This window comes from Nonomuraea terrae (assembly GCF_044465245.1).
GTDB lineage: Bacteria > Actinomycetota > Actinomycetes > Streptosporangiales > Streptosporangiaceae > Nonomuraea > Nonomuraea terrae.
In genome coordinates this window covers 1-226,039 of record NZ_JBITLL010000005.1, presented here as the reverse complement: position 1 = coordinate 226,039, position 226,039 = coordinate 1, and the positions used below count along the sequence as shown (strand labels likewise).

Genomic DNA, 226,039 nt, shown 5'->3' with positions numbered 1-226,039 from the left:
GGTGAGGTTGCCGAACCCGGACGGCTGGGAGCCGAAACTGTTGGCGAACTCCGACAGGCCCACCTTGCCCAGGATGACCACGCCGCTCTCGCGCAGCTTCCTGGTGACGGGCGCGTCCGTCGCCGGGTACGAGTTCCGCAGCGAGTAGTTGCCCGCCGAGGTGTACATGCCCTTGACGTCGATGAGGTCCTTGAGCAGCACGGGCAGCCCGTCGGCCGGGCCCAGCGGCTGCCCGCGCCGGCGCCGCAGGTCGGCCTGCGCGGCCTCCTTCAGCGCGTCGCGGTTGAGCTGCGTCACGGCGTTCAGCCCTGGACCCCGCTTGTTGAGAGCGTTGATCCGGTCGATGTAGGCCTGGGTGAGCTCCACGGAGGTGAGCCGTCCCCGCTCCATCAGCGCCACGGCCTCCACCCCTGTGAGGGTCTCGAGGTCGAGGGCGGGCTTGGGCTTGGCGACGGCGGGTGGCGTGGTGACGGCGATGGTGAGAGTGGCGGTGACCGCGAGGCTGGTTAAGACGGCGAGGGTCCTGCGGGATGTGAGCACACACGCTCCTTGAGAAATCAGGAATTGCGCGTGAACGTATAGATGATCAGTTTCCGCCGCGTGTCGATCACGTTTCCCAGAGTGAAACGTGACACATTACCCCAAAGCGTACGGGTTGCCTTTGGGTCGCCCCCGAGGACGGCGAAAGGCCCCGGTCTCTTCGAGCCGGGGCCTTTCGGGTGGTGGACGATACTGGGATTGAACCAGTGACCTCTTCCGTGTCAGGGAAGCGCTCTCCCGCTGAGCTAATCGTCCTTGGAGGTGGCGACGGGATTTGAACCCGTGTGGACGGCTTTGCAGGCCGCTGCCTCGCCTCTCGGCCACGCCACCGAGTCATTTCCCACTCCGAGCGGAAGACGGGATTCGAACCCGCGACCCTCACCTTGGCAAGGTGATGCTCTACCCCTGAGCCACTTCCGCGCTGTTGCGTGCCCTACTCTAGCGGGTTTTTCGACCAGATGCTTACCGCACGGCCACGCGAGGGTGACGAGGCGCCTACTTACGCAGCTGACGGGCCACGCTGCGCTCGGTCGCCGGGAGGCTCAGGAAGATCTCGAGGATGCGGGTGAGGCGGTGGACCTCGATGCGGTGGAACGCCGGGCCCTCCGAACGGGCCAGGAACAGCGACAGGGCCAGCGGCGGCAGCGGCGCGTGGATCAGGTGGAGGCCGTCGTCGAGCGTCATCGCCACCGGGCGGGACGGCACCTCGTCGGGGACGGCGATCTCCCGCGGCGCGCGCCAGCTGGCGTACACGAGGCGGGAGCCCGCGGTGGTGGCGGCCCAGTCGGCGCTGAACAGGACCGGCAGCGAGTCGACCAGCGTGGTCAGCGCCCGGTCGCCGGCTGTGGTGATGTATTTGAGTATCTCCAGCTCCGGGTAGGTGCCGGGGGCCTCGCGGGTGGTCCAGATGCCTTCGATCGTGACCTCGTCGACGCTCTGCAGGCTCTTGACGAGGGCCTCGCGCGGCGTGCTCTCCGGGCAGAAGACCGTGATGTCGTCCATCGCCCGGCCGTCGCCCCGGTCGAGGACGGTCACCTGGGTGATGTCGGCGCCCGCCGCGCCCAGGACCTTGGTGACCTGCGCCAGCGATCCCGGCCTGTCGGGCAACGCCACGCGAACGCGAAGAAGCATCCATCCCCTCCCGTGAAGATGCCGCTTCCCAGCCTATCTGCGAAATACCGGTTCCCGGCTGACCTGCGCTACAACTGAGCGTGTGAAGATTGGGCCGATCGAGGTATGGCCGCCCGTGGTGCTCGCGCCCATGGCGGGCATCACGAACGCGCCGTTCCGGGTGCTGTGCCGGGAGCAGGGCGCGGGGTTGTTCGTCTGCGAGATGATCACTACACGGGCACTCGTCGAGCGCAACGTCAAGACGATGCGGATGATCCGGTTCGCCGAGTCCGAGCGGCCCCGGAGCATCCAGCTGTACGGCGTCGCCCCCGACGTCGTGGGCCGGGCGGTCCGGATGATCGTCGAGGAGGACCTCGCCGACCACATCGACCTCAACTTCGGCTGCCCCGTGCCCAAGGTGACGCGCCGCGGGGGCGGCTCGGCGCTGCCGTACAAGCGGAATCTGCTGCGGCGCATCCTGCGGGCGGCGGTGGCGAACGCGGGGCCGCTGCCCGTGACGATCAAGATGCGCAAGGGCATCGACGACGACCACCTGACCTACCTCGACGCCGGGCGGATCGCGGCCGAGGAGGGCGTCGCCGCCGTCGCGCTGCACGCGCGCACGGCGCGGCAGCACTACGGCGGCGTCGCGGACTGGGAGGCCATCGCCCGGCTGAAGGAGACCGTGCAGGAGATCCCGGTGCTGGGCAACGGCGACATCTGGTGCGCCGACGACGCTCTCCGGATGGTGCGGCAGACCGGGTGCGACGGGGTCGTGGTCGGCCGCGGGTGCCTGGGTCGGCCGTGGTTGTTCCGCGACCTGGAGAACGCGTTCAACGGCAGCTCCGAGCGGGCCCGGCCGACGCTCGGCGAGGTCGCCGACGTGATGTTCCGGCACGCCGAGGGGCTGACCGGGTGCTTCGACGCGGAGAAGTCGGCCATCTCCGACTTCCGCAAGCACGTCGGGTGGTACTTGAAGGGGTTCACGGTCGGGAGCGAGCTGCGGCGTGAGCTGGCCACGGCCGATTCGCTCGACGGGCTGCGGGCGGGCCTGGACAAGCTGGAGCGCGACGAGCCGTGGCCGCCGAACACCGACACGCCGCGCGGCAAGTCGGGCGAACGCGCCAAGGTGCACCTGCCCGACGGGTGGCTGGACGACCCGTGGGATTGTGGCGTGCCCCAGGACGCGGAGTCGGACGTCTCCGGCGGCTGACCGCCTTCGTCGCGGTACGGGCTGGTGGGTTCCGCCGTGGTGCGGGCGGGCTCGGCGTCGCCGGCCGGCCGCCTAGTGCGGGCCGGTGATCTCCGTGCCGCAGGGTCCGCCGCCGATCGCCGGCTCCAGCCGTACGGGCTCGCCGGTCATCGTGAGGGTCGGGTAGTACTCCGCGATGCGCTCGGCCGAGCGGCCCGCGTAGTGGCAGATGAAGCTGCGGCGGAAGCGGTCGGCCGTGGTGTTCGGCTCGGAGCCGTGCACCAGGCTGCCGTTGAAGAACAGCACGTCGCCGGGGTCCATGTCCACGGGGACGCGGTCGAGACCGGGCGGCGGCGGCACGTACTCGCGGGTGAACGAGGCGTCCTGGTCGGCCTCCTCGGGGCAGAACAGGTCCATCAGGTGGGTGCCGGGCACGACCTCCAGGCCGCCGTTGGCGCGGTCGACCCGGTCGAGAGCCACCCAGGCGGCCACACACGTGCCCGGCTCGACCCGGAGGTAGAAGTTGTCCTGGTGCAGCGCCTGGCCCCTGGCGCCCGGCGGCTTGAAGTAGAACATGCTCTGGGCTGCTATCGGCTCCTCGCCCAGCAGCTCGCGCAGGATCGCGGCGATCCGGGCGTCCAGCAGGTAGCGCAGGGCCACGTCGCTGACCTGGTGGGGGTGCATGATGCGCGGATACTCGCGCAGCACGTCGTAGGGCCGGCCGGGGTCCTGCGGCTGCGGCGTGAAGTGGCCGGGGATCGGGCCCGCCGCGTGGATCGCCATGAACGTGTCGCGCAGCCCGGCCACCTCCTCGGGGCGGAGCAGGCCGGGCACCAGCGCGTACCCCTGGTCGTGGAAGTCGTTGAGCCTCATGACTCTCACGCTAGGCAGCCGGTCCGTGCGACGGTATGCCTGTGACCGCTGAGGACCTGTCTGTTCCTGCTGCCGAGGTGATGATCCTCGGCCACTACGACAAGCCGGCCGGCTATGCCACGCGCCGGTCGTACGGGTCGCCCAGCTGGTTGCTGATGTGGACCGAGGCCGGGGCGGGGCGGATCACGCAGGGTGGGACGTCGTTCGAGGTGGGGCCGGGTGATCTGGCGGTGCTGGCGTCGGGAGCGGCCCAGCACTACCGGGTGGCGCCGGGGGCGCGGCGGTGGCGGTTCTGGTGGGTGCACTTCCAGCCACGGGCGAGCTGGACGGCCTGGCTCGCGCCGTACGCTCGCGAGGGCGGCTGTCACCTGGTGAGCGGCGTACCACGGGCGGTACGCGAACGGATCGCCGCCGCCTTCGTCCGCGCCCACCACGACGCCCACTGGACCCCGGCCACGCCCTCCGTCCCGCCCGGTGCACTGACCGGCACACCGTCCGTGCGGCCCAGCTCCTCCGAGGGCATCCCCGTCGAGCGGGAGCCGGCCGACGCGTGGAAGCCGGGCGGCTTGTCGGTCCGGCGGGACTTCCTGGAGTCGGCCGGCGCTGTGGGTTCGGATGGCGCGCCGTACGCGGGTGGGGGACGGGTGCCGGTCGTGGTCGGCGGCGGGGCCGCACGCGAGCTGGTGCTCGGGGCCGTGGAGGAGGTGGTGGTGCTGGCCACGGCCTCGGCGCGGCCCCGCGCCGGCACGCCCGAGGAGGGAGACGAACGGATCCGCCGCGTGCTCACCCTCATCGCCGCCGACCCGGCCGCGCCGCACTCGGTCGCCTCCCTCGCCCGCGCGGTCGCCCTCTCACCCTCCCGGTTCGCCCACCTCTTCGCCGCGGAGACCGGCCGGACCCCCATGCACGCCGTACGCCAGGCCCGCGTCCGCCATGCGGCGAGCCTGCTGGAGATCACCGACATGGACGTCGGCCAGGTGGCCGCCGCCTGCGGCTTCGTCAGCCCGTTCCACTTCAGCCGCGCCTTCAGGCGGGCGTACGGCGTGCCGCCCCGCGAGTACCGCGCCCGCGTCCGGTCCGCGCCCGGCTGAGCGAAGGGCTGCGGGACGGCCGTTCAGGAGGAAGTACGGCCCGCCGCCCGGCTCCCGCGCCCCGAGCCGTCTCCGTAGGCGGCGCCGGCTGAGGCGGGTGGGGTGTCGACGGGGGCCGGGATCAGCACCCGGACTTCATCGGATTTTCAGGAGGACGTCTTCCGGTGCCTGCTTTTCGCAAGAAACGGCAGGTCAGGCTGGCGCGGAAGGCAGTACCCGGTCATGTGAGGACAGCTGTTGATCAGTCGGCGTGTGCTTTTCGCTGGGGGCGTCGGCTTGGGGGTCGGCGCTGTACTGAGAGCTTCGCCTGCGCGGGCGGGGGTGCGGCGGGGACGGTCGGTTGAGCCGTTCCGGTTGGGGGTGGCTTCGGGGGAGCCGGCGCCCGATGGGGTGGTGTTGTGGACGCGGCTGGCTGTGGAGCCGCTCGCGCCGGACGGGCTCGGTGGGATGCCGGGGCGGGCGGTGGAGGTTCAGTGGCAGGTGGCGCGGGATGAGTGTTTTCGGCATGTGGTGCGTTCCGGCTGTGAGATCGCCCGGCCTGAGGGGGCGCACAGCGTGCACGTGGAGCTTGATGGGCTCGACGCCGGGGCCGAGTACTTCTATCGGTTTCGGGCCGAAGGGGAGATTTCGCCCGTTGGGCGTACCCGTACCGCGCCCCTCCCGGGCACCCGCTCCACGCCGTTGACGTTGTCGTTCGCGTCGTGTGCCGACTATCAGGCCGGGTGGTTCACGGCGTACCGCAGGATGGCCGAGGACGAGCCGGATCTGATCGCGTTCCTCGGCGACTACGTCTACGAGTACGGCGACTACCGACACCCGGTCCGCGACCAGGCCGGGGGAGAGTGCGTCGACCTGGCCGGGTACCGGCTGCGGCATGCCCAGCACAAGGCCGACCCCGACACGCAGCTCGCCCACGCCGTCGCCCCCTGGGCGGTGGTGTGGGACGACCACGACGTGGCCAACGCCTGGGCCGGCGAGACGGCCCCGGAGCCGGGCCCGCCGTTCCGGCAGCGCAGGGCCGCGGCGTTCCGCGCGTACTACGAGAACATGCCGCTGCGCCGTGCCCAGCGGCCGCGCGGGGCGGCGGCGCGGCTCTACCGGAGCATCCGCTGGGGCGCGGTCGCCAACCTGCACCTGCTCGACACCCGCCAGTACCGCGACCTGTACGCCTGCACCGGCCGCACCGGTACGATCGGCCCCGACTGCGCGGAGCGCCTGGCGCCCAACCGGACCATCCTCGGCCAGGAGCAGGAGACCTGGCTCGACGGCGAGCTGAAGAACTCGCGCGCCACCTGGGACCTGCTCGGCCAGCAGGTCTTCCTCATGGAGATGGACTGGGCGAACGGCCCGGCCCAGGGCTACTCGAACGAGGGCTGGGACGGCTACGTCGCCTCACGCGAGCGCCTGGCGGCCGCCATCGGCGCCTATCAGCGCAACGCCGTCGTGCTCACCGGCGACGTGCACGCGCACTGGGCCGGCCACCTCAGGCGCGACCACCGCGACCCCGGCTCCCCGCCGGTGGCCGTCGAGCTGGTCACCACGTCCGTGACGAGCGAGGGCGACGGCCTGGACGAATACCCCGACACGCGGAACCTGCTGCGGGAGAACCCGCACGTGACGTTCTTCAACGGGCGCCGCGGCTACGTGCGCACCCGGCTCACCCAGCAGGAGATGACGGTCGACTTCCGCTCGGTGTCCCGCATCACCGAGCCGTACGCGCCCGCCTACACCTCCGGCTCTTTCGTCATCGAGCCCGGCGAACCGACACTCAACCCGGCCTGACAGGTGATCACGGCCGCGGCGACCTTCCTCGCCATGCCCCCAGCTGGACCCCTCGTCGCGTCACCCAGCGCCGCGGAGTCCGCCTCCGGCGCGCCCATGGGCTGGAGCAGCCGCGCGCTCGGCCGCTCGGTCTGCGAGGCGGCGCTCCGCCAGGCCGCCCTCGCCCCGCTCGGCTACCGGTACGTCGTCATCGACGGCTGCCGGCAGGCACCGCAGCGCTCCGACGGCGCGCTCGCCCCCGACCCCGGCCGCTTCTCCGGCGGCATCAAGGCGCTCGCCGACCACTTGCACGGCAAGGGGCGGACAGGCTGGGTGTCCACGGCAGGTTCGTGAAGTCCGACGGCTGGTATCACGTGCCGGCCAAGCCGCTGGAGAACGGTGACCGGGCGATCGTGCTGTTCTACGAGAGCGACCGGGCCGCCACCCTCTCCACCCGGCTCGGCGACGCCCGGTACCGGGTCGAGGACCTGTGGACCGGCGCGATCACGTCCTCCGAGGGCGAGCCGGCCGTGCCGGCGCACGCCGCCCTGATGTTCCGCGTGTCGGAGAGCCGCGAGCAGGCGCCGCCGCTGGTGACTTTCGGGTGGACCCGGGGGAGCTCGGCGCCGACCGTCCGTCCTGGAGCCGGGTCGGACCGGCGAGATCGTCACCCGGGGGACCAACACCGGGGCCATTCGGGCGGCGGCTGCGCGACCTGCGCGTGACGCTCGGCGTCGTCGCCGACCTGCGGCTGGCCGCCGAGTGCGCCGCCGACCCCAGCCCGCTGGCGGGCTCCGCGCCGTGGTGTCACCTGCCCGTGCTGCGGGACGAGGACGATGTGCTGGAGGAGATGGGGGAGACGCTGCCCGCGATCTATCGGGCCGTCCTGGACCGGGGCGCGCCGTTGTTCGCGGCGGTGATGACCGCCGTCGCGCCCGCCCCGCCCGGGCCGGTGGTGGTGCGCTGTACGCCCCGCCCGGGCCGGTGGTGGTGCACTGCCACTCGGGCAAGGACAGGACGGGGCTGGTGGCCGCGCTGGCGTTGGTCGTGGCGGGCGTGCCGGAGCGGGAGGTCGCCGCCGACTACGCGCTCACGGCCACCTGCCTGCGCCAGGACGACCACCTCGCCGCCCTGCGGGACGAGCCGGCACGGGCTCGTTCACGGCGCTTGTTCGCCGAGGTCACGGCCGACACGATGGCCGCCACGCCGGCCGCCACGCCGGCCGCCACGCCGGCCGCCACGCCGGCCGCCACGCCGGCCCACCTCCACGACGGCTACGGGGGACCGGCGGCCTGCCTCCAGGAAGCCGGCCTGTCCCTGGACGACCTCGCGCTCCTGCGCACGCGCCTGACCTCCCTCTGACGGGGCGCCTTCCGTCGTGCGCCGGGATGGAGCCGCCGTGCGGCGGGGCCGGTCGCGGGTCGGGCGCTCGTCGTGGGGTGGTCAGAGATCGACCGGGCCGCCGGAGCGCCAGTAGACGTTGCCCTCGCGGGACAGCAGGTCTTCGTCCACCAGGTAGCGGCGAAGCGCGGCGTAGTCGTCGTGGAAGGCGCGCAGCGCCACGTTGACGTCCTTCTCCGGGTAGCGCACGCCGGGCTCGAAGACCCGCGAGATGTAGCGCAGCACGACCAGTCGCTTGTCGCGCCGCATCGTCGTGGTCGTCAGCCGGCCGTCGACCAGGAACGTGCGCAGTACCCGCTCCTCAGGGCTCAGTTCCTCGGCCGGCTCGGCGTGCGCGCGCAACAGCTCGCGGAAGCGCTCCGGCGTGGCCCGCCACGTGCCGCCGTCGTCGCGCGCGGCCAGGCCGCCGGCCTCCAGCTTGCGCAGCGCCTTCGGAGGCAGGTCGCCGGCCTCGCCGAGCACCAGGGCGGCGAAGGTCCGCAACGTCTCGTCCTGGTAGAGCAGGCCCAGGACGCGCCTGATCCCCTCGTCGTTCACCCGCCGCTGCACCCTTCGCTGTGCCGAAATTTGCGGCCAAACTTTATCATTTCGGGAATGTCGCGAACTCGGGACACGGTCATGACACGACCCTGACGCTCCGCGCCCGAAACTGAGATCGACAGGCGTGTGCCGGGATGTCCGTTGCCAGTCCGTTCCGGCACACCGCTTGTCACCCCTACAGGCGGTTCAGGCCGGTCACGTACAGGACCGCGCGGCCCTCCTCGTCGGAGGCGGCCAGGTCGACCTGGGCGTCGATGCCCCAGTCGCCGTCGCCGGCCGGATCCTTGATCGTCTGGCGCACCTTCCACAGCCCGCTCTCCTCCTCGATGCGCAGCAGCGCGGGCCCGCGCGCGCCGGCGTCGGTGAGGATCTCCTCGTGCTCGTCGTAGTAGGCGTCGAGCGCCGCGCCCCAGTCGACGTCGGGGGCGAGCTCCCCCAGCTCCTCCTCCTTCTCCAGCGCGCAGAGCTCCACCAGGCGGAACATCGCGTTGCGCACCAGCACGCGGAAGGCCCGCGGGTTGGCGGTGACCGGCCGCACCTTGGTCTCGAGCTGCTCCTGCTCCTCCAGCGCCGCCGCCGGGTTGGTGAGCTTCTCCCACTCGTCGATCAGCGACGAGTCGACCTGGCGGACCAGCTCACCGAGCCACTCGATGAGGTCGACCAGGTCCTCGGTCTTGAGGTGCTCGGGGACCGTGCGCGACAGGGTGCGGTAGGCGTCGGCCAGGTAGCGCAGCACCGTGCCCTCGGAGCGGGTCAGCTCGTAGAACTGGATGTAGTCGCCGAACGTCATGGCCCGCTCGTACATGTCGCGCACCACGGACTTGGGACTGACGGTGTAGTCGCCGACCCACGGATGGCCGTGCCGGTACGTCTCGTACGCGCCGAGCAGCAGGTCCTCCAGCGGCATCGGGTACATGACCTCGGCCAGCCGCTCCATGCGCTCTTCGTACTCGATGCCGTCGGCCTTCATCTCCGCGACCGCCTCGCCCCTGGCCTTCTTCAGCTGGGCGGACAGGATCTGGCGCGGGTCGTCGAGGACCGACTCGACGATCGAGACCATGTCGAGCGCGTACGACGGCGACTCCCGGTCGAGCAGCTCGAACGCCGCCAGCGCGAACGTCGACAGCGCCTGGTTGAGCGCGAAGTCCTCCTGCAGGTCGATCGTCAGCCGGGCCCGCCGGCCCTGCTCGTCGGGCTCGGGGAACTGCTCGACGATGCCGCCGGCCAGCAGCGAGCGGTAGATGGCGATGGCCTGGCTGATGTGCCGCCGCTGCCACTTGCGGTCTTCGTGGTTGTCGGTCAGCAGGTGCTTCATCGCCTGGAAGCAGTCGCCCGGACGGTTGATGACCGCGAGCAGCATCGCGTTGCTGACCTTGAACCGGGAGGCGAGCGGCTCGGGCTCGGCGTCCTGGAGCTTCTGGAACGTCTCCTCGCTCCAGCCGACGAAGCCCTCCGGCGGCTTCTTGCGGGCGTAGCCGCGCCGCCGCTTGGGGTCGTCGCCGATCTTGGCGAGCGCCTTGGCGTTCTCGATGTCGTGCTCGGGGGCCTGGCAGGCGACGTAGCCGATGGTGTCGAAGCCGGCCCGGCCCGCCCGGCCGGCGATCTGGTGGAACTCGCGGGCGCGCAGCCGCCGCACCTTCGTGCCGTCGTACTTCGACAGCGCGGTGAACAGGACCGTGCGGATCGGCACGTTGACACCGACGCCGAGGGTGTCGGTGCCGCAGATGACCTTGAGCAGCCCGGCCTGGGCCAGCCGCTCCACCAGGCGGCGGTACTTCGGCAGCATGCCGGCGTGGTGGACGCCGATGCCGTGGCGGACCAGCCGCGACAGCGCCCGCCCGAACCGGGTGGTGAACCGGAACCCGCCGATCATGGTGGCGATGGCCTCCTTCTCGGCCTTCGTCGCCATGTTGATCGACATCAGCGACTGGGCCCGCTCCATCGCCGCGGCCTGGGTGAAGTGCACGACGTAGACGGGCGCCTGGCCGGTCTTGAGCATCTCCTCCAGCGACTCGTGCAGCGGCGTCATCCGGTAGGAGTAGACCAGCGGCACCGGGCGCTCGGCGTTCTTGACCACGGCCGTCGGCCGGCCGGTGCGGCGGGTCAGGTCGCGCTCGAACATCGACACGTCGCCGAGCGTGGCCGACATCAGGATGAACTGCACGTTGGGCAGCTCCAGCAGCGGCACCTGCCAGGCCCAGCCGCGGTCGGGCTCGGCGTAGAAGTGGAACTCGTCCATCACGACCTGGGCGACGTCGGCCGCGGCTCCGTCGCGCAGCGCCACGTTGGCCAGGATCTCGGCGGTGCAGCAGATGATCGGCGCGCCGGGGTTGACGCTCGCGTCGCCCGTCATCATGCCGACGTTCGCGGTGCCGAAGATCGCGCACAGGTCGAAGAACTTCTCCGACACCAGCGCCTTGATGGGGGCGGTGTAGAAGGTGCGCTGGTCGCGCGTCAGCGCGGCGAAGTGGGCGCCGGCCGCCACCAGCGACTTGCCGGAGCCCGTCGGCGTGGCCAGGATCAGGTTGTTGCCGGAGACCACCTCGATGAGGGCCTCCTCCTGGGCAGGATAGAGCGTGAGCCCCCGCTCGGTGTTCCACGCGACGAACGCGTCGAAGATGGCGTCGGGATCGGCGTCGATGTCCTCGGGCAGGCGATCTATGAGAAGGCTCACGACATCTATCCTGCCGAAGTTTGCCGGGTGGTCGAACCGCCCGCCGCCCACCGCGGTCAAATCGCGGCGTTCATCCCAGGTCCAGCTGGAACAGCACGGTGTCGACCCAGCGCCCGTGCTTGAACCCCACGGCCTTCAGACGGCCCGCCTCCTCGAACCCGAACGCCGCGTGCAGCCGCGCCGACGCCGGATCGCCGGAGTCCGCGATCACCGCGACGAGCTGGCGGGCCGGAATCTCCCGCGCCCGCTCGACCAGCGCGCCGAGCAGCAGCCGCCCGAGCCCCTGCCCGGTGCGCCCGGGGGCGAGGTAGATGCTGACCTCCAGCGTGTGCCGGTAGGCGGGCTTCGGGCGGTACTGGGACAGGTAGGCGTATCCGGCGACCTCGCCGTCCACCTCCGCCACGAGGAACGGCAGCCCGGTCGCCGCCTTCTTCCGCCACTCCTCGATCCCGGGCGGCGTCTCGTCGAACGTGGCGACCGTACCGGTCACGTAGTGGGCGTAGAGCTCCGCGACGGCGGGCAGGTCGGCGTCGGCGAGCGGGCGGATCTTCGTCATGTGACGCTATTGTGCCGAGCCCCCCGCCGCACGGGTGTCCCGGGACCGCTCGCCCGTGCGGGGCGCCGTCATCAGCAGGCCACCCAGCAGCGCGAGCACCGCGAGGAACGGCCCGGCGCCGGGCGCGAACCCGCCCACGGTCAGCGCCAGCACCCCGCCGCCCGCGAGCCCGGCCGCCGCCAGCGTGCCGCCCGTCCCCGGCATCCCGTACGGCAGCGCCGGCGGCGTCTCGAAGCGCGCGAAGCCCTTCAGCAGCGGCCACATGACCAGGCACAGCAGACCGAACCAGACCGGCCACCCGGCGAACCACCCGAGGCTGCCCGGCGCCGGCGTGTCCACGCCGAGCAGGACCACCACGACGCCGGTGACCGCGAACAGGGCCGGCATGTGCCACAGGTACACCGTCATGATCCGCGGTCCCGCCCAGTCCAGCAGGCGCCCGTACGGCAGCCGCACCAGCCACGGGCGCAGCAGCACGGCCAGACCCACCTGACCGAGACCGACGGCCAGGACGGCGAGCGTGGGCGGGGCCATGTTCGACATCTCCGCGCCGGGCAGGCCGATCATGCTGCCCGGGTAGGGGCCGAAGGCCACCAGCAGGGCCGCCGCCACGAAGCCGCCCGCCGCGAGGGCCCACGCGCGCCGCAGACGTCCCTCGGCGTAGAAGAAGCCGAGCTGGTGCACGGCCAGCCAGACGAACACCACGTTCAGGTAGCCCACCGCCTCGACCCCGGTCGCGAAGCGCGCCACGTCCGTCAGCGCCGCCCCGGCGGCCAGAGCCGCGGGGACGCGCCAGCCGTGGCGCGCGTGCAGGCGCAGCGCGTACGGCGTCACGGTGACGGCCACCAGGTACACGGCCAGGAACCACAGCAGCTGGCCGGTCAGCCGCGCCCCCATCTCCAGCGGCTGCTCCGGCACGCCCAGCGTCAGCAGGACGTGGGGGAGCGGGATCCACACCGCCGCCAGCGGCAGCAGCGGCCAGACCAGCCGCCGCAGCCGCACCGCCAGCCATGCCTGCGGGGCCGTGCCCGAGCGCTCGAAGCCGATCGCGTTCGCCGCGCCGCCCGCGAAGAACACCAGCGGCATCACCTGGCTGAGCCACGTCACCACCCACACGCCCGGCGTGGAGAGCGCGTTGCCCGCGCTCAGCCGGACGCCGTCGTACACCAGCACCGGGATCGTCCAGTGCTGCAGTACGACGAGCGCCATGCCGGCCACCCGCAACAGGTCGAGGAACGGGTCGCGGGCCCGGCCGCGCGGCTGCGCGGCAGGTGGGCGGTCCACCAGGACGGTCATGGGGGCCTCGATTCGCGGGGGAGCGGGATGACTCAAGGCTTCCGTCCGGGCCGCCGCCGCACATTGCCGCGAGCCGCCCTTTCGCGGTCGAGGACCCACCACCGGTCCTGGTAGGGCCAGCCCTACCCTCGGAGGCCTGCGCACCCGCTCGTGCCGGGCGCGGCGCCGTCATACGGTTGCCCCATGCGCTCCCTGATGAGGCGTGTCCTCCTCGACACCCGCTACACGCTGGTGGGCTTCCCGACGGCGTTGATCGGCTTCGTGCTGATGATCGCGGGCTTCGCCGCCGGCGTCGGCACCACGGTGGTCTGGATCGGCCTGCCTCTGCTCGCCGGCACGCTCCTGGTGGCGCGGGGCTTCGCCGACGCCGAGCGCGGCTGGCTGTCCGACGTGCTCAAACGCCCTCCCGTACGGCCCCGGTACAAGCCCGCGCCCCCTGGCGCCGGCCGGTTCCGCCGGCTGATCAACCCGCTGACGAGCGGGCAGTCCTGGCTCGACCTGCTGCACGGCGTCATCAACCTGCCGTTCGCGATCGTGGCGTTCGCCCTGACCGTCGTGTTCTGGGCGATCCCGATCGCCGGGCTCGCCTGGCCGATCTACGGCATCTTCCTCATGCAGATCCCCGGCAGCATGGAGCTGCCCGAGCTGCTCGGCATCGGCGACGGCAGCTACCTGGTCAACGTGGTCTTCTACGTCGCCCTCGGTCTCTTCTTCATGCTGCTGCTGCCGTTCGTGGTACGCGGGGCGGCGCTGCTGCGGGCGGGGCTCGGGCGGGCGCTGCTGACCGGCGTGGCCGAGCTGCAGGAGCGCATCGACGACCTGGCGGAGGGCCGGGCCGCCGCGGTCTCCGCCGAGGCCAACGCGCTGCGCAAGCTGGAGCGCGACATCCACGACGGGCCGCAGCAGCGCCTGGTCTCCCTGGCCATGGAGCTGTCACGGGCGCAGCGGCAGCTGGCCAAGGACCCCGAGGCCGCGCAGGCCACGATCAAGTCGGCGATCACCGCCACCCGCGAGACGCTCGACGAGCTGCGCGCGCTCTCGCGCGGCATCGCGCCGCCCATCCTGTCCGACCGCGGTCTCGCGCCCGCGCTCGCCGCGCTGGCCGGGCGCTGCACCGTGCCGGTGGACCTCGACGTGCAGACCACCGAGCGCTACCAGGCGGCCGTCGAGAACGCGATCTACTTCGTCTGCGCCGAGACCCTCACCAACGTGGCCAAACACAGCCGGGCGACCGTCTGCACCATCCAGCTCGTCCGCGTGGGCGGCGTCCTCATGCTCACGATCGGGGATGATGGGGTCGGCGGCGCACACGTCGCCAAGGGACATGGGCTCGCCGGACTGGCCGACCGGCTCCGCGCGGTCGACGGGGAGCTGACCGTGCAGTCGCCCGACGGGGGGCCCACGGTGATCGTGGCGGAGGTGCCGTGCGCGTAGTCGTGGCCGATGACGCGGTGCTGATCAGGGAGGGCCTGGTCAGGTTGCTGGAGGAGTTCGGCTGCGAGGTGGTGGCCACCGTCGGCGACGGCACCGCGCTCGTCGAGGCGATCGCCGAGCACGTGCCCGACGTGTCGGTGGTCGACGTGCGCATGCCGCCGTCGTTCACCGACGAGGGGCTCAAGGCGGCCGTCGAGGCCCGGCGCAGGGTCCCGGGGGCGCCGGTGCTCATCCTGTCGCAGTACGTCGAGGTCTCCTACGCCGACGACCTGCTCGCCGACGCCCGCGGCGCGGTGGGCTACCTGCTGAAAGACCGGGTCGTCGACGTCGACGAGTTCCTGGAGGGCCTGCGGCGGGTGGCCGCGGGCGGCACCGTGTTCGACCCTCAGGTGGTGTCCCAGTTGATGGTGCGCAGACGCAAGGACGACCCGCTGGCCCAGCTCACGCCGCGCGAGCGCGAGGTGCTCGGGCTGATGGCCGAGGGCAGGTCCAACCCGGCGATCGGGCGGCAGCTCGTCATCAGCGACGGGGCCGTGGAGAAGCACATCAGGAGCATCTTCAGCAAGCTCGGCCTCTACGCCGACGACGCCGACCAGCATCGCCGCGTGCTCGCCGTCCTGACCTATCTGCGCTCCTGACGGTTCTACGGGGGTGTTCCGCGGCGATCCGCCCTGCGCCCCGGCCTCGTCTGCCGGTCCGTCCCCCTGGGCGTCGCCGCGGTGTTGTCCCTGCATGTCCCGCAGGTCGCCGTCTGCTTCCGCATCCGCGTTCCTGCGGGGTGCCCTTCAGCCCGGCCCGCCGGGGAGCGAGGGGTTCCGCTCGCCGGTCCCTCCTGGCCGCTGAAAGGTCACTGGCCGGTCCGCGCGCGCCGCGCGCGGACCTGGCCGCCCGGGGTCAGCCGAGCGCGTCGACCAGCTTCTTGCGCTGCTGGGCGCCCAGGCCGCCGAGGCGGCGCTTCTCGTCGACGCCCGCCTCCTCCATCAGCGCGGTCGCCTTGGCCGGACCGACGCCCTTGACGGCGCGCAGCGCCTGGGAGACCTTGATCTTCTTCGCGATGTCGTCGTCGCGCTCGAGCAGCTGAGCGAACGTCATCTCGCCCGCCTTGACCTTCGCCAGCAGGGCCGTGCGGGCGGCACGAGCCTCGGCTGCCTTGGCCAGAGCGGCTTGACGCTGCTCGGGGGTGAGAGTGGGAAGTGCCATCTCAGTTCTCTCCTCGGGGATTTTTACGTTCGGGTTCTGATACCCGTGGTGCAGTGGCTAATCATGACGGATACCAGCGGTTCGTGTTGCGGAAAGCGGGCGCTCAGCGGGTTCGCCACACCGACTCGGCCGCCTCCGCGCACGCCACGTCCTGCGCGACCGTGCCGCCGCTGACCCCCACACCGCCGACCACGCGGTCTCCCGTTCCGTAACCGGACCACAACGGAACGCCACCGCCGAAACAGACGAACCGGCCGCCCGCCAGACCCGCCAGCTCCCTTCCGGGAGCGGTCAGCGCGGCCAGTTCCGAGGTGGGCCGGCGCAGGGCCACGGCGGTGTACGCCTTGCCCGGCGCGAGCACCGGCCCGGAGATCTCCGCACCCTCCATACGCTGGAAAGACACCAGATTTCCGCCCTCGTCGACGACCGCGACGGAGATCGCCGCGCCCTCGCGGAACGCCTGCTTCACGGCCGCCTCCGTCATGCGGAGCGCGAGTTCGAGATTCACGCGGTACGCCCCCGGCTCAAGATTTTTTCGGGCATCGGAACCCTTCCCAGCCTGCCGCCCCGGGACGGGCCGAGGAAGATCACCGAGCCGGCCGTCCCGGCAGATGCGTTATATCGGGTTTTCGCCCTCGAAGGTGGAATGCATCACATTTTGCTGGTCGGGCGTGTCGCGGGCCTGGTCAGGGTGGTTTTTGCGCCAGAGTTCAAGCCCCTCGGTCGTCAGGAACGCGTCGAAGACCGACTCCATCGCGCCGAGGAGCGCGCCGCGCCAGCCCAGCGCCGAGGCCTCGACCCGGGGCGGCCGGTCCCGGCGGATCGCCATCAGGTACGGCTCGCCGGCCGCGAGGAGGGCCTGCCCGGCCCGCTCCCACAGCTCCGCGCCGAGTCCCGACAGGGTCACCACCTCGGGGTCGTGGGCGTTCACCAGCGCCGCGATGCCGCGCCCCAGTGCGCCGGCGGCGGCGGCCACCGCCTCCTCGTTCGTGGCCAGCACGTGTTCGGCCTGCTCGCGACCCCGGCCGCCGCCGTAGGCCAGGCCGACGTGGCGCAGCAGGGCGTTCGCGCCGACGTTCATGCCCCAGCAGCCGATCGCGCCGCAGTCGCAGGGGCGATCGCCGCCGCCGAGCGGCATGTGGCCGAACTCGGCGCCGGTCTCACCGGCTCCGCCGAGGGGGTGGCCGTCCACGACCAGCACGCCGCCCAGGTCGAAGTCCACGTGCAGGTGCAGGCCCACCCGTATGCCGCGCAGCCGGCCCCGCCGCGCCTCGGCCAGCGCGGCGAACGCGGTGTCGTTCCCCACGATCGGCAGGCCCGGCGGCTTCGAGCCGCCTTGCGGCGCGGTGCCGCGGGCGTGGGGGTGGAGGCCGAGGAGGGCGGGGACGTTCACCGAGCGCCAGCCCAGGTGCGTGATGGCCACCACGCCGCCGTGCCGCACGGGACCCGGCAGCGCCATCCCCACCCCCACGACCCGGTGGCCGAGCCGGCGCCGGTGTGCCGCGACCGCCTCGCCCAGGGGTGCGAGCGCGCCCTCGGGCGTCCCGTCGTGCGGGCGCACCTCCAGCACCGTGACGCGCCCGCCCAGCTCGCACGCGGCCAGCTCCCAGGCGTCCTCCCGGACGTCCGCGGCCAGCGCCAGCGGGCCGCGCGGATGCGGCCCCGGCACGAGCGTCGGACGTCCGCGGGCGTGCTCGGAGGCCGGCTCCTCGTGCAGGAGCTCGTCCTCGGCCAGCCCGGCGACCAGCACCGAGGCGGTGCCCCTGGCCAGGCCGAGGTCGCGGGTGAGCTGGGACCTGGTGCGGGCTGCCCCGCAGTCGTGGACGGCGCGCAGCAGCCGGACGCGGTTGTGCGCCCGGAGCTCGCCGCTCGTGGTGGCTATCTTCACGTAGGACAGTTTATGCTCTAGCCGTGAACAAAACCCTCATCGATGCCAGACGCGCTCGTGCCGGAGTCTTCGGATATTTCGTTCTTGCTGGATTTGTCATGGGCCTGTGGGCGGCCGGGCTGCCCTCGCTGAACGAGCGGCTCGACCTCGGCCCCGCCCGCGTCGGCAGCGTCCTGCTGCTGATCTCCGGCGGCGCGCTGGTGTCGATGCTGGTGGCGGGCCCGATGGTCGACCGCTGGTCGAGCCGCCGGGTCTGCTGGATCGGAGGGCCGGTGTCGGCCGTGGTGCTGCTCGGCCCGGCGCTCGCGCCCTCGTACGGCGCTCTCCTGGTTCTCGCGGTGGTGTTCGGGATGGGGCTCGGCGTCACCGAGGTCGCCATGAACGCGCACTCCGTCGAGGTCGAGCGCCGTTACGGAAGGCCGATCATCTCCGCCTTCCACGGCACGTGGAGTCTCGGCGGGGCGGCCGGCGGTGCGCTCACCTCGCTCGTGCTGCACGCCGAGCTGGACGCGCAATGGCTGCTGATCGCGGCGGCGGTCGTGGTGCCGTTCCTGTACCTGCCGGCGGCCCGGCTGCTGCTGCCCGACCCGCCGCGGCACGCCTCCGGCGAGGCCGGGAGCGCGTCCGGGGGCTCGCTGCACTGGGGGCTCATCGCGCTGCTCGGGCTGGCGGCGTTCGCCGGCCACCTGAGCGAGGGCGCGGCCATCGACTGGGCCGCGCTGCACGCCCAGTGGGTGCTGGCCACCGACCCGGCCGTCGCGCCGCTGGCGTACACGATCTTCTCGGTGGCCATGACGACCGTGCGGCTGCTGGGCGACCCGATCCGGGCGCGGCTCGGCTCCGTGCGCACGATCGGCCTGGCGGGGACGCTCGCCACCGCCGGGTACGTCCTGGTGCTGGTGTCGCCGCTGGCCGGAGAGCCGCTGCGGGTGGCGTGCGCGTGGACCGGGTGGGCGCTGGCCGGGGTGGGGCTGGCCACGGTGGTGCCGGTGCTGTTCAGCGCGGTCGGCGCGGCGGGCGGCCCGGTCGGGCGGGCCCTGGCCATGGTGACCGCCTTCGGCTACAGCGGCCTGCTGCTCGGGCCGGCCGTGCTCGGCTACGTGGCCGAGGCGTCGTCCCTGCCCGTCGCGCTCGTGATCCCGGCCGTGCTGGCCGCCGTGGTGGCGCTCACCGGCGTCCCGGCCATCCGCTCCCTCCTCCGTCACTCGGCCCCCGCCACCCCGGTCCCGGAGCCCGAGCCCGCCCGCGACTGAGGCGCCGGAGGCCGGTGCGATCCCCGCCCCGGCCTCCGGGCCTGTCCGCCGTGGTTCGCAGGACAGGGGGCCGGCCTATTGCCGCATCGAGGCCGAGCTTGGTGTTATGGGATCGTGACTTGACCCGGACGTTACGCGCAGGTTTCATGTCCACCACACCGTAAACGTTTACAGATGTTGGTAAACGTTTACGCCAGGATGGAAGGACAGCCTTGGCCGACGGACCCACGATCAACACGATCGCCGAGCGCGCCGGTGTCTCGATCGCCTCCGTCTCGCGGGTGCTGAACGGCCTGCCGACCCGGCAGGAGACCGAGCGCAAGGTGCTGAAGGCGGCCGAGGAACTCGGCTACGTGCGCAACGCCGTGGCCAGGTCGCTCAAGTCGCGCCGCACCAACCAGGTCGCCTTCGCCATGGCGGACGTGGGCAACCCCGCCTACCTCGCCATGCTCCGCCAGATCCAGCCGGTGCTGAAGGCCGCCGGATACCGGCTCGTGCTGCACTCCACCGACGCCGTCGCCGCCGACGAGATCGACGTGCTGCACAGCCTCGGCGAGCGCTACGTCGACGGGCTGATCATGAGCCCGCTGCGGGTCACCGACGCCCACCTGGAGATGCTGGCCGCGGCCCGCGCCCCCGTCGTGATCATCGGCTCCGTCCCCGAGGGCACCCCGGTGGACAACGTCCGCGCCGACTCCCGCACCGGCGTCCGGCTCGCGGTCGACCACCTCCACGCGCTGGGCCGTCGACGCATCGCCATGGTCAACGGCCCGATCGACACCGTGCCCGGCGCGGCCCGCGGGGCGGCCTACCGGGAGGCGCTGGAGGACCTGGGGCTGCCCTACGACGACGACCTCGTGCAGATCGGCGACTTCTACCGCGCCCAGGGCGCCCGCGCGGTGGCGGAGCTGCTCGCCCGGGTGCCCGACGTGGACGCGCTCATGTGCGCCAACGACCTGATCGCCCTCGGCGCGCTCGACGTGCTGCGCGCGGCCGGCCGGCGGGTGCCGGACGACGTCGCGGTGGTCGGCATGGACGACACCGACCTGGCCGCGGCCTCCTGGCCGTCCCTGACCAGCGTCTCGCTCGGCTCGGCCGAGCGCGGCAAGGTCGCCGCCGAGCTGCTGCTCGAACGGCTGCGGGGCGGCGACCGCGAGCCCCGGGTGGTCACCGTGGCGCCCCGGCTCGCCGTACGCGCCTCTACGGCCGGTCCCGCGTACGAGGGCGCCTCGGACGGTTCCGACAGGAAGGAGGGCGGCGCGTGACGGCGACCGCGACGAGACCGGCGCCGCCCCGGGCGCCGCGCGCGAAGCGGCGCGGGGCGTCGCGCCAGACGCGGGAGATGTGGCTGCTGATGCTGCCGGCCATGGTGCCGGTGCTGCTGTTCAGCGTGGGCCCGCTGCTGTACGGCATCGGCCTGGCGTTCACCGACGCCCGCAACACCCGCGTCCACGAGACGAGCTTCGTCGGCCTGGAGAACTTCACCCGGATGCTCTCCGACGAGCAGTTCTGGGCGTCGTTCCAGATCGGCGCGATCTGGTCGATCTCGGTGACCGTGCTGCAGTTCCTGGCCGCGCTCGGCCTCGCGCTGCTGCTCAACATGAACCTGCGGTTCAGGAGCGTGGCGCGGGTGCTGGCGGTGGTGCCGTGGGCGATGCCGCCGGTGGTCATCGGCCTGATGTGGAAGCTCGTCTACCACCCCGACGCCGGCATACTGAATGACCTGCTCGGCACCGACATCAACTGGCTGGCCGACTTCTCGCTCGCGCTGCCCGCCATCATCGTCGTGGGCGTCTGGACGGGCATGCCGCAGACCACGGTCGTGCTGCTCGCCGGCCTGCAGAACGTCCCCAAGGAGCTGTACGAGGCCGGCGAGGTCGACGGCGCCGGCCGCTGGCGGCGGTTCTGGAACATCACGCTGCCGCAGCTCCGCCCGGTGATCGTGGCGATCACCTCGCTCGACTTCGTGTGGAACTTCAACCAGTTCGGCCTGGTCTACGTGCTCACGCAGGGCGGCCCGGGCGGCCGGACGCGGCTGCCGATGCTGTTCGCCTACGAGGAGGCGTTCCGCTACCGGGCCGCCGGCTACGCCTCGATGCTCGGCCTGGCCATGGCGATCGTCGTGCTCGCGGTGCTCGGGCTCTACCTGTGGCGCCAGATGAGGGAGGCCAAGTGATGAGGCGCGTCCCGCTGTACGCCGCGCTGCTCGCGTACGTCGTCTTCCTGGCGTTCCCGCTGCTCTGGCTGCTGTCCACGGCGCTGAAGACGCCGCAGGAGATGGCGCTGACCAGCCCGACGTGGATCCCGGCCGAGCCGACGCTGGCCAACTTCACCGACGCGTTCGGTGAGCAGGACCTCGTCGGCGCGGCGCTGCGCAGTCTGGTCGTGGCGCTGGCCAGCAGCCTGCTGACGGTGCTGATCTCGTTGCCCGCGGCGTACTCGATGGCCCGTTACCGCAGCCTGGTCAGCCGGATCGCGATCGGGTGGGTGCTGGTCAGCCAGGTGTTCCCGTTCATCCTGATCATCATCCCGCTCTTCCTGATCATGCGGGACCTGGAGCTGGTCAACACCCTGCCGGGCCTGGTGGCCGTGCACGTGACGTTCACCCTGCCGTTCGCGCTGTGGATGCTGCAGGGCTACGTCCGCGCGGTGCCGCGCGAACTGGAGGAGGCCGCCTCGGTGGACGGCGCGAGCCGGCTGCGCGCGATCGCCAGCGTGGTCGCCCCGCTGCTGGCCCCGGGCGTGGTCGCGACGCTGCTGTTCGCGTTCATCTCGTCCTGGAACGAGTTCATGTTCGCGCTCGTGTTCCTCCAGGACCCCGACGTCATGACACTCCCGCTGACGCTGGTGAGGTTCACCGGCCCCGAGGGGGTGGCCCGGCTCGGACCGCTGGCCGCGGCGTCGCTCATGGCGACGATCCCGAGCCTGATCTTCTTCGCAATCATCCAGCGGCGTCTGAAGTCCGGCCTGATGGCCGGCGCCGTCAAGGGCTAGGAGGCACCTATGCGTATCAAGTCCGCTCTGGCGGCCGCGGCGATCGTCACGCTCGCCGCCGCGTGCGGCGGGGGAGGCGGCGGCGAGCCGGCCGCCCCCGGCGAGCCGGTGAAGCTCGATTTCCTCAGCCTGGCGTGGCAGAAGGAATCGGTCGCCGCGAACAAAGAGCTCGTGAACGAGTGGAACAAGGCCCACCCGAACATCCAGGTCACCTACGTCCAGGGCAGCTGGGACAACGTCAACGACCAGCTCGTCACCCAGTTCGCGGGCGGCACGGCGCCGGACGTCATCCACAACGACTCGCCCGCCCTGGCCGGGTTCGCCTCCGACGGCTACCTGCTCGACCTGTCCGGCAAGCTGCCGGCCGAGCTGAAGAGCGACATCCCGCAGCACGCCTGGGACACCGTCACCTTCGCCGGCGGCGAGGGCGAGCAGGGCGTCTACGGCGTGCCGTTCCTGCAGGAGTCGCAGGTCATCATCGCCAACAAGAAGCTGCTCGACGAGTCGGGCGTGCGCGTCCCGACCCCCGAGGAGCCGTGGACCTGGGACGAGTTCTCCGAGGCCGCCAAGAAGATGACCAAGGACGGCCAGTACGGCGTGGCCTGGGCGATGAAGTCGCCGGTCAACAAGACCCTCAACCTGGCGCTCAACTTCGGCGGCACGTTCTTCCAGACCACCGACGGCAACACCACCGTCAAGGTCGGCCCCGAGGAGCGCGAGGTGCTGCAGCGCATCCACGACCAGCTCTACAAGGACAAGTCCGCCGACCCGGCCGCGCTCGGCCAGGGCACCGCCGACCCGCTGCCCGCGTTCTTCCAGGGCAAGTTCGCGATGCTGCCGACCGGCGTCTACCTGCGCCAGCAGGTGGTCGAGCAGGCGCCCGACGGGTTCGAGTGGGTCACGCTGCCCGCGCCCAAGGGCACCTCGGCGCAGCAGGGCGCGGTCTCCCAGACGCTGTCGATCGCGCAGGAGAGCGAGCATCCGGACGAGGCCCTGCAGTTCATCTCGTTCTTCCTGAACGCCGCCAACCAGGCCAAGCTCGCCAAGGGTGACTGGCTCCTGCCCACCTCCCAGAAGGCCGCCGCCGACCCGGCGATGACCACGGAGGAGAACGGCTGGGACGTCGCCACCGCCTCGGCGCAGAACCTCGTCGTGGCCCCGTTCCTCAAGGTGAACGGCTACGACGAGTGGCGCAGCAAGGTCGCCACGCCGGTCCTCCAGGAGTACTTCGCCAACAAGATCAGCCTCGACGAGGTGGCCAAGCGGCTGGTCGAGGAGGGCAACCAGGTGCTGGAGCGCTACCACCGGTGACGGATCGCAGCCAAGTAAGGGACAGAGCCCGGGGGTGTCTGCTCGGCCTGGCGGCCGGCGACGCCCTCGGGGCGCCCGCCGAGAACCTCACCCCCGTGGAGATCCGCCGGCGGTGGGGGCGGCTCACCGAGATCGAGGGCGGCGGCACCGACGACACCGAGTACGCCATCTTCGCCGCGTCGATGCTGGTGCGGCGCGGGCACGGGCTGACCTCCCACGACGTGGAGCAGGCGTACCGCACGGAGATCATCCCGCGGGCGACCGGGCCGATGCGCGGGGCCGGCTTCTCCGAGCTCGGCACCGTCGAGGCGCTGCGCCGCGGCCTCGAACCGCCGCTGACCGGGCTCGTGCACCAGCACGGCTGGTCCGACGGGCTCGCCATGCGGGCGGCGCCGTACGGGATCTTCTGCCCCGGCGACCCGGCGGAGGCGGCGCGGCTGGTGCAGCAGGACGGGCTGGTCAGCGGGTCCGGCGAGGGCATCGCGGGCGGCCGGGCGGTCGCCGGCGCGGTGGCCGCGGCGATGGCCGGGGCCGAGCCCCGCGACGTGCTGCAGGCCGCGCTGTCGGTGATCCCGGCCGACTCCTGGACGGCCAGGAACGTGGTGCGGGTCTGCGAGGTGCTCGCCGCCGGCGGGCCGCGCGGACGCGGCGAGGAAGCCGTCGAGGCGCTGCACGAGGCCGTGGTCGTCCGCCACTACCCCTGGACCGACATCGCGCCCGAGGCCGTCGCGCTGGCCCTGGCCGCGTTCCTGGCCGGTGACGGCGACGTCGAGGAGTCCGTGACGTTCGGGGTGAGCCTGGGCCGCGACGCCGACACGATCGGCGCCATCGCCGGCGCCGTGGCGGGCGCCTCGCAGGGCGAAGCGGGCGTCCCCGCCCGCTGGGCCGCCAGGATCGGGCCCGTGACGGGCAAATGCCTGCCCGTCGTCGCCGGGAGACACGTGCTGGACACAGCCGACGAGCTGGTGGAAGGACTGTAGATCACATGTCGGGGGACAGAATCAGGGGGGCCTTCGCCGGGCTCGCCGTCGGCGACGCCGCCGGCTGGCCCGCCGGCCGCCACCGCTCGGCGCTGCACGCGCCGTGGAGCCGCCGCCTGTACCGCGAGCTCGACGCATTCGCCGAGGAGCACCGCGTCACCACGCTGCCGGTGCCGTTCGCGCTCAACCAGCCGGTCGCGCCACTGCGGATCGGGCCGTCCGACGACGCCGAGTGGCTCGCCTGGACGGCGCTGACCATCGATCTCCGTGGCGGCCGGCCGCGCGCCGAGGCGTTCAGGGAGCTGACGGACGTCAGGGCGCGCATCTCCGTGGCGACCGCGCTGGACAACCTCGCCAAGGGCGTCGAGCCGCCCGCGTCCGGGCACGACAATCCGCACCACTTCGACGACGCCGCCGCCATCCGGGCGGTCGCGTACGGCGCCATCGGGCGCGATCCGACCGAGGACGCCCAGGTCACCAACGCCCTCGACGGCGTGCTCGGTGCGCGGGCCATGGCCGCCGCGGTGGCCGAGGCCGTCGCGTCCGGGCAGGTCGGCCGGGCGGTCGAGGCGGCGCTCGCCGTCCTGCCGCCCGACACCGCCATCGGGCACAACGCGCGCGCCGCGCTGGACGCCGCCCGCGCGGCGGGAGACCCGTTCGCCGCGGTGCCGGCGCTGGACGCGGTGCTGCTCGACCACGTCTACAGCTACGCCGTGGGCGCCGCGCAGACGGTGCCCGTGGCGCTGGCGCTGGCCGAGGCGGCCGGCGGCGAGCTGGGCCGGGCCGTGCCCGCGGCGGCGTGCCTGGCGCCGGTGGCCGACTCGGCGCCGGCGCTGACCGGGGCGCTGGCGGGGGCCTGCGGCGGGTTCGACGCGATCCCGGAGGGGTGGATCGCGTCGGTCCGTACGCTGGCCGGCTGCTGCCTGCCCGATCTCGCCGGGCGGGATCTCATCGAAGTAGCGGACAATCTCACGAGTCGACTCACGACTCATCACACGAGTCATCACACGGAGGGAATCGCATGACGCCGCTTGAGGACAGGGCCACTGGCTGCGTGGCGGGGGCAGCGGTCGGTGACGCGCTGGGCGGCGCAACCGAAGGCTGGACCCCCGAACAGATCGTGGAACGTCACGGCGGCCGCGTCGAGGGCATCGTGCCGCCGTTCAACGAGGACTGGCGCAACGCCCGCCCCATCGCGCCGTACCACAAGGGCGACGGCCACATCACCGACGACACCCTCATGACGCACGCCCTGATCCGCGTGTACGACAAGGCCGGCGGGCACCTCGACGCGTACGCGATGGCCGAGTACCTGGTGCCCGAGCTGATGGGCGAGCGGCGCTGGATCCCCGAGCTGGAGACCGAGGCGCTGCCGCTGCAGCGGATCTTCCTGGCCGAGAAGTGGATCGTCGCCCGCCTGCACTACGGGCACGTCGACCCGCGTGAGGCCGGCGTCGGCAACATCGTCAACTGCGGCGCCGCCATGTACGTCGCCCCGGTCGGCATCGTCAACGCCGCAGACCCCGACGCCGCCTACGCCGAGGCCATCGACCTGACCGGGGCCCACCAGTCCAGCTACGGCCGCGAGGCCGCCGGCGTCATGGCCGCCGCCGTCGCCGAGGCCATGCGCCCCGGCGCGAGCGCCGACTCCGTGGTCGCGGCCTGCCTGCGCCTGGCCAAGGACGGCACGCGGGCCGCCATCGAGGCCGTCTGCGAGGCCGCCTCCGGCCTGACGCACTGGGAGGGCTCGTTCGAGACGCTGCGCGCCGCCATGCGCCCCTTCGACACGGTCGCCGACACCTACCGCGACCAGGGGCTGGGCGCGCGGCGGCCGAGCCGGGTGCACAGCATCGAGGAGCTGCCGCTGGCGCTCGGGTTCCTGGTGATCGCCAAGGGCGGCTACCGCGACACGGTGCTCGGCGGGGTCAACTACGGGCGCGACGCCGACTCGATCGCCTCCATGGGCGGCGCCATCGCGGGCGCGCTCGGCGGGCTGTCCGCCGTGCCGTCCGCGTGGGTGGAGCAGGTGGGGGCGGCCAGCCGTACCGACCTGGTGGCTCCCGGGCTGGCGATCGCGGAGGTGGCCCGCCGGGTGCACGCCGACGACGTGGCCCGCCGTCGCCGCCACGAGGCGGCCTTCGCGGAGCTCGACGGCCGATGATCCGGCTGACCTGGGTCCAGCCCGAGGACCTCGTCGGGCACGAGCTGCGCCAGGCCGCGGAGGACGGCCGCGACGTGCGCGAGATCGCCGAGCGCTGGCACGCGGCCGGCGGGCACGACGCCCCGCCGAGGGCCGGCGCCTCCGAGCCGGGTGCCGCGCGGCTGCGCCGGCTCGCCGAGCTGCTGCTGGACGAGCTGGCGGCGATCCCGTCGCCGCTGGACGAGCCGTCCGACCTGGACGCCATCGTCGCCGCCTGCCCGGACTGGCCCTCAGCCGCCGGCCGGCGCGACGTGGACCCCGCCCGGGTGCTGGGCGCCTGGCAGGGGCGGGCGGCCGGGTGCGTGCTCGGCAAGCCCGTCGAGAAGATCCCGCGTGCAGGCATCAGGGAGATCGCCGAGGCCACCGGCAACTGGCCGATCCGCGGCTGGTTCACCGCCAAGGGCCTGCCGGACGACGTCGCCCGCCGCTGGCCGTGGAACCGGCGCAGCGCCGTCAACTCCCTCGCCGAGAACATCGACGGCATCCCCGAGGACGACGACCTCAACTATCCGCTGCTGGCACTGTCGGTGCTGGAGCGGCACGGCCGCGGCTTCACCACCGACGACGTGGCCAAGCTCTGGCTGGACGAGCTGCCCGCCGGCCGGACGTTCACCGCCGAGCGGGTCGCGTACCGCAACCTGCTCGACGGTGTCGAGCCGCCGGCGACGGCCACGTACCGCAACCCGTTCCGCGAGTGGATCGGCGCGCTGATCAGGGCCGACGTGTACGGCTGGGTCAACCCGGGCGACCCGGCCACGGCGGCCGAGTACGCCTGGCGAGACGCCCGCCTGACGCACACCGCCAACGGGATCTACGGGGCGATGTTCACGGCGGCGATGTGCGCCGCCGCGCTGGTCGCCACGTCGGCGGCGGAGGTCGTGGACGCCGGCCTGTCCGTGGTGCCGCGCGGCTCGCGCCTGCACGAGGCGGTACGCCTGGCCGCCGCCGACGCCGCCCGCGAGGACGACTTCGAACGCGTCGTCGACCTCCTGCACGAGCGGCACGGCGCCGTGCACTGGGTGCACACCATCCACAACGCCGCCCTGATCGCGGCCACGCTGATCCACGGCCGCGGCGACTTCACCGCGACGATCGCCGGCGCGGTCGCCGGCGGCTGGGACACCGACTCCGCCGGCGCCACCGCCGGGTCCCTCGCGGGCGCGCTGAACGGTGGCGTGCCGGAGCGGTGGCGGCTGCGCGACGCCCTGGCCAGCAGCCTGACCGGGTTCGACGGCGTGGGGCTGGGCGAGCTCGCCGCCCGTACTCAGGAGATGATGGCCTCATGATCTCGGTATTCGGCAGCGCCAACATGGACCTCGTCGCGTACGTCGCCCAGGCCCCCGAACGGGGAGAGACGGTCACAGGTCACCGATTCCGCACGATCCCCGGCGGCAAGGGCGCCAACCAGGCGATCGCCGCCGCCCGCGCCGGGGCCCCGGTGGCGTTCCTGGGCGCGGTGGGCGACGACGGCTTCGGGGCGGAGCTGCGCGCCGCGCTCACGGAGGCCGGCGTCGACGTGCGCGGCCTGCGCCAGGTGCCCGGGTCCAGCGGCATCGCGCACATCGTGGTCGACGACGACGGCGGCAACTCGATCATCGTCGTCCCCGGCGCGAACGGCACCGTCACCGGGCCATCGGGCGAGGACATGGCGGCGATCGCCCGCTCCGACGCGCTGCTGCTCCAGCTGGAGCTGCCCATGGAGGGTGTCGTGGCGGCGGCGCAGGCCGCCCAGGTGTCCCGGGTGCCGGTCTACCTCACGCCGGCGCCCGCCCGGCCGCTGCCGCACGAGCTGCTCGGCGCCGTCACGACGATCGTCCCGAACGAGCACGAGGCCGCCGCCATCACGGGCGTCTCCGGGCCGGAGGCCGCCCTCGACGCGCTGCTGGAGCAGGTCCAGGAGGCCGTCATCACGCTCGGCTCCGACGGCGCGCTGTACGGGGCGCGCACCGGGGAGCGGCTGCAGGTGCCCGCCGCCGCGGTCAAGGCCGTGGACACGACGGCGGCCGGCGACACGTTCGTCGGGGCGCTTGCCGTGGCCCGCGCCGAGGGGCGCGGCATGGCGGAGGCGCTGCGGTTCGCGTCCACGGCGGCGGCGCTGTCGGTGCAGCGGGAGGGCGCGAGCACCTCGATGCCCACCCGCCACGAGATCGAGAACGCCCTCACCTGACCCGGTCGTAGCGCAGCACCGCCGTCCGCCCGTCGCACACCCGCGAGTCCGCGAGCCGCAGGTCCATCCGCTCCTGCGGCGGGAACAACGGCAGGCCGCCGCCGAGCACCACCGGGTGGACCATGACGTGGTACTCGTCGATCAGGCCGAGCGCGGTGAGCGCGGACGCCAGCCGCGACCCGCCGTTGAGCAGCAGGTCGTCGCCCGCCTGCCGCTTCAGCTCCGCGACCTCCTTGCCAAGGTCGCCGGAGACGATCCGGGTGTTCCAGCCGGCCTCCCGCAGCGTCGTGGAGAACACGACCTTCGGCGTGCTCCGCCAGATCGGCGCGAACTTGAGGTCGTGCGGGTCGTCGGACATCGACTCGGCGTGCGGCCAGTAGCCGGACATCATCTCCCACACGACGCGCCCGTACAGGAAGGTGCCGACCCGGGCCTGCACCTCGTCCCCGTACGCCGACAGCTCCGGCCCCATCCGCGCCCAGTCGAACTCGCCGTTCGGGCCGTGAATGTGGCCGTCGAGCGAGGTGTGCACCCAGTAGATGAGCTTGCTCATGTATGTGCTCCTTCTCCGTTGTCCGGCAGGGGGTCGGAGCGGCGCACGTCTTCTCGACATCGCGGGAGAAAGAAAATTCTCAGTCGTGGTCCAGGGGAGCCGTACGGCGGCCACGGGCCGCGTCCCCGTCAGCAGGCCGGGCAGGAGCGCGGCCAGGCCGGGCGGGAACACGCGCTCCCGCGTGGCCGCCAGTTCCCCGGCGCTCCACCAGCGGTTGCCGTTCAGCCACTGCTCGCTGACGTGGTCCTCCCGCACGGTGGGCGCCACGGTCGCAGCCGCGACCCGGGCGAAGAAGTACGAGCTCACCGTGTGGAAGTGGCGGCCCTCGTTCGACCACGTGCCCTCGTTCACCGCCACCGGCTCGCCCAGGGCGGCCGGGTCGAGCACGTGGCCGGTCTCCTCCAGCGCCTCGCGGGCCGCCGCCTGCGCCGGGGTCTCGCCGGGCTCGATCCCGCCGCCGGGCAGGTGCCAGGAGGGCTCCTTCGGCCACGGGGCCGGCGGGACGAACCGGAACAGCAGCACCCGGTCCCGGGGGTCGGCCAGGATGAGGCGGGCAGTAGGACGGTCAGCGATGATCACTTTTGGACCCTAACAGGCCGGTTTGGGGGGTATCGGCAGGGCAGGTGAGGGCTATGACCGAAACACCCGATGAGCTGCCCGAGACGATCGACGGGATCGAGGGGGAGAGCGACGTGGTCGCCGAGCGGTCGGGGTCGGACACGCCCAAAAGCCGCCGGCCCCTCCTCGCGGACCTTCCCGATGACGAGGAAGAGCCGTGGCATTCGGAGGGGCCGGAAGAGGACGAGGACGAGGACGTCACCCGCCCCGACGCCGGCCCCACCGGCTGACCGCACCCACCCGCTCCGGACCCACGAGCCTGCCGCAGTCCACCGCTCGTGCCCCAAGGCCGGCCGGACGCCGCCGCCCTGACCCAAGGGCCGGCCGGACGCCGCCGCCCTGACCCAAGGGCCGGCCGGACGCCGCCGCCCGACCGGCTACGGTGGCCCGCCACGCCCGGATCTCGCCACGCCCGAGTCGTGCCCGAGCCGTGCCCGAGCCGTGCCCGAGCCGTACCCGAGCCGTACCCGAGCCGTGCCCGAGCCGCCCTTGAGAGCATCAGCCGGTGACGTTCCGCGGAGTGGATCCCGCCGGCCGCCCCAGGCTTTTACCGCAGGTGGGCGAGCGTCTGCCGGAGCTCGGCCTCCAGGACGGAGGCGGCCGTGTCGCCGTCGCCGTCGCGGACGGCCCTCACCAGCGCCGCGTGCGACTCGTGCCCCGGCTCGCGGTCGTGGTCGCGCAGCCGCAGCAGCTCCACCAGGTCGACCAGCCGCTCCCGCAGCGCGGGCGCGAACTCCGCGAACAGGTCCGTCAGCACCGGATTGCCCGCCGCCGCCACGACCGCCGCGTGCAGGGCGATGTCGGCGTCCACGAAGGCGGCGTCGTCGCCCGCCGCCGCACGGGCGCGCGCCTCCAGCGCCGCCTCGATCGCCGCCACGTCCTCGTCCGTACGCCGCCGCGCCGCCAGCCGGGCGGCCTGCGTCTCGACCATCATGCGGACCTCGTACACGTCGGCGATGGCGGCGCGGCGCAGCCGGACCGGCCAGTCCTCGGCCGGCTCGGCGGCGATCACGAACACCCCCGACCCCTGACGGGCCCGCACCAGACCCGCACCGGCGAGCGCCCGCAGGGCCTCGCGCACCGTGGAACGGCCCACGCCGAGCGTCTTGGCCAGCGCGTTCTCGCCGGGGAGCCGGGTGCCGACCGGCCACTCGCCGCTGGCGATCTGCTCGCGCAGGTGGCTGGTGGCCTGCTCGACGAGCGGGCTCGGACGGAGGGAGGCGAGAGGCATCAGCGAACCTGTCAGCTTGTCTGAGGACCTGTGGTGTGGTTAGTGTACCGCCATGACGTCGTACGGTCTGCTGCTTCTCGGCCGCCGCGGCGGGGCCTGACCGCGACCGGCACCCCGCCGCGGTGTCCAGGGTGTCCGCCGGTCCTCCCCGCCAAGCGAGACAGCAAGGAAGCAATGTACGTCTGGAACCGGCAACGTCCGAGCACCATGCCCTCCCACCGCTACCGCCCCGCCCACGAGCGCGTCGAGGTGCCGCTGACCGAGCGCGCCTGGCCCGCGCGGCGCCTCACCCAGGCGCCCCTGTGGGTGCCGGTCGACCTGCGCGACGGCAACCAGGCCCTGGTCGAGCCGATGGACCCGGAACGCAAGCGCCTCATGTTCGACCTGCTCACGACCATGGGCTTCAAGGAGATCGAGGTCGGCTACCCGTCGTCCAGCCGGCCGGACTTCGATTTCGTCCGCCACCTGGCCACCTCCGGCGCCGTGCCGGACGACGTGAGCGTGGTGGTCTTCACGGCCGCCCGCCGCGACCTGATCGAGCGTACGTTCGCCTCGATCGAGGGGATGTCCCGGGTGGTCGTGCACCTGTACACCGCCACCGCCCCCACCTGGCGCGACGTGGTGCTCGGCCACGACCGCCGCGAGCTGCGCGACCTCGTCATGGACGCCGCCGCTCACGTCGCCCGCCTGGCCGGCGACCGCGACATCCGCTTCCAGTTCTCCCCTGAGGTGTTCAACCTCACCGAGCCCGACTACGCGCTGGAGGTCTGCAACGACCTGACCGCCCTGTGGGACGCCTCGCCGGACCGCCCCGTGATCCACAACCTGCCCGCCACGGTCGAGGTCGCCACCCCCAACGTGTACGCCGACCAGATCGAGTACATGCACCGCCACCTCGACCGCAGGGACGCGGTGATCCTCTCCGTCCACCCGCACAACGACCGCGGCACCGGCGTGGCCTGCGCCGAGCTGGCCCTGCTGGCGGGCGCGCAGCGGGTGGAGGGCTGCCTGCTCGGCAACGGCGAGCGCACCGGCAACGTCGACCTGGTGACCCTCGCGCTCAACCTGCACGTCCAGGGGGTCGACCCGATGATCGACCTGTCCGACATCGACGAGGTCCGGCGCGTGGTCGAACGCTGCAACCGCCTGCCCGTGCCCGAGCGCCACCCGTACGCCGGCGACCTGGTGTACACCGCCTTCTCCGGCACCCATCAGGACGCCATCGGCAAGGGCCTGGCCCACCACGCCAAGCGGGCCGCCGAGCTGGGCGTGCCGCCGCAGCTCGCGCCGTGGGACGTGCCGTACCTGCCGATCGACCCGGCCGACGTGGGCCGCGACTACCAGGCGGTGATCCGGGTCAACAGCCAGTCGGGCAAGGGCGGCATCGCGTACCTGCTGCGCACCCGTCACGGACTGGAGCTGCCCCGGCGGCTGCAGATCGACTTCTCGCAGGTCGTGCAGCGGGCCACCGACGGCAGCGGCGAGGAGGTCACCGCCGGGCAGCTGTGGGAGCTGTTCCGCGCCACCTACCTGGCGCCGGGGGAGCCGAGCCCGCTGACGGAGTGGAACACGGCGCAGACCGGGCCGGGCGTCCACGAGTTCACCGGCACGCTGCGTGACGGCCGCCTGCTACGCGGCACCGGCAACGGCCCGCTGTCGGCGCTGGCCGGGGCGTTCGCCGCCGGCGGCGTAGACGTCGACATCCTGCACTACGCCGAGCACGCCCTCGACCCCGGCCAGGACGGCCGGGCGATCGCCTACGTGGAGGCGCGCGTCGGCGGCGCGACGTACTGGGGCGCGGCCGTGGACACGTCAGCGCTCACGGCCTCGGTGCACGCGGTGCTGGCCGCCGTCAACCGCGCTGCCTGATCACACCACCGGGGCGGCGGTGAGGTGCGCGACGCACTCCTCCCGGTAGGCGAGGGTACGCTCCCGCAGCCGCCCGGGGTCGGCCAGCACGGCGCGGGAGACCGACGGCAGCAGGGCATGCCGTACGGACGCGAACACCCGCGCCACGTCGGCGGGCGACGCGCCCTGCACGCCCAGCCCCGGAGCCAGGACGGGCCCGTTGAGGTCGTCCAGCGACTCCTCCAGCACGGGCAGCGTGGCGCCCATCACGACCCCGACCGGCCCGAACGGCGAGTGGCCCGCGTTCGCCGCGGCGGCCCCGGCCAGCACCTGCCCTGCCACGGGCCGCTGCAGCGGGGCCGCCTCCGGGTTCGACGTGCGGGCCAGCACGAACACGCCCGCGTCGTTGGCCACCGCCGAGGCGATCGCCCCCTCCAGCGACCCGAACCCGAGGTATGGGCTCAGCGTCACGGCGTCGGCGGCGAGAGGGCTGCCCCGGTCGAGGTAGGCCTCGGCGTAGGCGGCCATCGTGCTGTCGATGTCGCCCCGCTTGACGTCGAGGATCACCAGCGCGCCGGCGTCACGCAGGTCGGCGATGGTGCGTTCGAGCACGGCAATGCCGCGGCTGCCCCAGCGCTCGAAGAAGGCCGACTGCGGCTTGACCGCGGCGGCCACGTCGGCCACGGCGTCGACCACCGAGCGGCTGAAGCGCTCCAGGCCGGCGGGGGAGTCGTCGAGCTCCCAGGACTGCAGCAGGGCGGGGCTCGGATCGATGCCGACGCACAGCGGCCCCCGCTCGTCCATCCTGGCCCGCAGTCGCGCCCCGAACGAATCGTCCATCTCACCGCTCCCCCGCCACCGCGGGCGCGGCGGCTCGAATCGTCTACTCGGGCGACAATAGGCCACGAAGCCCCTTCCGCTGAAGCGAGTCTTCCATGAATGGCCTCGGGGGTAGATCAGCTGACATGTACGAGATCGCCCAACGGGTGCTGGCGCTGCGCACCGATCCGCCACGTGACGTCGTGGTCACGATCGGCCTGCCCTACGAGGAGCCGACGGGCGACTGGTCGTGCCCGTACCGGATCGACGGGCTGGAAGGGTGGGAGCACGAGCGGAAGGTCACCGGGTTCGACGCGATGGAGGCCGTCGAACTGGCGATGAGCACGGTGCGGGCGGCGCTCGCCGGGTCGCACGAGGCCGGTGAGGGGCTGCTCGCCGCCGACGACCTGCCGCAGTCCCGCGCCAGGACCGTGTACGTCACCTGGCACCAGGAGAGCAACGTCGCCTACATCGCGATGAAGCACGAGGTCGGGCCCGGCGAGGCCGTGCGCCAGGTCGTCGCGGAGGACGTCGTGCTCGACTATGCCGGCTCAGGGGAACTCCTGGGCGTGGAGCTGACGGACGCGGCGACGCTGCTGCCGTCGGAGATGCGTCTCTAGCGCCCGAGCAGCCACCGCCAGCGCGGCAGCTCCAGCACCACCGTCACCACCGCCAGCACGGTGACCAGCGCGGCGGCGATCGCGTGCCAGGCCGCCCAGGCCGCCGCCACCGCGGCGAGCACGTGCAGGACGACCAGGGCGATCGTCACCAGGCCTGGCACGGCGACGATCACACTGCGCTTGTCGCCCGGTGTGGAGAACACCGTCGGCAGGCCGATCAGCACCGCCACCGACAGCACCGCCAGCGGAACCGACGTCGCCGCCAGCGCCCAGGGCGTCGCCACCCAGGCCACCAGCTCGGTGGCGAAGCGGAACGCGGACGCGACGCGGTCGTCGGGGCGGGGGGTGGTGAGCACCCGCGCACTCTACACAGAAGCGGACCAGCGAGCCTAGACGTGGATCTTTCCCCTCGGGTCGGGATAATCGATCTGTGAATACACCTCCACGCATCGTGGCCACCGACCTCGATGGCACCCTCCTCACCTCCGAGGGCACCGTCACCGCCCGTACCCGGCAGGCCCTGCGGGCGGCCCGCGCGGCGGGCGCCGAGATCGTCTTCGTCACCGCGAGGGCACCGCGCGGCGCCAGGGAGATCGCCGCCCGGGCCGGCGTCACCGGCACCGCCATCTGCAGCAACGGCGCGGTCGTGTACGACGTGGAGACCGACGAGATCACCGCCCGCAGCCCGCTCGACCCCGTGGCGGCGCGCAAGGTCGCCGAGGCCCTCGCCCAGTCGCTGCCCGGCGTCGGCCTGGCCGTCGAGACCGGCAGGGGCGTGCTGGCCGAGTCGGCCTACACCCGGCGCGTCGAGAGCGACCTCGCGTTCTACCGGGAGGTCGAGTCCGTCTTCGACCACGACCAGCCGATCGTCAAGCTGCTCGCCCTGTCGGTCGCCCACACGGCGGACGAGATGTACGCGGCGGTGTCGCCCGCCGTCGGCGACCTGGCTGAGGTCACGCACTCGGGCGTGGACGGGGTGCTCGAGATCAGCGCCGCGGGCGTGACCAAGGCCGGCACGCTGGAACGGCTCTGCCAGGACAGGGGCGTCGAGGCCGGCGACGTGGTGGCCTTCGGCGACATGCCGAACGACCTGTCCGTGCTGCTCTACGCGGGCGCGGGCTACGCGATGGCCAACGCCCACCCGATGGTGCTGGCGGCGGCGGAGCACCGGACGCTGTCGAACGACGAGGACGGCGTGGCCGAGGTGCTGGAGCGGCTCTTCGCATGACGGAACCCGTGCCCGCCCTGCTCACGGGCGGGCACGGGTGAATGCCCCGGCGCCGCGGGTCGCCCCCGGGCGCCGCGGGGCGCCCGCCGAGGACGGAGCCACCGCAGGCGCCCGGGGGGCTCCGCGGTCAGAGTCATCAGGGATGTCCCGCGCGGCACGGCGACGTGGTGCGGCGGCCTAGGCGACCACCCGCTCCGGCTGCCGCTCCGGCTGCCGGTCCACCGGCCGCTCTCCGTTGGCCGCCCCCTCGTTGGGGTGGCCACCCGCCATGATCCGGTCGATCAGGGCGAGCGCCAGCGCGGAGACGACGAAGGTCAGATGGATCAAGGTCTTCCAAATGAGCTCCCTGTCGGTGATGGACGGCCTGGCCGCGTTGATGAAGATCTGCAGGAGGTGGATGGACGAGATGCCGATGATCGCCATGGCCAGCTTGACCTTCAGCACGTTGGCGTTGACGTGCGAAAGCCACTGCGGCTGGTCGGGGTGGCCCTCGATGCGCAGCCGGGAGACGAACGTCTCGTAACCGCCGATGATCACCATGATGAGCAGGTTGGAGATCATCACGACGTCGACGAGGCCGAGGACGATCAGCATGACCGTGGTCTCCGGAGGGTGGCCTCCGAATCCCAGGTGGACGAGATGCACCAGCTCGGCCAGGAACCGCCACACGTAGACGACCTGGGCGACGATGAGCCCCAGGTAGAGCGGCACCTGGATCCACCGGCTGAGGAACATCACATAGCCGACGTGTCCCAGAGGAGTCCGTGGCCCCGTCGGCGTCTGGGCCACGGACAGTTGCGCCGGACGCACTAGGAGGTCAGGAGATTGACGTGGTGGACCCAGGTCTCCACGGTGACGAGGGGTGTGCCGCCGCCGAGTGTTTCGAGGGTTTCCTTGATGCTGGGTGGTGCGACGGCCGCCACCGCCAAGGCGGTGACGACGACGGTCAGGAAGCGGACCTTCAACGGAACTCCTTGCTGCTGCATTCTTCTAGACGCTGATCGCGCTGTCTGAGGGGATGTGGGTCAGGCGTGGAAGCAGTCGACGACCGGGGTCTTCGCGGTGAAGAGGTCGGGGTGGGCGGTGAAGTCGCTCACCGACTCGGACACGCAGGTGCCCAGCGTGGCGGGATCGATGGCCGCGTGCGCCGGCGCGGCGAGCAGGGCCACGGCTCCGACGGCGACCGCGGCCGCGAGCAGGCGGGGGGTGGAACGCATGGAACCTCCTGGGGACGGTAACGAGGAACCCTCGACGGTGTTACCCAGCGTAGTGCTAAAGCAACACTGAGTAAAAGCATCGCCATCCGGCGAGCGCCGAACCTCTCTCCAGGGGTTCCGGTTCTCCGGCGGGAGGGCGCGATTGGCGGGTACACGCGGCTGTTGCCATGATGTGCGGCGGGGTTCGGAGATCCGGCGCGGCTGGGGGAGTGATGGCGGCGGAATATGACCATGGGAGCGACGTCAGCCTGGGGGAACGGCTGCGGAGCTCACGGCGGGCGAGTTTCGTCGGCCGGTCCGCCGAGCTGGCCGTGTTCGACGCCATGCTCGCCGCCGATCGTCCGGCCTTCGGCCTGCTGTGGGTGCACGGGCCGGGCGGGGTGGGCAAGACCGCCCTGTGCGGCATGTTCGCCGAACGGGCCCGCGCGGCGGGCCGGCCGGTGCACGTGTGCGATGCGCGGGACGCCGACGTGACGCGCGAGGGGCTGCGGGCCGCGCTGGGCGAGCCGGTGCCCGGTCAGGTCACGATCGTCGACACCTTCGAGCGGTGCGCGCCGCTGGAGACATGGCTGCGTGACTCCGTGCTGCCCGACTGGCCTGCCGACGGCCTGCTCGTCGTCAGCGGCCGTCGCCGCCCGGACGAACGCTGGCTCGGCGACGTGGGCTGGCAGCCGCTGCTGCGCACGCTGCCGCTGCGCAACCTCCGCCCCGACGAGAGCCGCGACTACCTGCGCGCCAGGGGCGTCGTGGGCGTGCGGCAGGAGCAGGTCATCGAGTTCACCCATGGCCATCCGCTGGCGCTGTCCCTGGTGGCGGAGATGCTGGCGCAGGGCCGTCCGCTGCCGCCCGTATGCCCGGAGCAGGAGCCCGAGCTGGTGCGGATCCTGCTGGAACGCCTGGTCGAGCACGTGCCGGGCGCACGGCACCGCTCGGCCCTGGAGGTCTGCGCCCATGTGCGGGTCACGACCGAGGAGACGCTGGCCGAGGTGCTCGGCGGCGAGGACGCGGCGGAGCTGTTCGCCTGGTTGCGCGACCTGTCGTTCGTCGAGCACGGCCCGCACGGGGCGTATCTCCACGACCTGGCGCGTGACGTGCTGGACGCCGACCTGCGCTGGCGCAACCCCCACGAGTACCGGCGCCTGCACGCCGCCGCCCGCGCCGCGGCGTTGCGCCGGGTGCAGGCCACCGACGGCCCCCGGCAGCACCGGGCGCTGCTGGACTTCCTGTTCATGCACCGCAACAGCCCCGTCATGCGGAACTACCAGGACTGGGAGTCCTTCGGCGTCGTCCACACCGCCCCGGCGTCCCCACAGGTCCTGCCCGAGCTGCTGTCCATGATCGAGCGGTACGAGGGCGCGCGGTCGGCGGCGCTGGCCGGACAGTGGTACCGGCGCCAGCCGTGGGCGTTCACCGCCTTCCACGACGCGGACGGCGAGATCGTCGGTTTCGAAGGCACTTTGTCGCTGCACGAGGCGTCTCCCGAGGACATCGACGCCGACCCGGCGACCAGGGCGGCCATGGCCTTCGCCCGCCGGCACGGGCCGCTGCGCCCGGGCGACCAGGTCCTCTACCACCGGTTCGCCATCAGCCGCGACGCCTACCAGGGGGTCTCGCCCAGCTCCAACATGTTCGCGGTCGCGGCGTTCCGGCGCTGGCTCGTCACCCCGCAGCTGGCCTGGACCTTCGTCGCGCTGTCCGATCCGGACTTCTGGCAGCCGATGTTCGACTACCTCAACATGCCGCGCGTCCCCGAGGCCGACTTCGAGGTCGGCCGGCGCTACGGCGTCTTCAGCCACGACTGGCGGGTGGAGCCGCCGGCGGCCTGGTTCGACCTGATGGAGGAGCGCGAGCTCGAAGACGTGCGGGCCGACGGCGCGACGAGCGCGGCCCGCCCGCCCGCCGCGGCCGCGCCGCCCGCGCTCGTCGTGCTGTCGGAGCCGGAGTTCCGGACGGCGGTGCGTCACGCGCTGCGGAACTACACCCGCCTCGACGTGCTGGCCGCCAGCCCCCTGCTGCGCTCGCGGGTGACCGTGGACCGGGCCGCAGGCGCCCGCCCGCGCCCTGAGGACCTGCAGCGGGTCATCGCCGAGGCCGCCGAGACGCTGCGCGGCAATCCCCGTGACGAGAAGCTCTACCGAGCGGTCCACCGTACGTACCTGAAGCCGGCCCCGACACAGGAGCAGGCGGCTGAGGTGCTCGGTCTGCCGTTCAGCACCTACCGCGCCCACCTGGGCGCCGGGATCGACCGGATCGGCGCCTGGTTGTGGCTGCGTGAGCTGTCCGGGCCCGAGCCGGTGCAAACCTAGCAGTTTTCCACCTGGGAACCGAGCAGCGGACGCTCGTACCGTCGTCGCCGTCAACGATCGCCTCACGACCTCAGGAGGTGCGGTGTCAACGGCCACGTACGGTCCCGGGCACTCTGAGCAGGAGCTCGACCGGCTCATCCAACAGGCGAGCTTCTTCGGCGACCTGACCGAACACGTCCTCGTCCGTGCCGGTCTGCAGCCCGGCATGCGGGTGCTCGACGTCGGCTGCGGCTCCGGCGACGTCTCGTTCCTGGCCGCGCGCCTGGTCGGCGGCGAGGGATCCGTCATCGGCCTGGACAACGCGGAAGCGGCCGTCGGCACCGCACGCGCCCGCGCCGCCGCCGCCCGGCTGGACAACGTGCACTTCGTCCTCGGCGACCTCGCGGAGCACCGCCTCGACCTGCGGGTGGACGCGGTGATCGGCCGCCTGGTGCTGATGTACCTGCCCGACGCCGTCGCGGCCCTGGCCCACCTGCGCACGCTGCTGGCGCCCGGCGGCCTGATGGTCTTCCAGGAGGTCGACCTGATCGGCGCGACGTCCGAACCGCCGTGCCCGCTTCTGGAGGCCACGGTGGCGCGGGTGGCCGAGACCCTGCGCCGTGTCGGCGGTGACGTGCGCACCGGGCTGCGGCTGCCGCGGCTCTTCACGGCGGCCGGTCTGCCCCGGCCTCGCATGATCATGGGCGCTCGCGTCGAGTCGGGACCCGACAGCCCCATGTACGACCAGATCGTCGGTGTCACGCGCACGTTGCTCGCGCCCATGGAGCAGACCGGCGTCGCCACGGCGTCGGAGGTGGACCTCGACACGCTGGACGAGCGCCTGCGCGCCGAGGTGGCGGCGGCGAGCGCCACCGTCGTCCTTCCCCACTTCGTCGGCGCCTGGGCCCAACTTCCCGGCGGAGCCGATGCCTGACGGCGCTTTTCGCGATTTTTCACACCAGAAACTCGACAAGGAGAAGACTGCGATGACCGCAGACGCCCACCCCGCCCCCGTGTTGGCGGACTTCGAACGGATGATGACCATGATCACCGGCTTCTGGGTGAGTCAGGCGGTCCGCGCCGCGGCGGTGTTCAACATCGCCGAACACCTGGCAGCGGGCCGGACGACCGCCGAGGAGATCGCCGGTGCGGAGTCCGCCGATCGCGACGCCGTCCGGCGCCTGCTGCGCACCGTGGCGTCACTGGGCCTGCTCACCTCCGCGGACGGAGTGCATTTCGCGAGCACGAGCCTGCTCGACACCCTCCACCCGGACACCCCGCACTCCCTGCACCACCTCGCCTTGTCCCAGGCTGCCCCCGGTCACTGGCTGCCCTGGGGCCGGTTCCCCGACGCCGTCCGCAGCGGAGCGACGCAGGGCCCCGCCGCGTACGGAGGCGAGGTGTGGGACTACCTGGCGAAGAACCCGGAAGAAGCCGGCTACTTCACCCGCTCGCTGGCGAACATCACGGCGATGACCAACGCCGAGGTGGCCCGCCGGATCGGCGTGCGCGGGGAAGGCCTGGCCGTGGACGTGGGCGGCGCGGACGGCTCCCTGCTCCGCGAGCTCATGCGCGACCACCCCCACCTGCGCGGCGTGGTGCTCGACCGCCCGGACGTCGTCCCGGACGCGCTGGCGGCGGCCAAGGCGGACGGCCTCGCCGACCGGTTCGAGGCCGTCGGCGGTGACTTCTTCCGGGAGGTGCCCGCCGCCGACCTCTACCTGCTGCGGTACATCGTCCACGACTGGAACGACGAGCAGGCCGTCCGCATCCTGACGAACTGCCGGCGATCCCTCAACGACGGCGGCCGGCTCGCCGTCGTGGAGCTCCTGGTCGGCCCGATCGGCACCCCCGGCCTCGCGCCGGTGATGGACGCCAACATGCTGGTGATGACCGGCGGGCGCGAACGCGACCTCGCGGAGTACGACGCGCTCTTCGCCCGGGCGGGGCTGCGCCGGATCCGGGTGGCCGAGGCGGGGAACATGGTGGTGATGGAGGCCGTGGCCCTCTGACGACGCGGCTCGGCCCGGCCGCCGCACCGGCCGGGCCGACTCGGGACCGGCCGGCGAATCCCATAGCCGTTTCTCGGCAAAGGTGCGATCCGCTGCGGACCGTGGCACATCGTCCGCGAAAACCAGCACTATTGACGCAACGGCGGCATCCGCCGAATCTCGGGGCTTCCGCCATCACAACGGGTGCTATCAAAATGAGGTGCGCAATGGCCGCCCGAAAGCCGCCACCCATTTTCCGCAAACCCTCACGATTGCTTACCTTCATATTCCATGGCCCGCTGCTATCGTCGGCGAATCAAGTCACGAAATGACGGGGGGGACGCGTTGAGGGCAATCGTACGGATTACGATGATCACCATGTTCGGCTGCGGCGCGCTGCTGACGGGGGGCGGCGCATCGGCGGCCGAAGAACCGGGGGAGGTCACCTCGCCGGCGCCGACCGGTGCGGCGGCGCCCGGCGAGCTCTCCTCGCTGCTCATGCGTGCGGTGGGCGCCGACCTGGGCAGCGTCATGGAAACACTGCCCAGCGTTTTCTGCGGTAACCGGCTGGTCGCCTACAACTCCCCATCGCACAATTCGCCCACGAAGTGCGTCAACGGCCCGGAGAACAGCGGAAACTCGACGAACAGCGGGAACTACCATAATGAAGGTAACGCCATCAACAGCGGAAACTTCTCCAACACCAACGGCTCGACGGGGAGCAGCAACAACAGCAACGGCGGAAACACGGCAAACGGGCCCCAGCACGTTTCTCCGGGCGGGTGAGCGTGCGATGGGAGGCTTGATGAAAAAGGCGGGAATGGCTGCGGCGCAGCTCGGGCTGATGATGTCGGCGGTCGTGGTGTCCACGCCGCTGCTGGAAGACGTCGCCTCGGCGACCACCGCCCACAAGCACGACTGGGCCAGGGACCGGGGGAACTCCTGGAAGAGCGGCAACTACCGCGTCCGGGGCCGTCAGGTGAACAGCGGCAACTGGGACAACGCCAACGGCGCGATCAACAGCGACAACAGCATCAACGGCGGTAACTTCGCCAACGGACCACAGCACATCGTGGAGGGCAAGGGCATCGCCCGGCTCGACCGCCGCTGACGGACGTGATCCCCGCCGCGCCGATGCGGCGGGGATCACCGGCCGCCTCCCCCTGCCACGGCGGTCGGACGGTCAGTGGCTTTCGTCCCCGTCTTGGGCGGCCAGCACCTCGTCGGCGTGATCGTGGGCCCACTCGCCGAACGCCCCGATCGGGCCCAGCAGCGAGCGCCCCAAGGCGGTCAGCTCGTACTCGACCCTCGGCGGGGCCTCGGCGTACGCGCGGCGCGCCACCAGGCCGTTGTGCTCCAGGCGCCGCAGCGTCTCGGTGAGCACCTTGGGCCTGATGCCGCCGATCTCCTCACGCAACCGGCCGGGCCGCCGCGGCCCGTGGCGCAGCGCCCAGATGACGACCGCGTTCCACGTGTTGGACATCAGGTCGAAGGCGAGCCTGGCCTGGCAGTCGGCGAGGAACAACGGCGGCCTTTCGTCGGGCACCGAATGGTGTGCGTCGGAATCTCTACGGTCTTCCTGCAAGTAAAGCCCGTTGCGGATGGAGGACGTACATGAGGATCGGGATTCTGGGCGCGGGCGGGATGGCCGACGCGCTGGGCACGCAGTGGGCCGCGGCCGGCCACGACATCATGATCAGCGGCAGGGACCTCGGGAAGAGCGCCGCCCAGGCGGCGCGCATGACCGAGCGGGGCGGAACGGTGGTGCGGGCCGGGAGCTGGGCGCAGGCGGCCGCGTTCGGCGACGTCGTGGTGGTGGCCGTACCGGCCGAGGGGCTCGCCGGCACGCTCGCCGCCGCGGGGGCGGCGCTGCGCGGCAAGCCGCTCGTCGACGTGACCAACGCGGGCCCCGCCCACTTCGACCCCGCGCGCCCGCTCGCCCCGATGGTCGCGGAGGCGAGCGGCGGGCACGTGGTCAAGGCGTTCAACCTGTGTCATGTGGACGTGTGGCGGATGACACCGCCGGTCTTCGACGGCCGTGCGCTGGCCGTGCCGCTGTGCGGCGACGACCCGGCGGCCCTGGAGGCGGCGCGTACGCTGGTCGCCGACCTCGGCTGCACCCCTGTCGTGGCCGGAGGGCTGGAACGGGCCGTCCTGCTGGAGGCGACGGCGGCGTTCATGATCAGCTTGTGGTTCGGGGGTTCGGACGCGCAGGCCGTCCTGCCGCCCCTCGCCTCCTCGGGCACGCACCGCCCGGGCTGACGCGGGCGTCAGGAGGGGTGGCGGGCCAGGTGGTCGGCGTGGCGGATCGGCTCGGGGAGGCGGTAGCGGGGCGTCAGGCGCAGGACCTGCTCCGTGACCGTGTCCAGCGAGACGCGGTGGCCCTGCGAGACGTAGACCGGCTTGACCCCTGGCCGCGTGCGCAGGGCCCGGCCCACCGTGGCGCCCTCGTGGACGATCGGCGTCCAGGCCCCGCGTTCCGGCCCGGGCATCTCGTGGACGCCGACGAAGGGCGTCTTGCCCACGCCCAGCGCCGGCAGCCCGGTCAGCACGCCGAGGTGGCAGGCCAGGCCGAAGCCGCGCGGGTGGGCCACACCGTACCCGTCGCAGACCAGCAGGTCGGGCGTCACCGTGAGCCGTTCCAGGGCCTCCACGAGGGCGGGCAGCTCGCGGAAGGCGAACAGACCCGGCACGTACGGGAAGGCCGCCCGCCCGTGCGCCACCACCTGCTCCACAGGCGCGAGCGTGGCGGCGTCGAGCACGACCACCGCCGCCGTCAGCGCCTCGTCGCCGTGGTAGTGCACGTCGAGGCCGGCGACGAGCGTGAACGTGGCGGGGCCGGTCAGCTCGACGTGACCGCGGAGCCGATCTTGCACGGCCTCCGCCTCCGCGACGCTGGACGGCCAGGGGTGGAGTTGCTCGACCTGCACGGGGCCAACGCTATACCGATCGTCCGGAGAGGCGTCCGGAGAGGCGTCCGGAGAGGCGTCCGGACAGGCGTCCGGACAGGCGTTCGGTAAGGTCGGCGGCATGAGCGAGATCTTGGTGGTCGTCGGTCCCGGGGTGCCCGCCGACGCGGCGCTGCTGGAGGAGATCGCCACCCGCGAGTTCGCGGTCTGGGACGTACGCGGCGCGGTGGCCCACGCCCGTGACGCCGCCGACCTGCGCGCCCTCGTACGGGGGAGCGGCGCGGCGGTCGTCGTCCCCGGGCCGTCGCCCGAGGCACGGGCGCTGATCGGGCAGCCGCTCGGGCCCGAGGTGGTGGCCTGGGTGGACCTCGAACGCGTCGAGGGCGCTGGACACCTTCATGGGCGGGGCTTGTGGGGGCTCGCGTGGGGTGTCCGGCACGCCGTCCACCGTCTGCGCCACCCGCCCACCCGGCGGATCTCCTACGGCGACGGCTCCGCCGAGCAGTGGGCCGACCTGTACCTTCCGTCCGGACGCGCGGGCGGGACGCCGGTCGTGGCGCTGGTGCACGGCGGATACTGGCGTTCGATCTGGGCGGCCGACCTCATGGAGGCCCTCTGCGCCGACCTGACCGCACGCGGTCTCGCCGTGTGGAACCTCGAATACCGCCGTCCCGACCGGCACGGCTGGGCCGCCACGGTCGCCGACGTGGCCGCCGGCCTGGCCGCGATCGAGGGCGCCGATCCCGGCCTCGACCTGGACCGGGTCGCTCTCGCCGGACACTCGGCCGGGGCGCAGCTGGTCCTGCGGGCCGTGGCCGACGGGGCGCGGGCCAGGCTCGCCGTGTCGCTGGCCGGCGTGCTCGACCTCGTCCAGGCCGACCGCCGCTGGCTGAGCGCCGGCGCCACCGCCACCGCCCTCGGCCACCCCTCCGACCCCGCGCATCCCTCTGCGGGGGCTGCCGCGCTGGACGAGACGTACGGTGCCGCGTCGCCGGTGCACCGGGTGCCCGTCGGGGCGCCGCAGCTGATCGTCCAAGGCACAGAGGACGAGCTCGACTTCGTGGACTTCGGCCGCCGCTACGCCAGAGCCGCCCGGGAGGCCGGCGATGACGTGACATATCTGGAAATGCCGGGCGACCACTTCGACGTCATCCTGCCGACCACCCCGATCTGGCAGGCCACCGCCCAGGCCATCACCGAAGCCCTCGTCTAGAGCGGGAGCTCCCTACATCCCCCGCGCCACCGGCCCGAGGGCGCGCTCGGTGACGATCGCGGCGAAGCGGGCGGTCACCTGGTGCCAGATCGGGGTGGAGATCGGCTCGTCCGCCACCGCACGCTCGTACACCTCGGCCGGGTCGAAGCCGTCGGGCGTCCACCCGCGGATGCGCTCCGGCAGCACCTCCGGATGGAACTGCACCCCCCACGCCCGCTCACCCATGCGGAACGCCTGGTACGGGCAGCGCTCGGTCTCCGCCAGGTGGACGGCGCCGTCCGGCAGCCGGGTGATCGCGTCCTTGTGGTGCTCGACGGCGGGCACCACCGGCGGCAGCCCGTGGAAGAGCGGGTCGGCCGCCGCCTCGGGCCTGATGGTGACCGGCAGGCTGCCGTTCTCGGGCGCGCCGACGTCGCCGGTCACCTCGCCGCCCGCCACCTCGGCGAGCATCTGGCCGCCGAGGCAGATGCCGAACACCGGCACGCCGTCCTCCAGCGCCTGACTCATCAGCCGCCGGGCGTCGCGCAGCCACGGGGCCCGGTCGTCCTCGCCCGGCAGGTAGCCGCCGCCCAGCATGATCATGGCGTCGTGCTCCAGCCGGGCCGGCAGCGGGGCGCCCTCGTGGGCGAGCACGACGTCGAGCCCGAGCCCGGCCTGCTCCAGCCAGCCGCCCACCCGGCTCGGGCCGCCGCTCTTGCTGTTCTGCACGATGAGGATGTCAGCCATCAGATGCCTCCAGAATGCGCTCGTCCACGTCTTCCGCGCGGGTGAGCCTGAACACGTGTACGGTGCGGCGGCCGGGTCACGGAAGGTTCGCCGCGCGCGCGGTGTGACGCAGGAGCAGGGCGGTGGTCACCGGGCCGACACCGCCGGGCACCGGCGTGAGGGCCCCGGCCACGGCGGAGACCGCCTCGAAGTCGACGTCACCGGTCAGCCCGCCGTCGTCGGTCGGGTTGGTGCCGACGTCGATCACGACCGCGCCGGGCGCCACGTGACCGGCGCCGATCAGCCCCGCCCGGCCCGCCGCCGCGACCAGCACGTCGGCCGTGGAGGTGACCGAGGCCAGGTCACGGGTGCGCGAGTGGGCGACGGTGACCGTCGCGTGCCGGTCGAGCAGGAGGTGGGCGAGCGGTTTGCCCACCACGGTGGAGCGGCCGACCACCACGGCCCGGCGTCCCGGCAGCTCCACCTCGTAGTGGTCGAGCAGCGCCATCACGGCCGCCGCCGTGGCCGGCGCGAACGCGGGCAGCCCGGCGGCCAGCCGGCCCAGCGAGAGCGGGTTGGCGCCGTCGACGTCCTTGCGCGGGTCGATGGCGGCGGCCAGCTCCTGCGCCGAGGCGCCCGCGGGCAGCGGGGTCTGCACCATCAGGCCGTGGACGTTGGGGTCGGCGCTGAGCCGCGACAGCGTCTCGCCGATCTGGTCGGGGCTCGCGTCCGGGCCGAGGTCGACCACGTCGCAGGCGATGCCCACGCCGGCCGCCGCCTTGGCGATCGAGCGGACGTACCACAGGCTCGCCTCGTCGGCGGTGGCGACCACGACGGCCAGCCGCGGTTGCGGGCCGGCCGCCGCCTCCGCCTCGGCCTGCGCGCGGATGGCGGCGGCGAGGTCTCTGCCGCTCAGCGTCCTCACCGGTTGATCTCCTCGCGTACGGCGGCGGTGACCTGCTCGGCCCTGGACACGGCGGCGTCGACGCCGGCCACACGGGCGCCCAGCTCGGCGCGCAGCCGTTCGTCGGCGATGCCGCCCAGGTTGACCTCGACGTTGATCCGGGCCGTGGTGAGGGCGGCGCGCGCGGCCTCGGCCGCGGCGGCCACGTCGGTGACGACGTTGCGGTTGGCGATGGGCAGCAGCAGCTCGCAGAGCTCCACCAGGCGGGTGGCGGCCTCCGCCACGCGGGCGGGCGGCTCGGCGGCGCCGGCCAGCGCCCGGGCGAGGGTCGCGCTGCGCTCCTCGCCCTTGGGCAGGCGGTAGGCGTCGGCGACCACGGTGAACGCCGCGGCGTCCTCCTCGGCCAGCTTCAGCGCGTCGGCCCGCAGGGCGTCGGTCTGGGTGGTCACGGCGGCCACGGTCTCGGCGTGGGCGGCGTACCTGTCGCCGGTGGTGTAGCGGGCCACCATGCCGAGCAGGGCGGCGGCCTGCGCCGCGTGCAGGGCGGCCGTCGCGCCGCCGCCGGGCGCGGGCACCCGGTCGGCCAGCTCGGCCAGGAAGTCGACGATCCTCGAGTCGCGCATGGCGGCATTCTTCCAGGCCGCCCGGACCTCACTGACGGAACATCGGCCTCGTGGTGTCCTCGGGCTCGTTGTACGGCTGGAACATCGACGGCGTCTTGTCGTACCCGGGGTCGTAGGCGGGCGCGACCTCCGGCGCCGAGCGTGCGGCGAAAGCCCGCCAGCGGGACGGGAACATCGACACGACCAGCAGCATCACACCGAGTACGGCCTGCAACCCGGAGTACGCCACGGTCATCATGCCCGTCCGCATGACCCCGGGCAGCAGGTCGTCGGGGAGCAGCGGCGTGCCGCCGAGGAGCTCCAGCACGGGCAGCACCCCGAGGGTCGTGAACCCCAGGCCGCCGAACAGCGAGGCGACGGGCGACAGGCGCGATCCGGCCAGGAAGGCCAGCAGGAGCGCCGCGGCGGCCAGCGCGGCCACCGCCGGCCACGAGACCCGGAAGTCCCGCTGGGCCTGCAGTCCGAAATCACCGACGCCGTACCACAGCGCGGCCGTGACGATCGCGGGCAGGAACAGCCCGGCGACGACTCCGAGAGCGTGACGTGCACCGTTTGACATGATTCAACCCCGTTTGTTCGGCTTCAGTCCAACGTACTAGCCGTCGCCGGTCAGCGTGGTGTGGTCGGCGAGTCGAGCCAGGTGTCGATGAGCTCGGTGAAGTCCCGGCCTGTGTGTTCCTTGATCCACTTGGTGAAGGACGCCCGGTCCTGGGTGGTGTTGCGGTGCTCCTGGACCCACGCCCGCAACATCGCGAAGAACTTCCGGTCGCCGAGCCGCTTCCTGATCTCGTGCAGCATGATCGCCGGGCCGTAGTAGACGTTGCTGATGCCGAACGAGTCGCGCCGGTACCTGCCGGGCGGGCCGGCCTCCTGACGCAGCCGGCCGTCGACGCGGCGGATGTTGGCGATGAAGTCGTCGATCGTGCCGTCCTCGTGCTCGGCGTACCACTGCATCTCCAGGTACATCGCGAAGCCCTCGTTGAGCCACAGGTCGCGCCACGTCCGAGGGGTGACGGTGTCGCCGAACCAGTGGTGGGCCAGCTCGTGCGCCACCACCGATGGCCGCATGTAGAGGGGGCCGAGGGCGATCATCTGCTGCGTCTCCATGCCGGAGTCGCTCGTGGCCACCAGCCCGGCGCTCGGGAACGGGTACGGGCCGAGCTTGCGCTCCAGCCAGCGCATGATCGACGGCATCCGCCTGGCCACGGGCAACTGCCGCGGCACGTCCCCCGGCCGGATCCAGTACGTGACCGGGATCCCGCGCGGCCCCTCGTCCCGATACATCCGGAACCTGTCGGCCGCGAACACCGTCAGGTAACTGGCCACGGGGTCGGTCGACCGCCACCGGAACGTGCTCGTCCGCCCCGCGGAGGTCTTGCCCTCGTACGTCCCGTGCGCCACGCCCGACCAGCCCTCCGGCACGGTGATCGCCACGTCGTAGAGCGCCTCGTCCGACGGGTGGTCGTTCACCGGGAACCAGGTGAACGCCCCGAACGGCTCCTGCAGCGCCCACGCCCGCCCGCCCTCGCCGACGTGGAAGCCCAGCATGGAGATGTCCTCGCGCCGCTGCCCGGCGTCCACCGGCTTCGGCCGGCCGTGGTAGCACACGGTCACCACCGCGCCCTCGTCCGCCTCCAGCGCCTCGGGCAGCGGGACGGTCAGGTCGTCACCCTTCCTGGTCGCCTCGATCGTGACGTCGTTCACCTTGACGGCGTCCACCTTGAGCGCCCGGCCGAAGTCGAGACGGACGCGGGAGATCGGCCGGGCGGCCCGCAGCGTCAACGTGGCCGTGCCGGACAACGTGCGCGCACCGGGTTTCCACGCCAGCGCCAGGTCGTAGTGGAGCACGTCGATCGACGGGTCGCCGTAGGCCGGGTAGAGCGGGTCGGCGACGGGCCGGGACCGGCCCGCGTCGTACGCGCTCAGATCCACCCGCCCGGGCGCGGCGGTCGCCGCCTGCGGTCGCTTCGTGGCGGGCTGCTGTTTCGTGGCGGGCTGCTTCGTGACGGGTGGCGCGGGGGGCGACTCGGGTGCGCTGCAGGCCGTCAGGACCAGCGCGACGGTCATCGAGGATAACAGGGGCCTCCGCATTCGGGCAAAAGTAACGACGCAGGCAGGGGCCCACAAGCGGTTTTCCCCGATTCGTCCCCGGTGGCGTGTCGGATCGTTGCTGAAAGATCCCTGTGAAGGCGGTTCTGGGCCTTTGCCGGGACCGGCGGCTTCTGCATCGTGGTCCGCATGAGATCCGCGATCCTGAAGACCGCACTCAGCGCCGTGCTCATGGTCACGCTCGCCGGCCTGCCGGCGCAGGCGGCCACGAGGCCAGGCACGTTCCCGCTGCCCGACGGGTTCCAGCCGGAGGGCATCGCCATCGGCCCAGGGCCGTACGCCTACTTCGGCTCCCGCGTGGACGGCGACATCTACCGCGCCGACCTGCGCACCGGCAAGGGATCCGTCATCAGTCAGGGCCCCGGCACGCCCTCGCTCGGGATGAAGACCGACGGGCGCGGCCGGCTGTTCGTGGCCGGCGGCACCGGCGGCGACGCCCGCGTGGTGGACGTGCGCACCGGGAGGGTGCTCAAGTCGTACGAGCTGGCCACCGGGACGTCGTTCGTCAACGACGTCATCCTCTTCGGCGGCGCGGCGTACTTCACCGACTCGGCCAACCCGGTCCTGTACAAGCTCGACCTCGGGCGCGGTGGCGCGCTGCCGGACGAGGCGGTGAACATCCCGCTCAGCGGCGACCTCCAGTACACGACCGGCAACAACGCCAACGGCATCGCCCCCAGCCCCGACGGCAGGTCGCTGCTGATCGTGCAGTCGAACACCGGCAAGTTGTTCGAGGTGAACCCGTCCTCCGGCGTCACCGCCGAGGTCGACCTCGGCGGTGAGGCGCTGACCAACGGCGACGGCCTGCTGCTGTCCGGCCGCACGTTGTACGCCGTGCTCAACCGGCTGAACACGATCGCCGTGATCGGCCTGTCCCGCGACGCCTCCTCCGGGAAGGTCGTCAGGCGGATCACCGACGACCGGTTCGACGTGCCGACGACGGTCGCCTCCTACGGCCACCGCCTCTACCTGCCGAACGCCCGCTTCACGACGACCCCGACGCCCGACACGACGTACGACGTGGTCTCCGTCAAACCCTGACGCCACGCGTCACAGGCGTGTGGCGGCCCTCAGGCCGCCGCCGTACCTCCTCCCCGGCACGCTGCGGAGCCGGGGAGGAGCCCCCCTACCGCGGCGGGCGCAGCGCGGCGAGCTGCTCCTCGAACGGGACGACCGCGTCCTCCTGCGGCTCCCGCCGGGGCGCCCGGTGCAGCAGCAGCCCGGCCAGCTCCTCCGCCGCGCGGGCGATGCGCTCGCCCAGCCCGTCGGTGAACGCGTCGTGGCCGCCGCCCCAGTCCTCCGAGGCCGCGTAGACCGCGGTCGGCACGACCACGGCCCGCAGGTACGTGAACAGCGGCCGCACCGCGTGCTCCAGCGCCAGCGAATGCCGGGCGGTGCCCCCGGTCGCGCCGATGAGCACCGGCGTGCCGGTCAGCGCGGTGTTGTCGAGCACGTCGAAGAACGACTTGAACAGGCCGCTGTAGGAGCCGCTGAAGATGGGCGTGACCGCGACGAGCCCGTCGGCCTCCGTCACCGCCTCGAGCGCCTCGCGCAGCCGGGTGTTGGCGAAACCGGTCACGAAGTTGTTCGCGACGTCCACCGCGAGCTCGCGCAGCTCGATCACCCGGACCTCGGGGGGCGTTCCCGGCGTCTCCTCCAGCCGCCGCGCGACCGCCTCGGCCAGGCGGTCGGCGAGCAGGCGGCTGGAGGACGGCTGGGTCAGACCCGCCGAGACGACGACGAGCTTCATGGGGGGATCTCTCCTTTCGAGGGGACGTACGGCGGTTCAGGCGCCGATGGCCGCGGACTTGTCCTTGGCGGCGAGCAGCGAGGCGTGCGTGGGGGCGTCGGGCACGCTGTCGGGGCGGTCCTTGGCGAACTCCGCGCGCAGCACGGGCACGACCTCCTCGCCGAGGATGTCGAGCTGCTCCAGCACCGTCTTCAGCGGCAGGCCGGCGTGGTCCATGAGGAACAGCTGGCGCTGGTAGTCGCCGAAGTACTCGCGGAACTCCAGCGTACGGTCGATGACCTGCTGGGGGCTGCCCACGGTGAGGGGCGTCTCGGCCATGAAGTCCTCCAGCGACGGCCCGTGCCCGTACACGGGGGCGTTGTCGAAGTACGGGCGGAACTCGCGCACGGCGTCCTGGGAGTTCTTGCGCATGAACACCTGCCCGCCCAGCCCCACGATGGCCTGCTCGGGCGTGCCGTGTCCGTAGTGGGCGTACCTCTGGCGGTAGAGGCCGATCAGGCGCATGAAGTGCTCCTTCGGCCAGAAGATGTTGTTGGCGAAGAAGCCGTCGCCGTAGTAGGCGGCCTGCTCGGCGATCTCGGGGCTGCGGATCGAGCCGTGCCAGACGAACGGCGGCACCCCGTCGAGCGGGCGCGGCGTCGAGGTGAAGCCCTGCAGCGGCGTGCGGAAGCGGCCCTCCCAGTCGACGACGTCCTCGCGCCACAGCTGGTGCAGCAGCGCGTAGTTCTCGACGGCCAGCGGGATGCCCTGCCTGATGTCCTGCCCGAACCACGGGTAGACCGGGCCGGTGTTGCCGCGGCCGAGCATGAGATCGACCCGGCCGTCGGCCAGGTGCTGCAGCATCGCGAAGTCCTCGGCGATCTTCACCGGGTCGTTCGTGGTGATGAGGGTCGTGGCGGTGGTGAGCACGAGGCGCTCGGTCCTGGCCGCGATGTACCCGAGCATGGTGGTGGGCGAGGACGGGACGAAGGGCGGGTTGTGGTGCTCGCCGGTCGCGAAGACGTCGAGCCCGACCTCCTCGGCCTTGACCGCGATCGCCACCATCGCCTTGATGCGCTCGTGCTCGGTCGGCGTCCTGCCGGTGGTGGGGTCAGGGGTGACGTCGCCCACACTGAAGATCCCGAACTGCAATTTAGTCACCATCCATGACTATTGAATGTTTGACCCCTAGAGCGTCGCGCCCTCCCGAGATATTCCAATCATCCGGCATCCCGCGCCACCTCGAGCCCTGGGGCGCCGACCCGCTCTGCGCCCAGCCTGGCCGGGCCCTCGCGGACGCGGGCCCGTCGCTCCTGAGCCGGTCGCGGGGCGGACTCGCGCCTGCCCTCCCGGATCGGCCGCGGCCGCCCGCGCGACCGGCGCCGGGTGCCGCCGTCAGCTCTCGCGGACGCGGGCCCGGAAGGCCGCCGCCTTCGCCCGGTTGCCGCATCCGCGCATGTCGCACCAGCGGCGCGTCCGCCGGTGGGAGGCGTCGACGTAGAGCCGCGTGCAGGGGGCGGCCTCGCACTCGCGGATCAGCGCCGCCTGCGGGCCGCCGAGGAGCTCGGCCGCCGCGCGGGCGACGCTGGACAGCGCCGCGCGCAGGCCGCCGTCGCGCACCACGCCGTGCTCACCGAGCAGCACGCTCACCGGCGGGTGCCCGGCCGCCGCGTTGAGCACCCGCCGGTCCTCCTCCGCGTACGGCGCCCCCGTGCGGGCCGCGGACGCCAGCCGGTAGACCGCCTCGCGCAGCGACAGGGCGAGGGCGAGGTCGTCGTCGTCCGCCTCGGGCGGCGTGGTGAGGAGCCCGGCGGCGACCGCCCAGCGGGCCAGGTCGGCGGGGGTGGCCAGGAGATCGACGGGCTCGCCGCGCCGCCGGCCGACCGTGCCCGCCAGGTCGAGCCCGAGGTTCCCGCTGACGAAGGTGGCGTGCATGACCTCCATAGTAACCGGGTTGACAAGTTACTTCGGCTGCCTCCAGGGTGAGTAACCACTGAATCCGGTTATTTCGTGAAAGGAGGGGCCGGGTGACGACGACCTTCACCGCGCCGGGCCGCACACGCCCGTACGGGGCGCGGCACCGGTGGGTGGTGCTGGCCGTGGGGGTCGGGGCGCAGGGCAGTTTCTCGGCGATGTTCTCCGGCATCCCCGTCACGGGGGTCGTGCTGCGCGCCGGCTACCACCTGTCCACGGCGTCGCTCGGCGCGGTCCTGGCCTGCCTGGCGCTGGGGGTCGCGGCCTCCGACGTCGTGTGGGGGCTGCTGACCGACCGGTGGGGCGACCGGCGCGTCCTGCTCACGGGAATGACCGGCCTGGGGATGCTGCTGGTGGCGATGACCGCCGCCGTCACCCCGCCGGACGGGGCCGGCACCGTCCTCCTGGGCGCATGCCTGCTGGCCGCCGGGGCCCTGGGCGGCAGCGTCAACGCGGCCTCGGGGCGGGCGATCATGACCTGGTTCGGCGACGGGGAACGCGGGCTCGCCATGGGGATCCGCCAGACGGCCATCCCGGTGGGCGGCGCGGTGGGCGTGGCCCTGCTGCCCTGGCTCGCCGGCACGTACGGCTTCCGCGCCGCCTACGCGGTCCCCGCCGCCCTCTGCCTCCTGTCCGCCGCGGCCACCTGGCGCTGGCTGCACGAACCCCCGTCACCTTCGAAGCCGGACCCCCACGGCGGACCGCACCCCGTGGCGAAGACGGAGGCGTACGGCGCGGGGCGTTCGGCGGACGCCTCCGGTACCGGTGACCGGCCGGTGAAGGAGCGGTCGCCGCTTCTACGCTGGGACGTATGGCGACTGGCGGTGGCCGGGGCGTTGCTGACCGTGCCGCAGTTCGCCGTCCTCTCCTTCACCGCGATCTTCCTGCACGACGCCAGGGGACAGGGCTCAGGGCCGGCCGCCGCCACGGTCCTGATCGCCCAGATCGGCGGCGGCGCCGTCCGCATCTGGACCGGACGGCGCACCGACCGCGGCGGCGACCGCCGAGCCCACGTGCGCGGCATCGGCGCGCTCAGCGGCGTCGCGATGGCGGCGGCCGCCGTGCTCGCCGACGCCCCCATCCTGGTGACGGTCGGCGCCCTGGCGGTCGGCGGCGTGCTGGCCAACTCCTGGCACGGCGTCGCGTACACGGAGATCGCCGCGATGGCGGGCACGGGGCGGGCCGGCAGTGCCCTGGGCCTGCTGGGCACGGCGCTCTTCGGCGCGGGCTTCGCCACGTCGCTGCTCGTGCCGGTGGTCCTGGAGCTCACCTCGTGGCACGCGGTGTGGGGCCTGGCGGCGGGGGCGGCCCTGCTGGCCGTGCCGTTGGCGCCGGCCCGGGTCAGGAGCCCGCGGCGAGCGCGTTGATGTCGGCGGGGCCGAGGACGCGGCGGGGCGCGCCGCGCTCGGCGACCGCGATCATCGCCCGGCCGATCTGCTCCGGCGTCGTCGCCTGCGCGCCCGACCACCGGCGCAGCAGCGCAAACAGCGGCCGGGTCACCACGTAGGCCAGCCGGAAGGGCGGCCGGCCGGACGGGACGCGACCGGGCCGGAACACGTACGCCTCCAGCGGCAGCGCCAGGACCGCGTCCTGCGTCGCGTCCGTCTCCCCGGCGCCCCGCACGTACACGAACGTGGCACCGGGCGCCAGCGCACGGGCGGCAGGCAGAGCCTCGCCGGGAGCGCAGCAGAAACACGCGTCGTATCCGGCCGGCTCGCCGGTGAGAAGGAGCTTGGGATGGACGACCCCCTCGGGAACGCGCCCGGCCGCGAGCACGCCGGTGACCCGGTCGTCGAGCAGGCACTCGCGAAGTACCCCGCGCCCGATCACCCCGGTCGCCCCGAAGAGGATCACCCTCATCCCGGACTCGCCCCGATCGTCTCGATGAGGTCGGCAGGCACAGGATACGGCCGCTCGACCGGCAGCAGCCCGCTCACCTCGGCGCGGCTCCCGAGCGCCTCCCGCAGCTCGCGGACCCGGTCCGTGACGTCGGTGATCGAGGCCGTCCACTCCTCGACGTAACGCCGCACCGCCTCGCCGGACAACCCGATCTGGATCGACCGGTACGGCAGCGCCTCGTGCCGCACCCCCCGCTCGGGATCCCACTGGATCCGGACCGGGCTGCGCTTGAGCCGCCGCGCCCATCCGGGCCGCCCGTCGTCCCGGCTGAGGCAGGCGTTCGCCAGCGCCCACGCGAACCCCTCCCGGGTCAGCTCGATCGCCAGCACCCGCTCCTGGCCCGGCTTGGTCGCGTACCCGCACCGGTACATCATCCAGAGGAACGACGGCTTGATCCACGTCATCCGGTCCCGCTTGAACGGCGGCACGAAGCGCTGGGCCGCGACGGCGGGCCCGGCGATCCCGGCGTCGTACGCCTGGTAGACCGTGATCGTCTCCTCGGTGTGGAGGGCGCGGATCTGGCGGAGAAGCACGTTCATGGAGATCACCGTGGCGAAGACCCGTACCACGGGGCAACCCGTTTACGCGTACGCCGGGTCGCGCACCGCCTCGGCCAGCCGCGCGGAGGCCGCGCGCGGGACGGACGCGCCCCGGGCCGACAGGCCGATCGCCCACCGCGTGCCGGGCACCACCGCGCCGGCGCAGGCCACGTCCGGCCGGAACTGCCCGTGTTCCTCCACCACCTGCCCCGGCCGCAGCCCGGCCAGCTCCTCCTCGACGTCCTCCACGCCGGCGGGCGTCGCGGGGGTGAAGCGGCGCAGGCCGTACCCGCGCAGGACGCCCCGGCGCACCCGGGACGGCAGCGCCAGCAGCAGCGCCTTGCCCAGCGGCGTGGCGTGCGGCGCCGTCTCCACGCCGATCTTCCACCCGCAGTGGGCGCTGCGCGCGTTCAGGGACTTGACGATCCCGCAGGATCTGTGCGACGGGTACGGCTACCCGCAACTCACCGACCAGGCCAAACGGAAGATCCTCGGCGAGAACCTGCTACGGCTGCATGGGCTTGGTCCGGTGAACCGCCTGTAGCAGCCCCACGGCCACCAGGCCGGCGACCGTGGCCGAGCCGCCGTACGACACGAACGGCAGCGGCACGCCCACGATCGGCGTCAGGCCCACGGTCATGCCGACGTTCACGAACGCCTGGAACCCGATCCACGACACCAGCGCGCCGGCCAGCACCGCACCGTACGGCGAGGCGCTGTCGCGGGCGATGGACAGGCCCCGCCACAGCAGCGCGCACAGGGCGAGCACGACGGCCGCGGCCCCGGCGAACCCGAGCTCCTCGCCCGCGACGGTGAAGACGAAGTCGGTGTGCCGCTCGGGAACGAAGTGCCCGGCCGTCTGCTCACCGTTGAACAGGCCCTTGCCGTACAGGCCGCCGGAGCCGATCGCGATGCGCGCCTGGGCGGCGTTGTAGCCGGCGCCGCCCGGGTCGGCCGCCGGGTTCGCCAGCACGAGCAGCCGTTCCAGCTGGTACGGCCGGACGAGCCCGAGCTGCCAGGCCGCCGCGCCCGCCCCCGCCGCGCCCGCGGCCAGCACCAGCAGCCACCGTTTGGGCGCCCCGGACACCAGCAGCGCGCCCGCCACCATGGCCGCGAACACCAGCATCGTCCCCACGTCCGGCTGCAGCGCGATGAGCCCGATCGGGACGGCGGCCAGCACCAGGGCGAGCACCACCCCGCCGAACCCCGGCCGGCTCCGGCCGTCGCGCAGCTCGCCCAGCGGCACCGCGAACGCCAGCGCCAGCGCCACCTTGGCGAGCTCCGACGGCTGGAACCGCACCCCCGGCGCGAGCACGATCCACGAGTGGGCGCCGTTCACCCGCACGCCCAGCGGGCTGAGGACCGCGGCCAGCGCCAGCACCGCCAGCACGTACGCCGCGGGCACGTACGCCCGCAACACCCGCAGGTCCACCCGCGAGACCAGCCACATGAGCACGAGCCCGCCCGCGACAGCGACGGCCTGGCGCACCAGCAGCGCGTGGTCGCCCGTCATCCGGGTGGCCGACCACACCAGCAGCAGCCCGGCGGCCGACAGCGCCACCGCCAGCACCGTCAGCACCCGGTCGGGGGCGCCCAGCGACGGCGCCCACACGATCCGCCGCCGCCCGCCCACCGCGATCATCGCCGCTCCCGCAGGCCGAGGATGCCCTCCCAGATCTCCCGGGCCGCCGGCGCCGCCCCCTCGGCGCCCCGCCCGCCCTCCGACAGGACGACCACCACGGTGTAGGCGGGATCCGGCGCGAACGAGGCGAACCAGGAGGTGTCCCGCCGGCCGAACGCCTCCGCCGTGCCCGTCTTGCCCGCCACGGCGATCGCGTCGAACGGGAACCCCTCGAAAGCGCCCTCCGCCGTCCCGGACCGGGGCACCTCGGCCAGCGCCTGCCGGAGGAAACGCAGCGTCTGCGCCGAGGCGGGCAGCCTCCCGGCCACCGGCGGCGTGATCGTCTCGGCGGTCGTGCCGTCGGGGCGCTCGATCCGCAGGCCGACGCGCGGGCTGTGCAGCGTCCCGCCGTTGGCGATCGCCGCGTACGCCCGCGCGAGCTGCAGCGGCGTGACGAGCACGCCGCCCTGCCCGATGGAGACGTTCGCCGCGTCGCCGCCCCGCCACACGCCCGCGCCCCGGCAGTTCTCCCTCGCCACGGCCGTCAGGTACGCCGCCCGCTCCCGGTCGGCCAGCTCCGGGTAGCCGCTCCCGGCCCGCCGGCAGGTCTCCTGCCGCGTCGCCCGCCACTGAGCCTGCTTCGAGGCCGCGTCAGGCACCGCTCCGGCGGCCTCGCCGGGCAGGTCCACGCCGGTCGGCCGGCCGAACCCGAACCCGCGGGCGGTCTCCTGCAAAGCGTCCGACCCGCGCCGCCACAGCTCGTCGGCGAACCGGTAGAAGATCGTGTCGCACGACCGCACCAGCGCGCCGTGCATGGTCATCCGGCCCAGGTCGGCGTCGCCGAAGTTGCCGAACACCCGGTCGCCGACCCGGTAACCGGCCGGGCAGTCGTACGTCGCTCCGAGCGGATACCCGGCCGCCGCCGCTGCCGCGGTCGAGGCGACCTTCCACGTGGAGCCCGGCGCCCACTGGCCCTGGACGGCCTGCGACAGCAGCGGCAGCCGCGCGTACTCGCGGGCCGTCACCCCGTCGGTCCACACCGAAGGGTCGTACGCGGGCCGTCCGGCGAGCGCCGTCACGCGGCCGGTCCGCGACTCCAGCACGACGGCCGCGCCCGAGGTGCCCCCGCTGCGCGACAGGGCGCGGCCCAGCGCCTGCTCGGCGATGGCCTGGATGCGGGCGTCGACGCTGGTCACCAGCGTGTTCCCAGGGACGGGCGGCGTCTCGCGGACGGTTCTGGTGACCTTGCCGGTGTTGTCCACGGCCACGTCCCTGCGTCCCGGGGTGCCGGCGAGCCGGCGGTCGTAGACGGCTTCGAGGCCGTCCCTGCCTCGCGCGCCCTGCGCGTACCCGAGGGTGTGCGCCGCCGCCGGGCCCAGCGGGTAGACGCGGACCGGGCGCAGTTCCGTGCTGACGCCGGGGAAGTCTCGCCGGCGTTCGCTGATCTGCAGCGCCACCGGCGCCTCGACGCCCTCGGCGACCGGCACCGGCTCGTACGGCGAACCCCGCCAGCACGGCTGCGGCACCCGCGGCCCGCACGGCCGCACCTTCTCCGCCAGCTGCCGGGACGGCTGCCCCAGCACCTCGCCCAGGCGTTCCAGCACCGCCCGGCCGCCGTCGGGCTGGTGGGCCAGCGCGACGCCGTCCACCGTGACCACCGGCCGGGTCCGGTTCGTCACCAGGGGACGCCCGGCCACGTCGACGATCCGGCCGCGGGCCGGCGGCAGCGCCACGGTCCTGATCCGCACGTCCGCCGCGGCCTGGACGTACCGGTCGCCGTTGGCCACCTGCAGGTACCACAGGCGGCCGACGAGGGTGGCGAGCATCGCGACCACGGCCAGCCGCAGCACGAACAGCCGCGCCCTAGACACGCCGCATCACCGCCGCCGCCTCGGGCGCAAGGGGCGCCACCACAGGCCGGCGGCGTCGCGCGGCACGCGCGGTGGCCGCCGCGGCGACCCCGAGCGCCGCCGTCCACGCCGCCGTGACCGGCAGCCCGGCCGCCGCGGTCGCCCACGCCTCATCCCCGAACGCCACCGCCGCCGCGCCCTGCGACACCGGCCCTGCCGCCGCCACGACGGCCACCACCAGCGACGTCGCCCCCCGGCCCATCGGCGCCCGGTCCCGCTGCGCCCACGCGAGCGGCCCCACCGGCCCTCGCCCGATCCCGAGCAGCCCGCGCGACGGCGCGCGGTCTCGCCTGACCAGCCGGGACAGCGGCCCGCGTCTCCACCCAGGAGGCCCGAGCGGCTCTCGTTCCCGCCCGAACCCCGACAGCCGGCCCGACAGCCGGCCCGACAGCCGGCCCGACAGCAGGCCGAGCAGCGACAGCACCAGCGCCGTACGCCCCATCGTGCCGTCGGCGGGCGGGGTCACGTCGGCGAGCAGACCGCCGGCCAGCCCCGCCGCGCACCCCCACACCGGCCCCCTGGCCAGCGCCGTCCACACGACCGCGAGGGTGACCAGGTCGGGCCCGCCCCACGGCGAACGGTTGACCAGCAGCACCTGCAGCAGCGGTGCCACGAGCAGCAGCGCGACCCGCACGACTCACCTCCCGGGCCGCGGCACGATCACCGCGACCAGGTCCAGCGCCGAGAGGCGGGCGGCCGGCCGCACCAGTGCCGTACGGGTCGCCGCCCCGGGCACGGACTCGACCTCGGTGACCGTCCCGATCGGCACCCCGGCCACGTACGGCCGCGAGCCCGCCGACCCCATCGTCACCACCTGGTCGCCGGGCCGCAGCGGCGCGTGCGGGTCGAACAGGCTCAGCCGCAGCAGCCCCTCGCCGGGCATCCCGGTCACCACGCCCAGCTCACCCGAGCCCGCCATGCGCGCCCCCACGGACGACCCGGCGTCGGTGATCAGCGACACCGAGGCCGTCGCGGGCCCCGCCCAGGTGACCTTGCCGACCAGGCCGTCGGCGTTCAGGACGGTCACGTCGCGCTCGACGCCGGCAGCGGCGCCGGCGTCGATGGTCACGCTCTGCCGGCCGAACCCGACGACGTGCGCCGCCACCCCCTGATGCCGTCCCATGACGCCGGCATCGGCCGCGGGTGTCCCGGCGGACAACAGCTCGGCGCGCAGCTGGGCGTTCTCCTGCTCCGCCGCCCGCAGCCGGGCATCGCCGGCGAACGCCCTGGCCGCCGCCCCGACGGCGTTCTGAACGGCGCCGAACGTGGCCGAGCCCGCCTTCCGCAGCGGGGTCAGCGGAGCCAGCGTACGGTCGATCGCGACGAGGGAGACGGCGGCGGCCAGCACGAGCAGGACGACCGCCCGCCTCACCGCCGGGACCAATCGGGCAGCAGCACGTCCCGCATCGCCTGGAAGCGTTCGACGCAGCGGCCCGCGCCCAGGGCCACCGAGTACAGCGGCTTGTCCACGAGCCGGATCGGCATCCCGGTGGCCTCGCCCATCCGCTCGGGCAGCCCGCGTAGCAGCGCCCCGCCGCCGGTCAGCACGATGCCGTTGTCGAGCAGGTCGCCGGCCAGCTCGGCCGGGCACTGGTCGAGCGTGGCCTGCACCGCGTCGATGATGGCCTGCACCTGGTCCTCGATGGCCTCGCTGATCTGGTCGGCGGTGATCGTGGTGGTCTTGGGCAGGCCCGTGACGAGGTCACGCCCGCGCACCGGCGCGGCCGTCCTGGGCGGGCCCGGCGGCGACGTGGCCGGCGCGGCGCTCTCGGGCCTGGCCCTCGACCGGAACGGGTTCCAGCCGCGCGGCGCGGGAGGTTCGGCGGGCTCGTCCTCCGTCGCGGCGGGCTCGTCCCCGACCGGCTGGATCGGCGCGCCCACCCGGTGCCTGCCCTTGGGGTTCGGGTCGGAGTCGCGGGCGGAGACCGGCGCCGGCCGCGCCACGCCGAGGTCGATCTTCAGCCGCTCGGCCGTGCGGTCGCCGAGCAGCAGCGCGTGCTCCTTCTTCGTGTACGCGACGATCGCCTCGTCCAGCTCGTCCCCGCCCACCCGCACCGACTTGGCGACCACGACGCCGCTCATCGAGACGATGGCGACCTCCGTCGTGCCGCCGCCGATGTCGACGACCATGTTGCCGGTGGCCTCGCCGACCTTGACGCCGGCGCCGATCGCCGCGGCCATCGCCTCCTCGATGATGTGCACCCGCCGGGCGCCCGCCTCGTACGCGGCCTCCTTGACCGCCCGCTGCTCGATCGAGGTGGTGCCGCTCGGGACGGCCACCACGATGCGGGGTTTGGCCAGGAACCGGCTCGGGTGCGCCTTCTGGATGAACATCCGTAACATGCGCTCCGCCGCGTCCAGGTCCGCGATCACGCCGTCCTTGAGCGGCCTGATCGTGGCGATGTGCGGGGGAGTGCGGCCCATCATGCGTTTGGCCGCCTTGCCGACGGCGACGACGGTGTTCTTGTGCAGGTTGATCGCGATGACGGAGGGCTCGTTCAGCACGATGCCCTTCCTGCGGACGTAGACGAGCGTGTTGGCGGTTCCGAGATCGACTGCTATGTCGTGACCGAGGAGAGCCCATGCGAACGCCATAACCGCACAGCCTTTCGACCGGGGCAGCAGGCAGGGGGACACTGCCTGCCCTCGCGTTGCCCGTGCGAGTCGCACCACAAACGGGATAAATGTGTATCTTGGCGCGTCTTCGCAGTTCAGCGGATCAGGCTCCCCGACCGTTCCTCCGGCACCCGCGCGGTGAACGGGCGGCAGGGAGCGCGGAAGTAGTCGCGCCCGAACGTGAACTCCACCGCCCCCGGGGCCAGGTTGACCACCAGCCGGTCGCCCTCCACGCCCACCGTCCGCGGCTCCCGGCCCTCGGGCACGAGCGGCCGCGGCACCGCCGCCGGCTGCCGCCGGTTCGAGCCGCAGCGTCTCGCCGACGTAGCTGGACCGGGGCGAACAGCGCCGTGTCGGGCGCGCCCCCCCGGCCCGTGGGTGGGAGAGATCGACGGACGATCCCGGCAGCTCCCTCCCGCCAGGTCGCCGGCCCGATCGCCAGCGGGCCGCGCTCGGGGGCGCCCGTACGAGCGGGGCCGCCGTGCAGGAAAGCCGGTGGCACCTGTCGCCCATGGCCCGCCGGCGGCGGCACACAGGTGCGTGACAACGAAAAACCCCGCCGAGGAGGTCCGAGACGGAGACCGGCGGGGTGGAGAGGTGGTGGACGATACTGGGATTGAACCAGTGACCTCTTCCGTGTCAGGGAAGCGCTCTCCCGCTGAGCTAATCGTCCTTTGCGGAGGTGGCGACGGGATTTGAACCCGTGTGGACGGCTTTGCAGGCCGCTGCCTCGCCTCTCGGCCACGCCACCGAGCCGGAAGCTCCGAGCGGAAGACGGGATTCGAACCCGCGACCCTCACCTTGGCAAGGTGATGCTCTACCCCTGAGCCACTTCCGCGTGCGCCCCGCTGTGCCGGGCGACGAGAGAACTCTAGCGAATCCTGGCCGAGTCCCCAAACCGGAATTCGCCCGCCCGGCTCACCGGGCCCCGGAGCTACCGGTTGACCCGCAGCCCGGCCGGGTGCCGGCCCTCGGTCTGCAGCCGGTACTCCTCCCCGGAGATCGCCCGGTTCTCCTCGATCACGCGCTCCGACGGCGGCCGCTCGCCGCCCATGACCGCCTGCTGCATCTTCTCGAACCGCTCGTGGGCCTCCCGGACGTACCCGGTGCCCAGCGTCGTGAGGTCCATCTGCGTGGCGAGCAGGTCGCGGATGTAGCCCTTGTTCGGCTCGAACGTCACCGGCGGCGGCAGCGCCGGGGCGAGCACCTGGTCGGGGTCGCGCCCGTCGAAGCGGCGGAACATCTCGGCCGCCAGCCGCAGGTGCTCCAGCTCCATGTTGAGGTGCAGCTCCCAGATGTTCTTCACCTTGGGATCGCTCTCGGTCTCCATGAACGAGTAGTACAGGTAGCACTCGTTGTACTCGTGGTTGAGCAGCCGTTCCCACCAGCTCTCGCCGGGCTCCACCAGCGACTCGTAGTGGGTGACGTGCTCCTCCTCGATCAGCCCGATCTCCTGGTAGAGCTGGCGCGCGATGGGCTCCATGTACATCGGGCCGACGTTCATGTAGAAGTTCATCGTCTGCTGCTCGGCCGCGGTGATGGTCAGCGCGTGCAGGCGCGACAGCGGCTCGGTGACCCTGCGCTGGTACGGCTCGCGCACGTTGTCCATCGGGTCGCGGTGGTGCAGGTACGTCGGCCGCCCCGGCATGACCTCGGTGAGCTGGTCGACGATCTTGTCCGCCCTGCGGTGCTCGATCATCTCGTACAGGTTGGCGTACCGGTAGAGGTGGTCGAAGTCCTCCAGCACGCCGAACTGGTAGGCCTGCTTGAGCCGCTGGTCCGGCTCCATGCGGGCCACCCACGCCGTCAGGTCCACCGCCACCTGCTCGTACGCGATGGTGGTCTCCAGCACCGACGACGCCCCCGGCAGCAGCCAGTTGACGACCTTCTGCTGCTGCGCCTCGATGTACCGCACGCGCGCCAGCCGCTGCTTGATCTCCACGTCACGGCAGTGGCGGGCCATGTGGTGGCTGAAGAGGATCGCCTCGGTCTCGATCCCGTTCATCGTGATGATCCGGCACCGCGTGTACGGGTCGCAGCGGTCGGGATCGATGGGTGTGACGTTCAGCTCCCGCCAGTCGCGCAGCTGCTCGTCCAGCGGGATTCCCCGCTCCTGGAGTGGGTCGAAGGCCATGTCGCTGCGCCTACCCGGGGCCGGGGCGGGCAACCTCCGCGTTCGATCCCCGAACGGCCCGCGTTCGGTAAGACAGGGCGTGTCGCACTGTCTCCCGGGTAGGCCCGCCTGGGTGCGTGAACAAGATGTCATCGAGCTGCTGATGGCGCAGCACGGCCAGATCAGGGACCTGTTCGACGAGGTGGAGCAGGCGCCGCCCGAGAAGGTCGCGGCGGCGTTCGACCGGCTGACGCGTGTGCTGTCGGTGCACGAGACGGCGGAGGAGGAGATCGTCCATCCGTACGCGCGCAAGAAGCTCGACAACGGCCAGGGCGTCGTGGCGGACCGCCTGGAGGAGGAGAACCGCGCCAAACGCCTGCTCCTCGAGCTGCACAAGAAGGGCGTGGACGACCCGGGCTTCTGGGACGGCCTGGCCCGGCTGCGCACCGCCGTGACGGCGCACGCGCGCAGCGAGGAGCGCTACGAGTTCGCCCGGCTGCGCGCCGGCACCACCGCCATGGAGCGGCGGGCCATGGCGGCGGCGGTACGCGCCGCCGAGTCGCTGGCGCCGTCGCGCCCGCGTCCCGGCACGGAGTCGGCGGCCAAGAACCTGCTCATGGGCACGCCCCTCGCGCTGATGGACCGCGCCCGCGACATGATCAGGAAGGCCCTCGACCGACGCTGATCCCGGCAGGACCCTTCGACGGCGGGCGAAACGTCGGCGTACTAGCGTTGTGAGCATGGAGTTCTTCGCCCGTGACGCCGACATCGCGCCCGTCGCCGCGCTCATCGCCGACCCGACGAGGGCGGCGATCCTGACGGCGCTGCTCGGCGGGCGCGCCCTGGCGGCGGGGGAGCTGGCCCGGATCGCCGGGGTCAGCGCCGCCACCGCGAGCGCCCACCTGGCCCGGCTGCTCGACGGCCGGCTCGTCGACGTCGTCCCCCAGGGACGCCACCGCTACTACCGCCTGGCCGGGCACGAGGTGGCCGAGGTGCTGGAGTCGCTGGCCACGATCAGCGCCCGCCCGCCGGTGCGCTCGCTGCGCCAGTCCCGGCAGGCCAGGATGCTGGAGGAGGCCCGCACCTGTTACGACCACCTCGCCGGCCGCGCCGGGGTGGGCCTGCTCGACCGGCTCAGGGAGGACGGCCACTACGCGGGCCACGACCTGACGGAGTCGGGGGAGCGGCTGCTGTCCGGCCTCGGCGTGGACGTCGCGGGCGCGCGCGGGTCGCGGCGGCGTTTCGCGCCCGAGTGCCTCGACTGGACCGAGCGTCGCTCCCACCTCGGGGGCGCGCTCGGGGCGGCGATCGCCCGGACGCTGTTCGAACGAGAGTGGTACCGGCGGGGCGCGGTCCCGAGGGCGGTGGTGCTCACCGACGAGGGCAGGCGGGGGCTGGCGACACTGTTCTCCGGTAAGGAGCTAACATCGGCTACGCCGGTTACCTGAACGAGAGAGACGCACCATGCGCGACAACGAAGTCGTGAACGTCGGCCCCGAGCCGCTCAGCTTCGACGAGGTCATCGACGTGGCCCGCCACGGAGCCCCCGTGCGGCTCACCGACGACGCCATCGCCGCCGTCGCGGCGGCCCGCCAGCGGGTGGACGAGCTGGCCGAGAGCCCGGTGCCCGCGTACGGCATCTCGACCGGGTTCGGCGCGCTGGCCACCCGGCACATCGACCCGGCGCTGCGCGCCCAGCTCCAGCGCTCGCTGGTGCGCTCCCACGCGGCGGGCAGCGGCCCCGAGGTGGAGACCGAGGTCGTGCGCGCCCTCATGCTGCTGCGCCTGCACACCCTGGCCACCGGCCACACCGGCATCAGGCCGACCACCGCGAAGACCCTGGCCGCCCTGATCAGCGCGGGCATCACGCCGATCGTGCACGAGTTCGGCAGCCTGGGCTGCTCCGGCGACCTCGCGCCGCTGGCCCACGTGGCGCTCACGCTGATGGGCGAAGGCGTCGTACGCGACAAATCGGGAAATGTCGTGTCGGCCGCGGAGGCGCTCAAGCAGGCCCGCATCGAGCCCGTCGAGCTGGCCGCCAAGGAGGGCCTGGCGCTGATCAACGGCACCGACGGCATGCTCGGCATGCTCGTCCTGGCCGTCGACGACCTCACCACGCTGGTCAGGACCGCCGACGTGAGCGCCGCGATGAGCGTCGAGGCGCTGCTCGGCACCGACCGGGTGTTCGCCCCCGAGTTGCAGGCGCTGCGCCCCCATCCGGGCCAGGCGCGCTCGGCCGCCAACATGGCGAAGATCCTGCGCGACTCCGGCATCGTGGCCAGCCACCGCGACCCCGCGGACTGCGCCCGCGTCCAGGACGCCTACTCCCTGCGCTGCGCCCCGCAGGTCGCCGGGGCCGTGCGCGACACGATCGCGCACGCCGCCACCGTCGCCGGGCGGGAGCTGGCCGCCGCCGTCGACAACCCCGCCGTGCTGGACGACGGCCGCGTGGAGTCCAACGGCAACTTCCACGGGGCGCCGCTCGGCTACGTGCTCGACTTCCTCGCCATCGCGGCGGCCGACCTGGCCTCGATGTCCGAACGCCGTACCGACCGCTTCCTCGACGTGGCCCGCAACCACGGGCTGCCGGCGTTCCTGGCCGCCGATCCGGGCGTCGACTCCGGCCACATGATCGCCCAGTACACCCAGGCGGCCATCGTCTCCGAGATGAAGCGGCTGGCCGTGCCCGCGAGCGTCGACTCCATCCCCAGCTCGGCCATGCAGGAGGACCACGTGTCCATGGGCTGGTCGGCCGCGCGCAAGCTGCGCAGGTCGGTCGACGGGCTCACCAGGGTGCTCGCGATCGAGGTGCTCACCGCCGCCCGCGCGATCGACCTGCGCGCCCCGCTGGAGCCCGCGCCCGCGACGGCGGCCGTGGTCAGGGCGCTACGCGAGACCGTGCCCGCGCCCGGCCCCGACCGGTTCCTCGCCCCGGAGATCGAGGCCGCCGTACGCCTGGTGGCCGAGGGCGGCGTCGTGGCGGCGGCGGAGTCAGTCACCGGGCCGCTGTCGTAGCGCCGCTGTCGTAGCGCCGCTGTCGTAGCGCCGCTGTCGTAGCGCCGCTGCCGTAGGGCCGCTGTCGTAGGGCCCGTGTCCTAAGGCCCCTGTCCTAAGGCGGCTGTCCTAAGGTCGCGCGGGCAGCGCCACGATCAGGTCCACCTCCAGCAACAGCCCCGGCATGAACAGCTTCGACACCTCCACGGTCGTGCTGGCCGGAGGCGTGCCGGTGATGTACCGCCTGCGCACCTTCCCGTACTCCACCCGGTCGTTCATGTCCGTCATGTACGTCCGGATGAACGCGATGTCGGCGAACGTGGCGCCCTGGTCGGCGAGGATGCGGGCGATGAGCTGGAAGACGTGCTCGGCCTGGGCCGCCATGGAGCCCTCGCCGACGACGTTCCCCCGCTCGTCGAAGGCGGCCTGGCCGGAGACGTAGAGCATGTCGCCGACCCGGACGGCGTGCGAGTAGGCGCCGTTCGTGGCGGGCACGGTCGCGAGATTGAGCGGCACGGCCCGCCGCCCGCCCGTCCCGGGTGAGGCGGTACGGACATGCGCGGTGACGGCCGTCAGGTCATGACCGCCCAGGCCCGCCGCCACGGCCTCCTGCAGCCGGGCCCGGGCGGCCGACGCCAGTCCGGCGCCCTCCCAGGCGGCCAGCTCCAGGTCCTTGGCGGCGTGCGCGAGCGCGTACCGCGTCTCGGCCGCGGGCTCGCGCAGCCGCTCGGCCAGCGCGCCCAGCGGGGTGTCCGCCAGCACGCCGGCGAGCGCGCCCGGATCGACCCCGTGCGCCTCGGCGTACGCGTACGTCTCCGCCACCAGCACCTGGGCCGGCACCAGCGCGCTCATGACGGCGAGCTTCATGGCCGCGCCCGCCGCGAGGGGCCCCACCTCGCGCACCGTCCCGAAGACGGACAGCACCTCGCGGCAGCCCGAGACGTCACCGCCGGCCAGCACGGTCAGCGTGCCCTCGGCCGCGGGCCCCACGCTGCCCAGCACCGGGGCGTCCACCAGCCCCACCGACGGCGGCAGCAGCGCGCGCAGCGCGTGCACCGCCTCCGGGCCGATCGTGGACATCTCCACCACCGTCGCCCCCGGCGCCAGCCCCGGCAGTGCCGCCGTCAGCACCTCGCGCACCGCCGCCGGGTCGCTCAGCATCGTGATGACCAGCCCGGCCCCGTCCACCGCGTCGGCGACCGAGATCCCCGTGCCGCGCCGCCACGTCGTCACCTCGTGCCCGGCCTCCGTCAGCCGCCGGGCCATCGGGACGCCCATGCGTCCCTGTCCGAGAAAAGTAATCATGCGGCCAGTGAAGCGGTATGCGCGGTATTCCACCACCGACTAGATTGCATGTCAGCCATGCCTGATACGAATGCCTTCGACACCGCCACCCTGCGGCTCTTCGACGAAGTGGCCACGAGCGGCTCCTTCACGGCCGCCGCCGAGCTGCTCGGCTACACCCAGTCCGCGGTCTCCCGCCGCGTCGCCGCGCTCGAAAGCGCCGCCGGCGGCCCGCTGTTCGAGCGCCTGGCCAGGGGCGTACGCCTGACACCCGCCGGCCGGGCGCTGCACCGGCACGCCGTAGCCGTGCTCGACCGGCTCGACCGCGCCGTTGAGGACCTGGCCGCCCTCCATCGCGGGACGGGCGGGACGCTGCGCGTCGGCGCGTTCGCCACCGCCAACGTCGCCCTCGTCCCCGGCGCGCTCAGGCGGTTCGCCGACCGGCACCCCGGCGTCGAGCCGCGGGTGACCGAGGGGCTCAGCGCCGCCCTGATGGACCGGCTGCGCGCGGGCGCGCTCGACGTGGCGGTGATCAGCGACTACCCGGCCGGCCTGCCCGTCGAGGGGGCGCGCACCGTGCCGCTCGGCGCGGACCGGCTGCTGGTCGCCCTGCCCGCCGGTCACCGGCTGGCCGCCGAGACCGACGTGGACCTGCGTGACCTGGCGGGCGAGAGCTGGATCGAGGCGGCGCCGCGCGGCCAGCCGACCGTGCTGATGACGGCGTGCGCGGCGGCCGGATTCACGCCGCGCACCGGGCTGCGGGTGGCGGAGTGGTCGGGCAAGTTCGGGTTCGTGGCGGCCGGGCTCGGCGTGACGCTCGTGCCGGAGCTCGCCGCGCGGGCCGTGCCGCCCGCGTTGGTGCTGCGGCCGCTGCGCGGCATGGAGCCCGTACGGCGGGTCTACGCGGCCCTGCCGGAGACGCCGCTGCCCGCCGCGCTGGCCTTGGTGGAACTGCTGGGAGAATGGCAGGTGTGCACGACGGTTTCGCCGCCTTAGGGCAATATCTCGCGACCGGTCTGCGAGACGTGACCTCCGACCTCGCCGCCCTCGACGGCGAGGGCTGGTGGGCGGTCGTCGTCGACTTCGAGGGCAAGGTGACGTGCGCCCGGTTCGACCGGGTGCGCCGCGCGCCCCTGCCCGCGCCCGCCGGCCCCTGGCGCGGCCCCGCCCCGGGCCAGTGGCGCACCTCCCTCGACCGCGCCGCCTACGAACGCGGGGTCCGGGTCATCCGCGACTACATCGAGCAGGGCGAGGTCTATCAGGCCAACCTCTGCCGCGTCCTGACCGCGCCCGTCCCCGACGACGCCGACCCGCTCGCGCTCGCCGCCCGGCTCGCCGCGGGCAACCCGGCCCCGTACGCGGGCGTGATCTCGATCCCCGGGCTCAGCGTGGTCTCGGCCTCGCCCGAGCTCTACCTGTCGCGCGACGGCGACGTCATCGAATCGCGGCCGATCAAGGGCACCGGCGCCACCGCCGCCGACCTCCTCGACAAGGACTACGCGGAAAACGTCATGATCGTCGACCTGGTCCGCAACGACCTCGGCCGGGTCGCCGCCGTGGGCTCGGTCGAGGTGCCGGCGTTGTGCGCGGTCGAGGAGCACCCGGGGCTCGTCCACCTGGTCTCCACCGTGCGCGCCAGGCTCGCGCCCGGCGCGGGCTGGCCGGAGCTGTTCGCGGCGACCTTCCCGCCCGGCTCCGTCACGGGCGCGCCCAAGTCGTCAGCGCTGCGCATCATCAATGAGCTCGAACCCGCTCCCCGGGGGCCGTACTGTGGGGCTGTGGGCTGGGTCGACGCCGACCGGGGCACGGCGGCGCTGGCCGTAGGCATCAGGACGTTCTGGATTTCGGCCGGCGAGATCCGGTTCGGCACGGGAGCGGGCATAACCTGGGGCAGCGACCCCGGGCGCGAGTGGCTCGAGACCGAGCTCAAAGCCGCCAGGCTCATCGCACTGGCATCCACAGGAGGAAACTGAATGAACATCCCTGTCTGGGTCAACGGGGAGCTGATCGACCCCGCGCAGGCCAGCGTCTCGGTCTTCGACCACGGCCTGATGGTCGGAGACGGCGTCTTCGAGACCATCAAGATCGTGGGCGGGAAGTCGTTCGCGCTCACCCGTCACCTCGACCGGCTCGCGCTCTCCGCCCAGCGCATGGACCTGCCCGAGCCCGACCTCGACGCCATCGCCGACGGCATCGCCAAGCTGCTCGACGCCGCGCCCGCCTGGCGGCTGGGCCGCATCCGCGTCACCTACACCAGCGGCCCGGGCCCGCTCGGCTCCGACCGCGGCGACCAGGGCACCACCGCCGTCGTCATCGTCGACGAGCAGAAGCCGTTCCCCGCGACCGCCGCCGTCACCGTCGTGCCCTGGCCGCGCAACGAGCGCGGCGCCCTGTCGGGCGTCAAGAGCACCTCCTACGGCGACAACGCCAAGGCCCTGCAGTACGCCAAGAAGCGCGGCGGCGGCGAGGCGATCTTCGGCAACCTCGCCGGCAACCTGTGCGAGGGCACCGGCTCCAACATCTTCATCGTCCGCGACGGCCGCCTGCTCACGCCCACCCTGGAGTCCGGCTGCCTGGCCGGCGTCACGCGGGCGCTCGTGCTCGAATGGTGCGGCGGCGAGGAGGTCGACGTCCCCCTCCAGGCCGTGTACGCCGCCGAGGAGGCGTTCCTCACCTCCACCACCCGCGACGTCCAGCCGATCCGCCTGGTCGACGACACCGCGATCCCGGCCGCGCCCGGCCCCATCACGGCCAAGGCCATGAGCGTCTTCGCCGAGCGCTCCGCCGTCGACCTCAACCCCTGACAGCAGCCGGGCGGCGGGACCCGCCGCCCGGCGACCGGTCAGTACGACTGTTGCGTCTGCACGTTGAAGTCCTCCATCGTGACCTGCCCGGCCGGGTCGGTCAGCGGGTCCTCGATCCGCAGGACGTCGAGGCCGGCCTTGATGTCGCTGGAGTAGACGTAGCCGTTGTAGTAGTACGCCGACCACGAGCCGGCGATGCCCCCGGCCGGGTACGGCGGCCGGTCGAAGTAGCCGATCTCCCGCGGGTTCGCCGAGTCGGTGAAGTCCCAGACCGACACGCCGCCCTGGTACCACGCCTGCACCATGATGTCCTTGCCCGGCACCGGGATCAGCGAGCCGTTGTGGGCCACGCAGTTCTCGTCCGGCTGCTGCTCGCGCGGGATCTTGAAGTAGCCGCGCCGCTGCAGCTGGCCGTCCACCAGGTCGTAGATCGCGTTGGCGCCCTTGGTGCTCGGCGTGTTGCGGTCGCAGGTGGCCTGGCCGCCGCCGCCCATCTCGTCGCCGAAGACGACCTTCGTGCCGTCGTTGTTGAACGTCGCCGAGTGCCAGATCTCGAAGTTCTCGCGGTCGCTGAGCACCTGGAGCACCGTCGGCTGCACCGGGTCGGAGATGTCGAGCAGCACGCCGTCGCCGAAGCAGGCGGCCGCGGCCACGTCCTTCTCCGGGTAGGCGGTGATGTCGTGGCAGCCGGAGGCGATCGTCTCGTTGCCGCGCTGCGGGAAGAGGTTGGGCTTGGACACCACGCGCGCCGACTCGGGCGCGTCCATCGGGACCTCCACGACCTGGATGAGCTCGTGAGGCGGCCTGCAGGTCACCGACTGCGGCTCGGGGCCGGGGGAGGAGACGTACACGTAGAGCGTGTCGCCCTGCGGGATCATCGTGTGGGTGTGGGAGCCGCAGTCGGTCTGGACGGCGCCGACGTACTGGGGGTCGGCCTTGTCGCTGATGTCGAACAGCCGCAGCCCCTCCCAGGCGGGCGGGCCTGGGGGCGCGTCGCACCCCTCGCCGCCCTGCGGCTCGTCGATCGACAGGATCAGCAGGTCGCGGTAGACGGTCACGTCGTTCTGCTGCGCCGGGCAGGCCACCTGGCTGACCAGCTCCGGATTCTCCGGGTCGCCGATGTCGTAGATCGAGAAGCCCCCGAAGTTGCCCACGTACGCGTACTCGCCCTGGAAGGCCAGGTCGGTGTTGAAGTCGTCCTCGCCGTTGAACGGAGCCGTCCGCGGCACGTTCGCGACCAGCGTGACGTTGTCGCTCCTCATCTCGTCACCGGCGGAGGCGCCGGGCGACGGGGGAGCGCCGGTCTGCTGCGTCGGGCTCGCGGGCGCCGACTGCTCAGCGGTGGGCCCCTCCGCGGCGCATGCCGACGTCAGCAGCAGCACCGTCCCCAGCAATGCTCCGCGCCACGTGGCAGAGATCAACGCGCATCCCCTTTGTCTAGTAGCTCACTATGGAAGCTATGTCAGCAGGTTCGCGGAAGCGTACGGCGTTTATCACAGTTATGGCGACATTTCTCATAGCTGGCTGCTCGCCACAGTCCTCCCCATCGCCGGCGCCGTCGCCGGTCGGCACCGAGGCGCCGGTCATCGTGCCGGGCAGCCCTGGGGCGCCCGCGCGCACGGCGACGCCGGGAGAGCGGGTCGGGAAGACGCCGTCGCAGGCGGTCGCCGCCGACGTGCGTTTCGCCGAGGGAATGATCCCCCATCACCGCCAGGCCCTGGAGATGACCTCGCTGGTGGAGGCCCGTACGACCACGGAGACCGTGCGGGCGCTGGCCCGCCGGATCACCGCCGCGCAGACGCCGGAGATCAAGGCCATGACCGGCTGGCTGACCGGGCTGGGCCGCACCCCGCCGGCCGGCCACGCGCACACGCACGCCGCCGGTTACGGCATGGCGACCGAGGAGGAGCTGGCCGCGCTGCGCGCGGCCAGGGGGAAGGCCTTCGACCGGCTTTTCCTCCGGCTCATGACCAGGCACCACGAGGGCGCGGTCAAGATGGCGGGCGAGCAGCTCGCCAACGGCCGCGATCAGCGGATGCGCCTGCTGGCCAGGGACGTGCACACGGGACAGGGCATCGAGATCGACCGCATGAGGCAGACCCTGGAGTCGCTGTCGTAGACGGGCCCTCAGACGGGCCCTCAGACGGGCCCTCAGACGTGAACGTCCGGCCCCCTCGGTGGAGGGAGCCGGACGACTACGCCTTCAACGGAGCGAACCGGTCAGGACGGCCAGAGCATGTTGGTCAACTCGGCGTCGAGGTCCATGAAGTCGGTCTCGCGCCCCGCCGGCACCTTCTCGTAGGTGCGGTGCAGGAACTCCGTGAGCGGGGCCAGCGGCACTTCGAAGAGCGCCTGCCCGAACGGCGAGGTCAGGCTGATGTGCAGGGTGCGCTCGCCGTCGGCGCGTGCGGGCCAGACCTGCACGTCGCCGTCGCCTACACGCCGCACGATGCCCACGGTCAGCAACTCGCGGGCGAAGATCCACTCGACCGGTTCGTCATTCCCTACGTGGAAGGCCATGCGGATGGCGTAAGGGTCGTCGGCTGTGTAACTCAGTCCGGCGAGCAGGGGGACGGTTGTACGGTCGGGGACCACAAGCCGAAGGCCAAGCTCGGCGGAGACGGTGGTGCTGTTCATCGTCAGCCAAACCTTTTCGTCGTAGGTCCCCTCTTCGGGGCTTTCGCTGCTCTGACGGACTTCGTCCTGAGCTATGACGCGGAACGAAGAAACCAGTAGGAAAGATTCCGCTTCCGGGGCCTTCTGTAACGCACATCACAGCTGGACATTTAGGCATCTACCTGGCTAAACGGCATCAATCGGGTCGTATTTACAAGGGTTTTGCGTGCTCTGGAGCCTGCCCCGGACGGCCCGTCCATGAACGTTTCTCGCGTAAAGATCGTGGCCGGAGCCTTCCGGGACAGGACGATGGTATGCCACCCACCGGCCGTGCCGATGGGCAACCGCCGCGTTTCACCCGAATCACTCTGAGTGCCCCCTCCGGACGCTCGCCCGGACGCCCGCCCGAGCCCCGGGGAGCCCGGCGCCGCCGGGCGCGGTGGCCTGCGTGATCGCCCTCGGGACGATTTCGCTTCGCCAGCAGGTGCCAGAGTGCGGTATGGTTTTCCCCGTCGGCACCGCCAAGGAGCCGGCAGGGCGGGCGATTAGCTCAGCGGGAGAGCGCTTCGTTCACACCGAAGAGGTCACTGGTTCGATCCCAGTATCGCCCACCACGTTCAGAGGCCGGTTCCCCTGCGGGACCGGCCTTTCGGCGTCTCAGGGGGTCTCTCCCGCGCGGTGAGATTTCCCTGGCCTGCCCGGGGTAGCTGGGTTGCCGTGGTGGAGGGCAGGCCCCGCAAGGGGGTGTGGACGCCTGCGACGCGGGCCGCGCTGGCCGCGTCCTTCGGCGCCGCCGCGCGCCTGAGGCGCGGACGGCCGTTCCACCCGGCGGGTGTGCTCTTCGAGGCCCGCCTGCGCCTGCACGGCACGCCACAGCCCTGGGGGGCGCCGTTCCTGGACCACCGGATGGACGTGTACGGGTTCGCCCGCTTCTCCCGTTCCCTGGGCCTGCCGCCGCCGTTGCCCGACATCCTGGGCCTCGCCTTGCGCTGGCACCAGGAGGACGCCACCGCCGACCTGCTGCTCGCCACGACCGGTCACACCCCGCTCGGCAGGCGGCTGCTCCGGCCGGCGACCCGGTGGACGGGCATGTACACGTCCCTGTTCCCGTACGAGGTGGCCGGTCGGCGGTTGGTGCTCGGGGCGCTGCTCCAGCGGGAGCGGCCGTTGCCGGCCACGTTCGACGCGCTCGTACGGGCCGCCGACGAGGGGCCGCTCCTGCTCGACCTCGCCGCCGCCGCGCCCAGCGGACCGTGGCGGCTCTTCGGCCAGATCGAGCTCACCGCCCCGCCCATGACGGACACCGACCTGCCGACCCGGTTCAACCCGCTGCTGCGGCAGGTTCCCGGGCTGCGTCCGGCGGGCTGGCTGAACGAGGTCCGCGACGCCGCGTACGAGGCCGCGCAGCGGGTGCCGGATCGGCAGAAGAAGATCCAGGTTCGATAACTACAATGTGATCGTGTCCGTCTTATCGCCGATCATCCGAAGAGAATGGATATTGGTCGTTGTGAGCGGCGTCACATTGTTTTAGTAGATCAGGTGGGGCGAATTTCGCTCAGGGCGTGATTCTGGGTGATCGCCATTCATGATTGCGGATCATTAACAAAAAGGACACGATCCGCATATCGGGTTAGAACTCCTGCGAGCGTCGCAAAGCGGGCGGACGGCCGTCCGGGTCGACGGCGAACCGGTACAGCGGCATGGCGAGCACCTTCCGCACCGGCGACAGACGCGGGGCGGGATGCGGCCGCAGCCGGCCGCGCGGGCGCTCACCCGTACGCGAGGACCGGTGCCAGGACTCCAGCGCCGCCGCCGAGCGGGCGAACGCGTCGAAGGCCGCCACCGGGTCGCACAGCTCGTCCCGCCGCTCGCCGGGCAGGTCCAGGTGCTCCGCCATGAGGTCCAGCCGCAGATCCCGGGCGAACCGCAGCGCGCCGTACGGCGGCCGGGGATCCTCCCGCTCGTCCAGCACGGCGCAGCTCAGCTCCGAGTCGTACGTCCACGAGCGCAGGTTGACGTTGTCGGAGCCGACCGCGGCCCAGACGTCGTCCACCACGCAGACCTTCGCGTGCACGTACACCGGCGTGCCGCGGTGGTTCTCCAGGTCGTAGACGGCCACGCGGTCGCCGCCCGCTGACAGGAGCCGGCGCAGCGCGCCGGCGCGGCCGATCAGGCTGGCCGGGCCGGCCAGCCAGCCGTCCTGGTCGGGATGGCGCGGCACCACCACGATCATGCGCAGCCCCGGCTCGCGCTCCAGGGCACGGGCGAACGGCTCGATCACGTCCGTGGACCACAGGTACTGGTCCTCCAGGTAGATCAGCGAACGGGCGCGGTCCAGGACCTTGTGGTAGGCGTGCGCGATGCTGCGCTCGCCGCGCGGCGCGAAGGGGTAGCCGCCGCGCCGGGCCGGATACGTCCGCAGCAGCTGCACGTGGTGGCGGCCGGCCGGCGGCGGGGGAGGAGCGGCCGACGGGAGGCGCGGGGCGTCGTCGAGCCGGCTGAGGCGGTCGCGTAAGCGGCGCAGCGGATCGCGGGTCTCGGGAGCCGGGTCGTCCCAGCGCTCGCAGAACACCTGCTGCACCTGCTCCACGGCCGGGCCCCGCACGGCCACCTGGACGTCGTGCCAGGGCGGGCGGGTGCCGTACGCGGCGGGCATGGGGACAGGCTGCGGATCGCCCTCGTGGGCGGCGTCGTCGCGGCGGCCGTGGCACAGGTCGATGCCGCCGACGAAGGCGACGTCCGCCGCAGGGTCGCGGTCGCGGCGCAGGACGACGAACTTCTGGTGGTGGCAGCCGCCCACGGCGGTGCGCGTGTCGAGCAGCGCCTGTCCGCCGGCCTGCTCGATCTCCCGGCCGAGATGGCGGTTCTCCGCGGAGCTGAAGCGCAACAGGTCCAGGTGCGAGCGCCAGATGAGGCCGCGCACGTGCGCGCCCCGCTCGGCGGCCTGCGCGAACGCCGCGCTCACGGTGGGCCCGTCCGGGGCGAGGCGCTCGTCGGGGTCGCCACGCCAGTCGGCGAACAGTAATAAGTCGTCCTTGCCGAGTTCCGCCACGCAGGCGCGCAGCTCGGCGAAGTAGGCCGCGCCGTGGATCAGGGGCCGCACCTCATTGCCCGATGTCCACGGCGCCAGCTCACTGGCCGGGTTGCCGCGCTCGTCCTCCGTGAGGAACCAGTCCTCGATTCGCACCCGCTTGCCGCTACCCGCGCGGCGGGCGCTGAAGCCTGACGGCCGCGCGGGTACGGCGATCACTTGGTCTTGCGCCTGCCGGCGGCTCCCCGCTGCTTGGCTGCCCCGGTCTCCTTCTTCGGCTCGTGCTCCCGCGCCGCCGCGGTCTCCTTCTTCGGTTCGTGCTCCCGAGCCGCCGCGGTCTCCTTCGGCTCCTGCTTCCGAGCCGCCGCGGTCTCCTGCGACGGCGCCTTGTCCCGGCGCCGCTGCACGATGACCATTCCCGCGCCGATGGCGGCCGCGACCGGCCAGTCGATGGCGCCGAACGCCGCCATCGCGCCGAGCGCCCCGTAGTAGGCGAGGCGGTCGGGCGGCGGCAGGACCGTCCGCGCGACGTCGGCGTAGTGGCCGAGCTCCTGCCGGTTGATGTGCGGCCGCGGAATGTGCGGCTTCGGAACGTGCGGCATGTGCACGTCGGGCCGGTGGACCGACACGCTGACCATCGGCATGTCCAGCGTGTACTGCTTGGGCACCTTCCCGTCGGACGTGGCGGTGTCGCTTCCGCGCTGCTGGGTGGCGGTCATGATCCCTCCTCATGGACGAGGAAACTCCCTATCCTCCTATCCACTGATCAAGAGTCCCTTATGTCGAATGGCGGAAATTTGCCGCTTTTATACCCATGCCGGCCGCCGGGTCAGGCCGGCTCGGCCCCGATGTAGGCGAGCACCGCCATGACGCGGCGGTTGTGGTCGTCGCACGGTGGCAGGCCGAGGTTGGCGAAGATGCTGGCAGTGTGCTTGCCGATCGCCTTGTCCGTGACGCGCAGGCGGGCGGCGATGGCCGTGTTCGACAGGCCCTCGGCCATCAGCGTGAGCACCTCGCGTTCCGGGGAGGTGAGCCGGCCGAGGGGTTCGTCCCGTTTCCTGCGGGTGAGCAGCTGGGCGCTGGCGTACCTGGTGTGCCGGGGGTTCGACGCGCAGGCCGGGAACGAACGGCTGAGGTTCGACAGCCCGGGCGCGGGGCTGGGCACGGGGCTGCCGGTCGCGTGCTTCGTCATGGCCGCCCTGGGCGCGCTGTCGATCACCTCGGAGCACGCCACCGGCATGATCAGGACGAGTCTGGTCGCCGCGCCGAAGCGGTTGCGCCTCCTCTTCGCCAAGATCCCGCCCCTCGCGGCGGTCACCCTGGCGACCGGCCAGCTGCTGGCGTTCGGCATGCACGCCGCCACGCAGGCCGTCATCGGCGACCGCGCCGGGCAGATCCTGCTGGACGGCCGGACGCCGGGCGTCTCCCTGCCGGAACCCGGCGTGGCGGCCGGAGTGCTGGTGTCGGGGGCGGCCATGCCGCTCGCCGCCATGGTGGGGATCGGCCTGGGTGCGGCGATCCGTTCCACCGCCGCGACACTGGTCACGCTCATCGTGATCCTGTTCGTCCTGCCGGTCATGGGCCAGGCGCCGCCGAACCCGGCCGGGGCGAGAGTCCCCTCGTTCATCTTCGTGAGCCAGCCGGCCCAGATCGCGGGCGCGGGGGCCGGCGTCCTCGCCCCTCCCACGGCGTCGGCCCTGCTCCTCGCCTACCCGGTCGCGGCGCTCACCGCGTGAGCGTCGCGATGTCGGTACGGGGCCGGGCGGGCAGGCCGCTGCTTGTGGGCGTCCTGACGACGGCACTGCCGCCATGGTCGTCCCGTGGGGCGGCGACCCGCCGGCCCGCCCGTACGGCGAGTTGCGGGACTGGCGGCCGGCCACGACCGCGCTCGCCTGGCAGCCGTGCGGCGGCGAGCTGGAGTGCGCCTCCGTACGGGTGCCCGTCGACTGGTCGGAGCCGGGCGGCCGCGGCATCTCCGTCCAGGTCGCCCGCCTCCCCGCCACGGGCACGCACCGCGCCGTCGGCACGGTCTTCGCCGTTCCCGGCGTTCCCGGCGGCTCGGGCATCGAGGACCTCGAGCAGCACGGCGGTTCGTTCGCGGCCCTGCGTCAGCGCTTCGACGTGGTCAGCTTCGCGCCGCGCAACACCACGGACCCGGGCGTCATCCCCTATGGCTGCCTGGTGAGCGGCCCGTGGATCGCCCTGCCCGCGAGCCGCGCCGCGTACGACCGGCTCGCCGGACGCAACCGCGCGTCCGCCGAACGCTGCCGCCGGGCCGACCCCCAGTACTTCGACAACCTCGACTCGGCCTCCGTCGCCGGGGACATCGAGGCGGTCCGGGTGGCCCTGGGCGAGCCGCGGCCGAGCTTCGTCGCCACGTCCTACGGCGGGCGGTCGCCACCACCTACGCCCGGCTGTTCCCTGAGGGCGTACGCGCGAGGTACGTCGACTGCGGCGTCGACCACCTCGGGGCGCCGAGACCAGGCGACGGCACGGAGCGGAGACCATCGAGAGCCGGTTCGCCCGCTCCGCCGCCTGGTGCCGCTCCACCACGACCTGCGCCCTGCACGGCCGTGACGCGGGCCGCGTGTGGCGGGACCTGGTCGCCGCCGCGGGACCGCTCACCCATGCAGGCGAAGGGCCTGCACGTCGCCTACAGCGGCTTCGACATCAAGGTGGCCGCCGCGCCCGACGTGATCAGCCCCGGCGCCGCCCCCGACTTCCCCGACTGGCAACGCTCGGCCAGGGCCGTCGCCCAGGCCGAGGCGGGGGACGCCGCGGGCTTCGCCGTGCACGTCCGCGAGACCGCCAAGAGTCTGAAGGTCTTCTCGTTCCGCGGCATGAACGTCACCCACTGCGCCGACGGGCTGGGCTTCAACGGCTACGAGGAGTACCGGAAGGCCAAGGAGCTCGGCGAACGGCTGTCGCCGAACTTCGCCGGCAACGAGCTCTGGCATCCGCTCGGCTGCGTCGGGTGGCCGACACCTGTCACGAACCCTCCGGGCCCGCTGCCGGTGGACCGGCTGCCGCCCTTCGCCGGCGCGGGAACGTGGAGCGACCCGCCGACGTCGAGACCCTCGTGGACCGCGTCCCGGGCTCGTCCATGATCCGCTACGACGGGCCGGGTCACGCGCTGTACCTCAGCGGCGACCGGTGCACCATCGCGCACGCCAACCGATATCTGATCTTCCTGCGCCCGCCGGCCCAGGGAACCACGTGCCGGCCGCCCGCGCCCTAACCCGGCGGTGCGGTCCAGCGCTCCCGCCTGGCGAGCCGGTGCGCGGTAGTGATCAGGGCCGTCACGGCGGGGGAGGGGTCGGGCGCCCACGACAGGCGCAGCTCGATCGGCGGCAGGCGGTCCAGGAGCGGCAGGCAGGCGACCCCGCCCGGCAGCCGGTCGCTCAGCGAGCGCGGCAGCACCATGAAACCGCTGTCGCTCAGGCTGACGGTGAGGTTGCGCAGGCCGGGCAGCGGGTTCTCCCAGACCTCGAACTCCTCGCCGGTGCCGCGCAGCCCCGCCAGGACCTCGTCGTGGTAGCGGGGCGCGTACGAGCGCGGGAAGAACCGCAGCGTCTCGCCGCGCAGGTCGCGCAGGCTCACCTCCGAGCGCCCGGCCAGCCGGTGCCCGGCGCCGACGACCGCCACGAACTCCTCCGAGCGCAGCACGGCCGACGGCCACGCGGCCGGCACGTCGAGGTGGCGGCCCAGCAGGACGTCCAGCTCGCCGGCCTCGGCCGCCGCCGTCAGCTCGGCGCCCCACGCCTCGCGCGCCGCCACCTGGACGCCGGGATGGCGAGCCCGCATCGCCGCGAACAGCTTCGGCATCTCGTCGAACGCCGTCGTCACGGTGTACCCCACCCGTACGGCGCCGCGATTGGCGCCCGCGGCCCTGCGGGCGCGTTCGACGGCCTGCTCGGCCGCCGCCAGCACCTCGCGCGCCTCCTCCACGAACACCCGCCCGGGCTCCGTGAGCCGGGTGGGCCGCCGGTGGAACAGCGCGACGCCGAGCTCCCGTTCGAGGTCGCGGATCTGGCGGGAGAGCGGTGGCTGGGTCATGTGCAGGCGTTCGGCGGCGGCCTCGAAACTTCCCGCCTCGGCCACCGCGATCACGTACCGCATCAGACGGAGATCAACCGGCATACCAGAAAGGTATGCCGCCGCCCGCCGGAACGCGGCAGCGCCGCCCGGCCAGGCGCGGGACGTGCACGGGCGCATGCCCGCGCGGTATGCGGCCGGTCCGAACCGGACTTGGCCCCGGGGCGGCCGTCCGGGCGAGCATCCCGGTATGAGCAACGATTGGACGCCCACGCGGCGGCAACTGGTCAAGGCGGGCGGTCTCGGCGTGCTTCCCCTCGGGGCGCTGGGGGCAGCCGCCGCGCCCGACGACCTGATCACCCGGACCGTCCCACGGACGAACCAGCGGGTGCCCGCGATCGGGCTGGGCACGTTCATGACCTTCGACACCCTGTCCGACCGGGGACGGTCGCGCGCCCGGGAGGTGGTCAGGCGGTTCTGGCAGGCGGGCGGCCGGGTCTTCGACTGCTCCCCGCTGTACGGCAGGTCGGAGGTGAACCTCGGCGAGATCGCGGCCGATCTGCGGATCAACGGGCGGATGTTCCTGGCGAGCAAGATCTGGTCCACCGGCGACCACCTCTGGGACGACTCCCACGCCGGGGAGAGCCTGCGCCGCACGGCCGGCCGCATGTCGCTCGACCGGCCGGTGGACCTCATGCAGCGCCACAGCCTGGTCAACGTGGACGTGATCGTCCCGCTCATGCACGCCTGGAAGAAGGAGGGGCGCGTCCGCCACCTGGGCGTGACCCACCACGAGCCCGCCTACTTCCCGCTGCTGGCGAGCTGGGTGGAACGGGCGCGGCTCGACTTCGTGCAGGTGCACTACTCGATCCACACGCGTGCGGCCGAGCAGCGGGTGATCCCGGCCGCGGCGGCGAACGGCACGGCCGTGCTCGTCAACATGCCGCTGGAGAAGGCGCGGCTGCACAGGATCGTCCAGGGACGCCCGCTGCCCGGCTTCGCCAGAGAGCTGGGGATCCGCACGTGGTCGGAGTATTTCCTGAAATGGGTGATCTCGAATCCGGATGTCACCTGCGCCCTGCCGGCCACATCCGACCCCGCCCACGTGGCGGAGAACGTCGCCGCCATGCGCGGCTCCCTTCCCGACGCCGCGACGCGCGAGCGCATGGTGCGGCACATGGAGACGATCCCGGGGTTCGACCGGATCGCCACCGAGCCCTGGTACCCGGGCAAGGACTACGCCGGCGTCGTGTCGCGGGCGCAGGCGGCGATCCGGGAGCGCAGCCCGTGGTGGCCCTCCTGACGGCCGGGTGAGACCCGGCGGCGGAAGTCGGGACGTGATCCTCTAGGGTGCGGGGGATGAACGGACGTGGAGTACTTGTCACCGGGGCGTCGCGAGGCATCGGACGGGCGATAGCGGCGGCCTTCGCGGCCCAGGGAGACCGGGTCGCGATCCACCACCGCGACTCCGTCAAGGAGGCCGAGAGCCTGCTCGCGGAGCTGCCCGGCGAGGGGCACACGATCGTCCAGGGCGACGTGGCCGACGCCGAGGCGGTGCGGCGGATGGTCGACGAGGCGGCCGGGGCGCTCGGCGCGATCGACGTCCTGGTGAACAACGCCGGGGTCTTCCTGCACCACCCCGTCATGGAGACCTCGTACGAGGAGTGGCAGGACGCCTGGCGGCGCACGCTCGGCGTCAACCTGACCGGCGCGGCCAACACCACCTGGTGCGCGCTGCGGCACATGCCCGCCGGAGGCCGGGTGATCAACGTCACCTCGCGCGGCGCCTTCCGCGGCGAGCCCGACAGCCCCGCGTACGGGGCGAGCAAGGCGGGCATGAACGCCCTGGCCCAGTCGCTGGCCATCGCCCTCGCGCCGCGCGGCATCGCGGTCGCCGCCGTGGCGCCCGGCTTCGTCGAGACCGACATGACCAACGAGCACCTCAAGGCTCCGCGCGGCGACGCGATCCGGGCCCAGAGCCCGTTCGGGCGGGTGGCCCGGCCGCAGGAGATCGCCGCGGCCGTGCTCTACCTGGCCTCACCCGACGCGGAATGGGCCAGCGGCACCGTCATCGACCTGAACGGAGCCTCCTACCTCCGCTGACCGTCCTATCCCGACTCGGCACAATCTGGCGATCTCCGGCATATCGCGGTCTATTGTGAACTCTCAGGGCACTTCGTGAACTCGCTCCGAGGGGGACGGTGTGGCCAAGAGCTGCGGATACGCGCTGGCTGCGGCGGCGCTCTGCGTGTCCGTTCTGGTGGTAGGCGTGCTGCTCAGCGCGATGACCGGGTACGCCAGCCCGGTCATCGCCCTGGTGACCGTCCTGGCGGCGCCGTGCGGACTCGTGCTCACGTACGACATGCTGCGCCGGCGCGAGGAGGCCGAGGAGGAGCGGCGGCTGCTGGGCCGGGAACGCGACCACGTCAGGCGGACGGTCGACTTCGTCGCCGATCCGGAGCTGACCGAGCGGGAACGGCTCGCGGTGATCGACTCCTTCGTCCCGAGGCTCGGGACGCACGGCGAGCGGCCGCCGTACCGGGACCGGGTCGTGCTGGTACGGGAGCTGCCGCCGCACGCGCGCGCCCTGCTGGAACGGGCCAGACGGGCCGTGGCGGCCGTCTACGCCTCGCAGGTCATGCGCCGCAGGCTGCTCGACGGCCTGGCGAACGAGGTGGTGCTGCCGCGGCAGATCTGGGAGCTCGCCCTGCTGCTGCGCACCCAGGCCACCCTCCAGGGGGAGCAGGACCGCGCCCGCCGCGGCCTGGTGACCCCCGAGCTGGAGGCCGTGCTGCGGCCGCAGCAGGAGGCCCTGCGCCGTTCCCTGGCGGGGGTCACCGCCAGGGTGGAGAGCCTGGAACGGTACGCCCGCCGCGTCCAGGAGGCCGACGCCGCCCTGCGGGCCCGGGAGGCGCTGGACAACAACCACAAGTACCGTGAGCTGCTGGCCCGCATCGACGACGAGGACGGGATGCGCCAGCTGGAGGCCCAGGGGGAGGCCCTGGAGGAGACCCTGGCCAGAAGCGTCCGCGAGGCCGTCGAGGCGGGCCGCACCCTGACCCCCTGAGCGGGGTGCCGGTCAGCGGAGCTTCCACTGGCCGTGCTGTTCGGCCCAGCCGCCGTCCAGCCCGAACCTGAACGTCACGACCTCCGCCTTCTCCGGCACCTGGAAGACGACCAGGCCCGTGTCGTTGTCGCCGGGCTCGATGGTGACCGTGCCCTTGAAGTGCCGGCCGTTCGCGAGCTCCTCCCAGGTGGCCTCGTACTCCTGGCCCTGCGCGTCGACCACCGACGCGCCGGAGTGCGGGGTGTCGCGGTAGACGAGGCTGCTCTTGTTCGTCAGCGTGATCTGGACGGCCATGAGCCGGTTCCCGCTCCTCGGGACGATGGTCGGGTAGGTCGTCTGGACCTCGCGGAAGACCTGGTCGACCGTCACGTCCATGATCGAGCCCTCCTGCATCCCCTTGAGCGTCAGCGTCCTGCCGGTCTCTCCGGTGAGCGGCGCCTTCTCCCCGCCGATCTCGGCGGGTTGCTCGGCGGGCTGCGCGGGCGGCTGCTCGGCGGGCTGCTCCGGCGGCCGTTCCGCGGGCTCCTGCACCGGGGGCGGCACCCGCTCGGCGGGCGGAGCGAGGTCGAGCGGGCCGGAGGTGGCCGAGACGTCCGTGCCGCCGCCCGGGGCCGTCAGCACGACGCAGGCCGTCGCGCAGCCGCCGAGCAGCAGCAGCGGCAGGCCGATGGCCAGGGCCAGGACGAGCCCGCTGTGCCGCCGCGGCTGCGGGTAGGCGTACGCGGGGCGTCCGTACGGGTCGTGGCCGAACGCGGGTGGTTCCCGCCGCTGCCCGTACGGGTCCTGGCCGGACGGAGGAGGCTCCCTGCGCGGCCCGTACGGGTCGGGCGGCGGCGGCCCGAACGCGGGCTGCTGCTCCTGCGGCTTGCGGTAAGGGTCGGAGGGGTATCCCATGGCGCGACTCCCACTGGCGAGATGGACGAGTCCAAGGATGCGCCGGGTGCCATGTCCCGCGATGGGGCAAATGGCGTGGGATAGTCGTTCGGTCTCACTTTGAGCCCGAACGCTCCGCTGTCCGTGCAACCAACCCCGTCCAGGTCAGCGCCCTGCGGCGCCGCCCGTGTCCGCGCCGCCGCGGCCACGTCCCCGGTCGGCGTCTCCCGGTCGGCGTCTCCCGGTCGGTGTCCTCGGGTCGGTGTCCCCGGGTCAGCGCAGTCGGCGTTCCAGCAGCAGGGCGCCGCGGCCGGCCAGCAGCGTGCGGCACCACGCGCGCAGGTCGCCCGGCTTGGGCCCGGAAACCCCGCCGCCGTCCAGCAGGTCGGCCCAGTCGAGCAGTGACTCGGCCAGCATGAGCGGCACCCCGCGCCGCTCGTGCACCTCCGCCGCGGCCTCGAAGTGCCCCGCTGCCCGCTCCGGGTCGCCCATGGCCGCGCCCAGGTGGGCCAGGTAGTGGTGCCCGCAGTGGTGGGCCACCGTGCCGTGCCCGAACGTCTCACCGTCGCCCGCCAGCGCGTCGTACAGCCGCCCGGCCAGCTCCGCCCGCCCCAGCCGGGAGGCGGCCACGGCCAGGTTGTCCAGCGCGGGCCGGTGCGCCATGTTGCGCGGCGGCTCGGCCCCGCCCCCGGCCAGAATCCGCTCCAGCAGCGGCACGGCCTCCTCGTCGTCCAGCTCACACAGGTAGCGCAGCACCGCGTGCACCGGGTCCACCCGCGGCGCCCGCGCGGCGCGGCGCAGCCGGTCGCGCAGCTCCCACAGCCGGCCCTGCAGCCGCCGGATCTCCGCGATCTGCTCGGAGAAGATCGCCACCGCCTCCAGCCGGTGGCCGATCTGGGAGCCGAGCCGCAGGGCCGCCTCCGCCTCCGCCTCGGCCTGCGCCAGGTCGCCCTGCATGAGGGTCAGCCCGGCCCTGGAGTAGCCGAGCAGCCAGTCGAGGTGCGGCTGCCCGAGCCGGTGCGCCAGCTCCTCGGCCCGGTCGAGCAGCGCCGCCGCCTTCTCGGCGTCGCCGCTGTCGAGCACCGGGGGAGTGCGCTGCACGTACGCGTGGAACAGCGCCAGGTCGTCGCCCGTGCGGCGGGCCGCCTCCAGCATCTCGTCACCGTCGCGGTGGCGCTGGTGCAGCGGGTCGGCCGGGACGATGGTCAGGCTGCGCATGCCCAGAACGCTGGCCAGCGTGCGCGGATCGCCCGACTTACGGGCCAGCGCCACCGCCTCGTCGCTCAGTGCGAAGCGCCGCTCGCCGTCGGGCGCCCAGATGAGCTCCGTGGCGAGCATGGCGGCCAGCAGCGCCCTGGTGCTGACGTCGGTCGAGTCGACCACCTGGCGCGCCTCCGTCAGCAGCGCGATGCGCCGCTCGTCGTGGGCCGCCGAGACGCTGGAGAACCCGCGGTCGCCGCCGAGCGCCGCGAGGACGATCAGGTCGTCGCGCCCGCACTCCCTGGCCAGGTCGGCCGCCCGCAGCAGCGTCGGCCTGGCCTCCGGGTCGCCGGCCAGCCACATCGCCCGCCCGCACTCCACGAGCAGCTCGGCACGCCGCTCCGGCGTGGTGCCGGGGAAGTCGGCCAGCAGGTCGAGCACCCGCTGGTACCAGGTGACCGCCTCGCGGTGGGCCAGCCCGGCCAGCGCGTGCTCGGCGGCCCGCACGCCCGCCTCGGCCGCCGCGCTCACCCGATCCGGGTCGCGGCCGTGCTCGGCGGCGGCCATCAGGTGGGCCGCGACGACGTACGGGCGCGACTCCATCGCCCTCGGGTCGGTCTCGCACAGCGCGTCGGCCACCCGCCCGTGCAGCAGCGCGGCGCGCGGCGGAGAGAGGGTGGCGTACAGGGCGGTCCTGGTCAGCTCGTGTGAGAACTGGCAGGACCCGTTGTCCAGCAGGGTCACCAGGCCCGCGCCCATCGCCTCCTCCACCGCCGCCACGAACCGGGCCTCCTCCAGCCCGAGACCGCGGCGCAGCGCGGCCGAGTCCATCCGCTCGCCGACGGCCAGCAGGCCCACCAACTCGCGGGCGTCGGGGTGGAGCTGCGCCATGCGGGTCACCACCATCCGGGTGACCGCGTCGGGCACGGCCAGCGCGTCCAGCTCCTTGCCGGTGGCCAGCTCCCTGACCACCTCGCTGATGAGGAACGCGTTGCCGCCCGTCATCCGGTGCAGCCGCTCGGCGTCGCCGTCCGCGCGCGCCTGGGCGAGCGCCAGCGACACCTCCTCCGGCCGGAACGACGGCACCGGGACGATCCGGGCGTCCGCCGTCAGCCGGTGCAGCTCCGGCATGACCGACTCGACCGGCATCGGCCGGGACATCGCCATCACCAGCAACGGCAGCGACTCCGCCTCCCACATCAGTGCGCCCAGCATCTGCAGCGACTCCAGCGTCGCCCACTGCAGATCGTCGATCACCAGCAGCACGGGACGCACGGCCGCCAGCCGCTCGATCAGCGTCCGGGCCGCGGCCATCAGGTGGTAGCGCTCCGACACCGGCTCGGTGGCCGGGGGCACCTGCAGCGACAACGGTGCCGCGGCCAGCGACGGCGCCAGCCGGACCAGCTGGCCGCACCGCTGGTCGACCCCGGCCCGCAGCAGCAGCGCGGGCGAGGTGCGGGCCAGCCGCTCCACCGCACCGGCGATCGGCTCGTACGCCTGCCGCGCCGGATTCGTGCACCGCCCGGCCAGCACCGTGAACTGCCGCTTGAGCGCCCGCCGTGCCACCTCGGAAGCCAGCCGGGTCTTGCCCACCCCGGCGTCGCCTTCGAGCACCACCAGCCCGCTGCCGAACTCGGCCGCCGCCAGCTCGGCGTCCAGCAGCCGCAGCTCCTGCTGCCGGCCGACGAACGGCAGCACGTGCCGGTCGTCCAGCCACGGGGCGAGCGAGCCGCCCAGGTGGTGGGCGGCGCTCTGCCAGTGCAGCTCGTAGGTGTGCAGCGGCTCGCGCAGCCCCTTGCCCGGCAGCCGCCCGAGGTCCTTGAACTCGTGCCGGCCGCGCCCCTGCGCCAGGCGCCGCACCAGGTCGGTGCAGAGCACCTGGCCGCCCTCGGCCTGCGCGACCAGGCGGGCCGCCTCGACGGTCGGCAGCCCGCTGACGTCGTCGAGCCCCCAGCACACGTCGCCGGCCGCGAGCGCCGCCCGGATGGAGATCTTCTCCATGGCGCGCTCGTTCTCGTTGGCGACCGCCTGCTGGACCGCGATCACCGCGTCCAGCCCGGCCGTGGCCGAGCCGAACACCGCCATCAGCCCGTCGCCGAGGCTCTTGGTGAACGTCGCGCCGTTGGCGTTCACCACCGAGCGCAGCAGGTCGTACAGGCGGCGGAAGACGACGTTGGCCCGCTCCTCGCCGAGCCTGATGCGCAGCGCGGTGGAGCTGACGACGTCGGTGAACAGGAGGGTGGCCGTCGTGAGGGCGCCCGGCTCCCGCGGGACGCTCACGGGTGCGGCCCTTCCTGCGCGCGCCCGCGCCGGAGTCTCTGCCGCGTCCGGTGGCGGATCGCGCGGGTCCTCACCGCCGCCGCCGACTGCCGGATGCGCCAGGCGCGGGCCAGCTCCTCCGGGATCCGGAACGGCGCCTGCCCGCCCGAGTGGCGGTCGATCAGGCCGACGACGACGTGGCGGCCCACCCGGCGGACCAGCAGGCGGATCAGGCCGTCCACCGGCCCGGCGAGCCTGCCGTGGCGGTGGGCGGCGCGCGCCACCGTGAACAGCGCCGTGCACCACCAGGCCGGTCGCGGCACGCCGAGCAGCTCGGGCACCCGGTCGGCGCCGTACGCGGCGTCGCGGAACATCCAGTGCACCAGGCTGCGCGGCAGCTTCCGCCAGCCCAGGTGCATGAACGCCTCCATCTCCGCCAGGAGCTTGGCCATCAGCAGACGGCCCTCGTCGCTGGACTCGTACAGGCGGCCCAGGCGCAGGCTGACCGGCTCGACGTCGGCCAGCGTGAGAGGCCCGTCGCGGCAGGTGTCCACGCCCATGAGGTGCCCGAAGACGCTCCAGGTGTACAGGTGGGCGGCGCGCTGCTCGTCGGTCAGCACCACGCCCATGGTCTCCAGGGCCTCCCAGGTGACCACGGAGAAGTCGAAGATGGTGGCCAGCAGCAGCTCCTGGTTGACCGGCGGCCCGTACCGCTCGGTGTCCCAGCGGTCGCCGAAGCGCTCATTGACCAGCGCCCGGACGAAAGAGTGCAGGATGCGCAGCCCGATCGCGGTGGTGTGGCCGGGCCGGCCCGGCTGCAGGCTGTCGGTGGCCTTCAGGCCCATCACGTCGACCAGCATCTGGCCGGTCTCCGCCACCCGGCGGGTGAGGCTGTGCGTGGCCAGGTTGGAGACGCCGGCCAGCACCTTGGCGCTGGACACCTCCACGTACGCCATCGGCAGGCACTTGCAGAACAGCGCGGCAGACTGGTAGAGCCCGTAGTCGGCGAACACGGCCTGGCCCTTGGCCAGTAACTCCTTGTCGTCGCCCCACTCGGGCAGCTCCTTGGCGAAGTCGAGGGCGTCGAAGATCTCCGAGGCCGGCGGCTCGCCCGACGGGGCCCTGGCCTCGCGCTTGGCGCGTCCCAGCTCCTCGATCACGCCCTTCACGAGTTCGAGGGCGCTCTTTCCGTCCGGCTGCGTCCGCAGGTAGTCCGCCACCACCTTGTCGATCTCCGGGTCCGCCTGCCGGCGCAGCTGCCGGAACCGCTCCTCAGGCCAGCGCGCATCGTGATCATTCATGTGAGCCCGTACTCCAGATCGTGGTCAGAGGCCGCCTCGTTTGCGCAGGGCGGCGACATCCAGCAGCGTGATCGTCCGGCCGTGGACGGCGATGAGCTTCCTCGACACGAGCGACTGCAGCGCCCGGTTGACCGCCGGTCGTGTCGCGCCGACCAGCGCGGCGAGGTCGGACTGCGTCAGCCCGGGCAGCTCGACCACCTCGCCGTGGTTCCCGTGCTTGTCGGCCAGCCGCAGCAGCAGCTTGGCCAGACGCCCGCCCAGGTCGAGGTAGGCGAGGTCGGCGGCCTGGCCGGTGAGTCTGCGCACCATGCGGCCGAGCAGGCGCAGGAACTCGTCGGCGAGGCCGGGGTGCTCGCGCATCAGCTCCAGCAGCCGGGCCCTGGGCAGCGCGAACACCCACGCGGGCCGCGCGGTGACGATCGAGGCCGAGCGCGGAGAGCCGTCGAGCAGCGCCATCTCGCCGAACGTGTCGCCGCGGCCCAGCATGTTCAGGACGATCTCGGCGCCGTGCTCGGTGGTGAACACCACCTTCACCAGCCCGTCCAGCAGCGTGAAGAGCGACTCGCCCGGGTCGCCCTGGTGAAAGATGATCTCTCCGGGCCGGTAGCGGCGCGACAGCCCGGCCCGCGCCGTGTCGCGGATGCCGTCCTCTCCCAGCACGCGGAACAGCGGGATCTCCGACAACACGGCGGCGACCCGCTCGACGTCGTGCGGCCCGCTGCGCGCGTTCATGCAAGAACTCTAGGCCGCATTCCCGCGCCGGGCAGCAGGGCGTAACCGATCTTTCAACTGTGACGAGTGCCACATCCGGACTGTCACGGACGAGACAGCCTTTTCCGATCACTCGTCGCACGGTGGGGGAGCCGGCCGGAGATGACCCCCCGAGTGTCCGGACCGGCAGGGAGAACGACATGCACCTGGACACCATCGAGCGCCCCGCACCCACGGACGTCGGGCGCTCTGACACCGCCGCCCTGGTGGCGGCCGCGCGCGACGGCGACGCCGGCGCGTGGGAACGGCTGGTCGAGGAGTTCAGCCCCATGCTGCGGGCCCGCATCCGCCGCTTCCGGCTCAGCCACGAGGACTCCCAGGACGTCCTGCAGACCACCTGGCTGCTGGCCTGGCAGAACCTGTCCAGCGTCACCGACGGCCAGCGCATGGCCGGCTGGCTGGCCACGATCGCCTTCCGCGAGTGCCTCAAGCTCACCAGGCGGACGAAGGAGATCTGCACACCCGACCTCGACTCGCTGGGCAGCACCGACGACGTCGACCGCGAGCTGGCCAGGATCTGGCTGGCCGGCACGCTGGCCGAGCTGGTCGAGGAGCTGCCGCAGGCGCAGCGGGTCCTGTTCAAGGCGCTCACGGAAACCTCCGAGCCCCACTACGTGGACGTGGCGCGCAGGCTGGGCAGGCCGGTCGGCAGCATCGGGCCCACCCGAGCCCGCTGTTTCGCGAAGCTGCGCGGGCTCCTCCAGGCCCGCGAGATCACCAGGGACTTCCTCGACTGACCTACGTCGCCGGCTGGTCAAGCGGGATCGCCTCCAGGAACGGCTCGAAGTCGAAGTGCGCCATCTCGTGCGCGTCCGGGTCCGTCTCGGACGGGTAGCGGTAGACCTTGCGCCGGCGCAGGCCCGTCCTGTCGAGCATGTCGCCGACCGCCTCGGGCACCAGCCCCCGCTCCATCTCCTGGGCCAGCCCGTCGGCGACCTCCTTGGCGAACGGCACCGTGTACAGGGCCCGGACCCGCTGGTAGACGCGGAAGTAGGCGACGATGAAGCGCATGCGCTCGGGGTAGGAGACCCAGTCGGCGACCCCGGCCGTGGACGCCTCCCGGTCCTCGGTGACGAACTCCTCGGCCAGCTTGCGCACCCGCTCGTCGCGGATGGGCGCCCACGCCTCGTCGATGTCCACGCCCGCGGGCGCGGTCAGCGGCCGGCCGACCCTGATGTCGCTGAGCGGCGTGCGCACGGCGAAGAAGTGGCGGGTGTAGAGGGACGACCACAGCGACTCCAGCGTGCGGGTCAGCCACGGCTGGTCGGCGTGGGCGGCGGTGTACAGGCGGATGCGCGGGAACGGCTTGCGCGTGACCAGGGAGCACAGCGACCGCCACGACACCCGGGTCAGCCACCGGACCGGCCGGTAGAGCACGAGCTCCAGCGACGCCTGAGCGCGGGCCTGCTCGTACGCCGACAGCGCGATGTTGGCGCCCAGCATCAGCTCGGCCCGCGCCTGCGGGTCGTCGGTCCCGGCCGCCTCGCGCGTGAACCGCACGGCGTCCTTCAGATAGCGGGGGTCGGCCGGCGACAGCAGGTCCGCCAGGAACTCCGGCGGCGCCGGCGTCAGGTCCGACTCGGGGCTGACCTTGAGGAAACGGTCGGGGGCGTCGTCCCACAGGGTGACGGCGAGGCTGGCGGTCTCCAGGAAGATCGCCCGGTTGGCCAGCGCCAGGCCGAGCTGGTAACTGGGCCCGAGCAGGGTGAGCAGCGCGGCCCGGAACAGCCGTCTGAAGCGCCTCGGCACCCCCAGCCGGCTGCCGAAACCGGCGATGAACGGGGAGCCGGCGCGCAGGTCGAGGCTCTCGCCGATGGCCTTGGAGGTCCAGGTGGCGTAGCAGTACCAGTTGTTCGTCTCCCTGCCCAGCCGCTCGGCGAGGTCGGCGGCCACGCGGTGGTAGCTGTAGGCGATGACCATCGCCTGGAGTGCCGCGCTCCGGTCCTGGTAGGCCGCGATGCGCAGAACGTCGTCCGCGGTGATCGGAGTGTCGGACATTCGGGTCTCCCGTGTGCAGGTCCCGCCCGGAGCGCTCACCGTGTCAGAGCGTCCCCGGAAGGGTCAGATACAGAAGCGTCGGATACAGAAGCGTCGGATACAGAAGCGTCGGATGACAGGAGGCGGCGTTTTCGGTCCCCGTGGCCGCCAGGACTGGAGCGTAGGAGGCGCGGCTTGCGACCCACTTGCAGTACTGTTGCGGCTTTCGCCTGAGCTGCCGCATGATGCGCATGTTGCCGCTGTACCGCCCCGGGCCTGGGGCCCGGGGCGGCGGTGGTCACTCCTTCACCGTTACCTTGCTGATCACCACGAATCCGCCGAGCGCCCCCGCGGTGCCCGCGGCCGTCGTCGTGGTGAGGTTGACCACCAGGTCATAGGTGCCCGGAACGAGCTGCCCGCGCATGGGGATGGAGGCCGTGTAGCGTCCCGAGCCGGGGGTGAACGTCAACTCCACAGGCGGCGACGGGTGCCGTGACTCGCCACCGCCCATCAGGTCCGCGACAACCTCCAACCGCCACCGGCCGGCCAGCCAGTCGACGAGGTCGCCGGTGACCTCCCAGCTCACGTCCACGGTCCAACCCTCGCCGCGGCGCACCACCTTCGTGGGTTGCGCACCGGGGTCGACAACCTGCCCATGGAGCACCCCGGCCAGCTGTTCGGCCGGCACTTTCACGAGGTGGAGCTCTCCGGTCGTCATTTCGGTCTCCTCTCGACGGGACAGGTCCCCGTGTGAAGGAGCAGAGCGACGACACCGGCCGTCAGATACGCGCCATTCCGTCGCGGCTACCGCAGCCGTACGACGTCGGGGCCGAGGTTGTGCACGTCTCCCACGCCCAGCAGCTGCAGAGTGCGGACCAGCTCGGCGCGCAGCAGCTCCAGCACCCGCCGCACGCCCGGCTCGCCGCCCGCCATGAGGCCGTACAGGTAGGCGCGGCCGACGAAGCACGCCCGCGCGCCCAGCGCCACCGCCGCCGCCACGTCGGCCCCGCTGCGCACGCCCCCGTCGAGGAACACCTGCGTACGGTCGCCCACCGCCTCCGCCACCCGCGGCAGCAGCTCCAGCGGCGTCACGGCGCGGTCGAGCTGGCGCCCGCCGTGGTTGGACACCACGATCCCGTCCACGCCGACGGCGGCCAGCTCCTCGGCGTCGTCCACCCGCTGCACGCCCTTGACCAGCAGCCGCCCGTTCCAGGCCGACCGGATCCACTCCAGGTCGCGCACGGTCACCGACGGGTCGAACATCACGTTGGTCAGGCCCGCGAGGTCGGGAGGGGCGTCGTCCACGGTGGCGAACCTGAGCGGCTCGCCGGTCAGGAAGTCGAACCACCACGCCGGGCGCCACACCGCCTGCAGCACGCTGCGCCAGCGCAGGGACGGCGGGATCGTCAGCCCGTGGCGCACGTCGCGCAGCCGCGCCCCGGCCACGGGCACGTCCACGGTCACCACCAGCACGTCCATGCCGGCGGCCGTGGCCTGGGCGAGGGTGTCCAGGGTGCGGGCGCGGTCGCGCACCACGTACAGCTGGAACCAGTTCCACCCGCCGGGCGCCGCGGCGGCCACGTCCGCGGCGGACGTGGTGCCCATCGTCGACAGCGTGTACGGCACCCCCGCCCGCTCGGCCGCCCGCGCCACCGCCCGCTCGCCCTCGCGGTGCATCATCCGGGTGAACCCGGTCGGACCGAGCACGACCGGCATCGCGATCCGCCGCCCCAGCACCTCGACCGCGGTGGGTGCTTCGGAGACGTCGCGCAGCACCCGGGGGCTGAACTCCACCCGGGAGAACGCCTCCCTGGCCCTGACCGTCGACAGCTCGCCCTCGGCCGCGCCGTCCACGTAGTCGAACACCATGCGCGGGGCGCGCCGTCGGGCCAGCAGCCGCAGGTCGGCGATGTCGGCCGCGGCGGCGATCCGGCTCGCCCGCGACCAGCGCGGCCACCCGGGCACGACGGCCCGCAGCTCCCGCCAGCGGGGCAGGCGCCGTGGCTCGCGTTCCAAGGTCCCGATGATCGGGACGTTATCAGCGCAGGCGTACGGTGAAAAGATGATCGACGACTGGGCGTCCCTGACGGGCGGCTCGCCGGCCGCGCTCGCCACCGGCGCGGAGCTGATCGCCCGCTGGTCGGAGCCGCACCGCCGCTACCACACCCTCGGCCACCTGGCCGCCGTCCTGGCGGCGCTGGACGGGCTGGCCGGAGAGGCACGGGACGAGACGGCCGTGCGCCTGGCGGCCTGGTTCCACGACGCGGTCTACGACGGCAGGCCCGGCTGGGACGAGGAGCGCAGCGCCCAGCTGGCCCAGGCCCGGCTCCCCAGGTGCGGCGTGCCGGCCGGGCGCGTCGCCGAGGTGGCCAGGCTGGTGCGCCTGACGGCCGCCCACGACCGGGTGGAGGCCGGCGACCGCGACGGCGCGGTGCTCTGCGACGCCGACCTGTCCGTCCTCGGCACCTCCGGCTACGACGCCTACGCCGCCGCCGTCAGACGGGAGTACGCGCACGTCACCGACGCGCTGTTCGCCGAGGGCCGCTCGCAGGTGCTGCGCCGCCTGCTGGCCACGCCCGTGTTGTTCCGCACCGAGCGGGCGCGCGAGCTGTGGGAGGAACGGGCCCGCGCCAACATGACGGCCGAGCTAACGGCGCTTGCGGCGGCGCAGCCCGGCGGCGACCAGACGCCGTAGCAGCTCGTACGAGCTGACCTCCTGCGCCCCCATGGCCACCGCCCGCGCGTGGACGGTCTCGGGCACGTCGTAGTGGTCGCGGTCGAACCCCCGCTCCGGCACCCCGAGCCGGGCGGCGAACTCGTGCAGCTCCTCCAGCGAGCTGTCGCTGACGAGATGCGACCACATCAGGCCGCGCGGCCCGGGCCACTGCGGCGGGTCGATGAGAACGGTCACGACGTCAAGGGTAGGACCCTGCCCCGCACGCCGAGATCGCCGAGGTCGGGCACGACGACGTGGGCGCCCCGCGCGCGCAGCTCGTCCGCCCGCTCGCCGTGACCGACGGCGACGACCAGCCCGAACCCGCCCCGCACGCCCGCCTCGACGCCGGGCAGCGCCGACTCCACCACCGCCACCCTGGCGGCGGGCAGGCCGAGCCGGTGCGCGGCCTCGGCGAAGAGGGCGGGGTCGGGCCGGCCGGGCAGGTTCAGCAGTGCGGCGTCGCCGCCGTCGACCGTCGCGTCGAACAGGTGCATGACCGCCGCCGAGGCGATCATCTTGCGGCCGTGCAGGCTGGCCGAGACCGCCGCCGTACGCGCGCCGCGCCGGCGCAGCTCGTGCAGCAGCGCCACCGCCGAGGGGAAGGCGGCCACGCCGTACTCGTCCACCTGCTCCATGAAGCAGCGGTCCTTGGCCAGGCCGAGCCCGTGCACGGTCGGCGCGCCCGGCTCGTCGTCGGCAGAGCCCTCGGGCACGGTGATGCCGCGCGCGGCCAGAAAAGTGCGGACGCCGTCGAGGCGCGGCCGGCCGTCCACGTGACGCAGGTAGTCGTCGCGGATGTCGAACGGCGCCGAGCGGCCGCGCAGGAACGCGTCGAAGACGTGCTTCCAGGCGGCCGCGTGCCCCCGGGCGGTGTCGGTGACCACGCCGTCGGTGCCGAAGACGACGGCGCCGATCGAGGTCAGATCGATGACGGGCTCGCTCACACAGCGAACGTAACCCGGCTACCAGGCGACGGGTAGTTCCTTGACGCCGTACACGATGGCGAGTTCCCTGAACGGCACCTCGCCCGCGACCCGCAGACCGGGGAAGCGGCGCAGCAGCGCAGGGAAGGCGATGCGCATCTCCATCTGCGCCAGCGGCGCGCCGATGCACCGGTGGATGCCGTGGCCGAACGCCAGGTGCGAGCCGGCCGTCTCGCGGCCCGGCCGCACCTGGTCCATGTCGTCGCCCAGGGCGGGGTCGCGGTTGGCGCCGGCGAGCGAGCACAGCACCATCTCGCCCTTCTTGATCGGCACCCCGTGCAGCTCCAGGTCGTCGCGGGCGAAGCGCGGGAAGGCGACCTGCACGACCGTCATGTACCGCAGCAGCTCCTCGACCACGTCGACGACGTAGCCGTCCACCTCGCGCACCTTCGCCGCCTGCTCCGGGTTGCGCAGCAGCCACAGGGTGCCGAGGGCGAGCATGCTCGTGCTGGTGTCGTGGCCGCCGGTCAGCAGGCCGTCGGCCATGCTGGCGAGCGTGCGGTCGTCGAGCTCGTCGCCGTGCTCGCGCAGCAGTTGCCCGAGCAGCCCGTCGCCCGGGTTGCGCCGCTCCCTGGCCACGAGGTCGGTCAGGTACGCCATGGCGTCGTTGATCGCCTGCAGCGACGCCTCCGGCCCGGCGGTGAAGTCGAAGCGGTCCTTGCTGAGCTTCTCGAAGTCGGCCCGCTCCGCGTACGGGACGCCGAGCAGCTCGCACACCACCAGTGACGGGATCGGCAGCGCGAACTCCTCCACCAGGTCCACCGGCACGCCCTCGGCGTGCTTGGTCTCCATCCGGTCCAGGCACTCCGCGACCAGGGCCTCGATGCGCGGCTCCAGCCTGCGCAGGCGCCGCATGGTGAACTCGGGCGTCAGGTACCGGCGCAGCCGGGTGTGCTCGGGCGGGTCGCGGAAGCCGAGCCCGCCCGGGTCCTCCTGGTTGGAGCCGAGCCCGATCACGCCGGCGAAGTCGTTGCTGAAGCGCTCGTGGTCGCCCAGCACGCCGCGTACGTCGTCCCAGCGGGTGACGAGATAGACGGTCTGGCCGCCGGGGATCTCCATCGGGAACACGGGGTGCTCCGCCTGGATGCGGCCGAGCTCGCCCACCGGGTCGAACTCGGCACGCATGAATTGAACGAGGGGGAACTCTTCTGTGTCTGCCATCGATATCCGTTCCTGCTGGGATACATCGCATGATGTCGGGATAAATCCCTCCATAGATGCTCCCATCAACGACCCTCGATGGCCCCCTCCGAAAGAACGAATTTACATGTCAGACCCCTATCGCCCGGAGGAAAGGGTCCGTACCACTTGCTGAGGGGGCGGCTCAGGAAGCGGGGCCGCGACGGGCATTCCGGGAGGGGCGGGCTTGGGCCGGCGCGGCTCGCGTACGCCGCCCTCGCCTTCGGGTGGATCGCCGGCAGGCAAGTCGCCGGGCCGGTGGGGCTCGCCGGGACCGAAGTCGCCGGGCCAGTGGGGCTCGCCGGGACCGAAGCCGGGGGGTAGAGCGGGGGCGCCGCTGGTAAGAGCACGGCGTCTGCGCGATCGCTTGCTCACGGTGACCTCCTCGCGTCCCATTGTGCGCCCGGACGGCCCCCTCGGGCCGGGCGGTAGCACGCCTGTCACCCCGCCGTCACCCCGCCGTCAGCCCGGCGGCCGACATCGTCGGCCGGAAAGCCTGAACAGCAGGGAAAGACGGGAGAAAAGGGGCGGCGGATGGCGTTTGGCGTACAAGATGGCGACGTTCTGCGATGATCTCGTCGCATAGAGCCGGAGTTCGAGCCTCACGGATAGTGACAGATGCCGACATTAGAGGAAATAACAGTCTTCGTCACCGAGAAGCCGCTCGCCACGGCCGTCATCGCGCTGCTGGGCCTGGCCGGGCTCGCCCTGGCGCTCCTGGCGCTGAGAGTCGTCTGGCGCGCCCTCTCGTGGCTGTTCACCAGGTACGTCGCCCCCCGCCCCATCGAGGACGTGCTCACCATCGTGGCCGCCTCCATCGCCACGGGCGTCTCCGCCCAGGGCATGTGGCGCTTCTCCGGTGACGTGCTGGGCCTCGACGGTCCGCTGCGGCTGCTGCTGTTCGCGTTCATCGAGGTCGCGATCATCACCTCCGCCGTGCGCGCCCGCCGCAACATGCGCGAGAACTTCTCCGCCGGCATCGACGGCATCGCCGTGTGGGCGCTGACCTGCCTGACCGCCGTGCTGTCCAGCATGGACGCGCGCAGCCTGCCCGAAGCCATCTTCCGGCTCGCCGCCCCGCTGGTCGCCGCCTGGCTGTGGGAGCGCGGCATGGCCATCGAACGCCACCGCATCCGCGGCACCGGCCGCATCAACTGGCGCCTGACCCCCGAGAGGCTGATGGTCAGGCTGGGCCTGGCCGAGGTCAGCGACCGCACGGCCAGCGAGGTCGACGCGCACCGCAGGCTCACCAGGGTCGCGCTGGCGGCCAAGCGGGCCAAGGCACTGCGCGAGAACGGCGCCTCCGAGCGCAAGCTGCGCCACGCGCTGGCCAAGCTCGACAAGGCGATGGACCAGGCCGTCGAGCACACCGGCCTGGCCGTCGACCCGGCCCGCCAGGAGGCGCTGCTGGCCCAGATCGCCGCCCTGTACAACACCTCCGCGCTCATCGACGCCGACCCGCGCGTGCCGTGGGAGCCCGAGCCCGACCACCACCCGGTGCCGGCCCGCCCGGCGCTGCCGCCGGCGCTGGCCGAGCTGGTCCGGGACGAGGACGAGGACGCCGTGGTGCTCGACACCACCCCGCAGGTCATCAGCACGGCCGAGCGGGCGGCGCTGATGCGGGCCGCGCGGGAGTACTGGGACCGCCAGATCGCCAAGGGCATCGTGCCGCGCACCGTCGACATCGCCCAGGAGATCGGCATCTCGCTGGCCACGGCGCGCGAGTATCGTGCCCTCTGGAAGCTGGAGCCGCAGGCACACGCCCTCATCGAGGCGCTGTACCACCAGCACGGCATCGTGGACACCGGCGCCTTCCCCGCCCTCGACGACGACGGGCGGGTGCTGAGCGGCAAGTCGTAGGGGAGCACGTTTGCGGGAGCGCACGCTCGAACGCGTCAGGAAACTGCTGGCCAAGGCCGAACGCACCGACAACGAGCACGAGCGGGCGGCGTTCATGGCGGCGGCCTCCACGCTGATGGCGAAGTACGGCATCGAGGCGCTGCCGCCCGAGGGCACCCGTCAGACGCCCGGCGACCGCGTCGTCACCCTCCCCGGGCCGTGGGCCAGGGAGAAGGCCCGCCTGGTCAGCCTGGTCGCCCAGGCCGTGCGCTGCCGCCCGCTGCTGCTCGGCCGGGGCGACGGCGGGCAGCGGGTGCACGTCTTCGGCTTCGCCGCCGACCTGGAGCGGGCCGAGCTGCTGGCCACGTCGCTGCTGCTGCAGATGGCCTCGGGGCTGGCCAGGGCGGATCTCCCGGAAGGCGTCACGGCCGTGCGGGCGTACCGCAGGTCGTGGCTGCTGGGGTTCACCGACGAGGTCTACCGCCTGCTGTGCGCCGCGGAGTCGCGCGCCGAAGCCGAGGCGGTGGCGGGGGCGGGGGCCGCCGGCACGGCGCTCGTGCTCGCCGACCGCCGCGCCGAGGTGGACCGCGCGGTGGCCGCCCGCTACCCGAAGATCCGCCTCAGCGTGCCGCGGACCAGCGGCACGGGCTACCGCGACGGCGTCGCGGCCGGTCGCAGGGCCGACCTCGGCCGCACGGGCATGCCCGCCGCCACCGCCCGTGAGCTCCATCGGTAAGCCCTTTCCGGAGATCCGTTTGGCGGAGCGGGAAGCGGGCATAAGCGCGCACACGGAACGTCAGTCCTGCCAGAGCGAGGCGGGTCACCGTGAACGCATCCGCACATGTCATCACCGCCGACCTCCTGCGCGATCTCGCCCGCGACCTGCTGACCGCCGCGCGCGTCCCGTCCGGCGCGGCGGAGGTCGTCGCAGGTTCGCTGGTCGAGGCCGACCTGGCCGGGCACGGCTCGCACGGCGTACGCCGGATCGTGCCGTACCTCGGTCAGATCGACGCCGGGATGATCCTGCCCGGCGCCGGTCCAGAGGTCGTCTCCCGTCGCGGCGCCACCGCCGTGGTGTCGGGGCGGCGCGGCTTCGGGCAACTGGCCGCCCGCCTGGCCGCCGCCGAGGCGGCCGCCCTCGCCGCCGCCCACGGCGTCGGCGTGGTCGCCATCCGGGAGTGCAACCACGTCGGCCGGCTCGGCGAGTACGCCGAGGCGCTGGCCCGCCAGGGCCTCATCGCCCAGATCGTCGGCAACGCCGACCCGACCGTGGCCCCGTACGGCGGGCACCGCAGGATGCTCGGCACCAACCCCATGGCCTGGGCCGTGCCGCGGGCCGGGGGCGCGGCCGTGGTCATGGACTGGGCCACCGCCGCGATGGCCGAGGGCAAGCTCGGCCTGCTGCGCGCGGCCGGCTCGCCGGCCCCGGAGGGCGTGGTCGTCGATCCGGAGGGCCGCCCGTCCACCGACCCGGCCGACTTCTACCGGGGCGGGGCGCTGCTGCCGTTCGGCGGCCACAAGGGGTACGGGCTCAGCGTGCTCATCGAGCTGGTCGGCGGCCTGCTCACCGGCACCGGCACCGCCTGCTCGCCTGAGTACGACGGCACCTTCGGCACGGTGGTCACCGCGGTGGACGTCACGGCGTTCGTCGACCTGGACGTCTACGTCGCCCAGGTCGAAGCCTTCTGCGAGGCCCTGCGCGCCTCCGGCCCCGGAGTCGTCGTCCCGGGGGAGCCCGAGGCCGGCACGCGCGCGGAGCGGCTGAAGGAGGGCATCCCGGTGCCCGCGCCGGTGTGGGCGGAGTTAACGGGTCTCGCCTCGCGGCTCGGCGTTCCCTGGCCTGACCCGCCCCCTGGAGGTTAGATGTCCGCCACGCCGCCCCCCACCTCCTCACCCGAGCTCAAGCGCGTCGTCACAGGAGCCCTCGTCGGCACCGCCCTGGAGTGGTACGACTTCTTCATCTACGGCACCGCCGCCGCCCTCGTCTTCAACCGCCTGTTCTTCACCGATTCCGACCCCGCCGCCGGCACGATCGCCGCCTTCGCCACGTTCGGCGTGGGCTTCGTGGTCCGGCCGTTCGGCGGCGTGCTCTTCGGCCACCTCGGCGACAAGATCGGCCGCCGTTCCACGCTGATCATCACCACGCTGATCATGGGCGTGTCCACGGGGCTGATCGGCCTGCTGCCCACCCATCCCGCGATCGGCGTGTGGGCGCCGATCCTGCTCACGTTCCTGCGCGTCTGCCAGGGCCTCGGCGCGGGCGCCGAGTTCGGCGGCGCGGCGACGCTGCTGGCCGAGCACGCCCCGCCCGGCCGGCGCGGCTACTACGCCTCCTTCGCCCAGACCGGCGTGCAGATCGGGCTGGTGCTCGGCACCTCGGCGTTCCTGCTCGTCCAGCTGCTGCCCGAGGAGGACTTCCTGGCGTGGGGCTGGCGGCTGCCGTTCCTGGTGAGCTTCGCGCTGATCGGCGTGGCCCTGTACGTACGGCTGCGCGTGGCCGAGTCGCCGGTGTTCCGCGAGATGGAGCGCACCCGCGAGATCGTCAGGGTGCCGATCAAGGACGCGCTGGCCCGCCACCCGCGCAACTTCCTCGTCGGCGTCGGCGCGCACATCAACGACACGGCCATCGTCTACACGCTGTCGACCTTCAGCGTCGCGTACGCCACCGCCGAGCTCGGCATGTCCAACCACGGCGCGCTGTTCGGCGTGATCCTCTTCGCGCTGACCGTCATCGTGCTGCAACCGATCTACGGCAACCTGTCGGACCGCGTCGGGCGGCGCCCGCTCAACCTGTTCAGCGTCGTGTTCGTCGCCGTCTTCGTCTACCCGTACTTCCTCATGGTCGGCACCGGGGTGCCGTGGCTGGTGTGGCTGGCCATGATGATCATGGGTGCGTTCGGGTTCGCCCCGCAGGTCGCCGTACAGCCGGTCTTCTACGCCGAGCTGTTCGGGGCCCGCGTGCGCTACACCGGCTTCGCCGCCTCGCGCGAGCTGGGCGCGGCGCTGGCCGGGTTCTCGCCGCTGATCGGCGCGGCGCTCGCGGCCCGGCTCGACGGGGCCCCGTGGCTGGTGGCGGCCTTCCTGATCGGGACGGCGGTCATCTCCTTCGCGGCCTTCTACGCCTCGCGCGAGACCAAGGACATCGACATCGCCGACATCGACCCGGTGCGCAAGCCCGTGGCGGAGGAGTGACGAGCATGGACCTCAACGGCACGGTCGCCGTGATCACCGGCGGCGGCACGGGCATCGGCGCGGCCGTCGCGGAGCGCCTGGCCAGGAAGGGCGCGGCGGCGGTGGTCGTCGGCTACTCGCGCTCGGCCGGCGAGGCGCAGGAGACGGTCGCGCGCCTGGAGAGCATGGGCTGCAAGGCCGAGGCGCTGGCCGCCGACGTGTCCGACGACGCCGCCGTACGCCGCATGGCCGAGCGGGTACGCGCCTCCCACGGCCGGGTGGACGTCCTGGTGTGCAACGCGGGCACGACCCGGTGGGTGCCGTTCCCCGACCTGGAGGGGCTCACCGACGACCTGTGGCGGCAGATCATGGGCGTCAACCTCATGGGCGCCTTCTACTGCGCCCGCGCCTTCGCCCCCGACCTGCGCGCGGCGCGCGGGGCCGTCGTCAACGTGGCCTCCGTCGCCGGGCTGCACCCGACCGGCTCCTCGATCGCCTACGGCGTCAGCAAGGCCGCGCTGCTCCAGCTCACCCGCGACCTCGCGGTGGCGCTGGCGCCTGAGGTCCGGGTGAACGCGGTCGCGCCCGGCATGGTGGCGACCCGCTGGCACATCGACCGGGTGGGGGAGCAGGTGTTCGCCGAGATGGCGACGAAGGAGGAGCTGAAGGCGCCGCTGCGCCGCACGGCCCGCCCCGAGCACGTCGCCCAGCTGGTCACCGCCCTGCTGGAGTCGGACATGGTGACCGGCGAGACCCTCGTCGGCGACGGCGGCCGCCACCTCACCTACTGACCGCCGCACGGCCGCCCCGGGTCAGCCCAGGGCGGCCGAGACGAGGGAGCGGGCCTCCTCCTGCACCTTGGCCAGGTGGTCGGGACCCTTGAAGGACTCGGCGTAGATCTTGTAGACGTCCTCGGTCCCGGACGGCCGGGCCGCGAACCAGGCACTCCGCGTCGCGACCTTCACGCCGCCCAGCGCGGCCCCGTTGCCCGGCGCCGACGTCTGCACCGCCGCGATCGGCTCCCCGGCCAGCGACGAGGCCGTCACCTGCTCGGCCGACAGCTTGCCCAGCACGGCCTTCTCCTCCCGCGTGGCGGGCGCGTCCACCCGCGCGTACGCGGGCTCCCCGAAACGCCCGGTCAGCTCCCGGTAGTGCTCGCTCGGCGACTTCCCGGTGACCGCCAGGATCTCGGAGGCCAGCAGCGCGAGGATGAGGCCGTCCTTGTCGGTCGACCACACCGACCCGTCGCGGCGCAGGAACGACGCCCCCGCGCTCTCCTCGCCGCCGAACCCCAGCGAGCCGTCCAGCAGCCCCGGCACGAACCACTTGAACCCCACCGGCACCTCGTACAGCCGCCGGCCCAGCGACTCGGCCACGCGGTCGATGATCCCGCTGCTCACCATGGTCTTGCCCACCCCGGCCCCCGACGGCCAGCCGTCGCGGTGGGCGTACAGGTAGGAGATGGCCACGGCGAGGTAGTGGTTGGGGTTCATCAGCCCACCGTCGGGCGTGACGATGCCGTGCCGGTCGGCGTCGGCGTCGTTGCCCGTCGAGACGTCGTACCTGTCGCGGTTGTCGATCAGCGAGGCCATCGCGTACGGCGACGAGCAGTCCATCCGGATCTTGCCGTCCCAGTCGAGCGTCATGAACCGCCACGTCGGGTCCACCAGCGGGTTGACCACGGTCAGGTCGAGCCGGTGCCGCTCGGCGATCTCGCCCCAGTAGGCCACGCTCGCCCCGCCCAGCGGGTCGGCGCCGATGCGCACCCCGGCCGCCCTGACGGCGTCGAGGTCGAGCACGGACGGCAGGTCGTCCACGTACGTGCCCAGGAAGTCGTAGCGCCCGGCCCGGTCGAGGGCCGTGGTGCAGGGGACCCGGCGCACACCTTTCAGCCCGTCCTGCAGCAGCCGGTTGGCGCGGTCCTGGATCCAGGAGGTCGCGTCGGTGCCGGCGGGGCCGCCGTGCGGCGGGTTGTACTTGAACCCGCCGTCGGACGGCGGGTTGTGCGACGGGGTGATGACGACGCCGTCGGCGAGCCCGGACGTGCGGTCGCGGTTGTGCCGCAGGATGGCGTGGGAGACGGCGGGCGTCGGCGTGTAGCCGTCGCGCGTGTCGATGAGGATGTCGACCTCGTTGGCGGCCAGCACCTCCAGCGCCGACACGCGGGCCGGCTCCGACAGCGCGTGGGTGTCGATGCCGAGGAAGAGCGGCCCGTCGGTGCCCTGCGCGCGCCGGTATTCGCAGATCGCCTGCGTCGTGGCCAGGATGTGCTCCTCGTTGAACGCCGTCTTCAGCGACGATCCGCGATGCCCCGACGTGCCGAACGCCACCCGCTGCCCCACCTCGCCGGGGTCGGGACGCAGGGCGTAGTAGGACGTCACCAGCCTGGCGACGTCGACCAGGTCCGAAGGCCGGGCGGGCTGTCCCGCGCGTTCGTGCGTCATGCAGCCCACTTTACAAATCGGCCGCGCCGCGCCGGGGGACCGCCCGGCCGGGCGGATACGAGATACATTCGCCTCAGTCACCAGAACGGAGTTCTGTTCTATGCGCTACGGATATCTCCTCGCCGAACCCCAGGGGGACGACCCCATCGGCGCCCTCCGCGACCAGATCGCCCGCGCGGCGGACGACGGCTTCACCTCGGCCTGGCTGTCCAACATCTTCGGCCTCGACGCCATCACCGCCCTGGCCGCGGCGGGCGCGCAGGCCCCGCCGATCGAGCTGGGCACCGCCGTGGTGCCGACCTACCCGCGCCACCCGGCCGTGCTCGCCCAGCAGGCCATGACCGCCAACGCCGCGCTCGGCGGCCGGCTCACCCTCGGCATCGGGCTGTCGCACAAGGTCGTCATCGAGAACATGTTCGGCTACAGCTTCGAGCGCCCCGGCCGGCACATGAAGGAGTACCTCGACATCCTCGTCCCCGCCTCGAAGGGCGAACAGGTCTCCTACGAGGGCGAGACGCTCAAGGCCAACGTACGGCTCACCACCCCCGGCGCGGGCGTCCCCGTGCTGGTGGCCGCGCTCGGGCCGCGCATGCTCAAGCTGGCCGGCACCGTGGCGGCCGGCACCATCCTGTGGATGACCGGGCCGAAGACGGTGGCCGAGCACATCGCCCCGACCATCAGGGCCGCCGCCGCCGAGGCCGGCCGCGAGGAGCCGCGCATCGTCTGCGCGCTGCCCATCTGCGTCACCGACGACCCCGCCGGCGCCGTCGCCCGCGCCAACGAGATCTTCTCGATGTACGGCCGCCTGCCGTCCTACCGCGCGATGCTCGACCGGGAGGGCGCGGCCGGGCCCGGCGACGTGGCGATCGTGGGCGACGAGGACACCGTGCTGGCCAAGCTCGAGGAGCTCAGGCAGGCCGGCGTGACCGACTTCGTGGCCTCCCCGTTCGCCAACCGGGAACGCACCCGTACCCTCCTGATCGGCGCGGCGAAGGGCTGATCAGGGCAGGTCTCAATAAACTCCGGCAAGGTGAAGAAGCGCTTGCTGCAGGGCATAGACGTGTCGAACTGGCAGGGCACGGTCGACTGGGCCGGCCACGCCGACCAAGGAGTCGCCTTCGCCTTCGCCAAGGCGACCGAGGGCGGCGACTACACCGACAAGTGGTTTCCGCGCAACTGGAACGGCATGCGGGAAAGCTGGATCGTGTGCGGCGCCTACCACTTCGCCCGGCCCAAGGGCGACCCCCTGGAGCAGGCGCGTCACTTCCTGGACGTGATCAGGTCGGCCGGCGGCCTGCGCCGCGGCGACCTGATCGCGCTCGACCTGGAGACCAACGACGGGCTCGGCGCCGAGAAGGTCGCCCGCTACGCGCGCCGGTGGTGCCACTTCGTCGAGCGGCACACCGGCGTGCGGCCGTTCATCTACACCTTCCACACGTTCGCGCAGAACGGTCACTGCTCCGGGCTGGCCGAATATCCCCTGTGGATCGCCAGCCCGGCGAGCGCGCGCGGAGAGCCCGCGGTGCCGAGGCCCTGGAACGACTGGACCATCCACCAGTACGACAACAGGCCCCTCGACCGCAACGTCTTCCACGGCAGCCGCAAGGAGCTGACAAGGATGGGGTTTCGCCCGCGATAGCATCGGTGTTCACCATACGAACCAGCCTCGGTGCCCGTCATCGAGCGCGATCCCAAGGGAGACACCGTGTCAGCCGAGCTACGCATCACCCTCGCCGGAGCCGAGCGTGTGGTCGCGGCCGGCACGACGGCCGGACAGGCGCTGGAGGCCGACGGCCGCACCGTCATCGCGGCCCGCGTCAACGGCGAGCCGCGCGATCTCGCCTGGTCACTGGCCGACGGCGACGCGGTCGAGCCGATCGAGGTCTCCAGCGACGCCGGCCGGGCGATCGTGCGCCACTCCACCGCCCACGTCATGGCCCAGGCCGTGCAGGAGCTGTTCCCCGAGGCCAAGCTGGGCATCGGCCCGCCCGTCGAGAACGGCTTCTACTACGACTTCGACGTCAAGCAGGCCTTCCACCCCGACGACCTCAAGCGCATCGAGAAGCGCATGCGCGAGATCGTCAAGCAGGGGCAGGCGTTCTCCCGCCGGGTCGTCACCGACGAGGAGGCGCGCGCGGAGCTGGCGGCGGAGCCGTACAAACTGGAGCTGATCGGGCTCAAGGGCGGAGCCGCCGACGAGGAGTCCGTCGAGGTGGGGGCCGGCGAGCTCACCATCTACGACAACCTCGACCCCAAGACCGGCGAGCTGACGTGGAAAGACCTGTGCCGCGGCCCCCACGTGCCGTCCACCCGGTCGATCCCCGCGTTCAAGCTCATGCGCTCCGGCGGCGCCTACTGGCGCGGCAGCGAGAAGAACCCGCAGCTGCAGCGCATCTACGGCACCGCCTGGGAGTCGCGCGAGAAGCAGGACGACTACCTCAAGCTGCTGGAGGAGGCCGAGAAGCGCGACCACCGCAAGCTGGGCGCCGAGCTCGACCTGTTCAGCTTCCCCGACGAGCTGGGCTCCGGCCTGGCCGTCTTCCACCCCAAGGGCGGCGTGATCCGCCGGGTGATGGAAGACTACTCGCGCCGCCGCCACGAGGAGGCGGGCTACGAGTTCGTCAACACGCCCCACATCACCAAGGAGCACCTCTACCAGGTCTCGGGCCACCTCGACTGGTACAAGGACGGCATGTTCCCTCCCATGGAGCTGGAGGGGGCGCGCTACTACCTCAAGCCGATGAACTGCCCGATGCACAACCTGATCTACCGGGCGCGCGGGCGTTCCTACCGTGAGCTGCCACTGCGGCTGTTCGAGTTCGGCACGGTCTACCGCTACGAGAAGTCCGGCGTGATCCACGGCCTCACCCGCGTGCGCGGCATGACGCAGGACGACGCCCACATCTACTGCACCCACGAGCAGATGCGCGACGAGCTGACCTCGCTGCTGCGCTTCGTGCTCGACCTGCTGCGCGACTACGGGCTCGAAGACTTCTACCTCGAGCTGTCCACGAAGGACCCGCAGAAGTTCGTCGGCTCCGACGAGGTCTGGGAGGAGGCCACCCAGACGCTGCGCGAGGTGGCCGAGGCGGAGAAGCTCGAGCTCGTGATGGACCCGGGCGGCGCCGCCTTCTACGGCCCCAAGATCTCCGTCCAGGCCCGCGACGCGATCGGCCGCACCTGGCAGATGTCGACCATCCAGCTCGACTTCAACCTGCCTGAGCTGTTCGAGCTCGAATACCAGGCGGCCGACGGCACCCGCAAGCGTCCCGTGATGATCCACCGGGCGCTGTTCGGCTCGATCGAGCGCTTCTTCGGCGTGCTGGTCGAGCACTACGCGGGCGCCTTCCCCGCGTGGCTGGCCCCGGTGCAGGTCGTCGGCATCCCGATCGCCGACGCTCACGTGCCCTACCTCCAGGACGTCGCCAAGCGGCTGCGTGAGCGCGGCATCCGCATCGAGGTCGACGGCTCCGACGACCGCATGCAGAAGAAGATCCGCAACGCGCAGAAGGCGAAGGTGCCGTACATGCTGCTCGCGGGCGACGACGACATCGCCAATGGCGCGGTGTCGTTCCGCTACCGCAACGGCGAGCAGAAGAACGGCGTCCCGATCGACGACGCCGTCGCCGAGATCGTCAGCGCCGTCGAGCACCGCGTCCAGGTCTGACCGTCATCCGGCGGAGCGGCCCCCGTCGAGGCCGCTCCGCCGCCGCGTTCTCTAGCGCGGGTAGAGCCGGAACGTGACCGCCGGGCGCCCGCCGAAGCGTTCGGCCTCCTGCCGGGCGAAGCCCTCGATGAGGCCGCGCGCGTACGCCTCCGGGTCCTCGTCGGTCAGCGCCTCGATGTAGGCGCGGTGCGCCAGCAGCGAGCGCACGCCCCGCTCCAGGCCGTCCGTCACGTCGACGGCGTGGGTGGGGGAGTCGGTGCCGCCCACCGCCACCCAGCGCACGCCGTTCCACGGCTCGCCCCCGGCGTCGGGGAAGATCCAGCGGTTGCCGGCGTCACCGGCGGCGTCGAGCACGGCCCGGCCGACCGCCCGGTGGTCGGGCGTGTTCCAGTACGTGCCCTCCCAGGTGTCGTCGGGGTTGATGGTGATCACGAGTTCGGGGCGGTGCCGGCGGATGGCGGCGGCCAGGTCTCTGCGCAGCGGCGTACCGTACTCGATGACGCCGTCGGCGTGGCCGAGGAACTCCACCCGGCTCACCCCGACGACGGCCGCGCCGGCCCGCTCCTCCTGCTCGCGCACCGCCGCGGCCTTGACCGGTTCGAGGGTGTCGATGCCCGCCTCACCACGGGTCACCATCACGTACGCGACCTCGCGACCGGCGTCGGTCCAGGTCGCCACGGCGGAGGCGCAGCCGTACTCGAGGTCGTCGGGGTGGGCCACGATGGCCAGGGCACGCTGCCAGTCTTCGGGCATGGGCTCGAGCTGATCCGTCATGGCTCTCATCCTGACAGCCGCGCCCGCAGGTGAACCCTCAGGCAGCGGAAGAGGGCTCCTCGTCGGCGGCCGGGTCGCGCGGGGCCGGGTGGGGGTCGCCGGGAAGGCGGACGTCGTCCACGGTCACGTTGACCTCCATGACCCGCATGCCCAGCATCCGGCTGACGATCATGGCCACGTTCGTCTTGACCTCGGAGGCGACGTCCATGACGACATGGCCGTACTCGACGACGATCGTCAGGCTCACGGCCACCTCGCCGTTGTGGATCTGCGCGTTGACGCCCTGGTTGGCACGGCGCGAGCCGAGGCCGATGCGGTCGCGTACGGACTCGAAGGCGCGCGCGAGGTCGCCGCCCATGTCGGCGACGCCCTCGACCTCCAGCGCGGCCAGCGCGGCGACCTTCTCGACCACCTCGTCGGCGACCTTGATGCGCCCCTTCACGGCCGAGTCGGTGGCCGGCGCCTCGATGTACGAAGGCCCGTCGGACTGCTCGGGGGCGGACTGCTCGGTCAGCGTCTCAGTCATGGCGATCTCCTGTCGGGGGATGATCAGGATTGTGCCGGAAGAGCACCCCGTTTGTCCGTGGTCATATGCTGCTAGTTATGCACGATCAGGCAGGGGCAGGGGCCCCGGACAACTTCCAGCGTCTGTGGACCCCGCATCGCATGGCCTACATCAAGGGCGAGAACAAGCCGACCGGCAGCGGCCCCGGAGAGGGATGCCCGTTCGACGTCATCCCGACGATGAGCGACGAGGACGGCCTGATCGTGGCGAGGGGCGCGTCGGTCTACGCGGTGCTCAACCTCTACCCGTACAACTCCGGCCACCTGATGGTGGTGCCGTACCGGCATGTGTCCGACTACGACGAGCTCGACGCCGCCGAGGTGGCCGAGCTGGGGGAATACACCCAGAAGTCGGTGCGGGCGCTGCGCAAGGCCAGCGGCGCGCAGGGCTTCAACGTCGGCATGAACCTCGGTCACGTCGCGGGCGCCGGCATCGCCGCCCACCTGCACCAGCACGTCGTGCCGCGGTGGGGCGGCGACACCAACTTCATGCCGGTCGTCGCCCAGACCAAGGTGCTGCCGCAGCTACTTCGGGACACCCGACAGCTGCTCGCCGACGCCTGGGGCTGACCCGCGGCCGAAGGCCACCGCGCCGAGGCCGGTGGCCAGCAGCAGCGGCACGGCGAGGGCCAGCGCCATCGACAGCACGGCCGCGCCGGAGTCGTTGACCAGCATCCCGACGACGCCGCTGACGAGCGTGCCGATCAGACCGGCGCGCAGCGCGGGGGAGTGCTCGAACGCCGCCGGCACCACCCCGGCCGAGGCCTGCTCGGGCCGCAGGATCGCGTAGACCAGGAACGCCACGGCCACGATCACGATCGGCATCAGGTTGGGGCTGAGCAGGGTGGCCAGCATGGCCTCCAGCTTGCGCCAGATGACGTCGAACGCCTCCCCGGTCAGCACCTGACCGACGAACCTGCCGAGGTGGGTCTGCTCGGCGGGCGGCTGCAGGTAGTTGTACCAGGCGAAGCCCATCACGATCACCCCGCCGGCCACGCAGAACGCCGCCAGCTTCATCAGCGAGACCCGCTTGCCCGACAGGATCAGCGCGGTCACCGCGATGCCCGGCACGAACGCGATCACACCGCCGAAGTCACTGCCGAGGCCCGAGCCGCCCAGCACCATCGCGATCGCCCCCAGCACCACGATCGCGGCCACGCCGACCTTGCCGGGCCACCGGTGCGCGATCACGGTGGTGCTGAGCAGCGTGCCGGTCGCGAGCAGCGCGAACGGGATGTTGCCCAGGCCGAAGTAACGGGCGCCCTGCTCGGCGCTGTAGCCCATGAAGCTGTTGAGCTGGAGCGTGGTGCCGGTGAGCAGGTCGGCGGCGAGCGTCAGCGCGGTGATGCCGGCGACCACGGCCAGCGGGCCGAGCGGCTTGCGCCGCCATGGCCCGGCCAGCGCCAGCACGGTGATCGCCGCCCACCAGGCGAGCATGCCGCCGAACAGCCCTGCGTGGTCGCTCCACGGCAGCAGGTTGACCAGGAACGAGGTGACCGGCAGGGCCGCCACGGCCACGGCCGCCACGCGCAGCCAGCGCCAGTGGCTGCGGCGGCGCAGCAGCAGGAAGGCGCCGACGTAGAACAGGACCTGGATGACCGCCAGCGCGGTGAAGTACTGGCCCTTGGCCGAGCGCATGGTCTGGGCGCTGGCGTCGGCGCGCCGCAGCTGCTCGACGGTGGCGCCGGGGTCGCCGACCAGCAGCGGCACGCCCACGACGGTCGGCGGCACGGCGACGCCGAGCTCGGTGAGCGCGGTGGCGGTCAGGTCGGGCAGGATCGAGATGTCGTCGCGGCGGGTGGAGGCGGCGCCGAGCAGGCGGCCCTCTGCGCCCGGCCGCTGCAGCGCCGACACCCGCAGGTGGGGCACCGAGCCGTGGTCGGACATCCCCGCCAGCAGCACCGTCGTGCCGGCGGGCAGCGCGGTGAGCAGCGCGCCCACCTCGGCGTCGGCCTGGCGCAGCGCCCGGCGCCGCTCGGCGGGGCCGAGCAGCTCCGGCTCGGCGGGCAGCCGGCCGTCTGTCAGGTAGGGGGCGACGAGGTCGTCGACGTCCATCGCGACCATCCGGCACCGCTCCAGGTCGGCGGTGGTGATCCCCGTGGCGGAGTCGCGGTAGCTCTGCACCGCGCCCTGCTGGTCGGCCAGCGCCAGCGCGGCGCCCGGGCCGATCGCGACCGAGCACTGACCGGCCGCCTTGAGCGACTGGCCGAGCGTGCCGGCGTAGCGCTGCCCGGCCACGTCGATGAGGTAGCGGTAGCCGGGGATGACCGCGCCGTCGCCCTGCCGCTCGGGTGTGGGGGGCGCGCCGCAGCGGTAACCCGCCGCCGACCTGGTGCCGGCCGAGACGGTCAGCCAGCCGTCGTAGGGGCAGGTCACGTTGCCGACCGTACGCACCGACAGGGAGCCGATCGCGCTGGAGGCGGCCAGCTTCCACAGGTGGGGTGTGTCGGACGGGGTGATGTCGTTCCAGTGCAGGGCGGGCACGCCGATGAGGGCGACCCTGCCGCCGGCGTCGTCCGCCCGGGCCGGCCCGGCGAGGCCGTGCCCGGCCAGCATCTGGCCGACCAGCACGGCCAGCACGATGAGCGCACGCCTCACGCCGATGACCTCCCGTGGTCGCTTCGGTTCCGTGGCACGGTAGAGCAAGGTCATGTTCCGGCGCCACCGGACGCGACTACCTTCTCATGCACCGGCACCCCGCCGATCCCGTCGCGCCCGGCCCGCGAATCCGCCGGGAACGCCGACGGCCGGGGCGGCGGAACCGGCCCCGGCCGCGTGCGTTCAGCCGCGGGTCAGCCTGTGTTCACCCGGACGGCGTCGCTCTCGCGGGAGAGGCGGTCGATCGAGGTGATCAGGTAGGTGCCGGGCGCCTTCGCGGTGTAGGACGGGCCTCCCACGACGGCCACCAGGTCACGGGCGTCGGCGGTGTGGCAGTCCCGGCCCGACTTCGGCAGCCGGTAGACCGCGTAGGCGCGGGCTCCCTGGGCCGGGGTCCACGACAGCGCCGTCCCCTGCGCCCTGACGCCCTGCGGCGCCGCGGGAGCCTGGCCGCCGGCGTCCGGAACCGCCGGCGGCAACGCCGGGCGGCTGTAGTACGTCGTGGCGACGCGGTCGATCGCCCGCAAGGGATTGGTCAGCAGCTGCTTGGCGCTGAAGAACACCTCGCCGTCGACCTGCTTGGAGTCGCGGTTGACGCCGACCTGCGCGGCCAGCTCGCCCGGACGCGTCCAGGTCCTGTCGTCGCGCGTGCCGACGCGGTAGAGGCCCTGGCCGATGTAGAGCTGCACGTCGCTGCCCTTGACCTCGTTGGACCACCAGCGGACCAGCGTGTTGTAGTCGGCCTGGCGGTGCCCGCGCGGCCAGTAGAGCTGCGGCAGCACGTAGTCGACCGTGCCGTCCTTGATCCAGGCCCGCGCGTCGGCGTAGATCGAGTCGTACGCGGACATGCCCGAGGTGGCCGAGCCGGTCGGGTCGTTGGACTTGTTGCGCCAGATGCCGAACGGGCTGATGCCGAACCGCACGTGGCCCTTGGCGCGATGGACGGCCCTGTCGACCTCGGCGACGAGCGTGTCGACGTTGTCGCGCCGCCACTCGGCGAGCTTCCTGCCCTTGCCGTACCTGCGGAAGGCCGCCCGGTCGTCGAACGTCGCGCCCGCCACCGGGTAGGGGTAGAAGTAGTCGTCGAAGTGCACGCCGTCGATGTCGTAGCGGCTGACGACGTCGTTGATGACCTTGACCACGTGCTCGCGCACGGCCGGCATACCGGGGTTGTAGTAGAGGCGGCCGCCGTACTTGACCGTCCAGTCCGGGTGCTGGCGCGCGGGGTGGCTGCGGGGCAGCTTGGAGACGCTGTCCTTGTAGGACGCGCGATACGGGTTGAACCAGGCGTGGAACTCCATGCCCCGCTTGTGGGCCTCGGAGATGAGGAACGGCAGCGGGTCCCAGCCGGGATCCTTGCCCTCGGTCCCGGTCAGGTACTGCGACCACGGCTCGAGCGACGACTTGTACAGCGCGTCGGAGGCCGGGCGCACCTGGACGAAGACCGCGTTGAGGTTGCGCTTGGCGGCACTGTCGAGGATCTTGACGTACTCGGCCCGCTGCCGGTCGGGCCGCAGGCCGGCCCTGGAGGGCCAGTCGATGTTCTGGGTCGTGGCGATCCACACCCCGCGCAGCTCCCGTTTCGGCCGGCGCGGGTCGGCCTTGCAGGCCGGAGAGGGTGTGGAGGTGGTCGTCTTCTTCTGGCTCGCCGCGGGGCTCCGCTCGGCGTCGGGGCCGAAGGCGTAGGCGGCCGTGGTGGTCACGACCGCGAGCACGGCGGCTGCTAGGAGGGGCCGTCCAGTACGCATAGTGCCACCCAGTGTGACACCCGGCCCGCCATGGTCGGGACGGAAAAACGAAATAGACTCGTGATGCTTCTGTGATAAATCACCAAAATAGTGCCGGGAGGGACATGCCCTCCCGGCACGGCCGTCACTCGGCGGCGGCCACCTTGCTCGCCAGGTTCGGCGGCAGCGGCTCGTAGCGCAGGAAGCTCCGGTGGAAGGTGCCGGTGCCGTGCGACATCGAGCGCAGGTCGATGGCGTAACGGGTGATCTCCAGCTGGGGCACCTCGGCCTTGACCAGCGTCCGGCCGTGGCCGACCGGCTCGGTGCCGAGCACGCGCCCGCGCCGCGCCGACAGGTCGGACATCACCGAGCCGACGTAGTCGTCGGCCACCAGCACCGACAGCTCGTCCACCGGCTCCAGCAGCAGCGTCGAGACCTTCGACGCGGCCTCCTTGAGCGCCAGCTGCCCGGCGATCTGGAAGGCCATGTCGGAGGAGTCGACGGAGTGGGCCTTGCCGTCGTACAGGGTGACGCGCAGGTCCACCATCGGGTAGCCGGCGACGACGCCGCGCTCCATCTGGGCTCGCACGCCCTTCTCCACCGACGGGATGAACTGCCGCGGCACCACGCCACCGACGATCTTGTCGACGAACTCCAGGCCCGAGCCGGACGGCAGCGGCTCGATCTCGACGTGGCAGATCGCGTACTGGCCGTGGCCGCCGGTCTGCTTGACGTTGCGGCCCGTCGCCTGGCACTTGCCGCCGAACGTCTCCCGCAGCGGCACCCGCAGCTCGATCCGCTCGACCTCGACGCCGTGGCGCTTGGCCAGGCGGTCGAGCACCACGTCGGTGTGCGCCTCGCCCATGCACCACAGGACGAGCTGCCGGGTCTCGGCGTTGTTCTCCAGCCGCAGGGTCGGGTCCTCGGCCACGAGCCGGGCCAGGGCCTGCGACAGCTTGTCCTCGTCCGCCTTGGACCTGGCCCTGATGGCCACCGGCAGCAGCGGCTCCGGCATGCTCCAGGCCGTCATGCACAGCGGCCGGTCCACGTCCGACAACGTGTCGCCGGTCTCGGCGCGCGACAGCTTGGCCACCGCCACGATGTCACCCGCGACGCCCTTGGGGGTGGTGCGCTGCTGCTTGCCGAGCGGGCATGACAGGGCGCCGACGCGTTCGTCCACGTCGTGGTCCTCGTGGCCGCGCTCCGCCCCGCCGTGGCCGGACACGTGCACGGTCATGTCGGGCCGCAGCGTGCCGGAGAAGACGCGGACGAGGCTGATGCGGCCCACGTACGGGTCGCTGGTGGTCTTGACGACCTCGGCGACGAGCGGGCCGTCGGGGTCGCACGCGACGCCCTGGACCGGCTTGCCGGACAGGTCGGAGATCTCGGGCATCGGGCGTTCCAGAGGAGACGGGAAGCCCTGCGTGATGAGCTCCAGCACCTCCGTCGTGCCCACGCCGAGCCCGGTGCAGAGGACGGGGTAGAAGCTGCCGCGCGAGACGGCCTTCTCCAGGTCCTCGATGAGCATCATGCCGTCGATGGGCTCGCCCGCGAGGTAGCGCTCCATGAGCGACTCGTCCTCGCTCTCCTGGATGATGCCCTCGATGAGGTCGCCCCGGTACGTCTCGATCTGCGCCGCGTACTCGGCGCCGGGGTCCTTCTCCGCCCGGTCGCCCGAGGCGTAGTTGTAGAACTTCTGCGACAGCAGCCCGATGAGCCCGTTGACGTGACCGTTGGTGATCACCGGGAGATACAGCGGGGCCACGCCGTCGCCGAAGACGTCCTGGCAGGTGACGAGCACCTCGTCGAAGTTGGCCCGCTGGTGGTCGAGCTTGGTGATGACGACCGCGCGCGGCATGCCGACCTGGGCGCACTCCTCCCAGAGCATCTGGGTGAGCCCGTCGATGCCGTCGCAGGCCGACACCACGAACAGCGCGGCGTCGGCGGCGCGCAGCCCCGCGCGCAGATCGCCGACGAAATCGGCGTAACCGGGCGTGTCGAGGAGGTTTATCTTGACCCCGCCGTACGTCAGCGGGGCCACCGCGAGGTTGACCGACCGCTGCTGCCTGACCTCGACCTCGTCGAAGTCGCTGACCGTGTTGCCGTCCTCCACCCGTCCGGGGCGCTGGACGGTTCCCGTCGCGGCCAGCAGGTGCTCGACCAGAGTCGTCTTCCCTGATCCTGAGTGGCCGACCAGCACGACATTGCGAATCGCGTCCGCCCGGTCGGCCGCGAGTGCCCTGCCCGCGGCTCCCACGGCGCTGCCCGCGTTCTTCTCCGCCACATCAGCCTCCCGCGTACGTCGGTTGGTTCCAACGCCGCGCCCGCACGGAGCGAGTAGAAACCGCATGGACGCGGTGTGTTCACCAAATACCCCTGTGGCGGATATCACAAGGGGGCCGGAGCAAAGAAAGTTGTCAGGTCCCGATGGCCTACGATCGGACGGCGATGCTCAAACTCCTGCGCCCGGCCGTGACCCGGATACTCACCCCGCTGGGCAGGGCACTCGTCGGCCGCGGGATCGGCCCGGACGCCGTCACGGCGGCCGGCACCCTCGGCACGGTCGTGTCGGCTCTGCTCTTCTTCCCCCTAGGCCACCTGACCGTGGGGGCCCTCGTCATCACCGTCTTCGTGCTGTTCGACCTGCTCGACGGTGTGGTGGCCCGGCTCGGCGGGAAGGGGGGCACCACCTGGGGGGCGTTCCTCGACTCGACGCTCGACCGGGTGGCCGACGCCGCCATCTTCGCGGGCCTGATCTTGTATTTCATGTCGAGAGACGACACGCTGATGGCGGCGGTGACATTGTTGTGCCTGATCGCGGGCGCTCTGGTCTCCTACGCCAAGGCCAGGGCCGAAGGGCTCGGGCTGACGGCGGACGTCGGGCTGGCCGAGCGGCCGGAACGGCTCGTCGTGGCGCTGGTCGCGACCTTCCTGTCGGGTCTCGGCGTCCCGTACGTGCTGGCCGCCGGCATGTGGCTGCTCGCGGCGGCCAGCGTCGTCACCGTGGGGCAGCGGGTCATGGCGGTCTACCAGCAGACGAGGCGGACATGAGCGAGAAGGTGTCTTTCGGCGACCGGGTGGTGGCCGCCGGCTTCGCGGCCGGCTGGAAGCTCGTGCCGCTGCTGCCGGAGCGCCCGACGGCCGCGGTCTTCCGGTTCCTGGCCGACCGGGTCTGGCGCCGGGGCGGCAAGTCGGTGCGCAGGCTGGAGTCCAACCTGGCCAGGGTGACCGGGCTGGAGCCCGGCAACCGTGAGCTGAGCGAGCTCACCAGGGCCGGGATGCGCTCGTACTTCCGCTACTTCCACGAGGTCTTCCGGCTGCCGTCCATGAGCTCCGAGGAGATCGTGCGCCGCACCCACGTCATCGGGGCCGAGCACATCCACAACAATCTGGAGGCGGGCCGGGGCGTGGTGCTGGCCCTGCCCCACATGGGCAACTGGGACGCGGCCGGCGCGTGGCTGGTGGGCGTGGGGCATCCGTTCACCACCGTGGCCGAGCGGCTGAGGCCCGAGTCGCTGTTCCGGCGCTACGTCGCCTTCCGCGAGGGCCTCGGCATGGAGGTGCTGCCGCTCACCGGCGGCGACGGCCACAACTTCGGCACCCTCGCCTCGCGGCTGCGCAAGGGGCGCGCCGTCTGCCTGCCCGCCGAGCGCGACCTGACCAAGAGCGGCATCGAGGTGCGCTTCTTCGGCGCGACCACCAAGGTGCCCGCCGGGCCGCCGCTGCTTGCCGTGCAGACGGGCGCGGCGCTCCTGCCCGCCGTCGTCTACTTCGTCGGCGACGAGTGGGGCATCCACATCCACGAGGAGGTGCCCATGCCCGAGGAGGGCACCCGGCAGGAGAAGGTCGCCTTCCTCGCGCAGCGCATGGCCGAGGTGTTCGAGAAGGGCATCTCCGAGCACCCCGACGACTGGCACATGCTGCAGCGGCTCTGGCTGGAGGACCTGCCGCGATGAAGGTCGGCATCGTCTGCCCCTACTCCTGGGACATGCCGGGCGGCGTCAAGCAGCACATCGACGACCTGGCCCAGGCGCTCATGGCCCAGGGGCACGAGGTGTCGGTGATCGCCCCGGCCGCCGACGACGACGAGCTGCCCGCCTACGTGACGGGGGCCGGCCGGGCGGTGCCGGTGCCGTACAACGGGTCGGTGGCGCGGATGTCGTTCGGCTTCCTGTCGGCGGCGCGGGTGCGGCGCTGGGTGCGTACGGGCGAGTTCGACGTGCTGCACATCCACGAGCCGCTGATCCCGAGCCTGGGCGTGCTGGCCTGCTGGGCCGCCAGGGGGCCCATCGTGGCGACGTTCCACGCGTCGTTCCAGCGCTCGCGCGCCATCGCGGTGGCCGAGCCGCTGCTGCAGAGCGCGCTGGAGAAGCTGAGCGGGCGCATCGCGGTCTCCGACGCCGCGCGCAAGAGCCTGGTCGAGCAGTTCGGCGGCGACGCGGTGCTGATCCCCAACGGCGTCACCGTCTCCCGCTACACCGAGGCCGAGCCGCTCGGCGGCTGGGGCCCCGACGGCGCCACGATCGGCTTCCTCGGCCGCATGGACGAAGAGCGCAAGGGCCTGCCGATCCTGCTCGACGCCTTCCGCGTGCTCGCGGCCGAGCGCCGCGACCTCAAGCTGCTCATCGCCGGGCCCGGCGATGCGAAGGACGTCTACGAACGGGTGCCGAAGGAGTTCCACGACCGGGTGACCGTGCTCGGCATGGTGAGCGAGGCCGACAAGATCCGCGCCTACCACTCGGTCGACGTGTTCTGCGCCCCCAACACCCGCGGCGAGAGCTTCGGCATCGTGCTGGCCGAGGCGATGGCGTCCGGGGCGACGGTGCTGGCCAGCGACATCCCGGCGTTCCGCAGGGTGCTGGGGGAGGGGCAGGCGGGCGCGCTGTTCGCCAACGGCGACCACGCCTCGCTGGCGCGCGAGGCCGCCGCGCTGCTCGACGACCCCGAGCGCCGCGCCAAGCTGGCGGCCGAGGCGCTGGTGGCGGTGCGGAAGTACGACTGGTCCACGGTGGCCCGCGACGTCGTGCGCGTCTACGAGACGGTCACCACGAGCGGCGCCGGCCGGGTGGAGGAAGACCTGTGACCACGACCATCCTGATCGTGGGGATCGTCGTCGTGCTCATGGCGGTCTACATCTCCTGGCGCGCGGGCCGGCTCGACCGCCTGCACATCCGGCTGGAGCTGGCCCAGGAGTCGCTGGACGCCGCGCTGATGCGGCGCCGGGCCGTGGTGCTGGAGCTGGCCGGCTCGCGCCTGCTCGACCCGGCCACGTCGCTCGTGCTGGCCACGGCGGCCCACGAGGCCAGGACGGCCGGGCCCGAGGAGCGCGAGCACGCCGAGAGCGACCTGTCACGCGCCCTGCGGGCGGTGGTGGACCAGGAACGCTTCCGCGAGAAGCTGTCGGAGTCGCCCGCGGGCCGCGGGCTGCTGGAGGAGCTCGACACCGCCGTGGCCAAGGTCGTCTACTCGCGCCGCTTCTACAACAACGCGGTCGCGGTCACCCGTGCGGCGCAGCGGCGCTGGCTGGCCAGGACCCTGCGCCTGGCGGGGCACACCGCCTACCCGCGATTCTTCGAGATCGATGACAATCCGCCCGCGACCATGGCAACTGAATGACCTGATTTGGCGAAGCCAGTAAGCTTCATCCCGTTTAAGGGTCGAAGCGAGGAGTGTTGTCACGTGCGGCTACCCCGGACGATCATGATCTGGCTGACGGGCGCGGCCGTGGTGGTGCCCGTCGCGGCCTGCTCCTCGAACGAACCGGCGCCTGGCCGGGCGCCGCAGGCCGCCACGGTGGCCCCCAGCGAGGAGCCCGAGCCGGTCAAGACCCACCCGTTCACCGGCAAGCCGTACCAGACGCTCAAGCCGGTGGTGGCCGTCAAGATCGAGAACACCGCGGCCGGCAAGCCGCAGCTCGGCCTGAAGAGCGCGGACATCGTCTACATCGAGCAGGTCGAGGCCGGCCTGACCCGGCTCATGGCGATCTTCTCCTCCAAGCTGCCGCCCAAGGTGGGCCCGGTGCGCAGCGCCCGGATCTCCGACCTGCACATCGCGCCGCAGTTCGGCAAGCCCGCCTTCGCCTACTCGGGGGCGCAGAGCAAGCTGCTGCCCTACATCGCCGAGGCGTCGCTGTTCGACGTGGGCGACACCAGGAACCCCGGCGCGTACTACCGCGAGCCGGGCCGCAGCGCGCCCTACAACCTGTTCGCCCAGACCAAGAAGCTGCTGGCCGCGGCGCCGAAGGCGAGCAAGGCCAAGGACATCGGCTTCACCTTCGGCGACCCGCCGGCCGAGGGCGGTGTGGAGCGCAAGTCGTACACCGTCAGGTGGCCCGCCGCGCGCTTCACCTTCACCTGGTCGCAGGCGAAGGAGCAGTGGATGATCGCGCAGGACGGCAAGAAGGACATCGCGGCCGAGGGCGGTCAGCTCAGCGCGCCGACCGTCGTCGTCCAGTACACCAAGACCGAGCGCTCGGAGTTCCACGACTCCAACGACAGCTACACGCCGCTCGTGCACACCACCGGCAAGGGCTCGGCGATCGTGCTGCGCGACGGCAAGGCGTACAAGGCGAAGTGGGAGCGGGAATCGGAGGACGGCGGCACGACGTTCACCACGGAGAGCGGTGAGCCGATGAACTTCGCGCCCGGGCAGGTCTGGGTGGCGCTGGCCAGCCGCAAGCCCGTCATCCCCTGAGCCAGAGTGTAGGGACGTCTCGATAAATCCTGACATTGTGGCATGTCGGGGGACGGGTCCGTCAGGACCTACGATAGTCCTGACAAACGTACCGATCGCCGTGAGAGCCCGTGAGGATGACCGTGTCCAGCAGCACGCCAGAAAGCACCCCCGTCACCGGAACCGCCCGCGTCAAGCGCGGCATGGCCGAGATGCTCAAGGGCGGCGTCATCATGGACGTCGTCACCCCCGAGCAGGCCAAGATCGCCGAAGACGCCGGCGCCGTCGCCGTCATGGCCCTTGAGCGCGTGCCCGCCGACATCCGCGCGCAGGGCGGCGTGTCCCGGATGAGCGACCCCGACATGATCGACGGCATCGTCAACGCCGTCTCGATCCCCGTGATGGCCAAGGCCCGCATCGGCCACTTCGTCGAGGCCAGGGTGCTGCAGGCGCTCGGCGTCGACTACGTCGACGAGTCCGAGGTGCTGACGCCGGCCGACTACGCCAACCACATCGACAAGTGGCAGTTCACCGTGCCGTTCGTGTGCGGTGCCACCAACCTCGGCGAGGCCCTGCGCCGCATCACCGAGGGCGCGGCCATGATCCGTTCCAAGGGCGAGGCCGGCACCGGCGACGTCTCCAACGCCGTCACCCACATGCGCACCATCCGCGCGGAGATCAAGCGCCTCACCTCGCTGCCCGAGGACGAGCTGTACGTCGCCGCCAAGGAGCTGCAGGCGCCGTACGAGCTGGTCGCCGAGGTGGCCAAGACCGGCAAGCTGCCGGTGGTGCTGTTCACCGCGGGTGGCATCGCCACCCCGGCCGACGCCGCGATGATGATGCAGCTCGGCGCCGAGGGCGTGTTCGTCGGCTCGGGCATCTTCAAGTCGGGCGACCCGGCCAAGCGTGCCGCGGCCATCGTCAAGGCCACGACCTTCTACGACGACCCCGACGTCATCGCCAAGGTCTCCCGCGGCCTGGGCGAGGCCATGGTCGGCATCAACGTCGACGAGATCCCGCAGCCGCACCGGCTGGCCGAGCGCGGCTGGTAGGCGCCCAGGCGCCCACGGCACACGGCACACGGCGCGTCTGCGCAGGCCACAGATTCTCCTGTGACATGATCGCTCGCGGCGGGGCGGGCCGCACGGCCCGGCCCGGCGGGGGCGCCACAGCCTGACGGCGGAAATTTCAGGAAAAGGCGGCATCCGCGAAGGATGTCGTCTTTTTTGTCGGCTGGAGTTCACCGACACGTCATGATTCCCGGTCAAGCTCGGGGCGTCCGGCACCCTTGATCGTCGAGCAGGAGCCACACGTGTCCCGACTGAACCGAAGGCACTTCCTCGTCACCGGCTTAGCGGCGGGCGCCGCCGCCGCGATCCCCGCCGCCACCGCGCACGCCGACCCCGACCCCGCCGCCGAGACCGCCGCCACGCTCGCCTCGCGCGGGCTGCGCACCGACCCGTTCACCCTCGGCGTCGCCAGCGGCGACCCCGACCACGAGGGCTTCGTGCTGTGGACCCGCCTCGCCCAGGAGCCCCTGGCCGAGGACGGGCTCGGCGGCATGCCGCAGCGGCCCTTCACCGTTCAGTGGCAGGTGTACGCCGACGAGCGCGCCCGCCGCGTCGTGCGCTCCGGCGTGGCCGTGGCCGCGCCCGAGTGGGGCCACAGCGTCCACGTCGAGGTGGACGGCCTGCGCGCCGACGGCGAGTACTGGTACCGCTTCCGCGTCGGCCCGTACGTCTCGCCGCTCGGCCGCGCCCGCACCGCCCCGCACCCGGGCTCGTACGGCGGCGCCCTGTCGATGGCGTTCGTCTCGTGCGCGCAGTACGAGCACGGCTACTTCACGTCGTACCGCCGCCTCGCCGAGGACCATCCGGACCTCGTCCTGCACCTGGGCGACTACCAGTACGAGTACACCAGGAACAGCTACACGATCCCCGGCGGCAACGTCCGCCACCACGAGGGCCCCGAGACCGAGACCCTGGCCAACTACCGCCAGCGCCACGCCCAGTACAAGGCCGACCCCGACCTGCAGGCCGCGCACGCCGCCGCGCCCTGGCTGGTCGTCTGGGACGACCACGAGCTGGACAACAACTGGGCCGACGAGGTGCCCGAACGGCCGGAGAACCCGCAGCCGAACTTCCTCGCCCGGCGTGAGGCCGCCTTCCGCGCGTACTACGAGAACATGCCGCTGCGCCGCACCTCGATCCCGCGCGGCATCGACATGCAGCTCTACCGGCGCGTCCGGTGGGGCCGGATGGCCACGTTCCACATGCTCGACACCCGCCAGTACCGCGACGACCAGGGCTGCGGCGACGGCTACCGCGACTGCCCGGACGCGGTCGACCCGGCCCGCTCGATCACCGGCGCCGAGCAGGAGTCGTGGCTGCTGGACGGCTTCCGCACGTCGCGGGCCCAGTGGGACGTCCTCGGCCAGCAGGTCTTCTTCGCGCAGCGCGACAACAACGCCGGCCCGGCCAAGATCACCTCGCAGGACGCCTGGGACGGCTACGTCGCCTCCCGTCAGCGCATCACGCAGGGCTGGATCGACGCCGAGGTGCGCAATCCGGTGGTGCTCACCGGCGACGTGCACGCCCACTGGGCCAGCGACCTCAAGCTCGACTACGACGACCCGACGGGGCCCACGGTCGGCTCGGAGCTGGTCGCCACGTCGATCTCGACCGGCGGCGACGGGGCCGACTCCGACCCGGCGCAGCACCCGTTCCTGGGGATCAACCCGCACCTGAAGTTCTACAACAACCAGCGCGGCTACGTGCTGACCACGATCGAGCGCGACCGGATGACGGCCGACTTCAAGGTCGTGCCGCGGGTCCAGGCGCCCGGCGCCGAGGCGTACACGCGGGCCACCTTCGTCATCGAGGACCGCGTGCCCGGGGTGCAGCAGGCGTACGTGCGCCCGCTCGACCCCGCGCTGCGCATCAGGCAGGAGATGACGGTGGAGGAGACTGTCCGCCTGGAGACCGAACGCCCGTAATGTGGGCACTCGCCCGGCTCCGGAACCCGGGGCCGGGCTTTTTCATGTCATGTCACGGAATATTAGACAAGCTAAGTTAGTTGGGCTAAGTATGAGGGACGATCCCACCCACCTGGCCGAGCAGGTCGCCGTGGTGCTGCGTCACCTGGTCTTCCTGCTCAGGCGCTACTCCGCCGGACAGCCCCTGACCAGCCAGCAGTACGGCGTGCTCGGCTCGCTCGAACACGGCCCCCGGCGCATGACGGCGCTCGCCGAAGATCACGCCGTGCAGCTCCCCACCATGACGGTCCAGATCAACCGGCTGGAGGACGCGGGCCTCGTGGCGCGCGGCACGGACCCGGCCGACGCCCGCGTCAGGACGGTCGAGCTCACCGCCGAGGGCCGCGAACGGCTGCAGAACGTGCGCAGGTCGCGGATCGCCAACCTCACCCGTGAACTGGCCGCGCTCACCGAGGACGAGCGCGCCACCCTCGCGGCCGCCCTGCCTGTCCTGGCGAAACTCGGCCGCTCGTAGCCACGCGTACGCAAGAGGAGCACCATGCAAACCGGCGGCGGAATCCTTCGCCAGCCCATGTCCGTCTGGGCGACCGCGTTCGCGGCGGTCGTCGCCTTCATGGGCATCGGCCTCGTCGATCCCATCCTGCCCTCCATCGCGCAGGGCCTCCAGGCCACGCCGAGCCAGGTCTCGCTGCTGTTCACCAGCTACTTCCTGGTGACGGCCGTGGCCATGCTGGTCACCGGCTGGGTCTCCAGCCGCATCGGCGGCAAGCGCACGCTGCTGGCCGGCCTGGCGCTGGTGGTGGTCTTCGCCGCGCTGGCCGGGACCTCCACCAGCGTCGCGGAGCTGGTCGGCTTCCGCGCGGGCTGGGGCCTCGGCAACGCCCTGTTCGTGGCCACCGCACTCGCCGTCATCGTCGGCGCCGCCAGCGGCGGCGCGGAGTCGGCCGTCATCCTGTACGAGGCCGCGCTCGGCCTGGGCCTGTCCACCGGCCCCCTCGTCGGCGCCCTGCTCGGCGACTGGAGCTGGCGGGCCCCGTTCTTCGGCACCGCCACGCTCATGGCCGCCGGCTTCGTGCTGATCGCCGCGCTGCTCGAGCCGAGTGCCAGGCCGGCGGTGAAGACCAGGCTCAGCGCGCCGCTCAGGGCGCTGACCCATGGCGGGCTGGCCACGACCGCCTGCACCGCGCTGTTCTACAACTTCGCGTTCTTCACGCTGCTCGCCTTCACGCCGTTCATCCTGCACATGTCCCCGTACGGCATCGGTGCCGTCTTCTTCGGCTGGGGCGTCTGCGTGGCGCTGGCGTCGGTGTTCGCCGCGCCGCCGCTGCAGCGCAGGATCGGCTCGGTGAACGTGCTGCACCTGGCGCTGGCGCTGCTGGCCGTCTTCCAGATCGGCATCGCGCTGTCCGGCCACGCGGGCGTCATCGTCTTCACCATCCTGGCGGGCATCCCCATCGGCCTGAACAACACCGTCTTCACCGAGTCGGCCATGGAGGTCTCCGACGCCCCGAGGCCCGTGGCCTCGGCCGGCTACAACTTCGTGCGCTGGACGGGCGGCGCGCTGGCGCCGTTCATCGCCACCAGGCTGGGCGAGGAGATCGACCCGGGGCTGCCGTACTGGGTCGGCGCCGCCTGCTGCGCGGTCGGCATGGCCGTCCTCGTCCTGCGCCGCCACCACCTGCGGGCCCTGGCCCGCGTGGACGCCGTCCTCGACGTACGGACGGCCCCCGCGCCGTGACCTCTTCATGGTTGTATGTCGCCCATGGTGTGGGGGCTGGTCCTGACGCTCGCGGCAAGCGCTCTCACGGCTCCCGCCCGGGCTGAGCCGCCGGTGACGCTGTCGGCGATGACGTGGAACGTCTGCACCGGCACCAACTCCCTGTGCCCCCTCTACCGCGCGAGCGCGGTCGAGCTGGCGGAGAACATCGGCCGGCACGCCCTCGGCGCGCCGATCGAGCCCGGCGTGATCTTCCTCCAGGAGTTCTGCACGGGCGCGACCGGCACCCTGGAACTGTGGCTGGAACGGCGCACCGGCCGGAGCTGGACGATCGGCTCGTGGGGCCTGACCTCACACGACGGCACACCGTACGCCTGCCATCCCGACCGGCTCGGCCGCCCGCGAGGCGCGCAGAGCATCGCGGTCGCGGTGGCCGGCGAGCGGGCCGCATTCGAGACCCACCCGCTGCCCGCCCCGCCCTGGTACGTCGCGCGGGCCGCGATCTGCGCCACCCTCTCCTCCGTGAAGGTCCGGGCCTGCGGCACCCACCTGTCCGTCGGGTCCTCCTACGACGACCGGCAGGCCGGCGCCCCCTACCGCACCCGGCAGATCCGGCGCCTGCTCCAGGTGGCCAGCCGGCCCGGACACCGGACCATCGTCGGCGGCGACCTCAACGTCGCCCCGCCCGGCAGCGGGTACGGCGGCGCCGCCGGCCGCCGCGCCGTCGCCCCGGCCTACCGGACGTACCAGGAGTGCGACCAGCGCGGGACGCGGCGCACCGGCAGGGAGACCCGCGGGGGCAAGAAACTCGACTACCTGTTCGCCCCGAAGGGGTCCGTGCGCCGGTGTCACGTCGCTCAGGAGGTGACCGTCTCCGACCACAAGCCGGTCTTCATGAAGGTGGTCCTGTGAGCGCGGACCGCGTCCGCTGTCCTGCCGGAGGTCGCTGAACGCGGCCTCCTGGAGGAAGATGGCGGGGCATTCTGGTGTTGAATTGGGGAAACCCGTACCCGGACGGAAGGATCGGCTGTGCCCACGATCGGTGTACTCGCTCTCCAGGGCGATGTGCGCGAGCACGCGCGCATGCTCGGAGAGGCAGGCGCCACGGCCGTCGCCGTGCGGCGGCCCGCCGAGCTGGACGCGGTCGACGGCCTCGTCATCCCCGGCGGGGAGTCGACCACGATGTGGAAGCTCGCCGAGACCTTCGACATGCTGCAGCCGCTGCGGATGCGGATCAAGGAAGGCATGCCCGCCTACGGCTCCTGCGCCGGCATGATCATGCTGGCCGACCGCATCGAGGACGGCATGACAGGTCAGCAGACCATCGGCGGCATCGACATGGTGGTCAGGCGCAACGCCTTCGGCCGCCAGGTCGACTCGTTCGAGTCCGATCTCGACTTCGCCGGCGGGCGCGTGCGCGCCATCTTCATCCGCGCCCCGTGGGTCGAATCCGTCGGCGCCGACGTCGAAGTGCTGGGCAGGTGCGAGCCTGGGGATAGGATCGTCGCGGTCCGTCAAGGGCCTTTGCTCGCGACGTCGTTCCACCCCGAGCTCACCGGGGACGTCCGCGTGCACCGTTACTTCGTAGACATGGTGAGGGAGCTCTAGGTAATGTCCGGCCACTCCAAATGGGCGACGACGAAGCACAAGAAGGCCGCGCTCGACGCCAAGCGCGGCAAGCTGTTCGCCAAGCTCATCAAGAACATCGAAGTGGCGGCCCGGACCGGTGGCCCTGACCCGGACGCCAACCCCACCCTCTTCGACGCCATCTTCAAGGCGAAGAAGAACTCCGTGCCCAACGACAACATCGAGCGGGCCCGCAAGCGCGGCGGCGGCCTCGAGGCCGGCGGCGCCGACTGGCAGACGATCATGTACGAGGGCTACGCGCCCGGCGGCGTCGCGGTGCTCATCGAGTGCCTCACCGACAACCGCAACCGCGCCGCCTCCGAGGTGCGCGTGGCGCTGACCCGCAACGGCGGCTCGCTGGCCGACCCCGGGTCCGTCTCGTACATGTTCAACCGCAAGGGTGTCGTGATCGTCCCCAAGAACGACCTCGACGAGGACACCGTGCTGATGGCCGTCCTCGACGCGGGCGCCGAGGAGGTCAACGACATCGGCGAGTCGTTCGAGGTCATCTGCGAGGCGGGCGACCTGGTGCCGGTGCGCAAGGCGCTGCAGGACGCGGGCATCGACTACGACTCGGCCGAGTCCAGCTTCGTGCCGACCATGAGCGTCCCGCTCGACGAGGAGGGCGCCAAGAAGGTGTTCCGCCTCATCGACGCGCTGGAGGACAGCGACGACGTGCAGAACGTCTTCGCCAACTTCGACGTCTCCGACGAGGTCCTGGCCGCCCTCGACTGACGGCCCGCGCCGCACACGTTCCGGGGCCCGGTCGTCCGCCGGGCCCCTTCGCGTGCCGGGGTCCTGTTCGCCCCGCGCGAGCCGACAGGTTTTCGGCGTGCGCGAGGGGGCCGGGTCGGCGTAGGGTCGGGCGACGTGACTTCCCCCAACCCCCCACACTCGGCCTCTCCCGCGCTCGGCTGGCTGCTCGCCGTGCCCGCGCTGCTGGGCACGCTCATCACGCTCGTCCTGCCCACGGGTCAGACGATCTGGCTCAGTTTCCAGCGCGGCGGCGTCCTGCGGGAGAGCACCTACGCGGGGACGGCCAACTACGCCGAGTTGCTCGGCGGCGGCGAGTTCTGGCGGGCCCTGGGGTTCACGCTGTCCCTGACCCTGATCCCCTTGCTGGTGGCCGTGGTGGTCGGCCCGCTGCTGGCGCTGGCGCTCGACCGCGCGGGCACGTGGCCGAGGCGGGCCGCTCGCATCGCGCTCTCGCTCGCGGTCGTCACGTTCTCGCCGGTCGGGGTCGCCGCCGCCTGGACGCGCGGCCTGATGCCCAACGCGTCCGGCGTCGTCACCCTGGCCGACGGGCTGCGCGAGGCCGCCACCGCCCCCGGCACGCTGCGGCTGATCGTCGCCGCGGCCACGTTCGGCGTCGTGTGCGCGCTGGCCCTCGTCGCGTACCTGCCGGTCCTGCGCGGCGGCACCCCGGGGCCCGCGCTGCTCGCCGTCGGGGCGCTGCTCGCGCTCGCCGTCGTCGCCGTGGGGCTGCAGGCGTTCTCGTTCGGCATGGTGCTCACCCGGGGAGGCCCTCAGCGCGCCACAGAGACGCTCGCGGGCCTGTCCTACGATTACGCCTTCCGGATGGCCGAGTTCGGCCCCGGTGCGGCCGTCGCGGCCCTCACGTGGGCTCTGCTCGCCGTGCTCGGCGTCGCCGCCACGATCGTCGCGGTCGCCTTCCGGCTGCGCATCACCGTGACGCCGCGCGAGGCGGCCGCCGACGCCTCCTCGTGGGCGTCGCACGACAAAGCTCCGAGCCCGTACGGCGTGTCCTCCGGGGCCGCCGCCCAGCTGCCGGCGTCCCCTTACGGCCAGGCCCACGGGCAGCCGGTGGCGGGCCCCTACGGCGTGTTCTCCGCGACGGGCCAGGACGCTCCGGCGTCCCCGTACGTGACCGGCGGGGCGGAGCTCCTGCCCCCGGGGCCCGCAGAGGCGGTGGCCGGCGCGGGCCACGCCTCCCCGGCCGTACCCGTGCGGCGGGCGGCCGGGCCGGTGGCCGTGGCCGCCGGGGTGACGGCGCTGGTCGTCGTGGCCGCCGTCGCGCTGCTGTGCGCCTGGCCCTGGATCGACGGCGTGCTCGCCTCGCCGCGAAGCCCTGCGGGCACCCTGCGCGCGCAGGTCAACACCTGGGTGCCCGCCCTCGCCGGCGCGGTCGTCCCGGTGGGCGTGGCCTACCTGGCCGCGCTCGGCATCGGCGGCCTGCGCCCGCTGGGGCGGCGCAGCGAGTGGCTGCTGCTGGTGTTCGCGCCGTGGCTGTTCGCCGGCACGGGCGTCCTCGGCGTCGCCAACTGGCAGAACACCCGCAACCTCGGCCTCGTCGACACCTTCCCCGCGCTCATCCCGCCCGTGCTGGTGAGCGTCCCGGCCCTGCTGGTGCTCACGCTGCTGTGCAAGGGGCTGGCCGAGCGCACCGACCGCGACTTCTTCGGCGGCGTGTTCCTGCCGTCGCTGCCCATGGCCGGCATCCTCACCGGCGCCGTCACGCTCGTGAACGCCCACGACCTGCTGTGGCCGCTGCTGGTCGCCCAGCAGCCCGAGCTGTTCACCGCTCCGGTCGCCCAGGTCAACCAGCTCAGCTCGTACGCCGCCCGCACGCCGGACGTCGGCGCCGGCACGCCGCTGCTCGTGGTCGCCGTCGCGCTGGCCGCCCTCGTGGCCGCCCAGCTGCTCTACCTCGACCGCCTCGCGATCACGGTCAAGGACGCGGGGCAGGGTTCGCCCTCGCCCGCCCCGGCTGCGTAGGGTTGACTGCTTGTGGAGATACGCGACCTGACCGAAGCAGACCTCGACGACGTCATCGACGCGCGCAGGCGCGCCTTCGGCCCGATACCCGCGGACAGCAGGGAGAAGTGGCGCCGCATGGTGCTGCCCGCGCTCGGCGAGGGCCGCTACCTGGGGGTGTTCGACGGCGGCCGGCTGGCCGCCGCCGCCCGGCTGCGCGGGTTCACGCAGTGGTGGCACGGCAAGCCGCAGCCCATGGCGGGGGTCGCCGGGGTCACGGTCAACCCGGAAGACCGCGGCCGCGGCGTCGGCACCCTCATCATGAAGGCCGTGATGGACCGCGCGGAGGCGCTCGGCGACGCGGTGTCCGCGCTCTACCCGGCCACCACCGCCATCTACCGCCGGATCGGCTACGAGCACGCCGGAGCGCTGCACACCGTGCGCCTGCCCGCCGAGGACCTGCGCAGGATCGCTCCGGCCGGGCCGGTCAAGCTGCGCAGGATGGGCCCCGGCGACGCCGCCGAGGTCGTGTCGGTGCTCCACCGCGTGCACGCCCTCGCCCGCTCCAGCGGCCCGGTCTGCTGGGACGAGCACATCTGGGGCGTCCGGCTCGGTGACGAGGACGACTTCCTCTACCTCGCCGACGACGGCTACGTCGTCTACCGCTGGAAGGGCGACGACATCGAGGTCGAGAACCTCGTCGCCGGCTCGGGCGAGACCCTGCGCGCCCTGTGGTCCCTGGTCGGCAGCGCGTCCTCCGTCGCCCGCCACGTCGTGGCGTCCGTGGCGCCCGACGATCCGGTGCTGTGGCTGCTGCGCGAGCGTACGAAGGAGGAGGTCGCCCAGATCCGGTGGATGTTCCGGGTGCTCGACGTGCCCGCCGCCGTCGAGCGCAGGGGTTACCCGGCCCACGCCTCCTGCGAGGCCGTCGTCACCGTGGACGACCCGGTCAGGGCCGGGGGCACGTGGCGGCTGGAGCTCGCGGGAGGCTCGGGCGCGGCCACGCCGGTCGACGGGCCCGGCCCTCGGCTGACCGTCAACGGCTTCTCCGCCCTGTACGCCGGTGTCCCGACGGCCACGCTGCGGCTCGGCGGGCTCATGACCGGTGACGACCGCTACGACGAGGCCCTCGACGCGGCCTTCGCCGCCAAGCCGTACATGCTGGACTATTTCTGAGGCGCCACTTCCGGCAGGCCCGCGCTGGACGGGCGATTCGCGGTGCGCGGGCATCCCGGCAGGGGTAGAGTCTCGTGCGAACAGGTGTTCGGCGGGCGGGAGGGCATGCCGGTGCGGGTGATGGGCGTCGATCCGGGGCTGACCCGATGCGGCCTCGGCGCGGTCGAGGGCCGGCCGGGGGCGCCGCTGTCGATGGTGGCCGTCGGGGTGGTGCGCACCGGCGCCGACGAGGAGCTCGGCGCCCGGCTCGTCGGCATCGAGGCCGGGATCGAGCGCTGGCTCGACGAGGTGCGGCCCGACGCGGTGGCCGTGGAGCGCGTCTTCAGCCAGCACAACGTCCGCACGGTGATGGGCACCGCCCAGGCGGCCGGCATCGCGGTCCTGTGCGCGGCCCGGCGCGGGCTGCCCGTGGCGCTGCACACGCCGTCGGAGGTCAAGGCCGCCATCACCGGCAGCGGCACGGCCGACAAGAAGCAGATCGGCGCCATGGTCACCCGCCTGCTGCGGCTGAGCGAGATGCCGAAGCCCGCCGACGCCGCCGACGCGCTCGCGCTGGCCATCTGCCACGTCTGGCGCGGCGGCGCCCAGCATCGCCTGGCCGAGGCAGTGGCCAGGGCCACCGGGAAGGGCGCCCGGCCGTGAGGCCCGCGCCGCGTCCGGCGCGCCGATCGCCGGAGTCGCCGGGCAGACCAGTTGAGCGGGATACTCGCATGACCATGACCGGGCCAGGAGGGGCAGTGACGGGAGGCGGGCGGCTGTGATCGCGTCGGTGGCGGGCAAGGTGACGGCGATCGCGCCCGACGGGGCCGTGATCGAGGTCGGCGGCATCGGCATCCTCGTCCACTGCACTCCGGGCACGCTCGCGACGTTGCGGATGGGGGAGGACGCCCGGCTGGCCACGTCCCTGGTCGTCCGCGAGGAGTCGCTCACCCTCTACGGCTTCGCCACCGACGACGAGCGGGTCGTGTTCGAGATGCTGCAGACGGCCAGCGGGGTCGGCCCCAAGCTGGCGCTGGCCATGCTCGCCGTCCACACGCCCAACGCGCTGCGCACCGCCGTGGCCGCCGCCGACCTCAAAGCGCTCACCCAGGTGCCGGGCATCGGCCAGAAGGGCGCACAGCGCATCGTCCTGGAGCTGAAAGACCGGCTCGGCACCCCCGAGGCGGCGCTCGACGCGGCGCTCAACGGCGCGCGGCGCACGGCGCCGTGGCGCGATCAGGTCCACTCCGGGCTCGTGGGCCTGGGCTACTCCAGCAAGGACGCCGACCAGGCGATCGCCGCCGTGGAGCCCGACGCCGACGCCGAGCTCGCCGCCGGCCGCCAGCCCCAGGTCGCCGCCCTGCTCAAGGCCGCCCTGCGATCCCTGAGCATCCGATGACCCCGCGCCCCGCTCCCCACACCACCCCGGGCACTCCCCACCTTCCGTCCGAGCGGGCCACCCTGAGTGCCCCTCACCGTCGATCCGCGTACGGCAGCTTGGGCGGCTCTGGTCTTCGGTCCGAGCACGGCATCTCGGGGGCCCTTGACCTTCCGCGCGAGCACGCCGGCCCGGGCAACCCGCATCTGCCGCCCAAGCGAGCCATTCCGCCTCGCGACAGGGTGGCGAGGCGGGGTGGCGGGGGTTGTGGCACGGAGTGGGCCGGTGGCGCGAGCGAAAGGAGGAGCCGGCGTGGGGTTTGAGCGGGAGATCCTGTCGCCCGATGCCGGAGGCGACGAGCTGCAGATCGAGGCGGCGTTGCGGCCCAAGCGCCTCAGCGAGTTCATCGGCCAGGGGCGCGTGCGCGAGCAGCTGTCCCTGGTGCTGGAGAGTGCGCTGCGACGGCAGCGGCCGCCCGACCACGTGCTGATGAACGGCTCCCCGGGCCTGGGCAAGACGACCCTGGCGATGATCATCGCGGCCGAGCTGAACGCCCCGCTCCGCATCACCTCCGGCCCGGCGCTGGAGCGCGCCGGCGATCTCGCGGCCATCCTGTCGACCCTCACCGAGGGTGAGGTGCTGTTCATCGACGAGATCCACCGGATGGCCAGGCCCGCCGAGGAGATGCTCTACCTCGCCATGGAGGACTTCCGGGTCGACATCGTGGTCGGCAAGGGGCCGGGCGCCACCGCCATCCCGCTCGACATCGCGCCCTTCACCCTGGTGGGCGCCACCACCCGCGCCGGGCTGCTGCCGGCTCCGCTGCGCGACCGGTTCGGCTTCACCGCCCACATGGACTTCTACGAGGTCGCCGAGCTCGAACAGGTGCTCTACCGTTCGGCCCGGCTGCTCGGTGTCACGCTTCCCGAAGAAGGCGCCCACGAGATCGCGCGCCGCTCCAGGGGAACGCCCCGCATCGCCAACCGGCTGCTGAGGCGTGTACGCGACTTTGCGGACGTACGCGCTGATGGAGTGATAAATCGCGAAATTGCGGCGGCAGCGCTGAATCTTTACGAAGTTGACGCCGAAGGGCTCGACCGGCTCGACCGGGCGGTGCTCGGCGTGTTGCTGAAAAAGTTCGGCGGCGGCCCCGTGGGCCTGTCCACCCTGGCCGTGGCCGTGGGTGAGGAGCCGGAAACGGTGGAGGTGGTGGCCGAGCCGTTCCTCGTACGCCAAGGCCTGCTGGCCAGGACCCCGCGCGGCCGGGTGGCCACCGCGGCGGCCTGGATCCACCTCGGACTGGCCCCGCCTCCCGACGCGTTCGGAGCGACCGATTTGGCCTGATCACAGATCGGTTGCAACCGTTTCAAAATGGGAACTTCCCCGCGTGCCGAAACGCTGCCTCGTTGCCGCGTTTCGCAACAAGCGCCTACACTCCGTGGCTTGGCTGGCTGTGTAGGCTGACGGGCTGATGCGGCGCGGCCCGACGCTGCGCACGGAATTTCCGGCGCGAGGCCGGTGTCAACTCCTTGTACGACAATTGGAAGGTCGCCCCTTATGGACCAACTCACTAGCATCCTGCCGCTGATTCTGCTGGTGGTGGTGTTTTACTTCTTGCTGATCCGCCCTCAGCGCAAGCGTCAGCAAGAGGCGCTCAAGATGCAGAGCTCCCTGACGCCCGGCACCCGCGTCATGACGACCACCGGCCTGTTCGCTACCGTCGTCGCGGTGGACAATGAGGACGTCATCCTCGAAGTCGCGCCAGGGATCGAGACCCGCTGGGTCAAGGCGGCCATCGGTCGGGTCGTGACGCCCGGAGACGCTCCGGCGGACGAGCCGGTCGCCGACGGGTCCGGCGAGGAGGACAAGACGGAGTCCGAGGCCGCCGTGGAGCGTAACGGGGACCAGGACTCCAACACCAAGCGGTCCTGACTAAGCTCTGCGACAAACCTCTATCTGAAAGAACTGACGACCAGTGGCCCGATCGACCAGCAGCCACAGCCGACCGGGGCGTACGCTCCTCGTGCTTCTGGCGCTCATCCTCGCCCTGGGCGGGACGATGTTCCTGCAGAAGGCGTATACGCCCAAGCTGGGGCTCGACCTCGCCGGCGGCACGACGGTGACTCTGTCACCAGTGACCCAGAACAACGCGGCTCCGCCGGACGAGATCCTCGACCGCGCGGTGAGCATCATCCGCGACCGGGTCAACGGCACCGGGATCTCCGACGCGGAGGTCGCCAAGTCAGGCGACAACATCATCATCTCCATCCCGGGAGTCGGGCAGGGCGAGGCCATCAAGCTGGTCGCCACCACCGCGGAGCTGCGTTTCCGCCAGGTGCTGGCCATGGCAGCCACGCAGCTCCCGCAGGAACTCGCCACCACCGCTCCGACCCCGGCGGCCTCGCCCTCGGGGTCCGCGAGCCCGGCCGCCTCGCAGTCGGCCGGCGCGCCGGAGGCCAGCACCCAGCCGAGCGCCTCCCCGACGGGCAAGGCGCTGTCCTCCGCGCTGACGGCCCCGACGCCGGCCCCGTCCGGCTCCGCTGAGCCGTCCGAGCAGCCGGCGCGCGGGCAGGACGGCGGCGGCCAGAAGGACGCCAAGAAGGACCAGGACGCCAAGGCCACGCCGTCGCCGGGCCCCACCGGCCAGAGCGGCACGCCCTCTCCGGAGCAGCTCGGCATCGACACCACCGGCATCGACCCGGCGGTGCTCGAGCAGTTCAACAAGCTCGACTGCGCCGACCCGGCCAACCGCGGCCAGGGCATCCAGGACGACCCCAACAAGCAGTACGCCGCGTGCGAGACCGACGGCAGCTTCAAGTACGTCCTCGACGTCGCCAAGGTGGTCGGCACCGACATCGACACCGCCTCCGCGGGTGTCCGCCAGGGCACCGTCGAGTGGGTCGTCCAGCTCGACTTCAAGAGCAAGGGCGCCAACGAGTGGAGCAAGCTCACCACCGAGGCGTTCAACTCGCCCGAGCCGCGCAACAAGGTCGCGGTCGTGCTCGACGGCGTCGTGATCACCGCCCCCAACATCATCAGCCCGATCCCCGGCGGGCGGGCCGAGATCACCGGCGGCTTCGACCAGGCCGGCGCCACCACCCTGGCCGACCAGCTCAAGTACGGCGCGCTGCCGCTGAAGTTCAACCGCAGCTCGGTCGACACGGTCTCCTCGACCCTGGGCCAGGACCAGCTCCTCGGCGGCCTGATCGCGGGCCTCATCGGCCTCGTCCTCGTGGTCCTCTACTGCCTGCTCTACTACCGCGGTCTCGGCATCGTGGCGGTGCTGAGCCTCGTGGTGGCCACGATCATCACCTACACCTCGGTCGTCGTGCTCGGCCACAACGCCGGCTTCCGGCTGTCGCTGCCGCACATCATCGGCCTGGTGGTCTCGATCGGCATCACCGCCGACTCCTTCATCGTCTACTTCGAACGCATACGCGACGAGATGAAGGAGGGCAGACGCACGCTCCGCGCGGCCGTCGAGGTGGCCTGGGTCCGTGCCCGGCGCACGATCCTGATCGCCGACGCCGTCATGTTCATCGCGGCCATCGTGCTCTACTTCCTGGCGGTGGGCGGTGTGGCCGGGTTCGCGTTCGCGATGGGCCTGACCACGCTGATCGACATCGTGGTGGTGTTCCTGTTCACCAAGCCGTTCATCGCCCTGCTGGCGAGGGTGAAGTTCTTCGCCAAGGGCCATCCGCTGTCGGGTCTCGACGCCGAGCGCATGAGCGAGACGCAGACCGGCCGCACGACCACCCCGCAGGAGGCCTGACATGGGACTGGGGCGCCGCCTCTACCGAGGCGAGATCGATGTCGACTTCGTCGGCAAGTGGAGGCTCTGGTACAGCCTGTCGGCCGTCCTGCTGCTCATCTCGATCGCGGGTCTGGTGTTCAACGGGCTCAACCTGGGCGTGGAGTTCAGGGGCGGCACGGTCTTCTCGTTCAAGGCGCCGCAGGCCACCGTCGAGCAGGTTCGCACCACCGTCCTCGACGAGGGCGTGCACCAGGCGATCGTCCAGGAGGCCGGCGACGGCTGGCGGGTGACCACCGAGAGCCTGCCGGAGAACACCACGACGCAGGTGCAGTCCGCGATCGCCCAGGACCTCGACACTCCGGCCGGTGAGATCAGCATCCAGGCGATCGGCCCGTCCTGGGGCGGTGAGGTCTCGCAGAAGGCCTGGATCGGCCTGGGCGTGTTCATGCTGGCGATCATCTTGTACCTGTCGATGGCGTTCGAGCCGAAGATGGCGCTCGCCGCCATCGTCGCGCTCTTCCACGACCTGGTCATCACGGCCGGCGTCTACGCCTGGTCGGGCTTCGAGGTCACGCCCGCGACGCTGCTGGGCTTCCTGACCATCCTCGGTTATTCGCTCTACGACGCGGTCGTGGTGTTCGACATGATCAAGGAGGTCACGGCCAAGCTGGGCCACACGTCGAAGCAGACCTACTCGATGGCGGCCAACGACGCGCTCAACCACACGCTGATCCGGTCGCTGAACACCTCGCTGGTCGCGATCCTGCCGGTGGCGGCGATCCTGTTCATCGGCACCACCCTGCTCGGCGCGGGCACGCTGAAGGACCTGTCGCTGGCCCTGTTCGTCGGCATGATCGTCGGCACGTACTCCTCGATCTGCGTGGCCACGCCGCTGCTGGTCACGCTGAAGGAGCGCGAGCCGAAGTACCAGGCCATCGCCAGGAGGATCGCCTCCACCAGCGGCGGCAAGGGGGCGAAGGGTTCCAAAAGCGCAGCGGTAGCCAAGAGTTAGCCGCCTCGTACGACGCCCTCGCCCGCTGTACGGGCGAGGGCGTCTTCGTGTCCCGGAGCGGCGGCACGAAGGCGTCAGCGGTCCTCTCAGGCGTCCTGGGAGGGTTCTGACGCCCGCGAGGGTTCGAGCGCGGGCCGGAATGCACCATCATGGAGCCCGGCACACGAGAAGCGAGGAGCGTCATGACCGAGCTGAGCACGATGATCCTGGACCGCATCAGGGACGTCCCCGACTATCCCAAGCCGGGAGTCGTGTTCAAGGACATCACCCCGCTGCTGGCCGACCCCGTCGCCATGGCGGCCGTGGTGGAGGAGCTGGCCGGCACGCACCAGGCCGACAAGATCGTGGGGATCGAGGCGCGCGGGTTCATCCTTGCCGCGCCGGTGGCGTACCGGGCGGGGGCGGGGTTCGTGCCCGTGCGCAAGAAGGGGAAACTGCCCGCCGCGACGCTGGAGGAGTCCTACGATCTGGAGTACGGCTCCGCCACCATCGAGGTCCACCGTGACGCCTTCGTGCCCGGGGAACGGGTGCTCATCGTCGACGACGTGCTGGCCACCGGCGGCACCGCCAAGGCGGCGGTGGAGCTGGTGGAGCGGGCCGGGGGCGAGGTCGCCGGCATCGCCGTGCTGATGGAGCTGGCCTTCCTCCAGGGACGGGAGCGGCTGGCGGGAGTGGACGTGCGCTCTCTCGTGACCGTCTGATCGGCCCGCGAAAGTCCAGGTGCGATGCCTGGATACACTGGGGGGATCTGGACTCGAACGTGAGGAGCCACTGCGTGAGGAGTCTGTGTGCCCCGTGATGCGGTCGTGCCCGACGTAACCGACAACGCCGAGGCGCCAGGCGCACCGGCGGTGCGTCGGCGGCGGTTTGGGGGTGGGGCGATGAACCCGGTGCTGGAGCCGCTGTTCCGCACGGTCCGCGCCACCCACCCCAAGGCCGACCTGCGCCTGATCGAGCGCGCCTACGACGTCGCGGCCTACCACCACCGCGACCAGAAGCGGAAGTCGGGCGATCCCTACATCACACACCCGCTGGCCGTGGCCACCATCCTGGCGGAGCTCGGCACCGACGACGAGACGTTGTGCGCGGCGCTGCTGCACGACACGGTCGAGGACACCGCCTACAGCCTCGACGAGCTGCGCGGCGACTTCGGCGACACGATCGGGTCCCTGGTCGACGGGGTCACCAAGCTCGACAAGGTCAAGTTCGGCGACGCCGCGCAGGCCGAGACCGTGCGCAAGATGGTCGTCGCCATGTCGCGCGACATCCGCGTCCTGATCATCAAGCTGGCCGACCGGCTGCACAACATGCGCACGATGCGCTACCTGCCGGAGCACAAACGGCACCAGAAGTCCCGCGAGACGCTGGAGATCTTCGCCCCGCTGGCCCACCGCCTGGGCATGAACACGATCAAGTGGGAGCTCGAGGACCTCGCGTTCGCCATGCTCTACCCCAAGCGCTACGACGAGATCGCGCGCATGGTCTCGGAGCGGGCGCCGCGCCGCGACCTGTTCCTGCAGGAGGTCATCGAGAAGGTCTCCGGTGACCTGCGCGAGGCGAAGATCCGCGCCGTGGTCAAGGGCCGGCCGAAGCACTACTACTCCGTCTACCAGAAGATGATCGCGCGCGACGTGGCGTTCGACGACATCTACGACCTGGTGGGCATCCGCGTGCTGGTCGACACCGTCCGCGACTGTTACGCGGCGCTCGGCACGATCCACGCGCGGTGGAACCCGGTGCCGGGGCGGTTCAAGGACTACATAGCGATGCCCAAGTTCAACATGTACCAGTCGCTGCACACCACGGTGATCGGTCCCGAGGGCAAGCCGGTCGAGCTGCAGATCCGCACCCACGCGATGCACCACAGGGCCGAGTACGGCGTGGCCGCGCACTGGAAGTACAAGGAGGAGGTCGGCTCCGCGGGCCCCACCGGCAAGGTCAAGCCGGGCAACGACATGGCCTGGCTGCGCCAGCTCCTCGACTGGCAGAAGGAGACCGCCGACCCGGGTGAGTTCCTGGAGTCGCTGCGGTTCGACCTGTCGGTCTCCGAGGTCTACGTGTTCACCCCGAAGGGCCAGGTCATCGCCCTGCCCGAGGGCGCCACGCCGGTCGACTTCGCCTACGCCGTGCACACCGAGGTCGGCCACCGCTGCATCGGCGCGCGGGTCAACGGGCGGCTGGTGCCGCTGGAGTCGCGCCTCGGCAACGGCGACACGGTCGAGATCTTCACCTCCAAGTCGCCCGACGCCGGGCCGTCGCGCGACTGGCTGAAGTTCGTCAAGTCGGGCCGGGCCCGTAACAAGATCCGGCAGTGGTTCTCCAAGGAGCGCCGCGAGACCGCGATCGAGGCGGGCAAGGAGGCCATCGGGCGGGCCATGCGCAAGCAGGGCCTGCCGCTGCAGCGGCTCATGTCCGGCGAGGCGCTCCTGGCGCTGGCCCGTGACCTGCACTATCCCGACGTGTCCGCGCTCTACGCGGCCGTGGGGGAGGGGCACATCGCGGCGCAGGCGGTCGTGCAGAAGCTGGTGGCCTCGATCGGCGGCGTCGACAGCGCCGAGGAGGACATCGCCGAGACCTCGCTGCCGACCCGGCTGCGCGGCCGTCCCCGGGGCGGCGGCGCGGGCGTCGTCGTGGCGGGCGACGCCGACGTGTGGGTCCGCCTGTCGAAGTGCTGCACCCCGGTGCCGGGCGACGAGATCGTCGGCTTCGTCACCCGGGGCCACGGCGTCTCGGTGCACCGCGACGACTGCAGCAACATCCAGCAGCTGAAGGCGCAGCCCGACCGGCTGGTGGAGGTCAGCTGGTCGCCGAGCGACGACAGCGTGTTCCTGGTGGCCATCCAGGTGGAGGCGCTCGACCGGCCGCGGCTGCTGTCAGATGTCACCCGTACGCTGTCCGACCAGCACGTCAACATCCTCAGCGCCTCGGTCACGACCTCGCGCGACCGGGTGGCGGTCAGCAAGTTCACCTTCGAGATGGGCGACCCCAAGCACCTCGGCCACGTGCTCAAGGCCGTGCGGACCATCCAGGGCGTGTTCGACGTCTACCGCGTGAGCGGCGCCGGCAGCTGAGCTAGCCCTTCAGGCCAGGCAGGTTGACCACGATGGCCTCCTGCGTGCTGCGCGCGATCACGACGACGGCCTCGCGCGCCGGGTCGGGGTTCTCCTCGCGGTGCGGCACGTACGGCGGCACGAACACGTAGTCGCCGGGCCCGGCGTCGACGCGCGTCTCCTCGCCGTCGTCCAGGAAGACGAACGACGGTGTGCCGCTGACCACGTAGATGGCCGTCTCGGAGGCGCCGTGGTGGTGGTCGGAGGAGCGTGTGGCGGGGGCGACGTGGGTCTGGCCCATCCACAACCGCGCCGATCCGGCGGTCGCGCCGCTGATCGCGGCCAGCCGGCGCATGCCGGAGCTCTGAGCCGTCTCTCCGGAGAGCTCTCCTGCGGGAACGTGACGCAGCGTCTGGTGAAAGGGGTCGCCTTCGGCCCGGTAGCCCTCCCAGAGGCGCCCTCCGGCCCGTTCGAGCACTCTCGTGGCGACGGCGGTCAGGCGGGCCGGGTCGTCATGGGCGGCGAGCAGCTCGTCGGCGAGTGCGGGGTCGTGCGCGCGCAGCTCGCGCAGCAGCCATTTTCCGCTGCCCTGCCATCTGCGGCCCAGGCCGAGCACCGTGCGGGCGGTGGCCTGCACGACCTCCCAGCGGATGAACGCCTCCTCGCCGGGATCGCTCGCCCCCGCCAGGTCGTCGAGCACGTCGGACAGCTCGTAGCGGGCCCGCTCCGCCTGGCCGGGCGTCAGCCCGCCGGGGCCCGCGGACAGCCGCTCGCCGAGCACGCTCTGCAGATCGCTGGCCCGGCCGCCCGTCCGGTCGGTCAGCACCGCGCCCTCGGCGCAGATGCGCGCCAGCGTCGGGCGGCGGCGGTCGAAGTCCTTGTCGAGGTAGGCCTCCAGGCTGGTCTCGCTGTGCACGAGCAGCTCCACCGGCCAGTCGTGCCACCGCAGCGACTCGCGGTAGGGGACGGCCAGGCCGTCGAGCACCACGACGACGTCGAGATCGGAGGTGGAGGTGCGGTGCTCGGTGAGCACGCTGCCGCCGACGAAGGCGTACAGGGCGCCCGGGAACATCTCCTCGACGAGGGCGCGCGCTGCGGTGACGGGATCCATGCCCTCAGCCTAGGTGTCCACCCCTGCTCACCGCCGCCCGATTCCCTGACAGGGGGCGGGCGGCGGCGTGCGGATCAGTGAGGGACGAGTACGGGGAAGACCTCAGCTGAACTCGGCCAGGGTGCGCTCCGCCTCCGCCAGCCAGGAACGGCGGGCGGTCAGAGCCTCCTCGGCCTCCTTGACGTCCTTGGCGCGGCCGGCGGCCTGGGCCTTGGACAGCCGCTTCTCCAGCTGGTCGATGGACGTGCGGAGCTGGTCGACCGTGCTCTGGGCACGCGCTCTGGCCTCGGGGTTGGAGCGCTTCCACTCGGCGTCCTCGGCCTTGCGCACGGCCTCGTCGATCTTGCGCAGCCCGCCCTCCAGCCGGTCGCGCTGGTCGCGCGGCACCGGCCCGGCCGCCTCCCAGCGCTCCAGGAGGCCGCGCAGCGCTCCCCTGGCCGTGCGCGCGTCGGTCACCGGCAGGATCTTCTCGGCCTCGGCCAGCAGCTCCTCCTTGACCTGCGCATTGGCGGCCAGCGAGGCGTCGCGCTCGGCGAACACGGCCGAGCGGGCCTGGAAGAACTGGTCCTGGGCGCCCTTGAAGCGGGCCCACAGCTCGTCCTCGACCTCACGTGAGGCGCGGCCGGCGCTCTTCCACTGCTGCATCAGGTCGCGGTAGGCCGCCGCGGTCGCGCCCCAGTCGGTCGAGTCGGCGATCGCCTCGGCCTCGGCCACGATGCGCTCCTTGGCCGCCCGCACGCCCTCGCGCTGCTCGTCCAGCCCGGCGAAGTAGACCTTGCGCCGCTTGGCGAACGCCGTGCGCGCGGCCGACAGCCGCTTCCACAGCTGGGCCTCGGTGACCCGGTCGATGCGGTCGGCCGCCTTCCACTCCTCGACCAGCTGCCGCAGCCGCTCGCCGCCGGACTTCCAGTGGGTGGTCTCCTCCGCGATGCGCTCGGCCTCGGCGACGATGCGTTCCTTGACCGTCCTGGCCTCGGCGCGTGCCCGCTCGCGGGCCGCCTTGACCTCCTCGCGCCGCTGCGCGACCAGCGCCGTCAGGCCGTCGAGCCGGGCCGTCAGCGCGGCCAGGTCGCCCACGGCGTGCGCGTCGGCCACGGCCTCACGCAGCTTGGCGATGTTCGCCTCGGCCTGGGCCGGGGCCAGGTCGGTGCCCTTCACGCGCTGCTCCAGCAGCTGCACCTGGCCGGCCAGCTCGTCGTACTTGCGATGGAAGTACGCCAGCGCCTCTTCAGGTTCACCGGCCTGCCAGGAGCCGACGGCCCGCTCTCCCTCAGCCGTACGCACGTAGACGGTGCCGTCGTCGTCTACCCGGCCCCACGGGTCGGTGCTCACCGTGTCCTCCCGCACTCTCCATCAGACCCTTCGGGACTACTTCGTCCCTAGTTTGTATTACGTCAGCTCTTGCCGGCGAATGTCACGTCTTTGATTTCGACGGTTTGCTTAGGTGCGCCAGTCCCGTCTCCCATGTCGGCCATGACGCCCGCTTTGTTCACCTTGTCCAGGATGTCGAGCCCCTTCGTGATCGTACCCACCGGTGTGTAATCGGGGGTAAGCCCGATGTCGCCGTAAACGAGGAAGAACTGGCTTCCCGTGGAGCCAGGGGCGGAGGTTTTGGCCATGGCCATCACGCCGCGCTTGTACTGGGCACCCTGCAGGTTCTCCTCGGCCATCACGTAGCCGGGGCCGCCCGAGCCGTCCTGGCTCTTGCCGTCGGCCTTGGCGGTCGGGTCGCCGCACTGCAGCATCGGGAAGTTGTCGCTGCCGAGCCGGTGACACTTGCTGCCGTCGTAGTAATTCTTCTCCGCCAGGAACTCCAGAGAGTTGGTCGTGCACGGAGCCTTGGCGTTGTTCAGCTCGACCACGATGTCGCCGAGATTCGTCTTGAACGTCATCGTCTTCTCGGCGGGCTTGGTGTCGACCTTCGTCGGCGGCATGCCGACGTCCTTCACCTGACCCCCGGAGGTGTCGGCGACGTAGTCGCACGTGCCCGTTTTCGCGTCGTACGGCTTCGGGCCCGCCGCGGCCGTCGCCTGGGCGGTCGCGGCCGGCGACGTGGACGAGGACGCCGCCTCCGTGCCCGTGTCGTTGCCTCCGAGCATCGCGACCGCGGTCACGATGCCGCCGACCACGACCACGACGCCCGCGGTGGAGCCGATGATCGCCGCGCGCTTGGCCTTCTGCTCACGCTCCTGGCGGCGCTGCATCTGCCGCTCGTAGTGCTCGCGTGCCAGCTGCTTCTGCCGGTCCTTCCCCGTGGCCACCGCTTTGCCTCCCATAGTGAATCAACTGAGGTGGGCGAATCGTATCGGCCAACGGGTAATGATTCGCAGCCCGGCGACCCGCACCGGTACCCTTCGGTTACATTCCCATTGGCTTTTCGACGAGATCACCTGAGGCAGATGCTCATCGCCGGCTTCCCCGCAGGGGCCTTCCAGACCAATTGTTACGTCGTCGCGCCCGCTGCCGGCGAGGAGTGCGTCATCGTCGACCCAGGTCAGGACGCCACCCAGGGCGTGGAGGAGCTGCTGCGCGAGCACCGGCTCAAGCCCGTCGCCGTCCTGCTCACCCACGGCCACCTCGACCACGTCTGGTCGGTGGCTCCCGTCTGCGGCGCGCGCGACATCCCCGCGTGGATCCACCCCGACGACCGCCACCTGCTGTCCGACCCGGCCGCCGGCTGGTCCGGCACGAGCGCCTCGCTCTTCGGCGACCTGCGGCTGAGCGAGCCCGACGACGTGCGCGAGCTGTCCGACGGCGCGGTGCTGACGCTGGCCGGGCTGGAGTTCGTGGTCGACCACACGCCCGGCCATACCAGGGGGTCGGTGAGCTTCCGGCTGCCCGGCGACGCGATCATGTTCGCGGGCGACCTGCTGTTCGCCGGCTCCATCGGCCGCACCGACCTGCCCGGTGGCGACTACGCGACCATTCTTCGCAGCCTGGCTGCCAAGTGTCTGACGCTGCCTGACGATACGGTCGTCCTGCCGGGCCACGGACCACAGACCACGATCGGCCGCGAGCGCGCCGCCAACCCGTACCTGAAGGAGGCGGCGCCGCACGCCGGTCCCACACGAGGGATCTCATGACTTTCCAAGCACCCAAAGGCGTCAAGGAGTACGTCCCGCCGCAGGCTTCGACGTTCTACGCGATTCGCGGGGCGTTCGCGGAGACGGCCAGGCGCGCCGGATACGCCTACCTGGAGACGGCGGTCTTCGAGGACACGCAGTTGTTCGCGCGCGGGGTCGGCGAGTCCACCGACGTCGTCAGCAAGGAGATGTACACCTTCACCGACCGCGGCGGCAGGTCGCTGACGCTGCGCCCCGAGTTCACCGCGGGCGTGCTGCGCGCGGTCCTGGAGTACGGCCTGCACCGCGGCCAGCTCCCGGTGAAGGTCTGGACCGACGGGCCGGTGTTCCGCGCCGAGGCGCCCCAGGAGGGCCGCTACCGGCAGTTCTACCAACTCGACCTGGAGGCGATCGGCAGCGAGGACCCGGCGGTCGACGCCGAGACCATCGCGCTGGCCTGGCAGTGGTACACCACGCTCGGCCTCACCCAGGTCAGGCTGATGCTCAACTCCCTGGGCTGCGCGGAGTGCCGCCCGATCTACCGGGCGCGGCTGCAGGAGTTCCTGCGCGCGCTCGACCTCGACGAGCCCACCAGGGCGCGGATCGAGATCAACCCGTTGCGCGTGCTCGACGACAAGCGCCCGGAGGTGCGCGCGCAGCTGGAGGACGCGCCGCTCATCGGCGACCACCTCTGCGCCGCCTGCAAGACCTACCACTGCCAGGTCAAGCAGCTCCTGGCCGACCTCGGCATCCCGTGGGAGGACGCCCCCAGGCTGGTGCGCGGCCTCGACTACTACACCCGCACCACCTTCGAGTTCGACCACCCGCTGCTGGGCGCGCAGTCCGGGATCGGCGGCGGCGGCCGTTACGACGGGCTGTCGGAGGCCATCGGCGGGCCGCGCCTGCCCGGCATCGGTTTCGGTCTCGGCCTCGACCGCACGGTCATCGCCCTGGAGCGCGAAGGCATCGCCCTCGACGTGCCGCCGCGCTGCGAGGTGTACGGTGTGGCGCTGGGCGACGAGGCGGCGCGGTCGATGTTCAAGCTCGTGAGCGAGCTGCGCGCGGCCGGTGTCGCCGCCGACATGGCTTTCGGCGGCAAGGGGCTCAAGGGCGCGATGAAGGGCGCCGACCGCTCCGGCGCCGCGTTCGCGCTGATCCTGGGCGAGCGCGACCTCGCCGCCGAGGTCGCGCAAGTGAAAGACCTGGCCACCGCCGAGCAGGCAGAGGTGCCGCTGAGCCAGGTCGTCGACGTACTGAAGGGAAAGGTGAAGTGATCCGCAGGTCGGCGCGGGCTGGGTCGCCGCCTCCCTTCCCCTCCTCTCCGCATGAAGGGAAAGTGCAGTGATCCGCACGCATATGGCCGGGTCGCTCCGTGAGGAGCACGCCGGGCAGCAGGTGACGCTCGCGGGATGGGTGGCGCGCCGCCGTGACCACGGCGGCGTCGTCTTCATCGACCTGCGCGACGCCTCCGGCTCGGCGCAGGTGGTCTTCCGCGAGGAGGACCACGCCCACGACCTGCGCGCCGAGTACTGCGTGCAGGTCGTCGGCCAGGTCAGGGTGCGGCCCGAGGGCAACGAGAACCCCGACCTGCCGACCGGCGCGATCGAGGTGGTGGCCGACCAGGTCGAGGTGCTCAGCGAGTCGGCGCCGCTGCCGTTCCCGATCGAGGGCAACGTGGGGGTGTCGGAGGAGGCGCGGCTGAAGTACCGCTACCTCGACATCCGCCGCCAGCAGGTGGCCCACGCGATGCGCACCCGTTCCAAGGCCACCTACCTGGCCAACGAGGTGATGCACGAGCTCGGCTTCGTCTACGTCGAGACGCCCACGCTGACCCGCTCCACGCCCGAGGGCGCGCGCGACTTCCTGGTGCCGGTGCGCCTGCAGCCCGGCAACTGGTACGCGCTGCCGCAGTCGCCCCAGCTGTTCAAGCAGCTCCTCCAGGTCGCCGGCCTGGAGCGCTACTACCAGCTCGCCAAGTGCTACCGCGACGAGGACCTGCGGGCCGACCGGCAGCCGGAGTTCACCCAGATCGACGTCGAGATGTCCTTCGTCGACCAGGAGGACGTCATCACGGTCGGCGAGACGCTGATCGCGCGGCTGTGGAAGGAGATCGTCGGCTACGAGCTGCCGACTCCGCTGCCGCGCATGACGTACGCGGACGCCATGGCCCGCTACGGCTCCGACAAGCCCGACCTGCGCTTCGGCCAGGAGCTCGTCGAGATGACCGACTACTTCGCCAACACGTCGTTCCGCGTCTTCCAGGCCGACTACGTGGGCGCCGTGGTCATGCCCGGCGGCGCCTCGCAGACCCGCAAGGAGCTCGACGGCTGGCAGGAGTGGGCCCGTGCGCGCGGGGCCAAGGGCCTGGCGTACGTGCTCGTGCAGGAGGACGGCACGCTCGGCGGCCCGGTCGCGAAGAACCTGTCGGAGCAGGAGCTGTCGGGCCTGGCCGCCAAGGTCGGGGCCGAGCCCGGCGACGCCGTCTTCTTCGCCGCCGGCGCCAAGAACGCCTCCCGCGACCTGCTCGGCGCGGCCCGCCTGGAGATCGGGCGGCGCTGCGGGCTGATCGACGAGTCGCAGTGGTCGTTCCTGTGGGTCGTCGACGCGCCCATGTTCGAGGAGGACGGCGAGGGCGGCTGGACGGCCGTGCACCACCCGTTCACCGGGCCGAAGCCGGAGTGGGCCGACAACTTCCAGGACCACCCGGGCGAGGCCCTGGCGTACGCGTACGACATGGTCTGCAACGGCATGGAGATCGGCGGCGGCTCGATCCGTATCCACCGGGCCGAGATGCAGCAGCGCGTGTTCGACGTGCTCGGCATCTCCAAGGAGGAAGCGGAGAGCAAGTTCGGCTTCCTGCTCGAGGCGTTCAAGTACGGCCCGCCCCCGCACGGCGGCATCGCCTACGGCTGGGACCGGATCTGCATGCTGCTGTCCGGCGGCGAGTCGATCCGCGACGTGATCGCGTTCCCGAAGACGGCCTCCGGCTTCGACCCGCTCACGGGCGCGCCCACGCCGATCACGGCCGACCAGCGCAAGGAGGCCGGCGTCGACGCCGCGCCCAAGCAGCAGTAGGACCCAGAACGCGGAGGGCGGGCGTCGTGTGACGCCCGCCCTCCGCGTTTTCCGTTCCGCGCCGTCAGGCTCAGGAGAAGGTGATCTTCTTGATGATCACCGGGTTCTTGGGGGCCGTGGTGCCGCCGTCGCCGGTGATGTCGGCCTCGTTGACGATCAGGTCCTGGCCGCTCTTGGCCAGCCCGAGCAGGGTGTCCATGCCTTCGCTCACCATGCCGATCACCGAGTAGCCCGCGCCGATCTGCAGGTTCTCGTCCGAGAGGGAGAAGGCGAACTGGCTGTTGTTCTGGCCGGCCGCCTCACCCGGCTGCGTCATGAAGACGACGCCCTTGCCGAGCGGGATGTCGATGTTCTCGTCGCCGTAGACGTAGCCGGCCGTGCCCTGGCCGTCGGTCGGGTTCTTGCCGTCGGCCTTGGCCTGCGGGTCACCGCACTGCAGCATGTGCACGCCGGACACGTCGGGCGTGACCAGGCGGTGGCACTTCATGTCGTCGTAGAACTTCTTCTTCGACAGGAAGTTGATCGAGTTGATCGCGCACGGCGCGGCGTCGGTCATGAGGTCGACGACGACGGTGCCCTGGTTGAGGGCGATCGTCATCTTCTTCCACTTCATGTTCGGCTTCTTGGGAGGCAGCCCGACGAACTTGTTGGGCACCGTGTCGTCCCGCTTGTACGTGCAGGACACCGGGCCCGTCCTCGTCGGGCTGGGAGACGGATCGGGCAGGACCCCCGTGGAGGCGCTCGCCGAGGGCGAGGCGCTGCTGTCGGCCGCGACCGGCTCCGGCACCGCGTCCCTGTTGACCAGGGTGGTCGCGGCGAAGATGCCTCCGGCCACCAGCACCACGGCCACGCCCGCGCCGATGAAGGTGTTCCGCCTGGCATTGCCGGTCTGCTCGGCGGCCCGCTTGGCCTGCCGTTCCTTGTGCGCCCGCGCCAGCTCGCTCTGGCGGTCTTCTTCGTTCTGGCGGTCGTCGCCGCTCACCGCTATGTCCCTTCACTTTTACCAACGCATGACGTAAACAACTCCGCGAATGCTACCGGCCCCCGATATGTGACGGACGTAAGTGACGAAAGCCGCGCGGTCTGACTGCTGAGGTCGCGAACCTTATCGTGCTCCCATGCGTAGTTGAAATGAGCACTAAGGAGAGAGCATGTTCGACGAGATCCTCGGCCTGCCGGCCCACCCTTTGATCATCCACTTCGCCGTGGTGCTGACCCCGCTGCTGGTCGGCGTCGCGGTCGTCTACGCGCTGCTGCCGCGCTGGCGGGCGAACACGGCCTGGGCGCTGGTGCTGCTCTCCCTGGCCGCCCCCGTGGCCGTCTTCGCGGCCAGGCAGAGCGGCGAGAGCCTCAAGGAGGCCCGCTTCGGCTCGGCCGAGGGCGAACTTGCCACCCGCATCTCCGCCCACGAGAGCTTCGCCACCCCGCTGCTGCTGTCGGTGCTCGGGCTCACCGTCGCCGCGCTTCTGCTCGTGTACGCCACCAGCCCGGCCCGCGCCTCCGTCGGCCGCGACCGTTTCGGCCGTCCTGTCACCCTCGTCCTGACGGCGCTGACGGTCGTGCTGGCGGTCGTCGCCGGCTACTTCGTCTTCCAGGCCGGCGACAGCGGTGCGAGGGCCGTGTGGGGGATGTGACCGGGGCCGCCGGGCCCGGCGCACCGTGTAATCTCGCGTTGTGGACAGCCTGTTCGACAGCGCGGCCGAGGAGGCCACGCCGCAGCCGCTCGCGGTGCGGATGCGCCCCCGCACGCTCGACGAGGTGATCGGCCAGCGTCACCTGCTCGGTCCGGGCACCCCGCTGCGGCGCCTGGTCGAGAGCGAGGCTCCCATGTCGCTGTTCCTGTGGGGCCCGCCCGGCACCGGCAAGACCACGCTCGCCTACGTCGTCTCCAACGTCACCAAGCGCCGCTTCGTCGAGATCTCCGCCGTGTCCGCCGGCGTCAAGGACGTGCGGGCCGCCATCGACAACGCCCGCCGCGAGCTCGGCATGACCGGCCGCCAGACCGTGCTGTTCGTCGACGAGGTGCACCGCTTCAACAAGGCCCAGCAGGACGCCCTGCTGCCCGCCGTGGAGAACCGCTGGGTCACGTTCATCGGCGCCACCACGGAAAACCCGTTCTTCTCGGTCATCTCGCCGCTGCTGTCGCGCTCGCTGCTGCTCACGCTGGAGTCCCTGTCCGACGACGACGTGCGCGCGGTGCTGGAGCGGGCCGTGACCGACCCGCGCGGCCTCGGCGGTCGCGCCACGCTGGCCCCCCAGGCCCTCGACCATCTCGTACGCCTGGCCGGCGGCGACGCGCGCCGGTCGCTGACGTACCTCGAGGCGGCGGCGCTGCTGGCCGACGACATCACCGTCGAGGTGGTCGAGAAGGCCGTCGACAAGGCCGCCGTACGGTACGACCGGCAGGGCGACCAGCACTACGACGTGATCAGCGCGTTCATCAAGTCGATGCGCGGCTCCGACGCCGACGCCGCGCTCCACTACCTGGCCCGCATGATCGAGGCGGGGGAGGACCCGCGCTTCATCGCCCGCCGCATCGTCATCTTCGCCTCGGAGGACGTCGGCATGGCCGACCCGGCGTGCCTGCAGACGGCGGTGGCCGCGGCGCAGGCCGTGCAGCTCATCGGGCTGCCCGAGGGGCAGATCAACCTGGCGCACGCCGTCATCCACTGCGCGCTGGCGCCCAAGTCCAACGCCGTGGTCAAGGCCATCGGGGCCGCGATCGGCGACGTACGCAAGGGGCTCATCGGCCAGGTGCCCCAGCATCTGCGCGACGCGCACTACCCGGGCGCGGCCAAGCTCGGCCACGGCGACGCCTACAAATACCCCCACGACTTCGACCACGGCCTGGTCCGCCAGGAGTACGCGCCCGAACAGGTGCGCGAGCGGCGCTACTACGAGCCGACCCGCCACGGCGCCGAGGCCCCGGTGGCCGACCGCTGGTCCCGGATCCGCGACTTCCTCCGCGGCTCCTGACCCACCTCCCGGCCTCCTGCTCCGGAGGCTGCCTCGCCCGCCCCGCCGGTCCCCCGGCATCACGCGTGGTGGTGTGGCGGTCGCTCGGCTACCTCGGCGTTCGGCGGTAGGTTTGCGCGTCGTGTCCGACTATCGTGCCTCCTTCGACGCTGCGATCGCCTTCGGCAACGGTGGCGATCTGACCGTCCACGGGTTCCGTGTCGACCTGCCCGGACCCGACGCCACGGAGAGCGAGATCGCGGCGTTGTTCGTGGCCTCGCTCGGCCTGCTGATGACGGACGCCGTGGAGCTGAGCGACGTGCGGATCTTCCCCGAGCCGCACAAGGGCACCAGGGGCGGCCCGTCCGACCGGAGCCGTGCGCAGGGGTCGCCGGGATCGACCGCGCTGGTCGAGCTGGACCGTGCGGCATCGGAGGGTGCGTCCTTCATCTGGGCGCCCGGTGGAGACCTCGCCGCCGTTCCGCTCTCCCGGAGTGTGGATCTGCCCGCCGTCGTGGTGCGGGTGGCCGGTGCGACCGCGCGTGCGATCGACGTCGGTGCGCTGGCGGCCTTCGACGTACGCGGTCATGCGGTCCTGCTGGACACGGGCGCGCACGACGACTTCGTCCTCACCGCCGCCGCCGCGGAGTGGCTGGTGGAGCACGGTGCCGCGCTGGTCGGCACCGACACCGGCGAGCTCCGGGGCGGCGAAGGGGAGGGGGCCGTGCGGGAGCGGCTGTTGGGCGGGGGCGTCGCCGTGGTGGAGGGGCTGGGCGGGCTCGAAAAGCTGCCGCCGACCGGGGCGCTGTTCTCCGCGCCGCCTCCGCGTCTCACGGGCGTGGCCCGCGCCCCGGTCCGCGCCTACGCCCGCGTGCCCGAGTGAACGCGTCCCTACGTCTGCGTGAGTTTGGGCATGAACGCGGATATAGCCGAAGAAAGCTCTGGAATTCGTACTAAATTGGCGATCTTGGGGAATCAGGGCCTTGTGAAGGTGACCGTTACCCCCCGCGGCGGCCTGTTCGGGCCCCGGTCGATCACCTGGCGGGTCCACACCGAGCCGCTCGGTCCGACGGCCGCCGTACGCGCCTTCCAGCTCCAGGCCCTGCACCCTCGCACCATCCGCGGCATCGCCCAGAACGTCCTCCTGGACGACCCCGAGGAGGCCCGCGCCAGACTGCGCCGTGTGCAGGACTTCGTCACGGTGCGCACGTTCGGCACCCTTGAGCAAGCGGAGCAGGCCGCCGAACGGGTGCGCCGGGCGCAGGCCCGCCTCGTCGGCCTCGACCCCGACACCGGCGCCCTGTTCCGCGTGCACGACGAGGAGAACCTGCGCTGGGCCCACTGCGCGGAGGTCTCCTCGCACCTGGAGATCGCCCTGCGCGCCGGCCTGCAGCTCACCCCCGCCGAGCAGGACGCGTACGTGGCCGAGCAGCGCCTCAGCGCCCGGCTCGTCGGCCTGCGCGACGTGCCCGGCGACACCGCCGAGCTGGCCGCCTGCCTCGACGGCATGCGCCCCCGCCTGGCCGCCACGCCCGAGGCCCGCGACGCCCTGCGCCGCGGCATGACCCCGCGACCGTCGCTCCGGCCCGCGCTCTGCTCGCACACCGCCGCCGGCGCGCTGGCGTACGCGACCCTGCCGGGCTGGGCCCGCGAGATGTACGGCCACAGCGGCGACGCGGCCGCCGAGCACGCCGCCGGCGCGGTGCTGAAGGCGCTGCGCCGGGCGGCGGCCGCGATGCCGGAGCGGCTGGTGGCGCCCGAGGTCAGGGCCGCGCGCGCCCTCATGCGGCCGGCCGCCGACGCGGCCGGGGCCGACGTGGCTGCCTGATCCGGGTAAGTTTCCGCACTAACGTTGTCACCCGAACGCGATAGGGTCTTGCCGTTCCGGCCCAGCGTACGAGGGAGATGCGCGGATGCTTACCGCTGGAGAGGTCGCCGGGCTGATCGCGGCCACGGGCTGGATAGTCCTGGTCTGCGTGATGGCCATGGTGCTCGTCAAGCTCGCCAGGCTGCTCACCGAGACCACCAAGGCGGTCTCCGACCTCAACGAGCGCCTCAGGCCACTGCTCGACGACGTGAGCGTCACGGTCAACGAGACCAACCGGCAGCTGGTCGCCGTCGAGGCCATCGCCAAGGACGTCAAGCAGGTCACCAGCCACGCGGCCAGGCTCAGCGGTGTGACGCAGACCATCTTCACCGGCCCGCTGATCAAGGTGTCCGCGCTGGGCCACGGCGTGCGCAGGGCGATCGAGGCCCGCCGTACGACCAGGCCGCGCCCGGTCCGGGCGGGGAGGCCGCGGTGATCAGGCGGCTGTTCTACCTGTCACTCGGAGCGTTCCTTACCCTGTGGGTGGTGCGCAGACTGCAGGCGCTGCAGCCCGACCACGTCGCCCGCCGGGCGGCCCACCGCGCGACGGGCATGCTCCAGCAGGTGAGAGACTTTACCCACGACGTGCTCGGCGAGGCCGCGGAGCGCGAAACGGAGTTGCGAGCCCGCTTCGAGCTCGGCAACCCTGATAACCACAACTGACTAAACGCAAAGGATGGCCACCATGGAGTCGGCAGAGATCGCCCGCCGCTTCCTGCGCTTCTTCGAGGAGCGTGGGCACAAGGTAGTGCCCTCGGCCAGCCTGATCGCTGAGGACCCCACGCTTCTCCTGGTTCCTGCCGGTATGGTGCCGTTCAAGCCGTACTTCCTGGGGCAGCGCAAGCCTCCGGCGTCCAGGCTGACCACAGCGCAGAAGTGCGTCCGCACGCCCGACATCGACGAGGTCGGCAAGACCACGCGGCACGCGACGTTCTTCCAGATGCTCGGCAACTTCTCCTTCGGCGACTACTTCAAGTCCGAGGCGATCCCGTTCGCGTGGGAGCTGCTCACCCGCTCCGAGGCCGACGGAGGCTTCGGCTTCCCCGAGGACAAGCTGTGGGCGACGGTCTACCTCGACGACGACGAGGCCTACGACATCTGGCGCAACAAGGTCGGCCTGCCCGAGGAGCGCATCCAGCGCCGCGGCCTCGAGGACAACTACTGGCACATGGGCGTGGCCGGCCCCGGCGGCCCCTGTTCGGAGATCTACTACGACCGCGGTGCCGAATACGGCAAGGAGGGCGGCCCCGTCGCCGACGAGGACCGCTACCTCGAGGTGTGGAACCTCGTCTTCATGCAGTACCAGCTCAGCACCGTCCGGTCCAAGGTCGACTTCGACGTGGCGGGCGAGCTGCCGGCGAAGAACATCGACACCGGCATGGGCCTGGAGCGCATGGCGGCCATCCTGCAGGGCGTCGACAACATCTACGAGATCGACACCACGTACAAGATCCTTGACAAGGCGGCGGAGCTCACCAAGACCCGCTACGGCCGCGACAGCCGCGCCGACGTCAGCCTGCGCGTGGTCGCCGACCATGTCCGCACCGGCACGATGCTGGTGGCCGACGGCGTCCTGCCCGGCAACGAGGGCCGCGGCTACGTCCTGCGCCGCATCCTGCGCCGTTCCGTGCGCAACCTGCGCATGCTCGGCTCCGGCGACGACCGCTACATGCACGAGCTGACCGACGTCGCGATCAACGTCATGGGCGAGCAGTACCCTCAGCTCAGGGTCGACGCGCCGCAGATCCACGGGATCATCGACGCGGAGGAGGCGAGCTTCCTCGGCACGCTCCGCACCGGTACGGCGATCTTCGACGTGGCGGTGGAGGAGACCAAGCGCAAGTCCGGCACGACGCTCTCCGGCGACCAGGCGTTCAAGCTCCACGACACCTACGGCTTCCCCATCGACCTCACGCTGGAGATGGCGGCCGAGCAGGGGCTCAAGGTCGACGAAGAGGGCTTCCGCCGCCTGATGAAGGAGCAGAAGGCGGCGGCCAAGGCCGACGCGGCGGCGAAGAAGACCGGCAACGCCGACATCTCCGTCTTCGGCCACCTGCTGGAGAGCGCCGGGAAGGTCGAGTTCCTCGGCTACGACCAGACCGAGGCCGACACCAGCGTGGTCGGCATCCTCGTCGACGGCGCGTCGGTGCCGGTGGCGGGTGAGGGCTCCACCGTCGAGGTGGTGCTCCAGCGCACGCCGTTCTACGCCGAGGGCGGTGGCCAGCTCGCCGACCAGGGTGTCATCCGCACCAGCGGCGCCGAGGTCGACATCCTCGACGTGCAGCAGCCGCTGCCCGGGCTCGTCGTCCACCGCGGCAAGATCCGCATCGGCGAGCTCAGGGTCGGCGACGAGGCGCAGGCCGAGATCGACATCGAGCGCCGCCGCGCGATCTCGCGCAGCCACAGCGCCACCCATCTCGTCCACCGTGGCTTCAAGAACGCGCTCGGCGAGACGGCGGCGCAGGCCGGCTCGGAGAACTCCCCGGGCCGCTTCCGCTTCGACTTCACCGCGGCGGGCGCGGTGCCGGCGAGCGTGCTGCGCGACGTCGAGGACGAAGTCAACGCCGTGCTCATCAACGACCTCCAGGTCAACGCCTTCTACACCTCGCAGGCGGAGGCCCGGGCGATGGGCGCCCTCGCGATGTTCGGCGAGAAGTACGGCGACGAGGTCCGCGTCGTCGAGATCGGCGACTACTCCCGCGAGCTGTGCGGCGGCACCCACGTCCACAGCTCCGGCCAGCTCGGCCTGGTCAAGGTGCTGGGCGAGCAGTCGGTCGGCGCGGGCGTGCGCCGCGTCGAGGCGCTCGTCGGCATCGACGCCTTCCGCTTCCTGGCGCGTGAGAGCGTGCTCGTCGCCCAGCTCACCGAGCAGCTCAAGGCCCGCCGCGAGGAGCTGCCCGAGCGCATCGAGGGCATCGTCACCCGGCTGCGCACGGCAGAGAAGGAGCTGGAGAAGGTCCGCTCGGCCCAGGTGCTCCAGGTGGCCGGCGATCTCGTCTCCCAGGCCCGCGACCTGCGGGGTGTCTCCGTCGTGACACACCGCGCGCCTGATGGAACCGGTGCCGACGACCTGCGTAAGCTCGCGCTTGACGTGCGTGGCAGGTTCCCGGCCGACCGGCCGGCGGTCGTCGTGATCGCCGGTGCCCCCTCCGACCGGCCCGTGGTGGTTGCCGCGGTCAACGAGGCGGGGCGCGAGCGGGGGCTCAAGGCCGGGCAGCTGGTCGGCGTCGCCGCCAAGGCTCTTGGGGGTGGCGGTGGCGGCAAGGACGACGTCGCGCAGGGTGGCGGCTCACGACCGGAGGCGATCGGCGACGCGCTGCGCCTGGTTGAGGAGGCCGTCGCGGGGCAGCTCGGCTGACATGAGGTTCGGTTCGCGGATCGGCGTCGACGTCGGTTCCGTACGCATCGGTGTGGCCCGCAGTGACCCGTCGGGCCTGCTGGCCACGCCGGTGGAGACTGTCAGGCGGGGCAAGGGCGACCTCGACCGCATCGCCGCGATCGTCGCCGAGCACGAGGCGATCGAGGTCGTGGTGGGGCTGCCCACCTCGCTGTCCGGGCGTGAGGGCCAGGCGGCCGGGCTGGCGCGCGAGTTCGCCACCAAGCTGGCCGCACGGCTGGCGCCGACGCCCGTGCGGCTGTTCGACGAACGACTCACCACGGTCGCGGCGCAGCACGGCCTGCGGGCCAGCGGCGTACGCGCCAAGAAGCAGAAGGGCGTCGTCGACCAGGCGGCCGCGGTCGTGCTGCTGCAGGACGCCCTCGACTCCGAACGTGCCACAGAAAGACCACCAGGCAGGCCCGTCGAACCGCCCACCGCGGCCGACGGACCTGCCTCATGAGCGGGCGGCACAGGTTCCGGGCACCGGCCCGGCTCGCCGGCGGGGTGGTCGCGTGACCAGGACTCCTGAGAACGACGACGACCTCGGCGACATGATCCCGTTCCAGCGGGACGACACCATGCCCGACGCGGCGTCCCCGCCTGACGACACCACCGGCACGGGAGAGCCGCCCGACGGCACCGCTGCCGCGGCGGCGGAGGCTCCCGACCGCACGCGCGGCCGGGAGCCGGAGGGCGACGTGTGGCCCGAGGGCGTGGACGGCCCAGCGCGCAGTGAACGAGCGCCGGGTGCTCAGCACCCGGCCGTGCCGCCCGATGAGGCGGTGAGTGCCGAGCAACCTGGCGGGACCCCAAGTCAGGCCGGACGCGGGGACTTGGGCGGTTCCCGCCCCGGGCACGCGGCAGGCGGCCCCGATCAGACGGGCGATCGCGGGCAGGCGGCAGGCGGCCCCGATCAGCCGGGCGACGCTGAGCAAGCGACAGGCGGCCCCGACCAGATGGGCGACGATGCGCGATCGCCAAGCGGTGCTGGTCAGGCTGGCGGTGTTGGGCTGAAGGGCGCCGCTGAGCAGGTGGGTCGCGCTGAGCGATCGGCCGGCGGCGGTGGGCGGCCGGAGACTGTCCGGCCCACTGCGGCGGAAGATGGTGGGCGAGCCCCCGAAGGCGGCAGGCGGTCCGGGGGGTCCCACGCCGGGGCGTCGTTCGACGACTCCGGGGAGGACGGCCGTCACGAGAGTGGCGGGCGTTTCGGCGGTTTCCGGCGGGGTGCGTCCTCTGGTGAGGAGGACCGCGCCCGTCGTGAGGGTCGCGAAGTCCAGGGGGCGGCTCGTCGGAGGCGGGCGCTGCGGAAGGCGGGGCTGTTGTCCGCGGGGCTGGTCGCCGGGGTGCTGGTGATCGGCGCGGGGGCGGTGGCGCTGCTGAAGCCGTACCTGAGTCCTGATGACTTCGAGGGGACGGGCAGCGCCGCCGTGACGGTGCGCATCGCGCCCGGGTCCAGTGCGGCGGCCATCGGCTCCACGCTGGAGGAGGCGGGGGTCGTGGCGAGCGCCGAGTCGTTCGTCCGGGCGACGGAGGACCGCGCCGTGAGCGACCGGCTGCGGCCGGGCCACTACCGGCTGCGCAAGGGCATGGCCGCCACGGCCGCGCTCGACCTGCTGCTCGCGCCCGCCTCCCGGGTGGTGAAGCGGGTCACGGTGCCCGAGGGGCTGCGGGTCTCCGAGGTGTTCGCCCGCGTCGCGAAGCAGGCCGGCATCCCGCTCAAGGAGCTCCAGAGCGTCGACAAGGAGCTGGTCGGCCTGCCCGAGTACGCCCGGGGCCTGGAAGGCTTCCTGTTCCCGGCCACGTACGAGATCGAGCCCGGCGACACGGCGGTCGACGTGCTGGCGGCGATGGTCGAGCGCTTCACCCAGGCGGCGCGCCACGTGGGCCTGGAGGAGAAGGCGAAGCAGGTGAAGCTGGACCCGCTCGAGGCCGTCACGGTGGCCAGCCTCATCCAGGCCGAGGGCGGCACCGACGAGGACTACCCGAAGATCTCCAGGGTGATCTACAACCGCCTGGCCAAGGACGCCCCGCTGGAGATCGACAGCACCGTCCTGTACGCGCAGAACCGCCGCACTCTGAAGGTCACGGAGAGCGACACCAAGGTGAGCTCTCCCTACAACACGTATCGCCGCAAGGGACTGCCTCCGGGACCCATCGCGAATCCCGGAGAGAAGGCCCTGATAGCCGCCCTGAACCCTGCCAAAGGTGATTGGTATTGGTTTGTAACGACGGATCCTGCGCATAGAATCACCAAATTCACCGACAAAGAGAGCGAGTTCGTGAGATACCGGGAAGAGCTGAACAAGAACCTCGGGACGAACTGATGTTCGCTGACCTTCCTCTCGTTCCGGTACGAGACCCCTCAAAAGGGGCATACGTCCTCTTTTCGTCCCCTAGCATGGCTACCCAGAGTGATCTCCGCTGGTCGTGGGAGCATGCCCGGCGGACCCCCCAGTTCCGCTCGGTGACCCCAGCCGGTTGGGCAGTTCCGCTTGACGTCCGGCGGGCGGCACCGGGAGATTGGCCAGCGCACCTATGAACGATCTCGACCTCAACACGCTGCTCGGCGCCGAGGACGACGGGTCCACCCGGTCCGGCGCCCGGGGCGGTAGACGCACATCCCGCAGGCGGCGCCGGCGCCGCGGCAGGGGCCGTTTCCTGGCGCCGCTGCTCGCCTTCGTCGTGCTGGCCGGGATCATCGGCAGCGGCGGATACTACGGCTACCGGTGGATCAACGACGCTCTCGTGCCCGACGACTTCACCGGCCAGGGCGCCGGCGAGGTCGTCATCGAGATCAAGGACGGCCAGAGCGCCTCCGACGTGGCACTGGAGCTGGAGCAGCAGGGCGTCGTGGCCAGCGCGAGGGCGTTCACCAACGCCGTCGGCAACGCCAACATGAGCGACAAGCTGCAGCCCGGCGAGTACAAGATGCGCAAGCGGATGTCGGCCGCCGCCGCGGTGGGCCTGCTCAACCCCGACAACCGCCTGCTCGCCACCGTGACGATCGCGGAAGGCCTGCGGCTGTCCCAGATGTTGCCCAAGCTGGCGGAGAAGACCGGCAAACCGATCAAGGAGTTCCAGGCCGCGGCCAAGGACGCCGAGGGCCTCGACCTCCCGTCGTACGCCAAGGGCAAGCTCGAGGGCTACGCCTTCCCCGCCACGTACGAGTTCCAGCCGAAGACCACCCCGAAGCAGATGCTCGCGGCGATGGTCGAGCGGTACCGGCAGACCGCGAAGAGCATCGAGCTCGAGGAGGGCGCCAAGGCGCTCGGGCACACCCCGCACGAGATCATGACCATCGCCAGCATCATCCAGGCCGAGGCCGGGCGCGTCGAGGACATGTCGAAGATCGCCCGCGTCATCTACAACCGGCTGGACCACGACCCGCCGATGACGCTGTCGATGGACAGCACGGTGATGTACGCGCTCGGCAAGTTCCGCACCTACGCGACCCATGCCGAGCTGGAGAGCAAGTCCCCGTACAACACCTACAGGCGCCATGGGCTGCCGCCCGGCCCGATCACCAATCCCGGTGACCACGCCATCGAGGCGGCGCTCAACCCGGCCGACGGCGACTGGCTGTTCTTCGTCGCCACCGACGAGAAGAGCAACGTCACCAAGTTCGCCACCACGGAGACCGAGCGCCAGGCCCTGGTGGCCGAGTGCAGGGCGAACGGCGGCTGCGGCGGCTGATCCCCGGATCGCCGTCCGTCCGAGCGCCGGACGGACGGCGATAGGGTCGTCCTGTTCGGAAGGAGTGGGGATGCGCGCTGCGGTGATGGGGTCGCCCATCGGCCATTCGCTCTCGCCCTGCCTGCACAGGGCGGCCTACCGCGCGATGGGCCTCGACGCGTGGAGCTACGAGGCGTTCGAGTGCGACGAGGCGGGGCTGGCCGGCATGCTGGAGGCGTTGCGGCCGGTCAGGGGTGAGCCCGGCGACGACGTGTGGGCCGGGCTGTCGCTCACCATGCCGCTCAAACGTGCCGTGCTGCCGCTGCTCGACACGGTCGCCGAGCCGGCCGTCGAGGTGGGCGGGGCCAACACCGTGGTCTTCCGCGACGGGCGGCGACACGGCGACAACACCGACGTCTACGGCATCGAGCGCGCCCTGGCCGAGGCCGGGGTGGCGGCGCCGCGCTCGGCGGCCGTGCTGGGCGGCGGCGCCACGGCGGCCTCCGCGCTGGCGGCGCTGCGCAACCTGGGCCTGTACTCCGCGACGCTGCTCGTACGCGATCCCGCGCGGGCGGGGGAGACCGCGCGGGTGGCCGAGCGGCTCGGCGTGGCGCTGGCGGTGGAGACGTTCGACAAGCTCGACGCGTTCACGGGAGTCGACCTCGTGGTCTCGACGCTGCCGGGCGGGGCCGCCGACGCCTTCGCCGACCGGCTGGCGTGCGTGCCGGCGCTGTTCGACGTGATCTACGCGCCGTGGCCGACCCGGGCGGCCTCGGCCGTCCAGGCAGCGGGCGGCACGGTGATCGGGGGCTTCGAGATGCTGCTGCACCAGGCGGTGCGGCAGGTGGAGCTGATGACCGGCCAGGCCGGTGTGCCGGTGCAGGCCATGCGGGAGGCGGGGGAGGCCGAACTGCGCCGCCGAACGGCCCTGTCGTGAGAGCTGGCGAACCCTTTGCGAGGGCGTGTCCCGGAAGTGACCCCGCTCGGGATGATTCGAACGCCCGCCGTGGTTGTGGTAGTGTAGCTCTCTGATCGGTCCGGCATGTTTGCTGGACGCGCAAGCGGAGGTCTCCCTCCCACCCGAGTCGCCGAAAGGTGGCCGGGTCCAGGATCACGCCGGACTCTCCGGGGAGCTCGAGGCCGCTAAGCCACAGAGCTCAGTGGCCCCGCATGCGCGACGTGCGGGGCTTTTCGCATTCGAGGGAACGCGTAAAGCCCCAGTACGACGAGCACGTAGGGATCGCAAACCTAGGAGGCCCCATCAGCACTGAGCCCCGCATCAACGAGCGTATCCGAGTTCCCGAGGTTCGCCTCGTGGGCCCGAACGGCGAGCAGGTGGGCATCGTCTCGATTCACGATGCTCTCAAGCTCGCCCAGGAGGCCGACCTCGACCTCGTCGAGGTCGCGGCCACGGCTCGACCGCCCGTGTGCAAGCTCATGGACTACGGCAAGTTCAAGTACGAGTCCGCGATGAAGGCGCGCGAGGCGCGCAAGAATCAGGCGCACACGATCATCAAGGAGATCAAGCTCCGGCCGAAGATCGACCCGCACGACTACGAGACCAAGAAGGGTCACGTGGTGCGGTTCCTGAAGGCCGGAGACAAGGTCAAAGTCACGATCATGTTCCGCGGACGCGAGCAGTCCCGGCCGGAGCTCGGCTTCCGGCTGCTGCAGCGGCTGGCGGAGGACGTCCAGGAGCTCGGCTTCGTGGAGTCCCACGCCAAGCAGGACGGCCGTAACATGATCATGGTGATCGGTCCGCACAAGAAGAAAGCCGAGGCCAAGGCCGAAAAGGCCGCAGCCAAGGCGCAGCGTGGCGACGAGGAGCCTTCCGCACAGGAAGCGTGACCCGCAGTTGGGGTTAGCCTTGACAGCAACCCCAGCAGCCACCGGCAGACGTAGGACGCCGCGACCGGGTCGGCCACCACCGGCCCGGCCACCGGCACGACCGAAACGAGGAGAGACGGCGACATGCCGAAGATGAAGACGCACAGCGGTGCGAAGAAGCGGTTCCGGCTCACCGGCACCGGCAAGCTCAAGCGTCGCCGTGCCAACCGCGCGCACTACAACGAGTGGAAGTCGTCCACGCTGACGCGCCGTCTCAAGAACGAGGTCGTCCTTTCCGACGCCGACTCCAAGAAGATCAAGAAGCTGCTCGGCAAGTAGCGCGAACCCCCGGGGAGAAGAAACATGGCACGCGTGAAGCGGGCGCTCAACGCCAAGAAGAAGCGCAAGGTCGTTCTGGAACGGGCCGCCGGTTACCGCGGTCAGCGGTCGCGGCTCTACCGCAAGGCCAAGGAGCAGATGCTCCACTCGATGACGTACGCCTACCGGGACCGCAAGGACCGCAAGGGTGCTTTCCGTCGTCTGTGGATTCAGCGCATCAACGCCGCCGCCAGGCAGAACGGCATGACGTACAACCGTCTCATCCAGGGTCTGCGCCTGGCCAACATCGAGGTCGACCGTAAGATCCTGGCCGACCTCGCGGTCAACGACAGCCAGACTTTCGCCACGCTCGTCGAGGCCGCCAAGAAGGCGCTGCCGGCGAACGTGAACGCTCCGGCCGCGAGCTGAAGCACATTGCCTTAACCGAAGGGCCCACCGATGCCGGTGGGCCCTTCGCTGTCTGTACGACTGGGGGAGACGGGGAGTTGATCTGATGGCCGGGTCCGAGCTGACCAACGTGAGATCGCCGCGGGTCAAGGCGGCCCGGCGGCTCACGAAGCGCGCCTTCCGCGAGCAGGACCGCCGGTTCCTGGCCGAGGGGCCGCAGGCGGTGCGCGAGGCGCTCAAGCTCGACGGCGTGACACTGGAGCTGTTCAGCACGGCAGAGGCCGAACTGCGCCACCCCGAGCTCATCACCGAAGCCACGCTCAAGGGCGTGCCCGTCCACCGCGCCAGCGGCGAGGTCATGTCGGAGCTGTCGCAGACCGTGACCCCGCAGGGGCTGCTGGCCGTCTGCCGGCTCCTCCACGTGCCGCTGGAGGAGGGCCTGAAGGGGGAGCCGCGGCTGGTCGCGATGCTCGCGCACGTGCGCGACCCCGGCAACGCCGGCACGGTGCTGCGGGCGGCCGACGCCGCCGGCGCCAACACGGTGGTCTTCACCGACGCCTCCGTCGACCCGTACAACGGCAAGTGCGTGCGCGCGAGCGCGGGAAGTCTTTTCCATCTGCCCGTCGTCATCGGTGCACCGGTCGGGGTCGCCGTGCGTCAACTCAGGGAGCGGGGGCTGCGCGTGCTGGCTGCCGACGGCGCGGGCAAGCACACGCTCGACGATGTCGATCTTTCGGGACCGACAGCGTGGATCTTCGGAAACGAGGCCTGGGGGCTTCCGGAGGAGATACTCGCCGAGGCGGACGATGTGGTGCGCGTGCCCATCTACGGACAGGCCGAAAGCCTGAACCTGGCCACCGCCGCGGCGGTATGCCTTTACTCCTCGGCCCGGGCGCAGCGGGTGCCCTAGGCGGCCGGAAACCCGCTATTGTCGGCGTTGTAGGCGGAGGAGGCGGGGTCGTGCACGGCGCAGACGGCGAGGGGCGGCTGGTGGCCGCCTCGTGCACGATAGCCATCGACGACCTTCCCGACGGCCTCATCGTGGCCGACCGTTACGGCTGTGTGCTGGCCGTCAACCGCGCCGCCGTCCGCCTCACCGGCGTCACGATGGAGCGCGCGGTCGGCAGGCACATGAGCGACGTCTTCCCGTTCCGCGACCACGACGGCCGCGACTGGTGGAAGGCGCTCGACCCCGAGGGCGGGCTGCGTACCCGCATCCGGGTGCCGGAGCGGCCGCTGCACCTGCCGGGCGGCCAGGAGCTCTACGTCGCGGCCCGGCTCATGCGCGAGCCCGAGCGCGGCGGCGAGGTCGAGCGCGTCACGATCACCCTGCGCGACGGCGGCGCCCGCGCCCGGCTGGAGCGCAGCCGCGCCGACCTGGTCTCCACCGTGGCCCACGAGCTGCGATCGCCGCTCACCAGCGTCAAGGGGTTCACCGCGACGCTGCTGGCCAAGTGGTCACGCTTCACCGAAGAGCAGAAGCTGGTCATGCTCGAGACCGTCAACAACGACGCCGACCGCGTCACCCGGCTGATCACCGAGCTGCTCGACGTCTCCCGCATCGAGTCCGGCCGGCTGGAGGTGCGCCGCCAGGTCGTCGACCTGCCCGCGCGGGCGCGCCGGCTCATCGCCGGCCGGGTGGCGGCCGGCGAGCCGGAGGAGCGCTTCCGCCTCGTCGTCGGCGAGGACCTGCCCGAGACGTGGCTCGACCAGGACAAGATCGACCAGATCCTGGGTAACCTGGTGGAGAACGCGGTGCGCCACGGGCGCGGCACCGTGACCATGGAGATCGAGTCCGTCGGATGGGGAGTGGCCGTGTCGGTGCGCGACGAGGGCGAGGGCATCGAGCCCGAGCTGGCTCCGCGTGTCTTCCGGCAGTTCTGGCGGGGCGGCAACAGCCGTCGCCGTGGCGGCACCGGGCTCGGCCTGTTCATCGTCAAGGGCCTGGTCGAGGCGCACGGCGGCACGATCATCGTGCAGCGCGCGCCCGAGGGCGGGGCGGAGTTCCGATTTACCGTGCCCACCGGCACACCCGACTTCGCCACCCCGTAGTGAGCGAGTCGGCCCCGGTGGGCGGGCCCCACTAGACTCTTTTCCGCTCAAGCCCTGGATACGGAGCTCACTCTTGTCTGACTACGACCCCGTCGAGGTGACACCGTTGCATGCCGACGAGGTGTCGCGCATGGAGGCCGACGCCATCGCTGCGATCAAGGCGGCCGGCGACCTCGACGCACTCAAGCAGGCCAGGCTGGCGCACGCGGGTGACCGCTCGCCCATCGCCCTGGCCAACCGCGAGATCGGCGCGCTGCCGCCGGCCGCCCGCGCCGAGGCCGGCAAGCGCGTCGGCACCGCGCGCAAGGCGATCAACGAGGCGCTGGCCGCCCGCCAGTCCGAGCTGGAGGCCGAGCGCGACGCACGGGTGCTCGTCGAGGAGACCGTCGACGTCACCCTGCCGTGGGACCGCCGCCCGCGTGGCGCCCGCCACCCGCTGACCACGTTGCAGGAGCGCATCGCCGACGCGTTCGTCGCCATGGGATACGAGGTGGCCGAGGGGCCCGACCTCGAAGGCGAGTGGTTCAACTTCGACGCGCTCAACATCGCCAAGGACCACCCCGCCCGCAGCGAGCACGACACGTTCTTCGTCGGGTCCACCGAGTCCGGCATGGTGCTGCGCACGCAGACCTCGCCGGTGCAGGTCCGGGCGCTGCTGCAGCGCGAGCTGCCGGTCTACGTGATCTCGCCGGGCAAGACCTTCCGCACCGACGAGCTCGACGCCACCCACACCCCGGTCTTCCACCAGACCGAGGGGCTGGCCGTCGACGAGGGCCTGACGATGGCCCACCTCAAGGGCACGCTCGACCGGTTCGCGGAGGTGATGTTCGGCAAGGGCATCACGACCCGGTTCCGGCCCAACTACTTCCCGTTCACCGAGCCGTCCGCCGAGATGGACCTGAAGTGCTTCGTCTGCCGCGGCGCCTCGGCCGTCCCCGGCAACCCGCCCTGCCGCACGTGCAAGTCGGAGGGCTGGATCGAGTGGGGCGGCTGCGGCATGGTCAACCCGCGCGTGCTGATCGCGTGCGGCATCGACCCGTCGCGCTACTCCGGGTTCGCGTTCGGCATGGGCATCGAGCGGACGCTCATGTTCCGCCACAACGCCGAGGACATGCGTGACATGGTCGAGGGCGACGTGCGCTTCACCCTCCCGTTCGGAATGGAGATCTGATGAAGGTCCCGCTTTCCTGGCTGCGGGAGTACGCCGATCTCCCGGCGGTCACCGCCCACGAGGTGGCCGACAAGCTCACCGCGGCCGGGCTCAAGCTCGAGTCGATCACCTCGTACGGCCACGACGTCAAGAACGTCGTCGTCGGCGAGGTCCTCGAGATCGAGGAGCTGACCGGCTTCAAGAAGCCGATCCGGCACTGCAAGGTCGAGACGGGCGAGGCCGAGCCGCGGATGATCGTCTGCGGCGCCACGAACTTCGCCGTCGGCGACCGCGTGCCCGTCGTGCTGCCCGGCGGCGTGCTGCCCGGCGGCTTCGCGGTCGGGGCGCGCAAGACGTACGGGCGCATGTCCGAGGGCATGATCTGCTCCGAGCGCGAGCTCGGACTGGGCGACGACCACAACGGCATCATGGTGCTGCCCGCCGGCACGCCCATCGGCACCGACGTGGTCGAGCTGCTGCAGCTGCGCGAGGACGTGATCGAGCTGGAGATCACGCCCGACATCGGCTACGCCCTGTCGATCAGGGGCGTGGCGCGCGAGGCGGCGACGGCGTTCGGGGTGGCCTTCCGCGACCCCGCCGACGTCGAGCTGCCCGCCGCGACCGAGCCGGCCTGGCCGGCCTCCATCGGCGACTCGACGGCGTGCGACCGGTTCGTGCTGCGCGAGGTGACCGGTTTCGACCCGGCCGCCCAGACGCCGCTGTGGATGCGCGTACGTCTCATGCGGGCCGGCATGCGTCCCGTGTCGCCGGCCGTCGACGTCACCAACTACCTGATGCTGGAGCTCGGGCAGCCGCTGCACGCGTTCGACCGGGAGAGGCTCACCGGCGAGATCGTCGTACGGCGGGCCGCGGCCGGTGAGCGGCTGGAGACGCTCGACCACGTGGTGCGCGAGCTCGACCCCGACGACATCCTCATCACCGACCAGTCGGGGCCGATCTCGCTGGCCGGAACGATGGGCGGTCTGGAGACCGAGATCTCCGGCTCCTCGACCGACATCGTCATCGAGGCGGCCCACTTCTCCGCGACCGGCATCTCGCGCGAGTCGCGCCGGCACGGGCTGGTCTCCGAGGCCTCCAAGCGGTTCGAGCGGGGCGTCGACCGCGAGCTGCCGCTCGTCGCCTCCTACAAGGCCGTGCGGATGCTGGCCGAGCTGGGCGGCGCGACCGTGCACCCGGGTGTCACCCACGCCGAGGCCGAGGTGTCGCCCGCGCGCATCGCGATCCCGGCGGGCTACCCGGGAGTCGTGGCGGGCGTGCCGTACTCGAAGGACACCGTGGTGGCGCGGCTGGAGCAGATCGGGTGCGTCGTCACCGACGGCGCCGACCCGGCCGTGCGGCAGGGCGGCGTCGACCCGACCGGCGTGGTGACCGGCGGCGCGCTGGCCGCCAAGCTGGCCGTCACCGGCGACGACATGATCACGGTCACGCCGCCGTCGTGGCGGCCCGACCTCACCGACCCCAACGACCTGGCCGAAGAGGTCATCCGGCTGGAAGGCTACGAGAGCCTGCCGTCGGTGCTGCCCTCCGCCCCCGCGGGCGCCGGGCTCACCGAGGGGCAGCGGCTGCGCCGCCGGGTCGGCCGGGCGCTGGCCGAGGGCGGCTACGTCGAGGTGCTGAGCTACCCGTTCATCAGCCCCGCCGACTTCGACCGCCTGCTGCTGCCCGCCGAGGACGCGCGGCGCGTCGCCATGCGGCTGGCCAACCCGCTGTCTGAAGACGAGCCGCTGATGCGCACGACGCTGCTGCCGGGGTTGCTCAGGACCCTGGTGCGCAACGTCGGGCGTGGCTTCTCCGACGTGGCGCTGTTCGAGATGGGGCCGGTCTACCGGCCGCGTGAGGGCGCGCCCGAGGTGGCGCCGGTGCTCGGCGTCGAGCGCCGGCCGACCGCCGAGGAGCTGGCCTCGATCGAGGCGGCGCTGCCCGACCAGCCGCTGCGGGTCGCGGCGGTGCTGGCCGGGGAGTTCGAACGGTCCGGCTGGTGGGGCGCGGGCCGCGCGGCCTCGTGGGCCGACGCGGTGCAGGCCGCGCGCCTGGTCGCGGGGGAGTCCCGGGTGGAGCTGTCCGTCAGCGCCGACCAGCACGAGCCCTGGCACCCCGGCCGGTGCGCCGCCCTCTACGTGGGCGACACGCTGGTGGGGCACGCCGGCGAGCTGCATCCGCGGGTCATCGAGGCGTACGGGCTGCCCCCGCGTACGGTGGCGATGGAACTGGAGCTGTCGCGGCTGGAGGCCGTCATGCCCGGCCCGGTCGAGACGCCCGCGGTGTCGGCCTACCCGGTGGCCACGCAGGACGTCGCGCTGGTCGTGCCCGACTTCACGCCGGTGGCCGACGTGGAGGCCGCGCTGCGCGACGGGGCCGGTGAGCTGCTGGAGTCGATCCGGCTGTTCGACGTGTACACCGGGGAGCAGGTGGGCGAGGGGAACAAGTCGCTCGCCTACACCATGCGGTTCCGGGCGGGTGACCGTACGCTGACGGTCGAGGAGACGACGGCGGCGCGCGACGCGGCGGTGGCGCTGGCAGCCGACCGGGTGGGAGCGCAGCTGCGGAGCGGCTGACCCGAGGAGTGAGGGCCGGTGCGGCGGAACGCCTCGCCGGCCCTGTCGGGTTCGGGGGACGTACAGCTTGTCGAGATCGATGTCGAACGAGACCGTGAGCCGGTGATGAAGGAGGACTTCGTGGCCGGTCGATGTCGTGAACGAAGACGTCGGCTTGTCGTGGATTTCTTCGATCCGCCAGTGATGAGGGATGCCGGCCATCGCGTAGAGAACGGGCTTGCGTCCTCTGTCGCGTACCGCGGAATCGGGGGAGACCACTTCGACAGCCGGCGCAACATCCTTGGCCTCGAAAAAGCTGGCCCCGCGACCGATGACCGCATGGGGGAACACCCAGTCAGGGAGCAGGCGTGATCTTGGTGATCGCCGCTCCGGCAGCCATGGTCATGTCGCAGCGCTGCCAATCTCTTGCCCTCACGCCACGTGAACAGGCATGCACGCATGCGGATCGGTGGCGAAGTTGAGACGGACAGGCTCGACTCGGGAGAATCGGCCGCATGAGGCAGCTGTTGGTGTTCGGTGAACGGGATGATGCCGAAAAGGTCGCTGAGACGCTGGGGGAGTGGTTTCCCGAGCTCGGTGAGCCGCGGGTGGTCCGCGAGACGCTGGCCGGGGAGGACGACGCGGAGGACGCCCAATGGCTGGTCGTCGTCGAAGGGCTGGACGAGAGCCGGCTGACCAAGGTGGACGAGCTGGTGGAGCGGTACGAAGGCTGGCGGGAGTCCGGCTGACGCAAGTGCGGGGCCGGCTCTGATCCGGGTGAGGGGGATCGTCGCCTGCTTTCGTGAGAAGTCTGTTTCCTGAGAGTCCTTGGTCCCTGAGAGTCCTTGGTCACTGAGAGAAGACCGCCTGCTGCCGGGCGCGTAGACCACACGCATGGTGGGGCGAGGGGCTCCGCACTCCACCCCAGAAACCCATCGGTGTGGTGATCGCCTGGTTGGTGTGGAGGGGGCCTGCTGCTGCGTATGCATGGGACCTCTTCGTTTGAGGCGACTTGTTGAGTGTGAAGAGTTTCGCCGGGTTCTGTGAAGAGTGCCTTGTGTGCGGGCGGCGGGTTCGTCGGTGGCGAACAGCGTTCATCGGGCGCGAACAACGGCCTGGACGGGCGGTGGCCGGTGGAAGGGTGGAGGCATGCGAGTCGCCGTGCTGTCCGACATCCATGGGGTGCTGCCCGCCCTCGAAGCCGTGCTGGCCGAGCCCGAGGTGGCCGCCGCCGACCGCATCCTGCTCACTGGCGACATGGCGGCCGGGCCGATGCCGGTCGAGACGCTCGACGCGCTGGTCGAGCTGGGGGAGCGGGCCGTTTGGGTCAACGGCAACGCCGACCGCGAGCTGGTGGAGGCGGTCCGCGGGAAGCCCAGCGCGTACGCGATCTCACAGTGGGCGGCGCAGCGGTTGCGTCCCGACCAGGTCGAGTTGCTGGCCGCGTTGCCCGATCGGCGGGTGCTGGAGCTGGGCCGGCTCGGCACGGTGCTGTTCGTGCACGCCACGCCGCGTAGCGACGAGGAGATGATCCTCGTCGACAGCTCCCTCGAGCGGTGGGCCGAGGTGCTGGCGGGGGAGGTTGCCGACACCGTGGTGCTGGGCAACACCCACATGCCCTTCGCCCGGCTGGCCGATCGGGTGCTGGTGGTCAACCCGGGTTCCGTCGGGATGCCGTACGGGAGAGGCGGCGCGCACTGGGCGCTGCTCGACGGGGAGACCGGCGCGGTCACCCTGCGCTCGACGCCGCTCGATGCCACGCGGGTGGGGGAGCGGCTGCTCGCCGGGAGTGGGTTCGATGGGATCAGGGAGTGGGTGGAGTCCTACGTGACCACCGTTCACTCGGATGTTGCGGCGCTGCGGGCGTTCGCGCAGGCGGAGGGGCGGGCCGGGTAGGCGGTCCGGCCCGGGTGACGGCCGGTCCGTTGGTGCTGCGGGCGGTTGTTCCGGTCGTGGATGCGCAGGTGGTGCAAGGGCGGGTTCGCTCGGAGGCGGATGCGCAGGTGGTGTGGGGCGGGTCGGCTCGGGGGTGGTCAGGCGGGGGATTCCTGGGTGGAAGTCTGGAGGGTGGCTTCGCGGCGGGCCTTTTCGGTGAGGGCGTGTTCGTCGGTTCTGGCGTCGTACCGGCGGAATCTGGGGAGGGCGGCGGCCAGGGCGAGGACGGCGCCTACGCACAGCAGGCCGCCGGCGCCGAGGGAGAAGCGGGTGCCGCCGAGGTTCGCCATCAGGCCGGCCCGGGCGTTGCCGAGCATCGGGCCGCTGGCGTAGGAGAGCAACTCGATGCCGGCCAGGCGGCCGCGGAACTCCTGGGGGATCGTCTGGTTCCACATGGTCATGCGGAAGATGCCGCTGATCATGTCGGCGGCTCCGGCGAGCGCGATGCAGACGAAGATCAGCCAGACGTTCGGGGCCAGGGCGGTCAGCGCCACCGCGACGCCCCAGAGGGTGGCGGCGACGATGACGCCCAGGCCGTGGCGCTGCACGCGGGCCGTCCACCGGCCGGTGACCGAGGCGACCAGGGCGCCCACGGCGGCGGCCGAGTAGAACAGGCCCAGCGCCCCGGGTGCCCGCAGCTCGTCGGCCAGGAACGGGTAGAGCGCCGTCGCCATCGCGAACACCATCGCCGCGATGTCCACCAGGTACGTGCCCATCAGGTCGTGGCGGCTCACCGCGTACCGTACGCCCTCGACCAGCGACTTCAGTGACGCCGGGGCGGCGTCCTCGGACGGCGGGAGCGAACTGACCCGCCACAGCAGGAGCAACGACAGCAGGAACGTCAGCGAGTCGAGCCCGTACGCCAGTGCGGGGCCGTACTGGGCGAGCAGGAGACCGGCGAGCGCCGGGGCGACGATGGCGCCGAAGTTCCAGCGCAGGCTCGACAGCACGGCCGCCGCGCTCTGCTGGTCGTGCCTGACCACCTGCTGGATGACCGCTTCGAGGCTGGGCCGTTGCAGGCAGGCGATGCCCGTGGAGACGGCGCCCATCACGTACAGGACCCAGACCTGAGGGTCGGGCAGCATCGCGTTGACCATGAGCGCCGAAGAGGTGATCAGCAGGCCCAGCTCGCTCAGCACGATGATCTTGCGGCGGTCGAGCGCGTCGGCGATGGCCCCGCCCCACAGGCCGCACACCACCATCGGCACGAACTCCGCCAGGCTCACCAGGCCGACCGCCAGGTAGGAGTCGGTGAGCTCCTTCATCTGGTACGGCACCGCCACCATGGCGATCATCGTGCCGAACATCGTGATGACGCCTGAACTGAAGAGCAGCCGGTAGTCGCGTGAATCGCGCAGCGGGCTCAGGTCGATGGAAAGGTGACGAACAAGGCGTCTCACTCGATGGCGCACGAGGCCACATTGTCCGATGGGGGTGGGGGAAGAGCAAATGGATTTCATCGGGGTGAATACGGAGACGGCCCCCGGAACATGTTCCGGGGGCCGGGGGCCGGGGGCCATTGCGCTGGGTCAAGGGCGCTGAGGGAGGGGCCGGCTCCCTCAGCGGGATCGGGTGGCCGCCGCGGGAGCGGCTTCCGGTGCCGGGCCGGGCCCGTTGCGGGGTGGCCGTCCGGCAGGGGGACAACAGGGTCAGGAGGGGACCTTGTCGAGAAAGCCGAGGACCTTGCGGATCCTGCCGTCCTCGGCCAGTTCGACCACGTCGAAGCCGATCGCCACCGGGTCGCCGCCCTCGGGGCCGAGGTGCCAGGTGAAGCGGGCGGTGTGGTGGTGGGCGTCGTACTGGTCGCCGGGGGTGAAGACGAGGCCGGGGAACATGCCCTGCGCGGCCTCGATCACGGCGGCGATCCCGTCGTGCCCGGCCACGTCGGCCAGCGGGTCGGTGTAGGTGGCGTCCTCGGTCCACAGCTCGGCCACGGCCTTGGCGCGGGTGGCGGGGTCGGTCTCGTTCCAGGCGGCGACGTAGCGTTCGATGAGGTTCATGGGCTCTTTCCTGATGCGTGCGTTGACGGGGCTCAGTTGGCGCGGGCCTTGCGCAGGCCGGTGATCTGCAGCTCGGCGAAGCCGGCGACCACCAGGGCCTGGGCGATGGCCCAGATCGCGCCGACCGTGGTGAAGCCGAGGGCGCCGGTGACGACGGCTGCGACGCCGGCGAGCGTCCAGGCGATGTTCACGGCGATCACGGCTGTGGTGGCGGCCGGGCTGATCGTAGGGCGGGCGGCCAGGAGGCCGACCGCGGCGCCGTACACGAGGAGGAAGACGCCGATGCCGCGCAGCAGGCCGGCGTCGGGGCCGAGCAGAGTGCTCACGGGGCCGGCGAAGGCGAGGTAGACCAGCCCGTTGCCGCCGGTGACGACAGCGTCGGCGGTCAGCGCGAGGCGCAGGAACTTCGTCCGGTCGGTGGTGACGGTGAGGGCGGTCATGTCGGCTCCTTCGGTGGCTTCCGTTGCGACACCTGAAAGATGTCAGCCGGGGATAGGAGCCGCGATTACCCGCCAGGTAAGCGTGCGCGTCCGCGGCGTGTTCACCTGCGGTAACGCCGTCGTGTGGCGGTCGTCACAGCGGGCGGCCGGAGGCGGCCGGGGGCTGGGGAAGCGGCGGCGCGGCGGGTGCTCCAGGGGGGTGAGCACCCGCCGCGCCGCAGGGGAGGATCAGTTGCCCAGGATCTCCCTGCGCAGGTGGGTCTTGAGGATCTTGCCGCCGGGGTTGCGGGGAAGTTCGGCGTCGCGGAACCAGACGTGTACCGGGATCTTGAACTTGGCCAGACGGTCGGAGAGGAAGGCCTGGAGGTCTTCGAGCGTGACGGACTGGCCGGGGGACAGGCGGATGACCGCGCCCACCTCCTCGCCCAGCTCTTCGTGCGGGATGCCGATCACCGCGACGTCGTCCACCGCCGGGTGCTCGAACAGGGCGGCCTCGACCTCGGCGCAGTAGACGTTCTCGCCGCCGCGGATGACCATGTCCTTGGCCCGGTCGACGATGTAGACGAAGCCGTCCTCGTCGATCTTGGCCATGTCGCCGGTGTGCACCCAGCCGTTGATGAAGGTCTGGGCCGTGGCCTCCGGCTTGTTCCAGTAGCCGAGGATGACGTTCGGGCCGCGTACGCAGAGCTCGCCGACCTCGCCCGGCGGCAGTTCGTCGCCCGTGGGGTCCACCACGCGGGCGTCCACGACGGGGGACGGCCTGCCGATGCTGTCGGGCTTGGCCTGGTAGTCGGCGCCGCCGTTGCCGATGGCCAGGGCGGTCGTCTCGGTCATGCCGTAGCCGTTGGAGGGGGCGCGGTTGGGGAGGTTCTCGGTGATGCGCTCCAGCAGCTTGGGCGGGGCGGGGGCGCCGCCGTAGCCGAGGGCGCTCAGGGACGACAGGTCGTGCTTGCCGAAGTCGGGGTGCGACATGAGCTGCCAGGCGTTGGTCGGCACGCCGATCATCGCGGTGACCCGCTCCCGCTCGATCAGGCGCAGGGCCTGCCCGGGGTCCCACTTGTACATGAGCACCAGGCCGCCGCCGCTGAACATCGTGGTGATCATGGCGGAGAAGCAGCCGGTGGCGTGGAACAGCGGGACGGTCAGCAGCGTGACCCTGCGGACCGCGGACACCGTCGCGAAGTCCTTGCCGGCCAGGGCGGTCGCGCGCGCGGCGCCGTACGCGGCCGTCATGGGGGCCTGGCCGATGTTGCGGTGGCTGCCGAGCGCGCCCTTGGGGCGGCCGGTCGTGCCCGAGGTGTAGAGGATCGTGGCCGGGTCGTCCGGGGCCAGGGTCACGTCCGGGAGCTGCACGTCGGCGGCGGGCTCGCCGACGACGTCGGCGAAGGAGCGCGCGCCCTCCGGGAGGTCGCCGCGGGTGACGATCAGCGGCACGCCGGTCGAGGCCAGGCGGACGGCGCGCTCGCCGTCCGCGATGAGCACCTTGGCGCCGGAGTCGCTCACGCCGTAGGCCAGCTCCGCCTCCGTCCACCAGGCGTTGAGCGGTACGGCGATGGCGCCCGCGGCCAGCGCGGCGGAGAACGCGATCACCCATTCGGGGTAGTTGCGCATGGCGATGGCGACGCGGTCGCCCTTCGTCACGCCGTACTCCTCGACCAGGCGGCCCGCGAGGGTGGCGGCGCGACGGAAGTGGTCTTCGAACGTGATGTGCTCGTCCTCGTACACGAGGAAGACCTTGTCGCCGTGGAACCGGCTCATCTCCAGCAGCGCGCGGAAGTGCGCCGGTGCGTGCTTCCATGTTCGTACGCCGGCGTCGCCGATCTCCTCGATCTCGAACAGCTGGCCGGGTCCGGTGAGTTGGGCTTGGACCTGGGCGTGCGTAAGAGACATGCGCAGAACTCCCGCAGTGGACGAATATTCCGGAAATCACAGTACCGACCGGTCAGTACGTCGCGCTAGAGCAGCCGAAACGCCTACAGGTGGCTGTTTGGGATCTTGGGACCCGGGGGATGGTGAATTGATGCCGTAACGCGGCCGTAACGTGTCAGGGTTTTGATGCCGTCACATCGGCACTTCGCTCAAGGCGCTCATGAAAGTTTCATGTGCATTCCGATAGTTTCCAGCCGCAAGGTGCGGCTTCGACGGCGGCCGGATGGCGGCATTGACCGTCCACTCACATGTCAATACCGTCTGCGATGCGGCCCATTCGCGGCCGAAACTTTCGGAATCGAGTGCTTCCTCCGGAGGTCGATGTCCGTGCATTCGTCCAAGGTCCTCAGAGCCCTCGCGTCAGCGGGGATGGTCGCCGCCTTCCTCCTGCCCGCCGGCCCGGCGCAGGCGTCCGCGTCCCTGCGCGCGCACGCCGAAGCCCGCGGCACGTTCATCGGTACGGCCCTCGCCACCGGCCCGCTGTCCGACGAGGCCTCCTACCGCGCCATCGCGGGCGGGGAGTTCAACCAGGTGACGGCCGAGAACGCGATGAAGTGGGACGCCACCGAGCCCAGCCAGAACCAGTTCACCTTCTCCGGCGCCGACGCCGTCGTGAACTTCGCGACCCAGAACGACCAGCAGGTCCACGGCCACACGCTGGTGTGGCACAACCAGACGCCGGGCTGGGTGCAGAGCCTCGGCGCCACCGCGATGCGCGACGCCATGCGCAACCACATCAGCCGCGTCGTCGGCCGCTACGCCGACAACCCCGCCGTGGTCTCGTGGGACGTCGTCAACGAGGTCTTCGAGGAGAACGGCGACTTCCGCAGGTCGTTCTGGTACAACACGCTCGGCGAGAGCTACATCGCCGACGCCTTCCGCGCCGCCGACCCCGACGCGCGGCTGTGCATCAACGACTACAACGTCGAGGGGATCAACGCCAAGAGCACCGCGATGTACGACCTGGTCTCGGAGCTGCGCGACCAGGGCGTGCCGGTCGACTGCGTCGGCTTCCAGGGCCACCTCGCGACCCAGTACGGCTTCCCGAACGGCCTCCAGCAGAACCTGCAGCGCTTCGCCGCCCTCGGCGTCCAGGTCCGCATCACCGAGCTGGACGTCCGCATCCAGATGCCGAGGAGCGCCGCCAAGGACGCCACCCAGGCCACGTACTACCGCGACGTCGTCAACGCGTGCCTGGCCGTCACCGCCTGCGCCGGCGTGACGATCTGGGGCTTCACCGACCGCTACTCCTGGGTGCCCGACCAGTTCCCCAGCGAGGGCGCGGCGCTGATCTACGACGAGAACTACCGGACCAAGCCGTCCTACACGGCCGTGCACGACGCGCTGGCGGGCGGCACGAGCACCGACACGACGCCGCCGACCGCGCCGGGCGCGCCGAGCGCGGGCAACGTCACGTCCGGCTCGGCCGCGCTGACCTGGACGGCCTCCACCGACAGCGGCGGCAGCGGGCTGGCCGGCTACGACGTCTACCGCGAGCAGGGCGCGACCGACACGCTGCTCGCGCAGAGCGCGGCCAACTCGGTCACGCTGACCGGCCTGACGCCGAACGTCCAGTACCAGGTGTACGTCCGGGCGCGCGACGGCGCGGGGAACCTGTCGGCCAACTCGCCGCTGGGCACGTTCACCACCCAGGCCGGGCCCGGTGGCAACGGCGGCTGCACCGCCGCGGGCACCGTGCAGAACCAGTGGAACAACCGGTACGTCGTCCAGCCCGCGACCGTCACCAACACCGGCACCTCCGCCATCAGCGGCTGGACGGTCACCTTCACCCTGCCCCCGGGGCACACGCCGGCCGGCTCCTGGAACGCCACCCTGACCGTCAGCGGCCAGACCGTCACGGCCCGGAACGCCGGCCACAACGGCAACCTGGCGCCGAACGGCAGCACCACCTTCGGCTTCCAGGTCAGCCGCCCGAACGGTGACACGCAGACGCCGTCGGGCTACACCTGCGCCTGACGGCCAGCCGCGGGGCCGGAGATCCGCACGAGGTCAGCGTTCGAGGGTGATGCCCTCGCGGGCCAGGTCCTCGATGACGCCGTCGACCAGCCGGGTGGCGACCGTGTGACGCAGGCGGCCCTCGTCGCGCAGCTCGCGTACGGCGGGCACGGGGTCGGGGTCGGCGAACAGGCGCTCGTCGGAGTGGTCCGCCGGCCTGCCGGTCGGGTCGACGGTCCACCAGGACGCCTCCAGCGCGATGCCGTTCGGGTCGCTGAAGTAGATCGAGCGCAGGAAGCCGTGGTCGATGACGTCGGTCACCTCGCACCCGTGCTCCTTGAGCCGGTCGCGCAGCCTGAGCAGGGCGTCCTCGTCGGGCAGGTGCAGCGACAGATGGTCGAACTGGGCCGCCTTCGCGTACGGCACGCCGGCCGGCTTGGCGAAGCTGTCGATGGGCTGGTCGGTGTACTCGAAGAAGGCGATGGTGCTGCCCTCGCCGATGTCGAAGAAGTAGTGCCTGAAGGCGGGCAGGGCCAGGGTGGCGACGAGACGGGCGTCGAGCACGCCGTGCCAGAAGCGCACGGTGGCGTCCATGTCCGTGGTCACCAGGGCGAGGTGGTGCACGCCACGCCAGTGCACCGTGTCGGGGGTCGCAGCCATGGCCCAATCGTATGCCTTTCAACTATCCCCGGTAAGTCCTTGCTCCCTGTCCCTTTTGTCAGTGTTCCTCGTGTCAGTGGAGTCTGGCGCCGTACACGTGGTCGACCGTCATCACCATGAGCACTCTGCGGTCGGACACCATCACCGACCGGTACTCCTCCCAGTCCGGATGCTCTCCGGCGGCGCGGCGGTAGTAATCGACCAGCGCCTCCACCTCGGGCCCGCGGGGGTCGCCTCCCGGGCCGGTGAGCGTCGCGACGCCGTCGGCGGTGGCCCACGCCCACCCGTCGGGGCTGGTGACCTCCAGCGAGACGCGCGGGTCACGGCGCAGGTTCGCGGTCTTCGCGCGGCCCTCGGTCATCGACACGTAGATGAGCTCGGCCTTCTGGTCGTAGAAGGGCATGACGGGGGAGAGCTGCGGGCGGCCGTCGGACTTGATCGTCGCCAGCACGCCGAGCCGGCTCTCGGCGAGGAGCGTGCGCGGGTCATACGGAGTGTCGGTCATGGGGCCATCCTCAACGTTCACACCGATATGAAGGTCAAGCGCGGGCGGCTTCTCGGCCAGTGTCGCGCTGTGACTCGCCGAAGAGTTCTGGTACGCGATCGAGAAGGCCGGGCGCAGGCGCTCGCCACGAAGCCGGCGAGCGCCTGCGACGAGGACCGCGAGTGGCCGTGGCTGGAGGCGCAGCCCGGTCGGGCGGATGGGGAGGTTGCGGAAGGGGTGAGCTGGTGGAGGGTGGCGGTGGGTGATCGCCGGCAAGGAGGCTCCATGAGGTTCTCGCCCAGATCGCTGGCAAGGAGGTTCCATGAGGTTCTCGCCCAGGGCGCGGTCTTTCGTGGCGGGGCTGTTGGTGAGCAACAGCGCACCGCACCTTGCGACGACGATGGCGGGGCGGCGGCACTGCACGCCGCTGACGGGTAAGAGGTCCGGGCCCGGGGTCAACCTGGTGTGGGGGCCGGCGAACCTGACCCACGACCGCGCGACCCCGTGAACCCGCGACTCCGCGAACGGTGCCTGGGCGTCAGCCCTTGACCGAGCCGGCGAAGGTGAAGGAACCGGCGAGGTACTTGTTGACGGCTACGTACAGGGCGACGGCGGGGGCCGTGTAGAGGATGGAGAAGGCGGCCAGCTGGCCGTAGGCGACCTGGCCGTACTGGGAGAAGAAGGTGTAGACGGTGACGGCGGCCGGTTGTTTCTCGGGGGTGTCGAGCAGGACGAAGGGCGCGAAGAAGTTGCCCCACTGGCCGACGAACACGAAGATCGCCACCACCGCGATCCCTGGCGCCATCAGCGGCCCCACCACCGTCCGCAGCGAGCGCACCCACCCGGCCCCGTCCACCCAGGCCGCCTCCTCCAAACTGACCGGCACCCCGTCCATGAAGTTCTTCATCATCCAGATCGAGAACGGCAGCGAGCTGGCCGTCAGGAACAACACCATGGCCGGCACGGAGCCGTACAGGTTGAAGCGGAAGAACATCGCGTAGACCGGGACGAGCACGGCCGTCACCGGCAGGCCGGTGGTGAACAACAGGGTCAGCATGAACGGCCGGCGGAAGCGCGACCGGTAGCGCGACAGCGGGTACGCCGCCAGCCCCGCCACCACCACGGTCAGCAGCGCCGTGGAGCCGGAGATGAGGATCGAGTTGATCAGCGGCAGGATGATCGTCTCCCACGTGAGCACGGCGCGGAAGTTGTCCAGGGAGAAGGCGAGCGTCGGCGCGGCCGCCAGCGTGGCCTCCGGCTGCACCGAGGCGATCAGCACCCACAGGAACGGCCCGGCGAAGGCCACGGCGACGAGCAGAAGGGCGAACCCGGCGGCGGTCCGCGCGGCGAGCCGGGTCATGCGTCCTCCACCTTGATCAGGCGCAGGTAGACCAGCGAGAACAGCGCCCCGATCACCAGCAGCACCAGCGCGATGGCCGAGCCGTACCCGATCTCGAAGTAGCGGAACGCCTGCTCGTACATGTACAGCGGGGTCGTCTGGCTGGCCGTGCCGGGCCCGCCGCCGGTCAGCGCGTAGATGAGGCCGAACGAGGCCAGCGTCTGCAGGGTGATCAGCATCAGGTTCGCCATGATGGAGCGGCGGATCAAGGGAAGCGTGATGTGCACCAGGCGGCGTACCGGACCGGCCCCGTCGACGGCGGCGGCCTCCACCAGGTCGGCGGGCACCTCCGACAGCGCCGCCGAGTACACCAGCATCGAGAACGCCGTCCCGCGCCAGATGTTGGCCAGGATGACCGCGACCATCGGCGCGGTGTACAGCCACTCCTGGGAGATGCCGAGCACCGTGTTGAGCGTCCCGTCCTCGGCCAGGAACGAGAACCAGCAGGCCGCGGCCACGATCTCCGGCATCACCCAGGCGGCGATGACCACGCCGTTGACCACGCTGCGCGTCGCCCGGCCGCGCCCGCGCTGGAGCAGGGCGATGACCAGGCCCAGGGTGTTCTGGCCGATGACGGCCGAGCCGATCACGAAGACGAAGGTGAGCAGGAAGGAGTTGAGGAAGTTCGGGTCGCCGAAGAGCCGGATGAAGTTCGCGAAGCCCACGAACTGCGAGTTCACCGAGGCCGAGCCGGTCAGCGTCTCGTTCGTGAAGGCGATGTAGACGCTCCACAGGATGGGACCCGCCAGGAAGATCGCCAGCAGGACGAGGGAGGGCGCGAGCGGCAGCAGCCAGCGCAGCACCCCGCGCCGCGACGGGCCGCCCGCGGGCGCTCCCGTCGCGGCCGGGGGCCTCGCGGTGGCGACCGTCATCGGGCGACGACCCGGTCGGCGCCCCCGACGGCCGTGGGCAGCGCCCGCGCGTACGCCGCCGTGGCCTCCTCGGGAGTCCTCGCGCCCGTCGTGACGGCCTCCATGGCCTCCTGGATCTGCGCCGAGACCTTCGGGTACGCCTCGTACGCCGGCCGGTAGTGCGTCACCGCGGCCAGGTCGGTGAAGAACTTCACGCTCGGGTTGTCGGCGCTGTACGCCGGGTCGGCGGCGACGTCCTTGCGGGGGGCCAGGTCGCCCGTGCCCACCGAGTACGTCAGGGAGTTCTCCTTGTTCGTGGCCACGGTGATGAAGTCGAACGCCTCCTTCTTGTGCGGGGTGTAGGCGCTCATCGCCATGACCCAGCCGCCCGACATGCTGACCGCACCGGGCTCCTGGCCGTTCTGCGTGGGCATGGCCGCCCAGCCGATCGTGTCCTTCCACTGCGGCCACGGCTTCGTGCTGGTCGGCTTCCAGGCGGCGGCCGTCCAGGCGCCGTCGAGCGAGATGCCGAGCTCGCCTGCCGGGAACCACTCGAAGTTCATCTTGTCGGCGAGCTTGGCGTTGTGCGCGTCGGCCTGCCGGGGGGCGAGCTGCTCGCGGTAGATCGTGTTGACGAAGGACAGCGCGTCGGTGAAGTTCTTCCCGCCCGCCACCCACTTGTCCTGCGCGTCGTCGTAGAGCGTGCCGCCGGGGGTGCCGTACAGGAGCATCTCGAAGCCCTGCATGGTGGTGGCCTCGCCGTGGATCTTCGTGGAGTACATGCTGAACGGGATGACGCCCGGCACCCGCTGCTTGATCGTTCGGGCCGCCGTCAGGACGTCGTTCCAGGTCTTGGGCTCCCACGGGACCGGCAGGCCCGCCTTGGTGAAGACGTCCTTGTGGTACCACAGGCCGCGGGTGTCCGTGCTGATCGGGACACCGTAGATCTTGCCGTCGCCGCCCCTGGCGGCCTGCTTGACGGAGTCGGGGAACTGAGTCTGCCAGTCGGGCCAGGCGGCGAGGTGTTCGTCGAGCGGGGCCAGCTTGCCCGCCGCGACGTCCGCGTTCACCTGGAACGTGTCGTGGTAGTAGAGGTCGGGCGCCGAGCCGGGGGAGCGGTTGAGCAGCGCCAGCTTGGTGTAGTACGCCTCCGGGGTGCCCTGCACCGGGGTCAGCTTGATCGTCACGCCGGGGTGGGCGGCCTCGTACTGCTTCTTCGCGTCGGCGAGCATCTTCTCCAGATGCGGCCACGTCACATCCACCCTGTAGAGGACTTCGAGCTCCTTGCCGCCGGGGTTCTCCTGTGAGGCGCCGGAGCCGCAGCCGGCCACCGCCGCCAACAGCAGGAGGGAACCGGCCAGCCTGCGCATCATCACGGCCTCCCCTTCTGTGGGTTAACGCGACCGTAGATCTGTCGATCAACCGGGTCAACGGGCGCGGCCTGCCTGGAACCGCACCCGTTGAGCGTCAGAGGCTCGCCTGGTCGCGTTCCGCCTGGGCCAGCAGGTCGCGCGTCGCCGCCTCCGCCGCGTCCGGATCGCCCTCGCGTACGGCGTCCAGCACGGCGCGGTGGGTCGCGGCGAACCCCGGGCGCTCGCCCGTCGAGTGCACCAGCCGGTCGCGGGCCGACAGCGCCGCCGCGATCAGCGGTGGATACTCAACTCCGTCCTCTACGCCGGGGTCGGCGCGATCGGGGCCGTGTTCATCTCGGCCTGCGCCGGGTACGCGCTGGCGAAGTGCGCGTTCCGGGGGCGGGAGGCGCTGTTCGACGTCGTCCTGGCCGGGGGTGCTGCTGCCGATGACGGCGTTCGGCCTGCCGTTGTTCCTGCTGATGTCGGAGCTGGGGCCGGCCAACACCTACTGGGCGGTCCTGCTGCCCAGCCTGGTGAGCCCGTTCGGGGTGTACCTCTCGCGGGTGTACGCCTGCACCGTGCCGGACGACGTGCTGGACGCGGCCCGCTCCGACGGGGCGGGGGAGTGGCGGATCTTCCCGCTGATCGTGCTCTCGGGCGCGCTCCAGCGGTTCCGGCGCGCGGGCCTCACCGACGGGAGAGTGTGCGAGCAGCGGCCAGGGCCCGTGGCGGTCATGGCGTCAGGAGGTCGTGCAGGGCCTGGGCGAACTCCGCGGGGCTGCGCAGGTAGCCGACGTGGTCGCCGGGCAGCTCGACCGCGGTCGTGCCGAGGAGCTCGGCGACGGCGAGGGTGGTGCGGTGCAGGGGGCGGCCTCGGGTGTGGGCGCCGTACGCGAGGACGACCGGCGCGGCCCGCAGCGCCGCCGCGTCGGGGACGAACGCGCTGAACGGGCGCAGCTCGTACAGCACGCTCGTCTCCAGGTTGGCGGCCATGCGGGTGAGCATGGCGCGCACCCACGACGGCAGCCCCGGGTCCGGCTCCGGCGGCGCCGGCACGCCGGTCTCCTCGCCGAGCTTGCGCAGCGCCGGGCCGATGCCCTCGCGCGCGTGGAGGTCGGTAAGCTCCTCCGCCAGGCGCCGCCAGCGCGCGCCGTCGGGCAGCAGGCCGAAGACGGGCGGCTCGTGCGCCACCAGCCGGCGCACCCGTCCGGGGTGGCGGGCCAGCAGGTCGAGGGCGATCATCGCGCCTGAGTGGGTGGCGAACACGTACGCCGGGTCGGGGCCCGTCGCGTCCAGCAGCCGGAGCGCGTCGCCGGTGTGCTCGTCGACCCGCTGCTGCGCGGGAGGGCCCGTCAGAGGGCTGCGGGTGGCGCCGCGACGGTCGTAGGTGATCACGGTGTAGCGGGCCGACAGCGCCTCGGCCAGCGGCGCCGCCATCGCCGCGTCGGAGCCGCCGCCGATGATCGTGAGCAGCGCCGGGCCCGAGCCGCGTACCTCGAAGTAGAGCCGCGCGCCGACGACGTCGAGCACTCCAGAGTCCATTGAGCGCTCACTCTAGACGCCGCACGACCGGCCGCCAACCCATGCCATTTCCGTGATTTCGGGAAATAGCCCGTGCCGGGTATTTCCACGAAAGGGCGTTTTCGACTTTTCGGCCGTCGGCACATGCCGCCGCATGAGATGGCCCGCAGGGTCCGGCCGGTACGAGGATTCGTGCCGTTCGCCGGAGACGCCGGCGTGGCGGACTTACGACAAGTCGGGATTTGGCCACACGAATCTCATAGACACCCCAGATGAGGATGACTAGGAATTCGGTAGTTCTGCTTACCGATTTTCTGGAGGTCGTCCATGCTGCGTGGCTCTGGCCGGCCGGGCCGATGGCGGCGGAGGACGGTGATGGCCGTCTCGGGGGCCATGGCGGCCTCGCTGCTCACGGTGCCCGGCGCGTACGCGAGCACCGCACCCCCCGTGACGTTCACGGGGGGTGCGGTCAGCGACGAGATCACGTTGATCACCGGTGACCGGGTACGGGTGCGAGCCTTGGACGGCGAGCACAGCACGGTCTCGGTCACCCCCGCGCCCAGGGCGGACGGCAGCGTGCCGTCGTTCCAGGTGCTGGAGACCGAACGGGGCACGACCGTCATCCCCGACGACGTCGCCGCCCTGGTGCCCGAGCGGCTGGACACGGAGCTGTTCAACGTCTCGGCGCTGGCCGAGCAGGGCGTCGGCGCCGCCATCCCGCTCATCTTCACCTACGCGGGCAACGCCACCAAGGCCGCCGTCCCCGGAGTCGAGCAGGTCCGCACCCTGGAGAGCATCGGCGGCGCCGGTGTGACGCTGGCCGCCTCCGACGCGGCGGGGTTCGGCACCGAGCTGACCAAGCTGGCCTCCCCGTCGCCGCGGACGCGGGCGTCCGGGCCGCTGGCGGGCGTGTCGAAGATCTGGCTCGACCGCGAGGTGAAGCCGGATCTGACCGAGAGCGTCCCGCAGATCGGCGCGCCCGAGGCGTGGGCCGCCGGGTACGACGGCGCCGGCACCACCGTGGCAGTGCTCGACACCGGCGTGGACGCCGCGCACCCGGACCTCGCGGGCAAGATCGCCGACCAGCGTGACTTCACCGGCGAGAACGCCACCGGCGACCCCCACGGTCACGGCACCCATGTGGCGAGCACGATCGCGGGCACCGGCGCGGACGGCGGCAAGGGCGTGGCCCCCGGCGCCACCGTGCTCAACGGCCGCGTCCTCGGCGGCGACGGCCAGGGCCAGCTGTCGTGGGTCATCGACGGCATGGAGTGGGCGGCCGCGGAGAAGCACGCCGACGTCGTCAACATGAGCCTGAGCAGCTCCGAGGCGGGCGGCCCGCTCACCGAGGCCCTCGGCCGGCTGACCGGCCAGTACGGGACGCTGTTCGTGGTGGCCGCCGGCAACGACGGCTGCGACGCGTGCGTGGGCTCCCCCGGCGACGCCCCGGAGGCGCTCACCGTCGGCGCGGTCGACAAGCAGGACCGGCTCGCCGACTTCTCCAGCAGGGGCCCGATCGTCGCCGACCAGAGCGTCAAGCCCGACGTCACCGCCCCCGGCGTGTCCATCACCGCCGCCAGGACGGGCGGCGGCCAGGTGGCGATGTCCGGCACGTCGATGGCCACCCCGCACGTCGCCGGCGCGGCGGCGCTGCTGCGCCAGGCCCGTCCCGGGATCACCGGCGGCGAGCTGAAGTCGCTGCTCATGGCCACCGCCAGGCCCGGCGCGGACATCCCCGTGGACGCGCAGGGCGCGGGCCGCATCGACGTGCCGGCCGCGCTCGCGAGCACGGTCGTGGCCTCGGCGGGCTCGCTGCACTTCGGCCGGGTCACCGTCGGGGAGGAGAAGACCCTCGCCATCGGCTACCGCAACCTCGGCCAGGCGCCCGCCGAGCTGCAGCTGTCGAGCGGCGACGGGTTCACCGTCGAGCCGGCCAGGCTCACCGTGCCCGCCGGCGGCACCGCCGAGGCGAAGGTCACCGTCAAGGCCGGCGAGGAGGGGACGCTGCGGCAGGAGCTGACGGCGTCGGGCGTGCGCACGCTGCTGACCGCCGCCGTCGAGGACAAGCGCGTCGAGCTGCGCGTCCGCGGCATCGCCCGCGACGGCCGCAATGCCCGCGGCGGCTTCACCGTGCTCAACCTGGACGAGGGCACCCTCGTGGGCCGCCAGCTGCCCGGCGACCCCGCCCAGCCCTGCAGCTACGACAGGTTCGGCTCCGGCACCTGCCTGATGGTCAAGCCGGGCACCTACGCGGTGCTCGGCCACATCTTCACGATGCCGGCCACACAGGACAGCACCGCCTCAGGAAAGCCGCTGCACGAGAGCCTCGTCGGCGATCCCCAGATGGAGATCACCGGCAACACCGAGGTCGTGCTCGACGCCCGCAAGGCCGTCGAGGTCGAGGTGGAGACGCCCGACCACACGACGAAGCGGAACACCGGGGCGGCCGCCGCCCTCCAGTGGTACCGCGCCGGCGAGCAGGGCATGGCGCTGCGCGGCGGCACCCACATCTCGCCCGGCGGGCAGATCGAGGAGCGGCTGTTCGTCCAGCCCACGGAGAAGGTCACCAAGGGCACGTTCGTGGTCTCCACCCGCTGGCGGCTGACGGCCCCCGAGGTCACCCTCACCACGCCGGGCCTGCGCCTGGACCCGCAGTACGTGGACCCGGTCCAGTTCAGCGACTACGCCACCGAGTTCCCGCGTCTGGACGGCACCCGGCTTCTCCTCGCGGTGGACGCCGGCCGGGGCACCCCGGAGGAGATCAAGGCGCGCAACCTGCGCGGCAGGCTGGCCGTCATCCGCCGCACCGACGGCGTGCCCGTCTCCACGCAGTCCAACGCGGCCGCGGCGGCCGGAGCGGCGATGGTGGCCGTCTACAGCGACAAGCCCGGCGCCGACGTCACCACCGGCGGCAACCGGGTCAAGCTCACGGTCCCGACCGTGCGGCTGACCCACGAGGAGGGCCTGAAGCTGGTCGAGCGGCTGCGCCGACTGCCCGTGCCGATCGTGGCCAAGGGCATCGTGGCCAGCCCGTACGTCTACGACCTGTACCTGCGCGAGCAGGGCCGGGTGCGCGACTCCTTGACGTACGTCGTCCGCAGCAGGCCGCAGGCCAGGATCGAGACCGACTTCCACAGCCAACTGGCCGACGACGTGATGGTCAACGAGGCCCGTTTCGTCTTCGAGCCCTGGGACGAGCTGTCGATCTCGACGAACCACCCCATGGCCAAGGCGCCGCGTACCCGGATCGACTACGTCACCCCCGACCCGGACCTGCGGTGGACGTCGTCGGCCGGAGCACCGGAGCGGCACTACAACAACCTGTGGCCGCACACCCCGACGCCGCTGGTGGAGCTGTCGTCGCCGGAGCTGCGGCCGTACGAGAAGGGGGAGCGGATCAGCCGCACGGCGTTCAAGCAGCCGCTGCTGCCGGGAGTCAACCCGCGTGACCCGCTGCGCCGCGAGGGCGACCTGCTGCTGCTGTCGATGCAGGGCTTCGTGGACGCCCAGGGCAACTACGGCTCCGCGTTCAGCAGCGACTACGACAACGGCATGAAGACCGACTTCCGGCTGTACCAGGGCGACACCCTGCTGTGGCAGACGAACTACCTGCCCGCGGGCGGGGGCGATCTGCGGCCGGAGAAGGACACGTACCGGATCGAGTACGAGCTCGCCAACGAGGCCGTGTGGGCGAAGATGTCCACCCGCACCAAGGGCGTGTGGACGTTCAGCTCGGAGCACGCCGAGGGCACGACGGTGATCCCGCTGCTGCTGGCGGCCTTCGACGCGCCGGTGGACCTGAAGAACCGGGCCGGCTCCCGCAAGCTCGGCCTGTCCCTGCGCCACCAGGAGGGCGCGCAGCAGAGCGCGATCAAGGACGTGTCGCTGGAGGTGTCCTACGACGACGGCGCCACCTGGAAGCCCGCCCGGCTGCGTGACAAGGGCGAGCGGTCGTGGGAGACGACGCTCGGCGGCCGGTCGCCGTCGGGGTTCGTCTCGCTGCGGCTGAACGCCTCCGACGTCAACGGCAACACCCTGTCGCAGGAGGTGATCTGCGCCTACGCGCTGCGCTGACGGCACACGGGAACGCGCCGGCCGCGAGGGGTTTCCTCGCGGCCGGCGCGTCGCGTCACGGGGCTCAAGCCCGGCGGGAGCGGGGCTCATGCCCAGCGCGGCTCGTTCACGGGGGCCCCGGTCACAGGGGCCAGGTTCGCAGCGGCAGGGAACGCGGCGCGGGTGAGCAGGGCCTGCGACACGGCCGCCTTCATCAGGGCCGCGCCGCGGACGACGGGCACCAGCGTCAGGGCGAACAGCACCCCCACCAGGGTGTTGAAGCCGACGAACACCAGGTCGCCGTCGCCCAGCCCGAGCAGCGCCGGCAGCCCGCCGTCGCTGCCCGGGATGGCGGCGATGACCCAGCCGTACAGGGGGAAGAGCAGGCCCGCGATCGCGCCCGCCCACCACACGAGGGTGACCACCGCGGCCGCCAGCGCGATCGGGAGGGCAACGATGCCGTGCAGCAGGTCCAGCCACGCCTGCCCGCTGGTCAGCGGGTTCATCACGCGGCGGAACCAGCTCGCGCCGGCGGGGGCGGGCCGGTACGGAGGGCGGTCCACGGGGTGGCCGAGCACGCCCGGGAGCGCGACGCGTTCGACGTCGGCGAGGTTCCTGGCCATGGCGGCGGTCCCGGCCAGGATGGGCAGGCCGGCGAAGACGACGGCGGTGCCCACCCCGGCCGAGACGCCGGCGACCACGCCGGTGAAACCGATCACGGCGGCCGGCAGGCCCAGCAGGATGTAGCGGGTGTCGGTGGTGAGGCGGCGCTGGAGGGTTCTCATGGCGAAGACGCTACGGACCCCGACCGCCCCGATCGATCCTGCGCACGGCCCACCCGACGGTAGGGACAGCCCTACCCGAAGCCGCGCTCCGCCCGGTCGCTGCGGAACGCGTCCAGCCGCGCGAAGTCGAGGTCGTGGGCCGAGACCGGCGCGTCGGGCGGGCCGGTGAAGAAACCGGTGTGCGTCGTCGGGCAGGGGTTGGCCAGCCCGGTGACACCCGCGCACGGATGCCCGTGGTACGTGGTCTCGTGGTGCCAGTCGCTCACCGCCACGTACGTCATGAACTCGTACGCCCGGGCCACACTCATGTGCTGCCACAGCTCGCGGGCGGGGGCGGGGCCGTCCCAGCGGGTCAGGGAGAAGGCGGGCACGAGCACCGCGTCGAGGCCGTCGCGCCCGGCCAGGCCGGCCGAGTACCACAGGTCGGCGCAGAGCAGCACGTGCAGGCGGCGGCCGTGCAGCTCGAAGCCGGGGCTGGGCCGGCCCGGCCGCACGCCGGAACGCAGCTCCAGCCCGTACGGATGCACCTTGTCGTACTCGGCGAGCAGGGCGCCGTCCGCGGCGAACACCGCGCCGCGGTTGACCCTGCCGGCGTCGTGGGAGTCGTCGTAGTGCGAGCCGCCCACCACGGCCATGCCCGAGCCCTTGGCGAGCTCGCGCACCCGGGCGAGGTAGTCGGCCCGGGGCAGCGTCGAGCCCGCCAGCTCGGGCAGCAGCATCACGTCGCCCGAGGCCGATCCGGCGAGCTCCTCGACGGCGTCGAAGTTCGCGTGACCGTCCGGGGACCAATGAGGGGGCTGAACCAGGAGGATCTTCACGATTACTGTGGTACCGCGCGGCCCGGGATGGCGGCCAGCAGCTCCTGGGTGTACGCGTCCCGCGGCTGGTCGAAGATCTCCTCCGCCGTGCCGCTCTCCACGATGCGCCCGTCGCGCATGACGTGCACCGCGTGCGAGATCATCCGCACCACGGCGAGGTCGTGGCTGATGAACAGGTAGCTGAGCCCCAGCTCCCGCTGCAGCTCCGCCAGCAGGTCGAGGATCTGCGCCTGCACCAGCACGTCGAGGGCGGAGACGGCCTCGTCGAGCACCACCAGGTCGGGGGAGAGCGCCAGGGCCCGCGCGATGGCCACCCGCTGACGCTGGCCGCCGGACAGCTCGTGCGGCAGCCGCTCGCCCAGCGAGGCCGGCAGCGACACCCTCTCCAGCAGCTCGGCCGCCTTCTTCTTCTGCTCGGCGGGCGTGCCGACGCGGTGCACGCGCAGCGGCTCGACGATCGACTTCTCGACCGTGTAGCGGGGGTCGAGCGAGGCGTACGGATTCTGGAAGACCGGCTGCACCCGCCTGCGGAACGCGAACAGCTCGCGCCGGCCCAGCGCCGCCACGTCGGTGCCGTCGAACCGGATGGCGCCCGAGGTGGGCTCGTCCAGGCCGAGCAGCAGGTTGGCGGTGGTCGACTTGCCCGAGCCCGACTCGCCCACGATCGAGACGGTGTGCCCGCGCGGGATGGCGAACGACACCCCGTCCACCGCGGTGAACTCCTCCGCCGTGCCCCTGACCGGGAACACCTTGCGCAGACCGTCCACCACGACCAAGTCCGGCGCGTCGCGGGGCGCCTCGGGCACGCGTACGGAGGCCAGGCTCGGCACGGCCTTCAGCAGCCGCCGGGTGTAGTCGTGGCCGGGGTCGGCGAGGATGCCCGCCGCGGGCCCCGTCTCCACGATCTCGCCCTGGTACATGACGGCCACCACGTCGGCCCGCTCGGCCGCCAGCGCCAGGTCGTGCGTGATGAGGAAGACGGCCGTGCCCATCTCCGCGGTGAGCTGGTCGAGCTGGTCGAGGATGCGCCGCTGCACAGTCACGTCGAGCGCGGAGGTCGGCTCGTCGGCGATGAGCAGCTTCGGCCGGCAGGCCAGGCCCATGGCGATCAGCGCCCGCTGCCGCATGCCGCCGGAGAACTCGTGCGGGTACTGGGCCACCCGCCGCGCCGGGTCGGGGATGCCCACCATGTCGAGCAGCTCGACCACGCGGGCGCGGGCCGCCTTGCCGTGGGCGACGCCGTGCACCTCCAGCGCCTCGGCGATCTGGTCGCCGATGCGCATGAGCGGGTTGAGGTTCGACATCGGGTCCTGCGGCACCAGGCCGATGCCCGCGCCGCGGATCGCGGTCATCTCGCGCTCACTAGCCGTGGCCAGGTCGCGGCCGTCGAACAGCACCTGGCCGCCGGTGATGCGGCCGTTGTCGGGCAGCAGCCGGTTGACCGCCGCCGCCGTGGTCGACTTGCCGGAGCCCGACTCGCCCACCACAGCGACGGTCTGGCCCGGCAGGATCTCCATCGAGACGTTCCTGACGACGGTCGCGTCCTGCTTGCGGGTGCGGAAGGCGACCGACAGGTCGCGGATCTCCAGGAGCGGGGTCATGCGGTCCTCGATCGTTGTGCGGTGGCCTGCAGCAGGTCGTGCCAGAGGTCGTCGGTGGGCGTCGGCTGCCCCTCGACGAGGAGGCGGTTGGAGGCCAGGGCGAGGGCGATGTCGCGGCCCGGCACGAAGCCGACCGCGCAGCCCACGTAGCCGGGGTGGCCGAGCACGGTGACGGTCTCGCCGGGCAGCTCAAGCGCGTAGCGGCGGAAGCCGAGCGCCTGCTCCGGGTCGGGGCCGGGGGTGAGGAACTCCCTGACCACCTCCGGCCGCCACAGGTGGTCGTACTCCTCGTACCGGGACATCACCAGGCCGTAGCGCAGCAGGTCGGGCACCGTCGAGAACACGCCCGCGTGCCCGGCGACGCCGCCGAAGGCGTGGTGGGCGTTGCCGTCGGCGACCTCGCCGAGCACCGGCCCGCGCCGCCAGCCCGCGAAGTCCGAACTGCGGTACGGCACCGGGTACGGCCTGCCGGCGTCGAGCATGGTCATCTCGACCCGGTCGTCCGGCATGCTCATCGCCACCTCCGCGCCCGCGGGCCCCCCGTACGTGGTGGAGGTCAGGCCGAGCGGCCGGGCGACCAGCTCGGCCAGCGCCCGGTCCAGGCGCAGCCCGGTCACCGCGGAGACGATCTGACCGAGCAGGATGAAGCCCAGGTCGGAGTAGTGCCGGGCGCGGCCGGGCCGGTAGCGGGGCGGCGGCAGCGACGGCTGGATGTACAGCGGCCACCACTCCCACAGCCCGCCCCGGTGCAGCAGCAGGTCCCGCACGGTGATCGCCTCGTACGAGCGCGGCAGGTACGCGCTCAGCGGCGCGTCCAGGTCCACCAGCCGCTCCGACACCAGCCGGATGAGCATCGTGGTGGTCGCGACGACCTTCGTCACCGAGGCGAGGTCGTGGTAGGTGTCCACGGTCATCGGCGCGAGCCCGGCGGGCTCGCCGTCCTCCCAGGTGAGCGTGCGGTGGCCGGTGCATTCGGTGAGGTCGAACCACGGCGTGCGCGCCGCCATGACCAGGCCGGGCGGCGCGTTCATCGGCTGAGGACCAGCGATCGGGGCGGCTCGGCGACCGGGGCGGGCAGCGCCAGCGGCCCGGAGCCCGGCGTCAGCGTGCCGAGGATCCGGGGGCCGCGGGCGCCCGTCCCGCCGGGCGCGGTGCCCGGCAGGCCGTGCGCGCTCAGCCAGCCGATGAGGGCGAACGCGATCGCCTCCTTGTCGTCGGCGGGCGCGCCCAAGTCGTCGGACGGCCCCACCTCGACGCCGGGCAGCGCCCCGCGCAGCCCGTCCATGATGACGGGGTTGCGGCAGCCGCCGCCCGACACGACCAGCGCGGCCACCCCGGCGGCCCGGACACCGTCCGCGACCGTGCGCACGGTCAGCTCGGTCAGCGTCGCGACCAGGTCGGCGTCGGACGGCCGCACCCCCGCCGTCGCGAGGGCCTGCTCGACGTAGGCGAGGTGGAACAGCTCCTTGCCGGTGCTCTTCGGCGGCGCCAGCCGGTAGTACGGCTCCTCCAGCAGCACCTCCAGCAGCCGCGCGTCCACCCGGCCGGAGGCGGCGATCCTGCCGTCCTCGTCGAAGCCGCGCGGGTGCAGCCCCCGGCTGGTCACCACGGCGTCGATGAGGGCGTTGGCCGGGCCGAGGTCGTAGGCGTACAGCTCGCCGTCGCGCACGACGGTCATGTTGGAGATGCCGCCCAGGTTGAGCGCGCCCGCCCCCCCTTCGCGCCCGCCGAGCAGCAGCCCGTCCAGCACCGACACCAGCGGCGCGCCGTGGCCGCCGGCCGTGATGTCCCTGATCCGCACGTCGGACAGCACCGGCGTGCCCGTGCGCTCGGCGATCCAGGCGGGCTGGCCGATCTGCAGGGTGCCGAGCGCGTGCGCGCCCTCCACCCAGTGGTAGACGGTCTGCCCGTGCGAGACCACCAGGTCGACCGGGCCGCCCGCGGCGATCGCGGCGGCGGCCGCCTCGGCGAAGGTCTGGCCGATGAGCGTGTCGAGCTCGCACACCTCGGCCAGCGTCGTCGGCGCGGGCGGCAGCGCGGCGATCAGCCGCGACCGTAGCGCGTCCGGGTACGGCGTGCTCGCCGTGTGGCCGACGCGGCCCTCGAGCGTGCTCCCGACCAGCTCGAAGTCCACCACGGCCACGTCGATCCCGTCGTGCGACGTGCCGGAGATCATTCCCAGAACCCTCATGCCCGCTCCCTGTCCGCTGTCTCGCCGAGTGCCTCCCGCAGCCGCCCGCCGGCCAGGGCCAGGCGCGCCGCCGCCTCCTGCGGCGCCAGGCCGAAGCGCAGCGCCACGACTGCCTGCTTGACGCCGAACCTGTTGGCCTCCAGCGCGGCGAGCGCCTCCTCGCGGCCGGCCCCCGTGATCGTCGCGACCATGCGCACGGCCCGCTCGCGCAGCTTGCCGTTGCTGGCCTTCACGTCGACCATGAGGTTCCCGTACGTCTTGCCGAGGCGCACCATCACGATCGTCGAGAACATGTTGAGCACGAGCTTCTGTGCCGTGCCCGCCTTCAGCCGGGTCGAGCCGCTGATCACCTCGGGGCCGACCAGCACCTCGATCGCGTGCTCGGCCGCCGCGCTGAGCGGCGTGCCCGGGTTGCACGACAGCCCCACGGTCAGCGCCCCCCGCTCGCGCGCCCGCCGCACCGCGGCCAGCACGTACGGCGTCCGCCCGCTGGAGGCGATGCCCACCACGGTGTCCAACGGCCCGATGCCGGCCGCGTCCACGGCGGCGGCGCCGGCCTCCTCGTCGTCCTCGGCGCCCTCGCAGGGCGCCACGATCGCGCTCCGGCCGCCCGCGATGATCGCGAAGACCTGCTCGGGCGGCGTGGAGAAGGTCGGCGGGCACTCGGAGGCGTCCAGCACGCCGAGCCTGCCCGGCGTGCCGGCGCCCACGTAGACCAGCCGGCCGCCGCGCGCCATGCGCTCGGCCGCGGCCTCGATCGCCGCCGTGATCCACGGCAGCGCCCTGGCCACCGCGCCGGGCACCGAGGCGTCGGCCGCGTTCATGGTCTGCGCCAGCTCCGCCACGCTCATGGTGTCGATGCCGGCGAAGCGCGGATCGGCCGCTTCGGTCGTCAGTTCTGAGAGTTTCACCGCTTCCCTCGGTTTCGCGGGTCGAGTGTGTCACGCAGGCCGTCGCCGAGCAGGTTGAGCCCCACCACCAGCAGGACGACGACCGCGCCTGGCGCGATGAGCGTCCAGGGGGCGATGAACACGAGGCTGCGCGCCTCGAAGATCATGGAGCCGAGCGACGGCGCCGGCGGCGGGGTGCCGAGGCCCAGGAAGCTCAGCGACGCCTCGGTCAGCACCGCCCACGACAGGGACAGCGCGACCTGGATGACGATGATCGAGGAGATGTTCGGCAGCACGTGGCGGAACATGATCTGCCAGCGGCTCTGGCCCGTCGAGACGGCCGCCTTGACGTACTCGATCTCCCGCAGCGACAGCACGGGGCCGCGCGTGACGCGGATGAAGATCGGCACGTACACGATGGCGATGGCCACCGCGACGGTGAACCAGTTGCGCGTCAGCACCGACGCCAGCGACAGCGCCAGCAGCAGCGGCGGGAACGCGAACAGCACGTTCGTCACCCCGCCGATCGCGCCGTCGGTCAAGCCCCGGTAGAAGCCGGACACCAGGCCGCCCAGCGTGCCGACCACGGTCGCGAACGCCACCGCGACCACCGCGATGAGCGCCGAGTTGCCGACCCCGGCCGCCACCCGGGAGAAGACGTCCCGGCCGAACTGGTCGGTGCCGAACAGGTGCTCGCCCGACGGCGCGAGGAACCGCGACGGCGGGTTCTGCGCGATCGGGTCGTACGGCAGCAGCCCGGCGTACGACAGCGCCGCCGCCACGGCCAGCACCACGAGGATCACGACGCCGGACAGCCCGGCCGGGCTGCGGCGCAGCAGGGCGCTCATGAGGCCCTCACCCGCGGGTCGATGATCCGGTAGAGCACGTCGGTCAGCAGGTTCACGATGACGAACGCCAGCGCGATCACCAGCACCGTGCTCTGCACCACGGCGTACTCCTTCTGCTGGATGCCGAGCAGCACCTGACGCCCGATGCCGGGCACGGAGAAGATCTGCTCGACCACCACGGCCCCGCCCAGCAGGTAGCCGAACTGCAGGCCGGTCATCGTGACGATGGGCACGAGCGCGTTGCCGAGCACGTGCCTGACCTGCAGCCGCCGCTCCGGCACGCCCTTGGCGCGGGCGGTGCGGACGAAGTCGTTCGAGCGCACCTCCAGCACCGCGGTGCGGGTCGTGCGCAGGATCGGCGCGGCGATGCCGAAGCCCAGCACCAGCGAGGGCAGGAACATCTGCTGCAGGTTGAGCAGCGGATCCTCGACGAGCGAGACGAAGCCCTGCCCGTTGGGGTTGAACCCGAACGACGCCGCGAACACCGACAGCAGCGTCGTGGCCAGCAGGAACGCCGGGATCGACAGCCCCGCCAGGCTCACCACCTGACCGGCCGCGTCACGCGCGGAGTTGGTCCTGGAGGCCGCCAGCATGCCCAGCGGCACCCCGATCAGCAGCGCCAGCACGATCGAGAACACCGCCAGCTCGAATGTCACCGGCAGTGACTGCAGCGTCAGGTCCAGCACGCTCTGCTGCGCCCGCGCCGAGTAGCCGAAGTTGCCGGTGACCATGTTGCCCAGCCACGAGAAGAACTGCGTGACGAGCGGCTGGTCCAGCCCGTAGTAACGCTCCAGCGCCTGCTGCTGCGCCGGCGTGAGCGCGGCGGCCTCGGTGCCGAGGTTCGCCGTGATCTGGTTGCCCGGGATCGCCCGGAGCATGACGAAGACGAACACGGCCACCCCGAACAGGGTGCCGACCGTCCCCGCCACGCGCCGGACGACGCGGTTGCGCACGAGTGACCGCATGTCAGCCGACGGACGTCGTCCGCAGGTACTGCAGCGAACCGCTGGCCATCGGGACGAAGCCCTGCACGTTCGCCGCCGTCGCGGTGTAGGTGTAGCCGGAGAACAGCCAGATCCAGGCGGCGTTGTCCTCCAGGTGCGCCGCGACCTTGTCGTAGATCGCCTTGCGGGCCGCCTGGTCGGTGGTGGCCCTGCCCTCGGCGAACAGCTCGTCCAGCTCGGGGGAGCTGTAGCCGGCGACCTTGTTGAGGTTGCCGTCGCTGGTGAAGTAGCGGGCGTAGGAGCCGTCCGGCTCGGGACGGCCGCCGTTCAGCGCCACGGCCGCGTCGAAGTCGGCCGCCACCCAGCGGTCCACGAACGCGCCCGACTCCAGCACCTCCAGGTCCAGGTTGATCTTGGCCTCGGCGAGCTGCGCCTTGAGGTTCTGGGCCTCGTTGACCGAGGTGGCGTACTCGCCCTGGGAGACGATCGTCTTCACCGTCACGCCGCCGGACTTGCCGGCCTTGGCCAGGTAGTCGGCCGCCTTGGCCAGGTCACGGGTGGGGCAGGGCCGCTTATTCGGGTCCGACTTGTACGCCGGGGCGGTGATCGGCCCGACCACCTCGCCCTCGCCCAGCGCGGCGGTGTCGAGCACCTGCTTGCGGTCGATCGCGCACTGCATGGCCAGGCGCACGTTGACGTCCTTGAGGTCGCCGCGCCGGGCGTTCAGCTGCAGCACGTGGTAGTTGAGCTGCGGCGTCTTGGCCACGTTCACCGTGCCGCCCTGGGCGGTCTGGGCCACCAGCGGGTCGTTGAAGACGGCGAGCTGGACGTTGCCCGACTGCATGGCCGAGACGATCGACGACTCGTCGGGGATCACCCGGAACTCGACCGTGGCCGCCTTCGCCTTGTCGTTCCAGTACGTGTCGTTCCTGGTCAGGGTGATCGACTGGTTGGCCACCCGCTTGCCCAGCGTGAACGGGCCGGTGCCGTTGGGCTTGGCGTTGAGCTCCTCCTCGGTGTCGTCGGAGGAGAGCATGGCCATGTTGACCGTGGCCAGGTTGGCCGGCAGCGCGGCGTCCGGGCCGGACAGCTCCAGCACCACCGTGTTCGGGTCGGGGGCCTCGACCGACTCGACCGACGACAGCGACGCGGCCGCCACCGCCGCCGTCTTCTCGTCCATGATCTTCTCCAGGGACGCCTTCACGTCCGCGGAGTCGAACGCGCTGCCGTCGGCGAACGTCACGCCCTGGCGCAGCTTGAACGTGAGCTTCTTGCCGTCCTCCGTGGCCTGCCACGACTCGGCCAGGCCGGGCACGACGTTCAGGTCCTTGTCGAACTCGGTGAGCGTGCCGTACAGGTTCTGCAGCACGTTGACGGCGGTGAACTGGGTGGCCTTCCAGGGGAAGAGCGTGTCGGGGTCGGAGGTCACGCCGACGACCAGCGTGCCGCCGCCCTGGGCGGACCCGGCGGTGCTCGGCGCGGACCCCGAGGATGACGAGCAGCTGGTGAGGGCAAGGGACAACGCAGCGGCGATGCCGACCGCGGAGAGGGCGCCACGGGGCATGTAGTCTCCTCAGGGTCAGTAGGTCATAAAATTACGCAGACCTTACCATCAAGGTACTTATTTTCCTCCACGGGGTGACCATGGGCGAGGACGCCGAGACCCTCCTGATCCGCATCCGAGCCGCCATGCCGGCTCTGCGGCCGTCGGAGCGGCGCATCGCCCACGAGTTCGTCACCGATCCCGCCGCCGCGGCCAACCTGTCCATCGCCGCGCTGGCCGCCCGCTGTGAGACCTCGACCACCTCCGTGGTGCGCTTCTACCAGCGCATGGGCTACGCCCACTACAAGGACTTCAGGATCGATCTGACCAGGGCCGTCGCCCGGGAGGAGCTGGCCACCTCCAGCCTGCCGGAGGTGTCGGGCGACATCGACCGGCACGACAGCCTGGAGGGCATCGTCTCCAAGGTCGCGATGAACGAGACCATGTCCATCGCCGACACGGCCCGCTCCCTCGACATGGACGCGCTCGCCGAGGCCGTGCGGCTGCTGCTGGCCGCCCGCAGGATCGACAGCTTCGGCGTGGGCGCGAGCGCGCTCGTCAGCCTCGACCTGCAGCAGAAGCTCTCCCGCATCGGCCGTACGGCGATCAACTGGCACGACGCGCACTCGGCCTGGACCTCGGCGGCCACGCTCGCCCCCGGCTGCGTGGCCGTCGCCGTCTCCCACACCGGCGCCACCGTGGACACCGTCGAGTTCCTGTCGATCGCCCGCAAGTCGGGCGCGGCCACCGTGGCCATCACCAACTTCGGCGACTCGCCGCTGGCCGCCGCGGCCGACGTGACGCTCACCACCGCCGCACGGGAGACCAAGTTCCGTTCCGGCGCCCTCGGCAGCCGCATCGCCCAGCTCATGGTCGTGGACTGCCTGTTCACCGGCGTCGCCCAGGCCTCCTACGACGTTTCCATGGAGGCGCTGCGCAACACGTACGAGGTCGTGCACGACCGGGTGGTCCGCAAGCGGTCCTAGGTGTGCACACCGCTCGCCCCTTCTTCACAGCGGCCATTTACCTGGGGTTCACTGGCCACCCCTACCTTGGACCCCCATGAACTGGAGGTACCGGGCCAACGCCACCCTTGAAGGGCTGACGGGATACACGCTGACACGACGGGTACAGACGCAGGCGCCCAGAGCGGCGCCGCCGCCGAAGACACCACTGGAGTGGCAGCGGCTTCCCGGCGACAAGGTGCGCCCGCCCGTCGACCCCGTGCACGACCGGCTGCTGCGGGAGCCGGTCTTCATCCTGTCGTCCGTGCGGTCCGGCTCCACGCTGCTGCGCGTCATGATGGACAGCCACTCCAAGGTGCACTCGCCCATCGAGACGCACTTCCGCCGGATGACCGTGGGCCTCGGCACCGACCCCGTGCGGCAGGCCATGGAGCTGCTCGGCCACACCCACAGCGACATCGAGCACATCGTCTGGGACCGCATGCTCCACCGCGAGCTGGCCCGCAGCGGCAAGCCGGTCCTGGCCGAGAAGACGCCCAGCAACGTGTTCGCCTGGCGGCGCATCGCGACCTGCTGGCCGGACGCCCGATTCGTCTTCCTGCTGCGCCACCCCATGTCGATCGTGCAGTCCTGGCACGAGGCCGACCCGGCCAAACGGCCGATGAAGAACGCCGTGCCGCGCACGCTGACGTACATGACGCACCTGGAGGAGGCCCGCACCCACCTGGAGGGCCTGACCGTGCGTTACGAGGAGCTGACCGCCGACCCCGAGGGCCAGCTGCGCCGGCTCTGCCTGTTCCTGGGCCTCGAGTTCGAGACGTCCATGCTCGACTACGGCAAGCAGGACCACGGCGCCTTCGTCAAGGGCATCGGCGACTGGCGCGACAAGATCCGCGCGGGCACGGTCGTGCAGGGCCGTCCCCTGCCCACCCCCGACGAGATCCCCGCCGATCTCCACGACATCTGCCGGACATGGAACTACCTGTCGTGAGGCGAAACTCACAGCCCAAGTGGCCAGGCTGTGACAGACTTCGCTCGCAATTCGTCCGCCATTTGCCTGGGGCTCCGATATGTTGCCCTTCGTGATCAACGGGCCTTCTCGCCGAGCTTTACTCGCCGGCACTCTCGCCGGCCTCGCCCTGCCCGCGGCGGTGCCCGCGGGCGCCGAGGCCTCCGCACGCGGCGGCCTTCCCGCGCGGCCGAACATCCTGCTGATCCTCGCCGACGACCTCGGCTGGGGAGAGATCGGCAGCCAGGGGCAGCGCAAGATCCGCACGCCCCACCTGGACCGGCTGGCGGCCGAGGGCGTGCGGTTCGAGACCGCGTACTCGGGGGCGCCGCTGTGCGCCCCCTCCCGCTGCTCGCTGCTGACCGGCCTGCACGCCGGCCACAGCACCGTGCGGGAGAACCCCGAGGGCGGCGAGCAGCACGCGCTCACCGGCGCCGACCTGACCTTCGCGGAGCTCCTGCAGCTGTCCGGCTACCGCACGGCCCTGTTCGGCAAGTGGGGCTTCGGCCCCGAGGAGCCCGGCCAGGAGTCCCACCCCAACGTGCGCGGCTTCGGTGAGTTCTTCGGCTACATCACCCACAAGCACGCCCACCATTACTACCCCGAGTACCTGTGGCACAACGGCGACAAGGTGTACCTCGGCGGCACGTCGTACGCGCCCGACCTCTTCCGCGAGCGGGCGATCGACTTCATCAGGAAGCGCGCGGACGACCCGTTCCTCATCTACTACGCCAGCAACCTGCCGCACTCGCCGAGCGTCGTCCCCGGCGACGCCGGACCGTACCAGGACGAGCCCTGGACGATGCAGAACCGCAAGCACGCCGAGCAGGTGGCGCGCCTCGACCGCGACGTCGCCGCACTCATCGAGACGCTGCGCGAGACCGGGCAGGCCAAGCGCACGCTGGTGCTGTTCACCAGCGACAACGGCCCGCACCGGGAGAAGGGCGTGACGCCCTCCCTGTTCAACTCCAACGGCCCCTTCCGCGGCGACAAGCGCGACCTGTACGAGGGTGGCATCCGCGTCCCCATGATCGCCTGGTCGCCCGTGCTGCGGCATCGCGTGGAGTCGCAGCCGGTGACGTTCTGGGACGTGCTGCCGACGATGGCGGACTTCGCCGGGGTGCCGCTGCCCGCCCACCTCGACGGCCGCTCGTTCCGAGGCCTGCTGACCGGCCGCGAGGTCCGCGAGCACAAGCACCTGGTGTGGAACCGGCCGCACAAGGCCCAGGCCATCCGCCGCGGCCGGTGGAAGGTGGTCAGGTTCGCCCCGCACATCTCCGGCGCCGGGCCGGAGGGCCGCGTCGAGCTGTACGACCTGCGGACCGACCGGAGCGAACGCCACGACCTCGCCGCCGCCAAGCCCGACCTGGCCCTGGAGCTGAGCGAGGAGCTCGACAACGCGATCGGCCAAGACCCGCGCATCCCGTACGGGCTGCGGACGGAGGTCACCGCCGACCAGGTCGTCGTGACGCTGCACAACGGCTCGTCCGTGCCGTGGCGCAACGTCCGGCTCGGCCTCGACGGGCGGCGCAAGAGACGCGCGCACACCGTGCCCGTGGTCGACCCGGGGACGGCGATCTCGGTCGGCTTCCCGGTGCAGTCCGGGAAGATCACGGCCCGCGCGGAGTTCGACGCGAAGGGCCGCTCGCACGTCTTCCGCCGGCGGCATCTGAGTCAGACCGGCCCAGGCACGCTCGAGCTGACCTCAACCGGCTGAGTGACCGGCCGGGGCGCCCCGCGCCCCGGCCATGATGTCGTCCCACGTCAGAGGCTCTGGGAGGGAACCGTCACCAAGACGGCACCCCACTCTAGTCACGAAGAGTGATGACATCGCTACGGAACGTCGGCACCCTGGTAGTCCGGAGCTTCCTACCAGGAGACGAACGCATGAATCTGGTCACCCGCGCGGAGTGGCGCGCGAAGAAGCCGACCAGCGCCTACACCCGCCTGTCGAGCACCCGCGGCGTCAAGATCCACTACACCGGTGGCAAGGTGCCCGCCGACCTCGCCGAGCCCGGCAACCACGACCGCTGCGCCGACCTGGTGCGCGACATCCAGCGCATGCACATGTCCGGCGGCCGCGGTGAGCGCTACATCGACCTGGGCTACACCATGGTGTGCTGCCCCCACCGGGCCACGTTCATGGGCCGCGGCCCCCACACCCTGCCGGCCGCCAACGGCGCCGGCCTCAACTCCGGCCACTACGCGGTGCTCGCCCTCGTCGGCGGCTCCGGGTTCACCCGGCCCAACGACGACCTGCTGCACGCCCTGGTCGACGCCATCGAATACCTGCGCGAGCACGGCGACGCCGGCCGCGAGGTCAAGGGCCATCGCGACGGCTACCCGACGAGCTGCCCGGGCGACCCGCTCTACCGCTGGGTGCGCGCGGGGGCCGAGCGGCCCCCACCGCTCATGTGAGACGGCCCACGTGGGCCAGCGCCTGCTTGAGCAGCACGCCCTGCCCGCTGGTCATCTCCTGCTGCACCGCCGGCGAGGCCGCCTCCTCCGGGGTGAACCACACCAGGTCGAGGGCGTCCTGCCGGGGACGGCAGTCACCGGCGACGGGCACGATGTAGGCCAGCGACACCGCGTGCTGACGCGGATCGTGATACGGCGTCACGCCCGGCGTGGGAAAGTACTCGGCGACCGTGAACGGCTGCGGCGACGGCGGGACGTGGGGGAGCGCCACCGGGCCGAGGTCCTTCTCCAGATGGCGCATGAGAGCGTCGCGGATGCGCTCGTGGTGCAGCACCCGCCCCGAAACCAGCGCCCGGCTGACGCCCCCGTCGGAGTCCATCCGCAACAACAGGCCGACCCGGGTGACCACCCCGGCGTCGTCGACCCGCACCGGCACGGCGTCGATGTAGAGAATCGGCATCCGGCCGCGTACCGACTCGAGTTCTTCGGGGGAGAGCCAAGCGGGCGTGGTTTCGGTCTTTTCGGTCATCTGCTGATGGTACGACCCGAGGGCTCAGCGGCGTACCGGAGACCTGACAAGTGACGGCCGGCTGACGAGCGAGGACCGGCCGGCCAGCCAGGAGGCCGTGCAGATGACGGCCACGATGCCGAGGAACGGCAGATATTCGACGACTTTCCCGACGTTTCGCTTCATGCGAGCTCACGCTCCGCTCTCGCCTTGGCCAGCCGCCTGCGCTGCGGCTGGACGGTGTACTTGGGATCGTCGGCCGACTCCATCCCCGCGTGGAAGATCCCGAAGCGGGTGCAGGCGGAGCCGGCCAGCAGGGCGGCCCCCGCCGCCATCGCCGCGACCCGGCTGCGCCGGCCGACGGTCACCCCGGCCAGCGCGCCGGCCAGGGACAGCGCCTCACCCAGGCGCAGCAGCCTGCTGCGCCGCAGCGGCTCGCCCACCGGGCCGAGCCGCCGCTCCATCCGGGTGGCCGCCACGCACTCCACGGCCGTGCCCAGCAGCGCCGCCCGCCTGGCCGGCGCCGCCTCGGCGAGCGGCGCGGCCAGCATGCCGAGCCCGCCCGCCGACGCCGCCGCCGACCCGGCGAACAGGAACGGCATCTCCCGGTAGGCCTCGTGCCAGACGGGCACCGCCGTGTCGGTGATCAGCGCCGCGGTGTACGTGGCCAGCGCCGTCCCGGCGAGCCCGGCCCCCACGGTGGCGGCCCGGCCGAGGCCGGGGAACAGCCCCGACACGTCGGTGGCCGCGGCGGCGCCGGCCTGGGGCCCGTAGCCGGTGAGGAACCAGGTGCCGACGCTCATCGGCGAGGTCACCTTGAACACCCGCAACATGTTGAGAAAACGCTCCGGCCGCCCCAGGTCGTGGATCAGGCAGTAGAGCGAGCCGCCCAGCGCGCCCAGCGCCCCCACCTTGCTCGCCCGAGCCAGGTTGGGCCTGCCGGTGAGCTCCGCGGCGGCGGCCAGCGTGGACGACGCCCCAGCCAGACCCCCCAGGAAGAGGTAGGCGGCGATGTCGTGATCCTTCCACGTCGGCTCGTTCAGCACCGGCCGCCCGTAGTAGGAGTCGGTCTGCGCGCGCCGCGTCACGAGCCGCTCGCGCCTGCGTCCCGCCGAGCCGGGCGTCGCCTCCCGGTCGGCGCGCGTCTCGGCCGAGCCGTCCATCCGCACGTCGGTCTGGCTCATCCGCTTCCCCTCAGTCCCGTGTCCCCTTGCGGCACGTTCACCGCCTCCGCCATGCCGTCGCCGCGATACCCGCGAGCAGGCCGGCGGCCGCCACGCCCACGTGCCGCCACATCGACGGCAGGTCCCTGGTCGTCACCACCGGGTCGGGCGGCAGCCCGTACACCTCCGGCTCGTCCAGCAGCAGGAAGAACGCCCCCATGCCGCCCACGCCGTCGTCCGGGTCGCGGCCGTACAGGCGGGCGGAGGTCATCCCGGCCTCCTGCACCTGCCGCAGCCTGCGGTCGGCGCGCTCGCGCAGCTCGTCGAGGTCGCCGAACTGGATGGAGTCCGTCGGGCACGTCTTGGCGCAGGCCGGCTCCTCCCCGGCGGGCAGGCGGTCGTAGCACATCGTGCACTTGGCCGCGACGCCCGTGGTCTCCCGCTTGCCGATCACCCCGAACGGGCACGCCGGCACGCAGTAGCCGCAGCCGTTGCAGATGTCGTCCTGCACCACGACGGTGCCGTACTCGGTGCGGAACAACGATCCCGTCGGGCACACGTCGAGGCAGGCCGCCTGTGTGCAGTGCTTGCACACGTCGGAGGACATCAGCCAGCGGAAGTCCATGTCGCCGACGCCGGGCTCCTGGTGCCCCATCGGGGTGCGCTGCTCGATGAAGGCGACGTGCCGCCAGGTGTCGGCGCTCAACCCCACCGTGTTGTCGTACGACATGCCGGTGAAGTCCAGGCCGTCCTCGGGAACCTGGTTCCACTCCTTGCAGGCCACCTCGCACGCCTTGCACCCGATGCAGATGCTGGTGTCGGTGAAGAAGCCCACCCGGCTTCCGTTCAGCTGCTCGTCCAGGTCGAAGGCCATGTCCTCACGTCCCCATTCCGGTCTCGGCGGTCACGCCCGCCCGCCGCTGGTAGGACCTGACCAGCTCGGGCAGGTCGGGGCCGCGCGGGCGCCGGCCCGGCCTGATGTCGGCGGCCAGGGCCTTGACCTCCTGGATGTGCGAGTTCGGATCCAGCGAGATCGACGCCAGCTCGTTGGCCGCGTCGCCCCTGGCCATGCCGTTGGGTCCGTAGTGGAACGGCAGCCCGATCTGGTGCAGGACGCGTCCGTTCAGGTGCAGCGACGGCATCCGGTCGGTCACCATGACCCGCGCCTCGATCGCGTTGCGCGCGGTGATGATCGTCGCCCATTCGCCGTGCACGAGCCCCCGCTCGGCGGCCAGCTCCGGAGACACCTCGCAGAACATCTCCGGCTGCAGCTCCGACAGGTACGGCGTGAACCGGCTCATCCCGCCCGCCGTGAAGTGCTCGGTCAGCCGGTAGGTCGTGACCACGTACGGGTAGACCGTCGAGCCGGGCTCGTCGCCGCTGGGCTGGTAGCGGTTGTGCTCGTGCTCGTAGACCTTGCGCGACGGGTTGCGCTGGTGGCCGTAGAGCGGGTTGGCCACCGGCGAGTCCTGCGGCTCGTAGTGCGTCGGCAGCGGCCCGTCCACCACCCCGGCGGGCGCGAACAACCAGCCCTTGCCGTCGGCCTGCATGATGAACGGATCGATGCCCGACAGCGCCTCGGGCCCCTGCGCCTCCGGCGGCGGCCGGTAGCCGGGGCTCTTGCCCTCCTCGAAGTCGGGCACGTCGTGGCCGGTCCACCGGCCGGCGGCCTCGTCCCACCAGACGAGCCGCTTGCGCTCGCTCCACGGGCTGCCGTCGGGCCGGGCCGAGGCCCGGTTGTACAGGATGCGCCGGTTGGCGGGCCAGGCCCACGCCCACTCGGCGGCGATCCAGTCCTGCTCGGTGTGCGGCTTGCGGCGGGCGGCCTGGTTGACGCCGTCGGCGTACACGCCGCAGTAGATCCAGCAGCCGCAGCGGGTGGAGCCGTCGTCCTTGAGCGCGTGGTAGCCCGGCAGCGGCCGCCCCTGCTCGTCCCAGCCGTTGATCTCGGCCAGCACGGCCTCCGCCGACGGCTCGGCGCTCTCGCCGGTCACCGGGTAGTCCCAGGTGAGGTTGAGCACCGGCGCGTCCATCGGGTCCTGAGAGCCGGCCAGCTTCTCGCGGATGATGCGGCCGAGGTGGTACATGAACCACAGGTCGCTGCGCGCGTCGCCCTGCGGCTCGACCGCCTGGTGGTGCCACTGCAGCCACCGGTTGGTGTTGGTGAAGCTGCCGCTCTTCTCGGTGTGCGAGGCCGCGGGGAAGAAGAACACCTCCGTGCCGATGTCGGCCGTCTTCAGCTCGCCCGTCTCGATCTCCGGGCCGTCCTTCCACCAGGTCGCGCTCTCGATGAGGTTGAAGTCGCGCACCACCAGCCACTCCAGGTTGGCCATGCCCAGGCGCTGCATCTTGGCGTTGGCCGAGCCCACCGCCGGGTTCTCGCCCAGCAGGATGAAGCCCTTGCAGACGCCCTTCAACTGCTCCAGCACGGTGTCGTACGTGCTGTGCGAGCCGGTCAGCCGGGGCAGCCAGCCGAAGCGGTAGTCGTTGTCCGGCTGGGCCGCATCGCCCCACCACGCCTTCAGCAGGCTGATCAGGTAGGCGGGCATGTTGGCCCAGAAGCCCTTGCGCGGCGCGTCGGCCTGCATGAACTCGTGCAGCCCCTCGTGCTCGTGCGCGTACGGCATCGGGATGTAACCCGGCAGCAGGTTGAACAGCGTCGGGATGTCGCTCGATCCCTGGATGCTGGCGTGACCGCGCAGCGCCTGGATGCCGCCGCCGGGGCGGCCGATGTTGCCCAGCAGCAGCTGCAGGATGCTGGCCGCGCGGATGAACTGCGAGCCGTCGCTGTGCTGGGTCCAGCCGACCGCGTAGACGAACTCGGAGGTCTTGTCGGGCCCCGAGTTCTCCGTCAGGTGGCGGCAGACCTGCTCGAACAGGTGCTGCGGCACCCCGCACACCCGCTCCACCATCTCCGGTGTGTAGCGGGCGAAGTGGCGGCGAAGGATCTGCATGACGCAGCGCGGGTGGCGCAGCGTCTCGTCGCGCTGCGGGACGCCCTCCATCGGGGCGCCGGCGCTGCCGTGCGTCTCGGGACGGCCCGGCGGGACGTGGCCCGCGCGCTCGTCGTACTCCTGGTCGCGCTGGCCGGAGGCGGGCACCGCCTCCATCCCGACGTACTGCCAGGAGTGCGTGTCGTACTCTCGGGTGCCGGGGTCGAAGCCGGAGAAGACGCCGTCCAGGTCCTCGGCGTCACGGTAGTCCTCGCGCAGGATCGTGGCGGCGTTGGTGTAGTTGAGCACGTACTCGCGGAAGTACAGCTCGTTCTCCAGGACGTAATTGATGATCCCGCCGACGAAGGCGACGTCGGCGCCGGCCCGGATGGGCACGTGCAGGTCGGCGAGCGCGCTCGTGCGGGTGAAGCGCGGGTCGACGTGGATGATGACCGCGCCGCGCGCCTTGGCCTCCATCACCCACTGGAAGCCCACCGGGTGCGCCTCGGCGAAGTTCGAGCCCTGGATGATCACGCAGTCGGAGTGCTGCAGGTCCTGCATGAACGTGGTCGCCCCGCCCCGCCCGAACGACGTGCCGAGGCCCACCACGGTCGAGCTGTGGCAGACGCGGGCCTGGTTCTCGATCTGCACCACGCCGAGCGACGTCAGCAGCTTCTTGATGAGGTAGTTCTCCTCGTTGTCCAGCGTGGCGCCGCCGAGGCTCGCGATCCCCATCGTGCGGTTGGTCCGCAGGCCGTCCTTCTCCTGCTCCCAGGTCTCGCGGCGGGTGGCGATGATCCGGTCGGCCACCATGTGCATGGCCCGGTCGAGCTCGATCTCCTGCCAGTCGGACCCGCCCGGCGGCCGGTAGAGCGCCTTGTGCTTGCGGCCGGAGCCGGTGGTGAGCTGGAGGCTCGCCGCGCCCTTGGGGCACAGCCGGCCCCGGCTGACCGGCGAATCGGGGTCGCCCTCGATCTGGACGACCCGGTCGTTCCGTACGTAAACGTTCTGCGCGCAGCCCACCGCGCAGTACGGGCAGATCGACTTGACCACCCGGTCGGCGGTCTCCGTACGGGCTCTCAGTGACGCGGTCCTGGCCGACTTCGCCGCTTCGCCCCGTGCCGTACGGTCCTTACCGGTCAGCTGCCGCAACAACGGCCACGCGAAATCCATGACACCCCCCGATGCCCCATGGCACGAGTCCTGCCCGGCAGGTACGAGGGGAAAACCGGTCAGACGGGGTCAGAACACGCGGGAAGCCGCGTCGTCCCACGCGCCGGGATCACCGGACGGCTCGTAGCGGCGCAGCGGCTGCGTGGCGGCCACCAGCGCCCGCATCTCCGCCAGATCCGAGACCAGCCCGGCCGCGCGCGCCTGCACCAGCACGTTGCCGAGCGCGGTCGCCTCCGCGGGGCCCGCCACCACCGGCAGGCCGCAGGCGTCGGCGGTCAGCCGGCACAGCAGCTCGTTGCGTGAGCCGCCGCCGACCAGGTGGACCACCTCCACCTTGCGGCCCGACAGCTCCATCGCCTGCCGCACGGCCCGCCGGTGCCCGAGCGCCAGGCTCTCCAGCACGCACCGCACGTACGCGGCGGGGGACGCCGGCGGGCGCTGACCGGTGCGGCGGCACTCGGCGGCGATCCTGGCCGGCATGTCGCCCGGCGGCAGGAACACGGGCTCGTCGGGGTTGACCACAGCGGCGAACGGCCGCTCCCGCTCCGCGGCGGCCAGCAGTTCGCCCAGGTCGGAGCTGGGCCAGGCGCGCAGGCACTCCTGCAGCAGCCACAACCCCATCACGTTGCGCAGATAGCGGACGGTGCCGTCGATGCCCGCCTCGTTGGTGAAGTTCGCGGCCCGGCTCTCGGGGGTCAGCACCGGCTCCGGCAGCTCGACCCCCGCCAGCGACCAGGTGCCGCACGAGATGTAGGCGAAGGAGGAGCCCGTGGCGGGCACGGCGGCCACCGCCGAGGCCGTGTCGTGCGAGCCCACCGCCCGCACGGGCGCCGACCAGCCGATCTCCGCCGCCACGTGGCGCCGCATGCCGCCGACCGCCTCACCCGGCTGCCGCAGCGACGGGAAGATCCCGGACGGCAGGCCCAGCCGCTCGATCAGCGGTAACGCCCACGACCGGGTGCGCACGTCGAGCAGGCCCGTGGTCGAGGCGTTGGTCACCTCGGCGCCCAGCTCGCCGGTCAGCCAGTAGCCGATCAGGTCGGGGATCAGCACCATCGCGGCCGCCCCGTCGAGCCTGTCGGCCAGCAGCTGGTAGACGGTGTTGAACGGCAGCACCTGCAGGCCGGAGACGTCGTACAGGGTCTCGGCGCCGACCGTCGCGGCCACCTGCTCGGCCACGCCGCGGGTGCGGTCGTCGCGGTAGTGCACCGGGTTGCCCAGCAGCGCGCCGCTCTCGTCGAGCAGCCCGTAGTCGACCGCCCACGAGTCGACGCCGACGGAGGAGACGGGCCCCGCGGCGCGCAGGCCGGCCAGGATCTCGCGGTAGAGGCCGAGGACGTCCCAGTAGAGGCGGTCGGCCGCGCGTACCGGCCCGTTGGGGAAGCGGTGGACCTCGGTCAGCGTCAGCCCGTCGGACAGGTCGGCCAGCATGACGCGGCCGCTGGAGGCGCCCAGGTCGACGGCGGCGAAACGACTGCTCATTGGGTGGACTCCCTGGCGACGAGCTCCGGCTGGAACATGATGTGCTGGTGCGCGTGCGTGTCGGGATTGTCGCACTCGTCCAGCAGAAGTTCGGTGGCGATGCGCCCGAGCTGGTAGGTCGGCTGGCGCATCGAGCTGAGCGACACCGCCGAGGCGGCGGCGAAGTCGATGTCGTCGTAGCCCATCAGCGCCACGTCGTCGGGCACCCGCACCCCCGAGCGCAGCAGCGCGCGCAGCACGCCGAGCGCCAGCAGGTCGTTGGCGCAGAAGACGGCCTCGGGCAGGCCGTCCGCGACCAGGTCGGCGGCGGCCTTCTCGCCCGCCCTGGCGGTCATCGTCGCGGTCTCGACCACCTTGAGGTCCTCCGGGGCGAGCCCGGCGGCCCGCATCGCGACCTTGGCGCCCTCGCGCCGCTCCACGCACTGCCGGATCGTCAGCGGGCCCGTCACGTACGCGAGGCTGCGCGCGCCCTTGGCCAGCAGGTGGGCGACGGCCGCCCGGCCGCCCGCGACGTCGTCCACCGCGACCGCGCACTGGTCGGGCCGGTGGGCCGGATGGTCGACCAGCACCACGCTGATGCCGTGCTCGCGCAGCCGGTCGATCCGGGACGGGTCCTCGCCGGAGGGCGTGATCAGCACGCCGCGCACGCGATGCTCGGCCAGCACCCGCAGGTTGCGGTCCTCCTTGTCGGGCGAGCCCGCCGAGTTGCCCAGGATCACGGCGTAGCCCAGCTCGCTGACGACGTCCTCGACCCCGGCGGCGACCTCGGTGAAGAACGGGTTGCCGATGTCGATCACGCTCAGGCCGATCGTCCTGCTGTGGCCGGCACGCAGCGTGGAGGCCGAGCCGTGACGGACGAAGCCCATCTCGTCGATGGCCGCCTCCACGCGCTCCCGCGTCGCGGGAGCGACCTTGTCCGGCCGGTTCAGTACGTTGGAGACCGTGCCGGGGGAGACGCCGGCGCGGGCGGCGACGTCCTTGATGCTGACCATGGCCATGAAGACCCATTAAAACGTAACAACGAATGCCGCGCCAGCTGTGCGTCCGGATCGCGGTCAGCGCGGGGACGGCCCTGGAAACCCGCACGTGAGCGCTCCTGCGTCGCTGAGGAACGTTTTAATCCGGTTTCGCGCCGATCATCGCTCCGGCGTGCGGGTGAGTGCGTTAAAACGTGTCACCCGGTTCCGGCCTCCGGTCACGGCGTCAAGGGCGGGAAGCGCATTGACAGCGGGCACCGGTAATCATAGTTTCCTGCACGAGGATTAAAACGTTTTGACGAGGAGTGCCGTGCAACGCGTCTGCTTCCTGCTGAAAGTCCGCCCGGACCGGCTGGCGGAGTACCGCGAACGCCACCGGGACGTCTGGCCCGAGATGCGAGAGGCGCTGTCGCGCACCGGCTGGCACAACTACTCGCTCTTCCTCAGGGACGACGGCCTGCTCGTGGGCTACCTGGAGACCGAGGACTTCGAGGCCGCGAAGAAGGCGATGGCCGAGACCGACGTCAACGCCCGCTGGCAGGCCCACATGGCGCCGTTCTTCGAGGGCATCGACGGGCGCCCCGACGAGAACAAGGTCCCGCTCGAAGAAATCTTCCACCTGGACTGATCGGGGAGTGATGACTGACATCAAGGCCGCGCTGCGCGCGCAGCGCATCGAGACGCCGTCCTGGGCGTACGGCAACAGCGGCACGAGGTTCAAGGTGTTCGCGCAGAAGGGCGTGCCGAGGGACCCGTACGAGAAGCTGGCCGACGCCGCCCAGGTGCACGCCCACACCGGGATCGCCCCCACGGTGGCCCTGCACATCCCGTGGGACAAGGTGGACGACTACGCCGACCTGGCCCGGCACGCCCGTGACCTGGGCGTCGGCATCGGAGCGATCAACTCCAACGTCTTCCAGGACGACGACTACATGCTCGGCAGCGTCACCCATCCGTCGGCGGGGGTGCGCAGGAAGGCCACCGACCACCTGCTGGAGTGCGTGGACATCATGGACGCCACCGGCTCCGACACGCTCAAGCTGTGGTTCTCCGACGGGCTCAACTATCCCGGCCAGGACGACCTCCGCGCCCGCCAGGACCGCCTGGCCGAGGCTCTGGCGGAGGTCTACGGCCGGCTCGGCGAGGGCCAGCGTTTCCTGCTGGAGTACAAGCTGTTCGAGCCCGCCTTCTACGCCACCGACGTGCCCGACTGGGGCACCGCGTACGCCCACTGCGTCAAGCTCGGCCCCAAGGCGCAGGTCGTCGTCGACACCGGCCACCACGCGCCGGGCACCAACATCGAGTTCATCGTGGCGTTCCTGCTGCGCGAGGGGAAGCTCGGCGGCTTCGACTTCAACTCCCGCTTCTACGCCGACGACGACCTCATGGTGGGCGCGGCCGATCCGTTCCAGCTGTTCCGCATCATGTACGAGGTCGTGCGCGGCGGCGGTCTCGACCCTGAGACGGGCGTGGCGTTCATGCTCGACCAGTGCCACAACATCGAGCCCAAGATCCCGGGCCAGATCCGCTCGGTCATGAACGTGCAGGAGGCGACCGCCAAGGCGCTGCTCGTCGACCGCGAGGCGCTGGCCGCCGCGCAGTCCGAGGGCGACGTGCTCGGCGCGAACGCCGTCGTCATGGACGCCTACAACACCGACGTGCGGCCGCTGCTCGCCGAGCTGCGCGAGGAGATGGGCCTCGCGCCCGACCCGATGGCCGCGTACGCCAAGTCCGGATATTTCGAGAAGATCGCCGCCGAACGCGTCGGCGGCACACAGGCCGGCTGGGGGGCCTAGCACCACCATGAACAATCCAGTGAAGGAACTGCTCGACCGCTCCCACCGCCTGGGCGCCGACCCGCGCAACACCAACTTCGCGGGCGGCAACACCTCGGCCAAGGGCGCCGCCACCGACCCGGTCACCGGCGAGGACGTGGAGCTGCTCTGGGTCAAGGGCTCGGGCGGCGACCTCGGCACCCTGAAGGAGACGGGCCTCGCCGTCCTGCGCCTCGACCGGCTGCGCGCCCTCAAGGGCGTCTACCCGGGCGTGGCGCGCGAGGACGAGATGGTGGCGGCTTTCGACTACTGCCTGCACGGCAGGGGCGGGGCCGCGCCGTCGATCGACACCGCCATGCACGGCCTGGTCGAGGCCCCGCACGTCGACCACCTGCACCCCGACGCCGGCATCGCCCTGGCCACCGCGGCCGACGGCGAGGAGCTGACCCGCCGGGTCTTCGGCGACCGGGTCGTGTGGGTGCCGTGGCGGCGGCCGGGCTTCCAGCTCGGCCTGGACATCGCCGCCATCAAGGACGCCAACCCGCAGGCCATCGGCTGCGTCCTCGGCGGCCACGGCATCACCGCGTGGGGCTCGACGTCGGAGGAGTGCGAGGCCCGCTCGCTGGAGATCATCCGCACCGCGGAGGCGTATCTGGCCGAGCACGGCCGCCCCGACCCGTTCGGGCCGGTGGTGTACGAGACGCTGCCCGCGGCCGAGCGGCACGAGCGCGCCGCCGCGCTGTTCCCGATCGTCCGGGGCCTGGCCTCGGCAGACGTGCGCGTGGTCGGCCACTACACCGACACGCCCGAGGTGCTCGACTTCCTCGCGCGCGCCGAGCACCCGAGGCTGGCGGCGCTGGGCACGTCCTGCCCCGATCACTTCCTGCGCACGAAGGTGGCGCCGCTGGTGCTCGACCTGCCGCCCGATGCGCCGCTGGAGCGGGCCGCCGACCGGCTGCGTGAGCTGCACGCCGCCTACCGCGCCGAGTACACCGCCTACTACGAGCGGCACGCCACCCCCGACTCGCCTCCCATGCGCGGCGCGGATCCGGCGATCGTGCTGGTGCCGGGCGTCGGCATGTTCTCCTTCGGCAAGGACAAGCAGACCGCGCGGGTGGCCGGCGAGTTCTACGTCAACGCGATCAACGTCATGCGCGGCGCCGAGTCCGTCTCCACCTACGCCCCCATCCCCGAGTCGGAGAAGTTCCGGATCGAGTACTGGGAGCTGGAGGAGGCCAAGCTCCGCCGCATGCCCAGGCCGAAGCCCCTGGCCACCAGGGTCGCGCTGGTGACCGGCGGCGGCTCGGGCATCGGCGCGGCGACCGCCCGCCGGCTGGCCGCCGAGGGCGCCTGCGTGATCGTGGCCGACCGCGACCTCGGCGCGGCCGAGAAGGTGGCCGCGGAGATCGGCGTGGGCGCGTACCGCGTGTCGGACGTCGCGGTGGCCGTCGGCGCGGACGTCACCTCGGAGGAGCAGGTCGTCGCGGCCGTGCGCGCGGGTGTGCTGGCCTTCGGCGGGATCGACCTCGTCGTCAACAACGCCGGCCTGTCGCTGTCGCGCTCGCTGCTGGAGACCACGCTGGCCGACTGGGACCTGCAGCACGACGTCATGGCGCGCGGCTCGTTCCTGGTCTCCCGGGAGACCGCAAGGATCATGATCGACCAGGCCATGGGCGGCGACGTCGTCTACATCTCCTCGAAGAACTCCGTCTTCGCCGGCCCGAACAACGTCGCCTACGGCGCCGCCAAGGCCGACCAGGCCCACCAGGTACGCCTCCTCGCGGCCGAGCTGGGCGCCCACGGCATCCGCGTCAACGGCATCAACCCTGACGGCGTCGTGCGCGGCTCCGGCATCTTCGCCTCGGGCTGGGGCGCCAACCGGGCCAAGGTATACGGGGTGGAGGAGGAGCGGCTCGGCGAGTTCTACGCCCAGCGCACCCTGCTCAAGCGCGAGGTCCTGCCCGAGCACGTGGCCGCGGCCGTCTTCGCCCTCACCGGCGGCGACCTCGCCCAGACCACCGGCCTGCACATCCCGGTGGACGCCGGCGTCGCAGCCGCCTTCCTGCGCTGACCCGGCACGCCTTCCACGGGCCGCCGTGACCCCGTCACGGCGGCCCGTGGCATGTGTTGCCTCACTCACAAGAAGGTGTGGCGTCGTGTGCAGCGGATATGAAACCCCTCATGTGCCCGCCGCCTCCCCTCGCTTCCTGCCCGGGGGTGACCTGACCACGGCTTGCATATTCATCCTGCACAGTGCATCATCTTAAGAAGCAAGCAAGGTCATAAGTAGATATGCATAATCATGCAGGAGGGCCGATGAGGGCAGCCATCGCGGGAGCCAGCGGCTACGCGGGAGGTGAGCTGCTCCGCCTCCTGCTCGGCCATCCCGAGCTCGAGATCGGCGCGCTGACCGCCGCGTCCAGCGCCGGCGGACTTCTCGGCGCCCACCAGCCGCACCTGCCGCAGCTCGCCCACCGCGTCATCCAGGAGACCTCCGCCGACACGCTCGCCGGCCACGACGTCGTCTTCCTGGCCCTGCCGCACGGCCACTCGGCCGCCGTCGCCGCGCAGCTCGGCGAGGAGACGATCGTGGTCGACTGCGGCGCCGACCACCGGCTCGCCGACCCGGCCGCCTGGCAGGAGTTCTACGGCGGCGAGCACGCCGGCACCTGGCCGTACGGGCTGCCCGAGCTGCCCGGTCAGCGTGACGTACTGAGCAAGGCCACCCGCATCGCCGTCCCCGGCTGTTACCCGACGTCCGTCCTGCTGGCGCTGTTCCCGGCGTTCGCCGCGGGCCTGGTCGAGCCCGACGTGGTCGTGGTCGCCGCCAGCGGCACCAGCGGGGCCGGCAAGTCGCTCAAGCCCAACCTGCTCGGCAGCGAGGTCATGGGCTCGGTGAGCGCCTACTCCGCGGGCGGCGTCCACCGGCACACCCCCGAGATGGAGCAGGGCCTGACCGCCGTCGCGGGCGCCCCCGTCCGGGTGTCGTTCACGCCGACGCTGGCTCCCATGAGCCGCGGCATCCTGGCCACCTGCACCGCCCCCGCCGCGCCCGGCGTCACCAAGGAGTCGCTGCGCTCGGCGTACGAGGCCGCGGTCAAGGGCGAGCCGTTCCTCCGGCTGCTGCCCGAGGGCGTCTGGCCGGCCACCTCCATGACCTACGGCGCCAACACCGCCGCCCTGCAGGTGGCGCTCGACGAGCGCGCGGGCCGGGTGATCGCCGTCATCGCCATCGACAACCTCACCAAGGGCACGGCCGGGGGCGCGATCCAGAGCGTCAACCTCGCCCTCGGCCTGCCGGAAGAGCTCGGCCTTCCCCTGACAGGAGTCGCCCCATGAGCGTTACCGCCCCTCTAGGTTTCCGGGCCGCGGGCGTGGCCGCCGGCATCAAGGCCGGCGGCTCCCGTGACCTGGCCCTCGTCGTCAACGACGGGCCGAGCCGCGCCGCCGCGGGCGTCTTCACCGCCAACCGCGTCAAGGCCGCCCCCGTGCTGTGGTCGCAGCAGGTCCTGTCCGGCGGACGGCTGCGGGCGGTGGTGCTCAACTCCGGCGGCGCCAACGCCTGCACCGGCCCCGAGGGCTTCCAGGACACCCACGCCACCGCCGAGAAGGTCGCCGAGGCGCTGGAGGACTCCGCGGGCGAGATCGCCGTCTGCTCCACCGGCCTCATCGGCGAGCGGCTGCCGATGGACGCGCTGCTGTCCGGTGTCGAGACCGCCGCGGGCCAGCTCTCCCGCGACGGCGGCCTGGCGGCGGCCGACGCGATCCGCACCACCGACACCGTCTCCAAGATCTCCTTCAAGCGGGCGGCCGGCTACATGGTGGGCGGCATGGCCAAGGGCGCCGGCATGCTCGCCCCCGCGCTGGCCACCATGCTCTGCGTCATCACCACCGACGCCGACCTGACCAGTGACGAGCTCGACACCGTGCTGCGCCGGGCCACCTCCACGACGTTCGACCGGCTCGACACCGACGGCTGCATGTCCACCAACGACACCGTGCTGCTGCTGGCCAGCGGCGCCTCCGGGGTCAGGCCCGACCTGGCGGAGTTCGAGCAGAAGGTCACCGAGGTCTGCGCCGACCTGGCCAGGCAGCTCCTCGTCGACGCCGAGGGCGCCACCAAGGCCATCGCCATCGAGGTCGTCGGCGCCGCCTCCGAGGACGACGCGGTCAAGGTCGGCCGCGTGGTCGCCCGTTCCAACCTGCTCAAGTGCGCCATCCACGGCGAAGACCCCAACTGGGGCCGCGTGCTGGCCGCCGTCGGCACCACCGACGCGGTGTTCGAGCCCGACCGGCTCAACGTCGCCATCAACGGCATCTGGATCTGCCGCGGCGGCGCGGTCGGCGACGACCGCTCCAAGGTCGACATGCGCCCCCGCGACGTGACCATCACCATCGACCTGTCGGCCGGCCCGCACACCGCGACGGTGCACACCACCGACCTGACGGCCGACTACGTCCACGAGAACTCGGCGTACTCGTCATGAGGGCCGCCACCGCGCAGTCGAAGGCCGAGACGCTCATCGAGGCGCTGCCCTGGCTGACCCGCTTCCACGGCGCCACCGTCGTCATCAAGTACGGCGGCAACGCCATGACCGACGAGGCGCTCAAGGAGGGCTTCGCCGAGGACGTCGTCTTCCTGCACCAGGTGGGTCTGCGCCCGGTCGTCGTGCACGGCGGCGGCCCGCAGATCAGCAGCGCCCTCGACCAGCTGGGCATCGAGTCCACGTTCACCGCCGGCCTGCGCGTCACCACGCCCGAGGCCATGCAGGTCGTCCGGATGGTCCTGGTCGGCCAGGTCGGCCGCGACATCGTGGGCCTGGTCAACCGGCACGGCCCGTTCGCCATCGGCATGTCCGGCGAGGACGCCCACCTGTTCACGGCCGTGCGCAAACACGCGATCGTCGACGGCGAGCCCGTCGACATCGGGCAGGTCGGCGAGATCATCAAGGTCGACGCGGGCGCCGTGCGCGCCCTCATCGACGACGGCCGCATCCCGGTCGTCTCCAGCGTGGCCAGGGGCGACGACGGCGAGATCTACAACGTCAACGCCGACACCGCCGCCGCCGCGCTCGCCGTCGAGCTCCAGGCCCAGAAGCTCATCGTCCTCACCGACGTCGAGGGCCTGTACGCCAACTGGCCCGACGACACCGACGTCATCGACTCGCTCACCGGCGACGAGCTCGAGGCGCTCATGCCCACCCTCTCCAGCGGCATGGTCCCGAAAATGGGGGCATGCCTGACGGCCGTCCAGGGCGGAGTGCCGCAGGCGCACGTCCTCGACGGCCGCGTGCCCCACTCCCTGCTGCTGGAGATCTTCACCAATGAAGGAATCGGAACGATGGTGATGCCCTGATGAGTCTGTACGACAGGTTCGAGCAGGCCTTCATGCCCAACTACGGCGTCCCGCCGATCGCGCTCGCGCGCGGCGAAGGAGCCCGCGTGTGGGACGTCGACGGCCGGCCCTACCTCGACTTCATCGCCGGCATCGCGACCAGCTCGCTCGGCCACGCCCACCCCGCCCTGGTGGAGGCCGTCTCGCGCCAGGTCGCCACCATCGCCCACACCAGCAACTTGTTCCTGCACGAGCCGGAGGTACTGCTCGCCGAGCGCCTGCTCGACCTGCTGAACGCCCCCGCCCGGGTGTTCTTCGCCAACTCCGGCACCGAGGCCAACGAGGCCGCCTACAAGCTGGCCCTCAAGTACGGCCGGCGCGAGGGCCGCTCGTTCTTCGTGGCCGCCGAGAACGGCTTCCACGGCCGCACGATCGGCGCCCTGTCCCTGACCGGCAAACCGTCGATCCGCGACCAGTTCGGCCCGTTCCCGGTCGACGTGCGCTTCGTCCCCTACGGTGACGCCGCCGCGCTCAAGGAGGCCGTCACCGGCGACTGCATCGCGGTCTTCCTGGAGCCCACGCAGGGCGAGGCCGGCGTGGTGCCGCCGCCCGAGGGCTACTTCGAGGCCGCCCGCGAGATCTGCGACTCGACCGGCGCGCTGCTGGTGGCCGACGAGATCCAGTCCGCGATCGGCCGTACCGGCCACTGGTTCGCCCACCAGGCCGAGGGCGTCACCCCCGACATCCTCACCCTGGCCAAGGGCCTGGGCGGCGGGATGCCGATCGGCGCCTGTGTCGGGTTCGGCGACGCGGGCAGACTGTTCGACAAGGGCGACCACGGATCGACGTTCGGCGGCAACCCGGTCTCGTGCGCCGCGGCCCTGGCCGTGCTCGACAACGTCGACCTCGACCACGTCAAGACGGTGGCCGCGCGGCTGCGCACCGGCCTGGAGTCCGTCGCCCACCCGCTGCTGAAGGGCGTGCGCGGGCGCGGCCTGTGGCTCGCCGCGGTGCTGGCCGAGCCTCGCTCGGCCGACCTGCAGCGGGCCGCCGCCGAGGCCGGTTTCCTGGTCAACGCCCTGCAGCCGGACGCGGTCCGCATCGCGCCCCCGCTGGTGGTGACGGCGGAGGAGATCGACGCCCTCGTCGCCGCCTTCCCCGCGATCCTCCAGGAGGCGGCCAAGTGAACCCCAGGCACTTCCTGCGCGACGACGACCTCACCCCCGGCGAGCAGGCGGAGGTGCTGGAGCTGGCCGCCGCGATGAAGAAGGACCGGTTCGGCTACCGGCCCTTCGAGGGCCCCCAGACGGTCGCCGTGCTGTTCGACAAGCCGTCGGCCCGCACGCGCGTGTCCTTCCACACCGGCATCGGCGAGCTCGGCGGCCTGCCGCTGGTCGTCGACAACGTCTCGGCGCTCATGGGCCGCGGCGAGCCGCCCGCCGACCTCGCCCGGGTGCTGGGGCGGCAGGTCGCCGCCATCGTCTGGCGCACCACCGGCCAGCACCTCATCGAGGAGATGGCCGCCCACTCGCGGGTGCCCGTGGTCAACGCGCTCACCGACGACTTCCACCCGTGCCAGATCCTCGCCGACCTGCAGACGGTCCACGAGCAGCTCGGCCGCACCGCCGGAGTCACCTTCACGTACGTGGGCGACGGCGCCAACAACATGGCCCACTCCTACCTGCTCGGCGGCGCCACGGCCGGCATGCACGTCCGCATCGCCGCTCCGGCCGGCTACCAGCCCGACGCGGTCATCCTCGACCAGGCCGCCGCCATCGCCGCGCGGACGGGCGGCTCGGTGATCGCTCTGTCCGACCCGGCCGCCGCCGTCGAGGGCGCCCACGTGGTCGCCACCGACACCTGGGTCTCGATGGGCCAGGACGGCAAGGAGGAACGGGTCAAGGCGCTCATGCCGTACCAGGTGAACGCCGAGCTGCTGGAGCAGGCCGCCTCCGACGCGATCGTGCTGCACTGCCTGCCCGCCTACCGCGGCTACGAGATCACCGAGGACGTCCTCGAAGGCCCGCGGAGCGTCGTGTGGGACCAGGCGGAGAACCGCCTGCACGCCCAGAAGGCGCTGCTGCACTGGCTGGTGCAGCGACGATGACCATCCCGATGACCAAGGCGGCGCGGCAGGCGAAGATCACCGAGCTGCTCATGCGGCAGGCCGTGCGCTCCCAGCCGGAGCTGGCCAAGCTGCTCGCCGAGAGCGGGGTCGAGGTCACCCAGGCCACGCTCTCGCGCGACCTCGACGAGCTCGGCGCGCTCAAGCTGCGCGCCGACGACGGCTCCCTGGTGTACGCGCTGCCGGGGGAGGGCGGGGGCCGCATCCCGCTCACCCGGGTGGGCACCGGCGAGTCCCCCGACGCGCGGCTGCACCGCATCGCGGAGGAACTGCTGGTCGGGGCCGAGGCGTCGGCCAACCTGGTCATCGTGCGGACGCCCCCGGGGGCGGCCCAGTTCCTGGCCTCCGCCATCGACCACGCCGACTGGCACTCCATCCTCGGCACGGTGGCGGGCGACGACACGATCCTGGTCATCAGCCGCGACCCGAGCGGCGGCCAGGCGCTCGCCGAGGCGCTGCTGCGGGCTGCCGACCGACGAAGCACCACCTGATATTTCAGGAGAAGAAGGAAATGCCGGACAGAGTAGTACTCGCGTATTCCGGCGGCCTCGACACCTCGGTCGCCATCCCGTACCTCGCCGAGAAGATGGACGCCGAGGTCATCGCCGTCGCGCTCGACCTCGGCCAGGGCGGCGAGGACATGGAGGACATCCGCAAACGCGCCCTCGACTGCGGCGCCGCCGAGTCGGTCGTGGTGGACGCCAGGGAGGAGTTCGCCGCCGACTTCTGCGTGCCAGCCCTGCGGGCCAACGCCCTCTACATGGACCGCTACCCGCTCGTCTCGTCGCTGTCGCGCCCGCTCATCGTCAAGCACCTGGTGGCCGCGGCCCGGCGGCTCGGCGGCACGATCGTCGCCCACGGCTGCACCGGCAAGGGCAACGACCAGGTCCGCTTCGAGGCGGGCCTGTCCGCCCTGGCCCCCGAGCTCCGGGTCGTCGCGCCCGCCCGCGACTTCGCCTGGACACGCGACAAGGCCATCGAGTACGCCGAGGCCAGGGGCCTGCCCATCGAGACGTCGAAGAAGAACCCGTTCTCCATCGACCAGAACCTCTGGGGCCGCGCCATCGAGACCGGCTTCCTCGAGGACATCTGGAACGGCCCCAGCGAGGACGTCTACGCCTACACCGCCGACCCGGCCACGCCGCGCGAGCCCGACGAGGTCGTGATCACGTTCGACGAGGGCGTCCCGGTGGCCGTCGACGGCCGCGCGCTGACACCGTACGAGGTGGTCGACGAGCTCAACAGACGCGCGGGAGCCCAGGGCGTCGGCCGCGTCGACCTGGTCGAGGACCGCCTGGTGGGCATCAAGTCGCGCGAGGTCTACGAGGCGCCCGGCGCCATGACGCTCATCGCCGCCCACATGGAGCTGGAGAACGTCACGGTCGAACGCGACCTGGCCCGCCACAAGCGAGGCGTGGACCAGCGCTGGGGCGAGCTGGTCTACGATGGCCTGTGGTTCTCGCCGCTCAGGAGGGCGCTCGACGCGTTCATCGCCGAGGCGCAGCGGCGCGTCAGCGGCGACATCAGGATGACGTTGCACGGCGGCAGGGCGGTCGTGACCGGCCGCCGCTCCGGCGACTCCCTGTACGACCACTCGCTGGCGACGTACGACACGGGCGACGCCTTCGACCAGTCGCAGGCCAAGGGGTTCGTGGAGCTCTTCTCCCTGCCCGCTAAGATCGCCGCCGCGCGAGACGCCAAGAAGGACTGACGTGCACTATGGTCGCGGTGGACGAGAAGGAGAACACGGTGAGTGATGGCAAGCCGATGCGGCTGTGGGGCGGGCGCTTCGAAGGAGGCCCGTCCGACGCGCTGACCCGGCTGTCGGTGAGCGTGCATTTCGACTGGCGGCTGGTGCCGTACGACCTGGCGGCGTCCAGGGCGCACGCCCGCGTGCTGCACAGGGCGGGGCTGCTGAGCGACGACGAGCTCGAGCGCATGATCGGCGCGCTCGACGACCTGGAGCAGGCGTGCAAGGCGGGTGAGTTCCGGCCGACCGTGGCCGACGAGGACGTGCACACCGCGCTGGAGCGCGGCCTGCTGGAGCGGCTCGGCTCGCTCGGCGGCAAGCTGCGCGCCGGCCGCTCGCGCAACGACCAGATCGCCACCGACCTGCGCCTCTACCTCCGCGACCACGCCCGCACGATCGTCTCGCGCCTGGTCGAGCTGGAGACGGCGCTGATGGCCCAGGCCGAGCAGCACGCCGAGACGGCCGCGCCCGGCATGACCCACCTGCAGCACGCGCAGCCGGTCTCCTTCGGCCACCAGCTGCTGGCCCACGTGCACGCCTTCGCCCGCGACATCGACCGCCTCATCGACTGGGACAAGCGCGCCGCGGTCTCGCCGCTCGGCTCAGGCGCGCTGGCCGGCTCGTCGCTGCCGCTCGACCCGCAGGCCGTGGCCGCCGAGCTCGGCTTCTCCGCCGCCGCCCCCAACTCGATGGACGCCGTCGCCGAGCGCGACTTCGCCGCCGAGTTCCTCTTCGACGCGGCCATGATCGGCGTCCACCTGTCGCGGCTGGGCGAGGAGATCGTCCTGTGGGCCTCGCAGGAGTTCCGCTGGATCGAGATGGACGACGCCTACTCCACCGGCTCGTCGATCATGCCCCAGAAGAAGAACCCCGACGTCGCCGAGCTGGCCCGCGGCAAGTCCGGCCGCCTCATCGGAAACCTGATGTCGCTGCTGACGACGCTCAAGGGCCTGCCGCTGACCTACAACCGCGACCTGCAGGAGGACAAGGAGCCCGTCTTCGACTCCGTCGACACGCTCCTGCTGGTCCTGCCCGCGATGGCCGGCCTGATCGCCACCATGCGGGTCAACACCGCCCGCCTGGAGGCCTCAGCCCCCGACGGGTTCGCCCTGGCCACCGACCTGGCCGAGCTGCTGGTGCGGCGCGGGGTGCCCTTCCGCGAGGCGCACGAGGCCGTGGGCCACCTCGTGGTGTGGTGCCAGGTCAACGACAAGGACCTCGGCGAGCTCACCGACGACGAGCTGGCCAAGGTGTCGCCGCACCTGACGCCCGACGTCCGCGACGTGCTCAACGTGCCGGGCGCCCTGGCCGCGCGCAAGGCCTACGGCGGCACCGCCCCCGACCGGGTCCGCGACCAGCTCGTCGCGCTCGGCGAGGCGGTCGACGCGCAGGCGGCATGGGCGGCGGGCAGCTGAGCTCCGCCCCGCTGCCGCGGAGCTTCTTCGAACGGCCGTCCCACGAGGTGGCGCCCGACCTGCTCGGGCGCGTCCTCGTGCACGGTCCCGTCGCCGTGCGCCTGACCGAGGTCGAGGCGTACGGCGGCCCAGGCGAGGACCCCGCGGCCCACACCTACCGCGGCAAGACGCCGCGCAACGCCGTCATGTTCGGACCCCCGGGCCACCTGTACGTGTACTTCACCTACGGCATGCACTTCTGCGCCAACCTCGTGTGCCTGCCCGAGGGCTTCGGCTCCGCGGTGCTGCTGCGGGCCGGTGAGGTGGTGGCCGGGCTGGAGGAGGCCCGCGCCCGCCGCTCGTCCGCCCGCCGCGTCCCCGACCGCGACCTGGCCCGCGGCCCCGCCCGCCTGACCATGGCCTTGGGCCTCGCCCGCGAGCACAACGGCCTCGACGCCGTACGCGAGGGCCTGGCCGCCGGGCAGCCGCATCAGGCCGCCGCCGTGCTGGAGGGCCTTCCCGCCGGCCCCGAGCTGATCAGGTCAGGTCCGCGCACCGGCATCTCGACGGCCAAGGAGACCCCCTGGCGGTTCTGGGTCGACGGCGACCCGACCGTCTCGCCGTACCGCGCTCACGTGCCGCGCCGCCGCAACGCGGCCGCCACCTCCGTCGGCGAGGTGCCCAGCTCGTGAGGGCTGAAGATGTGCAGGTTGTCGCCGGTGTCGATCTCCAGCATCTCGCTGCGCAGCCCCCAGCGCCTGCGTACGTCGACCTTGATGTCCCAGATCGCCTCCCACGGCACGTGCCGCTTGCCGGCGAACCCGTGCACGACCGTGATGCCGCTCTCGTCGGCGCTCAGCCGTACGGGCACCAGCAGATCGCGCAGCGCCATCGCGCCCAGCAGCACGGTCGCCGGCACGGCCAGGATCACGCCGCGCAGGTCGTCCTCGAACCACCAGAAAACGCCGAGCCCGGCGCACACCAGAGCCCCTAAGATCTTGAAAGCGGCCAGCTCTCGACGGACCCTCCACATGGCTGCACAGCGTATCCAAGTGGCGGGCATCCGCACGGATCGGGCAGGCTAAAGGCATCGTCATCCAACCCAGGAAGCCATCACCGTGACCGACATCATCGACGACCTCGCGTGGCGGGGCCTGATCGCACAGTCCACCGACCTCGACGCCCTGCGCTCGGCCATGGCCAAGGGTCCCATCACGGTGTATTCCGGCTTCGACCCGACGGCGGCGTCGCTGCACGTCGGCCACTTCGTGCCGCTGCTCACGCTGCGCCGGCTCCAGCTCGCCGGCCACCGCCCGATCGGCCTGGTCGGCGGTGCCACCGGCCTGATCGGTGACCCGAGCGGCCGCAACACCGAGCGTTCGCTGAACGCCACCGAAGTGGTCGAGGAGTGGGTCGAGCGGCTGCGCGGCCAGGTCGGCCGGTTCCTCGACTTCGACGCCCAGCCGAACGCCGCTCTCATGGTGAGCAACCTCGACTGGACGGGTCAGCTGAGCGCCATCGACTTCCTGCGCGACATCGGCAAGCACTTCCCGGTCAACCGCATGCTGGCCAGGGAGTCGGTCTCGGCGCGCCTGGCGGGCGAGGGCCTGAGCTACACCGAGTTCAGCTACCAGATCCTCCAGGCCAACGACTACCTGGAGCTCTACCGCCGCTACAACTGCACGCTGCAGGTCGGCGGCAGCGACCAGTGGGGCAACATCACCGCGGGCGCCGACCTCGTGCGCCGCGTCGAGGGCGGCCACGTGCACGCGCTGACCGTGCCGCTGATCACCAAGGCCGACGGCACCAAGTTCGGCAAGACCGCGGGCGGCGCCCTGTGGCTCGACCCGGAGATGACCTCCCCGTACGCCTTCTACCAGTACTTCCTCAACGCCGACGACCGCGACGTGATCCACTACCTCAAGGTGTTCACGTTCAAGAGCCGCGAGGAGATCGAGGAGCTGGAGAAGGCCGTGGCGGAGCGCCCGTTCGCCCGTGAGGCGCAGCGCGCGCTGGCGGAGGACCTGACCGAGCTGCTGCACGGCCCCGCCGAGCTGGCCGCGGTGGTGGCCGCGTCCAAGGCGCTGTTCGGACAGGGCGCGCTGGAGGAGCTGCCGGCCGCGACCCTGGCGGCGGCGCTGGCCGAGGTGCCCAAGGCCGTGGTGCCCGCGCTCGGCGCGCCGCTGATCGACCTGATGGCCGACAGCGGGCTGGTCGAGTCCAAGTCGGCCGCGCGCCGCGTGGTGAAGGAGGGCGGCGCGTACCTCAACAACGTCAAGATCACCGACGAGTCGTACGCGCCGACCGCCGACGACCTGCTGGCCGGGCGCTTCCTGGTGCTGCGCCGGGGCAAGAAGTCGATCGGCGGCGTCGAGGTCGGCTGACCTCTCTGATCACGACGGGCCTTCCCCTGGCGGGAAGGCCCGTTTCATGTGCGGGTGAACAGCGCGACCGTGAGCCCCGGCAGGTCGCCGGAGTGCTTGGCCAGGCTCAGCTCGTACCCGGCCTGCTCCACCTCATCGACCCGCGGCAGGCCGTCACCTTCCAGGCCCGACTGTTTCGTGCCGCGCCACACGACCCAGACCCGCTCACGACCGTCCAGCGCGGCCGAGACATCGGAGCGCTCGGGATAGCCGAACCCGTCGGGCTCCGGCGCGTCCCCGGTGCGCAGCACGTCCACGGGCATCAGCGAGTCGGCGTAGTAGTCGAAGCCGGTGCGCAGCTGGCTCTGGCCGTACACGATCGCGTCCTCCGGCTCTGCCTTGATCACGCGAAGCGCCCACGGGATGTTCTCGAACCGGCCGTTCTCCTCACGTATCTCGACGTGGTCAGGGAAGGCCAGCGCGCAGCCGAGCGCCACGACGGCGATCCCCGCCACCACGGAGAGCCTCGGCAGGCACGCCACCGCCAGCCCGGCCAGCAGCGCCAGCGCCGGTGCGGTCACGAACAGGTACCGGTCCACGTACACCGGCGTCACCAGGTGCGAGACCGCGAGCAGCAGCACCGGCGGGAGCACCAGCCACCCCGTCAGCACGAACGCCCACATCCCCGCGGCCGCCCGCTCGCGCCGCGCCGCCCACAGCAACGCCGCCCCCGCCAGCGCCATCGCGAACAGCAGGATCCCGAGGCTGGTGGTCCCCGCCGCCATCTTGGGGAACTTGAGCCACACCTCGGGCCCCCGCTGCGGGATCCAGCTGATCGCGTGCCGCTCGCCGTACCCGATCAGTCCCAGCACGGCCGCCGGCACGCACCCCGCGGCCAGCGCGGCGGCCATCCGTCCCAGCACATCTCTCCGCACGAGCAGGAGCTGGGCGGGCAGGACCAGCACCGCGAACAGGTGCGTGGAGCACACCAGCGCCACCGCCACCCCGTACGCCGCCCACCGCCGGCCGCAGGGCCGCTCGAGAGCCCGGTGCAGCGCCCAGAACGTGAACACCACCGCCGCGGCGGCGAACGCGTACGACCGGGCGAAAGCCCCGTAGTAGGACACCGAGGGCAGGATCGCGAAGATCGCGGCGGCGATCACGCCGGCTCGTGTGCTGTGCAGGCGCCGCCCGAGATCCGCCAGCAGCCAGGCCGCCACCCCGATGGCCACCGCGGACGGAAGCCGCAGCCACAGCTCCGCCGTGCCCGCCTTCACCCACAGGTGCATGAACAGGTAGTACGGCAGGAAATGCCCGTCGATGTGCCGCGCCAGCTCGAACATCCCCGACAACGACCTGGTCGCGGCGCTGATGGTGGCCAGTTCGTCGCCGTTGAGCGTCGCGCCGCCGTTGCCCGAGAACGCCGCGGCCCCGGCGAGCAACCCCATCCACCAGCGGGCGTAGGCACGCGGACGGGCGACGGCACGGGCCGGGGGAGCGAGAGTGGCGGCAGAGGTCACCGGGGCAGGATACGCAACATAGGGTCTTCAACATGGCGAATGTGATCGTGTTCGACCTTTACGGTGTTATCGCGCGGGTCCAGACGCCCGAGGCGCGGCAGCGGATCGTGGAGCTGGCGGGCGTGCCGGAGGAGCGGTTCTGGCAGGCGTACTGGGACTGCCGCCCGCCGTACGACGCCGGCCAGGACGGGCCCGCGTACTGGGCCGAGGTGGCCGCCCGGCTCGGCACGCGCTTCGCCGACGTGCCGGCGCTCATCACCGCCGACCTGGACAGCTGGTGCCACGTGGACCCCGCCATGGTGGAGGTCGTGCACGAGCTGGCCGACGCGGGACACCGGCTCGGTCTGCTGTCGAACATCATCGAGGACCTGGTGCCCGTCTGGGAGACGCGGCACGGAGACTGGCTGGGGCGCTTCGCGTCGCTCACGTACTCGTGCCGGATCGGGGTCGCGAAGCCGGAGCGGCGGGCGTACGAGATCTGCGCGGAACGCCTGGGCGTGAGCCCCGGGGACGTGCTGTTCTTCGACGACCGCGAGGCGAACGTGGTGGCGGCCAGGGAAGCGGGCATGGCGGCCGAGGTGTTCGAGTCACCCGAGCAGGTGCGCGCACGCGTCCTGCATTCACCGTTCGGTGTCTCCCGCTAGCACGAGCAACGCGGCCAGGGCGGCGTCCTTGTGATCACGCGTCCACGGCGACCCGGCCCGCGCACGCAGGCCGTCGACCCGCGCTGTGACATCGGCGCCCAGCACCCGGGCGGCGGTGTCGCGCACCTCCTTGAAGTCGTACCGGCTCACCGCCAGCCCTTCGCCGCGCGCCGCCTCCTGCAGCGCCTCGTGATAGAGCTCGCCCTCCGCCCCGTGCAGACAGTGATGCTTGGCCAGCACTTCGGCGAGATCACGGGGCAGCGCCATCCTGCCGGAGCCGACCGCGCCCAGGTCGAGCGCGACGCCGGCCACGTCGTGTCCCGCCTCCGTCAGCTCGTGGACCGCGGCGGAAAGGGCGTCCCGCGCCGCCGTACGGGCCGCCTCCTCCACCCGGGCGATCAGCTCCGCGGCCGCGTCGAGGTCGAGCCCGGCGGCGGCGTGGTACGGCTGTTCGGGCAGCGATGGGTCGTCGAGCAATGTCGCCCGCTCACGCAGCAGCAGGTCAGGGGCGCCGGCTCCGCCTCCGATCGCCACCAGCACGGCCCACCCGCAGTGGTCTCTCACGCCGAGCGCGGTCGTCGCCACACCGGCTCACCTCCCATGCTCCTCACTCACGTTCTGCACTCCCGCTCGCGGCTCCGGCAGTCAGACTTCGGCACCGCGGCCGTCCTACCGGCTACAGGCGTATGGCGCGCAGGTGACGCCGTTCTGACATCTCCGCGCGGGGCGATTTGACGTGTCGCGGATCGCGACCTAATCTTTCACTTCGCCCCGGGAGTGAGCCGGACGCCGATCAGGCGGACGGGCCCCAGGGCAAAGCCCTTTGACATGACGAGCCAATCCGGCGGAGTCGCTTCGGCGTGCTTTCGCAGGACCGTCTCCGGGCCTCCGTCGAACTCGCCGAATAATCGGTTGATTCGACACGGGCCGGGTGACACGGTAAGTTACGAGGGTTGCCCCGGAACGGGGCGAACAATCTTGGCGGATCTGATCGGCTCTCGGCAAATCTCCGGGTTTGACAGAGAATAGATGGATCTGATAAGGTTGCGGAGTACGAGATAGCGCCTCCGCGCCGGATCTTCTCGAAGGTTCAGCCGGAAGTACGCGTCCGTTTCTTGAGAACTCAACAGTGTGTTAAAAGCCAGTGCATGATTTTCATGCAACACCTCGTCAAAGAGATTGTTTGACGGT

At 72.0% G+C, this 226,039-nt stretch carries 219 protein-coding genes, 7 tRNA genes and 1 pseudogene (1 of these 227 cut by a window edge); 126 read left to right on the top strand and 101 right to left on the bottom strand.

The annotated features are described in order from the left end of the window. The 5 genes from ACIBP6_RS24825 to ACIBP6_RS24805 all read right to left on the bottom strand — a co-directional run. Positions 1-540: the beginning of an amidase family protein gene (locus ACIBP6_RS24825; RefSeq protein ID WP_397055744.1), read on the bottom strand. It extends 2,694 nt beyond the left edge of the window; only the first 540 of its 3,234 coding nucleotides appear in the window; it begins with the start codon at positions 538-540; the stop codon falls past the left edge of the window. A gap of 180 nt (positions 541-720) precedes the next feature. After that, positions 721-795 (bottom strand) — tRNA-Val (locus ACIBP6_RS24820). A 1-nt stretch (position 796) separates the two neighbouring features. Further along, positions 797-870, bottom strand: a tRNA-Cys gene (locus ACIBP6_RS24815). An 18-nt stretch (positions 871-888) separates the two neighbouring features. Further along, positions 889-960 (bottom strand) — tRNA-Gly (locus ACIBP6_RS24810). Positions 961-1,035: 75 nt separating this feature from the next. Continuing rightward, positions 1,036-1,671, bottom strand: a complete 636-nt coding sequence (locus ACIBP6_RS24805; RefSeq protein WP_397055742.1) for an ACT domain-containing protein — start codon at positions 1,669-1,671, stop codon at positions 1,036-1,038. Between the two features lie 82 nt (positions 1,672-1,753). On the opposite strand from ACIBP6_RS24805, the gene dusB reads away from it, so the two are divergent. Further along, positions 1,754-2,863 carry a tRNA dihydrouridine synthase DusB gene (gene dusB, locus ACIBP6_RS24800; protein WP_397055741.1) on the top strand — a complete coding sequence of 370 codons (1,110 nt, stop codon included), beginning with the start codon at positions 1,754-1,756 and terminating at the stop codon, positions 2,861-2,863. A 72-nt stretch (positions 2,864-2,935) separates the two neighbouring features. Here dusB and ACIBP6_RS24795 read toward each other — a convergent pair whose 3' ends face one another. Beyond that, positions 2,936-3,715, bottom strand: coding sequence for a phytanoyl-CoA dioxygenase family protein (locus ACIBP6_RS24795; protein ID WP_397055740.1), 780 nt, complete (start codon positions 3,713-3,715; stop codon positions 2,936-2,938). A gap of 41 nt (positions 3,716-3,756) precedes the next feature. Here ACIBP6_RS24795 and ACIBP6_RS24790 point away from each other — a divergent pair, with 41 nt between their 5' ends. The 6 genes and pseudogenes from ACIBP6_RS24790 (at position 3,757) to ACIBP6_RS24765 (ending at position 7,929) form a co-directional block, all read left to right on the top strand. Beyond that, entirely contained in the window at positions 3,757-4,806 is a 1,050-nt protein-coding gene (locus ACIBP6_RS24790) for a helix-turn-helix domain-containing protein (protein WP_397055739.1), read from the top strand. Positions 4,807-5,058: 252 nt separating this feature from the next. Further along, the gene (locus tag ACIBP6_RS24785; RefSeq protein ID WP_397055737.1) at positions 5,059-6,588 is read left to right on the top strand and encodes an alkaline phosphatase D family protein; all 1,530 of its coding nucleotides are present in this window, start codon (positions 5,059-5,061) and stop codon (positions 6,586-6,588) included. A 33-nt stretch (positions 6,589-6,621) separates the two neighbouring features. Next, positions 6,622-6,921, top strand: a complete 300-nt coding sequence (locus tag ACIBP6_RS24780) for a hypothetical protein (RefSeq protein WP_397055735.1) — start codon at positions 6,622-6,624, stop codon at positions 6,919-6,921. Beyond that, entirely contained in the window at positions 6,918-7,292 is a 375-nt protein-coding gene (locus tag ACIBP6_RS24775; RefSeq protein WP_397055733.1) for a hypothetical protein, read from the top strand. Before ACIBP6_RS24780 ends, ACIBP6_RS24775 begins: the two co-directional genes overlap by 4 nt. Further along, a pseudogene (locus ACIBP6_RS24770) lies at positions 7,289-7,477 on the top strand (hypothetical protein); the annotation flags it as partial. The gene ACIBP6_RS24775 and the pseudogene ACIBP6_RS24770, both read left to right, overlap by 4 nt. Before the next feature lie 80 nt (positions 7,478-7,557). Next, a complete protein-coding gene (locus ACIBP6_RS24765; RefSeq protein WP_397055731.1) occupies positions 7,558-7,929 on the top strand; it encodes a tyrosine-protein phosphatase in 372 nt (123 codons plus the stop codon). An 81-nt stretch (positions 7,930-8,010) separates the two neighbouring features. On the opposite strand, the gene ACIBP6_RS24760 is transcribed toward ACIBP6_RS24765, so the two are convergent. The 4 genes from ACIBP6_RS24760 to ACIBP6_RS24745 form a co-directional block, all read right to left on the bottom strand. After that, positions 8,011-8,505 (bottom strand): DUF2087 domain-containing protein, encoded by a 495-nt coding sequence (locus tag ACIBP6_RS24760; protein ID WP_397055729.1) that lies wholly within the window; start codon positions 8,503-8,505, stop codon positions 8,011-8,013. Between the two features lie 178 nt (positions 8,506-8,683). Further along, the gene (locus tag ACIBP6_RS24755) at positions 8,684-11,191 is read right to left on the bottom strand and encodes a DEAD/DEAH box helicase (RefSeq protein ID WP_397057074.1); all 2,508 of its coding nucleotides are present in this window, start codon (positions 11,189-11,191) and stop codon (positions 8,684-8,686) included. A gap of 61 nt (positions 11,192-11,252) precedes the next feature. Further along, positions 11,253-11,738, bottom strand: a complete 486-nt coding sequence (locus ACIBP6_RS24750) for a GNAT family N-acetyltransferase (RefSeq protein WP_397055727.1) — start codon at positions 11,736-11,738, stop codon at positions 11,253-11,255. Positions 11,739-11,744: 6 nt separating this feature from the next. Next, positions 11,745-13,034, bottom strand: a complete 1,290-nt coding sequence (locus tag ACIBP6_RS24745; protein WP_397055726.1) for an acyltransferase — start codon at positions 13,032-13,034, stop codon at positions 11,745-11,747. A 183-nt stretch (positions 13,035-13,217) separates the two neighbouring features. On the opposite strand from ACIBP6_RS24745, the gene ACIBP6_RS24740 reads away from it, so the two are divergent. Then, the gene (locus ACIBP6_RS24740; protein WP_397055724.1) at positions 13,218-14,468 is read left to right on the top strand and encodes a sensor histidine kinase; all 1,251 of its coding nucleotides are present in this window, start codon (positions 13,218-13,220) and stop codon (positions 14,466-14,468) included. Then, positions 14,459-15,106 (top strand): response regulator transcription factor, encoded by a 648-nt coding sequence (locus ACIBP6_RS24735; RefSeq protein WP_132618662.1) that lies wholly within the window; start codon positions 14,459-14,461, stop codon positions 15,104-15,106. The genes ACIBP6_RS24740 and ACIBP6_RS24735 overlap by 10 nt, the downstream gene beginning before the upstream one ends. Positions 15,107-15,362: 256 nt before the next feature. Here ACIBP6_RS24735 and mihF read toward each other — a convergent pair whose 3' ends face one another. The 3 genes from mihF to ACIBP6_RS24720 all read right to left on the bottom strand — a co-directional run bounded on the left by mihF (position 15,363) and on the right by ACIBP6_RS24720 (position 17,556). Then, entirely contained in the window at positions 15,363-15,668 is a 306-nt protein-coding gene (gene mihF / locus ACIBP6_RS24730; RefSeq protein ID WP_111183576.1) for an integration host factor, actinobacterial type, read from the bottom strand. Between the two features lie 103 nt (positions 15,669-15,771). Next, positions 15,772-16,176, bottom strand: a complete 405-nt coding sequence (locus tag ACIBP6_RS24725) for a GlcG/HbpS family heme-binding protein (RefSeq protein WP_132618664.1) — start codon at positions 16,174-16,176, stop codon at positions 15,772-15,774. A gap of 108 nt (positions 16,177-16,284) precedes the next feature. Then, positions 16,285-17,556 (bottom strand): ROK family protein, encoded by a 1,272-nt coding sequence (locus ACIBP6_RS24720; protein WP_397055721.1) that lies wholly within the window; start codon positions 17,554-17,556, stop codon positions 16,285-16,287. Between the two features lie 23 nt (positions 17,557-17,579). Here ACIBP6_RS24720 and ACIBP6_RS24715 point away from each other — a divergent pair, with 23 nt between their 5' ends. From ACIBP6_RS24715 to rbsK, 10 genes are all read left to right on the top strand, one after another. After that, positions 17,580-18,809 carry an MFS transporter gene (locus ACIBP6_RS24715; RefSeq protein ID WP_397055719.1) on the top strand — a complete coding sequence of 410 codons (1,230 nt, stop codon included), beginning with the start codon at positions 17,580-17,582 and terminating at the stop codon, positions 18,807-18,809. Between the two features lie 212 nt (positions 18,810-19,021). After that, on the top strand, positions 19,022-20,074 hold the full coding sequence (locus tag ACIBP6_RS24710; RefSeq protein WP_397055717.1) for a LacI family DNA-binding transcriptional regulator: 1,053 nt from the start codon (positions 19,022-19,024) through the stop codon (positions 20,072-20,074). Further along, complete coding sequence (locus tag ACIBP6_RS24705; protein ID WP_397055715.1) at positions 20,071-20,985, top strand: carbohydrate ABC transporter permease; 915 nt, start codon at positions 20,071-20,073, stop codon at positions 20,983-20,985. Before ACIBP6_RS24710 ends, ACIBP6_RS24705 begins: the two co-directional genes overlap by 4 nt. Next, positions 20,985-21,803, top strand: a complete 819-nt coding sequence (locus ACIBP6_RS24700) for a carbohydrate ABC transporter permease (protein WP_397055713.1) — start codon at positions 20,985-20,987, stop codon at positions 21,801-21,803. Before ACIBP6_RS24705 ends, ACIBP6_RS24700 begins: the two co-directional genes overlap by 1 nt. 9 nt (positions 21,804-21,812) lie before the next feature. Then, positions 21,813-23,114 (top strand): ABC transporter substrate-binding protein, encoded by a 1,302-nt coding sequence (locus tag ACIBP6_RS24695; RefSeq protein WP_397055711.1) that lies wholly within the window; start codon positions 21,813-21,815, stop codon positions 23,112-23,114. Beyond that, positions 23,111-24,094, top strand: coding sequence for an ADP-ribosylglycohydrolase family protein (locus ACIBP6_RS24690; RefSeq protein ID WP_397055709.1), 984 nt, complete (start codon positions 23,111-23,113; stop codon positions 24,092-24,094). Before ACIBP6_RS24695 ends, ACIBP6_RS24690 begins: the two co-directional genes overlap by 4 nt. A 5-nt stretch (positions 24,095-24,099) precedes the next feature. Next, positions 24,100-25,119 (top strand): ADP-ribosylglycohydrolase family protein, encoded by a 1,020-nt coding sequence (locus ACIBP6_RS24685; protein WP_397055707.1) that lies wholly within the window; start codon positions 24,100-24,102, stop codon positions 25,117-25,119. Further along, positions 25,116-26,255 carry an ADP-ribosylglycohydrolase family protein gene (locus ACIBP6_RS24680; protein WP_397055706.1) on the top strand — a complete coding sequence of 380 codons (1,140 nt, stop codon included), beginning with the start codon at positions 25,116-25,118 and terminating at the stop codon, positions 26,253-26,255. The genes ACIBP6_RS24685 and ACIBP6_RS24680 overlap by 4 nt, the downstream gene beginning before the upstream one ends. Then, positions 26,252-27,580, top strand: a complete 1,329-nt coding sequence (locus tag ACIBP6_RS24675; RefSeq protein ID WP_397055704.1) for an ADP-ribosylglycohydrolase family protein — start codon at positions 26,252-26,254, stop codon at positions 27,578-27,580. The genes ACIBP6_RS24680 and ACIBP6_RS24675 overlap by 4 nt, the downstream gene beginning before the upstream one ends. Beyond that, on the top strand, positions 27,577-28,461 hold the full coding sequence (gene rbsK / locus ACIBP6_RS24670; protein WP_397055702.1) for a ribokinase: 885 nt from the start codon (positions 27,577-27,579) through the stop codon (positions 28,459-28,461). Before ACIBP6_RS24675 ends, rbsK begins: the two co-directional genes overlap by 4 nt. Here the strand turns inward: rbsK and ACIBP6_RS24665 are convergent. Further along, positions 28,454-29,593, bottom strand: coding sequence for a dihydrofolate reductase family protein (locus ACIBP6_RS24665; RefSeq protein ID WP_397055700.1), 1,140 nt, complete (start codon positions 29,591-29,593; stop codon positions 28,454-28,456). The two genes, rbsK and ACIBP6_RS24665, sit on opposite strands and share 8 nt — an antisense overlap. Positions 29,594-29,646: 53 nt before the next feature. Between ACIBP6_RS24665 and ACIBP6_RS24660 the strand changes: the two genes are divergently transcribed. Continuing rightward, positions 29,647-29,862, top strand: coding sequence for a hypothetical protein (locus tag ACIBP6_RS24660; protein WP_132618104.1), 216 nt, complete (start codon positions 29,647-29,649; stop codon positions 29,860-29,862). 317 nt (positions 29,863-30,179) lie between these two features. Here the strand turns inward: ACIBP6_RS24660 and ACIBP6_RS24655 are convergent, their stop codons facing one another. Further along, a complete protein-coding gene (locus ACIBP6_RS24655; protein ID WP_397055698.1) occupies positions 30,180-30,863 on the bottom strand; it encodes a FadR/GntR family transcriptional regulator in 684 nt (227 codons plus the stop codon). A gap of 174 nt (positions 30,864-31,037) precedes the next feature. Here ACIBP6_RS24655 and leuA point away from each other — a divergent pair, with 174 nt between their 5' ends. Then, positions 31,038-32,732: a 2-isopropylmalate synthase gene (gene leuA / locus ACIBP6_RS24650; protein WP_397055696.1), complete on the top strand. Its 1,695-nt coding sequence runs from the start codon at positions 31,038-31,040 to the stop codon at positions 32,730-32,732. Here the strand turns inward: leuA and pyrF are convergent, their stop codons facing one another. Next, positions 32,733-33,551 carry an orotidine-5'-phosphate decarboxylase gene (gene pyrF / locus ACIBP6_RS24645; RefSeq protein ID WP_397055694.1) on the bottom strand — a complete coding sequence of 273 codons (819 nt, stop codon included), beginning with the start codon at positions 33,549-33,551 and terminating at the stop codon, positions 32,733-32,735. A 125-nt stretch (positions 33,552-33,676) separates the two neighbouring features. Here pyrF and ACIBP6_RS24640 point away from each other — a divergent pair, with 125 nt between their 5' ends. Continuing rightward, positions 33,677-34,150: a DUF2283 domain-containing protein gene (locus ACIBP6_RS24640; protein WP_132618107.1), complete on the top strand. Its 474-nt coding sequence runs from the start codon at positions 33,677-33,679 to the stop codon at positions 34,148-34,150. On the opposite strand, the gene ACIBP6_RS24635 is transcribed toward ACIBP6_RS24640, so the two are convergent. Next, on the bottom strand, positions 34,147-34,506 hold the full coding sequence (locus ACIBP6_RS24635; RefSeq protein ID WP_397055692.1) for a hypothetical protein: 360 nt from the start codon (positions 34,504-34,506) through the stop codon (positions 34,147-34,149). The genes ACIBP6_RS24640 and ACIBP6_RS24635 overlap by 4 nt on opposite strands. 74 nt (positions 34,507-34,580) lie before the next feature. Here ACIBP6_RS24635 and ACIBP6_RS24630 point away from each other — a divergent pair, with 74 nt between their 5' ends. Further along, positions 34,581-35,378 carry an HAD family hydrolase gene (locus ACIBP6_RS24630; RefSeq protein WP_397055690.1) on the top strand — a complete coding sequence of 266 codons (798 nt, stop codon included), beginning with the start codon at positions 34,581-34,583 and terminating at the stop codon, positions 35,376-35,378. 177 nt (positions 35,379-35,555) lie between these two features. Here the strand turns inward: ACIBP6_RS24630 and ACIBP6_RS24625 are convergent, their stop codons facing one another. The 3 genes from ACIBP6_RS24625 to ACIBP6_RS24615 form a co-directional block, all read right to left on the bottom strand. Further along, positions 35,556-36,113 (bottom strand): TIGR00645 family protein, encoded by a 558-nt coding sequence (locus ACIBP6_RS24625; RefSeq protein WP_397057073.1) that lies wholly within the window; start codon positions 36,111-36,113, stop codon positions 35,556-35,558. Between the two features lie 74 nt (positions 36,114-36,187). Next, entirely contained in the window at positions 36,188-36,343 is a 156-nt protein-coding gene (locus ACIBP6_RS24620) for a hypothetical protein (RefSeq protein WP_397055688.1), read from the bottom strand. Between the two features lie 60 nt (positions 36,344-36,403). Then, positions 36,404-36,595, bottom strand: coding sequence for a hypothetical protein (locus ACIBP6_RS24615; protein WP_397055686.1), 192 nt, complete (start codon positions 36,593-36,595; stop codon positions 36,404-36,406). A gap of 212 nt (positions 36,596-36,807) precedes the next feature. On the opposite strand from ACIBP6_RS24615, the gene ACIBP6_RS24610 reads away from it, so the two are divergent. The 5 genes from ACIBP6_RS24610 to ACIBP6_RS24590 all read left to right on the top strand — a co-directional run bounded on the left by ACIBP6_RS24610 (position 36,808) and on the right by ACIBP6_RS24590 (position 41,982). Beyond that, positions 36,808-38,901, top strand: a complete 2,094-nt coding sequence (locus ACIBP6_RS24610) for an ATP-binding protein (RefSeq protein WP_397055684.1) — start codon at positions 36,808-36,810, stop codon at positions 38,899-38,901. Between the two features lie 82 nt (positions 38,902-38,983). Then, positions 38,984-39,814, top strand: coding sequence for a class I SAM-dependent methyltransferase (locus ACIBP6_RS24605; RefSeq protein ID WP_397055682.1), 831 nt, complete (start codon positions 38,984-38,986; stop codon positions 39,812-39,814). Between the two features lie 52 nt (positions 39,815-39,866). Further along, on the top strand, positions 39,867-40,892 hold the full coding sequence (locus ACIBP6_RS24600) for a methyltransferase (protein ID WP_397055680.1): 1,026 nt from the start codon (positions 39,867-39,869) through the stop codon (positions 40,890-40,892). A gap of 348 nt (positions 40,893-41,240) precedes the next feature. Then, a complete protein-coding gene (locus tag ACIBP6_RS24595; protein WP_397055678.1) occupies positions 41,241-41,657 on the top strand; it encodes a hypothetical protein in 417 nt (138 codons plus the stop codon). Positions 41,658-41,676: 19 nt separating this feature from the next. Next, positions 41,677-41,982, top strand: a complete 306-nt coding sequence (locus ACIBP6_RS24590; protein WP_397055676.1) for a hypothetical protein — start codon at positions 41,677-41,679, stop codon at positions 41,980-41,982. Between the two features lie 72 nt (positions 41,983-42,054). On the opposite strand, the gene ACIBP6_RS24585 is transcribed toward ACIBP6_RS24590, so the two are convergent. Then, on the bottom strand, positions 42,055-42,417 hold the full coding sequence (locus ACIBP6_RS24585; protein WP_397055674.1) for a winged helix-turn-helix transcriptional regulator: 363 nt from the start codon (positions 42,415-42,417) through the stop codon (positions 42,055-42,057). A 68-nt stretch (positions 42,418-42,485) separates the two neighbouring features. Between ACIBP6_RS24585 and ACIBP6_RS24580 the strand changes: the two genes are divergently transcribed. Continuing rightward, positions 42,486-43,133 (top strand): NADPH-dependent F420 reductase, encoded by a 648-nt coding sequence (locus tag ACIBP6_RS24580; protein WP_397055672.1) that lies wholly within the window; start codon positions 42,486-42,488, stop codon positions 43,131-43,133. 8 nt (positions 43,134-43,141) lie between these two features. On the opposite strand, the gene ACIBP6_RS24575 is transcribed toward ACIBP6_RS24580, so the two are convergent. Further along, positions 43,142-43,801 carry an endonuclease V gene (locus ACIBP6_RS24575; protein WP_397055670.1) on the bottom strand — a complete coding sequence of 220 codons (660 nt, stop codon included), beginning with the start codon at positions 43,799-43,801 and terminating at the stop codon, positions 43,142-43,144. Positions 43,802-43,901: 100 nt separating this feature from the next. Here ACIBP6_RS24575 and ACIBP6_RS24570 point away from each other — a divergent pair, with 100 nt between their 5' ends. Further along, complete coding sequence (locus ACIBP6_RS24570; protein ID WP_397055668.1) at positions 43,902-44,993, top strand: alpha/beta hydrolase; 1,092 nt, start codon at positions 43,902-43,904, stop codon at positions 44,991-44,993. Between the two features lie 12 nt (positions 44,994-45,005). Here the strand turns inward: ACIBP6_RS24570 and ACIBP6_RS24565 are convergent, their stop codons facing one another. The 5 genes from ACIBP6_RS24565 to ACIBP6_RS24545 all read right to left on the bottom strand — a co-directional run bounded on the left by ACIBP6_RS24565 (position 45,006) and on the right by ACIBP6_RS24545 (position 49,292). Then, complete coding sequence (locus ACIBP6_RS24565; RefSeq protein WP_397055666.1) at positions 45,006-45,719, bottom strand: type 1 glutamine amidotransferase; 714 nt, start codon at positions 45,717-45,719, stop codon at positions 45,006-45,008. Positions 45,720-45,795: 76 nt separating this feature from the next. Then, positions 45,796-46,623: a bifunctional 5,10-methylenetetrahydrofolate dehydrogenase/5,10-methenyltetrahydrofolate cyclohydrolase gene (locus tag ACIBP6_RS24560; protein ID WP_397055664.1), complete on the bottom strand. Its 828-nt coding sequence runs from the start codon at positions 46,621-46,623 to the stop codon at positions 45,796-45,798. After that, positions 46,620-47,225, bottom strand: a complete 606-nt coding sequence (locus ACIBP6_RS24555) for a cyclodeaminase/cyclohydrolase family protein (RefSeq protein ID WP_397055663.1) — start codon at positions 47,223-47,225, stop codon at positions 46,620-46,622. Before ACIBP6_RS24555 ends, ACIBP6_RS24560 begins: the two co-directional genes overlap by 4 nt. A 28-nt stretch (positions 47,226-47,253) precedes the next feature. Further along, positions 47,254-47,784, bottom strand: a complete 531-nt coding sequence (locus ACIBP6_RS24550; RefSeq protein ID WP_397055661.1) for a hypothetical protein — start codon at positions 47,782-47,784, stop codon at positions 47,254-47,256. 50 nt (positions 47,785-47,834) lie between these two features. Then, positions 47,835-49,292: a M1 family metallopeptidase gene (locus ACIBP6_RS24545; protein WP_397055659.1), complete on the bottom strand. Its 1,458-nt coding sequence runs from the start codon at positions 49,290-49,292 to the stop codon at positions 47,835-47,837. 171 nt (positions 49,293-49,463) lie between these two features. Between ACIBP6_RS24545 and ACIBP6_RS24540 the strand changes: the two genes are divergently transcribed. After that, complete coding sequence (locus ACIBP6_RS24540) at positions 49,464-50,375, top strand: superoxide dismutase (protein ID WP_397055657.1); 912 nt, start codon at positions 49,464-49,466, stop codon at positions 50,373-50,375. Between the two features lie 85 nt (positions 50,376-50,460). Here ACIBP6_RS24540 and ACIBP6_RS24535 read toward each other — a convergent pair whose 3' ends face one another. The 3 genes from ACIBP6_RS24535 to ACIBP6_RS24525 form a co-directional block, all read right to left on the bottom strand. Then, positions 50,461-51,084, bottom strand: a complete 624-nt coding sequence (locus ACIBP6_RS24535; protein ID WP_397055655.1) for an FMN reductase — start codon at positions 51,082-51,084, stop codon at positions 50,461-50,463. A 36-nt stretch (positions 51,085-51,120) separates the two neighbouring features. Then, positions 51,121-52,215 carry an LLM class flavin-dependent oxidoreductase gene (locus ACIBP6_RS24530; protein ID WP_397057072.1) on the bottom strand — a complete coding sequence of 365 codons (1,095 nt, stop codon included), beginning with the start codon at positions 52,213-52,215 and terminating at the stop codon, positions 51,121-51,123. A gap of 243 nt (positions 52,216-52,458) precedes the next feature. Then, the gene (locus tag ACIBP6_RS24525; RefSeq protein ID WP_397055654.1) at positions 52,459-52,998 is read right to left on the bottom strand and encodes a CGNR zinc finger domain-containing protein; all 540 of its coding nucleotides are present in this window, start codon (positions 52,996-52,998) and stop codon (positions 52,459-52,461) included. A 92-nt stretch (positions 52,999-53,090) separates the two neighbouring features. On the opposite strand from ACIBP6_RS24525, the gene ACIBP6_RS24520 reads away from it, so the two are divergent. Then, positions 53,091-54,404, top strand: a complete 1,314-nt coding sequence (locus ACIBP6_RS24520) for an MFS transporter (RefSeq protein ID WP_397055652.1) — start codon at positions 53,091-53,093, stop codon at positions 54,402-54,404. Here ACIBP6_RS24520 and ACIBP6_RS24515 read toward each other — a convergent pair. The 13 genes from ACIBP6_RS24515 to ACIBP6_RS24455 form a co-directional block, all read right to left on the bottom strand. After that, on the bottom strand, positions 54,379-54,897 hold the full coding sequence (locus tag ACIBP6_RS24515) for an epimerase (protein ID WP_397055650.1): 519 nt from the start codon (positions 54,895-54,897) through the stop codon (positions 54,379-54,381). The two genes, ACIBP6_RS24520 and ACIBP6_RS24515, sit on opposite strands and share 26 nt — an antisense overlap. After that, positions 54,894-55,475, bottom strand: a complete 582-nt coding sequence (locus ACIBP6_RS24510) for a DUF4291 domain-containing protein (RefSeq protein WP_397055649.1) — start codon at positions 55,473-55,475, stop codon at positions 54,894-54,896. The genes ACIBP6_RS24515 and ACIBP6_RS24510 overlap by 4 nt, the downstream gene beginning before the upstream one ends. A gap of 42 nt (positions 55,476-55,517) precedes the next feature. Then, entirely contained in the window at positions 55,518-55,850 is a 333-nt protein-coding gene (locus ACIBP6_RS24505) for an IclR family transcriptional regulator domain-containing protein (RefSeq protein WP_397055647.1), read from the bottom strand. Positions 55,851-55,980: 130 nt separating this feature from the next. Next, positions 55,981-57,117 carry a rod shape-determining protein RodA gene (gene rodA / locus ACIBP6_RS24500; protein ID WP_397055645.1) on the bottom strand — a complete coding sequence of 379 codons (1,137 nt, stop codon included), beginning with the start codon at positions 57,115-57,117 and terminating at the stop codon, positions 55,981-55,983. Then, entirely contained in the window at positions 57,114-58,967 is a 1,854-nt protein-coding gene (gene mrdA / locus ACIBP6_RS24495) for a penicillin-binding protein 2 (protein WP_397055644.1), read from the bottom strand. The genes rodA and mrdA overlap by 4 nt, the downstream gene beginning before the upstream one ends. Then, a complete protein-coding gene (locus ACIBP6_RS24490) occupies positions 58,960-59,640 on the bottom strand; it encodes a hypothetical protein (RefSeq protein WP_397055642.1) in 681 nt (226 codons plus the stop codon). The genes mrdA and ACIBP6_RS24490 overlap by 8 nt, the downstream gene beginning before the upstream one ends. 3 nt (positions 59,641-59,643) lie before the next feature. Beyond that, entirely contained in the window at positions 59,644-60,378 is a 735-nt protein-coding gene (mreC, locus tag ACIBP6_RS24485) for a rod shape-determining protein MreC (RefSeq protein ID WP_397055640.1), read from the bottom strand. Next, a complete protein-coding gene (mreB, locus tag ACIBP6_RS24480) occupies positions 60,375-61,601 on the bottom strand; it encodes a rod shape-determining protein (RefSeq protein WP_397055638.1) in 1,227 nt (408 codons plus the stop codon). Before mreB ends, mreC begins: the two co-directional genes overlap by 4 nt. A 116-nt stretch (positions 61,602-61,717) precedes the next feature. After that, positions 61,718-61,903 (bottom strand): hypothetical protein, encoded by a 186-nt coding sequence (locus ACIBP6_RS24475; protein ID WP_397055637.1) that lies wholly within the window; start codon positions 61,901-61,903, stop codon positions 61,718-61,720. Positions 61,904-62,220: 317 nt separating this feature from the next. Then, positions 62,221-62,295 (bottom strand) — tRNA-Val (locus ACIBP6_RS24470). A gap of 7 nt (positions 62,296-62,302) precedes the next feature. Next, positions 62,303-62,373, bottom strand: a tRNA-Cys gene (locus ACIBP6_RS24465). A 15-nt stretch (positions 62,374-62,388) separates the two neighbouring features. Further along, positions 62,389-62,460, bottom strand: a tRNA-Gly gene (locus ACIBP6_RS24460). Between the two features lie 96 nt (positions 62,461-62,556). Beyond that, positions 62,557-63,756: a hypothetical protein gene (locus ACIBP6_RS24455; RefSeq protein WP_397055635.1), complete on the bottom strand. Its 1,200-nt coding sequence runs from the start codon at positions 63,754-63,756 to the stop codon at positions 62,557-62,559. 112 nt (positions 63,757-63,868) lie between these two features. On the opposite strand from ACIBP6_RS24455, the gene ACIBP6_RS24450 reads away from it, so the two are divergent. Genes ACIBP6_RS24450 through hutH form a run of 3 tightly spaced genes read left to right on the top strand, consistent with a single transcriptional unit; the run spans position 63,869 to position 66,750 of the window. Continuing rightward, complete coding sequence (locus tag ACIBP6_RS24450; RefSeq protein ID WP_246075639.1) at positions 63,869-64,420, top strand: hemerythrin domain-containing protein; 552 nt, start codon at positions 63,869-63,871, stop codon at positions 64,418-64,420. Positions 64,421-64,475: 55 nt separating this feature from the next. Beyond that, a complete protein-coding gene (locus ACIBP6_RS24445) occupies positions 64,476-65,183 on the top strand; it encodes an ArsR/SmtB family transcription factor (protein ID WP_397055633.1) in 708 nt (235 codons plus the stop codon). A 16-nt stretch (positions 65,184-65,199) separates the two neighbouring features. Continuing rightward, on the top strand, positions 65,200-66,750 hold the full coding sequence (hutH, locus tag ACIBP6_RS24440; protein ID WP_397055631.1) for a histidine ammonia-lyase: 1,551 nt from the start codon (positions 65,200-65,202) through the stop codon (positions 66,748-66,750). 108 nt (positions 66,751-66,858) lie between these two features. On the opposite strand, the gene ACIBP6_RS24435 is transcribed toward hutH, so the two are convergent. After that, complete coding sequence (locus ACIBP6_RS24435) at positions 66,859-68,034, bottom strand: Rid family hydrolase (protein ID WP_397055629.1); 1,176 nt, start codon at positions 68,032-68,034, stop codon at positions 66,859-66,861. A 57-nt stretch (positions 68,035-68,091) separates the two neighbouring features. Here ACIBP6_RS24435 and ACIBP6_RS24430 point away from each other — a divergent pair, with 57 nt between their 5' ends. The 3 genes from ACIBP6_RS24430 to ACIBP6_RS24420 are packed head-to-tail and all read left to right on the top strand — an operon-like array spanning position 68,092 to position 70,817. Next, positions 68,092-69,009 (top strand): LysR family transcriptional regulator, encoded by a 918-nt coding sequence (locus ACIBP6_RS24430; RefSeq protein WP_397055627.1) that lies wholly within the window; start codon positions 68,092-68,094, stop codon positions 69,007-69,009. A 29-nt stretch (positions 69,010-69,038) separates the two neighbouring features. After that, positions 69,039-69,986 carry a chorismate-binding protein gene (locus ACIBP6_RS24425; RefSeq protein WP_397055626.1) on the top strand — a complete coding sequence of 316 codons (948 nt, stop codon included), beginning with the start codon at positions 69,039-69,041 and terminating at the stop codon, positions 69,984-69,986. Then, positions 69,987-70,817: an aminotransferase class IV gene (locus ACIBP6_RS24420; protein ID WP_397055624.1), complete on the top strand. Its 831-nt coding sequence runs from the start codon at positions 69,987-69,989 to the stop codon at positions 70,815-70,817. A 38-nt stretch (positions 70,818-70,855) separates the two neighbouring features. On the opposite strand, the gene ACIBP6_RS24415 is transcribed toward ACIBP6_RS24420, so the two are convergent. After that, a complete protein-coding gene (locus ACIBP6_RS24415) occupies positions 70,856-72,079 on the bottom strand; it encodes an LVIVD repeat-containing protein (protein ID WP_397057071.1) in 1,224 nt (407 codons plus the stop codon). A 326-nt stretch (positions 72,080-72,405) separates the two neighbouring features. Here ACIBP6_RS24415 and ACIBP6_RS24410 point away from each other — a divergent pair, with 326 nt between their 5' ends. Beyond that, positions 72,406-72,936, top strand: a complete 531-nt coding sequence (locus ACIBP6_RS24410) for a DUF305 domain-containing protein (protein ID WP_397055622.1) — start codon at positions 72,406-72,408, stop codon at positions 72,934-72,936. Positions 72,937-73,037: 101 nt separating this feature from the next. Here ACIBP6_RS24410 and ACIBP6_RS24405 read toward each other — a convergent pair whose 3' ends face one another. After that, the gene (locus tag ACIBP6_RS24405) at positions 73,038-73,454 is read right to left on the bottom strand and encodes an SsgA family sporulation/cell division regulator (protein ID WP_020547189.1); all 417 of its coding nucleotides are present in this window, start codon (positions 73,452-73,454) and stop codon (positions 73,038-73,040) included. Positions 73,455-73,972: 518 nt separating this feature from the next. Here ACIBP6_RS24405 and ACIBP6_RS24400 point away from each other — a divergent pair. Then, positions 73,973-74,047 (top strand) — tRNA-Val (locus ACIBP6_RS24400). Between the two features lie 106 nt (positions 74,048-74,153). Further along, positions 74,154-74,879: a hypothetical protein gene (locus ACIBP6_RS24395; RefSeq protein WP_397055620.1), complete on the top strand. Its 726-nt coding sequence runs from the start codon at positions 74,154-74,156 to the stop codon at positions 74,877-74,879. Between the two features lie 184 nt (positions 74,880-75,063). On the opposite strand, the gene ACIBP6_RS24390 is transcribed toward ACIBP6_RS24395, so the two are convergent. The 3 genes from ACIBP6_RS24390 to ACIBP6_RS24380 all read right to left on the bottom strand — a co-directional run bounded on the left by ACIBP6_RS24390 (position 75,064) and on the right by ACIBP6_RS24380 (position 77,476). Then, a complete protein-coding gene (locus ACIBP6_RS24390; RefSeq protein WP_397055618.1) occupies positions 75,064-76,620 on the bottom strand; it encodes a phospholipase D family protein in 1,557 nt (518 codons plus the stop codon). A gap of 59 nt (positions 76,621-76,679) precedes the next feature. Beyond that, complete coding sequence (locus ACIBP6_RS24385; RefSeq protein WP_397055616.1) at positions 76,680-77,183, bottom strand: hypothetical protein; 504 nt, start codon at positions 77,181-77,183, stop codon at positions 76,680-76,682. Between the two features lie 110 nt (positions 77,184-77,293). Beyond that, entirely contained in the window at positions 77,294-77,476 is a 183-nt protein-coding gene (locus ACIBP6_RS24380) for a LuxR C-terminal-related transcriptional regulator (RefSeq protein WP_397055614.1), read from the bottom strand. Here ACIBP6_RS24380 and ACIBP6_RS24375 point away from each other — a divergent pair. The 4 genes from ACIBP6_RS24375 to ACIBP6_RS24360 all read left to right on the top strand — a co-directional run bounded on the left by ACIBP6_RS24375 (position 77,469) and on the right by ACIBP6_RS24360 (position 79,702). Further along, positions 77,469-78,200: a hypothetical protein gene (locus ACIBP6_RS24375; protein WP_397055612.1), complete on the top strand. Its 732-nt coding sequence runs from the start codon at positions 77,469-77,471 to the stop codon at positions 78,198-78,200. The genes ACIBP6_RS24380 and ACIBP6_RS24375 overlap by 8 nt on opposite strands. A gap of 73 nt (positions 78,201-78,273) precedes the next feature. After that, complete coding sequence (locus tag ACIBP6_RS24370) at positions 78,274-79,041, top strand: hypothetical protein (protein ID WP_397055611.1); 768 nt, start codon at positions 78,274-78,276, stop codon at positions 79,039-79,041. Positions 79,042-79,091: 50 nt separating this feature from the next. Next, the gene (locus tag ACIBP6_RS24365) at positions 79,092-79,571 is read left to right on the top strand and encodes a hypothetical protein (protein ID WP_397055609.1); all 480 of its coding nucleotides are present in this window, start codon (positions 79,092-79,094) and stop codon (positions 79,569-79,571) included. Next, positions 79,568-79,702 carry a hypothetical protein gene (locus ACIBP6_RS24360; RefSeq protein ID WP_397057070.1) on the top strand — a complete coding sequence of 45 codons (135 nt, stop codon included), beginning with the start codon at positions 79,568-79,570 and terminating at the stop codon, positions 79,700-79,702. Before ACIBP6_RS24365 ends, ACIBP6_RS24360 begins: the two co-directional genes overlap by 4 nt. On the opposite strand, the gene ACIBP6_RS24355 is transcribed toward ACIBP6_RS24360, so the two are convergent. After that, a complete protein-coding gene (locus tag ACIBP6_RS24355) occupies positions 79,699-80,604 on the bottom strand; it encodes a LysR family transcriptional regulator (RefSeq protein ID WP_397055607.1) in 906 nt (301 codons plus the stop codon). The two genes, ACIBP6_RS24360 and ACIBP6_RS24355, sit on opposite strands and share 4 nt — an antisense overlap. A 145-nt stretch (positions 80,605-80,749) precedes the next feature. Between ACIBP6_RS24355 and ACIBP6_RS24350 the strand changes: the two genes are divergently transcribed. From ACIBP6_RS24350 to ACIBP6_RS24340, 3 genes are all read left to right on the top strand, one after another. Then, a complete protein-coding gene (locus ACIBP6_RS24350; RefSeq protein WP_397055605.1) occupies positions 80,750-81,802 on the top strand; it encodes an aldo/keto reductase in 1,053 nt (350 codons plus the stop codon). A 56-nt stretch (positions 81,803-81,858) separates the two neighbouring features. Further along, a complete protein-coding gene (locus tag ACIBP6_RS24345) occupies positions 81,859-82,602 on the top strand; it encodes an SDR family NAD(P)-dependent oxidoreductase (RefSeq protein ID WP_397055603.1) in 744 nt (247 codons plus the stop codon). A gap of 100 nt (positions 82,603-82,702) precedes the next feature. Then, positions 82,703-83,566, top strand: a complete 864-nt coding sequence (locus tag ACIBP6_RS24340; protein WP_397055601.1) for a hypothetical protein — start codon at positions 82,703-82,705, stop codon at positions 83,564-83,566. Positions 83,567-83,578: 12 nt separating this feature from the next. Here the strand turns inward: ACIBP6_RS24340 and ACIBP6_RS24335 are convergent, their stop codons facing one another. From ACIBP6_RS24335 to ACIBP6_RS24320, 4 genes are all read right to left on the bottom strand, one after another. Further along, positions 83,579-84,460, bottom strand: a complete 882-nt coding sequence (locus ACIBP6_RS24335; RefSeq protein WP_397055599.1) for a DUF4352 domain-containing protein — start codon at positions 84,458-84,460, stop codon at positions 83,579-83,581. 252 nt (positions 84,461-84,712) lie between these two features. Then, positions 84,713-87,919, bottom strand: a complete 3,207-nt coding sequence (locus tag ACIBP6_RS24330) for an ATP-binding protein (RefSeq protein ID WP_397055597.1) — start codon at positions 87,917-87,919, stop codon at positions 84,713-84,715. After that, the gene (locus tag ACIBP6_RS24325) at positions 87,916-89,199 is read right to left on the bottom strand and encodes an oxygenase MpaB family protein (RefSeq protein WP_397055595.1); all 1,284 of its coding nucleotides are present in this window, start codon (positions 89,197-89,199) and stop codon (positions 87,916-87,918) included. Before ACIBP6_RS24325 ends, ACIBP6_RS24330 begins: the two co-directional genes overlap by 4 nt. 24 nt (positions 89,200-89,223) lie before the next feature. Then, on the bottom strand, positions 89,224-89,931 hold the full coding sequence (locus tag ACIBP6_RS24320; protein ID WP_397055593.1) for a Crp/Fnr family transcriptional regulator: 708 nt from the start codon (positions 89,929-89,931) through the stop codon (positions 89,224-89,226). Positions 89,932-90,110: 179 nt separating this feature from the next. Between ACIBP6_RS24320 and ACIBP6_RS24315 the strand changes: the two genes are divergently transcribed. Next, the gene (locus tag ACIBP6_RS24315; protein WP_132620412.1) at positions 90,111-90,707 is read left to right on the top strand and encodes an RNA polymerase sigma factor; all 597 of its coding nucleotides are present in this window, start codon (positions 90,111-90,113) and stop codon (positions 90,705-90,707) included. 1 nt (position 90,708) lies between these two features. On the opposite strand, the gene ACIBP6_RS24310 is transcribed toward ACIBP6_RS24315, so the two are convergent. The 3 genes from ACIBP6_RS24310 to ACIBP6_RS24300 all read right to left on the bottom strand — a co-directional run bounded on the left by ACIBP6_RS24310 (position 90,709) and on the right by ACIBP6_RS24300 (position 93,963). Further along, a complete protein-coding gene (locus ACIBP6_RS24310) occupies positions 90,709-91,968 on the bottom strand; it encodes a hypothetical protein (RefSeq protein ID WP_397055591.1) in 1,260 nt (419 codons plus the stop codon). Positions 91,969-92,245: 277 nt separating this feature from the next. Continuing rightward, positions 92,246-92,665, bottom strand: coding sequence for a hypothetical protein (locus ACIBP6_RS24305; RefSeq protein WP_397055589.1), 420 nt, complete (start codon positions 92,663-92,665; stop codon positions 92,246-92,248). A gap of 86 nt (positions 92,666-92,751) precedes the next feature. Next, positions 92,752-93,963, bottom strand: a complete 1,212-nt coding sequence (locus ACIBP6_RS24300) for an alpha-hydroxy acid oxidase (RefSeq protein WP_397055587.1) — start codon at positions 93,961-93,963, stop codon at positions 92,752-92,754. A 46-nt stretch (positions 93,964-94,009) separates the two neighbouring features. Between ACIBP6_RS24300 and ACIBP6_RS24295 the strand changes: the two genes are divergently transcribed. Further along, the gene (locus ACIBP6_RS24295; RefSeq protein ID WP_397055585.1) at positions 94,010-94,642 is read left to right on the top strand and encodes a metal-dependent phosphohydrolase; all 633 of its coding nucleotides are present in this window, start codon (positions 94,010-94,012) and stop codon (positions 94,640-94,642) included. Here the strand turns inward: ACIBP6_RS24295 and ACIBP6_RS24290 are convergent. The 3 genes from ACIBP6_RS24290 to ACIBP6_RS24280 are packed head-to-tail and all read right to left on the bottom strand — an operon-like array spanning position 94,595 to position 96,807. After that, the gene (locus ACIBP6_RS24290) at positions 94,595-94,858 is read right to left on the bottom strand and encodes a DUF4031 domain-containing protein (protein WP_397055583.1); all 264 of its coding nucleotides are present in this window, start codon (positions 94,856-94,858) and stop codon (positions 94,595-94,597) included. The two genes, ACIBP6_RS24295 and ACIBP6_RS24290, sit on opposite strands and share 48 nt — an antisense overlap. Continuing rightward, positions 94,855-95,607: an HAD family hydrolase gene (locus ACIBP6_RS24285; protein WP_397055581.1), complete on the bottom strand. Its 753-nt coding sequence runs from the start codon at positions 95,605-95,607 to the stop codon at positions 94,855-94,857. The genes ACIBP6_RS24290 and ACIBP6_RS24285 overlap by 4 nt, the downstream gene beginning before the upstream one ends. A gap of 18 nt (positions 95,608-95,625) precedes the next feature. Beyond that, positions 95,626-96,807: a cytochrome P450 gene (locus tag ACIBP6_RS24280; RefSeq protein WP_397055579.1), complete on the bottom strand. Its 1,182-nt coding sequence runs from the start codon at positions 96,805-96,807 to the stop codon at positions 95,626-95,628. A gap of 636 nt (positions 96,808-97,443) precedes the next feature. Between ACIBP6_RS24280 and ACIBP6_RS24275 the strand changes: the two genes are divergently transcribed. From ACIBP6_RS24275 to ACIBP6_RS24255, 5 genes are all read left to right on the top strand, one after another. Next, positions 97,444-98,685 (top strand): hypothetical protein, encoded by a 1,242-nt coding sequence (locus ACIBP6_RS24275; RefSeq protein WP_397055577.1) that lies wholly within the window; start codon positions 97,444-97,446, stop codon positions 98,683-98,685. Positions 98,686-98,695: 10 nt separating this feature from the next. Further along, complete coding sequence (locus ACIBP6_RS24270; RefSeq protein ID WP_397055575.1) at positions 98,696-99,400, top strand: DUF2786 domain-containing protein; 705 nt, start codon at positions 98,696-98,698, stop codon at positions 99,398-99,400. Between the two features lie 89 nt (positions 99,401-99,489). Then, positions 99,490-100,527 (top strand): Ldh family oxidoreductase, encoded by a 1,038-nt coding sequence (locus ACIBP6_RS24265; RefSeq protein ID WP_397055573.1) that lies wholly within the window; start codon positions 99,490-99,492, stop codon positions 100,525-100,527. Next, positions 100,528-101,856, top strand: a complete 1,329-nt coding sequence (locus ACIBP6_RS24260; RefSeq protein WP_132617338.1) for an MFS transporter — start codon at positions 100,528-100,530, stop codon at positions 101,854-101,856. A gap of 5 nt (positions 101,857-101,861) precedes the next feature. Then, complete coding sequence (locus tag ACIBP6_RS24255) at positions 101,862-102,626, top strand: SDR family NAD(P)-dependent oxidoreductase (protein WP_397055571.1); 765 nt, start codon at positions 101,862-101,864, stop codon at positions 102,624-102,626. 21 nt (positions 102,627-102,647) lie between these two features. On the opposite strand, the gene pgm is transcribed toward ACIBP6_RS24255, so the two are convergent. After that, on the bottom strand, positions 102,648-104,279 hold the full coding sequence (gene pgm / locus ACIBP6_RS24250; protein WP_397055569.1) for a phosphoglucomutase (alpha-D-glucose-1,6-bisphosphate-dependent): 1,632 nt from the start codon (positions 104,277-104,279) through the stop codon (positions 102,648-102,650). Between the two features lie 100 nt (positions 104,280-104,379). Between pgm and ACIBP6_RS24245 the strand changes: the two genes are divergently transcribed. The 3 genes from ACIBP6_RS24245 to thrS all read left to right on the top strand — a co-directional run bounded on the left by ACIBP6_RS24245 (position 104,380) and on the right by thrS (position 107,946). Continuing rightward, positions 104,380-105,279, top strand: a complete 900-nt coding sequence (locus ACIBP6_RS24245) for a TIGR03564 family F420-dependent LLM class oxidoreductase (RefSeq protein WP_397055567.1) — start codon at positions 104,380-104,382, stop codon at positions 105,277-105,279. Positions 105,280-105,309: 30 nt separating this feature from the next. After that, complete coding sequence (locus ACIBP6_RS24240; protein WP_397055565.1) at positions 105,310-105,918, top strand: glycoside hydrolase family 25 protein; 609 nt, start codon at positions 105,310-105,312, stop codon at positions 105,916-105,918. Between the two features lie 66 nt (positions 105,919-105,984). Next, positions 105,985-107,946, top strand: a complete 1,962-nt coding sequence (gene thrS, locus ACIBP6_RS24235; RefSeq protein WP_397055563.1) for a threonine--tRNA ligase — start codon at positions 105,985-105,987, stop codon at positions 107,944-107,946. Positions 107,947-107,997: 51 nt separating this feature from the next. Here the strand turns inward: thrS and ACIBP6_RS24230 are convergent, their stop codons facing one another. Next, positions 107,998-108,720, bottom strand: coding sequence for a PIG-L deacetylase family protein (locus ACIBP6_RS24230; RefSeq protein WP_397055561.1), 723 nt, complete (start codon positions 108,718-108,720; stop codon positions 107,998-108,000). A gap of 37 nt (positions 108,721-108,757) precedes the next feature. After that, positions 108,758-109,246, bottom strand: coding sequence for an Asp23/Gls24 family envelope stress response protein (locus tag ACIBP6_RS24225; RefSeq protein ID WP_132617352.1), 489 nt, complete (start codon positions 109,244-109,246; stop codon positions 108,758-108,760). Between the two features lie 77 nt (positions 109,247-109,323). Between ACIBP6_RS24225 and ACIBP6_RS24220 the strand changes: the two genes are divergently transcribed. After that, positions 109,324-109,854, top strand: a complete 531-nt coding sequence (locus ACIBP6_RS24220) for an HIT family protein (protein WP_246075257.1) — start codon at positions 109,324-109,326, stop codon at positions 109,852-109,854. On the opposite strand, the gene ACIBP6_RS24215 is transcribed toward ACIBP6_RS24220, so the two are convergent. From ACIBP6_RS24215 to ACIBP6_RS24205, 3 genes are all read right to left on the bottom strand, one after another. Further along, complete coding sequence (locus ACIBP6_RS24215) at positions 109,810-111,882, bottom strand: hypothetical protein (RefSeq protein ID WP_397055559.1); 2,073 nt, start codon at positions 111,880-111,882, stop codon at positions 109,810-109,812. The genes ACIBP6_RS24220 and ACIBP6_RS24215 overlap by 45 nt on opposite strands. A gap of 194 nt (positions 111,883-112,076) precedes the next feature. Beyond that, positions 112,077-113,630 carry a glycoside hydrolase family 10 protein gene (locus ACIBP6_RS24210; RefSeq protein WP_397055558.1) on the bottom strand — a complete coding sequence of 518 codons (1,554 nt, stop codon included), beginning with the start codon at positions 113,628-113,630 and terminating at the stop codon, positions 112,077-112,079. A gap of 124 nt (positions 113,631-113,754) precedes the next feature. Then, a complete protein-coding gene (locus tag ACIBP6_RS24205; protein ID WP_397055556.1) occupies positions 113,755-115,893 on the bottom strand; it encodes an elongation factor G-like protein EF-G2 in 2,139 nt (712 codons plus the stop codon). A 164-nt stretch (positions 115,894-116,057) separates the two neighbouring features. Between ACIBP6_RS24205 and pgsA the strand changes: the two genes are divergently transcribed. The 22 genes from pgsA (at position 116,058) to ACIBP6_RS24095 (ending at position 139,704) form a co-directional block, all read left to right on the top strand. Continuing rightward, positions 116,058-116,660, top strand: a complete 603-nt coding sequence (gene pgsA, locus ACIBP6_RS24200) for a phosphatidylinositol phosphate synthase (protein ID WP_165969952.1) — start codon at positions 116,058-116,060, stop codon at positions 116,658-116,660. Further along, on the top strand, positions 116,657-117,565 hold the full coding sequence (locus tag ACIBP6_RS24195; RefSeq protein WP_397055554.1) for a phosphatidylinositol mannoside acyltransferase: 909 nt from the start codon (positions 116,657-116,659) through the stop codon (positions 117,563-117,565). The genes pgsA and ACIBP6_RS24195 overlap by 4 nt, the downstream gene beginning before the upstream one ends. Then, complete coding sequence (locus tag ACIBP6_RS24190) at positions 117,562-118,692, top strand: glycosyltransferase family 4 protein (RefSeq protein WP_397055552.1); 1,131 nt, start codon at positions 117,562-117,564, stop codon at positions 118,690-118,692. Before ACIBP6_RS24195 ends, ACIBP6_RS24190 begins: the two co-directional genes overlap by 4 nt. 38 nt (positions 118,693-118,730) lie before the next feature. After that, a complete protein-coding gene (locus ACIBP6_RS24185; RefSeq protein WP_397057069.1) occupies positions 118,731-119,225 on the top strand; it encodes a hypothetical protein in 495 nt (164 codons plus the stop codon). Positions 119,226-119,288: 63 nt separating this feature from the next. Then, positions 119,289-120,302, top strand: a complete 1,014-nt coding sequence (locus tag ACIBP6_RS24180) for a DUF3048 domain-containing protein (RefSeq protein WP_397055550.1) — start codon at positions 119,289-119,291, stop codon at positions 120,300-120,302. Between the two features lie 116 nt (positions 120,303-120,418). Then, a complete protein-coding gene (gene pdxS, locus ACIBP6_RS24175; RefSeq protein ID WP_132617378.1) occupies positions 120,419-121,333 on the top strand; it encodes a pyridoxal 5'-phosphate synthase lyase subunit PdxS in 915 nt (304 codons plus the stop codon). 260 nt (positions 121,334-121,593) lie between these two features. After that, positions 121,594-123,276, top strand: coding sequence for an alkaline phosphatase D family protein (locus ACIBP6_RS24170; protein WP_397055548.1), 1,683 nt, complete (start codon positions 121,594-121,596; stop codon positions 123,274-123,276). A gap of 91 nt (positions 123,277-123,367) precedes the next feature. Next, on the top strand, positions 123,368-123,790 hold the full coding sequence (locus ACIBP6_RS24165; protein ID WP_132617370.1) for a MarR family winged helix-turn-helix transcriptional regulator: 423 nt from the start codon (positions 123,368-123,370) through the stop codon (positions 123,788-123,790). Between the two features lie 57 nt (positions 123,791-123,847). Further along, on the top strand, positions 123,848-125,014 hold the full coding sequence (locus ACIBP6_RS24160) for an MFS transporter (protein WP_397055546.1): 1,167 nt from the start codon (positions 123,848-123,850) through the stop codon (positions 125,012-125,014). A 15-nt stretch (positions 125,015-125,029) separates the two neighbouring features. Next, complete coding sequence (locus ACIBP6_RS24155; RefSeq protein ID WP_397055544.1) at positions 125,030-125,905, top strand: endonuclease/exonuclease/phosphatase family protein; 876 nt, start codon at positions 125,030-125,032, stop codon at positions 125,903-125,905. Between the two features lie 117 nt (positions 125,906-126,022). Continuing rightward, positions 126,023-126,601: a pyridoxal 5'-phosphate synthase glutaminase subunit PdxT gene (gene pdxT / locus ACIBP6_RS24150; protein WP_397055542.1), complete on the top strand. Its 579-nt coding sequence runs from the start codon at positions 126,023-126,025 to the stop codon at positions 126,599-126,601. 3 nt (positions 126,602-126,604) lie between these two features. Next, positions 126,605-127,354, top strand: coding sequence for a YebC/PmpR family DNA-binding transcriptional regulator (locus ACIBP6_RS24145; RefSeq protein WP_132623300.1), 750 nt, complete (start codon positions 126,605-126,607; stop codon positions 127,352-127,354). Between the two features lie 135 nt (positions 127,355-127,489). Next, the gene (locus ACIBP6_RS24140; protein WP_397055540.1) at positions 127,490-129,355 is read left to right on the top strand and encodes a hypothetical protein; all 1,866 of its coding nucleotides are present in this window, start codon (positions 127,490-127,492) and stop codon (positions 129,353-129,355) included. Positions 129,356-129,367: 12 nt separating this feature from the next. After that, on the top strand, positions 129,368-130,510 hold the full coding sequence (locus ACIBP6_RS24135; RefSeq protein ID WP_397055538.1) for an enhanced intracellular survival protein Eis: 1,143 nt from the start codon (positions 129,368-129,370) through the stop codon (positions 130,508-130,510). A 111-nt stretch (positions 130,511-130,621) separates the two neighbouring features. Next, on the top strand, positions 130,622-131,152 hold the full coding sequence (ruvC, locus tag ACIBP6_RS24130; protein WP_397057068.1) for a crossover junction endodeoxyribonuclease RuvC: 531 nt from the start codon (positions 130,622-130,624) through the stop codon (positions 131,150-131,152). Between the two features lie 115 nt (positions 131,153-131,267). Beyond that, positions 131,268-131,888 carry a Holliday junction branch migration protein RuvA gene (ruvA, locus tag ACIBP6_RS24125; RefSeq protein ID WP_397055536.1) on the top strand — a complete coding sequence of 207 codons (621 nt, stop codon included), beginning with the start codon at positions 131,268-131,270 and terminating at the stop codon, positions 131,886-131,888. 291 nt (positions 131,889-132,179) lie between these two features. After that, positions 132,180-133,211, top strand: coding sequence for a Holliday junction branch migration DNA helicase RuvB (gene ruvB, locus ACIBP6_RS24120; protein WP_397055534.1), 1,032 nt, complete (start codon positions 132,180-132,182; stop codon positions 133,209-133,211). Positions 133,212-133,424: 213 nt separating this feature from the next. Beyond that, complete coding sequence (gene yajC, locus ACIBP6_RS24115) at positions 133,425-133,799, top strand: preprotein translocase subunit YajC (protein WP_132615501.1); 375 nt, start codon at positions 133,425-133,427, stop codon at positions 133,797-133,799. A gap of 91 nt (positions 133,800-133,890) precedes the next feature. Then, positions 133,891-135,639: a protein translocase subunit SecD gene (secD, locus tag ACIBP6_RS24110; protein ID WP_397055532.1), complete on the top strand. Its 1,749-nt coding sequence runs from the start codon at positions 133,891-133,893 to the stop codon at positions 135,637-135,639. Between the two features lies 1 nt (position 135,640). Next, the gene (gene secF / locus ACIBP6_RS24105) at positions 135,641-136,633 is read left to right on the top strand and encodes a protein translocase subunit SecF (RefSeq protein ID WP_397055530.1); all 993 of its coding nucleotides are present in this window, start codon (positions 135,641-135,643) and stop codon (positions 136,631-136,633) included. Between the two features lie 182 nt (positions 136,634-136,815). After that, on the top strand, positions 136,816-137,334 hold the full coding sequence (locus tag ACIBP6_RS24100; protein WP_132615504.1) for an adenine phosphoribosyltransferase: 519 nt from the start codon (positions 136,816-136,818) through the stop codon (positions 137,332-137,334). 180 nt (positions 137,335-137,514) lie between these two features. Next, positions 137,515-139,704, top strand: coding sequence for a RelA/SpoT family protein (locus ACIBP6_RS24095; protein ID WP_397055528.1), 2,190 nt, complete (start codon positions 137,515-137,517; stop codon positions 139,702-139,704). 1 nt (position 139,705) lies between these two features. Here ACIBP6_RS24095 and ACIBP6_RS24090 read toward each other — a convergent pair whose 3' ends face one another. The 3 genes from ACIBP6_RS24090 to ACIBP6_RS24080 form a co-directional block, all read right to left on the bottom strand. Continuing rightward, on the bottom strand, positions 139,706-140,794 hold the full coding sequence (locus ACIBP6_RS24090; RefSeq protein ID WP_397055526.1) for a cupin domain-containing protein: 1,089 nt from the start codon (positions 140,792-140,794) through the stop codon (positions 139,706-139,708). A 102-nt stretch (positions 140,795-140,896) separates the two neighbouring features. Continuing rightward, positions 140,897-142,126 (bottom strand): DUF349 domain-containing protein, encoded by a 1,230-nt coding sequence (locus ACIBP6_RS24085; protein WP_397055524.1) that lies wholly within the window; start codon positions 142,124-142,126, stop codon positions 140,897-140,899. A 62-nt stretch (positions 142,127-142,188) separates the two neighbouring features. Further along, positions 142,189-143,055 (bottom strand): peptidylprolyl isomerase, encoded by an 867-nt coding sequence (locus ACIBP6_RS24080; RefSeq protein ID WP_397055522.1) that lies wholly within the window; start codon positions 143,053-143,055, stop codon positions 142,189-142,191. A gap of 138 nt (positions 143,056-143,193) precedes the next feature. Between ACIBP6_RS24080 and ACIBP6_RS24075 the strand changes: the two genes are divergently transcribed. The 3 genes from ACIBP6_RS24075 (at position 143,194) to aspS (ending at position 146,931) form a co-directional block, all read left to right on the top strand. Next, positions 143,194-143,877, top strand: a complete 684-nt coding sequence (locus ACIBP6_RS24075) for an MBL fold metallo-hydrolase (RefSeq protein ID WP_397055521.1) — start codon at positions 143,194-143,196, stop codon at positions 143,875-143,877. After that, positions 143,874-145,130, top strand: coding sequence for a histidine--tRNA ligase (hisS, locus tag ACIBP6_RS24070; protein WP_397055519.1), 1,257 nt, complete (start codon positions 143,874-143,876; stop codon positions 145,128-145,130). Before ACIBP6_RS24075 ends, hisS begins: the two co-directional genes overlap by 4 nt. 67 nt (positions 145,131-145,197) lie before the next feature. After that, on the top strand, positions 145,198-146,931 hold the full coding sequence (gene aspS, locus ACIBP6_RS24065) for an aspartate--tRNA ligase (RefSeq protein WP_397055517.1): 1,734 nt from the start codon (positions 145,198-145,200) through the stop codon (positions 146,929-146,931). A 70-nt stretch (positions 146,932-147,001) separates the two neighbouring features. Here the strand turns inward: aspS and ACIBP6_RS24060 are convergent, their stop codons facing one another. Further along, positions 147,002-147,913, bottom strand: a complete 912-nt coding sequence (locus ACIBP6_RS24060) for a peptidylprolyl isomerase (protein ID WP_397055515.1) — start codon at positions 147,911-147,913, stop codon at positions 147,002-147,004. A gap of 169 nt (positions 147,914-148,082) precedes the next feature. Between ACIBP6_RS24060 and ACIBP6_RS24055 the strand changes: the two genes are divergently transcribed. The 21 genes from ACIBP6_RS24055 to ACIBP6_RS23955 all read left to right on the top strand — a co-directional run bounded on the left by ACIBP6_RS24055 (position 148,083) and on the right by ACIBP6_RS23955 (position 169,010). Next, positions 148,083-148,565, top strand: a complete 483-nt coding sequence (locus ACIBP6_RS24055) for a DUF2231 domain-containing protein (RefSeq protein WP_397055513.1) — start codon at positions 148,083-148,085, stop codon at positions 148,563-148,565. 40 nt (positions 148,566-148,605) lie between these two features. Next, positions 148,606-149,907, top strand: a complete 1,302-nt coding sequence (locus ACIBP6_RS24050) for a replication-associated recombination protein A (RefSeq protein WP_397055511.1) — start codon at positions 148,606-148,608, stop codon at positions 149,905-149,907. Between the two features lie 121 nt (positions 149,908-150,028). Then, positions 150,029-150,769, top strand: a complete 741-nt coding sequence (locus ACIBP6_RS24045; protein WP_397055510.1) for a cyclase family protein — start codon at positions 150,029-150,031, stop codon at positions 150,767-150,769. Between the two features lie 108 nt (positions 150,770-150,877). Then, positions 150,878-151,714, top strand: a complete 837-nt coding sequence (locus ACIBP6_RS24040) for an oxygenase MpaB family protein (protein ID WP_397055508.1) — start codon at positions 150,878-150,880, stop codon at positions 151,712-151,714. 85 nt (positions 151,715-151,799) lie between these two features. Next, positions 151,800-152,189, top strand: coding sequence for a DUF948 domain-containing protein (locus tag ACIBP6_RS24035; RefSeq protein ID WP_397055506.1), 390 nt, complete (start codon positions 151,800-151,802; stop codon positions 152,187-152,189). Positions 152,190-152,239: 50 nt separating this feature from the next. Then, a complete protein-coding gene (locus ACIBP6_RS24030; RefSeq protein WP_397055504.1) occupies positions 152,240-152,416 on the top strand; it encodes a hypothetical protein in 177 nt (58 codons plus the stop codon). A gap of 22 nt (positions 152,417-152,438) precedes the next feature. After that, a complete protein-coding gene (gene alaS / locus ACIBP6_RS24025; protein WP_397055502.1) occupies positions 152,439-155,111 on the top strand; it encodes an alanine--tRNA ligase in 2,673 nt (890 codons plus the stop codon). Position 155,112: 1 nt separating this feature from the next. Further along, entirely contained in the window at positions 155,113-155,592 is a 480-nt protein-coding gene (gene ruvX, locus ACIBP6_RS24020) for a Holliday junction resolvase RuvX (protein WP_132615517.1), read from the top strand. An 859-nt stretch (positions 155,593-156,451) separates the two neighbouring features. After that, the gene (mltG, locus tag ACIBP6_RS24015) at positions 156,452-157,456 is read left to right on the top strand and encodes an endolytic transglycosylase MltG (RefSeq protein ID WP_246075055.1); all 1,005 of its coding nucleotides are present in this window, start codon (positions 156,452-156,454) and stop codon (positions 157,454-157,456) included. Positions 157,457-157,667: 211 nt separating this feature from the next. Then, positions 157,668-158,825, top strand: coding sequence for an endolytic transglycosylase MltG (gene mltG / locus ACIBP6_RS24010; protein ID WP_397055499.1), 1,158 nt, complete (start codon positions 157,668-157,670; stop codon positions 158,823-158,825). Between the two features lie 70 nt (positions 158,826-158,895). Next, positions 158,896-159,741, top strand: coding sequence for a shikimate dehydrogenase (locus ACIBP6_RS24005; RefSeq protein ID WP_397055497.1), 846 nt, complete (start codon positions 158,896-158,898; stop codon positions 159,739-159,741). 233 nt (positions 159,742-159,974) lie between these two features. Then, positions 159,975-160,652 carry a translation initiation factor IF-3 gene (gene infC, locus ACIBP6_RS24000; protein ID WP_246075056.1) on the top strand — a complete coding sequence of 226 codons (678 nt, stop codon included), beginning with the start codon at positions 159,975-159,977 and terminating at the stop codon, positions 160,650-160,652. Between the two features lie 123 nt (positions 160,653-160,775). Continuing rightward, positions 160,776-160,970, top strand: coding sequence for a 50S ribosomal protein L35 (gene rpmI / locus ACIBP6_RS23995; RefSeq protein ID WP_397055495.1), 195 nt, complete (start codon positions 160,776-160,778; stop codon positions 160,968-160,970). A 24-nt stretch (positions 160,971-160,994) separates the two neighbouring features. Further along, positions 160,995-161,378 (top strand): 50S ribosomal protein L20, encoded by a 384-nt coding sequence (gene rplT, locus ACIBP6_RS23990; protein WP_111184321.1) that lies wholly within the window; start codon positions 160,995-160,997, stop codon positions 161,376-161,378. Positions 161,379-161,463: 85 nt separating this feature from the next. Then, on the top strand, positions 161,464-162,267 hold the full coding sequence (locus ACIBP6_RS23985; RefSeq protein WP_397055493.1) for a TrmH family RNA methyltransferase: 804 nt from the start codon (positions 161,464-161,466) through the stop codon (positions 162,265-162,267). A gap of 50 nt (positions 162,268-162,317) precedes the next feature. Further along, positions 162,318-163,409, top strand: coding sequence for a sensor histidine kinase (locus tag ACIBP6_RS23980; protein ID WP_397055491.1), 1,092 nt, complete (start codon positions 162,318-162,320; stop codon positions 163,407-163,409). A 130-nt stretch (positions 163,410-163,539) separates the two neighbouring features. Further along, positions 163,540-164,580 (top strand): phenylalanine--tRNA ligase subunit alpha, encoded by a 1,041-nt coding sequence (pheS, locus tag ACIBP6_RS23975; RefSeq protein ID WP_397057067.1) that lies wholly within the window; start codon positions 163,540-163,542, stop codon positions 164,578-164,580. Beyond that, entirely contained in the window at positions 164,580-167,135 is a 2,556-nt protein-coding gene (locus ACIBP6_RS23970; protein ID WP_397055489.1) for a phenylalanine--tRNA ligase subunit beta, read from the top strand. Before pheS ends, ACIBP6_RS23970 begins: the two co-directional genes overlap by 1 nt. 18 nt (positions 167,136-167,153) lie before the next feature. Then, the gene (locus ACIBP6_RS23965) at positions 167,154-167,486 is read left to right on the top strand and encodes a hypothetical protein (protein ID WP_397055487.1); all 333 of its coding nucleotides are present in this window, start codon (positions 167,154-167,156) and stop codon (positions 167,484-167,486) included. A 143-nt stretch (positions 167,487-167,629) separates the two neighbouring features. Next, positions 167,630-167,863 carry a hypothetical protein gene (locus ACIBP6_RS23960; protein WP_187368203.1) on the top strand — a complete coding sequence of 78 codons (234 nt, stop codon included), beginning with the start codon at positions 167,630-167,632 and terminating at the stop codon, positions 167,861-167,863. A 400-nt stretch (positions 167,864-168,263) separates the two neighbouring features. Beyond that, positions 168,264-169,010, top strand: a complete 747-nt coding sequence (locus ACIBP6_RS23955; protein WP_397055485.1) for a metallophosphoesterase family protein — start codon at positions 168,264-168,266, stop codon at positions 169,008-169,010. Positions 169,011-169,147: 137 nt separating this feature from the next. Here the strand turns inward: ACIBP6_RS23955 and ACIBP6_RS23950 are convergent, their stop codons facing one another. From ACIBP6_RS23950 to ACIBP6_RS23935, 4 genes are all read right to left on the bottom strand, one after another. Then, the gene (locus ACIBP6_RS23950) at positions 169,148-170,449 is read right to left on the bottom strand and encodes an MFS transporter (RefSeq protein WP_397055484.1); all 1,302 of its coding nucleotides are present in this window, start codon (positions 170,447-170,449) and stop codon (positions 169,148-169,150) included. A 249-nt stretch (positions 170,450-170,698) separates the two neighbouring features. Further along, on the bottom strand, positions 170,699-171,049 hold the full coding sequence (locus tag ACIBP6_RS23945; RefSeq protein WP_397055482.1) for a nuclear transport factor 2 family protein: 351 nt from the start codon (positions 171,047-171,049) through the stop codon (positions 170,699-170,701). 32 nt (positions 171,050-171,081) lie between these two features. Continuing rightward, positions 171,082-171,489: a hypothetical protein gene (locus ACIBP6_RS23940; protein ID WP_397055480.1), complete on the bottom strand. Its 408-nt coding sequence runs from the start codon at positions 171,487-171,489 to the stop codon at positions 171,082-171,084. Positions 171,490-171,717: 228 nt separating this feature from the next. Next, the gene (locus ACIBP6_RS23935) at positions 171,718-173,379 is read right to left on the bottom strand and encodes a class I adenylate-forming enzyme family protein (protein WP_397055478.1); all 1,662 of its coding nucleotides are present in this window, start codon (positions 173,377-173,379) and stop codon (positions 171,718-171,720) included. Positions 173,380-173,739: 360 nt separating this feature from the next. On the opposite strand from ACIBP6_RS23935, the gene ACIBP6_RS23930 reads away from it, so the two are divergent. Next, positions 173,740-175,395 (top strand): endo-1,4-beta-xylanase, encoded by a 1,656-nt coding sequence (locus ACIBP6_RS23930; RefSeq protein ID WP_397055476.1) that lies wholly within the window; start codon positions 173,740-173,742, stop codon positions 175,393-175,395. Positions 175,396-175,428: 33 nt separating this feature from the next. Here the strand turns inward: ACIBP6_RS23930 and ACIBP6_RS23925 are convergent, their stop codons facing one another. Together ACIBP6_RS23925 and ACIBP6_RS23920 are read right to left on the bottom strand one after the other, a co-directional pair. After that, positions 175,429-176,034 carry a VOC family protein gene (locus ACIBP6_RS23925; protein WP_397055474.1) on the bottom strand — a complete coding sequence of 202 codons (606 nt, stop codon included), beginning with the start codon at positions 176,032-176,034 and terminating at the stop codon, positions 175,429-175,431. A 73-nt stretch (positions 176,035-176,107) separates the two neighbouring features. After that, the gene (locus ACIBP6_RS23920; protein WP_397055472.1) at positions 176,108-176,539 is read right to left on the bottom strand and encodes a PPOX class F420-dependent oxidoreductase; all 432 of its coding nucleotides are present in this window, start codon (positions 176,537-176,539) and stop codon (positions 176,108-176,110) included. 301 nt (positions 176,540-176,840) lie between these two features. Here ACIBP6_RS23920 and ACIBP6_RS23915 point away from each other — a divergent pair, with 301 nt between their 5' ends. Next, the gene (locus ACIBP6_RS23915) at positions 176,841-177,026 is read left to right on the top strand and encodes a hypothetical protein (protein ID WP_397055470.1); all 186 of its coding nucleotides are present in this window, start codon (positions 176,841-176,843) and stop codon (positions 177,024-177,026) included. A 30-nt stretch (positions 177,027-177,056) separates the two neighbouring features. On the opposite strand, the gene ACIBP6_RS23910 is transcribed toward ACIBP6_RS23915, so the two are convergent. The 6 genes from ACIBP6_RS23910 to ACIBP6_RS23885 all read right to left on the bottom strand — a co-directional run bounded on the left by ACIBP6_RS23910 (position 177,057) and on the right by ACIBP6_RS23885 (position 181,662). After that, positions 177,057-177,878 (bottom strand): carbohydrate ABC transporter permease, encoded by an 822-nt coding sequence (locus ACIBP6_RS23910; protein ID WP_397055469.1) that lies wholly within the window; start codon positions 177,876-177,878, stop codon positions 177,057-177,059. Next, on the bottom strand, positions 177,875-178,789 hold the full coding sequence (locus ACIBP6_RS23905) for a carbohydrate ABC transporter permease (protein WP_397055467.1): 915 nt from the start codon (positions 178,787-178,789) through the stop codon (positions 177,875-177,877). The genes ACIBP6_RS23910 and ACIBP6_RS23905 overlap by 4 nt, the downstream gene beginning before the upstream one ends. Further along, entirely contained in the window at positions 178,786-180,141 is a 1,356-nt protein-coding gene (locus ACIBP6_RS23900; RefSeq protein ID WP_397055465.1) for an extracellular solute-binding protein, read from the bottom strand. Before ACIBP6_RS23900 ends, ACIBP6_RS23905 begins: the two co-directional genes overlap by 4 nt. A gap of 94 nt (positions 180,142-180,235) precedes the next feature. Next, positions 180,236-180,625 carry an FCD domain-containing protein gene (locus ACIBP6_RS23895; protein WP_397055463.1) on the bottom strand — a complete coding sequence of 130 codons (390 nt, stop codon included), beginning with the start codon at positions 180,623-180,625 and terminating at the stop codon, positions 180,236-180,238. After that, a complete protein-coding gene (locus ACIBP6_RS23890; protein ID WP_397055461.1) occupies positions 180,626-180,811 on the bottom strand; it encodes a hypothetical protein in 186 nt (61 codons plus the stop codon). 41 nt (positions 180,812-180,852) lie between these two features. After that, entirely contained in the window at positions 180,853-181,662 is an 810-nt protein-coding gene (locus ACIBP6_RS23885) for an alpha/beta fold hydrolase (protein WP_397055459.1), read from the bottom strand. Between the two features lie 354 nt (positions 181,663-182,016). Here ACIBP6_RS23885 and ACIBP6_RS23880 point away from each other — a divergent pair, with 354 nt between their 5' ends. Continuing rightward, on the top strand, positions 182,017-185,715 hold the full coding sequence (locus ACIBP6_RS23880) for a S8 family peptidase (RefSeq protein ID WP_397055457.1): 3,699 nt from the start codon (positions 182,017-182,019) through the stop codon (positions 185,713-185,715). A gap of 86 nt (positions 185,716-185,801) precedes the next feature. Here ACIBP6_RS23880 and ACIBP6_RS23875 read toward each other — a convergent pair whose 3' ends face one another. From ACIBP6_RS23875 to ACIBP6_RS23835, 9 genes are all read right to left on the bottom strand, one after another. After that, positions 185,802-186,479 carry a sensor domain-containing protein gene (locus tag ACIBP6_RS23875; protein WP_397055455.1) on the bottom strand — a complete coding sequence of 226 codons (678 nt, stop codon included), beginning with the start codon at positions 186,477-186,479 and terminating at the stop codon, positions 185,802-185,804. 71 nt (positions 186,480-186,550) lie between these two features. After that, positions 186,551-187,297 (bottom strand): carbon-nitrogen hydrolase family protein, encoded by a 747-nt coding sequence (locus ACIBP6_RS23870; RefSeq protein WP_397055453.1) that lies wholly within the window; start codon positions 187,295-187,297, stop codon positions 186,551-186,553. Between the two features lie 2 nt (positions 187,298-187,299). Continuing rightward, a complete protein-coding gene (locus ACIBP6_RS23865; protein ID WP_397055451.1) occupies positions 187,300-188,898 on the bottom strand; it encodes an ABC transporter ATP-binding protein in 1,599 nt (532 codons plus the stop codon). Continuing rightward, positions 188,895-189,929 carry a serine hydrolase domain-containing protein gene (locus tag ACIBP6_RS23860; protein WP_132612673.1) on the bottom strand — a complete coding sequence of 345 codons (1,035 nt, stop codon included), beginning with the start codon at positions 189,927-189,929 and terminating at the stop codon, positions 188,895-188,897. The genes ACIBP6_RS23865 and ACIBP6_RS23860 overlap by 4 nt, the downstream gene beginning before the upstream one ends. Further along, a complete protein-coding gene (locus tag ACIBP6_RS23855) occupies positions 189,926-191,089 on the bottom strand; it encodes an anhydro-N-acetylmuramic acid kinase (protein WP_397055449.1) in 1,164 nt (387 codons plus the stop codon). The genes ACIBP6_RS23860 and ACIBP6_RS23855 overlap by 4 nt, the downstream gene beginning before the upstream one ends. Then, entirely contained in the window at positions 191,086-192,000 is a 915-nt protein-coding gene (gene murQ / locus ACIBP6_RS23850; RefSeq protein ID WP_397055447.1) for an N-acetylmuramic acid 6-phosphate etherase, read from the bottom strand. Before murQ ends, ACIBP6_RS23855 begins: the two co-directional genes overlap by 4 nt. Beyond that, a complete protein-coding gene (locus ACIBP6_RS23845; protein WP_397055445.1) occupies positions 191,997-192,827 on the bottom strand; it encodes an ABC transporter permease in 831 nt (276 codons plus the stop codon). The genes murQ and ACIBP6_RS23845 overlap by 4 nt, the downstream gene beginning before the upstream one ends. Continuing rightward, complete coding sequence (locus tag ACIBP6_RS23840) at positions 192,824-193,792, bottom strand: ABC transporter permease (RefSeq protein ID WP_397055443.1); 969 nt, start codon at positions 193,790-193,792, stop codon at positions 192,824-192,826. Before ACIBP6_RS23840 ends, ACIBP6_RS23845 begins: the two co-directional genes overlap by 4 nt. A gap of 1 nt (position 193,793) precedes the next feature. After that, positions 193,794-195,335, bottom strand: coding sequence for an ABC transporter substrate-binding protein (locus tag ACIBP6_RS23835; protein ID WP_397055442.1), 1,542 nt, complete (start codon positions 195,333-195,335; stop codon positions 193,794-193,796). Between the two features lie 80 nt (positions 195,336-195,415). On the opposite strand from ACIBP6_RS23835, the gene ACIBP6_RS23830 reads away from it, so the two are divergent. The 4 genes from ACIBP6_RS23830 to ACIBP6_RS23815 all read left to right on the top strand — a co-directional run bounded on the left by ACIBP6_RS23830 (position 195,416) and on the right by ACIBP6_RS23815 (position 199,706). Further along, positions 195,416-196,300 (top strand): MurR/RpiR family transcriptional regulator, encoded by an 885-nt coding sequence (locus ACIBP6_RS23830; protein ID WP_397057066.1) that lies wholly within the window; start codon positions 195,416-195,418, stop codon positions 196,298-196,300. 76 nt (positions 196,301-196,376) lie between these two features. Continuing rightward, positions 196,377-197,270 (top strand): sulfotransferase family protein, encoded by an 894-nt coding sequence (locus tag ACIBP6_RS23825; protein ID WP_397055440.1) that lies wholly within the window; start codon positions 196,377-196,379, stop codon positions 197,268-197,270. Positions 197,271-197,361: 91 nt separating this feature from the next. Then, on the top strand, positions 197,362-199,005 hold the full coding sequence (locus ACIBP6_RS23820) for an arylsulfatase (RefSeq protein ID WP_397055438.1): 1,644 nt from the start codon (positions 197,362-197,364) through the stop codon (positions 199,003-199,005). A gap of 170 nt (positions 199,006-199,175) precedes the next feature. Next, positions 199,176-199,706, top strand: a complete 531-nt coding sequence (locus ACIBP6_RS23815) for a peptidoglycan recognition protein family protein (protein ID WP_132612657.1) — start codon at positions 199,176-199,178, stop codon at positions 199,704-199,706. On the opposite strand, the gene ACIBP6_RS23810 is transcribed toward ACIBP6_RS23815, so the two are convergent. The 7 genes from ACIBP6_RS23810 to ACIBP6_RS23780 all read right to left on the bottom strand — a co-directional run bounded on the left by ACIBP6_RS23810 (position 199,699) and on the right by ACIBP6_RS23780 (position 207,963). Then, positions 199,699-200,235 (bottom strand): NUDIX hydrolase family protein, encoded by a 537-nt coding sequence (locus ACIBP6_RS23810; RefSeq protein WP_397055436.1) that lies wholly within the window; start codon positions 200,233-200,235, stop codon positions 199,699-199,701. The genes ACIBP6_RS23815 and ACIBP6_RS23810 overlap by 8 nt on opposite strands. A 24-nt stretch (positions 200,236-200,259) precedes the next feature. After that, positions 200,260-200,400, bottom strand: a complete 141-nt coding sequence (locus ACIBP6_RS23805) for a hypothetical protein (protein WP_165969732.1) — start codon at positions 200,398-200,400, stop codon at positions 200,260-200,262. Beyond that, positions 200,397-201,398, bottom strand: coding sequence for an NrfD/PsrC family molybdoenzyme membrane anchor subunit (gene nrfD / locus ACIBP6_RS23800; RefSeq protein WP_397055434.1), 1,002 nt, complete (start codon positions 201,396-201,398; stop codon positions 200,397-200,399). The genes ACIBP6_RS23805 and nrfD overlap by 4 nt, the downstream gene beginning before the upstream one ends. A 37-nt stretch (positions 201,399-201,435) precedes the next feature. Further along, a complete protein-coding gene (locus ACIBP6_RS23795) occupies positions 201,436-202,251 on the bottom strand; it encodes a 4Fe-4S dicluster domain-containing protein (protein WP_397055433.1) in 816 nt (271 codons plus the stop codon). A 4-nt stretch (positions 202,252-202,255) separates the two neighbouring features. After that, positions 202,256-205,483 (bottom strand): formate dehydrogenase, encoded by a 3,228-nt coding sequence (fdh, locus tag ACIBP6_RS23790; protein ID WP_397055431.1) that lies wholly within the window; start codon positions 205,481-205,483, stop codon positions 202,256-202,258. A gap of 69 nt (positions 205,484-205,552) precedes the next feature. Continuing rightward, positions 205,553-206,965, bottom strand: a complete 1,413-nt coding sequence (locus ACIBP6_RS23785) for a rhamnulokinase family protein (RefSeq protein WP_397055429.1) — start codon at positions 206,963-206,965, stop codon at positions 205,553-205,555. Next, the gene (locus ACIBP6_RS23780) at positions 206,962-207,963 is read right to left on the bottom strand and encodes a LacI family DNA-binding transcriptional regulator (protein ID WP_397055428.1); all 1,002 of its coding nucleotides are present in this window, start codon (positions 207,961-207,963) and stop codon (positions 206,962-206,964) included. Before ACIBP6_RS23780 ends, ACIBP6_RS23785 begins: the two co-directional genes overlap by 4 nt. A 289-nt stretch (positions 207,964-208,252) precedes the next feature. Between ACIBP6_RS23780 and ACIBP6_RS23775 the strand changes: the two genes are divergently transcribed. The 12 genes from ACIBP6_RS23775 (at position 208,253) to ACIBP6_RS23720 (ending at position 221,013) form a co-directional block, all read left to right on the top strand. Next, entirely contained in the window at positions 208,253-208,570 is a 318-nt protein-coding gene (locus tag ACIBP6_RS23775; protein ID WP_132612643.1) for an L-rhamnose mutarotase, read from the top strand. Positions 208,571-208,580: 10 nt separating this feature from the next. Further along, positions 208,581-209,738, top strand: a complete 1,158-nt coding sequence (gene rhaI, locus ACIBP6_RS23770; protein ID WP_397055426.1) for an L-rhamnose isomerase — start codon at positions 208,581-208,583, stop codon at positions 209,736-209,738. Between the two features lie 7 nt (positions 209,739-209,745). Beyond that, a complete protein-coding gene (locus tag ACIBP6_RS23765) occupies positions 209,746-211,788 on the top strand; it encodes a bifunctional aldolase/short-chain dehydrogenase (RefSeq protein WP_397055424.1) in 2,043 nt (680 codons plus the stop codon). A 245-nt stretch (positions 211,789-212,033) separates the two neighbouring features. Then, positions 212,034-213,056, top strand: a complete 1,023-nt coding sequence (gene argC / locus ACIBP6_RS23760) for an N-acetyl-gamma-glutamyl-phosphate reductase (RefSeq protein WP_397055422.1) — start codon at positions 212,034-212,036, stop codon at positions 213,054-213,056. Continuing rightward, positions 213,053-214,204, top strand: a complete 1,152-nt coding sequence (argJ, locus tag ACIBP6_RS23755; protein WP_397055420.1) for a bifunctional glutamate N-acetyltransferase/amino-acid acetyltransferase ArgJ — start codon at positions 213,053-213,055, stop codon at positions 214,202-214,204. The genes argC and argJ overlap by 4 nt, the downstream gene beginning before the upstream one ends. Beyond that, on the top strand, positions 214,201-215,073 hold the full coding sequence (gene argB, locus ACIBP6_RS23750) for an acetylglutamate kinase (protein WP_397055418.1): 873 nt from the start codon (positions 214,201-214,203) through the stop codon (positions 215,071-215,073). The genes argJ and argB overlap by 4 nt, the downstream gene beginning before the upstream one ends. Then, complete coding sequence (locus ACIBP6_RS23745) at positions 215,073-216,239, top strand: acetylornithine transaminase (RefSeq protein ID WP_397055416.1); 1,167 nt, start codon at positions 215,073-215,075, stop codon at positions 216,237-216,239. The genes argB and ACIBP6_RS23745 overlap by 1 nt, the downstream gene beginning before the upstream one ends. Further along, the gene (gene argF, locus ACIBP6_RS23740) at positions 216,236-217,159 is read left to right on the top strand and encodes an ornithine carbamoyltransferase (RefSeq protein ID WP_397055414.1); all 924 of its coding nucleotides are present in this window, start codon (positions 216,236-216,238) and stop codon (positions 217,157-217,159) included. The genes ACIBP6_RS23745 and argF overlap by 4 nt, the downstream gene beginning before the upstream one ends. Beyond that, complete coding sequence (locus ACIBP6_RS23735) at positions 217,156-217,668, top strand: arginine repressor (protein WP_132612627.1); 513 nt, start codon at positions 217,156-217,158, stop codon at positions 217,666-217,668. Before argF ends, ACIBP6_RS23735 begins: the two co-directional genes overlap by 4 nt. 20 nt (positions 217,669-217,688) lie before the next feature. Beyond that, positions 217,689-218,888 carry an argininosuccinate synthase gene (locus ACIBP6_RS23730; RefSeq protein WP_397055412.1) on the top strand — a complete coding sequence of 400 codons (1,200 nt, stop codon included), beginning with the start codon at positions 217,689-217,691 and terminating at the stop codon, positions 218,886-218,888. A gap of 8 nt (positions 218,889-218,896) precedes the next feature. Continuing rightward, positions 218,897-220,342, top strand: a complete 1,446-nt coding sequence (gene argH / locus ACIBP6_RS23725) for an argininosuccinate lyase (RefSeq protein ID WP_397055410.1) — start codon at positions 218,897-218,899, stop codon at positions 220,340-220,342. Continuing rightward, positions 220,324-221,013 carry a DNA-3-methyladenine glycosylase gene (locus tag ACIBP6_RS23720; RefSeq protein ID WP_397055408.1) on the top strand — a complete coding sequence of 230 codons (690 nt, stop codon included), beginning with the start codon at positions 220,324-220,326 and terminating at the stop codon, positions 221,011-221,013. The genes argH and ACIBP6_RS23720 overlap by 19 nt, the downstream gene beginning before the upstream one ends. Here the strand turns inward: ACIBP6_RS23720 and ACIBP6_RS23715 are convergent. Continuing rightward, complete coding sequence (locus ACIBP6_RS23715) at positions 220,953-221,354, bottom strand: PH domain-containing protein (protein WP_132612619.1); 402 nt, start codon at positions 221,352-221,354, stop codon at positions 220,953-220,955. The genes ACIBP6_RS23720 and ACIBP6_RS23715 overlap by 61 nt on opposite strands. An 85-nt stretch (positions 221,355-221,439) precedes the next feature. Between ACIBP6_RS23715 and tyrS the strand changes: the two genes are divergently transcribed. After that, complete coding sequence (tyrS, locus tag ACIBP6_RS23710) at positions 221,440-222,705, top strand: tyrosine--tRNA ligase (protein ID WP_132612617.1); 1,266 nt, start codon at positions 221,440-221,442, stop codon at positions 222,703-222,705. A gap of 44 nt (positions 222,706-222,749) precedes the next feature. On the opposite strand, the gene ACIBP6_RS23705 is transcribed toward tyrS, so the two are convergent. After that, the gene (locus tag ACIBP6_RS23705) at positions 222,750-224,204 is read right to left on the bottom strand and encodes a glycosyltransferase family 39 protein (protein ID WP_397055406.1); all 1,455 of its coding nucleotides are present in this window, start codon (positions 224,202-224,204) and stop codon (positions 222,750-222,752) included. Positions 224,205-224,236: 32 nt separating this feature from the next. Here ACIBP6_RS23705 and ACIBP6_RS23700 point away from each other — a divergent pair, with 32 nt between their 5' ends. Next, positions 224,237-224,848: an HAD family hydrolase gene (locus ACIBP6_RS23700; protein WP_397055404.1), complete on the top strand. Its 612-nt coding sequence runs from the start codon at positions 224,237-224,239 to the stop codon at positions 224,846-224,848. Here the strand turns inward: ACIBP6_RS23700 and ACIBP6_RS23695 are convergent. Then, positions 224,825-225,433 carry a hypothetical protein gene (locus tag ACIBP6_RS23695; protein WP_397055402.1) on the bottom strand — a complete coding sequence of 203 codons (609 nt, stop codon included), beginning with the start codon at positions 225,431-225,433 and terminating at the stop codon, positions 224,825-224,827. The two genes, ACIBP6_RS23700 and ACIBP6_RS23695, sit on opposite strands and share 24 nt — an antisense overlap. Positions 225,434-226,039 lie beyond the last annotated feature (606 nt).

Coding starts and splice junctions, on each gene's coding strand:
- ACIBP6_RS24805 (WP_397055742.1), bottom strand. CDS start 1,671: ATGCTTCTTCGCGTTCGCGTGGCGTTGCCCGACAGGCCGGGATCGCTG.
- ACIBP6_RS24795 (WP_397055740.1), bottom strand. CDS start 3,715: ATGAGGCTCAACGACTTCCACGACCAGGGGTACGCGCTGGTGCCCGGC.
- ACIBP6_RS24780 (WP_397055735.1), top strand. CDS start 6,622: ATGCCCCCAGCTGGACCCCTCGTCGCGTCACCCAGCGCCGCGGAGTCC.
- ACIBP6_RS24750 (WP_397055727.1), bottom strand. CDS start 11,738: ATGACGAAGATCCGCCCGCTCGCCGACGCCGACCTGCCCGCCGTCGCG.
- ACIBP6_RS24745 (WP_397055726.1), bottom strand. CDS start 13,034: ATGACCGTCCTGGTGGACCGCCCACCTGCCGCGCAGCCGCGCGGCCGG.
- ACIBP6_RS24740 (WP_397055724.1), top strand. CDS start 13,218: ATGCGCTCCCTGATGAGGCGTGTCCTCCTCGACACCCGCTACACGCTG.
- mihF (WP_111183576.1), bottom strand. CDS start 15,668: ATGGCACTTCCCACTCTCACCCCCGAGCAGCGTCAAGCCGCTCTGGCC.
- ACIBP6_RS24700 (WP_397055713.1), top strand. CDS start 20,985: ATGAGGCGCGTCCCGCTGTACGCCGCGCTGCTCGCGTACGTCGTCTTC.
- ACIBP6_RS24695 (WP_397055711.1), top strand. CDS start 21,813: ATGCGTATCAAGTCCGCTCTGGCGGCCGCGGCGATCGTCACGCTCGCC.
- ACIBP6_RS24685 (WP_397055707.1), top strand. CDS start 24,100: ATGTCGGGGGACAGAATCAGGGGGGCCTTCGCCGGGCTCGCCGTCGGC.
- ACIBP6_RS24680 (WP_397055706.1), top strand. CDS start 25,116: ATGACGCCGCTTGAGGACAGGGCCACTGGCTGCGTGGCGGGGGCAGCG.
- ACIBP6_RS24675 (WP_397055704.1), top strand. CDS start 26,252: ATGATCCGGCTGACCTGGGTCCAGCCCGAGGACCTCGTCGGGCACGAG.
- rbsK (WP_397055702.1), top strand. CDS start 27,577: ATGATCTCGGTATTCGGCAGCGCCAACATGGACCTCGTCGCGTACGTC.
- ACIBP6_RS24660 (WP_132618104.1), top strand. CDS start 29,647: ATGACCGAAACACCCGATGAGCTGCCCGAGACGATCGACGGGATCGAG.
- ACIBP6_RS24655 (WP_397055698.1), bottom strand. CDS start 30,863: ATGCCTCTCGCCTCCCTCCGTCCGAGCCCGCTCGTCGAGCAGGCCACC.
- leuA (WP_397055696.1), top strand. CDS start 31,038: ATGTACGTCTGGAACCGGCAACGTCCGAGCACCATGCCCTCCCACCGC.
- pyrF (WP_397055694.1), bottom strand. CDS start 33,551: ATGGACGATTCGTTCGGGGCGCGACTGCGGGCCAGGATGGACGAGCGG.
- ACIBP6_RS24640 (WP_132618107.1), top strand. CDS start 33,677: ATGTACGAGATCGCCCAACGGGTGCTGGCGCTGCGCACCGATCCGCCA.
- ACIBP6_RS24625 (WP_397057073.1), bottom strand. CDS start 36,113: ATGTTCCTCAGCCGGTGGATCCAGGTGCCGCTCTACCTGGGGCTCATC.
- ACIBP6_RS24615 (WP_397055686.1), bottom strand. CDS start 36,595: ATGCGTTCCACCCCCCGCCTGCTCGCGGCCGCGGTCGCCGTCGGAGCC.
- ACIBP6_RS24610 (WP_397055684.1), top strand. CDS start 36,808: ATGGCGGCGGAATATGACCATGGGAGCGACGTCAGCCTGGGGGAACGG.
- ACIBP6_RS24600 (WP_397055680.1), top strand. CDS start 39,867: ATGACCGCAGACGCCCACCCCGCCCCCGTGTTGGCGGACTTCGAACGG.
- ACIBP6_RS24595 (WP_397055678.1), top strand. CDS start 41,241: ATGATCACCATGTTCGGCTGCGGCGCGCTGCTGACGGGGGGCGGCGCA.
- ACIBP6_RS24590 (WP_397055676.1), top strand. CDS start 41,677: ATGAAAAAGGCGGGAATGGCTGCGGCGCAGCTCGGGCTGATGATGTCG.
- ACIBP6_RS24580 (WP_397055672.1), top strand. CDS start 42,486: ATGAGGATCGGGATTCTGGGCGCGGGCGGGATGGCCGACGCGCTGGGC.
- ACIBP6_RS24570 (WP_397055668.1), top strand. CDS start 43,902: ATGAGCGAGATCTTGGTGGTCGTCGGTCCCGGGGTGCCCGCCGACGCG.
- ACIBP6_RS24565 (WP_397055666.1), bottom strand. CDS start 45,719: ATGGCTGACATCCTCATCGTGCAGAACAGCAAGAGCGGCGGCCCGAGC.
- ACIBP6_RS24555 (WP_397055663.1), bottom strand. CDS start 47,225: ATGCGCGACTCGAGGATCGTCGACTTCCTGGCCGAGCTGGCCGACCGG.
- ACIBP6_RS24550 (WP_397055661.1), bottom strand. CDS start 47,784: ATGTCAAACGGTGCACGTCACGCTCTCGGAGTCGTCGCCGGGCTGTTC.
- ACIBP6_RS24545 (WP_397055659.1), bottom strand. CDS start 49,292: ATGACCGTCGCGCTGGTCCTGACGGCCTGCAGCGCACCCGAGTCGCCC.
- ACIBP6_RS24540 (WP_397055657.1), top strand. CDS start 49,464: ATGAGATCCGCGATCCTGAAGACCGCACTCAGCGCCGTGCTCATGGTC.
- ACIBP6_RS24535 (WP_397055655.1), bottom strand. CDS start 51,084: ATGAAGCTCGTCGTCGTCTCGGCGGGTCTGACCCAGCCGTCCTCCAGC.
- ACIBP6_RS24525 (WP_397055654.1), bottom strand. CDS start 52,998: ATGCACGCCACCTTCGTCAGCGGGAACCTCGGGCTCGACCTGGCGGGC.
- ACIBP6_RS24515 (WP_397055650.1), bottom strand. CDS start 54,897: ATGAGGGTGATCCTCTTCGGGGCGACCGGGGTGATCGGGCGCGGGGTA.
- ACIBP6_RS24510 (WP_397055649.1), bottom strand. CDS start 55,475: ATGAACGTGCTTCTCCGCCAGATCCGCGCCCTCCACACCGAGGAGACG.
- rodA (WP_397055645.1), bottom strand. CDS start 57,117: ATGATCGCGGTGGGCGGGCGGCGGCGGATCGTGTGGGCGCCGTCGCTG.
- mreB (WP_397055638.1), bottom strand. CDS start 61,601: ATGGCGTTCGCATGGGCTCTCCTCGGTCACGACATAGCAGTCGATCTC.
- ACIBP6_RS24455 (WP_397055635.1), bottom strand. CDS start 63,756: ATGGCCTTCGACCCACTCCAGGAGCGGGGAATCCCGCTGGACGAGCAG.
- ACIBP6_RS24445 (WP_397055633.1), top strand. CDS start 64,476: ATGGAGTTCTTCGCCCGTGACGCCGACATCGCGCCCGTCGCCGCGCTC.
- hutH (WP_397055631.1), top strand. CDS start 65,200: ATGCGCGACAACGAAGTCGTGAACGTCGGCCCCGAGCCGCTCAGCTTC.
- ACIBP6_RS24435 (WP_397055629.1), bottom strand. CDS start 68,034: ATGATTACTTTTCTCGGACAGGGACGCATGGGCGTCCCGATGGCCCGG.
- ACIBP6_RS24430 (WP_397055627.1), top strand. CDS start 68,092: ATGCCTGATACGAATGCCTTCGACACCGCCACCCTGCGGCTCTTCGAC.
- ACIBP6_RS24420 (WP_397055624.1), top strand. CDS start 69,987: ATGAACATCCCTGTCTGGGTCAACGGGGAGCTGATCGACCCCGCGCAG.
- ACIBP6_RS24415 (WP_397057071.1), bottom strand. CDS start 72,079: ATGAGGAGCGACAACGTCACGCTGGTCGCGAACGTGCCGCGGACGGCT.
- ACIBP6_RS24405 (WP_020547189.1), bottom strand. CDS start 73,454: ATGAACAGCACCACCGTCTCCGCCGAGCTTGGCCTTCGGCTTGTGGTC.
- ACIBP6_RS24385 (WP_397055616.1), bottom strand. CDS start 77,183: ATGACCGCCACCCAGCAGCGCGGAAGCGACACCGCCACGTCCGACGGG.
- ACIBP6_RS24370 (WP_397055611.1), top strand. CDS start 78,274: ATGGTCGTCCCGTGGGGCGGCGACCCGCCGGCCCGCCCGTACGGCGAG.
- ACIBP6_RS24365 (WP_397055609.1), top strand. CDS start 79,092: ATGCAGGCGAAGGGCCTGCACGTCGCCTACAGCGGCTTCGACATCAAG.
- ACIBP6_RS24360 (WP_397057070.1), top strand. CDS start 79,568: ATGATCCGCTACGACGGGCCGGGTCACGCGCTGTACCTCAGCGGCGAC.
- ACIBP6_RS24355 (WP_397055607.1), bottom strand. CDS start 80,604: ATGCCGGTTGATCTCCGTCTGATGCGGTACGTGATCGCGGTGGCCGAG.
- ACIBP6_RS24350 (WP_397055605.1), top strand. CDS start 80,750: ATGAGCAACGATTGGACGCCCACGCGGCGGCAACTGGTCAAGGCGGGC.
- ACIBP6_RS24345 (WP_397055603.1), top strand. CDS start 81,859: ATGAACGGACGTGGAGTACTTGTCACCGGGGCGTCGCGAGGCATCGGA.
- ACIBP6_RS24335 (WP_397055599.1), bottom strand. CDS start 84,460: ATGGGATACCCCTCCGACCCTTACCGCAAGCCGCAGGAGCAGCAGCCC.
- ACIBP6_RS24325 (WP_397055595.1), bottom strand. CDS start 89,199: ATGAATGATCACGATGCGCGCTGGCCTGAGGAGCGGTTCCGGCAGCTG.
- ACIBP6_RS24320 (WP_397055593.1), bottom strand. CDS start 89,931: ATGAACGCGCGCAGCGGGCCGCACGACGTCGAGCGGGTCGCCGCCGTG.
- ACIBP6_RS24315 (WP_132620412.1), top strand. CDS start 90,111: ATGCACCTGGACACCATCGAGCGCCCCGCACCCACGGACGTCGGGCGC.
- ACIBP6_RS24310 (WP_397055591.1), bottom strand. CDS start 91,968: ATGTCCGACACTCCGATCACCGCGGACGACGTTCTGCGCATCGCGGCC.
- ACIBP6_RS24305 (WP_397055589.1), bottom strand. CDS start 92,665: ATGACGACCGGAGAGCTCCACCTCGTGAAAGTGCCGGCCGAACAGCTG.
- ACIBP6_RS24295 (WP_397055585.1), top strand. CDS start 94,010: ATGATCGACGACTGGGCGTCCCTGACGGGCGGCTCGCCGGCCGCGCTC.
- ACIBP6_RS24280 (WP_397055579.1), bottom strand. CDS start 96,807: ATGGCAGACACAGAAGAGTTCCCCCTCGTTCAATTCATGCGTGCCGAG.
- ACIBP6_RS24275 (WP_397055577.1), top strand. CDS start 97,444: ATGCCGACATTAGAGGAAATAACAGTCTTCGTCACCGAGAAGCCGCTC.
- ACIBP6_RS24260 (WP_132617338.1), top strand. CDS start 100,528: ATGTCCGCCACGCCGCCCCCCACCTCCTCACCCGAGCTCAAGCGCGTC.
- ACIBP6_RS24255 (WP_397055571.1), top strand. CDS start 101,862: ATGGACCTCAACGGCACGGTCGCCGTGATCACCGGCGGCGGCACGGGC.
- pgm (WP_397055569.1), bottom strand. CDS start 104,279: ATGACGCACGAACGCGCGGGACAGCCCGCCCGGCCTTCGGACCTGGTC.
- ACIBP6_RS24245 (WP_397055567.1), top strand. CDS start 104,380: ATGCGCTACGGATATCTCCTCGCCGAACCCCAGGGGGACGACCCCATC.
- ACIBP6_RS24230 (WP_397055561.1), bottom strand. CDS start 108,720: ATGACGGATCAGCTCGAGCCCATGCCCGAAGACTGGCAGCGTGCCCTG.
- ACIBP6_RS24225 (WP_132617352.1), bottom strand. CDS start 109,246: ATGACTGAGACGCTGACCGAGCAGTCCGCCCCCGAGCAGTCCGACGGG.
- ACIBP6_RS24220 (WP_246075257.1), top strand. CDS start 109,324: ATGCACGATCAGGCAGGGGCAGGGGCCCCGGACAACTTCCAGCGTCTG.
- ACIBP6_RS24210 (WP_397055558.1), bottom strand. CDS start 113,630: ATGCGTACTGGACGGCCCCTCCTAGCAGCCGCCGTGCTCGCGGTCGTG.
- pgsA (WP_165969952.1), top strand. CDS start 116,058: ATGCTCAAACTCCTGCGCCCGGCCGTGACCCGGATACTCACCCCGCTG.
- ACIBP6_RS24195 (WP_397055554.1), top strand. CDS start 116,657: ATGAGCGAGAAGGTGTCTTTCGGCGACCGGGTGGTGGCCGCCGGCTTC.
- ACIBP6_RS24190 (WP_397055552.1), top strand. CDS start 117,562: ATGAAGGTCGGCATCGTCTGCCCCTACTCCTGGGACATGCCGGGCGGC.
- ACIBP6_RS24185 (WP_397057069.1), top strand. CDS start 118,731: ATGGCGGTCTACATCTCCTGGCGCGCGGGCCGGCTCGACCGCCTGCAC.
- pdxS (WP_132617378.1), top strand. CDS start 120,419: ATGACCGTGTCCAGCAGCACGCCAGAAAGCACCCCCGTCACCGGAACC.
- ACIBP6_RS24165 (WP_132617370.1), top strand. CDS start 123,368: ATGAGGGACGATCCCACCCACCTGGCCGAGCAGGTCGCCGTGGTGCTG.
- ACIBP6_RS24160 (WP_397055546.1), top strand. CDS start 123,848: ATGTCCGTCTGGGCGACCGCGTTCGCGGCGGTCGTCGCCTTCATGGGC.
- ACIBP6_RS24155 (WP_397055544.1), top strand. CDS start 125,030: ATGTCGCCCATGGTGTGGGGGCTGGTCCTGACGCTCGCGGCAAGCGCT.
- ACIBP6_RS24145 (WP_132623300.1), top strand. CDS start 126,605: ATGTCCGGCCACTCCAAATGGGCGACGACGAAGCACAAGAAGGCCGCG.
- yajC (WP_132615501.1), top strand. CDS start 133,425: ATGGACCAACTCACTAGCATCCTGCCGCTGATTCTGCTGGTGGTGGTG.
- secF (WP_397055530.1), top strand. CDS start 135,641: ATGGGACTGGGGCGCCGCCTCTACCGAGGCGAGATCGATGTCGACTTC.
- ACIBP6_RS24100 (WP_132615504.1), top strand. CDS start 136,816: ATGACCGAGCTGAGCACGATGATCCTGGACCGCATCAGGGACGTCCCC.
- ACIBP6_RS24095 (WP_397055528.1), top strand. CDS start 137,515: ATGAACCCGGTGCTGGAGCCGCTGTTCCGCACGGTCCGCGCCACCCAC.
- ACIBP6_RS24090 (WP_397055526.1), bottom strand. CDS start 140,794: ATGGATCCCGTCACCGCAGCGCGCGCCCTCGTCGAGGAGATGTTCCCG.
- ACIBP6_RS24075 (WP_397055521.1), top strand. CDS start 143,194: ATGCTCATCGCCGGCTTCCCCGCAGGGGCCTTCCAGACCAATTGTTAC.
- hisS (WP_397055519.1), top strand. CDS start 143,874: ATGACTTTCCAAGCACCCAAAGGCGTCAAGGAGTACGTCCCGCCGCAG.
- ACIBP6_RS24055 (WP_397055513.1), top strand. CDS start 148,083: ATGTTCGACGAGATCCTCGGCCTGCCGGCCCACCCTTTGATCATCCAC.
- ACIBP6_RS24035 (WP_397055506.1), top strand. CDS start 151,800: ATGCTTACCGCTGGAGAGGTCGCCGGGCTGATCGCGGCCACGGGCTGG.
- alaS (WP_397055502.1), top strand. CDS start 152,439: ATGGAGTCGGCAGAGATCGCCCGCCGCTTCCTGCGCTTCTTCGAGGAG.
- ruvX (WP_132615517.1), top strand. CDS start 155,113: ATGAGGTTCGGTTCGCGGATCGGCGTCGACGTCGGTTCCGTACGCATC.
- mltG (WP_397055499.1), top strand. CDS start 157,668: ATGAACGATCTCGACCTCAACACGCTGCTCGGCGCCGAGGACGACGGG.
- ACIBP6_RS24005 (WP_397055497.1), top strand. CDS start 158,896: ATGCGCGCTGCGGTGATGGGGTCGCCCATCGGCCATTCGCTCTCGCCC.
- infC (WP_246075056.1), top strand. CDS start 159,975: ATGCGCGACGTGCGGGGCTTTTCGCATTCGAGGGAACGCGTAAAGCCC.
- rpmI (WP_397055495.1), top strand. CDS start 160,776: ATGCCGAAGATGAAGACGCACAGCGGTGCGAAGAAGCGGTTCCGGCTC.
- rplT (WP_111184321.1), top strand. CDS start 160,995: ATGGCACGCGTGAAGCGGGCGCTCAACGCCAAGAAGAAGCGCAAGGTC.
- ACIBP6_RS23985 (WP_397055493.1), top strand. CDS start 161,464: ATGGCCGGGTCCGAGCTGACCAACGTGAGATCGCCGCGGGTCAAGGCG.
- pheS (WP_397057067.1), top strand. CDS start 163,540: ATGGAGGCCGACGCCATCGCTGCGATCAAGGCGGCCGGCGACCTCGAC.
- ACIBP6_RS23970 (WP_397055489.1), top strand. CDS start 164,580: ATGAAGGTCCCGCTTTCCTGGCTGCGGGAGTACGCCGATCTCCCGGCG.
- ACIBP6_RS23960 (WP_187368203.1), top strand. CDS start 167,630: ATGAGGCAGCTGTTGGTGTTCGGTGAACGGGATGATGCCGAAAAGGTC.
- ACIBP6_RS23955 (WP_397055485.1), top strand. CDS start 168,264: ATGCGAGTCGCCGTGCTGTCCGACATCCATGGGGTGCTGCCCGCCCTC.
- ACIBP6_RS23945 (WP_397055482.1), bottom strand. CDS start 171,049: ATGAACCTCATCGAACGCTACGTCGCCGCCTGGAACGAGACCGACCCC.
- ACIBP6_RS23940 (WP_397055480.1), bottom strand. CDS start 171,489: ATGACCGCCCTCACCGTCACCACCGACCGGACGAAGTTCCTGCGCCTC.
- ACIBP6_RS23935 (WP_397055478.1), bottom strand. CDS start 173,379: ATGTCTCTTACGCACGCCCAGGTCCAAGCCCAACTCACCGGACCCGGC.
- ACIBP6_RS23930 (WP_397055476.1), top strand. CDS start 173,740: ATGTCCGTGCATTCGTCCAAGGTCCTCAGAGCCCTCGCGTCAGCGGGG.
- ACIBP6_RS23925 (WP_397055474.1), bottom strand. CDS start 176,034: ATGGCTGCGACCCCCGACACGGTGCACTGGCGTGGCGTGCACCACCTC.
- ACIBP6_RS23920 (WP_397055472.1), bottom strand. CDS start 176,539: ATGACCGACACTCCGTATGACCCGCGCACGCTCCTCGCCGAGAGCCGG.
- ACIBP6_RS23915 (WP_397055470.1), top strand. CDS start 176,841: ATGAGGTTCTCGCCCAGGGCGCGGTCTTTCGTGGCGGGGCTGTTGGTG.
- ACIBP6_RS23910 (WP_397055469.1), bottom strand. CDS start 177,878: ATGACCCGGCTCGCCGCGCGGACCGCCGCCGGGTTCGCCCTTCTGCTC.
- ACIBP6_RS23905 (WP_397055467.1), bottom strand. CDS start 178,789: ATGACGGTCGCCACCGCGAGGCCCCCGGCCGCGACGGGAGCGCCCGCG.
- ACIBP6_RS23900 (WP_397055465.1), bottom strand. CDS start 180,141: ATGATGCGCAGGCTGGCCGGTTCCCTCCTGCTGTTGGCGGCGGTGGCC.
- ACIBP6_RS23885 (WP_397055459.1), bottom strand. CDS start 181,662: ATGGACTCTGGAGTGCTCGACGTCGTCGGCGCGCGGCTCTACTTCGAG.
- ACIBP6_RS23880 (WP_397055457.1), top strand. CDS start 182,017: ATGGCCGTCTCGGGGGCCATGGCGGCCTCGCTGCTCACGGTGCCCGGC.
- ACIBP6_RS23875 (WP_397055455.1), bottom strand. CDS start 186,479: ATGAGAACCCTCCAGCGCCGCCTCACCACCGACACCCGCTACATCCTG.
- ACIBP6_RS23865 (WP_397055451.1), bottom strand. CDS start 188,898: ATGACCCCGCTCCTGGAGATCCGCGACCTGTCGGTCGCCTTCCGCACC.
- ACIBP6_RS23860 (WP_132612673.1), bottom strand. CDS start 189,929: ATGAACGCGCCGCCCGGCCTGGTCATGGCGGCGCGCACGCCGTGGTTC.
- ACIBP6_RS23855 (WP_397055449.1), bottom strand. CDS start 191,089: ATGAGGGTTCTGGGAATGATCTCCGGCACGTCGCACGACGGGATCGAC.
- ACIBP6_RS23845 (WP_397055445.1), bottom strand. CDS start 192,827: ATGAGCGCCCTGCTGCGCCGCAGCCCGGCCGGGCTGTCCGGCGTCGTG.
- ACIBP6_RS23840 (WP_397055443.1), bottom strand. CDS start 193,792: ATGCGGTCACTCGTGCGCAACCGCGTCGTCCGGCGCGTGGCGGGGACG.
- ACIBP6_RS23835 (WP_397055442.1), bottom strand. CDS start 195,335: ATGCCCCGTGGCGCCCTCTCCGCGGTCGGCATCGCCGCTGCGTTGTCC.
- ACIBP6_RS23830 (WP_397057066.1), top strand. CDS start 195,416: ATGGGCGAGGACGCCGAGACCCTCCTGATCCGCATCCGAGCCGCCATG.
- ACIBP6_RS23825 (WP_397055440.1), top strand. CDS start 196,377: ATGAACTGGAGGTACCGGGCCAACGCCACCCTTGAAGGGCTGACGGGA.
- ACIBP6_RS23815 (WP_132612657.1), top strand. CDS start 199,176: ATGAATCTGGTCACCCGCGCGGAGTGGCGCGCGAAGAAGCCGACCAGC.
- ACIBP6_RS23810 (WP_397055436.1), bottom strand. CDS start 200,235: ATGACCGAAAAGACCGAAACCACGCCCGCTTGGCTCTCCCCCGAAGAA.
- ACIBP6_RS23805 (WP_165969732.1), bottom strand. CDS start 200,400: ATGAAGCGAAACGTCGGGAAAGTCGTCGAATATCTGCCGTTCCTCGGC.
- nrfD (WP_397055434.1), bottom strand. CDS start 201,398: ATGAGCCAGACCGACGTGCGGATGGACGGCTCGGCCGAGACGCGCGCC.
- ACIBP6_RS23795 (WP_397055433.1), bottom strand. CDS start 202,251: ATGGCCTTCGACCTGGACGAGCAGCTGAACGGAAGCCGGGTGGGCTTC.
- fdh (WP_397055431.1), bottom strand. CDS start 205,483: ATGGATTTCGCGTGGCCGTTGTTGCGGCAGCTGACCGGTAAGGACCGT.
- ACIBP6_RS23785 (WP_397055429.1), bottom strand. CDS start 206,965: ATGAGCAGTCGTTTCGCCGCCGTCGACCTGGGCGCCTCCAGCGGCCGC.
- ACIBP6_RS23780 (WP_397055428.1), bottom strand. CDS start 207,963: ATGGCCATGGTCAGCATCAAGGACGTCGCCGCCCGCGCCGGCGTCTCC.
- rhaI (WP_397055426.1), top strand. CDS start 208,581: ATGACTGACATCAAGGCCGCGCTGCGCGCGCAGCGCATCGAGACGCCG.
- ACIBP6_RS23765 (WP_397055424.1), top strand. CDS start 209,746: ATGAACAATCCAGTGAAGGAACTGCTCGACCGCTCCCACCGCCTGGGC.
- argC (WP_397055422.1), top strand. CDS start 212,034: ATGAGGGCAGCCATCGCGGGAGCCAGCGGCTACGCGGGAGGTGAGCTG.
- argJ (WP_397055420.1), top strand. CDS start 213,053: ATGAGCGTTACCGCCCCTCTAGGTTTCCGGGCCGCGGGCGTGGCCGCC.
- argB (WP_397055418.1), top strand. CDS start 214,201: ATGAGGGCCGCCACCGCGCAGTCGAAGGCCGAGACGCTCATCGAGGCG.
- ACIBP6_RS23745 (WP_397055416.1), top strand. CDS start 215,073: ATGAGTCTGTACGACAGGTTCGAGCAGGCCTTCATGCCCAACTACGGC.
- ACIBP6_RS23735 (WP_132612627.1), top strand. CDS start 217,156: ATGACCATCCCGATGACCAAGGCGGCGCGGCAGGCGAAGATCACCGAG.
- ACIBP6_RS23730 (WP_397055412.1), top strand. CDS start 217,689: ATGCCGGACAGAGTAGTACTCGCGTATTCCGGCGGCCTCGACACCTCG.
- argH (WP_397055410.1), top strand. CDS start 218,897: ATGGTCGCGGTGGACGAGAAGGAGAACACGGTGAGTGATGGCAAGCCG.
- ACIBP6_RS23720 (WP_397055408.1), top strand. CDS start 220,324: ATGGGCGGCGGGCAGCTGAGCTCCGCCCCGCTGCCGCGGAGCTTCTTC.
- ACIBP6_RS23715 (WP_132612619.1), bottom strand. CDS start 221,354: ATGTGGAGGGTCCGTCGAGAGCTGGCCGCTTTCAAGATCTTAGGGGCT.
- ACIBP6_RS23700 (WP_397055404.1), top strand. CDS start 224,237: ATGGCGAATGTGATCGTGTTCGACCTTTACGGTGTTATCGCGCGGGTC.